The 230,686-nt window shown below is 35.3% G+C and carries 220 protein-coding genes, 9 pseudogenes and 2 riboswitches; of the genes and pseudogenes, 62 read left to right on the forward strand and 167 right to left on the reverse strand.

Annotated features, from left to right (window positions below; genetic code table 11):
• Positions 1-505: 505 nt before the first annotated feature.
• Positions 506-1,897 carry an alpha/beta hydrolase family protein gene (locus C7Y47_RS04575; RefSeq protein WP_142507683.1) on the reverse strand — a complete coding sequence of 464 codons (1,392 nt, stop codon included), beginning with the start codon at positions 1,895-1,897 and terminating at the stop codon, positions 506-508.
• 1,147 nt (positions 1,898-3,044) lie between these two features.
• On the opposite strand from C7Y47_RS04575, the gene C7Y47_RS04580 reads away from it, so the two are divergent.
• Entirely contained in the window at positions 3,045-3,929 is an 885-nt protein-coding gene (locus tag C7Y47_RS04580; protein WP_142507684.1) for a GNAT family N-acetyltransferase, read from the forward strand.
• Positions 3,930-4,726: 797 nt separating this feature from the next.
• The gene (locus C7Y47_RS04590; RefSeq protein WP_142507685.1) at positions 4,727-5,767 is read left to right on the forward strand and encodes a flavin-containing monooxygenase; all 1,041 of its coding nucleotides are present in this window, start codon (positions 4,727-4,729) and stop codon (positions 5,765-5,767) included.
• A 422-nt stretch (positions 5,768-6,189) separates the two neighbouring features.
• Here C7Y47_RS04590 and C7Y47_RS04595 read toward each other — a convergent pair whose 3' ends face one another.
• From C7Y47_RS04595 to C7Y47_RS04610, 4 genes are all read right to left on the reverse strand, one after another.
• Positions 6,190-6,588, reverse strand: coding sequence for a cytidine deaminase family protein (locus tag C7Y47_RS04595; protein ID WP_142507686.1), 399 nt, complete (start codon positions 6,586-6,588; stop codon positions 6,190-6,192).
• Positions 6,589-6,999: 411 nt separating this feature from the next.
• Complete coding sequence (locus tag C7Y47_RS04600) at positions 7,000-7,617, reverse strand: GNAT family N-acetyltransferase (RefSeq protein ID WP_255505002.1); 618 nt, start codon at positions 7,615-7,617, stop codon at positions 7,000-7,002.
• Between the two features lie 12 nt (positions 7,618-7,629).
• Positions 7,630-8,658 carry an agmatine deiminase family protein gene (locus tag C7Y47_RS04605; RefSeq protein ID WP_436970092.1) on the reverse strand — a complete coding sequence of 343 codons (1,029 nt, stop codon included), beginning with the start codon at positions 8,656-8,658 and terminating at the stop codon, positions 7,630-7,632.
• Positions 8,659-8,959: 301 nt separating this feature from the next.
• Entirely contained in the window at positions 8,960-9,847 is an 888-nt protein-coding gene (locus C7Y47_RS04610) for a LysR family transcriptional regulator (protein WP_142507689.1), read from the reverse strand.
• A gap of 118 nt (positions 9,848-9,965) precedes the next feature.
• Here C7Y47_RS04610 and C7Y47_RS04615 point away from each other — a divergent pair, with 118 nt between their 5' ends.
• Positions 9,966-10,721: an NAD-dependent epimerase/dehydratase family protein gene (locus C7Y47_RS04615; RefSeq protein ID WP_142507690.1), complete on the forward strand. Its 756-nt coding sequence runs from the start codon at positions 9,966-9,968 to the stop codon at positions 10,719-10,721.
• A 39-nt stretch (positions 10,722-10,760) separates the two neighbouring features.
• Positions 10,761-10,889 (forward strand): hypothetical protein, encoded by a 129-nt coding sequence (locus C7Y47_RS25430; protein WP_255505004.1) that lies wholly within the window; start codon positions 10,761-10,763, stop codon positions 10,887-10,889.
• A gap of 209 nt (positions 10,890-11,098) precedes the next feature.
• On the opposite strand, the gene C7Y47_RS04620 is transcribed toward C7Y47_RS25430, so the two are convergent.
• Complete coding sequence (locus C7Y47_RS04620; protein ID WP_142507691.1) at positions 11,099-11,983, reverse strand: LysR family transcriptional regulator; 885 nt, start codon at positions 11,981-11,983, stop codon at positions 11,099-11,101.
• Positions 11,984-12,117: 134 nt separating this feature from the next.
• On the opposite strand from C7Y47_RS04620, the gene C7Y47_RS04625 reads away from it, so the two are divergent.
• The 4 genes from C7Y47_RS04625 to C7Y47_RS04635 all read left to right on the forward strand — a co-directional run bounded on the left by C7Y47_RS04625 (position 12,118) and on the right by C7Y47_RS04635 (position 15,254).
• A complete protein-coding gene (locus tag C7Y47_RS04625; RefSeq protein ID WP_142507692.1) occupies positions 12,118-13,128 on the forward strand; it encodes an alpha/beta fold hydrolase in 1,011 nt (336 codons plus the stop codon).
• Between the two features lie 197 nt (positions 13,129-13,325).
• Positions 13,326-13,445: a MerR family DNA-binding transcriptional regulator gene (locus C7Y47_RS26055; protein WP_366151250.1), complete on the forward strand. Its 120-nt coding sequence runs from the start codon at positions 13,326-13,328 to the stop codon at positions 13,443-13,445.
• Positions 13,423-14,106, forward strand: coding sequence for a MerR family transcriptional regulator (locus tag C7Y47_RS04630; RefSeq protein WP_366151251.1), 684 nt, complete (start codon positions 13,423-13,425; stop codon positions 14,104-14,106). Before C7Y47_RS26055 ends, C7Y47_RS04630 begins: the two co-directional genes overlap by 23 nt.
• Positions 14,103-15,254: an MFS transporter gene (locus tag C7Y47_RS04635; protein ID WP_142507693.1), complete on the forward strand. Its 1,152-nt coding sequence runs from the start codon at positions 14,103-14,105 to the stop codon at positions 15,252-15,254. The genes C7Y47_RS04630 and C7Y47_RS04635 overlap by 4 nt, the downstream gene beginning before the upstream one ends.
• 364 nt (positions 15,255-15,618) lie before the next feature.
• On the opposite strand, the gene C7Y47_RS04640 is transcribed toward C7Y47_RS04635, so the two are convergent.
• The 4 genes from C7Y47_RS04640 to C7Y47_RS04655 form a co-directional block, all read right to left on the reverse strand.
• Positions 15,619-16,056 carry a GNAT family N-acetyltransferase gene (locus C7Y47_RS04640; RefSeq protein WP_142507694.1) on the reverse strand — a complete coding sequence of 146 codons (438 nt, stop codon included), beginning with the start codon at positions 16,054-16,056 and terminating at the stop codon, positions 15,619-15,621.
• Positions 16,057-16,142: 86 nt separating this feature from the next.
• Positions 16,143-17,192 (reverse strand): serine hydrolase domain-containing protein, encoded by a 1,050-nt coding sequence (locus tag C7Y47_RS04645; RefSeq protein ID WP_142507695.1) that lies wholly within the window; start codon positions 17,190-17,192, stop codon positions 16,143-16,145.
• 175 nt (positions 17,193-17,367) lie between these two features.
• Complete coding sequence (locus tag C7Y47_RS04650; protein ID WP_185903393.1) at positions 17,368-18,168, reverse strand: MerR family transcriptional regulator; 801 nt, start codon at positions 18,166-18,168, stop codon at positions 17,368-17,370.
• A 38-nt stretch (positions 18,169-18,206) separates the two neighbouring features.
• The gene (locus tag C7Y47_RS04655; RefSeq protein WP_142507921.1) at positions 18,207-18,716 is read right to left on the reverse strand and encodes a GNAT family N-acetyltransferase; all 510 of its coding nucleotides are present in this window, start codon (positions 18,714-18,716) and stop codon (positions 18,207-18,209) included.
• A gap of 468 nt (positions 18,717-19,184) precedes the next feature.
• Here C7Y47_RS04655 and C7Y47_RS04660 point away from each other — a divergent pair, with 468 nt between their 5' ends.
• On the forward strand, positions 19,185-20,228 hold the full coding sequence (locus C7Y47_RS04660) for an NAD-dependent epimerase/dehydratase family protein (RefSeq protein WP_185903394.1): 1,044 nt from the start codon (positions 19,185-19,187) through the stop codon (positions 20,226-20,228).
• A gap of 158 nt (positions 20,229-20,386) precedes the next feature.
• On the opposite strand, the gene C7Y47_RS04665 is transcribed toward C7Y47_RS04660, so the two are convergent.
• Positions 20,387-22,048 carry a M28 family peptidase gene (locus C7Y47_RS04665; RefSeq protein WP_142507698.1) on the reverse strand — a complete coding sequence of 554 codons (1,662 nt, stop codon included), beginning with the start codon at positions 22,046-22,048 and terminating at the stop codon, positions 20,387-20,389.
• Between the two features lie 163 nt (positions 22,049-22,211).
• Between C7Y47_RS04665 and C7Y47_RS04670 the strand changes: the two genes are divergently transcribed.
• Positions 22,212-22,379: a TetR/AcrR family transcriptional regulator gene (locus tag C7Y47_RS04670; RefSeq protein WP_185903395.1), complete on the forward strand. Its 168-nt coding sequence runs from the start codon at positions 22,212-22,214 to the stop codon at positions 22,377-22,379.
• A 285-nt stretch (positions 22,380-22,664) separates the two neighbouring features.
• On the opposite strand, the gene C7Y47_RS04675 is transcribed toward C7Y47_RS04670, so the two are convergent.
• Entirely contained in the window at positions 22,665-23,204 is a 540-nt protein-coding gene (locus C7Y47_RS04675) for a GNAT family N-acetyltransferase (protein ID WP_142507700.1), read from the reverse strand.
• A gap of 201 nt (positions 23,205-23,405) precedes the next feature.
• On the opposite strand from C7Y47_RS04675, the gene C7Y47_RS04680 reads away from it, so the two are divergent.
• Positions 23,406-24,035, forward strand: coding sequence for a TetR/AcrR family transcriptional regulator (locus C7Y47_RS04680; protein ID WP_185903396.1), 630 nt, complete (start codon positions 23,406-23,408; stop codon positions 24,033-24,035).
• A gap of 283 nt (positions 24,036-24,318) precedes the next feature.
• Here C7Y47_RS04680 and C7Y47_RS04685 read toward each other — a convergent pair whose 3' ends face one another.
• The 6 genes from C7Y47_RS04685 to C7Y47_RS04710 form a co-directional block, all read right to left on the reverse strand.
• Entirely contained in the window at positions 24,319-24,807 is a 489-nt protein-coding gene (locus tag C7Y47_RS04685; protein ID WP_142507702.1) for an AraC family transcriptional regulator, read from the reverse strand.
• A gap of 42 nt (positions 24,808-24,849) precedes the next feature.
• Complete coding sequence (locus tag C7Y47_RS04690; protein WP_255505006.1) at positions 24,850-25,224, reverse strand: helix-turn-helix transcriptional regulator; 375 nt, start codon at positions 25,222-25,224, stop codon at positions 24,850-24,852.
• A gap of 76 nt (positions 25,225-25,300) precedes the next feature.
• Complete coding sequence (locus C7Y47_RS04695) at positions 25,301-25,678, reverse strand: VOC family protein (RefSeq protein ID WP_142507703.1); 378 nt, start codon at positions 25,676-25,678, stop codon at positions 25,301-25,303.
• Between the two features lie 169 nt (positions 25,679-25,847).
• Complete coding sequence (gene ant(9) / locus C7Y47_RS04700; RefSeq protein ID WP_142507923.1) at positions 25,848-26,636, reverse strand: aminoglycoside nucleotidyltransferase ANT(9); 789 nt, start codon at positions 26,634-26,636, stop codon at positions 25,848-25,850.
• Positions 26,637-26,786: 150 nt separating this feature from the next.
• Entirely contained in the window at positions 26,787-27,368 is a 582-nt protein-coding gene (locus tag C7Y47_RS04705) for a pyridoxine/pyridoxamine 5'-phosphate oxidase (RefSeq protein WP_221887664.1), read from the reverse strand.
• 40 nt (positions 27,369-27,408) lie between these two features.
• On the reverse strand, positions 27,409-28,467 hold the full coding sequence (locus C7Y47_RS04710) for an NAD(P)/FAD-dependent oxidoreductase (RefSeq protein WP_142507704.1): 1,059 nt from the start codon (positions 28,465-28,467) through the stop codon (positions 27,409-27,411).
• Between the two features lie 743 nt (positions 28,468-29,210).
• Here C7Y47_RS04710 and C7Y47_RS04715 point away from each other — a divergent pair.
• From C7Y47_RS04715 to C7Y47_RS04725, 3 genes are all read left to right on the forward strand, one after another.
• Positions 29,211-30,164, forward strand: a complete 954-nt coding sequence (locus C7Y47_RS04715) for a helix-turn-helix transcriptional regulator (protein WP_142507705.1) — start codon at positions 29,211-29,213, stop codon at positions 30,162-30,164.
• A gap of 65 nt (positions 30,165-30,229) precedes the next feature.
• Positions 30,230-30,760 (forward strand): GyrI-like domain-containing protein, encoded by a 531-nt coding sequence (locus C7Y47_RS04720; RefSeq protein ID WP_142507706.1) that lies wholly within the window; start codon positions 30,230-30,232, stop codon positions 30,758-30,760.
• A gap of 106 nt (positions 30,761-30,866) precedes the next feature.
• Positions 30,867-31,286 carry a DUF1801 domain-containing protein gene (locus C7Y47_RS04725; protein ID WP_185903397.1) on the forward strand — a complete coding sequence of 140 codons (420 nt, stop codon included), beginning with the start codon at positions 30,867-30,869 and terminating at the stop codon, positions 31,284-31,286.
• Between the two features lie 174 nt (positions 31,287-31,460).
• On the opposite strand, the gene C7Y47_RS04730 is transcribed toward C7Y47_RS04725, so the two are convergent.
• From C7Y47_RS04730 to C7Y47_RS04740, 3 genes are all read right to left on the reverse strand, one after another.
• Positions 31,461-32,012: a GNAT family N-acetyltransferase gene (locus C7Y47_RS04730; RefSeq protein ID WP_142507708.1), complete on the reverse strand. Its 552-nt coding sequence runs from the start codon at positions 32,010-32,012 to the stop codon at positions 31,461-31,463.
• A 5-nt stretch (positions 32,013-32,017) separates the two neighbouring features.
• On the reverse strand, positions 32,018-32,650 hold the full coding sequence (locus C7Y47_RS04735; RefSeq protein ID WP_142507709.1) for a TetR family transcriptional regulator: 633 nt from the start codon (positions 32,648-32,650) through the stop codon (positions 32,018-32,020).
• 207 nt (positions 32,651-32,857) lie between these two features.
• A complete protein-coding gene (locus C7Y47_RS04740) occupies positions 32,858-33,409 on the reverse strand; it encodes a TetR/AcrR family transcriptional regulator (RefSeq protein WP_185903398.1) in 552 nt (183 codons plus the stop codon).
• Between the two features lie 153 nt (positions 33,410-33,562).
• Here C7Y47_RS04740 and C7Y47_RS04745 point away from each other — a divergent pair.
• The 3 genes and pseudogenes from C7Y47_RS04745 to C7Y47_RS04755 all read left to right on the forward strand — a co-directional run.
• A pseudogene (locus C7Y47_RS04745) lies at positions 33,563-34,203 on the forward strand (MFS transporter); the annotation flags it as partial.
• Positions 34,204-34,216: 13 nt separating this feature from the next.
• On the forward strand, positions 34,217-34,906 hold the full coding sequence (locus C7Y47_RS04750; protein WP_255505029.1) for an ornithine cyclodeaminase family protein: 690 nt from the start codon (positions 34,217-34,219) through the stop codon (positions 34,904-34,906).
• Positions 34,907-34,920: 14 nt separating this feature from the next.
• Positions 34,921-35,883, forward strand: coding sequence for a threonine ammonia-lyase (locus C7Y47_RS04755; protein ID WP_142507712.1), 963 nt, complete (start codon positions 34,921-34,923; stop codon positions 35,881-35,883).
• Positions 35,884-36,094: 211 nt separating this feature from the next.
• On the opposite strand, the gene C7Y47_RS04760 is transcribed toward C7Y47_RS04755, so the two are convergent.
• From C7Y47_RS04760 to C7Y47_RS04770, 3 genes are all read right to left on the reverse strand, one after another.
• Positions 36,095-37,033: a phosphotransferase enzyme family protein gene (locus C7Y47_RS04760; RefSeq protein ID WP_142507713.1), complete on the reverse strand. Its 939-nt coding sequence runs from the start codon at positions 37,031-37,033 to the stop codon at positions 36,095-36,097.
• Positions 37,034-37,088: 55 nt separating this feature from the next.
• On the reverse strand, positions 37,089-37,823 hold the full coding sequence (locus C7Y47_RS04765) for a GNAT family N-acetyltransferase (RefSeq protein WP_142507714.1): 735 nt from the start codon (positions 37,821-37,823) through the stop codon (positions 37,089-37,091).
• A gap of 760 nt (positions 37,824-38,583) precedes the next feature.
• Positions 38,584-39,144: a helix-turn-helix domain-containing protein gene (locus C7Y47_RS04770; protein WP_142507715.1), complete on the reverse strand. Its 561-nt coding sequence runs from the start codon at positions 39,142-39,144 to the stop codon at positions 38,584-38,586.
• Between the two features lie 168 nt (positions 39,145-39,312).
• Between C7Y47_RS04770 and C7Y47_RS04775 the strand changes: the two genes are divergently transcribed.
• Complete coding sequence (locus tag C7Y47_RS04775; RefSeq protein ID WP_142507716.1) at positions 39,313-40,194, forward strand: DMT family transporter; 882 nt, start codon at positions 39,313-39,315, stop codon at positions 40,192-40,194.
• A 402-nt stretch (positions 40,195-40,596) separates the two neighbouring features.
• Here C7Y47_RS04775 and C7Y47_RS04780 read toward each other — a convergent pair whose 3' ends face one another.
• Entirely contained in the window at positions 40,597-41,496 is a 900-nt protein-coding gene (locus tag C7Y47_RS04780) for a DMT family transporter (protein WP_436970093.1), read from the reverse strand.
• 149 nt (positions 41,497-41,645) lie between these two features.
• On the opposite strand from C7Y47_RS04780, the gene C7Y47_RS04785 reads away from it, so the two are divergent.
• Positions 41,646-43,016 carry a PLP-dependent aminotransferase family protein gene (locus C7Y47_RS04785; protein ID WP_142507718.1) on the forward strand — a complete coding sequence of 457 codons (1,371 nt, stop codon included), beginning with the start codon at positions 41,646-41,648 and terminating at the stop codon, positions 43,014-43,016.
• A gap of 177 nt (positions 43,017-43,193) precedes the next feature.
• Here the strand turns inward: C7Y47_RS04785 and C7Y47_RS04790 are convergent, their stop codons facing one another.
• Positions 43,194-44,297, reverse strand: coding sequence for a response regulator (locus tag C7Y47_RS04790; RefSeq protein WP_142507719.1), 1,104 nt, complete (start codon positions 44,295-44,297; stop codon positions 43,194-43,196).
• Positions 44,275-47,346 carry a sensor histidine kinase gene (locus C7Y47_RS04795; RefSeq protein ID WP_142507720.1) on the reverse strand — a complete coding sequence of 1,024 codons (3,072 nt, stop codon included), beginning with the start codon at positions 47,344-47,346 and terminating at the stop codon, positions 44,275-44,277. The genes C7Y47_RS04790 and C7Y47_RS04795 overlap by 23 nt, the downstream gene beginning before the upstream one ends.
• 663 nt (positions 47,347-48,009) lie before the next feature.
• A riboswitch (TPP riboswitch) is annotated at positions 48,010-48,117 on the forward strand.
• On the opposite strand from C7Y47_RS04795, the gene tenI reads away from it, so the two are divergent.
• From tenI to C7Y47_RS04820, 5 genes are all read left to right on the forward strand, one after another.
• A complete protein-coding gene (gene tenI / locus C7Y47_RS04800) occupies positions 48,117-48,833 on the forward strand; it encodes a thiazole tautomerase TenI (protein WP_366151253.1) in 717 nt (238 codons plus the stop codon). Its footprint overlaps the riboswitch before it by 1 nt.
• Positions 48,834-48,836: 3 nt before the next feature.
• Positions 48,837-49,967, forward strand: coding sequence for a glycine oxidase ThiO (gene thiO / locus C7Y47_RS04805; RefSeq protein WP_142507721.1), 1,131 nt, complete (start codon positions 48,837-48,839; stop codon positions 49,965-49,967).
• Between the two features lie 17 nt (positions 49,968-49,984).
• Positions 49,985-50,182, forward strand: coding sequence for a sulfur carrier protein ThiS (gene thiS, locus C7Y47_RS04810; protein WP_366151255.1), 198 nt, complete (start codon positions 49,985-49,987; stop codon positions 50,180-50,182).
• Between the two features lie 2 nt (positions 50,183-50,184).
• Complete coding sequence (locus tag C7Y47_RS04815; protein WP_142507723.1) at positions 50,185-50,952, forward strand: thiazole synthase; 768 nt, start codon at positions 50,185-50,187, stop codon at positions 50,950-50,952.
• Positions 50,949-51,968: a thiazole biosynthesis adenylyltransferase ThiF gene (locus tag C7Y47_RS04820; RefSeq protein WP_142507724.1), complete on the forward strand. Its 1,020-nt coding sequence runs from the start codon at positions 50,949-50,951 to the stop codon at positions 51,966-51,968. The genes C7Y47_RS04815 and C7Y47_RS04820 overlap by 4 nt, the downstream gene beginning before the upstream one ends.
• Before the next feature lie 875 nt (positions 51,969-52,843).
• On the opposite strand, the gene C7Y47_RS04825 is transcribed toward C7Y47_RS04820, so the two are convergent.
• The 9 genes from C7Y47_RS04825 to C7Y47_RS04865 all read right to left on the reverse strand — a co-directional run bounded on the left by C7Y47_RS04825 (position 52,844) and on the right by C7Y47_RS04865 (position 63,869).
• Positions 52,844-53,341: a YfbM family protein gene (locus C7Y47_RS04825; RefSeq protein WP_142507725.1), complete on the reverse strand. Its 498-nt coding sequence runs from the start codon at positions 53,339-53,341 to the stop codon at positions 52,844-52,846.
• Between the two features lie 123 nt (positions 53,342-53,464).
• Positions 53,465-55,162, reverse strand: a complete 1,698-nt coding sequence (locus C7Y47_RS04830; protein WP_142507726.1) for a hydrogenase maturation protein — start codon at positions 55,160-55,162, stop codon at positions 53,465-53,467.
• Positions 55,163-55,888: 726 nt separating this feature from the next.
• A complete protein-coding gene (locus C7Y47_RS04835) occupies positions 55,889-56,713 on the reverse strand; it encodes a sugar phosphate isomerase/epimerase family protein (protein WP_142507727.1) in 825 nt (274 codons plus the stop codon).
• On the reverse strand, positions 56,710-57,684 hold the full coding sequence (locus C7Y47_RS04840) for a DUF6005 family protein (RefSeq protein ID WP_142507728.1): 975 nt from the start codon (positions 57,682-57,684) through the stop codon (positions 56,710-56,712). The genes C7Y47_RS04835 and C7Y47_RS04840 overlap by 4 nt, the downstream gene beginning before the upstream one ends.
• A 12-nt stretch (positions 57,685-57,696) precedes the next feature.
• Complete coding sequence (gene asbD / locus C7Y47_RS04845; protein ID WP_142507729.1) at positions 57,697-57,954, reverse strand: petrobactin biosynthesis protein AsbD; 258 nt, start codon at positions 57,952-57,954, stop codon at positions 57,697-57,699.
• On the reverse strand, positions 57,951-59,189 hold the full coding sequence (locus C7Y47_RS04850; protein WP_255505007.1) for an AMP-binding protein: 1,239 nt from the start codon (positions 59,187-59,189) through the stop codon (positions 57,951-57,953). The genes asbD and C7Y47_RS04850 overlap by 4 nt, the downstream gene beginning before the upstream one ends.
• Positions 59,186-60,940: an IucA/IucC family protein gene (locus C7Y47_RS04855; protein WP_142507730.1), complete on the reverse strand. Its 1,755-nt coding sequence runs from the start codon at positions 60,938-60,940 to the stop codon at positions 59,186-59,188. The genes C7Y47_RS04850 and C7Y47_RS04855 overlap by 4 nt, the downstream gene beginning before the upstream one ends.
• Positions 60,912-62,735, reverse strand: a complete 1,824-nt coding sequence (locus C7Y47_RS04860; RefSeq protein ID WP_142507731.1) for an IucA/IucC family protein — start codon at positions 62,733-62,735, stop codon at positions 60,912-60,914. The genes C7Y47_RS04855 and C7Y47_RS04860 overlap by 29 nt, the downstream gene beginning before the upstream one ends.
• A gap of 522 nt (positions 62,736-63,257) precedes the next feature.
• The gene (locus C7Y47_RS04865; protein ID WP_142507732.1) at positions 63,258-63,869 is read right to left on the reverse strand and encodes an undecaprenyl-diphosphatase; all 612 of its coding nucleotides are present in this window, start codon (positions 63,867-63,869) and stop codon (positions 63,258-63,260) included.
• A 295-nt stretch (positions 63,870-64,164) separates the two neighbouring features.
• Between C7Y47_RS04865 and C7Y47_RS04870 the strand changes: the two genes are divergently transcribed.
• Complete coding sequence (locus C7Y47_RS04870; RefSeq protein WP_142507733.1) at positions 64,165-64,563, forward strand: glucosamine 6-phosphate synthetase; 399 nt, start codon at positions 64,165-64,167, stop codon at positions 64,561-64,563.
• A 134-nt stretch (positions 64,564-64,697) separates the two neighbouring features.
• Here C7Y47_RS04870 and C7Y47_RS04875 read toward each other — a convergent pair whose 3' ends face one another.
• The 4 genes from C7Y47_RS04875 to C7Y47_RS04890 all read right to left on the reverse strand — a co-directional run bounded on the left by C7Y47_RS04875 (position 64,698) and on the right by C7Y47_RS04890 (position 67,609).
• On the reverse strand, positions 64,698-65,474 hold the full coding sequence (locus C7Y47_RS04875) for a class I SAM-dependent methyltransferase (protein WP_142507734.1): 777 nt from the start codon (positions 65,472-65,474) through the stop codon (positions 64,698-64,700).
• Positions 65,475-65,718: 244 nt separating this feature from the next.
• A complete protein-coding gene (locus tag C7Y47_RS04880; RefSeq protein ID WP_142507735.1) occupies positions 65,719-65,934 on the reverse strand; it encodes a hypothetical protein in 216 nt (71 codons plus the stop codon).
• A gap of 210 nt (positions 65,935-66,144) precedes the next feature.
• Positions 66,145-66,675, reverse strand: coding sequence for a GNAT family N-acetyltransferase (locus tag C7Y47_RS04885; protein ID WP_142507736.1), 531 nt, complete (start codon positions 66,673-66,675; stop codon positions 66,145-66,147).
• A gap of 67 nt (positions 66,676-66,742) precedes the next feature.
• Entirely contained in the window at positions 66,743-67,609 is an 867-nt protein-coding gene (locus C7Y47_RS04890) for a GNAT family N-acetyltransferase (protein WP_142507737.1), read from the reverse strand.
• Between the two features lie 494 nt (positions 67,610-68,103).
• Here C7Y47_RS04890 and C7Y47_RS04895 point away from each other — a divergent pair, with 494 nt between their 5' ends.
• Entirely contained in the window at positions 68,104-69,276 is a 1,173-nt protein-coding gene (locus C7Y47_RS04895) for a multidrug effflux MFS transporter (protein ID WP_185903399.1), read from the forward strand.
• A 78-nt stretch (positions 69,277-69,354) separates the two neighbouring features.
• Here the strand turns inward: C7Y47_RS04895 and C7Y47_RS04900 are convergent, their stop codons facing one another.
• The 4 genes from C7Y47_RS04900 to C7Y47_RS04915 form a co-directional block, all read right to left on the reverse strand.
• Complete coding sequence (locus C7Y47_RS04900) at positions 69,355-69,861, reverse strand: hypothetical protein (RefSeq protein WP_142507738.1); 507 nt, start codon at positions 69,859-69,861, stop codon at positions 69,355-69,357.
• 220 nt (positions 69,862-70,081) lie between these two features.
• The gene (locus C7Y47_RS04905; protein ID WP_142507739.1) at positions 70,082-70,291 is read right to left on the reverse strand and encodes a DUF6440 family protein; all 210 of its coding nucleotides are present in this window, start codon (positions 70,289-70,291) and stop codon (positions 70,082-70,084) included.
• Positions 70,292-70,485: 194 nt separating this feature from the next.
• Complete coding sequence (locus C7Y47_RS04910; RefSeq protein ID WP_142507740.1) at positions 70,486-70,929, reverse strand: GNAT family N-acetyltransferase; 444 nt, start codon at positions 70,927-70,929, stop codon at positions 70,486-70,488.
• A 24-nt stretch (positions 70,930-70,953) separates the two neighbouring features.
• Entirely contained in the window at positions 70,954-71,271 is a 318-nt protein-coding gene (locus tag C7Y47_RS04915; RefSeq protein WP_142507928.1) for a MazG nucleotide pyrophosphohydrolase domain-containing protein, read from the reverse strand.
• Between the two features lie 216 nt (positions 71,272-71,487).
• Between C7Y47_RS04915 and C7Y47_RS04920 the strand changes: the two are divergent.
• A pseudogene (locus C7Y47_RS04920) lies at positions 71,488-71,735 on the forward strand (LOG family protein); the annotation flags it as partial.
• A gap of 359 nt (positions 71,736-72,094) precedes the next feature.
• Here the strand turns inward: C7Y47_RS04920 and C7Y47_RS04925 are convergent.
• Positions 72,095-72,745: a DUF4085 family protein gene (locus C7Y47_RS04925; protein ID WP_142507741.1), complete on the reverse strand. Its 651-nt coding sequence runs from the start codon at positions 72,743-72,745 to the stop codon at positions 72,095-72,097.
• A 458-nt stretch (positions 72,746-73,203) separates the two neighbouring features.
• On the opposite strand from C7Y47_RS04925, the gene C7Y47_RS04930 reads away from it, so the two are divergent.
• The 4 genes from C7Y47_RS04930 (at position 73,204) to C7Y47_RS04945 (ending at position 79,422) form a co-directional block, all read left to right on the forward strand.
• The gene (locus C7Y47_RS04930; RefSeq protein ID WP_142507742.1) at positions 73,204-74,349 is read left to right on the forward strand and encodes a hypothetical protein; all 1,146 of its coding nucleotides are present in this window, start codon (positions 73,204-73,206) and stop codon (positions 74,347-74,349) included.
• 455 nt (positions 74,350-74,804) lie between these two features.
• The gene (locus C7Y47_RS04935) at positions 74,805-75,956 is read left to right on the forward strand and encodes a hypothetical protein (protein ID WP_142507743.1); all 1,152 of its coding nucleotides are present in this window, start codon (positions 74,805-74,807) and stop codon (positions 75,954-75,956) included.
• A gap of 507 nt (positions 75,957-76,463) precedes the next feature.
• Positions 76,464-77,609, forward strand: a complete 1,146-nt coding sequence (locus C7Y47_RS04940) for a hypothetical protein (protein ID WP_142507744.1) — start codon at positions 76,464-76,466, stop codon at positions 77,607-77,609.
• A 667-nt stretch (positions 77,610-78,276) separates the two neighbouring features.
• A complete protein-coding gene (locus tag C7Y47_RS04945) occupies positions 78,277-79,422 on the forward strand; it encodes a hypothetical protein (protein ID WP_142507745.1) in 1,146 nt (381 codons plus the stop codon).
• A gap of 308 nt (positions 79,423-79,730) precedes the next feature.
• Here C7Y47_RS04945 and C7Y47_RS04950 read toward each other — a convergent pair whose 3' ends face one another.
• The 3 genes from C7Y47_RS04950 to C7Y47_RS04960 form a co-directional block, all read right to left on the reverse strand.
• The gene (locus C7Y47_RS04950) at positions 79,731-79,925 is read right to left on the reverse strand and encodes an integrase (protein ID WP_255505008.1); all 195 of its coding nucleotides are present in this window, start codon (positions 79,923-79,925) and stop codon (positions 79,731-79,733) included.
• A gap of 185 nt (positions 79,926-80,110) precedes the next feature.
• The gene (locus C7Y47_RS04955; RefSeq protein ID WP_142507746.1) at positions 80,111-81,307 is read right to left on the reverse strand and encodes a serine hydrolase domain-containing protein; all 1,197 of its coding nucleotides are present in this window, start codon (positions 81,305-81,307) and stop codon (positions 80,111-80,113) included.
• Between the two features lie 53 nt (positions 81,308-81,360).
• Positions 81,361-81,795, reverse strand: a complete 435-nt coding sequence (locus tag C7Y47_RS04960) for a MarR family winged helix-turn-helix transcriptional regulator (RefSeq protein ID WP_142507747.1) — start codon at positions 81,793-81,795, stop codon at positions 81,361-81,363.
• 325 nt (positions 81,796-82,120) lie between these two features.
• Here C7Y47_RS04960 and C7Y47_RS04965 point away from each other — a divergent pair, with 325 nt between their 5' ends.
• On the forward strand, positions 82,121-82,366 hold the full coding sequence (locus tag C7Y47_RS04965; protein ID WP_132358618.1) for a YkuS family protein: 246 nt from the start codon (positions 82,121-82,123) through the stop codon (positions 82,364-82,366).
• A 78-nt stretch (positions 82,367-82,444) separates the two neighbouring features.
• On the opposite strand, the gene C7Y47_RS25435 is transcribed toward C7Y47_RS04965, so the two are convergent.
• The gene (locus tag C7Y47_RS25435; RefSeq protein ID WP_255505009.1) at positions 82,445-82,570 is read right to left on the reverse strand and encodes a hypothetical protein; all 126 of its coding nucleotides are present in this window, start codon (positions 82,568-82,570) and stop codon (positions 82,445-82,447) included.
• A 238-nt stretch (positions 82,571-82,808) separates the two neighbouring features.
• Here C7Y47_RS25435 and C7Y47_RS04975 point away from each other — a divergent pair, with 238 nt between their 5' ends.
• Both C7Y47_RS04975 and C7Y47_RS04980 read left to right on the forward strand, forming a co-directional pair.
• Positions 82,809-83,015 (forward strand): YolD-like family protein, encoded by a 207-nt coding sequence (locus C7Y47_RS04975; RefSeq protein WP_142507749.1) that lies wholly within the window; start codon positions 82,809-82,811, stop codon positions 83,013-83,015.
• Positions 83,008-83,253: a hypothetical protein gene (locus tag C7Y47_RS04980; RefSeq protein ID WP_255505010.1), complete on the forward strand. Its 246-nt coding sequence runs from the start codon at positions 83,008-83,010 to the stop codon at positions 83,251-83,253. Before C7Y47_RS04975 ends, C7Y47_RS04980 begins: the two co-directional genes overlap by 8 nt.
• A 97-nt stretch (positions 83,254-83,350) precedes the next feature.
• Here C7Y47_RS04980 and C7Y47_RS04985 read toward each other — a convergent pair whose 3' ends face one another.
• The 17 genes and pseudogenes from C7Y47_RS04985 to C7Y47_RS05055 all read right to left on the reverse strand — a co-directional run bounded on the left by C7Y47_RS04985 (position 83,351) and on the right by C7Y47_RS05055 (position 111,261).
• Positions 83,351-84,124: a thioesterase II family protein gene (locus C7Y47_RS04985; protein WP_142507750.1), complete on the reverse strand. Its 774-nt coding sequence runs from the start codon at positions 84,122-84,124 to the stop codon at positions 83,351-83,353.
• Entirely contained in the window at positions 84,112-85,197 is a 1,086-nt protein-coding gene (locus C7Y47_RS04990) for a Gfo/Idh/MocA family oxidoreductase (RefSeq protein ID WP_142507751.1), read from the reverse strand. The genes C7Y47_RS04985 and C7Y47_RS04990 overlap by 13 nt, the downstream gene beginning before the upstream one ends.
• Positions 85,194-86,315 (reverse strand): saccharopine dehydrogenase NADP-binding domain-containing protein, encoded by a 1,122-nt coding sequence (locus C7Y47_RS04995; protein ID WP_142507752.1) that lies wholly within the window; start codon positions 86,313-86,315, stop codon positions 85,194-85,196. The genes C7Y47_RS04990 and C7Y47_RS04995 overlap by 4 nt, the downstream gene beginning before the upstream one ends.
• Positions 86,299-91,812: a non-ribosomal peptide synthetase gene (locus C7Y47_RS05000; protein WP_142507753.1), complete on the reverse strand. Its 5,514-nt coding sequence runs from the start codon at positions 91,810-91,812 to the stop codon at positions 86,299-86,301. The genes C7Y47_RS04995 and C7Y47_RS05000 overlap by 17 nt, the downstream gene beginning before the upstream one ends.
• 1 nt (position 91,813) lies before the next feature.
• Positions 91,814-92,851, reverse strand: coding sequence for a methyltransferase (locus C7Y47_RS05005; protein WP_142507754.1), 1,038 nt, complete (start codon positions 92,849-92,851; stop codon positions 91,814-91,816).
• A gap of 14 nt (positions 92,852-92,865) precedes the next feature.
• Positions 92,866-93,627, reverse strand: a complete 762-nt coding sequence (locus C7Y47_RS05010) for an ABC transporter permease (protein ID WP_142507755.1) — start codon at positions 93,625-93,627, stop codon at positions 92,866-92,868.
• Positions 93,611-94,369: an ABC transporter ATP-binding protein gene (locus C7Y47_RS05015; protein ID WP_142507756.1), complete on the reverse strand. Its 759-nt coding sequence runs from the start codon at positions 94,367-94,369 to the stop codon at positions 93,611-93,613. The genes C7Y47_RS05010 and C7Y47_RS05015 overlap by 17 nt, the downstream gene beginning before the upstream one ends.
• Before the next feature lie 15 nt (positions 94,370-94,384).
• On the reverse strand, positions 94,385-95,272 hold the full coding sequence (locus C7Y47_RS05020) for an ABC transporter substrate-binding protein (protein ID WP_221887665.1): 888 nt from the start codon (positions 95,270-95,272) through the stop codon (positions 94,385-94,387).
• A 77-nt stretch (positions 95,273-95,349) separates the two neighbouring features.
• Positions 95,350-95,688: a phosphopantetheine-binding protein gene (locus C7Y47_RS26240; protein ID WP_436970095.1), complete on the reverse strand. Its 339-nt coding sequence runs from the start codon at positions 95,686-95,688 to the stop codon at positions 95,350-95,352.
• Positions 95,677-97,194, reverse strand: a pseudogene (locus tag C7Y47_RS26245) (amino acid adenylation domain-containing protein); the annotation flags it as partial. The pseudogene C7Y47_RS26245 and the gene C7Y47_RS26240, both read right to left, overlap by 12 nt.
• Before the next feature lie 45 nt (positions 97,195-97,239).
• Positions 97,240-103,149, reverse strand: a pseudogene (locus tag C7Y47_RS05025) (amino acid adenylation domain-containing protein); the annotation flags it as partial.
• Complete coding sequence (locus C7Y47_RS05030) at positions 103,146-104,789, reverse strand: (2,3-dihydroxybenzoyl)adenylate synthase (RefSeq protein ID WP_185903401.1); 1,644 nt, start codon at positions 104,787-104,789, stop codon at positions 103,146-103,148. The pseudogene C7Y47_RS05025 and the gene C7Y47_RS05030, both read right to left, overlap by 4 nt.
• A gap of 40 nt (positions 104,790-104,829) precedes the next feature.
• Positions 104,830-106,542 carry an ABC transporter ATP-binding protein gene (locus C7Y47_RS05035; RefSeq protein ID WP_142507760.1) on the reverse strand — a complete coding sequence of 571 codons (1,713 nt, stop codon included), beginning with the start codon at positions 106,540-106,542 and terminating at the stop codon, positions 104,830-104,832.
• Positions 106,543-106,608: 66 nt separating this feature from the next.
• Entirely contained in the window at positions 106,609-108,360 is a 1,752-nt protein-coding gene (locus C7Y47_RS05040) for an ABC transporter ATP-binding protein (protein WP_142507761.1), read from the reverse strand.
• An 87-nt stretch (positions 108,361-108,447) separates the two neighbouring features.
• Positions 108,448-109,908, reverse strand: coding sequence for an ABC transporter ATP-binding protein (locus tag C7Y47_RS05045; RefSeq protein ID WP_142507762.1), 1,461 nt, complete (start codon positions 109,906-109,908; stop codon positions 108,448-108,450).
• Positions 109,902-110,636, reverse strand: coding sequence for an energy-coupling factor transporter transmembrane component T (locus tag C7Y47_RS05050; RefSeq protein ID WP_142507763.1), 735 nt, complete (start codon positions 110,634-110,636; stop codon positions 109,902-109,904). Before C7Y47_RS05050 ends, C7Y47_RS05045 begins: the two co-directional genes overlap by 7 nt.
• Positions 110,637-110,652: 16 nt before the next feature.
• On the reverse strand, positions 110,653-111,261 hold the full coding sequence (locus C7Y47_RS05055; protein ID WP_142507764.1) for an MptD family putative ECF transporter S component: 609 nt from the start codon (positions 111,259-111,261) through the stop codon (positions 110,653-110,655).
• Between the two features lie 169 nt (positions 111,262-111,430).
• Between C7Y47_RS05055 and C7Y47_RS05060 the strand changes: the two genes are divergently transcribed.
• Entirely contained in the window at positions 111,431-112,390 is a 960-nt protein-coding gene (locus C7Y47_RS05060; protein ID WP_142507765.1) for a helix-turn-helix transcriptional regulator, read from the forward strand.
• Positions 112,391-112,708: 318 nt separating this feature from the next.
• On the forward strand, positions 112,709-114,157 hold the full coding sequence (locus C7Y47_RS05065; protein WP_142507931.1) for an ABC transporter ATP-binding protein: 1,449 nt from the start codon (positions 112,709-112,711) through the stop codon (positions 114,155-114,157).
• Between the two features lie 74 nt (positions 114,158-114,231).
• On the opposite strand, the gene C7Y47_RS05070 is transcribed toward C7Y47_RS05065, so the two are convergent.
• Entirely contained in the window at positions 114,232-114,531 is a 300-nt protein-coding gene (locus C7Y47_RS05070) for a YfzA family protein (protein ID WP_142507766.1), read from the reverse strand.
• A 555-nt stretch (positions 114,532-115,086) separates the two neighbouring features.
• Here C7Y47_RS05070 and C7Y47_RS26250 point away from each other — a divergent pair.
• A complete protein-coding gene (locus C7Y47_RS26250) occupies positions 115,087-115,563 on the forward strand; it encodes a tubby C-terminal domain-like protein (protein ID WP_436970096.1) in 477 nt (158 codons plus the stop codon).
• A 188-nt stretch (positions 115,564-115,751) separates the two neighbouring features.
• Here C7Y47_RS26250 and C7Y47_RS05080 read toward each other — a convergent pair whose 3' ends face one another.
• The 4 genes from C7Y47_RS05080 to C7Y47_RS05095 all read right to left on the reverse strand — a co-directional run bounded on the left by C7Y47_RS05080 (position 115,752) and on the right by C7Y47_RS05095 (position 119,130).
• A complete protein-coding gene (locus tag C7Y47_RS05080) occupies positions 115,752-115,979 on the reverse strand; it encodes a hypothetical protein (protein WP_142507768.1) in 228 nt (75 codons plus the stop codon).
• 258 nt (positions 115,980-116,237) lie between these two features.
• Entirely contained in the window at positions 116,238-116,993 is a 756-nt protein-coding gene (locus C7Y47_RS05085; protein WP_142507769.1) for a hypothetical protein, read from the reverse strand.
• Between the two features lie 262 nt (positions 116,994-117,255).
• Positions 117,256-118,194, reverse strand: coding sequence for a PD-(D/E)XK nuclease family protein (locus C7Y47_RS05090; RefSeq protein ID WP_142507770.1), 939 nt, complete (start codon positions 118,192-118,194; stop codon positions 117,256-117,258).
• Positions 118,195-118,389: 195 nt separating this feature from the next.
• On the reverse strand, positions 118,390-119,130 hold the full coding sequence (locus C7Y47_RS05095; RefSeq protein ID WP_142507771.1) for a sulfite exporter TauE/SafE family protein: 741 nt from the start codon (positions 119,128-119,130) through the stop codon (positions 118,390-118,392).
• Positions 119,131-119,221: 91 nt separating this feature from the next.
• Here C7Y47_RS05095 and C7Y47_RS05100 point away from each other — a divergent pair, with 91 nt between their 5' ends.
• A complete protein-coding gene (locus tag C7Y47_RS05100) occupies positions 119,222-119,719 on the forward strand; it encodes a DUF1648 domain-containing protein (RefSeq protein WP_142507772.1) in 498 nt (165 codons plus the stop codon).
• Between the two features lie 104 nt (positions 119,720-119,823).
• Here the strand turns inward: C7Y47_RS05100 and C7Y47_RS05105 are convergent, their stop codons facing one another.
• From C7Y47_RS05105 to C7Y47_RS05140, 9 genes are all read right to left on the reverse strand, one after another.
• On the reverse strand, positions 119,824-120,684 hold the full coding sequence (locus C7Y47_RS05105) for a hypothetical protein (protein WP_142507773.1): 861 nt from the start codon (positions 120,682-120,684) through the stop codon (positions 119,824-119,826).
• Positions 120,650-121,168 (reverse strand): RNA polymerase sigma factor, encoded by a 519-nt coding sequence (locus C7Y47_RS05110; RefSeq protein WP_142507774.1) that lies wholly within the window; start codon positions 121,166-121,168, stop codon positions 120,650-120,652. The genes C7Y47_RS05105 and C7Y47_RS05110 overlap by 35 nt, the downstream gene beginning before the upstream one ends.
• 122 nt (positions 121,169-121,290) lie before the next feature.
• On the reverse strand, positions 121,291-121,914 hold the full coding sequence (locus tag C7Y47_RS05115; protein WP_142507775.1) for a hypothetical protein: 624 nt from the start codon (positions 121,912-121,914) through the stop codon (positions 121,291-121,293).
• A 168-nt stretch (positions 121,915-122,082) separates the two neighbouring features.
• Positions 122,083-122,268 carry a hypothetical protein gene (locus C7Y47_RS05120; protein ID WP_142507776.1) on the reverse strand — a complete coding sequence of 62 codons (186 nt, stop codon included), beginning with the start codon at positions 122,266-122,268 and terminating at the stop codon, positions 122,083-122,085.
• 348 nt (positions 122,269-122,616) lie between these two features.
• Positions 122,617-122,880 (reverse strand): CPBP family intramembrane glutamic endopeptidase, encoded by a 264-nt coding sequence (locus C7Y47_RS25440; RefSeq protein WP_255505031.1) that lies wholly within the window; start codon positions 122,878-122,880, stop codon positions 122,617-122,619.
• Positions 122,881-122,889: 9 nt separating this feature from the next.
• A complete protein-coding gene (locus C7Y47_RS25445; protein WP_255505013.1) occupies positions 122,890-123,225 on the reverse strand; it encodes a hypothetical protein in 336 nt (111 codons plus the stop codon).
• A gap of 437 nt (positions 123,226-123,662) precedes the next feature.
• Positions 123,663-124,064: a hypothetical protein gene (locus C7Y47_RS05130; RefSeq protein ID WP_142507777.1), complete on the reverse strand. Its 402-nt coding sequence runs from the start codon at positions 124,062-124,064 to the stop codon at positions 123,663-123,665.
• 60 nt (positions 124,065-124,124) lie between these two features.
• Entirely contained in the window at positions 124,125-124,553 is a 429-nt protein-coding gene (locus C7Y47_RS05135; RefSeq protein WP_142507778.1) for a GNAT family N-acetyltransferase, read from the reverse strand.
• Between the two features lie 15 nt (positions 124,554-124,568).
• The gene (locus C7Y47_RS05140) at positions 124,569-125,009 is read right to left on the reverse strand and encodes a GNAT family N-acetyltransferase (RefSeq protein ID WP_142507779.1); all 441 of its coding nucleotides are present in this window, start codon (positions 125,007-125,009) and stop codon (positions 124,569-124,571) included.
• A gap of 112 nt (positions 125,010-125,121) precedes the next feature.
• Between C7Y47_RS05140 and C7Y47_RS05145 the strand changes: the two genes are divergently transcribed.
• Positions 125,122-126,510, forward strand: coding sequence for a PLP-dependent aminotransferase family protein (locus tag C7Y47_RS05145; RefSeq protein ID WP_142507780.1), 1,389 nt, complete (start codon positions 125,122-125,124; stop codon positions 126,508-126,510).
• A 251-nt stretch (positions 126,511-126,761) separates the two neighbouring features.
• Here C7Y47_RS05145 and C7Y47_RS05150 read toward each other — a convergent pair whose 3' ends face one another.
• The 3 genes and pseudogenes from C7Y47_RS05150 to C7Y47_RS05160 all read right to left on the reverse strand — a co-directional run bounded on the left by C7Y47_RS05150 (position 126,762) and on the right by C7Y47_RS05160 (position 130,443).
• The gene (locus C7Y47_RS05150) at positions 126,762-127,985 is read right to left on the reverse strand and encodes a GNAT family N-acetyltransferase (protein ID WP_142507781.1); all 1,224 of its coding nucleotides are present in this window, start codon (positions 127,983-127,985) and stop codon (positions 126,762-126,764) included.
• Positions 127,982-128,714 (reverse strand): annotated as a pseudogene (locus C7Y47_RS05155) (AAA family ATPase). Before C7Y47_RS05155 ends, C7Y47_RS05150 begins: the two are co-directional and overlap by 4 nt.
• A gap of 706 nt (positions 128,715-129,420) precedes the next feature.
• Positions 129,421-130,443, reverse strand: coding sequence for a trypsin-like serine peptidase (locus tag C7Y47_RS05160; RefSeq protein WP_142507782.1), 1,023 nt, complete (start codon positions 130,441-130,443; stop codon positions 129,421-129,423).
• Between the two features lie 299 nt (positions 130,444-130,742).
• Between C7Y47_RS05160 and C7Y47_RS05165 the strand changes: the two genes are divergently transcribed.
• Together C7Y47_RS05165 and fumC are read left to right on the forward strand one after the other, a co-directional pair.
• Entirely contained in the window at positions 130,743-130,958 is a 216-nt protein-coding gene (locus C7Y47_RS05165; RefSeq protein WP_142507783.1) for a hypothetical protein, read from the forward strand.
• Between the two features lie 363 nt (positions 130,959-131,321).
• Positions 131,322-132,713 (forward strand): class II fumarate hydratase, encoded by a 1,392-nt coding sequence (gene fumC, locus C7Y47_RS05170; RefSeq protein ID WP_142507784.1) that lies wholly within the window; start codon positions 131,322-131,324, stop codon positions 132,711-132,713.
• 566 nt (positions 132,714-133,279) lie between these two features.
• On the opposite strand, the gene C7Y47_RS05175 is transcribed toward fumC, so the two are convergent.
• The 7 genes and pseudogenes from C7Y47_RS05175 to C7Y47_RS05200 all read right to left on the reverse strand — a co-directional run bounded on the left by C7Y47_RS05175 (position 133,280) and on the right by C7Y47_RS05200 (position 137,791).
• Positions 133,280-133,837, reverse strand: coding sequence for a GNAT family N-acetyltransferase (locus tag C7Y47_RS05175; protein ID WP_142507785.1), 558 nt, complete (start codon positions 133,835-133,837; stop codon positions 133,280-133,282).
• 162 nt (positions 133,838-133,999) lie between these two features.
• Positions 134,000-134,194, reverse strand: coding sequence for a hypothetical protein (locus C7Y47_RS05180; protein ID WP_142507786.1), 195 nt, complete (start codon positions 134,192-134,194; stop codon positions 134,000-134,002).
• Between the two features lie 612 nt (positions 134,195-134,806).
• Positions 134,807-135,207, reverse strand: a pseudogene (locus tag C7Y47_RS05185) (hypothetical protein).
• Between the two features lie 208 nt (positions 135,208-135,415).
• Positions 135,416-135,754: a hypothetical protein gene (locus tag C7Y47_RS05190; protein WP_142507787.1), complete on the reverse strand. Its 339-nt coding sequence runs from the start codon at positions 135,752-135,754 to the stop codon at positions 135,416-135,418.
• 141 nt (positions 135,755-135,895) lie between these two features.
• Entirely contained in the window at positions 135,896-136,045 is a 150-nt protein-coding gene (locus C7Y47_RS24825) for a hypothetical protein (protein ID WP_185903415.1), read from the reverse strand.
• Between the two features lie 243 nt (positions 136,046-136,288).
• The gene (locus C7Y47_RS05195; RefSeq protein WP_142507788.1) at positions 136,289-136,738 is read right to left on the reverse strand and encodes an HTH domain-containing protein; all 450 of its coding nucleotides are present in this window, start codon (positions 136,736-136,738) and stop codon (positions 136,289-136,291) included.
• 303 nt (positions 136,739-137,041) lie between these two features.
• A complete protein-coding gene (locus C7Y47_RS05200) occupies positions 137,042-137,791 on the reverse strand; it encodes a hypothetical protein (RefSeq protein WP_142507789.1) in 750 nt (249 codons plus the stop codon).
• Between the two features lie 545 nt (positions 137,792-138,336).
• On the opposite strand from C7Y47_RS05200, the gene C7Y47_RS05205 reads away from it, so the two are divergent.
• A complete protein-coding gene (locus C7Y47_RS05205) occupies positions 138,337-138,930 on the forward strand; it encodes a YdeI/OmpD-associated family protein (RefSeq protein ID WP_142507790.1) in 594 nt (197 codons plus the stop codon).
• A gap of 168 nt (positions 138,931-139,098) precedes the next feature.
• Here the strand turns inward: C7Y47_RS05205 and C7Y47_RS05210 are convergent, their stop codons facing one another.
• From C7Y47_RS05210 to lepB, 3 genes are all read right to left on the reverse strand, one after another.
• A complete protein-coding gene (locus C7Y47_RS05210; RefSeq protein WP_053482180.1) occupies positions 139,099-139,293 on the reverse strand; it encodes a helix-turn-helix transcriptional regulator in 195 nt (64 codons plus the stop codon).
• The gene (locus C7Y47_RS05215) at positions 139,259-139,810 is read right to left on the reverse strand and encodes a DUF6773 family protein (protein ID WP_142507791.1); all 552 of its coding nucleotides are present in this window, start codon (positions 139,808-139,810) and stop codon (positions 139,259-139,261) included. The genes C7Y47_RS05210 and C7Y47_RS05215 overlap by 35 nt, the downstream gene beginning before the upstream one ends.
• 222 nt (positions 139,811-140,032) lie before the next feature.
• Positions 140,033-140,623 (reverse strand): signal peptidase I, encoded by a 591-nt coding sequence (gene lepB / locus C7Y47_RS05220; protein ID WP_305067638.1) that lies wholly within the window; start codon positions 140,621-140,623, stop codon positions 140,033-140,035.
• A 906-nt stretch (positions 140,624-141,529) separates the two neighbouring features.
• On the opposite strand from lepB, the pseudogene C7Y47_RS25450 reads away from it, so the two are divergent.
• A pseudogene (locus C7Y47_RS25450) lies at positions 141,530-141,814 on the forward strand (NUDIX domain-containing protein); the annotation flags it as partial.
• A 1,929-nt stretch (positions 141,815-143,743) separates the two neighbouring features.
• Here C7Y47_RS25450 and C7Y47_RS05230 read toward each other — a convergent pair.
• From C7Y47_RS05230 to C7Y47_RS05260, 7 genes are all read right to left on the reverse strand, one after another.
• Positions 143,744-143,929 (reverse strand): hypothetical protein, encoded by a 186-nt coding sequence (locus C7Y47_RS05230; RefSeq protein ID WP_255505014.1) that lies wholly within the window; start codon positions 143,927-143,929, stop codon positions 143,744-143,746.
• A gap of 306 nt (positions 143,930-144,235) precedes the next feature.
• Positions 144,236-145,450, reverse strand: coding sequence for an MFS transporter (locus tag C7Y47_RS05235; protein ID WP_142507793.1), 1,215 nt, complete (start codon positions 145,448-145,450; stop codon positions 144,236-144,238).
• A 549-nt stretch (positions 145,451-145,999) separates the two neighbouring features.
• The gene (locus C7Y47_RS05240) at positions 146,000-146,545 is read right to left on the reverse strand and encodes a GNAT family N-acetyltransferase (RefSeq protein ID WP_142507794.1); all 546 of its coding nucleotides are present in this window, start codon (positions 146,543-146,545) and stop codon (positions 146,000-146,002) included.
• 14 nt (positions 146,546-146,559) lie between these two features.
• Positions 146,560-147,093: a cysteine hydrolase family protein gene (locus C7Y47_RS05245; RefSeq protein ID WP_142507795.1), complete on the reverse strand. Its 534-nt coding sequence runs from the start codon at positions 147,091-147,093 to the stop codon at positions 146,560-146,562.
• A 189-nt stretch (positions 147,094-147,282) separates the two neighbouring features.
• Positions 147,283-147,714, reverse strand: coding sequence for an NUDIX hydrolase (locus C7Y47_RS05250; RefSeq protein WP_142507796.1), 432 nt, complete (start codon positions 147,712-147,714; stop codon positions 147,283-147,285).
• A gap of 202 nt (positions 147,715-147,916) precedes the next feature.
• Positions 147,917-148,849, reverse strand: a complete 933-nt coding sequence (locus C7Y47_RS05255; RefSeq protein WP_142507797.1) for a stalk domain-containing protein — start codon at positions 148,847-148,849, stop codon at positions 147,917-147,919.
• Positions 148,850-149,068: 219 nt separating this feature from the next.
• The gene (locus tag C7Y47_RS05260; protein ID WP_142507798.1) at positions 149,069-150,838 is read right to left on the reverse strand and encodes a glycerophosphoryl diester phosphodiesterase membrane domain-containing protein; all 1,770 of its coding nucleotides are present in this window, start codon (positions 150,836-150,838) and stop codon (positions 149,069-149,071) included.
• Positions 150,839-151,094: 256 nt separating this feature from the next.
• On the opposite strand from C7Y47_RS05260, the gene C7Y47_RS05265 reads away from it, so the two are divergent.
• Positions 151,095-151,313, forward strand: coding sequence for a hypothetical protein (locus C7Y47_RS05265; RefSeq protein WP_255505015.1), 219 nt, complete (start codon positions 151,095-151,097; stop codon positions 151,311-151,313).
• 128 nt (positions 151,314-151,441) lie between these two features.
• Here the strand turns inward: C7Y47_RS05265 and C7Y47_RS05270 are convergent, their stop codons facing one another.
• The 6 genes from C7Y47_RS05270 to C7Y47_RS24830 form a co-directional block, all read right to left on the reverse strand.
• A complete protein-coding gene (locus C7Y47_RS05270; RefSeq protein ID WP_142507799.1) occupies positions 151,442-153,016 on the reverse strand; it encodes an amidohydrolase in 1,575 nt (524 codons plus the stop codon).
• 31 nt (positions 153,017-153,047) lie between these two features.
• Entirely contained in the window at positions 153,048-153,623 is a 576-nt protein-coding gene (locus tag C7Y47_RS05275; RefSeq protein WP_142507800.1) for a biotin transporter BioY, read from the reverse strand.
• Positions 153,624-153,769: 146 nt separating this feature from the next.
• Complete coding sequence (locus C7Y47_RS05280) at positions 153,770-154,432, reverse strand: TIGR04104 family putative zinc finger protein (RefSeq protein WP_142507801.1); 663 nt, start codon at positions 154,430-154,432, stop codon at positions 153,770-153,772.
• Positions 154,419-154,934 carry a sigma-70 family RNA polymerase sigma factor gene (locus C7Y47_RS05285; protein ID WP_049666144.1) on the reverse strand — a complete coding sequence of 172 codons (516 nt, stop codon included), beginning with the start codon at positions 154,932-154,934 and terminating at the stop codon, positions 154,419-154,421. Before C7Y47_RS05285 ends, C7Y47_RS05280 begins: the two co-directional genes overlap by 14 nt.
• A 243-nt stretch (positions 154,935-155,177) precedes the next feature.
• Positions 155,178-156,626, reverse strand: a complete 1,449-nt coding sequence (locus C7Y47_RS05290; protein WP_142507802.1) for a GGDEF domain-containing protein — start codon at positions 156,624-156,626, stop codon at positions 155,178-155,180.
• A 207-nt stretch (positions 156,627-156,833) separates the two neighbouring features.
• Positions 156,834-156,986 carry a hypothetical protein gene (locus C7Y47_RS24830; protein WP_185903403.1) on the reverse strand — a complete coding sequence of 51 codons (153 nt, stop codon included), beginning with the start codon at positions 156,984-156,986 and terminating at the stop codon, positions 156,834-156,836.
• 372 nt (positions 156,987-157,358) lie between these two features.
• Between C7Y47_RS24830 and C7Y47_RS05295 the strand changes: the two genes are divergently transcribed.
• The 3 genes from C7Y47_RS05295 (at position 157,359) to C7Y47_RS26060 (ending at position 158,658) form a co-directional block, all read left to right on the forward strand.
• Entirely contained in the window at positions 157,359-157,694 is a 336-nt protein-coding gene (locus C7Y47_RS05295) for a MerR family transcriptional regulator (RefSeq protein WP_255505016.1), read from the forward strand.
• Between the two features lie 188 nt (positions 157,695-157,882).
• Positions 157,883-158,137 (forward strand): DUF4260 family protein, encoded by a 255-nt coding sequence (locus C7Y47_RS05300; RefSeq protein WP_255505032.1) that lies wholly within the window; start codon positions 157,883-157,885, stop codon positions 158,135-158,137.
• A gap of 215 nt (positions 158,138-158,352) precedes the next feature.
• Positions 158,353-158,658 (forward strand): YrdB family protein, encoded by a 306-nt coding sequence (locus C7Y47_RS26060; protein ID WP_142507803.1) that lies wholly within the window; start codon positions 158,353-158,355, stop codon positions 158,656-158,658.
• A 14-nt stretch (positions 158,659-158,672) separates the two neighbouring features.
• Here the strand turns inward: C7Y47_RS26060 and C7Y47_RS05310 are convergent, their stop codons facing one another.
• The 5 genes from C7Y47_RS05310 to C7Y47_RS05330 form a co-directional block, all read right to left on the reverse strand.
• Entirely contained in the window at positions 158,673-159,626 is a 954-nt protein-coding gene (locus tag C7Y47_RS05310; protein ID WP_142507804.1) for an MBL fold metallo-hydrolase, read from the reverse strand.
• A gap of 99 nt (positions 159,627-159,725) precedes the next feature.
• Positions 159,726-159,947, reverse strand: a complete 222-nt coding sequence (locus C7Y47_RS05315; protein WP_132362857.1) for a hypothetical protein — start codon at positions 159,945-159,947, stop codon at positions 159,726-159,728.
• A gap of 11 nt (positions 159,948-159,958) precedes the next feature.
• Entirely contained in the window at positions 159,959-161,026 is a 1,068-nt protein-coding gene (locus C7Y47_RS05320) for a LolA family protein (protein WP_142507805.1), read from the reverse strand.
• Complete coding sequence (locus C7Y47_RS05325) at positions 161,026-162,474, reverse strand: HAMP domain-containing sensor histidine kinase (protein WP_142507806.1); 1,449 nt, start codon at positions 162,472-162,474, stop codon at positions 161,026-161,028. Before C7Y47_RS05325 ends, C7Y47_RS05320 begins: the two co-directional genes overlap by 1 nt.
• On the reverse strand, positions 162,471-163,169 hold the full coding sequence (locus C7Y47_RS05330) for a response regulator transcription factor (RefSeq protein ID WP_142507807.1): 699 nt from the start codon (positions 163,167-163,169) through the stop codon (positions 162,471-162,473). The genes C7Y47_RS05325 and C7Y47_RS05330 overlap by 4 nt, the downstream gene beginning before the upstream one ends.
• A 544-nt stretch (positions 163,170-163,713) precedes the next feature.
• On the opposite strand from C7Y47_RS05330, the gene C7Y47_RS05335 reads away from it, so the two are divergent.
• Entirely contained in the window at positions 163,714-163,983 is a 270-nt protein-coding gene (locus C7Y47_RS05335; RefSeq protein WP_142507808.1) for a hypothetical protein, read from the forward strand.
• A 612-nt stretch (positions 163,984-164,595) separates the two neighbouring features.
• On the opposite strand, the gene C7Y47_RS05345 is transcribed toward C7Y47_RS05335, so the two are convergent.
• Positions 164,596-165,681: an SH3 domain-containing protein gene (locus tag C7Y47_RS05345; protein ID WP_142507809.1), complete on the reverse strand. Its 1,086-nt coding sequence runs from the start codon at positions 165,679-165,681 to the stop codon at positions 164,596-164,598.
• 328 nt (positions 165,682-166,009) lie between these two features.
• Between C7Y47_RS05345 and C7Y47_RS05350 the strand changes: the two are divergent.
• Positions 166,010-166,132: pseudogene (locus C7Y47_RS05350) on the forward strand (flagellin); the annotation flags it as partial.
• Between the two features lie 196 nt (positions 166,133-166,328).
• Here the strand turns inward: C7Y47_RS05350 and C7Y47_RS05355 are convergent.
• Positions 166,329-167,876 (reverse strand): esterase/lipase family protein, encoded by a 1,548-nt coding sequence (locus tag C7Y47_RS05355; RefSeq protein ID WP_142507934.1) that lies wholly within the window; start codon positions 167,874-167,876, stop codon positions 166,329-166,331.
• Between the two features lie 958 nt (positions 167,877-168,834).
• Positions 168,835-169,320, reverse strand: coding sequence for a peptidoglycan recognition protein family protein (locus C7Y47_RS05360; RefSeq protein ID WP_142507810.1), 486 nt, complete (start codon positions 169,318-169,320; stop codon positions 168,835-168,837).
• Positions 169,321-169,954: 634 nt separating this feature from the next.
• Here C7Y47_RS05360 and C7Y47_RS05365 point away from each other — a divergent pair.
• Both C7Y47_RS05365 and C7Y47_RS05370 read left to right on the forward strand, forming a co-directional pair.
• Entirely contained in the window at positions 169,955-171,073 is a 1,119-nt protein-coding gene (locus C7Y47_RS05365) for a hypothetical protein (protein ID WP_255505017.1), read from the forward strand.
• Positions 171,074-171,461: 388 nt separating this feature from the next.
• On the forward strand, positions 171,462-173,168 hold the full coding sequence (locus C7Y47_RS05370; protein WP_142507811.1) for a methyl-accepting chemotaxis protein: 1,707 nt from the start codon (positions 171,462-171,464) through the stop codon (positions 173,166-173,168).
• A 133-nt stretch (positions 173,169-173,301) separates the two neighbouring features.
• Here the strand turns inward: C7Y47_RS05370 and C7Y47_RS05375 are convergent, their stop codons facing one another.
• The 6 genes from C7Y47_RS05375 to C7Y47_RS05395 all read right to left on the reverse strand — a co-directional run bounded on the left by C7Y47_RS05375 (position 173,302) and on the right by C7Y47_RS05395 (position 175,683).
• The gene (locus tag C7Y47_RS05375) at positions 173,302-173,502 is read right to left on the reverse strand and encodes a hypothetical protein (RefSeq protein WP_142507812.1); all 201 of its coding nucleotides are present in this window, start codon (positions 173,500-173,502) and stop codon (positions 173,302-173,304) included.
• A 42-nt stretch (positions 173,503-173,544) separates the two neighbouring features.
• A complete protein-coding gene (locus C7Y47_RS05380) occupies positions 173,545-174,075 on the reverse strand; it encodes a hypothetical protein (RefSeq protein ID WP_142507813.1) in 531 nt (176 codons plus the stop codon).
• A 23-nt stretch (positions 174,076-174,098) separates the two neighbouring features.
• Positions 174,099-174,362: a hypothetical protein gene (locus C7Y47_RS05385; protein ID WP_142507814.1), complete on the reverse strand. Its 264-nt coding sequence runs from the start codon at positions 174,360-174,362 to the stop codon at positions 174,099-174,101.
• A 65-nt stretch (positions 174,363-174,427) separates the two neighbouring features.
• Positions 174,428-174,733, reverse strand: coding sequence for a hypothetical protein (locus C7Y47_RS05390; RefSeq protein WP_142507815.1), 306 nt, complete (start codon positions 174,731-174,733; stop codon positions 174,428-174,430).
• A gap of 154 nt (positions 174,734-174,887) precedes the next feature.
• Positions 174,888-175,142, reverse strand: a complete 255-nt coding sequence (locus C7Y47_RS25455) for an HNH endonuclease signature motif containing protein (RefSeq protein WP_255505018.1) — start codon at positions 175,140-175,142, stop codon at positions 174,888-174,890.
• A 10-nt stretch (positions 175,143-175,152) separates the two neighbouring features.
• The gene (locus C7Y47_RS05395) at positions 175,153-175,683 is read right to left on the reverse strand and encodes a hypothetical protein (RefSeq protein ID WP_255505019.1); all 531 of its coding nucleotides are present in this window, start codon (positions 175,681-175,683) and stop codon (positions 175,153-175,155) included.
• 347 nt (positions 175,684-176,030) lie between these two features.
• Here C7Y47_RS05395 and C7Y47_RS05400 point away from each other — a divergent pair, with 347 nt between their 5' ends.
• Positions 176,031-176,558: an NAD(P)H-dependent oxidoreductase gene (locus C7Y47_RS05400; RefSeq protein ID WP_142507816.1), complete on the forward strand. Its 528-nt coding sequence runs from the start codon at positions 176,031-176,033 to the stop codon at positions 176,556-176,558.
• 72 nt (positions 176,559-176,630) lie between these two features.
• Here C7Y47_RS05400 and C7Y47_RS05405 read toward each other — a convergent pair whose 3' ends face one another.
• The 4 genes and pseudogenes from C7Y47_RS05405 to C7Y47_RS05420 form a co-directional block, all read right to left on the reverse strand.
• Complete coding sequence (locus tag C7Y47_RS05405; protein ID WP_142507817.1) at positions 176,631-176,990, reverse strand: winged helix-turn-helix transcriptional regulator; 360 nt, start codon at positions 176,988-176,990, stop codon at positions 176,631-176,633.
• 310 nt (positions 176,991-177,300) lie between these two features.
• Positions 177,301-177,482: pseudogene (locus C7Y47_RS26065) on the reverse strand (MarR family winged helix-turn-helix transcriptional regulator); the annotation flags it as partial.
• A gap of 226 nt (positions 177,483-177,708) precedes the next feature.
• A complete protein-coding gene (locus C7Y47_RS05415) occupies positions 177,709-178,725 on the reverse strand; it encodes an inorganic phosphate transporter (RefSeq protein WP_142507818.1) in 1,017 nt (338 codons plus the stop codon).
• A 15-nt stretch (positions 178,726-178,740) separates the two neighbouring features.
• Positions 178,741-179,361, reverse strand: coding sequence for a DUF47 domain-containing protein (locus C7Y47_RS05420; RefSeq protein WP_132363005.1), 621 nt, complete (start codon positions 179,359-179,361; stop codon positions 178,741-178,743).
• 399 nt (positions 179,362-179,760) lie between these two features.
• Here C7Y47_RS05420 and C7Y47_RS05425 point away from each other — a divergent pair, with 399 nt between their 5' ends.
• Both C7Y47_RS05425 and nhaC read left to right on the forward strand, forming a co-directional pair.
• Positions 179,761-180,528: a sulfite exporter TauE/SafE family protein gene (locus C7Y47_RS05425; protein ID WP_142507819.1), complete on the forward strand. Its 768-nt coding sequence runs from the start codon at positions 179,761-179,763 to the stop codon at positions 180,526-180,528.
• Between the two features lie 122 nt (positions 180,529-180,650).
• Positions 180,651-182,033 carry a Na+/H+ antiporter NhaC gene (gene nhaC / locus C7Y47_RS05430; RefSeq protein ID WP_142507820.1) on the forward strand — a complete coding sequence of 461 codons (1,383 nt, stop codon included), beginning with the start codon at positions 180,651-180,653 and terminating at the stop codon, positions 182,031-182,033.
• A gap of 721 nt (positions 182,034-182,754) precedes the next feature.
• Here the strand turns inward: nhaC and C7Y47_RS05435 are convergent.
• The 3 genes from C7Y47_RS05435 to ytaF form a co-directional block, all read right to left on the reverse strand.
• Positions 182,755-183,693: an LCP family protein gene (locus C7Y47_RS05435; RefSeq protein WP_142507821.1), complete on the reverse strand. Its 939-nt coding sequence runs from the start codon at positions 183,691-183,693 to the stop codon at positions 182,755-182,757.
• A gap of 30 nt (positions 183,694-183,723) precedes the next feature.
• On the reverse strand, positions 183,724-184,371 hold the full coding sequence (locus C7Y47_RS05440) for a DUF1232 domain-containing protein (RefSeq protein ID WP_142507822.1): 648 nt from the start codon (positions 184,369-184,371) through the stop codon (positions 183,724-183,726).
• 99 nt (positions 184,372-184,470) lie between these two features.
• Positions 184,471-185,100, reverse strand: a complete 630-nt coding sequence (gene ytaF, locus C7Y47_RS05445; protein ID WP_185903405.1) for a sporulation membrane protein YtaF — start codon at positions 185,098-185,100, stop codon at positions 184,471-184,473.
• A 454-nt stretch (positions 185,101-185,554) separates the two neighbouring features.
• Between ytaF and C7Y47_RS25460 the strand changes: the two genes are divergently transcribed.
• The gene (locus C7Y47_RS25460; RefSeq protein WP_255505034.1) at positions 185,555-185,791 is read left to right on the forward strand and encodes a class I SAM-dependent methyltransferase; all 237 of its coding nucleotides are present in this window, start codon (positions 185,555-185,557) and stop codon (positions 185,789-185,791) included.
• 1 nt (position 185,792) lies between these two features.
• On the forward strand, positions 185,793-186,035 hold the full coding sequence (locus C7Y47_RS25465; protein ID WP_255505020.1) for a hypothetical protein: 243 nt from the start codon (positions 185,793-185,795) through the stop codon (positions 186,033-186,035).
• 223 nt (positions 186,036-186,258) lie between these two features.
• On the opposite strand, the gene C7Y47_RS05455 is transcribed toward C7Y47_RS25465, so the two are convergent.
• The 21 genes from C7Y47_RS05455 to C7Y47_RS05550 form a co-directional block, all read right to left on the reverse strand.
• Entirely contained in the window at positions 186,259-186,666 is a 408-nt protein-coding gene (locus tag C7Y47_RS05455) for a GNAT family N-acetyltransferase (protein ID WP_142507823.1), read from the reverse strand.
• Between the two features lie 293 nt (positions 186,667-186,959).
• On the reverse strand, positions 186,960-187,253 hold the full coding sequence (locus C7Y47_RS24835; protein WP_185903406.1) for a hypothetical protein: 294 nt from the start codon (positions 187,251-187,253) through the stop codon (positions 186,960-186,962).
• Between the two features lie 34 nt (positions 187,254-187,287).
• The gene (locus C7Y47_RS24840; RefSeq protein ID WP_185903407.1) at positions 187,288-187,452 is read right to left on the reverse strand and encodes a hypothetical protein; all 165 of its coding nucleotides are present in this window, start codon (positions 187,450-187,452) and stop codon (positions 187,288-187,290) included.
• Between the two features lie 155 nt (positions 187,453-187,607).
• On the reverse strand, positions 187,608-187,931 hold the full coding sequence (locus C7Y47_RS05465; RefSeq protein WP_100544371.1) for a YnfA family protein: 324 nt from the start codon (positions 187,929-187,931) through the stop codon (positions 187,608-187,610).
• A gap of 165 nt (positions 187,932-188,096) precedes the next feature.
• The gene (locus C7Y47_RS05470) at positions 188,097-188,834 is read right to left on the reverse strand and encodes an urease accessory protein UreH domain-containing protein (protein WP_142507824.1); all 738 of its coding nucleotides are present in this window, start codon (positions 188,832-188,834) and stop codon (positions 188,097-188,099) included.
• Positions 188,835-189,058: 224 nt separating this feature from the next.
• Positions 189,059-190,516 carry a multicopper oxidase family protein gene (locus C7Y47_RS05475; RefSeq protein ID WP_142507825.1) on the reverse strand — a complete coding sequence of 486 codons (1,458 nt, stop codon included), beginning with the start codon at positions 190,514-190,516 and terminating at the stop codon, positions 189,059-189,061.
• A gap of 47 nt (positions 190,517-190,563) precedes the next feature.
• A complete protein-coding gene (locus C7Y47_RS05480; protein ID WP_142507826.1) occupies positions 190,564-191,607 on the reverse strand; it encodes a sensor histidine kinase in 1,044 nt (347 codons plus the stop codon).
• Positions 191,604-192,266 (reverse strand): response regulator transcription factor, encoded by a 663-nt coding sequence (locus C7Y47_RS05485; protein WP_142507827.1) that lies wholly within the window; start codon positions 192,264-192,266, stop codon positions 191,604-191,606. Before C7Y47_RS05485 ends, C7Y47_RS05480 begins: the two co-directional genes overlap by 4 nt.
• Before the next feature lie 295 nt (positions 192,267-192,561).
• A complete protein-coding gene (locus C7Y47_RS25470; RefSeq protein ID WP_255505021.1) occupies positions 192,562-192,684 on the reverse strand; it encodes a hypothetical protein in 123 nt (40 codons plus the stop codon).
• A 171-nt stretch (positions 192,685-192,855) separates the two neighbouring features.
• The gene (locus tag C7Y47_RS25475; RefSeq protein WP_255505022.1) at positions 192,856-193,194 is read right to left on the reverse strand and encodes a LysR family transcriptional regulator substrate-binding protein; all 339 of its coding nucleotides are present in this window, start codon (positions 193,192-193,194) and stop codon (positions 192,856-192,858) included.
• A gap of 605 nt (positions 193,195-193,799) precedes the next feature.
• The gene (locus C7Y47_RS05500; protein WP_142507828.1) at positions 193,800-194,489 is read right to left on the reverse strand and encodes a glucosamine-6-phosphate deaminase; all 690 of its coding nucleotides are present in this window, start codon (positions 194,487-194,489) and stop codon (positions 193,800-193,802) included.
• A 115-nt stretch (positions 194,490-194,604) separates the two neighbouring features.
• Positions 194,605-196,551, reverse strand: a complete 1,947-nt coding sequence (gene nagE / locus C7Y47_RS05505; protein WP_142507829.1) for an N-acetylglucosamine-specific PTS transporter subunit IIBC — start codon at positions 196,549-196,551, stop codon at positions 194,605-194,607.
• 258 nt (positions 196,552-196,809) lie between these two features.
• Positions 196,810-197,748 (reverse strand): ABC transporter permease, encoded by a 939-nt coding sequence (locus C7Y47_RS05510; RefSeq protein ID WP_142507830.1) that lies wholly within the window; start codon positions 197,746-197,748, stop codon positions 196,810-196,812.
• The gene (locus C7Y47_RS05515) at positions 197,726-198,649 is read right to left on the reverse strand and encodes an ABC transporter ATP-binding protein (RefSeq protein ID WP_142507831.1); all 924 of its coding nucleotides are present in this window, start codon (positions 198,647-198,649) and stop codon (positions 197,726-197,728) included. Before C7Y47_RS05515 ends, C7Y47_RS05510 begins: the two co-directional genes overlap by 23 nt.
• 5 nt (positions 198,650-198,654) lie before the next feature.
• Positions 198,655-199,350 (reverse strand): ATP-binding cassette domain-containing protein, encoded by a 696-nt coding sequence (locus tag C7Y47_RS05520; protein WP_142507832.1) that lies wholly within the window; start codon positions 199,348-199,350, stop codon positions 198,655-198,657.
• A gap of 10 nt (positions 199,351-199,360) precedes the next feature.
• A complete protein-coding gene (locus C7Y47_RS05525; protein WP_142507833.1) occupies positions 199,361-199,717 on the reverse strand; it encodes a GntR family transcriptional regulator in 357 nt (118 codons plus the stop codon).
• Positions 199,714-200,487, reverse strand: coding sequence for a hypothetical protein (locus C7Y47_RS05530; RefSeq protein WP_255505023.1), 774 nt, complete (start codon positions 200,485-200,487; stop codon positions 199,714-199,716). Before C7Y47_RS05530 ends, C7Y47_RS05525 begins: the two co-directional genes overlap by 4 nt.
• Before the next feature lie 567 nt (positions 200,488-201,054).
• Positions 201,055-201,813: an ABC transporter ATP-binding protein gene (locus tag C7Y47_RS05535; protein WP_142507834.1), complete on the reverse strand. Its 759-nt coding sequence runs from the start codon at positions 201,811-201,813 to the stop codon at positions 201,055-201,057.
• Positions 201,814-201,816: 3 nt separating this feature from the next.
• A complete protein-coding gene (locus C7Y47_RS05540; RefSeq protein WP_142507835.1) occupies positions 201,817-204,135 on the reverse strand; it encodes an ABC transporter permease in 2,319 nt (772 codons plus the stop codon).
• Positions 204,120-205,430 carry an MFS transporter gene (locus C7Y47_RS05545; protein ID WP_185903408.1) on the reverse strand — a complete coding sequence of 437 codons (1,311 nt, stop codon included), beginning with the start codon at positions 205,428-205,430 and terminating at the stop codon, positions 204,120-204,122. The genes C7Y47_RS05540 and C7Y47_RS05545 overlap by 16 nt, the downstream gene beginning before the upstream one ends.
• A complete protein-coding gene (locus C7Y47_RS05550; protein WP_142507836.1) occupies positions 205,411-206,061 on the reverse strand; it encodes a TetR/AcrR family transcriptional regulator in 651 nt (216 codons plus the stop codon). The genes C7Y47_RS05545 and C7Y47_RS05550 overlap by 20 nt, the downstream gene beginning before the upstream one ends.
• Positions 206,062-206,263: 202 nt before the next feature.
• On the opposite strand from C7Y47_RS05550, the gene C7Y47_RS05555 reads away from it, so the two are divergent.
• Positions 206,264-207,130, forward strand: a complete 867-nt coding sequence (locus C7Y47_RS05555) for a pentapeptide repeat-containing protein (RefSeq protein ID WP_142507837.1) — start codon at positions 206,264-206,266, stop codon at positions 207,128-207,130.
• A 183-nt stretch (positions 207,131-207,313) separates the two neighbouring features.
• On the opposite strand, the gene C7Y47_RS05560 is transcribed toward C7Y47_RS05555, so the two are convergent.
• The 13 genes from C7Y47_RS05560 to C7Y47_RS05620 form a co-directional block, all read right to left on the reverse strand.
• Entirely contained in the window at positions 207,314-207,763 is a 450-nt protein-coding gene (locus C7Y47_RS05560; RefSeq protein ID WP_142507838.1) for a DUF1569 domain-containing protein, read from the reverse strand.
• A gap of 327 nt (positions 207,764-208,090) precedes the next feature.
• The gene (locus C7Y47_RS05565; RefSeq protein WP_142507839.1) at positions 208,091-208,306 is read right to left on the reverse strand and encodes a hypothetical protein; all 216 of its coding nucleotides are present in this window, start codon (positions 208,304-208,306) and stop codon (positions 208,091-208,093) included.
• 267 nt (positions 208,307-208,573) lie between these two features.
• Positions 208,574-208,759: a hypothetical protein gene (locus tag C7Y47_RS05570; RefSeq protein WP_142507840.1), complete on the reverse strand. Its 186-nt coding sequence runs from the start codon at positions 208,757-208,759 to the stop codon at positions 208,574-208,576.
• Between the two features lie 285 nt (positions 208,760-209,044).
• On the reverse strand, positions 209,045-210,760 hold the full coding sequence (locus tag C7Y47_RS05575; RefSeq protein WP_142507841.1) for an FTR1 family iron permease: 1,716 nt from the start codon (positions 210,758-210,760) through the stop codon (positions 209,045-209,047).
• Positions 210,735-211,994: an iron uptake transporter deferrochelatase/peroxidase subunit gene (gene efeB, locus C7Y47_RS05580; protein ID WP_142507842.1), complete on the reverse strand. Its 1,260-nt coding sequence runs from the start codon at positions 211,992-211,994 to the stop codon at positions 210,735-210,737. The genes C7Y47_RS05575 and efeB overlap by 26 nt, the downstream gene beginning before the upstream one ends.
• A gap of 6 nt (positions 211,995-212,000) precedes the next feature.
• Entirely contained in the window at positions 212,001-212,867 is an 867-nt protein-coding gene (efeO, locus tag C7Y47_RS05585; RefSeq protein WP_142507843.1) for an iron uptake system protein EfeO, read from the reverse strand.
• A gap of 143 nt (positions 212,868-213,010) precedes the next feature.
• Positions 213,011-214,210 (reverse strand): MFS transporter, encoded by a 1,200-nt coding sequence (locus C7Y47_RS05590; RefSeq protein ID WP_142507844.1) that lies wholly within the window; start codon positions 214,208-214,210, stop codon positions 213,011-213,013.
• An 11-nt stretch (positions 214,211-214,221) separates the two neighbouring features.
• Entirely contained in the window at positions 214,222-214,641 is a 420-nt protein-coding gene (locus C7Y47_RS05595) for a MarR family winged helix-turn-helix transcriptional regulator (protein ID WP_142507845.1), read from the reverse strand.
• A gap of 536 nt (positions 214,642-215,177) precedes the next feature.
• Positions 215,178-216,128: an NERD domain-containing protein gene (locus tag C7Y47_RS05600; protein WP_142507846.1), complete on the reverse strand. Its 951-nt coding sequence runs from the start codon at positions 216,126-216,128 to the stop codon at positions 215,178-215,180.
• Positions 216,129-216,634: 506 nt separating this feature from the next.
• Complete coding sequence (locus C7Y47_RS05605; RefSeq protein ID WP_142507847.1) at positions 216,635-217,642, reverse strand: FecCD family ABC transporter permease; 1,008 nt, start codon at positions 217,640-217,642, stop codon at positions 216,635-216,637.
• Positions 217,635-218,636, reverse strand: coding sequence for a FecCD family ABC transporter permease (locus C7Y47_RS05610; RefSeq protein WP_142507848.1), 1,002 nt, complete (start codon positions 218,634-218,636; stop codon positions 217,635-217,637). Before C7Y47_RS05610 ends, C7Y47_RS05605 begins: the two co-directional genes overlap by 8 nt.
• Before the next feature lie 25 nt (positions 218,637-218,661).
• On the reverse strand, positions 218,662-219,579 hold the full coding sequence (locus tag C7Y47_RS05615; protein ID WP_142507849.1) for an iron-hydroxamate ABC transporter substrate-binding protein: 918 nt from the start codon (positions 219,577-219,579) through the stop codon (positions 218,662-218,664).
• Positions 219,580-219,594: 15 nt separating this feature from the next.
• The gene (locus C7Y47_RS05620; RefSeq protein ID WP_142507850.1) at positions 219,595-220,383 is read right to left on the reverse strand and encodes an ABC transporter ATP-binding protein; all 789 of its coding nucleotides are present in this window, start codon (positions 220,381-220,383) and stop codon (positions 219,595-219,597) included.
• A 148-nt stretch (positions 220,384-220,531) separates the two neighbouring features.
• Between C7Y47_RS05620 and C7Y47_RS05625 the strand changes: the two genes are divergently transcribed.
• On the forward strand, positions 220,532-221,572 hold the full coding sequence (locus C7Y47_RS05625; protein WP_142507851.1) for an NAD(P)/FAD-dependent oxidoreductase: 1,041 nt from the start codon (positions 220,532-220,534) through the stop codon (positions 221,570-221,572).
• A 124-nt stretch (positions 221,573-221,696) separates the two neighbouring features.
• Here C7Y47_RS05625 and C7Y47_RS05630 read toward each other — a convergent pair whose 3' ends face one another.
• Positions 221,697-221,939, reverse strand: coding sequence for a hypothetical protein (locus C7Y47_RS05630; RefSeq protein ID WP_142507852.1), 243 nt, complete (start codon positions 221,937-221,939; stop codon positions 221,697-221,699).
• Positions 221,940-222,197: 258 nt separating this feature from the next.
• Here C7Y47_RS05630 and C7Y47_RS05635 point away from each other — a divergent pair, with 258 nt between their 5' ends.
• The gene (locus C7Y47_RS05635; RefSeq protein WP_185903414.1) at positions 222,198-222,869 is read left to right on the forward strand and encodes a class I SAM-dependent methyltransferase; all 672 of its coding nucleotides are present in this window, start codon (positions 222,198-222,200) and stop codon (positions 222,867-222,869) included.
• Positions 222,870-223,079: 210 nt separating this feature from the next.
• Here C7Y47_RS05635 and C7Y47_RS05640 read toward each other — a convergent pair whose 3' ends face one another.
• From C7Y47_RS05640 to C7Y47_RS05650, 3 genes are all read right to left on the reverse strand, one after another.
• Complete coding sequence (locus C7Y47_RS05640) at positions 223,080-223,679, reverse strand: TetR/AcrR family transcriptional regulator (RefSeq protein WP_142507854.1); 600 nt, start codon at positions 223,677-223,679, stop codon at positions 223,080-223,082.
• 12 nt (positions 223,680-223,691) lie between these two features.
• Positions 223,692-224,408 (reverse strand): MBL fold metallo-hydrolase, encoded by a 717-nt coding sequence (locus C7Y47_RS05645; RefSeq protein WP_185903409.1) that lies wholly within the window; start codon positions 224,406-224,408, stop codon positions 223,692-223,694.
• A gap of 236 nt (positions 224,409-224,644) precedes the next feature.
• The gene (locus C7Y47_RS05650; protein ID WP_142507855.1) at positions 224,645-225,115 is read right to left on the reverse strand and encodes a hypothetical protein; all 471 of its coding nucleotides are present in this window, start codon (positions 225,113-225,115) and stop codon (positions 224,645-224,647) included.
• 365 nt (positions 225,116-225,480) lie between these two features.
• Between C7Y47_RS05650 and C7Y47_RS05655 the strand changes: the two genes are divergently transcribed.
• The 3 genes from C7Y47_RS05655 to C7Y47_RS05665 all read left to right on the forward strand — a co-directional run bounded on the left by C7Y47_RS05655 (position 225,481) and on the right by C7Y47_RS05665 (position 228,351).
• Entirely contained in the window at positions 225,481-226,614 is a 1,134-nt protein-coding gene (locus C7Y47_RS05655; RefSeq protein ID WP_142507940.1) for a DUF418 domain-containing protein, read from the forward strand.
• A gap of 151 nt (positions 226,615-226,765) precedes the next feature.
• On the forward strand, positions 226,766-227,749 hold the full coding sequence (locus C7Y47_RS05660) for a sensor histidine kinase (RefSeq protein ID WP_255505024.1): 984 nt from the start codon (positions 226,766-226,768) through the stop codon (positions 227,747-227,749).
• The gene (locus C7Y47_RS05665; RefSeq protein ID WP_142507857.1) at positions 227,746-228,351 is read left to right on the forward strand and encodes a response regulator transcription factor; all 606 of its coding nucleotides are present in this window, start codon (positions 227,746-227,748) and stop codon (positions 228,349-228,351) included. The genes C7Y47_RS05660 and C7Y47_RS05665 overlap by 4 nt, the downstream gene beginning before the upstream one ends.
• A 54-nt stretch (positions 228,352-228,405) precedes the next feature.
• Here the strand turns inward: C7Y47_RS05665 and C7Y47_RS05670 are convergent, their stop codons facing one another.
• Both C7Y47_RS05670 and C7Y47_RS05675 read right to left on the reverse strand, forming a co-directional pair.
• On the reverse strand, positions 228,406-229,764 hold the full coding sequence (locus C7Y47_RS05670) for a PepSY-associated TM helix domain-containing protein (RefSeq protein ID WP_142507858.1): 1,359 nt from the start codon (positions 229,762-229,764) through the stop codon (positions 228,406-228,408).
• Positions 229,765-229,997: 233 nt separating this feature from the next.
• Entirely contained in the window at positions 229,998-230,180 is a 183-nt protein-coding gene (locus C7Y47_RS05675) for a hypothetical protein (protein ID WP_142507859.1), read from the reverse strand.
• A 214-nt stretch (positions 230,181-230,394) separates the two neighbouring features.
• A riboswitch (cobalamin riboswitch) is annotated at positions 230,395-230,585 on the reverse strand.
• Between the last annotated feature and the right edge of the window lie 101 nt (positions 230,586-230,686).

Consider the following 230,686-nt stretch of genomic DNA (forward strand, 5'->3'; position numbering starts at 1 on the left):
AATCGTTTCTCATCAAGCGACCTTCCAATTTTCCGCCATATAGGCGACAATATCGACGATAAAGAAAATGCGAGTAGCAGCACAGCAATTAACCAACGACTAAAGGTATTATTCTCCATTTTCTACACCAAATTTACTCTTCAGCTCCTCGTTTATCAAATATGAAGTTGCATTTATCCTAATAAGACAATAAAGCACTGAATCTCACTCCTCCTAAAAAGGCCCTAACAGAGTGAAATTCAGTGCTTTTTATCGTTTTTACCTTGGGAACAACAAGCATCGTATTATTTGCCATATAACTCAGTGTAAAAATAACATAATTTTATGACATTGGATTTTAAATTTTAAAGAAATAACTATAGAGGAGTTGAAGAAGAATTATTTAATTTTTCATTCCTCTCCTATTTTAACTCATTTTCTCAAATGAAAATCTAGAGAGACTCCTCTATAGGCAACTCTATCCGTATACTAAATACCTCACAGAATATGTTTTTAAACACCTTTGTCAGTTTACTTGAAAATTGAGTTCTGGATATTTTGCAGCCAGCTTTCTCAAAGTCGAGCCGTCATCCGACTGCTTCACATATCGATCAAAAAAAGCAAGGCTAAATTCGTTGATGATGCGATGAACTTGTCGTGGATTTTCGCCTGCGCTCCTCAACAGTGGGGAGAACAAAGAAAAATCAGTGAAGCTCATATGGTTCGTATGAGGAATGACCATCGACATACCACCGCCGGCAAGCGCTCGTTTATCGCGAGCCTTCGCTTCTTGAGAATCTTCGTCGAAATCGTCATCAGACTCTTCACTATTATCTGCACTCATGAGCAGAAATGGTTTACCTATTCCAGTTTCGGGAAGAACAGAGCCATACAACGTACCATCCATATTAATGGCTGCTTTGATACGAGAATCTTCTGCTAGCATTTGCGTGGCAGTAGCCCCACCGTAAGAATGCCCGAACATTCCGATACGAGATGTATCGATCTTCCCTGTAAAAAGATTGGCCTCGTCGCTTTCGTTTAACCTCTCCACTTGATCGAGAACAAAAGCGACATCTTCCTTCCATAATTCGATATGGCGATCTGATTCGGCGAAATTATCCAAATCGACAGGCTGTAAGAAAGCAGTTCGACCGTCCGGAAAGACAGTAGCTGCAGCGTCAAAGGTATGATCGATACCTAGAACGATATAACCTTGACTGGCTAACTCCTCAACTTCAAATGTGTTTTGATTACGAAAACCATTAAAACCATGGGAGAAGAGCAATACAGGATAACGATTTTCTGAATCTGACAGTCGAGCTTCCGGGTACGCATGCGATTTCACCAAACCTAGCTGACTGAATGCAAAGGCCGGAATGGACAACGCTTTTTCTAGTCCTTCAGCGACTTCATTCACATTACGGATATATGGTGTCCCCCTCCCTTCGCCTCTTTCCTCAGCTGGGTACCAAATCTGCACCATTAATTTGCGCCGATCGTTAGGATCTTTAGTATAAGGTTCATCCCTCTTTTCGTCGACCCAATGATAGAGCGTCGTGCCAACCGCAAAGGGACCAGACGGTGTTTCAAATGAAAGCACCGGTAAGAGTGAAGGTACCGCGACCGCCACAGACAAATAAATAATTAGGAACAATGTCTTAAATGTGACAAAAACCCAGCTTCTAGCGCTCTTTTCTCGCACTGGCAAAAGATAGTACGTCATCAAAATAATTGGCGATAAATAAGCAGGAATCATCTGCCAGCGGAAGCCTACCGCAATAAGCTGGACGATAACCAAACCAAAGGCTATTACTAGGGCAAGGATAGACCACTGTTTTGTTTTCCCGCTTACTAACAGTATCCAGCTCAGAATGCCAAAATTAACAACTATCAAAACAATCTCCCAAAAATTCATTGTCTTTTCCCCTTTGACTGTATCTTCATCCTCATGGACACTCCGGTCAAGTTAAAGAAACAAACCATATGTATTGTCATTACGTAATCTCCTCGTTTCATTTTTTTCAGTATATTTTTTCTACTGAATGCCCATTTATCTTTTTTGTGCTGGCATTTTATCACAGGCTTATTCTTTTGGCTGAATTTCATAAATAACACACATTTCATATGTTTTATTTGACCAAATAAAACTAATCGAACGGTCAATTAAATTATACCGAAAACTAACCAATCGGTCAAATATTATAATATATTAAAAAATATTCATTTTAATGAAAGAAAAAATTAAAAACGCTTTATGGGAATCGGGTCAACCAAAGGAAATAAATTTGGTTAATAACAAAGACGGTGAGATACTAAATGAATTACGTAAGCCGGGGTAATTAGTGCGGAACACTATAAGTAGGCGCTATGAGCCTGAAATCAAAAGTTCAAAATTAGCGACTAGCGAACCATTAAATCATGCAACCTGATAAGCAATAAATATGCTGGGTATTGATTACTCCCCTACCCAGCATTTCTGCACCTCTGAAATAATAATCAAACTAAAAGAACCTCGTATCCCATAAAATCCCAATTTTATCTACTGTTCTATCAACTTTGCACAGTTGAGGACGCTCTGAGTTTGCCAAGGTAGATTCAGCAGTTTCTCTATCACTATCTCTATTTAATTGGTGGGCAAAAACAGAGAGTATTGATACTTAAAGTAGACAAAAATCTAAACAGGTGATAGTATGTCTTTATTCTTAAAAACAGAAGGGAGATTAGACTTTTATGCTAAAACTTATTATCGCAAATTAAATTCCAATGAATTTAAATAGAAGGGTTATTCTATAATTTACTTATAGGTTTATTTTGTGATGCCCTTTTGCGATACTAAGAGAAGCGATATAATGTCTAATCTATATAAGTAGAAAATAAATTTATGTAATCCAACTAAAGAAAAGCATTAGCTTTAGTCTGGTTAATTTTATTTTTTTGCGTAAAAAAAGACTTTATGAGTTTATTATTCTCATAAAGTCTTTTTCTGTTTTTAGGAGGTGATAATTCCCATAAATACATGTAATGCACCAAGTTGATTAAAACAAAAATTGGAGGGAATTTAGATGAAAAAATATGAATTAGTAAGTGATTATCGTAATAATGTAAGTTTGAAGGAGAGTTTTAATGCCCTAGCAATGAAAACATTTGAATTAGATTTTCGAGGTTGGTACAACAGAGGGTATTGGAATGATAAATATATACCGTATTCATTTGTTGATGAAGGTAAGGTTATCTCAAATGCTTCAGTTAATAAAATGTCAATAATTATTGATGGTAAAATGTATAAAGGAATTCAAATTGGTACAGTAATGACTGATGAAAATTATCGCAATAAAGGTTTAGCTAAGCAATTAATGCAACATATTATGAAAGAATACGAAAATACTTATGATGTCATGTATCTTTTTGCGAATGATACAGTATTGGATTTTTATCCGAAGTTTGGCTTTACACGTCTCCATGAAAGCGAGTTTAGCTTAGACCTAGCAAAAAGCTCAATTCAAATGAGTTTGGATGCGAAAGTAAAACAGCTTACTATTGAAAATGACCTTTCATTACTTGAAAAGTTTGCGAAAAATCGCCGTGTAAACTCCACGATTTTAGATGTTGAGAATAATGAAAGTTTATTAATGTTTTATTTCACTTTAGTATTTTATGAAGCCATTTTCTATGTGGAAGATTTAGAAACGATTGTGTTAATGGAGGAAGAAGAAGATACGCTGCATATATTCGATATCATTTCATTAAATGAACCAGATGTTGAAGCTGTATTAGCAAGCATTGTAAATGTAACAACCAAAAAAGTGATATTTTATTTCACACCTAATTTTTCAATCGAGGGCATGTCAGCAACCATTATGCCAAATGATGATGATGCTTTGTTCGTCTTAACGAAAGAGCCGTTGCTGAAAGGTAACTTTATGTTCCCGTTAACATCACATTGTTAGTTATAGTGAAATATCTATACTGGAAGTATTGATACAGCTTGCACTTCAGGCTTTTGTACCAAACATAGTCCTATCGCGAATACGTCGAAGAACTTAAAAGCTCTTGTAGAGATAGAAAAGGATGTGGTACTAACAGAAAAAGAGTTAGTACCTTATCTTTATAACATCTCTATAGAGTTGTCTTTATTTGAAGAGCGTGTGTTTGTTGAAGATCCACAGAAGGAAAACTTTTTTATTAAAATTGAACAAAACTTCATGCGGTACTAAAATTTACTTGAACTGTATTTTATATCTGGGAGAACACTTAAAGTTTTTTCGAGGGTTTCAGCATATACCGTACAGTCCATTTCCAAAAATCCAATAAGACATTTGATATCTATAAACTATCTTCCAGTGGGATAAACAACGATATCGTACATTTCATGTAGCTCTCGAATATACTCATCTCCAAGCTATAATAACAGTATTTTCCTTGATTTCCCCCAACAATGATGCTGCAACCTTTTATACAAGCTAAGCGTTGCGAAATATTAGACTGATTGCCTTTAAGTTCCTCAACAATCTAACGGAACAGTTTTATTCCTATCATTAATACATTCTAAAATTTGAAGTCTTATCTTATTTGAAATTCATGTAATTTTTAAATCGATAAAATTATGTGTCATAAATTCTTCTCCAATTCATACTAGATGAAAGTTACTTGACGTGTGAGATGGAGTTGTTATAATGATGTTATTATATGAATATATGAACAAATGAACATATATTAACTTTATAATAGAAAGTGGGATAAAGATATGTTAGATATTATTGTAATTGGTGCTGGGCAAGCTGGCTTAACCATCGGATATTATTTGCAACAAGGAGGCTATAATTTTGTAATATTCGATGGAGAAAAAAGAATTGGGGATACATGGAGAAATAGATATGATTCCCTGATCCTATTTACACCTAAATCATATAGTTCACTGCCAGGGATGAGATTAGAAGGAGATAAAAATGCATTGCCTACAAAGGATGAAATCGCGGATTATCTTGAAGCATATGCTAAACGTTTTCTGTTACCGGTGAAAATGGAGACTACTGTACATAAAGTTCAAAAAATAAAAAGTACATTTGAAGTCACTACTGATAAAGGAATATTTCATTCTAAACATGTTATCATCGCATCTGGTGCTTTTCAGAAACCGTTCATTCCTTCAATTTCCGAAAGTCTTTCGCAAGAGGTATTTCAAATTCATTCCTCCCAATACCAATCACCTAAAATGATTCCAGATGGTCCCGTTCTTGTCATTGGAGGAGGGAATTCGGGTACACAAATTGCGACTGAACTTGCAGAGAATCATGATGTAACTATTGCTATTAGTCATCCATTTAAATTTTTACCACTTAATATTATGGGCAAGAGCATTTTTTACTGGTTAGAAAAGATTGGTCTCTTGTATGCAGGAACGGATACAAGGCGCGGATCATGGTTTCGAAAACAAAATGACCCTATTTTTGGCCTTGAATTAAAGCATCTGATTCGTAAAAAGAAAATAACTATTAAACCAAGGGTCATAAAAACACTAGGCACAGAAATAATGTTTAATGATCATAGCAAAAGAACCGTGCAAAATATTATTTGGTCAACAGGATTTGTACCTGACTACAAATGGATAGACATAGACGGAGTTTTAAATGCAAATGGTTTTCCTCTTCATAAAAGAGGATTGAGTCCAATACAAGGGTTATATTATATTGGACTACCGTGGCAACATCAAAGAGGATCGGGACTTATTTGTGGAGTAGGGAAAGATGCTGAGTTTTTATACTCGGTTCTGAAAAAGATGATTTAAGTTTTTGAATTTCGCCCTTGCGTAATTGATAATTGAATCCCCATTCCATATACCTTTCATTGGGACACTCTTATTAAGAGAAACATGGAAAAAGAATCAATTTCCTTTAAGGTTATTTCGAATAAACAAAATCATATCAATTGCATCAGAGTGGCACAAAACTAGCGAAAAAAGGGAAATCGTGCTGTTCGATTTCCCTTTTTGTTTGACTAAGTCATTCTATTTTCTTTACCCTTTGCTATGTTAATGGCAGTGTATTTTCGGAGATTTACTACTATATAACGCAAAGCAGATTTCGTTTTTTACCTTTTATTTTCCAAGGACAGAAAATCAAGTGAAACGGAAATTATCCAAATATAGATTCCTTCATGATATTTATAGGAATCTATAACTCCCTTTTTCTGTACTAATATTTTATCTGATTACCACTTTCTACCTTGATTGGTTTTCCAGTCATACGGCAAGATTTCTTTCAATAAAACAAACGTGTCATTTTCAACCTCTACAACAGCTTCTAAATTTTCTATTGAAAGCTGACTGATCAACTCTCGGCATCGTCCACATGGTGGAACAGCATTTCCTTCCGAGTCAACTGCAACAAAAGCTTTTATTTGATATTCGCCATTTTTCAACATGTCTGCAACCGCTGCATGCTCTGCACAAAAACCCATAGAACAAGCTGTATCAATACTAATCCCTGTGTAAATATTACTATCTACAGTTTCAACAGCTGCACCAACACTCCCATACTGAACAAAATCATTTAATTCTGTTGGCGAAGTAACTGCAGTTGCAATTTTTTTTAATTCTTTATGATTCATAAGTATGAACCTCCTTTTCTAAAAACGTGACATCGATTCTTCAACAATACTTAAAGTTAGATTCTCAAGAATAGTGTAATTTTCACTAAAAAAGCAAAAAATTTGAACTACACTGTACTTATAATTGCACTATTAGAGAAGCGCGACCTGCATTATCTGTTAGACCCGTAAAGAGATGGTAGATCGTGACATAATGAGTGAGATTTTTGATTGTACGCTACTTCTCTAAGTTATAGCACGAAAATGGTAAAGCCATTCATCAAGAGTCATGTTCATTACGGTTTTCACCATTTAGTTCAGCGTTACTGATATTTATATCAACTGTTGCTTCCAATGGGACAAAGCCATCAGGGCGCTATTCACTTTAACAGTTTGTAGAAAACCTTACAAATATTGATTTTTAAAATCAACTTATTTTATATCCTTCACCATATAGTACCATTCCTTTTCATTGAATAGAAAATGCCAGACGAAACTATTTTCTTGTAAATGAGTACGGAATGATATTTTCTCGTATAAATCCTTGGCCCTTTGATTTTTACCAGAAACGTGTAAACTTAGCCTAACAAGAAGTGGCTCTCCTTGTACAAAATCTTGCGCCCACTGCATTAGCAGCTTTCCAACTCCTTTGCTTCGATGGTCAGGATGGACAACAACATCGGCAATATAACATTCTCCGTACTTTGGTTTATAGTCAAATAAATATAGGCCAATAGACATTTTAAACACGTTCCATTTTCCAAAACTTTTAAAGCTCCTCCAAGGAAAATTACTTTGTTTATTCTTTATGTTAGTTTCTAACTTTATTTTAATAGATATTGTTCCGATAACCTCTCCATCTTGCAATGCTACCATTCTTTGGCTTGCTGGATCAATGGGAGTACACGCAAAAAGCTTTTCGAAAAAAAGAGCTAGATCTCCATCATTCATATTTGTTAAAGTTTGAAATTTCCCTCGAAACGCGTGAACATATAATCTGCTGACCTGAGGATTGTACTTAGGTTCCATAGGTTCAATTGTTATTGGCATTCTCATCACCTATCACTTTTTTCTAACTGGTTGTTGTTGCGTCACACAATGAATCATCCCACCATGCTGATAAAGCGACCTAACATCAATACCAACTACTTTACGCTCAGGATAGAGTTTTTGGATGATTTCATTTGCTATTTTATCATTAGGATCATTATAGTTAGGGACCAACACCACTTTATTCCCTATATAGAAGTTTACATACGAACCTTTTTCATTTATGTCTTTCCCATCTTCTAAAGAGATATCTTGTTTACTAAGGGGCAAATAGACATATTCATAAGGCTCACCTGAAGTATTTTTGGCATTTAACAATATTTTAATATCCTTCGTTGATAGGCCCCATTCGGCCAAATCATTTTCTGAGAAAGTAATGATTGTTTTTTGGTCGTAAAACTTAGCAAATCCATCAATATGAAAATCAGTAATATCTACGCCAGGAACTCCGTCTAGCCAGATAAAATTTGTCACGTTAAGGCTGCTGAGATATTTTTCAATTTCCGCTTCGGATAAGTTAGGATTTCTGTTTTTGTTGACGACAGAGCTTTTCGTTGACAAAAAGGTCCCGTTGCCGTCCAGCTCCATTGCTCCACCTTCAATAACTAATCCGTTCATATCAATTCGTTCAATGGCTAACTCCCGACTGATACGTTCACTTATCAAAGCATCCTTTGCAAAAGGAGTTTTCTCCCCCCACCCATTAAAATTCGGGCCCCAGATTTTTAAATTTTTATGTTGATCATACACAAAAATCGGGCCATTATCTCTTGACCACACATCATCAGTAGGAGCAATAAAGAAATCAATCATATTCAAATCAATACCTTGACCTCTTAAAATATTTGTAATTTTATCTTTTTCAGTCTGGTTGTAAGCAACAATATGAACTTTTTCACCTTCACTTAATGCAGCTGCCATCTCAATCCAAATATGCTCTATTTCTTGTCTATAGTCATCGCCATATGTGTAGCCATGAGGCCATTGTAACCAAGTGCCTTCATGTTCATTTTTTTCATCTGGAAATGTATATTTTTCCACAATTCATACCTCCTTAACATTGTGATATCGTTCTTTTGGACACATCCGCAAATAATTGATATGCATAGTGTAGCTAATCAAATTTTCCTATTAGTTCCTCCGACACTACTTACTCCAGCTAAGAGTATGGCCATATTATAGTGCTTCACACAGTGTTAAACTCAAGGGGCAAATCGAAATGAAATTGATTGCTCTTCAATGCCGTTCAGCCACAAGGTCAACGGTAATTACCTTGCCTTTATTTCATAAAAAGAAAAATCTTGCTACTATTTAAGTAACAAGACTTTAAAAAACATTTTATTTAATCAACTATAGCCTCCTGTTTTCTTATCCAACTCTCAGTAATCTCTGTGAATTTTTTAACTGCAGGTGAAATAGGCGTTCTGATTGCTAATCCAATCGTTCGTGATTGCGCTAATTCAAGTGGGATGACCTTGATGGAATCCAGATCTTTAGGGATAATCATTTCAGGTAAAATGCTAATACCTAAATTATTTTCAACCATAGAAAAAATAGAATTTTCATTCATGTTTTCGAATCGAATATTTGGCGCAATGTTGTTTTCTTTAAAAAATAACTGTATATCATCAAAGCATTGATAGGTTGGCATAATGAAGGGAGTATTTTCTATATCTTCAACCGATAGATATTTGTTGTTATGTAAAGGTGATTGCTCTGATACTACACATAAAAGTGGCTCAGTCTTTAACTTTACAATTTGAAATGAATGTAATGAAGTCGTTTTATTATTAATAAAACCACAATCAACTTCACTATTTAGTAACCATTTTTCTATCTCAGCATAATTTCCTTCAATTAGTTGAATTGCTATATTAGGATATTCCTTCCCCATTTCCTTAATAATAAAAGGAATCCAGTTTGTAGATATGCTACTAAATACCCCTACCTTTACCGTTCCTTTATTCAAGCCGTTAATAGCGTTTACTTCCTGCTTTAACATATCGTTATAATATAGAATCTCCCGAATAGTAATTAATAAATCTTTCCCATCCTGAGTTAGCTTGATTGCTGAGTTATTACGAATAAATAAAGGAAAGTTAAACTCTTTTTCTAAACTAGTAATAGCATGACTTACTGCAGATTGCGTTAATCCCAATTCTTCCGCTGTTTTTGTAAAACTATTTACCTCTGCTGCTTTACTAAAAATTTCATACTTCACTAAACTCATCGTTGACACCCCAAGAAATTTTTTCATGTACTTCATTATAATTATTCGCTGTATTAATGGCAATCATGTACTTATAATCAGATTAAATTTAATAAATGATTAAAAGGAGCTGTATGAAGTGAAAAAAATTTTAATTACAGGAGCTGCTGGGAAGATTGGTCAACATATAACGAATACTTTAATGGAACATACAAACTATCAATTAAGACTGGCAGATATTAATTTATTGCCTTTAAGAAAATTTAAGAAGTCGTCAGATCATGACGTTATTTATCTAGATGTATCTAGTTTAGAGGCATGTCAGGAAGCTTGTAAAAACGTAGATATTGTTATCCATTTAGCAGGAGATCCTTCTCAAAATGCAGATTTTTATAGTTCTTTATTAGAAAATACTATTAAAGGTTCATACAATATTTTTAAAGCTGCATCAGATAACGGTGTATCTAGGGTCGTAGCTGCTTCCAGTGCTCAAGCAGTTGAAGGTTATCCACTAGACTTCCAGGTAACCGATTCTTCACCAGTTAGACCAAAGAATATGTATGGGGTTAGCAAATGTTTTGTGGAAGCATTAGCATCATATTTCGCTTATGAGAAACAGTTACAAAGTATCGCTATCCGTATTGGTGCTTATGACGATTACAAGCCTGAGGGTCAGCCACTTTCAGCTCGAGACATGAGTGCCTATATAAGTCCAGAAGATTTTAGTGATCTTCTCCTTAAGACGATTACCACTAAAAATCTACCACCCTTCTCCATCTTACATGGTATATCAGATAATCGTTTTAAACGTTTAAATATTGAAGAAACAAAAAGATTAGTAGCATATACTCCGTATTCAGATGCGTTCAAATTGAGCGGAATTCAGTTTTTTTGACCGTTAGAAATTGCCTATATATATTAAGGAGGATTTTCTATGAAGCGTTTTGCAAAAAACACCAAAACGGCACAGATTAACCACTCAAAACAGCTAGAAACTAAAAAGAAAAAGACTTTTAATGACTACTGGAATGAAATGATTAAAGCTCTTATTGCTACTAAGTAAATAAAATGCTCATTGAATCAAATGTATCGATTTTTATAAATCTACAATCGTAAAGCTAAAAAAGAGGAAAAAACCCGAATTATCAATATCTGATTAATTATTAAGCGTGTTTCTAGCAAAAAAGGTCTGTTCAGATTGTAAATAACCTCTGAATTCGACCTTTTCTTTTCGACTTAAATAAAACTATTTTGATATGACATTTAAATCGTTCATTTTAATATAGTTCTTGCCAATTCGATAAATTCCTTCATTGATGGTGAAATCCATTTCTCCTGATGCCACAGCATTTGAGTGGCAAATCGTATTTCAGATAAATCCCAAGGTAAAGTGATTAGTTCTCCCCGCTCCAACTCTTCCTTAAGCGACATTTCAGGAAGTAAGGCAATACCTAGTCCAACCATTGTACATTGTTTAATGGCCTCTACACTATTAAACTCTAGTTCGGTCAAGCTGTCGGCCCCTTTTCTTAATAATGTGCGATAGAAGAAAGTTCGGTAAGAGCAACCCTTTTCACTTAGTAGAATATGCTCTCTGTTAAAATCTTCTATGCTTAATGTAGAACATGTAGCTAATGGATGGTTGGGGGATACTACCATAAGAAAAGGTTCATCCATTAAAAGCTCGGTATGAAGATCCAAAGAGATGATAGGTTCATCCAGCATAAAGACCACATCGACATTCCCTTCCCTCAGACTCTGTTTCAAATTGTGACTAGACAAAGGCCTAAACAAAAGACGAACGTGCGGATATCGTTCGCGAAAAAGCCGGAGTAATGCAGGTAACCGGTATGTACAGAGCACTTCGTCTGCACCGATTGTAACCGTACCCGTTAATTCTCCACTTTGACTCGAGACATACCGAGCCTCCTCTATATCATTTAAAATTTTGTTGGCATAGGGTAATAATTGCTGGCCAGCTTCTGTTAAGACGACACTTTTGCCTAAGCGATCCAGCAGCTTGACTCCCAATTCTTCCTCTAAAGCCTTAATTTGCATAGTTACAGTAGACGGAACATAGTTCAATACTTCCGCAGTGCGGCTAAAACTGCGTGTGAAAGCAAGCGTCCAAAATGTTTTAAGTTGGCGAATTTCCATTGAGACAGCACCTCTTAACTTCAAAATAATTGAACATTACGATCAAAAACGTTTCGTTGATTTGATCGTAACAGTACCGTAAAGTAAAAATCAAGCTTCAACACCAAATCTTGTATAACGAAGGAGAATCACATATGAAAGATTACGAAATTTATTCATTGGGGGATGTCGTGCTACAATCGGGCCAAAAGTTGCCTCAAGCCTTTCTAGCCTATAAAACATATGGAACTTTAAATTCCACCAAGTCAAACGTAATTGTCTACCCTACTTGGTTTGCAGGTCAGCACACTGATAATGAGTGGTTGATTGGACCTGGTAAAGCTCTCGATCCAGACAAGTACTTTATTATTGTACCTAATATGTTAGGGAATGGTCTTTCTTCCTCCCCAAGCAATACACCGGCCCCTTTCGACAGAGCAAATTTCCCGCTCATTACGATTTATGATAATGTTCAGCTACAACATCGGTTAGTAACTGAGAAATTTGGTATTAAAAAAATCGCTCTAGTCGTTGGCTGGTCACTCGGTGCGCTACAAACCTTTCAATGGGGAACAAATTATCCTAAAATGGTCGAACGTATTGCACCGTTCGGAGGAACAGCAAAAACTAGACCACATGCACAGCTTGTTTTTGAAGGATTTATCGCAGCATTGCAAGCAGATTCTGGCTGGAAGGAAGGTTTCTATACCCATCAGCCTACAAGAGGACTTGCCGCAATGGGACGTGCATATGCTCCTTGGGGGTTTTCTCAGACTTATTATTTAGAACAGCTCTATCAGATGGAAGGATACTCGACATTAAAGGCATATCTAGAAGATTATTGGGATCAAGTGTTCCTTTCCTTCGATGCCAACGACTTAATTACCATGCTCCGTACTGGAATTAGCGGAGATATTAGCGCCAATCCTCTAGACAATAATAATTTTGAGCAGGCATTAAACCGTATTACCGCTCATGTCCTTGTTATGCCAGGCTCGACCGATCTGTTTTTCCCTCCGGAAGATAATGCATATGAAGTGAAACATATGCCTAACGCTGTTTTTCAACCAATCGAATCCAAGTGGGGACATTGTTTTGGAGTCGGTCAAAATGAACTGGACTCTCTCGTAATAGACAACCATTTGAAACAATTTTTGCAGTTGTGATAAGTGGCTATCCGTATCTAATAACAAACAACTGATATTCGATTTTTTCAATTAAGTTAGCGTTTTCAAGATCTCTTTTTACTAAATAAAGCTAGATCTACATCAATAATTCCGCAAAATTTTGGCTGAACTCTTGACTTTATAGCTAACTAGAGGGTAAATACTCATACCGAAATAAAAGAAGAGAAGGTGAAAAAATGTTTAAAATCAGCGAATTTTCCTGGCTAAGCAGAATTCCACTGCAAACTTTGCGTTATTATGATCAGATTGGAATTTTAAAGCCTACCAAAACTGATGAATCGAATCGTCATGTTTAAAGAATTAGGGTTTACACTACAGCAAATCGGTCATCTTCTTCAAGAAAAAATATCTGCCGAACAAATTCGTGGCATGCTTAGACTTAAAGAAAGTGAAATCGAGCGACTGCTTGATATCGAAAGATCCAAGCTTGCCCAGGTTAAAGAACGAATACAGCTTATAGAGCGTGAAGGTCGGATGGATAAAGACCAGGAAGTCGTTATTAAGTGCGTTGAAGAAATGCACATGATTACATATGCTTCGCCAGGAATACTTGACGATATCCCTGCCCTTTTCGAAATTTTCGATGTACTTCTAGATAGTCGTTTTAGATCTTCCTTATATGGTCCTCAGACAGTGCTATGGAACACGCCAGGTAACACGGCGCATACCTTGGAACTTGAGGTCGGCTATTCTGTGAAATCGGACACACTTAAGCTGCCTGAGCATCTTAATCTACGTTTCCTACCAGCAGAAAAAGTAGCCACGCTATTGTTCCGTTCGGATTCGGCGTTTTTGGAAACAGCGTGTATAGACCTCGCTAGATGGATTGAGCGCAACGGCTACCGAATTCGAAGTGACCGACCGGGAAGGGAAATCTATGTACCTCTTTCAGGGGAGCCTAATACTCATCTTATCGAAATTCAAATTCCTATTGAAGAAGGAGAGATTCGTCTATGAGTAATAAATGGGTTGTATATTTACTTGCTTTAGCAGTTTTTCTTATTGGAACAATTGAATACATTATAAGCGGAATCCTTCATATGGTAGCAACTGATCTTGGAATAACAACATCCTCCGCTGGAGCGCTCGTTACGGCGTTCGCCCTTTCCGCAGCGATTGGGGCCCCTACCGTAATTGCGGCAACCATTCAGATGGATCGTAAAAAAATATTGTTGATGATGCTTGGTATTTTTATTTTGAGTAGCTTCCTAGTTTATTTCAGTCCCTCTTTTGAAATGATATTATTGGCGAGAATGATTCAAGGCGTTAGCGGAGGAGCAGCTTCTGTTATCGCTATGGCTGTGGCAACTCGCTTAGTAGAAGTACAGAATCGAGGTCGAGCTATCGGTACTATTTTGATGGGTTTAAGCAGTTCTCTTGTTCTCGGTGTTCCTGCTGGGACGTTTCTAAGCGAAATTATTGGCTGGAGAATATTATTCATCCTCATAGGAATACTAACGTCGATTCCACTGCTGGTTGTATTTGCCAAAGTTCCGTCTATTACTGAGAATAAAACTTTTACGATTGGCATGCAGCTGTCGATTTTGAAAAACAAAAAGATTGTTCTTGCTCTAGCCATTACACTGTTCTATATTGGGGGATACTCTACTCTGTTTACTTACATCGCCCCCTACTTACAAGCAAACGCAACACTCTCGGGTGCTGCACTTTCCGGAATTCTGTTGATATTTGGTCTTTGTAGTTTTTTCGGCTCCAAAGTTGGGGGAGTAATTGCTGATACTAAAGGACCGAAGTTCATGATCTATACAGGGCTTTCCTTCCAAACCGGAATACTACCACTACTAAATTGGGCAGAAGGCTTGATATATGCTATTATCCCGTTGATTATGGTATGGATGGTTGCTACCTGGGCGACCTCCCCAGCACAGCAGTTGTATCTAGTTTCCTTAGTAGAACATTCACCAGATATTGCTCTTAGCGTCAATACTTCGTTTATCCAGTTCGGTTTCGCTCTTGGCTCGGCTATCGGGGGGCTGGTAATCAGCAGTTTTTCTATAGATAATCTTAGTTGGTTTGGATTTACAATGGTCCTACTGGCGCTTTTAGTAGCCGTCCGGTTGTTCGCTTACAAAAATGAAAATTGAACTTTACAAAGATTCACTTTAGTTAACCTTTTGCCTGTTTCTTTGTATTCAGAATCAAAACTACCGAATGTAAAATAAACAAAATCAAAAAGGCTGGGACATAACTTAATGGTTCTTTCATAAAGCGGAATAATCTCTAAATTAACAAAATACGATAAATAGAAAATCCGAACTATTCCGGAACACTTCATGAGAGTTTCATTGGATAGTTCGGTATTTTTATTGGCTGAAACACATTTGTCTCAGCCTCCATTTTGATTTCTTTTCAATCAATTATGCCTTGGAATAATTACGTGCGAAAACTTTAACTTCTTTCAGCGGATGTTTGTCTCGAAGTCATCTTACCATCTATAAAGGCAAGAGATTAAATTTTTAAAATGGCTAATACATCTTCACCATCTGGATCAATACCTGCTTCAACGAAACCGAAGCTTCCGTAAAAGTTTTTCGCTACAGGATTATTTGGATTGTAACAGATTTCAATCTCTTCTAATCCATCTGTTTGCTTAATTTCGTCAAGAGCTAGTTGCATAGCTTTACATCCAATACCTTTGTTTTGATAGTTTTGATCTACCATAAACCGCCAAATCGAAATTCTATTTTTTGTTTCGGGCACCCACATGAAAAATCCGACCGGTTTCCCGTCTAAACAAATTGCGCGTGTTTGATAGGAGGGGTTGAATTTTGACTCAACGAGTGACCACATATTCTCTGCTACATAATCATACTGATCTTCGGCTACAGATAGCTCACAAACATCCTCATAATTATTTTTATCCACATCTGTAAGGGTAATATTCATTGTAATCTCCTATTGAATTAGTTAATAGTGAAAAATCACTGCTATCATTACGTCGTTGTTTTTTTATAGAGACTGGGATACTGAATTTATTTCTGTTGCTTTTCGCCCAAAATAATTTCTGCAATTTTGAGAGCATATTTTTCACTATCAAAATCTACATAATTACTTAACACTACAATCGTTAAATGTTCATCTAGGAAGCGCATAAAGTGTGAAGGATAGCCCGCCCAGAGTCCTGAATGTTCCAAGTATTGACGATTAAAATCTTTACCAATAGACAATCCAAAAGCATAGTCTTCATTATCAATAATTAGCTCGCCATCTGGGGAAGTTTTTGGCCCTATCTCTCCCATTCTTTTAACGAGCTCTTTTCCACCAACCGTGCCTGTAGCGAAGTTTTGTCCCCATTTTACTAAATCCTCAACATTTGAATGAACCGCTCCATCTCCAGTATGTTCCCAAGGACTTTCATAAATTTCAAATGTCCCTTTCTCATTCTTCGTGTAACCACGAGCCATCGAAACATCGGTAGGATAACTATCGACGATTGTTGTGTCATTCATATTTAAAGGCTCAAAAATACGCTCCTTCGAAAATTCCCGAATAGATTTCCCACTAGCTTTTTCAACTACTAAAGCTAATAAAAAATACCCTGTGTTACTATACTCAAATTTTGTTCCAACAGGAAAATCTGCAGTTTGATGACTAATAAGATGTTCTAGAGATTGTTCAATAGTTAATTTCTCTTTATCAGAAATCCCTTCTTTTTCAGCTAATTCCATATAATCTACTAATCCGCCAGTATGATGAATTAGATGTCTTAGCGTTACTGGTTCAGCATATGCACCTAGAGAAGGTATAAACTTTAAAATTGAATCGTCTAAACTCAATTTACCCTCTTGCTCTAATAATAAAATAGCGAATGCTGTGAATTGTTTAGAGACAGATGCGAGATTAAAAACGGTTTTTGTAGTAATTGGTCGTTTCATTTCTATCGAATCTAAACCAACTGCTCCCTTATAAGTTACACCATCATCAAAACTCGCAATATAAGCACAGCCTGGTTCATCTAGTGAATGGTTTTTCAATAATTGGTGAATCTCCGCATCTATTGTTTGATTATATATACTGTTCATATATAAATTCACCTCTTCAAAATTTTTTTACCAAAAGGTTATGGATCCAGTATAAAGCCTCACATTGTGTGAACCTCAAGTTGTTATATATAAAGAAGAACCTTTACTAGATAATCATGATGTTTGCTCCAGCAAAATCCCCATCGTGTCTAACTAATAAAGGCTCATCTTCAAATTAGCATTTTTGTATAGCAATACTAACCTCTGTGACATATTCATCTTTATCGAATGTAATAATTTCATCTGTGTAATATTTTTCTATAAAAGGGCCATCTAAACGATATCCATTTAAATGGGCCCAATCATACAAGGCACTATAAGCATAACTTATACTGTCATAATTACCTATATGTATTGTATAGATATAATTTGCTTCCTCAAAAAATTTTATTCTAGTATCCTTTACTTCCTCTTCTACTATTATTGGCTGGCATACTTCTACATCATACTGCGAAAAATTCTCTTCCTCCATTGAATGAAAGATTGCAAAATGTTTGCCCTTCAAAATTGAATTCGATTTATTAATGAATAAAAGAAGTTGATCTATTAACAACTCCAAGCCATTTTCATCAACAACTTTTCTTAAACAGTAAGCATGAAAAGGTTTTCTTACGCCACAAAACACATCATAGCTATTGACCCTTGTTATTTTGTTCTTCTGTTCAATATAACTTTTCATTTCTTCGATAAGTTGATAATATTCAATTGTTTTTTCATACAATTCAGCAATCTTCTGTTCATATTTGTCTTTCATTGTTGTGGCATCCATTTCTAAGACATTATTTATTTCATCAATGGAGAAATGGTATTTACGCAGTAATTTTATTTTATTCGCTTTAGCTATATCCTCGTTCGTATAATATCGATAACCATTCGTTTCATTTTTTTCTGGCTTTAATATACCTTTCTCATCGTAATATCTTAACATCCTTTGAGATATTTTATTAATTCTCGAAAATTCTCCAATTTTATACAAGGGAAACACCTCCTTTGATTCCACCATTTAGCACATGATTAATCTTTAATCTTATATACACTTTTATATAGACTTTCTCTATAAAGTATAAACTCATCGTCCGTTAAAGGTTGAGGATAACTCATGAGTTTTAGCGGTAAATCATCCTGCCCATTTTGAAGTGGAGGCTGTACATACTCAAAAGGATTGAGATGAAAACCCAATCGCTCATAAAAGCCTATTCTTCGTTGTGCCAATTCCGTGTCAGGATACTCCACCTCCAATAAAATAGTTTTTTTTGACTCCTCCATATACTTGGTCATCATTTTTCCACCCATTCCACTTCCTCGCATAATTGGATCAACAGCAATATGTTCCACGAATCGAAACAAAGGAAATTCCCATGCAGCTAAAAAAGCAACAATTTGGTTGTGGTTATCCGTTTCCGTAATGAGACGGTAATATTGATCGGCCAGCAATTCCTTCTGTCCCGCATAGGTTCTTCGCTCATTTTCTGGAAATGATACCTCCATAAGTGTGAATATTTTATCAAACTCTCTTTTGTTCATCATCACATTTCTCCTTTTTCTAATATGCTTAATAAAAAAGTACAAATCTTTGTACTGATTTCTATGATAGAGGATATTATAAAGCTTCTTTGTTATTTCATAAACCTTTAGACGTCATCATCAGCTTCATTAAATTATATTAGCGATTGCCATTATGGGAAGCCCACCTAATTTCTCTGTTAAATTTTTGGAGTCGAAGTCTTACTGCCTGTTAAAGATTATAAACCTTCACACAGTGTGAACCTCAAAACTTTACACCATTAGCTAATGTTTAAGCTTCGACTATTGTATAGTAAACTTCCCGATAAAGAGAAAATATAGGATCTTAGCGGTAACTAATGTCTAACTCTTCGATTAATGTCCTGTATCTTTTAGTGCCATTCTTTTATTTAGTAATCCTTGCTTGCTTTCTCTATGAAATCTAGTGTTATAATAAGTGACAAACATTGGAAAGTAGGGGTGTCCAAAATGAAAATTCTCATTATTGGAGGGACTAATTTTATCGGGCCTTACGTAATTCGCCAACTTCATGCGATGGGTTATCATGATATTACTTTATTCCATCGTGGCAAGACAGAAGTTGATTTGCCTGCCACCGTAAAGCATATATATGGAAACAAAATGCACTTGGAGCAACACAAGGCGACATTTCAATCCTTATCTCCCGACGTTGTAGTAGATATGATTGCTTACACAGAGTCAGACATCGAGCCAGTATTGCATACATTCCGCGGCATTACGAATCGACTTGTGATGATTAGTAGCCAGGATGTTTATCGTGCCTATGGTGTAGCACGACAGGCTGACAAAGGACCATTAGAGCCATTGCCGATTACGGAAGCTTCTGCTGTTAGAAACAACCGTTACCCATACAAAGACCCAGCTAAGGATCCAGATGATTGGTGTAATCGTTACGACAAAATCCCCCTAGAAGAGATGGTCATGAATGATCCTTATCTAACTGCAACTGTTGTGCGCCTACCCGCCGTTTATGGACCAAATGATCCGCAGCATAGACTGTTTCATTTTTTCAAATTGAAACCATTACATCATGGTCGACCAGTTATTTTGTTGGACGAAGGATATGCAAATTGGTTCTGGTCACATGGATATGTAGAGGATGTTGCTTATGGCATTGCATTAGCGATTACGAAGGAGCAAGCAGCTGGACAGCTCTATAACATAGCGGAGCTTCAGACTAGAACGATGCTAGATTTTATTCACGCTATTGGTGACCAACTGAAATGGCAAGGTGACATCATCCAAGTTCCTTCCGGTCACCTTCCAGATATGCTAGGTATCTCATTGCGCACAGAACAAAATATCATCGTTGAATCGAAGCGAATTCGTGAAGAACTGGGCTACCGAGAAATTTTCTCCTTTAAAGAAGGATTGAAAAAAACGCTTGATTGGGAACTGGCTCATCTACCAAAGGATATTGGTCATGATGATGACAAAGACGATGTGATGCTAAATGAATTGCGCAAAGCAGGGGTAATTAGTACAAATTAAGACGTTGAGGGTTTTTGATAGGAAAAGCCCAGAATAGCAAGACTCAATCTTATTATGTACTATAAGCAATAAATATAGAGTCCTCCCATACCCATCCGCTAGCTAAAACGGAGCTTTAGCAGTTTAAAAGGAGAAAAGCGAAATCGCTTTTCTCCTTTTTATGCCTCCCCTTTATCTGTCGTTAACCAATTCACGATTCCTACAATAGGGAATGTAATGAATGCTGTAACACCTCCTATTATTGGTGCTACACTAATTGTTTTTGCTATGTAAATAAGATACATAATCGGAGCAAGTAATAGAACACTGGAAACAGTCCATCCTGCAACTACTACATAATGATACACACCTTTTGCCCAATTTACTTTTATTATAATTGGTAAAAGCAACAGTACACTAATGATTGCTGGGATTGTAAATGCGTAACTAATACCTTTGAAAGTAAGACTCGTAATCACAGCAACTACGATCCATAAAAATTGCGTACTTATAGTAAAATTCACAGTACCACACTTGTTTGAAATCCACTTCGCCAAAAAGAACGAGAACACAATAGCTAGTATTACCAGCAATGTAAGGATCAACGGATCATAAGTACCAAACATCACAATCCCATCTTCATCTATTCCAACGTTGAATACAATTGATAATAGACGAATTACAAGGAAATAGAACATAAAAATAGAGACAAGACTACCGACCGTCGCTAATATACTTAAAGCAAATCCTTTAAATTGTGTCACTTGCTGTTTAAAGCTGAAGGAGAATATTGCGACCGTTAAAATAAGTAAAATAACCATTAACGGGATTACTAACTTTTCGGAATAGACAACTAATGTCTTTTTCATTAATGGAAAATAAATTGCATTACCTTTACTATTTTCTAGAGATTGAAATTCTTGTTCTTCCATCATCATAAACTTTTTCACTAAAGGAAGAGCATAGTCACCAAAGTGGCGAATCGTTTCCTCATCGCTATTTTCTACACGATCTAGCGCTGCATGGTATGCCTCTAAACCACCCATATTTGCAAAGTTATACCCTAATTTTTTTGTTACTTTTAATTCAGTAAAATCTGTATCATTCGGCATCTTTTTATACATTTCAGAAGCAAAGGAGTATGCTACAGGGTATGGAACAGTATCTTTATACAGTTGCGCCAACTTTAAATCATTTGAACTCGTTTCAAACATAATCGGAACCCCTGTATTACCTCTAGCTTCGAAGTTTAGCATAACACGTACTTTGTCTAAAATATCCGTTCGATCTTGTAAAGCACTCGCTCCGAGTAAACCTTGCTCTTCACCGTCTGTTAGAACAAAATATATTGTATTTTTAGGTGCTGGCATTTCTTTTAATGCTCTTGCTACCTCCATAATTGTGACAACGCCGTAACCATCATCTGATGCTCCAGGAGTTTCTATTTCAGAATCATAATGAGCCGTTAATAAAATCGCATTATCATCGCCTGATGTCCCTTGGATTTTTGCAATAATATTTTCAACGTTCTCTGCACCTAATTTTATAGCATACTCCCCACCACTTATATCCTTCACTGGCTTTGTCTGAATTTCAACTGGAATATTTATATTTTGAAAGTGTTTTACAATATAATCTCTTACTTTTTTATTCGCAGAAGAGCCTATAGGATGTGGTTCCTTTGCTACTTCTTTTAAATAATTAAGGGCTTGATCCGATGAAAAATCCTTTTCTGTTTCCCCTACTTCAACTTGAGAAGGACTTAAAAATTGACTAAAACTTATAAAAGACGTTAACAATGCAAGTACCATCGCAAAAATAACTAACTTTCTTTTTTTCATCTATTTCTCTCCTTATCTTTTATTTGAAATGTAGTTTCATAACAAACATTTCTAAAAAATCAGCTCACCAAAAACTAACCGAACGGTCAATAAAATTTTACTCAAAACTAACCAATCGGTCAAGTAATTTGATTAAAAAACAATCAGTCTGTTAGGAGGTACTTTGATAAATGGTAGAAAAGAAGGAAATAAAACAAAAGAAGCATTACTGAATACTACTATTTCTTTAATTGCCAAAAATGGCATTGAGACGCTAAGTGCTAGCAGCATTGCAAAGAGAACAAATGGTAGGAAAGGAAGTGTATATTATCACTTCAAGAAGCATCATTAATTACTTAAACAGTTGGATGTAAAGTAATAGCCAATGTATATGCAGAAAAGGAAAATTTTATGTGAAATCTTTGGAGATACTGGCTTCGATATCAATCTGGTAAGAATTTCAAGGAGTATAAGGCCTATTACAACCATTATCGTGGCCAATGGAATTTAAAAAAGATGATGCCTGCACAATAGACATCATCTCCTTCAAGTTGCCAAATTGTGTCCTACAATTGATGCAGTTCACTCTTTTACTTTAATACTTATTTATAATCATTTATCTTAAAAGGTAATGAAATTAATCATTTGGATTTACGATGGCTAATACTTGGTGATCTTCCCAACAATTGTTTATTTTCACACTTTTCTTTGCTACACCTTCTTTATGAAAACCAGCTTTTTCTAAAACTCGCATTGAACCGATGTTATGTGGCATAACACCAGCCTCAATTCTATGTAAATTAAGTGTCTTAAAAGCATAGTCTACAATGAGCTTAGTAGCTTCAGTAGCGTAACCTTTCCCATTTTGTTTTTTATCTAAGAAATAGCCAATAATCGCATTTTGGAGTGATCCACGATTGATGTGAAATAATTGAATGGTTCCTATTAATTCATCATTCTCTTTTTGGAAAATCCCAAATTTGAACTCAATCTCTTGTTTTGCGTTTTCTTCCCACTTTTTTATTAAATTCTTTTGATGTTCTAAAGAATAAAAATTAGTAGGACGATTCATTGAATATTGCCCAAAGAAATCTTTATTTTCAATTTGCAATTGTAATAATTCCTCTGCATCAGATAGAATAAATGCTCTTAAATAAATATTTTCACTGTATAACATCCTAATCCCCTTTCTTTATGTAGTATCTACTAAATCATAGCCTGTCGATACTCCACCAATAACAGCACATTTATCATTCAAGATCCTCAAACAAACTCACCGCGATCAAACAAATTGTACTTAACACTAACCAATCGGTCAAGCAATTTAATTTATGATATAATGATTAAAAAAACAACCATTCTGTTAGGAGGTACTTTGATGATAGATGGTAGAGAAAAAAAGGGAAATAAAACAAAAGAGGCATTACTAAATGCTACTATTTCTTTAATTGCAGAAAATGGTATAGAGGCACTAAGTGCTAGCAGCATTGCAAAAAGAGCAAATGTTAGTAAAGCAAGTGTATTTCATCACTTTGGTTCGATGGAAACGATTCAACAAGAGGCTTTTATTTTTTCTGATATACTCATGAATGAAGCTTTGGAACAAATTTATCATGAATCTAAAGAAACAGCTTCTTTTTCTGATATTATGCTAAATTATTTTCTTTTTTTTATTGATGAAAACAATAAAGAATACTTAAATCTAATTAATGTTCAATTACAATTTGTAGTGAAATCCTCATACGATAAAGAGTTTGATGATCTTATCTTCAGTCAAGACAGAGATAAGACACCGTTTGACTTATTTGAGGTTTTATTGAATGATTTTTATGGGGATCAATTAACTCCTTCCGATATTGAGCTAGTAAATGATTTAATAGTTACTTATTTAAATGGATTTGCGACTTTTTTGATCTCTTTAGAAGACAGAGAATGGATTATTTCGTTATGGAAAGAACAAATTAAAATGACTGAAGTATATATTCAATCCCTTATCGACAAAAAATAATTGGGTGAAATATACTGTCTAATCAGTTTCATTTGATTTAGCTTTTAACACCAACAGAGCAAGCTCAAAGAAATGTTTAGCGATTTTGTAAGCTTTGAAAGTGGAGCGGAGTTATCATTTACAAAGGTTGCCTAATTGTCGCTACAAAACTCATGTGTGATTACAGGAATGGCTAAAGCGGAGTAAAGCAAAAGGACTAGCATATATGAAATTAAATCATAAACGCAAGTCCTTTTCTTATTAAGCTAAAGCCCTCTTTAGTTTAAGTAGATTTATTCACATTTTACTCAATAGGAACATAAATATCTGTCTTGCTCTTAGCTTTGAAATTTTTTGGTGGCTCAGTAACGTATAATTCAAATGGGAATGAATCTCTTAGTGTGTATTCGCTGTTAATTAATAACAAATCAGAATAAGCATATTTCCAAGCTTCTTCATACTCACCCAACATTAGGTCATAATGTACTACTGCGTATTTTCCACCAAAAATCATCGTACCGATTTGCCCTTCTTCTTCAATCACCGCATCTAATGGAACCGTCATTGCTACGCTAGTTCGTAAATTTTTTGAATCAGTTACGAAAGGGTTGTCATGGTATATAGTCATTACCTTTGTGACATTCTCTTTGACTAAATCATATTTATTTGCGAATTTGAATAGTTCATTGAACATCTTGCGACTATTTTTTCTATACTCGACATAATTTCCTTTAAAGCGTACATAGATTACTTTCATTTCTATATTTTCTACTGTGACCATTGGTTTTTCCATTAATATCATCTCCTTTAACTTAAGTATAGGGGAGACTATCTGTTATTTCTTGTCGTTTCTTGCTTTCCTGTATTCTAATGGAGACATTCCAAAATACTTCTTAAAAGATTTGTTGAAGGTACTCGCATCATTGTAACCATATTGGAGAGCAATATCTGTGATGCTTAAATCATTGCGGACAGCGAGGAATATCCCTGCTCGCTCTACTTTTATTCTGGTAACAAACTGTTTCACTGTCTCGTCACTGTATTTGCTAAATATACGATGGAAATGATATTTGGACATAGCTGCATTATTTGCTAAGTCATCTAGTGAGATTTTTTCACTCAGATGGCTTTCAATATAATCTTCAGATTTATTCACCAATCGAATGTATTCATCCATGTCATCACGCCAATCAAGTTTTTTATTCATCATTACACATGTGTTGATTAACCAAGGAAAGTAATAATTTTTGTTTGCTCAAGTAGAAAATCTAAAATAGATTATAATTTTAATAGTTAGAAATTTCTATCAGATTACCATCCGGATCCCTAGTATAAATAGAGGTTATCGAACCTAATGCTCCTGTTCTTTTTACTGGACCTTCTTCAATATGTACCCCGTAACTACCTAAGTGGTCTATCACATCTACCATTGGAATATCTGTGATAAAACATAAATCAGCAGTACCAGACATGGGTGTTTTTGCTTTTGGTTCGAATTCTTTTCCTACTTCATGTAGGTTTATTTTTTGCTCTCCAAAGTGGAGTGCCTTTCTGCTTTCCCCAAATGTAATAACTTCCATTCCTAAAACTTGGTTATAAAACGCACAAGTTTTATCAATGCTTTTTACAGTCAAAACCAAATGGTCTAATTTAGAGATTTTCATTGAATCCCCCCTTTTTATTCTTTAAAGCAAATAATACGGTTTTCTATTAAGTAATCCAACTCTTCATTTAAATTCAACCTCTACATTTACGTATATTTTAACTTACATATTAAATTTTCCTTTTAAGAAGTTGTTCAATATTAAATTATTGTCCTACTTATCGCTTTTCCTAGGTTTGATTAAGACAAGTTTCTATAGAATTTTTCAGATGATTAACGAGTGCAGTCACTTCGGTATCCAGTCCTTCCCACTTATCAACATATTCTCCAAGATAAGCTTTTCTGGCTAAATCAAGTAAAGTCGAATATTCTTTGGGTAACAGAGGTAAAGCCCATTTTGCAGCTACATCTTTTGGAGAAATTTCACCAATAGACACTGTCTGCCACATTCGAGCAAGGGTTAAAATGACATTACGCTCATCACCTTTTAAACCCTCAATCAACCCTGGCAAAGACTCCTGAATCGCTCTTCGAATATCCATCATCGGAACGGGATCAAGTATATCTGAAGCTTCAGGACCAGATAGAGAAATGCTATTCTTGCTCACTTGTGCTAAAACAATAGCCAAATCAGGGTCATCGATTGGTTCCTGGATTTGTCCTTTCTCGAACCCATTTCTTAGCCACTCGCCATAGATAAATTCATTTCTTGGCGGATATAGCCAAGGTACAATATCGCTATGTTTTACTACCGTGACTTCAAGTGGTCTCATAGAATCCGTATTGCCAATCTTCCCAGATATAAGCATTAGTCTGTCTATTAGTTTTTTTCGAGTTGCTTTAGGTAAACTATGATTCACGATCACTAGGACATCTACATCACTGTTAATGCGTAAACCACCATTTACTGCCGAACCAAATAGATATACTCCAACTATCGAATTCCCAAGCAAATCTTCAACGATTTTTAATGCTTGCATCGCTTGCTTTGGTATTTTTTTGTTACAAAAATCGCTCATCAACTACGAACACCTCTCCTCTAATTTTTATACGTTTAATGTCCTTAGAGATAAATCTAGTTATTCAAAAAGCGCCATGAAAACCTCTTTTATAATGCATGAGTGTCAACGGGAAATTGTTTCATTTTATCGAAGGAGTTTCCCAATAATTTAAGGCTGGAGCAAACTTTTATTCCATACATCCCCAAAAGCAGAATATAATTCTCTAATATGAAGACGACTTTCTTTAAAAGTTAAAAATTCAATAGACTCAGGTTTAACGTTAAAGCCTCCCCAATTTTCAGGTTTTGGTATTTGCATTTCTCCTATGTTCCTTTTAGCTTCCTCAAACTGTTTATTTAAATCTTGTTCTGATAAAAGAGGCTGACTCTGTTTACAACTTAATGTGGTTATTTGTGCATCTCTTGACCTCATCTCCCAGTATTTTTCTGAAATAGATGATGGAATTTGTGTTGCAATTCCATTAACTCTTACTTGATAACCGATTGCTTCCCACCAGAAAGTTAACCCTACTTTTGGATTTCGCTGGATATCTCTCCCTTTTTGAGAATCAAGATTGGTACAAAAAATAAATCCAATGTCATCAACAGCTTTTAAATCTACAAAGCGACCGCATGGAAAGCCATGCTCGTCAATCGTAGTAATACATACTGCGCTGGGATGCTTTAATGTCGAATTGCTTTTTGCTTTATCCCAACATGATTTAAACTTATTAATTGGATTACTCATCATCTTCACCTCTAATGATTTTAAAAACAGTTTTTATTAGTAATTAGTCATTTAGTGGATAAAACCTAGATATTCTACAGCTTTCCAAGTCTTCTACCTGCACATTATCGACAATCTCCTTCGCTATCAATCGACTAATAACAGGAGATAACGTAATTGCAGAATGCATGACTGCTAAATAAAGTCCCTTTACTTGATCATGAAAACCGACAATGGGGTATCCATCTTTAGGCATAGGCCTCATTCCTACTTTAATACTTTCTAACTGTAAATGTTCCCCTTCTTTCAAATCGGAGCGAAGGGTTTCAAAAGCTCTTTTTCCAACCTCTTCTGGTCCGTTTTCTCCATGGTCATCTAAATAATCTTCAGCGGCAATTATAGTAGTATCGGATAGTTGTCTTGCCTCAAATCTTGAATTAGAAATTAATGTGTGAATAAGTTTTTTTGGAGATTTCATACGAATAATAATAGAAGGTGATGGTTCAACAGGAACGTCAAGATTAAGGGGTTTACAAAGCTCAGGTAACGCTGTACCAGTTGCCAATACAATGACGTCTGATTCTATAAAACCTTTTAAAATATGTATGCCAACAACCTTTGCGTCCTCCTTTTTAATGTGAGTTACTTTTGTGTCGAACAATATATTTACCCCATTTTCTTGCGCTTTCTTTACTAAAAGATTTGTTAGAATATTTGGGTCAACTGCACCTTCTTTAAAAGCATATAGAGCTTCCTTTGGATATTCTTTTAAATGAGGTTCTAAGTCCAATACTTGCTGGCGAGTTATTTTTTCTACATAAGGTTTATTGATGTTTACAAGATTTCCCCATGTAAGAGAGCCGTTCCAATCTATATTTAACTCTGGGATTTCTTTTTCCAAAACATGATATTCTGCTAGCGATCTGCTATACAAATGTTGGAAGTTATCTGGAACACGCCCTGAAGGATTAATCCAAGCAAAGGAATTTGCTGTTACACCACAACCTGCTTTTGAATGGCTATCAACTAAAGTGACATCCTGATTTTTCTTTGATAGATTATAAGCAATAGAAGCACCCACAATCCCTGCACCAACAATTACAACCTTTTGTTTTTTAGTCATTACTTGCCCTCCTTGTCTATTTGTTTAATTTTTAATATACGTTAACCCAATTAACAAAATTGTAAATGCTATGAATTGTTTAGACAGAAAAATGTTTATTGTTGTTTTTTATAGTTTTTTCTATCAATTATAAACCAAATGCTCCTTTATAAGTTACACCATCAAACCGCAATATTAGCACAATCTGGTTCATCTGGTGAAGGTTGTTGAATCGTTCCGTCTGTTGTTAATAGGAGGCATTTAAGCTAGTAGCAGAAACCTCTGCATTAAAGCAAGGCTTTAGACTTCACTGTTTTCAAAAATCTCAATTGCAGTTAAGATTGAATAGAAATAGCTACTAAAAAAGTAAAATTTTAATTAGGATTTTACGTGCAGATAACCTCCACATAATTTTACTCTGAATTTTGCTATGGATATCTAAGAGTCCATTAGAGACCATTATAAAGCTTCACACTGTGTGAAACTCAAATCTTTCCAATTAAATGATGCAAGAGAATATCCCAGTGGGCATTAACCTCTGCTCTATCAAATTAAAAGAAACATAAACTATATTTATCGAAAAGGAAATTTCGCATGGATATTTTTTTTGCAAAATGCCCCATAAAAAGTGTAAAATTTTTAACAATTAGGTTCACACTTCATCTAAGTGATGTATTTTATTTTTAGCATTTTAGGAATCGTTATTATTCGTATAATTCCAAATTTTGGAATGTTTGTTCATCGAAATGGAGGTTACATATATTTTGAAACTGGAAAGGCTATTATCCATCATTATTCTACTGCTGAACCGTCGTATGGTGCAGGCTAAGGAGTTGGCCGAGCGGTTTGAGGTATCCATTCGGACGATATACCGAGATATTGACGCAATTAATGCAGCCGGCATCCCGATTGTCACCTATCAAGGAACAAACGGTGGCATTGGTTTGGCAGAAGGCTACCGCTTGGATCGAAATATACTCACAAATGACGAGCTTGCTGCTATCGTTACCGCCCTCCACAGTATCTCCACTTCATATGACAAAGAGCAACATCAACGACTAGTAGAAAAAATAAATAGTGTCGTACTGCCAGCACATGAAGAAGAATTTCACCAAAAGACAAATCGCGTATTAATCGATTACTCTCCTTGGGGTGGAAGTAAACATCTCCGTCCGAAACTACAACTGATAGACGAAGCATTAGATAGCTGTGTATTAGTTAACTTCACCTATTCGAATGCTGAAGGTGAAGTTTCACAGCGAATAGTAGAGCCTCATATGCTCATTCTCAAAGGAAGACAATGGTATCTACAAGCTTATTGTTTAGAGAAAGGAGAGTTCCGTCTTTTTAAACTAAAAAGAATGAAAGAGCTCAGAATTGATCATGAAAGAACCTTCATTCGTCGAAATCCCGCTAATCAGGAGCATATCGAGGGCAAGAGTAAACTCAAGCCATCAAATGTACCAGAAGTTGTCTTTCGATTCCAAGATGAAGCCCGGCATATAGCAGAAGAATGGTTTGGCATTGAAGAACTTTTGCCGGTTGAGGATGGAAGTTGGCTAGTAAAAAAGGAATATCCAGAAAATGAATGGCTCTATAGTTTCATTCTTAGCTTAGGACATCATGTAGAGGTGCTTGAGCCTCAGCATTTACGGAAAATCATTGCTAGTCGTGCTACAAAAATAGCAAAAATTTATATAAATGATCATGCAACATGACAGTCAGTTGTCATGTTTGTTGTTTTATACTGGTTTCATTCTATAAATAAGGAGAATGATTAAAGTTGAAACAAAACGAACAAAAAAGTATGACTAGATGGGAACAAATTGAATCTACCCGAATTGAGGAATTACCCTCCTTCACGTTAGCTGGAATTAGTACTGTCACAACAAATGAAGCCGAACAAAGCAAAGATGGCAAAATTGGTAAATTATTCGAACAGTTTCATTCTCAAAATATTGGTAAGAAGCTAGGTGTTAATATACAAGAGGTGGGTCATTATAGCTGTTACTTCAACTATGAACAGGGCGATGCGGGACCTTACGAAGTAATGGTTAGCGTACGTGTACAGGAATCATTACAGCTTCAAAAACAAGGTATGATAGAAACATTTACTGTTCCTGCTGCAAAATATGCTGTATTTGTCACGGAACGAGGACCAATTATAGAGATGGTGCAGCGTGCTTGGGCTGATATTTGGCAATGGTCTCAACAACCAGGCAATAACCGAGCATATACAGGTGATTTTGAATATTATAGCAAAGATATTAATCCAGAGGATGGACAAGCAGAAATTTATATTTCGATAAAATAGCTTTTATGTAACATTAGTCAACTTGAATCACTTTTAGAAGTTTCGAAAAGTAAAGTACCAAAATATTTGTTGACTAGTTTGTAATTCTTAAAAAGGAATGATCAATATGAGTGCAATTGAAAACACTAAGGTGTGGGAAGTATTCGAACAGTATCCTGAACATATTCAGTCGAGACTATTGATTCTTCGTCAGTTAATCTTGGATACGGCAATTGAGATTGAAGGCGTTAATCACGTCGAAGAAACGCTAAAATGGGGAGAGCCTAGTTATCTCACAAAAAAAGGCAGTACAATTAGAATAGGCTGGAAACAGTCAAGCCCAGATCAATACGCCATGTATTTTAACTGCAATACAAAGCTAGTTGATACGTTTAAAGATGTTTATAATGATTTATTCAACTATGAAGGTAATCGAGCAGTTGTATTTGCTGTGAATGATAAATTACCAGTAGCTGAATTAAAACAGTGTATTGCATTGGCTCTCACTTATCATACTCGAAAGCAACTACCAACGCTCGGGATATAAAGAATAAACATTCAAACATTTTTCAGTGAAATATTTTTAGCAAAGGGGAAAAAAAGAGTGAGCTGTATGTTAGCTCACTCATTACTTGTCATAATGTTTTTATAGCAATTTTAGACCTTTTGTTGTTTCAACGTTACTCCATTCCTGTTCTTCTATTTTACGGTGGAATAATTTTCACACATTCTTCATTTGTTTCTCAAAGTACTCATTTTGCAAAATACCCATATGAACGATGTCATACCATGTACCATCTCTAAATAGACTTTGTCTACTGCTTCCTTCCTGATGAAACCCAATCTTGTTGTACAAACTAATAGCTTTATCATTAAATGAAAATACTTTCAAGTAAACTCGATGGAGATTCATTTCATAAAAAGCATAATCCAGTAGTAATTTCAATCCCTCTGAACCATAGCCTTTTCCCCAATATTCCTTTTCACCGATGTCAATAATACATTCAGCATTTCTATTTTTATAATCAATGTTGATTAATGCAACAATGCCTATTGGTGATTCCTTTCCTTTTTCAACCATAATATAGCTTTTCCCTGCATGATTGCCCAAAATAACATGATCTACAAAATCTTTCGTTTCTTCCATCGGATATACATCTAAAGATGGGTTCGTGGAATGCATAACTTCCACATCATTTCTCCACTTGTGATATAGTTCTGTATCTTCTTTGGTCATTTTTCTTAGTTTCACCCTAGATGATTCAAATAACATAATATTCACTCCTCGTATGTTTCGGATTTTGGATTGATTAATTTTTCTAAAGAGAAAAGTAAGACGGATAATTGATCCTTTACTTTTGTTTGGTCATGTCCCAGTTGAAACGTGTCCAACATTAAACCGTTAATAAATGATAGAATATACCTCGCAATTGAAGCAGTAGATTGTTGAGGTCTAAATTCTCCTTTTCGAATACCTTCTTTTAATACTTCTTCTATTGCTTCAGTAGTTCGATTATAGCGTTCAGAAATGTAAGGGAAATTATCTTTATTATTTACGTATTTATTTGATAAAAAGAATTCCGCCTTTGCAAAGAGCAATGTTTGGTCAATTGCCTCAATATAAATTTGCTGTTCTTCAATCCAGTTTTTTAATTGTGGCCAAAGTAGGCCTTCATCAGATGGCACAAAATATTGAATGTCTTTCTGGTCATCATATTTTAAAACTTCGATAAATACATGATTAATATTATCGAAATAGCTATACAATGCACCTCTGGATATTCCAGCTTTGTCCATAATATCTTGCATAGTTGTGCGAACAAAACCTTTCTCGATAAACACCTTCTTAGCCGCTTCTATCAGTTCTTTCTCTCGTTCTTTTTTATATTCTTCACTAACTTTTGGAGCCATAAGCCACCTCCTTAATGAGTGACAAAATGCACATAAAAAACTATACACTATTGTCGTTTATATTTCAGATTATACCGACATTAGTGTATAGTTTCAACAAAATCTTAAAAAATTCACATATAAAAATGTGATGAGTCAGCATTTGGGTGGGTGTTATGTTTACCGGCGATTTAATTTTGTTGTGATTAGTATAGAGCCTCATTATTATTAAAGGCAGTTTTCAAATATATTGCGATTTACTAATGTATGAAAATATTCATCTAGTTGCTCTACGCTTACTCGATTCGGATTTTTACGCATCCATTCGCTTAAAGCAACCATTGTAGCTACATGGAATTCAGCTAACAAGTCATGCGGAACATCAATGGTTTTTGAATTTTGAATAAATTTTAACGAGTCATTTTTCAGTAATCGCATAGAGTAAGTTGTCATACAGTCAAAGAAAAGTTCATCACCTCGTTGAGCATGAACTAGCTTATCGGATTTGGAGTCTTCAAAAAATTCACCAGACCAAAAAAATGGCTGTAAAAATCTTTTTTCCAATGGAATATCCCAATAGCCCTCGATAATCTCATTTAATCCGTACTCTAGCAATCTAAATTTGTCATCGAAATGTTTATAAAACGTAGAACGATGAACCATTGCCTTTTCGCAAATTTGATCGACTGTCAACTTAGAAAACAATATCTTCTTTTCTGTCATGAGGTCAAACATAGCTTTCCATAGCAATTGCATGGAGCGACGTTTTCTTAAATCCATCCGCATTCACCTATCTTTTAATAAATTTCTCCAACATTTATTCAATGTTGTCTCCAAACTACCCAAAGTAGAAAAATTGAATATATTTCACGATGAAATATACTTCTATAATTGAAAACGCAACAACATTTATATGAAAGGAAGGAACACTACATGAACTTACATTTGCAAAATATAAAACGAACACCCATCATGATTGCTCTAATGACAGGAGCATTCGTAGCAACATTAAACGAAACATTACTAGGTAATGCCTTCCTGTCCTAATGAGGGAATTACATGTTGGGGCAACTACAATACAATGGCTAACTGCAGCTTATCTGCTCGTTGTTGGCGCACTTATTCCTGTAACAGCTTTAATTCAACAATGGTTTACTACGAGACAACTATTTTTCATGTCAATGATTACCTTTTTAATTGGTACAATTATCGCTGCATTGTCACCTACTTTTATACTGCTTTTAGTTGGCCGTATCGTTCAAGCCATTGGTACGGGATTAATCATCCCATTACTGATGAATACGTTGTTAATGATCTACCCTGCTGAAAAACGAGGTTCCATTATGGGAGTGCTCTTTTTATTATTTACATTTGCACCCGCTATCGGACCTACCCTTTCAGGCATTATTGTTGAAGCATTAAACTGACGCTGGCTATTCTATATCGTTATTCCAATTACACTGCTCTCTATTATCATTGGGTATTATTATCTCGTAAATGTAACAGAACTCACAAAACCCAAAGTTGATCTTCTTTCCATTATTTTATCAACATTAGGTTTTGGCGGTGTAGTGTAACGCAGCTTATATTACTGGTATGAGAACTGGAGCTGCGGGAGCCTTAGGTGCTAAATATTTAGCTAGAGAAGATGCGGAAAACTTATTAATTGTTGGTGCTGGGAATCAAGCAGTCTTCCAAATTGCTGCTGTATTGACAACAATGCCAACTATTAAAAAAGTACGAGTAGCTGCGCAGCAACTATCTAACGCAAAAAGTTTTGTGGAAAGAATCAATTCTAAACTTAAACATCAATTCGACATAAACATAGAGGATATCTTATTTGAAGCTGTAGAAAATTTAAAAGAAGCTGTACAGGATAGTCATGTTATTATTACGATTACTCCATCGAGAAAACCAATCATCAAAAAAGAATGGCTTCAAAAAGGGACACATATTTCATGTATAGGCGCGGATATGGAAGGAAAGCAAGAAATAGATGCTGAAATACTAACCACATCCTTACTGTTTGTAGACGATTTGAAACATTGTAAAGAGGTTGGTGAAATTGAAATTCCGATTAAACAAGGTATTATAGCTGAAACAAATATCATTGGGGAACTAGGAGATTTAATCGTTGGCAAAGTTAAAGGAAGAACAAGTAATGATCAAATAACAATTTTTGATGCTACTGGCATGGCACTTTTAGATATTGCAACGGCTGATATAGCATTGAAACAGGCAGAAAAAAATGAACTTGGCACTACATCAAACCTTTAAAAGGAGATAATAAAATGACTTTACACTATCAAGAAATCCTAGATGCGTATACACGTATTAAGAAATATGTCCCAACAACACCTTTAGAAGAATCTTATTATTTAGGGGATGAAAATCAACACTATTTCTTTAAACTTGAATCATTTCAAAGAGCTAAAAGCTTTAAAATTCGAAGTGCATTCAATAAAATGATGACACTCACAACAGAAGAAAAAGAACGTGGCATTGGAACAATTTCTTCAGGTAATCATGGAAGCTCTGTTAGTTATGCAGCTTCAATTCTTGGTATCCAAAATGCAAAGGTGATTGTTCCTAAAAGCACACCGCAAAGTAAAATTGATAAAATTAAATACTTTGGTGCTGATGTTATGCTAATGGGAAATAGTTATGATGAAGCACATGCTCTTGGAATGACCTATATAGAGGAAAATGGTCTTACTTTTATAGATGCATATTATAGTGACCCTAAAGTATATGCTGGCCAAGGAACCATTGCATTAGAAATTCTAGAGCAACAACCTAATATTGATACGATTGTTGTTCCAATTGGCGGAGGAGGTTTGATTACAGGTATTGCAGTTGCTGCGAAATCTATAAAGCCAGACATTCGTATTATTGGCGTCCAAACAGAGGCATGTCCCACCATGATAAATTCTTATAAAGAAAATCACTTCTTCGAAGAATACCCTAGTAAAGAGTCAATCTGTGATGCTCTAATTGGTGGTATAGGAAAGCTAAGTTATGAAATGGCAAAAGATTATGTTGATGAATTTATACTAGTTTCAGAGGAGAGTATTGCAAAGGCTGTTAGTTTTATGGCAAAGGAAGAAAAATATATTGTAGAAGCTGCAAGCTCTACTACTATAGCTGCAGTAATGGAACATAAAGAACAAATTTGCGGACAAAACATAGCACTAGTTATATCCGGTGGCAATATTGATGGCAAACTATTATCTTCTATTTTGGCGAAATATTGAAATTTCATAGTTGATTTACTCTAGAACTAATATCCATTAAATTATTTTTTATTCTTCAACTTAAAAGGTTCTTTTGATTCATACTTACGAAGTACCGTATGACATCAAAAGAACCTGTTATAAAAATTACTACTATCTTAGAGTATCCCATATTTAATTCTTTCAGCTGAAGCTACAAGTGAAGAATCAATTTACTGTTACAATGAATTCATTATTTTAAATCATAAAATTCCATATCGCTGATTAGTGATAATAGAGATTTGAAAAAGTTAACTTGCCTTTGATCATCCCAACCTTCTTCAAAGTCAGCCATCAACCAAATACCTTCATCCAAGAATATATGCCTTACAACGTCATGCCAATACTTTCTTTCAATATCTATAATCTCTACAAACTGAAAATATCCTTTTTTAAATAAGGTCCATTGTTTAATATCAAATATACGGTCAGGAGCTGTAGCCAATGCATTGTGGAAAAGAAGCAATGCTAGTGCTAAATCATAGATTCTTGGTAAAAAGACAGCGTTATCCGGGTCAATGAGATAAGGCTTTGCATTGTCATTATATATTAGATTATCTGCCTTATAATCATAGGGTGTAGCTACAGCTGGTAATTTCAAAGACTTTAAGGTCTCTTGCTGTTCAATAATTCTGAGCATCTGTTCACTTAAATGACCTTCATCCAGTGAAATTCCCCTCTTCTTAGCATGACCTATTATTTCTTCCAAATCCTCTTTTATTTCCTGTTCCTCAAAATCAAACTCATCATAGATACTCAGACCTTCTTCATTATTCTTAGATGATAAGGAATGAATTTGACCAAGCAACTTACCAGCCTCATAGATTTCCTCATCTTTCCCTGTATAGGACTTGCCCTTAATAAACGGATAAACTACCCAAGCTGTTTCATCTATTTGTTGAGGATTGTCAACACTCATTGGGACAGGAGCCACAATTGGAACACCCATTTTATGCAATCTTCTCACGAAATTTGCAAGCTTCATTGCATCTTCAATCGGCGATACCGTCTTTTTAACAATGTAAGACTCCCCTCCTTGTTCCACCTTGTAAACAGGAGCAAACGGATAAATACTTTTTGGTTCTTCAGTTACATCAAACTGAAATGTTTTTAACACCTTTTTATTACTCATAAACACACTTCCTTAACTTTTTTATCTTTATAAACTTAGTATTTGCTTACTCATACTATTTGACAGTGCAGTTAGGGGAAATGACATCCCACTTTCCAAATAGCGTCAAGCCAGCTACACTAGCTAAAAATGTAGAAGCCTCGTTATCAAGCTGACATCTATACTGTGGTTCGTACCCCTTCTCATAGGCGTATTTACAGATTGAACGCACCACTTTGCGCGCATGACCTTTTCCTCTAAAAGCTGCCAAAGTCAGTACACCAAGATCCGCAATTTGCACATCTTCTTCCCAAGGATAAATACTGGATGCACAGACCAAGCGATTATGCTCAAAAGAACCAAACGCTGCCCAATGAGCCAACTCCACAAAAGCGTCATCCAAATCTTGTTCAGTGGCGGAGGATTCAAACTCTGAGAAAATCGCATCATCTTGTTCTGTTAATTGCCGCACTGTATCTTCCAGGTTCTCTTGCAACAAGATGCTCTTTTCTGCTTCCGAAAAATAAAAAAGATAATCCGCTCCATGTAGTGTGACTCCTCCCTCATTCAATTTCTTGCGGAAGGCTAGCTCAGAAAGCTCTTGTCCTTTAGAAAGGTTTAACTCCTCAGCCATTTCAGGTGTTAAGACTGCCAATACCCGACCATCAGCTGTTTCCAGTACCATGACCCGACTGTCTTCACTCAGGTCATGGTTGATGGTGACAGTAAAAATTCCATCGTTGTAGATAACGTCTCCATTTAAAAATTGCGACTCCCAAAAGTCAGTTATCGTTTGTGAAAATAAAAGCATATTTATTCCCTCCTATAGATAAAATTCTATTCATTAAATTTCATCCCATGTTTTTTCGGCTAATCATTTTCCCAAGAAATTCACCCCAAAAAATTAGCACGAATTAGTAGTATTATAAAGCTTGACATTATGTGAAACTCAAGTTTTTTCAAAAGTCCTTTTGGTCCAAAAGATTGGATTGCAAAAAACTTCGGTTCCGCTAATAGATAGCTTTCAAAATTAATATGGTTGTAGTGGTTTCGTTATTAACAACCTCAAACTAAAATCCATTCAGCCAAACTCCCCTTTTCCTGTTAGCTTCCTTGAAGCGCTATATTCAGCATTTCACCGCAGAAAATGAAAGATTAATAAGTTCTTTCATTGGGGTAAATACCGAATTTGAATAATAATTCTAATTATTTGTTCCAAAGATTAGTAGGACATAAAGGGGGAGTTTAGGAGAATTAGTCTTATTTGAGGGTTAACCTATATCATAAAATCAAAAGAATTCGTTTACGGGTGTACATTAAAGAAAGTATTTAAAGAAATAGATTCTCCCGTATAAATCCTCCTGATAAAGAGTATTTGGGAATTTGCCATTTATATTTCGAGGATTTATGGCGAGATTTATTAGAAGCTAATCCATAGAGCCAATTCTTAATCGCATAAAGTTGGAGGTATTTTTCTTTTCATTATCAAATCGAAAAAAATTTGAACTTCACATTATAGCCCCCTTTTTTACGGTTAAATTCACACTTTCTTTTACACGTGAAAGAGCTATTTAAACTAGTGATGGGGTTAGTACGAATAAAATATGATTAGGTTCATCACTCTTGTTCAAAAATCGGTGTTTAACATTTGGGGGAATCCGTACAACATCACCTTCATCTAAAAAATATTCGATTCCTTCTAGTTCAACATATGCTTGACCTTTCATAACCACAGCAATCTCTTCTTTATCGTCATGTGAGTAATGACTCTCTGTAGTAGCAGTATTTGCATTCAAATCCATCATTAAGAGTTCAATATGCGCCTTCATAAAGTCTGGTGTTAATACATCATAGACAATATGGTCGCTATTTTCGCGATATATTTTCTTTCGATCTTGCTTTCTGGAAATGAGTGAATCTGTATCAATTTCATTAACAAACAGAGTAAAAAGTGGCACGTTTAGTGCTTTTGCAATTAGCTCTAGCACACTTAACGATGGATTTCCTTGTCCTCTTTCAATTTGGCTAATAAGTGATGTACTAATTCCTGCATAATCAGCAAACTCACGAATTGTCATACCATTTTTCTTACGATAGTTTAATACTGTTTGTCCTAAGCGATGATTTTTCATGACAAAATGCCCCTTTTAAAATAATGTATGTTTGTTGTCTTTTGTGCTGACATACTAAACATGGAGAAAAAATGCTTTTTTCAATAACATAAATATTTTACACTTACACTTGTATATTATAATGTATTTTTTCCATTATAGTAAACAAACCTAAAGGGGGAAACAGTCTTGAAATCACCACTTATTTCATACACAATCTTATTTTTGGGCGTATTTGCATTGTCTACTTCAGCAATTTTTGTGAAATTAGCAGATGCACCTGCAACAATTACAGCATTTTATCGGATGCTTTTTGCAGCAGTAATGCTTTTACCATTTTTATTAGTAAATAAAAAGAACTGTAAAGAATTAGGTTCTTTATCTAAAAAACAATTGGGACTTGGATTACTCTCAGGTTTATTTCTAGCAGCACACTATTTATTGTGGTTTGAATCATTAAATTACACATCAGTAGCAAGTTCAACTGTCATCGTCACATTACAGCCCCTTTTTTCGATGGTTGGCGGTTATTTTCTATTCAAAGAGCGCTTCAGTAAAGGGGCTATAATGGGCTGTCTCGTTGCAATTGCCGGTAGTATCGTCATCGGATGGCAAGATTTCCAAATTAGTGGACAGGCATTATTTGGCGATATACTTGCTTTTATTGCAGCAGGTGTTATTACGGCCTACTTCTTCATTGGGCAGTATATTCGAAAAAGGCTATCTCTTATCCCTTATTCAATCATCGGTTATACTAGTAGTGCACTATTTTTAAGTATTTTCGTTTTCAGCCAGCAAACTTCTTTTGTTAATTATTCCGCACAAACATGGCTGTCCTTTTTTGGATTAGCGTTTATTGCAACAATTTTAGGGCAAACGATTTTTAATTGGTTGTTGAAATGGCTAAGTACCTCTGTTATTTCAATGAGCATATTAGGAGAGACGCTTGGAACTTGTATACTCGCTTATTTCATTTTGGATGAGGTTATTTCTCTACAACAAGGTATAGGAATCGTACTCATCTTAATCGGACTAGCATTATTTTTACTACAGCAAAGAAATAACACATAATAATGAAGAATTGTTATAACAGATTTCACCACTGAGATTGGAACAAGGAAACTTTTTCGGAATATCGATTTAATGTAAAAGATACCTCAACATTAGAATTCTTCGTATTACAACAGACTTACATAATTAAAGCCGATTTTTCTCTTAGATAAAAAAATCGGCTCGTTTTATATTGAAATTAGCATAGTGTATATTTTCGTTAAAATGTGGGTGTTACTCATGATTTTGAGACATAGAAAAATTAAACGAAACTATAACTTTGATAGGTCTTGGATGTCTTTTTGAATGGTGAATTACAAATTTAAACTTATTGACGCGTCAGATGATATTATCTTTAAGTTCACCGATTCATCCGCATGTGTTTCCAATATACGATTAGTATCAATAATTTCTTTAAGCCTCTTAATTAAAATCAAGATTATCATGATTAGTTTCTTTTTTAGCTACAGGTGCATTTTTCCCAATCATCACACATATTACAACAACTAAAGCTAAAACAACGGTTACCCACGTGATTGACTCCCCTAAGAACAATACCGAAAAACCAATCATTAAAAATGGCTGTAAATATTGTATTTGACCTACTCTCGCAATTCCACCTAAAGACATTCCAGTATACCAAGCAATATATGCAAAAAATTGACTCACAATTGCTAGGTATAACAAACTAATCCAAGCTTCTATAGGTGCTTGTAGCATATCAACAGATAAGCTTAATCCTACAGGAATTACAAAAAACGGAGCACCAAATACAATAGCCCAAGCAATTACTTGCCAACTACCTAGCTCTTTAGAAAGTTTTCCACCCTCTGCATAGCTTAATCCAAGTAATAAAACTGCTGCTAGCAGTGCAATATCACCCTTTTGTAATTGACCTAATCCTAAATACATAGCATACACAACAACAGATATGGCAGCTATTACGCTAGCAATCCAATAACGCTTTGTAAGTCTCTCGCCTCCACGCCAAACCGCAAATCCAGCTGTCACAAGTGGTAATAAAGCTAGTTCAATTGCTCCATGTGATACGGGTAATGATTTCATCGCAAATGTTGTTAATAGCGGAAAGGCAAGCGTAGCTCCAATTGCTACAATAAATATACCCTTCATATGTTTCTTATTAGGTATTTTTTCTTTTTTTATGATAAACAAAATAACAACAATAATTGCCGCCATAACTGTCCTACCTAAACCAACAATTGTTGCCCCAAAATATGGTACAGCAATGCTAGTCGCAGGTAGTGTAAAACTAAAGCAAACAATACCAATAAACCCCAGTATCATTCCTTTTTTTATAGCCATCGAAATCCCTCCTTTAAGACTGCCCTAAAGTAGTCCATACTTATAGTTAAACGAATTAACTAACTAATCATGATTGTAATGAATAATGACTCTTTTCCAAAGAGCAATAATCCACATCTGTCCTGGGACAGATTCCGAGGAGGGTATAAATGTTATCAACATATAAAAGGATTTTGGAATGGATTAAACAACAAATTAAAGAGGAACAATTAAAAGCCGGAGATAAGTTACCTTCTATTCGAATAATTGCCGAACATTTTCAATGTAGTAAAAATACAGTTGTAAAAGCATTATTAGAACTGCAAAAACAACATATTGTGTATGCTAAACCTAAAAGTGGCTATTACATTATTGATGATTATCAAGTACCTAGCCTAAAGGAAAAAATAGACTTTTTATCTGCAGGTCCAGATGAAAGCGTTATCCCATATGAAGACTTTCAACATTGTATAAACAAAGCAATTGATCATTATAAAGTACAATTATTCACGTACAGTGATCAACAGGGTCTCTATTCTTTAAGAAAAGAGTTGGTGAATTATTTGCAATATTTACAGGTGTTCACAAAACCTGAGCGTCTTGTCATTACTTCTGGATCACAACAAGCGTTACATATACTATCAAATTTACAATTCCCAAATAGAAAGAAGAAGATATTAATTGAGCAACCGACGTATTTTGGTATGATAGACACCCTACAATTAAATCAATGTGAAATATTGGGGATTGATTTAACGATGGACGGAATAGATTTCGAACGACTAGAATCCCTGTTCCGAAACAATGATATTAAATTTTTTTATATTGTACCAAGGTGCCATAATCCACTTGGTCACTATTATACAAATAAAGAGAAGAAAAAAATCGTTGCTCTTGCAGAAAAATATGATGTATACATTGTTGAAGACGATTACTTAGCCGAACTAGATGTTGATTCAAAAGCAGATCCTTTGTTTACCTACGAACCGAATGAGCGAATTATTTATATAAAAAGCTTTTCAAAGGTATTTTTACCTGGATTACGCATTGCTACTGTTGTCCTTCCTGAAACAATGGTCAATTCCTTTGTACGATATAAATTTAGCTCTGATTTTAATACATCTGCACTTTCACAAGGTGCACTAGAAATCTATTTGAAAAGTGGGATGTTTCACTATCATTTAGAAAAAATAAAACAATTGTATATAAATAAAATGAAGATATTAATAAACGCTTGTACAACATATTTACCAAACTTTATATCATTTACAAAACCTAAAAGCGGTTTTTATCTCACCATTTTCTTACCTTCGCATATTGATGTTGATGATTTGATTTTTCTATTGCAAGAAAAGTGTATATACGTAGACAATGCTTCTAGAATGTACTTAGATGGTAACAAAAAGAAAGCAATCCGACTAAGTATTTCACAAGTAGAAGAAAAGAAAATAGAACTTGGTATTCAACAATTAGCAGCTTGTATAATCGAAATGTATAAGAAAACTAAAGATTATCCAATATCATTTAAGCCTTATCTTTAAAAGAGCGGATAGGATAGACTGACACTCTTATTATTTAGAGAAATACCCCGTAGATGTTAGATATAATAACTACTACGGGGTGTTTATACTACTTTCAATCAATTTCGTAGCAACCATGACTTTTTCCATCTGAATGAAAATGAATTAGAACTATTAATATTTGAGACTGCTAGAAATCTATATAGTTGCCAAATATTCGTTATATCTTTTATTAATTCTCTCCGGAACAGATAAACCAATTTCAGCTAATTTTGTCTGTATAGTTTCAAAGCATTTTAAACAATCCTGTTTTTTATTTTGCTCAATTAAGAATTCTAACAGTAGAAACATATACTGTTCATTGAATTCATCTAGCTCTAACAACTTTTGTAAGCAATTATATTTCAAAAGAGAATTAACAGCGTTTGTACTTACAACATACTCTTCAAGCGCATGCAATACTCTTTGCTTTAAGCGGAGTCTTATTTGAATAGCCCATGAATATTCTTCCTCCGCTAAAAAATCACCTTCATAGCAATTTAGTAATTGCTGAATTGACGTCTCATCATGATTCTCCCGGTCTAGTAAGTTATTGAGTTCATCATAATCACTTTCAATTTCAGCATTCAACTGATAATGATTATTCACTAATTGAATTGGATCTTTTAGGCCATTTTCTTTTAGAAGCTTTCTTAATAGATAAATCGTTGTATGTAAATTACTTGCTGCCTTTTCTACAACTAAGTCTGGCCATAGCTCATCTATAATAGCGACATTTAATATAGGCTTTTTTTGGTGAAACAAGAAATATAAAAATAGTTCGCTCACTTTTCTTGTACGCCACTTCACCACCTCATGCTGTAAATCAAGTAAGTAAAAGCTACCCAAAGTATGTGCATATATCCTTTTGCTCTCTTGCTCTTCCTTTACTTGTAATTGAAGCCTTTGATGCGCTTTTGTCAATGCTTTAATGAGTCGTTTCTCATGCACAGGCTTCAACAAATAATCTGTTGCCTCCACATCAAATGCATCCACCGCAAATTGAGCATGTGCTGTAACAAATATTATTTGCAAGGATGGCTGTCTTCTTAATAACTGTTTTGCCACCTGTAAGCCATGCATATCAATCATTTCAATATCTAAAAATATGATATCAATAGATTCTTTTTCAATATAGGCAAGGGCATCTACTGCATTCGTAAATGCGCCCTTAATAGAAATTTGGAATTGTGAAAGTCGATGTAACATAATACTTAAAACATCAATAGCCATCTTTTCATCATCTATGATAATAATATTCATGTTTCATATCACCCTCTGGTAATAGTATTAAAACGGTCGTACCCTTTCCTTCCTCACTATATAAGCGAAGGCTAGCATTTTTTATTAATTTGAATTTTTTTAATGGATTTAAAAAACCAATACGAGAGCTTTCTTCATTTAATAATTGTTGTAGTTTTCTTTCTGACATACCTACCCCATTATCATATATTTTAATACGAATAAATTGTCCTTCTCGTCGGACACTTACCTCTATCGTACCACCCTCTTGTTTTTTGGATATACCATGAAAAACAGCATTTTCTACTAATGGCTGGATGGATAGTGCAGGAATCATTAGCTCAATAGATTCATCAATATCGTATTTGACTACCAATCGATCGCCAAAACGCATCTTTTCTATATATAGATATGCTTTTACAAGCTCTATTTCCTCTTCAATCGAAACAAAACTATGGCGATAATGAACATTAAGTTTTGCACGGAAATATGTCGCCAAACAGTAAAGTGCTTCTCTCGTATTATCTATATTAGTATAGCTTAATCCAATTATTGTATTAAGTGTATTATAAACAAAATGCGGTGTTACCTGTGAATACAAATAATTCATTTCCACTTCGATTGCATCTATTGAAGATTGACGAACAGCTAGTAAAGATTCAATACGAATTAATAATTCATCCATCGCAATAGGCTTCTGTAGATAATCATTGGCACCAACCTGTAACGTTAATACTAAATCAGAATGCTTCATAATGGCCGTCAATATTATAATTGGTAGCTCTAACATGTCATATTGTTTTCGTACTTGCTTACATAATTCAAACCCTGACATACTATCCATCATTAAATCTATTAACATACAATCCACTTGATTGGTTTTAATATAGTTCATTGCATCAAAGCCATTATCAACCGCTATCACTGTATATCCCTTTAAAGCCAATACGTCAGCTAAAGCTTTAATATTAACATGGTTATCATCTACCACAAGTATTTTTTTATCATTTCCATTATAGATTAGTGGTAATTCAAGCTTTAGTACTTCTGAAGTTATATTTGAAACAATTGCAGGTGATTGTTCATTGCTCTCTTGCTCCTCTGAAGCTAGCGGCATCGTATATGTAAATGTTGTGCCCTTCCCAAGCGAGCTTGTTACATGAATTTCACCATTTAACTTTTCTACAATATTTTTAGCAATACTTAAACCTAAACCTAGACCTTCCTTTTTGTGATCACTTTTTACTTGATAAAATGCATTAAAAATACGCTCTAAATCCTGCGGTGGAATACCAGAACCTGTATCACTAACTTCTATAATCATATGTTGATGATGAACATATGCAGTTACTGTAATTTCTCCAATTTTCGTGTGCTGTATGGCGTTGTGCAATAAATTATATAATACCTGCTTAAAGCGTAATTCATCTGTAAACATGGCTGGTAGTTCAATGTCAACATTAGTGACGAGACGTAAGTAGTTATTCTTTGACATTATACTTCGAATTTCTGCTACTACATCATTTATAACAGCTATTGGCACTTTCCGCGGAGACACCCGCACTTCTCCAGTCATTTGATTAGATGCAAATAATAAATCTTCTACTAAATGACTTAAACGCTGTGTAACATTATGAATTAAAATTACCTGCTCCTGTTGGGTGCGCTTCAACGGTCCTTGAGCACCTTCCATTAACATTTTTGATAGATTTAAAACACCATTTAATGGCGTTCGTAATTCATGGGAAGTTTTAAGTAAAAATTCATCTTTCATTTGATTATGTGCAAGCAATTCTTCTGATAGTTCTTGAATTCTCATATATGCTACATTGGAACGGTAGTTTAACAATAATGCAAAGCTTAATAGCACAAGTAAAAACAACACAATTTCACTATAATCAAATGGCATATCTGTAAAGAAATTTAAAATCAACAAAGTTGTATAACAGCAAATAGCTGTCAAAACTATTACTATATATCGTACTCCCTCAAGACGTCTCAGCATAACACGAATTAAAATCCACACATTATACAATACAACTGGTGCTGTAAGAGCTAAATATACTATTTTCCTAAATATGACCGCCTCTTCTGAAGTAGCTCTTTGATTTTGAGTAAAAGGGTTGTATATACCATATATGACAAAAACAATACCTAATAAAATTATAATTGAATAAATAACTGCTTTTTTTGCCAATTGTGGGTACATATGATAAATAAAGAGCGTTAAACAAATAAGCGCTAGTGGTAAAATCCCTAGCTGTAATCGAAGTTGATCAGCAGTAAGAAGCATAGGGGTAAATTGGAAAAACAATTTCTGATTAATAACAGACATATAGAATCCTAATAGTATTGTAAATAACCCAAAAAACAGTTCTTCCTTTCGCTTGCGGTTTTGTCCATAAGATATGACATAAATTAACCCGCATATAATATATCCGATACTAACTAAAGCATCTAACAGAAGTTTTTTCAGGTAATTATATTGAATAGCTTCCATTGTCCCGAATTCCACCGGGTATATAATTCCCGCCTGTGGAAAATGAAAATTTGCTACTTGTATGAGAATATCGAGTTCTTTATTAGCACTTCTTGCAAAAACAGTATATTTATCATCATTTTCAGTTCGATAATCATTTAGTGTTGTGCTAGGATTCCCCTTTGCCCCCACTTCTACACCGTTGATAAATACGCGATTTGATTGCCGTATCGTTCGAAGATATAAACCATATTGTCCTTCAATAGGTACCTTTATTTTAATATGATAAGTCCCCACCGCAATCCCTTCTTCATTTGGCTGCACATATTTATACCAATTTTTCGGAACATCGATGTCAATACGTTTATTTTTATAGGTATCTAGTGACTCCCCTGATGGTATCAAGACATTTGGATAAAAGGACCACTTCCCCTCCAATTTTATGGGACTCTGTAATTGCTCACTATCAATAGTTGCGATTCCATCTTTTACAACCTGGGGATTTTCGGAGAAATAATGTCGATTCCCCAGTAAAAAGACAAAAGTGAACAACATGACAATGCTTACAATAATAAGGATATTCTTTTTCATTCTTGTCTCCTGTTATTATCAATATAACGCTACATATTCTAAATTTTTATATCAACTCCATTTCAAATACTATCATAATTTGCATGAACAAAATCTGAACAGAGAATCATTTACCTTTTAGCTCTATCCTTTTCAATCGAATAGGTGAAAGTGATTAACTCCCGACCTCACAGTAAAGTAGCCAATGGGCGTTTCACCCAAAGGCTCTCACAGAACCGTACGTGAACCACTCGATTCATACGGCTCTTATTATTCAGCTATTAAGGAATCATTCCAAGAGCCCAATGAGGAAACAATTTGGGCTCTCTTTTTGCAAGTTTTTTGAGCCATTTTTCTGCACGTAACCGATAACCTTTTAAATTACCATCCTTGCCCATTTTACTAATTTTCGATATAAGCACTCAATAGAATAGTTCACCTCCGCACTGAGAAAATATACAAAACTACTCCCACCCAGCTTTATATTCATATTGACTGTTAGCCACACCCACTATTGAACTTAGCTTTAAAGGCAGGGAAGATTTATTTTTTCCATTACTCTTCTACACTGGTAAATTCGTTTTCTCCCAGCCAAATAAATGGAACCCCTAGTAATCTATTCATAATGATTGACATCTTCATGAATAGTGCTAATATTGGAAATAAATTAAATAAAATAAATAACTTATCCGCTAGGGGTGCCTTTGTAAAGGCTGAGATTGAAGTGTGACTTCGGGACTCTATGAACCTGACCTGGTTAATGCCAGCGTAGGGAAGTGGTATACGGAAATTTGTCCTTTTCATCTCCAGCCACTTTCTTTACCAAAAAGAAAGTGGCTTTTTTGCATCCTACATTTGGAAGGCGGGTAAGTCTTAAAGAGGTGACCCCCATTACTCTATTATCAAAAGCGATTCATCTCATTTCTAATGGAAAAATGCCAATGGAACAACTAAGTGAAATTTTAGCAGACATCCATCCATATGCCGACGCTATCCATTTGCGTGAAAAACAAATGACGGCAAAAGAATTATATGAAGCAGTCAACCTGCTTTCCCGAGTTGGCGTTCCGTTATCCAAAATAATCATCAATGACCGGGTAGACGTTGCCGTTATTACAGGTGTGGAAGGAGTCCAACTAGCCTATCATAGTTTGAATGCATCTATGATTAAAGCCAACTTTCCTCAATTGACGGTTGGCTGTTCCATTCACTCGGTCGAAGAAGGAAAAAAGGTTCAACGCTTGGGAGCCGACTATGTGATATATGGTCATATTTTTTCTACCCAATCAAAGCCAGGATTGGAACCAAGGGGTTTTGAGGAATTAAAAAAGCTTACTGGTTCACTAGATATTCCTGTTATTGCAATCGGCGGTATTGCTCCTGAAAATACTAAACAGGTAATAAACAGCGGGGCCGACGGTATTGCTGTGATGTCAGGCGTTTTAAACGCCGATGATCCTCTATCTGCAATAAAAAGCTATCAAAAAGAAGTTAAAATGGAGATGTGATGAGTGAAAAATACATTTGATGTTGCCATTATCGGGGGAGGAATTAATGGCTCTTCCATTGCCTATCAACTTTCTAAACTAGGAAAAAAAGTCGTCATTCTTGAAAAAGGAACTTTGGCTAACGAAGCCTCCAGTGCAGCAGCAGGTATGCTGGCAGCACAGGCGGAAATGGAACACGACGGTCCATTTTTCCAATTGGCATTAAAAAGCCAGGCGATGTTCCCCTCCATCACTAACGAATTACTGACATATACGGGGATCGATATCGAATTTGTGAATAAAGGCATGTTAAAAATTGCAGAAACGGAAGAATTAGCTACAGCGTTAAAAAGTCAGGTATTGTTCCAGCAGAACTGGGATTCCGGCATCCAATGGCTCGATGCAACACTAGTAAGAGAAATGGAACCTGCATTAGCACCAACTGTTGCCGGTGCTATGTTCCTTCCAAATGACGGCCATGTGCAGCCTGCAAAATTATCACTTGCCTTCGCAAAAGCTGCAGAGCATTTTGGTACAGAAATCCGCGAAAATACAGAGGTCCTTTCTTTTATCTATGAAAACGGCGTTGTCAAAGGAGTAAACACATCAGCGGGAGCCTTCTATTGTGAACAGGTCGTTGTCGCTACCGGCGCCTGGGCTGCCGATTTAATGAAAAATACGGGAATCAACCTGACCGTTTATCCTGTGAAAGGAGAATGTTTTTCTGTAAAGCCGAATAAGCCGATCGTTCACAGGTCTATTTTTTCAGATAAACGCTGTTATTTTGTTCCTAAGCGAAATGGCGAAATTTACATTGGGGCCACAGTCGTGGAAAATACGTTTGATAAACAAGTAACAGCTGGAGGAATTGCTACCTTGATTGAGCAAGCCGTGAAGCTGATTCCCCAGCTGAAAGATGCCCCGTGGGAACGGGTGTGGGCAGGAATTAGGCCACAGACAGCTGATGGGATTCCCTATATTGGCGAGCATCCTACTATTAAGGGGCTATTTGTAGCTGCCGGACACTATCGAAACGGAATTCTATTAAGCCCGCTTACTGGCAAACTCACAGCCCAGTTGCTTACAGGTCAAGTGGAAGATGAACAGTTTCTTTCTGCGTTTCGCATTGATCGATCTCAAATATCAATTAGTTAGGAGGACAAATCTTGGAAGTGATACTAAATGGAGAAAATTTGAAGTTGTCAGAGGAAATTGTGTACGTTTCGGACCTGCTTGAATATTACAAATTGCTAGATAAAGTAGTTGTAATTGAGGTAAATGGAGAGATCCTGAACAAAGTTGATCATCAGGAAACCCTGCTCTCTGACCGAGACCGCATTGAAATTGTACATTTTGTTGGAGGCGGATAATTATGTTAAAAATAGGTCCTTATTCATTTCAATCCCGATTGCTGCTTGGAACAGGAAAATACCCTAATTTTGATATCCAAAAGCAGGCTGTTGCTGAATCGGAGTCAGAAGTCCTAACATTTGCCGTTCGGAGAATGAATATCTTTGAAGCGAACCAGCCAAATTTTTTAAAAAAGCTTGATAGTAAAAAATATACTTTATTGCCAAATACAGCAGGAGCCAAAAACGCAGTCGAGGCCGTCCGCATTGCAAAGCTTGCGAAAGCATCCGGCCTTTGCGATATGGTTAAAGTAGAGGTCATTGGATGTGACAAAACATTACTTCCTGACCCTGTTGAAACGTTAAAAGCAACAGAAGAATTAATAAAGGAAGGGTTTATTGTGCTTCCGTACACATCAGATGATGTTGTTTTAGCCAGAAAGCTGCAGGAATTAGGCTGCCATGCCATAATGCCAGGAGCCTCACCAATCGGTTCCGGACGGGGAATCATTAACCCGCTTAACTTGAGTTTTATCATTGAACAAGCAACGGTGCCAGTTATTGTCGATGCTGGTATCGGTTCTCCTGCTGATGCAGCAATGGCAATGGAACTGGGTGCTGATGGAATTTTATTAAACACAGCTGTATCTGCAGCAAAAGACCCTGTCAAGATGGCAAAAGCTATGAAACTTGCTATTGAGGCCGGACGTCTTGGCTTTGAAGCTGGTAGAATTCCGAAGAAACGCTATGCCACAGCGAGCAGTCCTTTGGAAGGGATGAGTATTGGATGAATGATCGCTATTCACGACAGCAATTATTTGCACCAATCGGGGAATCCGGACAGCAAAAAATTTCAGCTAAACATGCATTGATTGTTGGAGCTGGGGCGCTGGGAACAACAAATGCCGAAGCACTAGTCCGCGCGGGAATAGGTAAACTGACGATTGTGGACCGAGATTATGTGGAATGGTCAAACCTGCAGCGTCAACAGCTATACGCTGAAGATGATGCAAAAAACAGGATGCCTAAAGCGATCGCAGCAAAAAAACGCCTGGAGGCCATCAATTCAACTGTAACAGTCGAAGCAATAGTAGCGGATGCGTCAGTGTTTGAGCTAGAAGAAAGGGCAAAACAGGCCGATCTCATGATTGATGCGACCGATAACTTTGAAACAAGAATGATGATGAATGATGTCTCGCAAAAATACTCAGTACCCTGGATCTATGGCGCTTGTGTGGGGAGCTATGGTATTACATATACGATCATTCCTGAAAAAAACCCTTGTTTTTCATGTTTATTGGAAACAGTTCCTATCGGAGGTTTAACGTGCGATACCGCGGGAATCATCGGTCCTGCCGTGCAAATGGTTACTGCCCATCAGATAAGTGAAGCTTTAAAAATATTAGTGGAAGATACAGCAGCATTGCGGAATAAATTAATATCTTTTGATCTTTGGAAAAACCAATATAGTGCGATAAAAGTGGATAAGATGAAAAAAGATGATTGCCCATCATGCGGGAACAATCGGACATATCCCTACCTATCCTTTGAAAATCAAACAATAACAGCTGTACTATGCGGAAGAGATTCTGTTCAAATCCGGCCTTCCGCGAAAGAAGAACAGGATTTAGCCAAACTGGAAAAAGTTTTTTTGCAGCAAGGCGGAAATGTTCAGCGCAACCCTTATCTGTTATCTTATAGTGTCGATAATCACCGTTTGGTTATTTTTAAAGACGGGCGGGTTTTAGTCCACGGAACAAAAGATATTGCGGAAGCGAAAACACTGTATCATCGATATTTAGGATAAAAATTTGAATGAGGCTGGACAAAAAGTTTTTAGCTGTTGAAAAACCCGAACTACATGACGAAATACATTTAGTGTTTCCTAATAGTTCGGGTTTTCTATTTATATTGCGTTAGTAATTTGAAAATTATCCGACTTTCATAATGGACAAATTCGTTATGTCCCAGCCTCTTTTCGTTCGTTTTATGCCTTAAATACTTTTAAAGCAACTGTCAACTGATTATTCCAAGTATTTAACAATTTTTTCAAGTGCTGACCTCATCCCTCCGAAAAAGGATATTAAACCTCTAGAAAAAAATTAAAATGCAGGATGAACAGGAATCCATCATTCATCTTGATTTTTAAAGCCACTCGTGAAGTAGATCCGAGGGCTAAAACAGATTATTTCTTTGATATTTAAAATGTTATCTGGTAGCAAATATCAGGAGAAGAAAAAGGGAAAAGTATATAGAACTTTTGTTTGCTTACGAGCTTTTGAAATTCGTCTTCACAAGCACTGCATAGCAACTCCATTTTTTCTCCATCTTGTACCGCTTTGTTAGGATCATCAGTAATCCTCATTCTTCCAGTAAAAGAATCCCTCTTCAAGTATTTAAACGGTTCATCACCAAAAGTTGTGGATGACTTTTGTTAAAACTTCTACTATGTAAATAGTTGATTGGAGTGGAGACTGGGCGACTCCTCGGGGATCAGCGTCACAGATGAGACCCTGCAGCGCAGCGAAGCGGCTCATCGGACGCCCCCAGGAAGCTCTGCTCTGCGCGAAAGCGAAGCGTCAGCGGCAAAGCGCCCAGTCGGAACGGAAATCAACCATACGTTTTGGTGATGATCTATTTAAACACAAATTTTGGAGGGTACGGTTTAATATTGATGCGGTTTTAATAAATGCTGATTAATATGTCATGCCCCCGGGCTAGGCTTTGTTCATAAAAATGGATTAACTGATCGAGTTCCGCTATAAGTTCTGCGAAAAGCTCCACGGCTTCATCGTCCGCCCAAATATCTGGATAAATCTGTTTGGCTCTAAAAATTGCTGGCTTGAATTGTTGCTGCAAGACAGTCCTATCCATAGAATGAAGAGCTTCTAAAATCCGGGGAAGCTCTTCAGAACCAATGACGCTGAGAAATTCTTCAGTATCCAGCACGTGAACGCCGACAATGGCCTCGCTTAATGGGTGGTTCTCGATTGGCTGTGAGGCAGAGATCCCTGTTAGCAAACAATGCAATCCGTCCCATAATTTATCCATTTCATTTACGGGACAGCTATGATTTTCTATAAGCTCCTCAAGTCGCTTGACGATATGGAAATTATTTAACTCAGCAATTTCATCCGCTAAAGCATTGTTTAACGATAAGTAACTGGCTATAATTCCCATAGTGTATCTTCCCCTTTATTTTCTATCAATTATATCTCATCATCCAAAACGGCAAACCCTCTTCTATGTTGTAGGCTTTTTGGTCCGCCCCATTCCGATGAAAGGGAATTAGCACTAATTATTTCAAATCGTTATTTTATCATTTAGAAGAACGCTTGGCTGATCACAAGCTATTTTATAGACAAATTTTTTCCGTGCAATATGGTAACTTTTATCTTCTCCATAAAAGTTAATCTTCATTTGTTCTAATTCTTCATGGCGATATTCTGCTAATGGCTTTTCTTTTTCATCTCTTTCTCGTTCTGCTTGTTTATTTGCAATAATTTCATCATAAAGAGACGAAGATGCCCAATATTCAGCAACTTTTTGTATTTTTTCATCAAATTCTTGGACATTGCCTTTAAAATAATCATCAATTAATCCGATTTCTTTTGCTTTTAATGTACTTAAGGCAGGACATGTTTCAGTAATTTCAAAAGCTAACTCTTTCCCCAAACGTTTTGGTAATAAATACGTCCAATATTCTGAACCATATAGGTTCCCCATTTTTTTATAATGAGGATTTAACACAACACCTTCTCTTGCAAAAATAAAATCACCTGTAAGACCTAGTATGACCCCTCCTGCACCAGCATTTCCTTGCATAGCAGTCATAACAATTTTATCTGGTGTATTTAGAATTTCAAGAATCATGTCATCAATCGCATTAATATTTTCCCACGATTCATCCCCTTGATTTTCAGCATATTCAATAGTATTTAAGTGAATGCCATTAGACCAAAAATCATGCCCACCCATTAAAACTAATACTTTACTATTTTTTGTTTTAGCTTCTATAATGGCTTGTTGAAGTTTCTTACAGTGTGAGGTGTGCATAGCGCCATTATAAAAATCAAAATGCAAGTATCCTACTTGATTTTTTTCTTTATAGTAGATTTCTCTGTATGTTCTCCCTTCAATATCGTCAAAAGGGTTAATAGGTAATTCAGGAACATTCCTTAATAAATGTGATAGAGTAAGGGATGCTGGTAATTTTATCCCTCCTTTTTTCTTTACGTGACTAATCCAAACACTCCCATCAATCGTTCCTACACATACTGCATCATCACGATAGCCAAGAATTTCCCCACTATTCCCAACTATTCTGTCATCTACATGACAACCGAATAAATAGTACTCTTCACCGAATATAGTATCGAGAACTCCAGGGTTACTATCAGCAGCACGAATTTTTCTTGCAATAGTTTCAGAATTATCACTAAGCCAATGAATTCTACGGTCAGATTGTTTCATTGTTGGTAAAAGTGTACCTTTCACATTTGAATTATTATAATCTAATGGTTCAGGACAATACTCACCCTTTTGATACGCCTTAAACTTCTCCAATAAATCAAGTAATCCTTTTACAGCTGCATGTGTTGCTTCATGTCTGTATAGCGTGCTTTTACTAACTTCACGCATCGAATAATTGTTTGTAGACCAAATATCTCCTGCATCCATTTCCTGCTCTGCTTGAAGTAGTGTAACTCCCCATTCTCTGTCCTGTCCCATGATCGCCCAATCAATAGAAGAAGGTCCTCTATCCCCTTTAATACCAGGGTGTACAATAATACATACATACTTCTTCCAAATTTCCTCTGGGATGGCGGTCTTCAAGAACGGACAGATAATCAAATCTGGCTTTGAAACTTCAATTGCTTGAATCATTGCATCTATTGTTGTGGTGATATGAATATCCACTTCATATTTTCTATCTGTCAATTCAACGTAAAAGCGTTGGCTCATGCTGTTATGTGCGGATGTTATAAATAAAATTTTCATTTTAATCCTCCAATATCTTTCTATTAGGTAGTGATAAACAAAATATAACAGAGCTTGTTATTGTTTTTAGATACAATGTATACCCCATTGAACCAATGGCGTGCGTTTTTTCTGATACTTGATTGGTCTTTTGGTTCGTATTAATGGAGTCCTCCTTATGTGATGATGAGTCATTTTCTAGTTGACAATCATGCATCATATAAGTGGGCATTTTCTATTTCAAGCCCTGAAAATCTTTTTGCAGAAGCGCCCTTTAATTAGGAAAATTTCCCAATGTTCTCATTTTATTTTTTCGAGGGCTGTGAGTCAATGCAAGACACAAAATAAATAAAATTAAAAAACTTCAAAATCACAAAATTGACATATAATAGACAAATTATCAATAATAACCAATTTATAAACGTTGGAAATGTTGATATATCAATAGTCTGAACCACTTTTCAGAAAAAGACTTTTTTGATCGTATTTTTATATAATCACTTTTAGTTTTTCAATTATTCGTCATTTGATGAGTACGCTTTGGTAAAGTAAATTGGTTATAATTTAATCCACTAAGCTGAAGGCGTTTCAGTAAAAGCTTCTATTGCTGATGAGGGAAAATGGACAAAACTAGTCAAAACTTTAAAAAGTGCGAGAAATCAATTCCTGATTTCCCGCACTTTTCTGATTTTCTCACTAAATCTCTGCCTCTCTCATTTACGAAAACAGATAGTTAGCTTTTACATATTAAACTTGTACCAACTGCAACGACTTCTTTACCTCCTGTACATCTTTTGCTAATACGCTCTTCACATTCGATCCGAACCATTCCAATGACGCATCTACCTCCACGATTGAAAGTACTTCTGCTAAGAATTCACCATAATCAATTGCACCTTCAAACAATGGAACCATCCCTTCTCTAGACCCTGCTGCAGCATAAACATTGTTAGGAGCAAAAACATCAAGTTGTGCACGTGAGGCAATATTTTTAAAGTGAAAATGTGAGATATAAGGACGAAGTTGCTTTGTGGCGACAATAGGATTTATCCCTGATTCCCATATATGCAAAACGTCAAAGTTCACGCGTAGGCTTGAGTGATTCGTTTCTTCGAGTAACTGCATCGTTGAAGGTAGATTATCTGTCAATGTGTTCGGATGAGTTTCAACAAGCAAATATTGTCCTTTTGACTCAAGATAATCACAGAGCATTCTAAGCCTAGAAATAAGTTCTTTTCTTTCTTTTTTACTTGTGTCTGAACTGCCATGTTTTCCTACAAATGTACGAATCTTATTCGTTCCCCAGCGCCTTGCAAGTGATGATAATTGCTCTGTTTCAGCCATCATCTCGGTAATTGGTGCTTCTAATGGCAAATAATCACTAAGCATACTCGTTTCCAAACCGTAGGAGCTTAGCCAATCTGCTCCATAATGAAGTTCATCTGCCAAGTTCTTTGCATGAGCACCCCAGAGCTCGATTCCTTGAAAACCTTGATTTTTTGCAAATTGGGCTAATTGGTCAATGGAGTGGAGATGGTGCCGAAACGAGATTGTACAAATAGATAGTTTCATACTATAACCTCTTTCTTATGCTGTAATGTTAACCATGCTTCAAAACATTCTTGTAATCCTTGCTTAATCTTGAACTCAAGGAGATTTTGTTCTTCTAACTTCAAGAAAATATCTTTAGCTAATAATAAATCTTGTGTCATCGCAAGTTTCATCACTCGATACTGAATCGTTGTATAGCCATTCACTAAACGCTCAATATCATCACACCATGTGTCAAAGCTTTCCTCATCGCGGCCAAGTGCTTCCCCAAAAAATGCAAACGCATGTTCATACGCATATTTTCTGATCGCTATAACCGGCAATTGTTTTAATGCAGTCGGAAGTTTTGACATATTTTCTTGTTCTTTTCCTGCAATATACCCTTTAATAATCTCGGTAATTGCATCTGTCAACGGATTACAATGCAGCTTTATACATGTATTAAAATAGGCTTCAACCGTCTCTGTAGTTGGCGCAATAATCGTCTCAGAATTAAAGTAATAACCACCTTCGACAGTTGGCTCTTGGATTGCAGCTAAAATTCTCTCCTTCGGTAAAATCCCTTCCCAGCGAAAATCAGGGTCATACATAAACCATTCTTCTTCATTTTCTGTCGATTCTAGCATCACATAATGAGGGAATGGACGTTGATGAAATTTATTCTCTCGCTCTGGAAGCATCGATAAATCCAGCATCACCATCACATGTTGATATGGAGATTTATTCTCTAATAACTTTAGCAGTTTGTTTGTATTTTCTTGTTTTGATTGCTTGTCGTCATACCATTTGTAAAGCTTGATTCCATAGAGCATTTCATACCATGTTTGAAAGAAATGATGATCAATTTGATCAGAATGGTATGCTAGCACTCCATTATCGAGCACATCAAAATCTGCGTCCCATACTCCAAAATAGTAGGGCCTATGATCGACGTCTTTCGTTTTCTTAATAACCTCACAAACACAGCTTACAAAACAATGAACTTTTATCATTTTTGCCTCCGATTATACTACCTTTTGCTGTTTTTCTAAAAAGCTTGCTAGTGTTCCTACTGTTTTGAAATCTCTTGGAACGAGAACCTCATCGGGAATGGAAATGCCAAGATCCAACTCTATATGAAGAATCAGTTGAAGGACCATAATGGAATCCATATACAAATCCTCATTTAATCGGGCATCTTCATTAAAAGAGGACAGTGTCTGCAACTCTAATGAATTTTCCATAATATCATAGATGCTCTTGATTAATTGTTGTCGCGTCATACTGGTATGCCTCCAAGTTTTTTTCTACTTACTTTTCCATTAGGCAGCTTTTCAATTTCATGAACAAACACAAACTCCATCGGAATTTGATGTGGAGCGAGAAATTTCCGGCACCATTCTCTAAGTTCCATATTATCGATCGGTTCAGTAGACACATATAGTGCGCATACTCGCTCTCCTGATAAGTTGTCTAGTTTCTTATATACGACTGCTTCGACTATTCTTGGGTCATCCATTAACACGGTTTCAACTTCTTGCGGATACACATTCAAGCCTGCTACATTAATCGTGTCATCCATTCTTGCAAGAAAAGAAAGAACATTATCTTCTATAAAGCCAAGATCTTTTGTATAAATTGTTTGTGTAGACAATTCAATGATAATTTCGCTCGGTGTTTGTTTGTCGCCAGCTGTCACCTTCACATGAGGAAGGGGGTAGCCCATTTGTTTCGGATCTTTCACATTAGGATGAATTGCAACACACCCGGATTCAGAGCATCCATACTGCTGTAATACTTGGCGAGATTTCTCTCTTAATGATGTCAACCAGCTATGCGGCATCATAGTTCCTGACGTCATCACACGATCAAATTGTTGATCAATAGGTAATAATCGACTTAATGTATATAGTAACGCTGGAGCCGCATAGAGTATGTGCTTAGGATATTCTTTTAGCTTTTTCAAAATATATTTAGGATTAACGTTCGTAATAATAACTGGCTTTGCTCCTCTTCTTATGCAAGCCAAAACACCACAAATGAATCCATAAGAATGAGTAACCGGACAAGCGACAACAGAATTTGTCAAGGAATCGACAGGTAAAGTCTTCACATAACTTGCAATTTCTTCTTCCACTGAACCCCACGTTCGTTCAATACATTTCGGAGCTCCTGTTGTACCTGAGCTCATTTGAACTAATACGCCTTCTTGGTTATTGGAATGATTTGATAGTTCGATGAACGTATCAATCGATTGGAACATCAAAAGATGACTACCTGCTGAAGAAGCAAGCCGTACAGATCCCTCTTTTGGCGTCGCTGGATGGATTGGGACAACTGATCCACCTTTTTCGCGAATATATAAACAAAGAGCTATATATTGGAAAGTGTCATCCGTACAAATAGCTAGTCTGCGATTGTAACACTCCCTTAGATGCGGTAAGCTTTCATATAGTTCAAATTGCTTCTCGATATCTTCTACTGTATAAAATTGATCATTGACATAAAACATCATCATTTCCCCTTTTTATCCGCTTGCGCCAACGCATTGTTGACGATATGTCGAAAATTACCTTCTTCTTGATTTTGAAGTTTCTTTGTTAGCAAAGATTCAACATAAATTTGTGTGCTAGTATGCTGGAGCTGTTCATTTCTTGAGCATAATGATGGAAAGCGTTCAAAATGCTTCTGTATTCCGTCCTTAACTTGACTCCAAAAATGTGTTTCTGCAAATCCATACTGCTCTTCTAGCAAATAAGATAGTTCACTTAAATGAAACACGAATAGTGTATCCATAGCTAACTCTCGTAAAGCCTCTACAGAAGACATCCAATAATAATGCTCGACAGGTGCATCTTTAAAACAATCGTGTATCGTTTCAAAGTCTGGAACAAGGCTTCTGTCTGCAATGAATTCTTCCATATATTCGATACTGTCATGGAAATCCCTCAGTACAACCCGAGTCGGCCACCCATTTTGATGTAATAAAATCATATTTTGCGCATGGGCCTCCACAGCAATACCATGGGCGACAAGCAAGTGCCACACAGGAATAACACTCACTTCGATCAAGCGTTTTACCCATTCCTCCGTTCCATATCGGCAAAGCCAATCATCAATAAATGGACGCCCATCTATCTCCATCATCATTAGTACCGTAAACGGTACCGCTTCCTCTTCATCCTTCATACACGAGCGCACACTTTCTCGCCATATTGAGCCAAGCTGCCCTTCTAGTTTTCTACTATGTTTGTTTGCATTCGGTTCAAAAATAATCCCTGCATATTCTTCCAGCACAACAAGAGACGCTTCCTCTTGTAAATAGGCGTCTAATTGAATCACCTGTTTAAGCCATGCTGAAATATGAGGAGCAGCACAAACAGCATGAGCATGTAACTTTCGTAATGAAGAGGTATTCACTATATTCATCGAGCATTTCAATTGCGCCTTTTTTGGATTTGAAAAATTCCATAGTGTTCGCACTGATTGGGTTGCCCTATAGTAATCTCCTTGCACATTTAGAGGTATTAGATCTTTTTGCTCCATTAATCTAGCTAGTTCATGCTTCATGTTATGCCATTGCCAAGGATGAACAGGTAAAAACGTATATTCTTCAAATGTTCCATCGAATACCGCTAGCGTTGCAAGAAGGTCTTCCCACAGCAAATGCCCTACCTCTCTTTTCCAAAAGTTCTCTTCCTCTTCAAGAACAGAAATTCGGACGAAGCTTCTTCTCACTGCAACCCATTGAAGGGTAAATGATTGCTTTGCCTCAGGGCCATAGTCTTTATGGTCGTCGATCGTAAAACCAGTTCTGGATTTAAAACAAGGATGATATGGATGTCCTTCAATGATTTCTGATTCTAATTCTTCATAGCTCGAATTTCTTCTCGACATCGGCATTTGGAGATGGCGATCATTCCATTCACAAAGCTTACTCGTTAAATGAAGTTCTTTCAGTAATCGTACTTTATCTTTACAAGTCGAAAGTAATTCATCTACTAGATCCTCAAGCGTTGCTTCTAGTAACGTTTCATCTTTTCCTACTAGGAAAATACTCTCTCCCTGTATTCGGATGCGATCAAATGCCATTCTTCTTCCTTTACAACGATAGGTGCACTTCTGACCAACAAGCGTAAAAATTGAAGTCCATTTATCTAAACGTGTTTCTTCATATTTAATTAGTCCTTCAAAAATCATTGCTTCTACAAGTTGCCGCCTTACACGTAGCTCTCCTTGTTTAGAAGCTAAAGGCTGTAGCTGCTGCATACTCTGCCTCCTCATACTGAAGAACGAACGGATTTGGAATTTTCGTGTATACCGCTTGTTCAAGTTCGGCTTCTAGTTCATCTACATCATGAAACCTTGTTAATAGATTTGCTTTAAACGCAAGCTCTTCTTGTTTTAGAATGTTACGAACGAATGCCTTCCCGAAACCTGTGAATTCTTTTTCTAATAAGTGCAGTTGATCGGTAGACCACTTCAAAAGAATTTTTTCATCGATTAGCTGATCTGCTCCAAATCGGGAAATAACGGGAAACAATTGATTCATAATCAAATAATATGTAAATCTATCATGAATAAGGGCATCTTCGTAAAATAGCTCAGCTGTTTCATGTAAAGAAGGTTCTATTGAAAGAAGTACTTCTTTATATGCTTTTGATAAGTAATAACCTTGGTTATCACGATAATAATAAGTAGTTGGATAACCTGAAGAAATGTTTAACAGACTATTTTGCTGGTGTGCTTCGAGAGCTATCCCATGCTCATCGTATAATCTTAATAATGATTCAATAGCACATTTCCAATAGACTTTAAACCAATCTAAACTTACACTCTCTAAAGAGCGGAATTCTGATTGTGAGATTTTCATAATGAGTTGACACAATTTTGATTTTTCATTTGGTAAGGGCTCTTGCATAAGAGTAGCGATCATGCATATTCCTTCATCATGTCCTTTAGGAAATACGTTTGAGCGAAAAATAACCTCAAACCCTGATTCCGTCTGATTTGGGAACTCTATAGTCATATAGGCTGGGTCATCAATCATCTGGAAATATGGATAATTTTGCAAGAAATTAATCTTATTCATTAACCGAGCCATAACAATTCCAGCTTTTAGTTCATGCGTTCTATTTACCCTCAATGAATTCGTTATTTTTACAGGAATTGAAAACTTATACATCATCTCTTCATTTGGGCTATATACTGTTCTTATCGAAGAGGTTGCTGTATACAATGCCCCAAGCGCACCTTCGTATTTTATCAATCCTTCAGCAAGCGCTTTTTTTACATACTGTTGCTGTAAAAGCCACTGTGCTTGAAGCGGATGCATCGGAATGAGGCAATCTTTCTCTGACATAACAAAATCAGGTTGTGATTTTGTTAAAGACTGATAAATGAGTTCACTCGCACTTTTTTCTAATACAGAGGACTCTTTCACAATTTTAGGGTCGACACGAAAATAGTGAAGTTGGAAAGATCCTTGTAGCTCTGGAGCAAAAGTCATTTGTTGCCAATTTGCCATACCTTGTCTGCTTTTAGGTGTAGGATGAAGCCAATGTCCAAATAAGAGAGACTGCTCAGCTTCAATAAATGTAGCATTTGCTCCATGTTGTTTCTTATCTTCCAAACTGTTTTCAATATAATTTGCCATTGTTTGATAGCTTTCAATTATGCGCAGAATGAGTTCATCAAAATGGGGAGAAAATCCAGGACATCCATCCGCCTTAGTCATTAAATGTAGCTCTTGAATGAGCATGATGAGTATCGTTAATTTATCTTCGACATGCCATTGTTTTTTATTCGTACAATACTTCAACGAGACACCAAATTTATGTCTTCCAACAAGAGATTTGTATTCCACACCAAATGCAATACGGGTGTTTTGTATCGGCAACTCAAGCTCTAACATATGTCCCTCTGTAATCAGGATAGTTAGTCGCTGTTCTGTTATCCACTCCTCCTTTTTGATCCAATGTCCGCTTTTCACTTCTCGTATATAACAATTCATAAACGCCTGAAACGTTGCATTTTCTGCAATCTGTTTAGCAATCTGTTGCATGTAATTAGCCATCCTTTCACAGAATCTTCCACCTAGTAAATGATAATAGTTCTCATCAATTGTTAAAAAAATTTGTCTTCCTAATTAGCAAGACTGATAATAAGAAATAAATGGAAACAAATGTGTTGCTGACAAATGATACACGTTCCTAGTAATTAAAAGAACATTAAAAATTTATAGGATAATAGTAAATTCATAACTACGCGACCCAATTGATAACGATTATCATTTTCAACCATATTTCCATAATACAGGAAATACATAAATGGTCAAATGTCTAAAGACCTATATAGCAATACAAGCCATCGAAATATGTAAAACTGTAGCAGCAGAGATCGTTTCTTATATCACTTATCCGATTTTATTGATTTGTGATCTATTGTGACGACAAAATATTACAAGGGGAAAACGCTATCTCGGAGTGAATTAACTGTTGTTTTTGTATACACATTATTTTATATTTATTCTTTTGTTGACAAAATAAAGAGCCGCACTAATATGCGACTCTTCATCTATACTTTATTAATTCCCCTGACTTAGATCTTTATGACCGAACTTTGCTAAAAAAGGGATATGTTTCGTTAGTTTGTTATAGATATTGAATAGAACTTGTACGACCGGCTCCAATACTTTGGAGAACTTGATAATGACTAAACTTGCCCCAAATGACAGAAGGGCTCCACCAATCACGTCGGCTGGATAATGTACGCCGACGAAGATACGTGAAATACCTACTAAGATGGCCCATACTAATACCGGATACTTCCACGAGTCTTTTCGTAAAAGTAACGTCCACGCAAGAGCGAATACTAATACTGAATGATCACTTACAAACGAAGAATCATCAGCATGTGGTACTAACTGATGAACATCATATGTAATGAATGGTCGTGCATGATAGTAGAATAGGTGAATGAGTGCGTTTAGACCCAATCCAAGTAAACATGTAAAGACAATGTAAAAAGCTGTATATTGTTTTTCTGTCCTTTTTTCTTTGTTTGCTGTAAACCATAAAAATAACATGAATACGATAACGATATAAGGAACGCTATCAGTGATGAAAATCATCCCTTTATCCAGCAAAGGATAGCGACCAGCTAGATCATTAATCCATTGAAATATTCCATAATTCATTTTTAAATCTCCTTGCTTTTAATTTCTCAGTAATTAACGTTTTTCAAATATGCACTGCTTCCAGTTAAATACTTGCTTACCCTTTCATACATGACGTCATCATAAGCCTTATAGTTTCTTTTATTTACAAAAAAATCCCCTTTCTTCAATAAACCGCAGATAAATTTGAAAAAAATCAATTTCTCTCCCAAATCCGTTTTTACAACATTGCATCATAAACTAGAAAATATTATAGTAAGCTAGCAAGAATCAGTATAAAGATGATAAAATATTTTTAATAAAGGGGGCATCAAATATGGGGAAATTAAGCAAAAGGAATATACTGTGGATTGTGCCAATCGGAATTTTAGGGGTGTTCTGGTATTTTTACGGTCCACAAAAGGACATTACGGATAATGACTATATTACATATGTAAAAAACTATTCTTTCGAAAATAGTAGTAAAACAATAGAATCGGGTTTTGCTAACGCTTGTCAAAATCCATACTGGGTGTATTTTGAAACTCAAAAAAGACAGGATGTTGTAGAATTTAAAGGAGACTGTCCAGTCAATAATAAAGCCTCAAAAGTGAATGTTCAATTTTTAGTTAATCGTGATATGACAAATGTGAGGTACGGTGCAATGTTAGTCGATAATAAAATGCAAGAGGAAGCGGATCGAGATAAATACCTTCTTGCATTAGTAGGGAAATAAATAGTTAAAAGCTCTCGGTTGACAGCGAACGAGAGCTTCTTTTAATCGAATTGACGGATAGCAGAGCCCTACTGACGGATTGAACACTACTCAACCAGCGGATAACTCCTCACAACACACTTAAAAAAAATAAATTATTTTACAGCTTTCCAAATGGTCCATCTGTCCTTTTCAACTATAAAACTCTCAGTTGAAATCGACTTATCAATATAATTCACTAATTCATTTAATTCTTCATCGTCTAACTCGTGCAAAATACTTCTGCCTGTTCTTTCCCGTAAATCTTTTAACAATTGCTCTTTTTGTTCATACACATTTCTTGTTTCCCATAGCTTTACTTCTTGCACCTCGCTAAACCCAATTGCCTTAAGTGTCTCAATTACTAGCTCACTGCTATGTCTGCGTTTTATTTCTTGCTCTCTTAATTTTGGAAAACGCTCAAAGAAATAGCCTCTAATATGGTGGTCATCACCTTTTAATAAACAATCTTCAGGTGTCCGGTCTTGGATAATGTATATCCCTTTATCCTCCAAAATTCTATATGCCTCTTGAAAACAAGCTTTTAAATTTTGGATATGATGAATTAAAGCTCTTTCTAGTACTAACTGGTAGCTATCATTATCTAAACCTGTAACCAATGCATTTCCTTGCTTGAAAGTAATATTATCATAGTCTTTACAATTTTCTTTTGCCCCAACGAGCATAGCCTGTGAAAAATCCACACCTATTACAGCAGGTACATCCATATCTGCTAATGCTTTAGCATAAATGCCTCCGCCACAACCAATATCTGCAGCCTTCGAAGTATTCATGTTAGGGACAAGTTCTTTCATTGCTTCGATCCACGAGTGGTCAGCCTGTCGAGTTGTATAAGTAGTTTGATTGTCTTTGTTGTGAAAATCAATGCCCATCTTCATCACTCTTTTCTGTTTTTTTACCAATCAATATGGATTTCCTCACTAACATTATTTTACAACCATTCGTAATATAAGTAAAATCAATGTTAATTATTGATTTTCATAAGTTATCCTTATTACCAAAGTATCCGTTCTGATTTTTGAAAGTATTTAACTTTATGAAGGAGGGAGAAGTTTAAGATCGTTTGAAGCAACAAAAAAACTCACGCATTTATTGCATGAGTTTTTTTACTTTTAACTATTCTATATCTAAAGACTGGATAATGTTTAGCTCAAGGATTCGAATTTCCTTATTTAGCTTAGCAATGGCTGCTTCTATTTGTTCAAAGCGTTCTAAATAATTTTTACTGGTATTGTGCGTAGGTAGCGTTTCTTTTAATGCTGCCTGCCCCGCATATAAAATTTCAAGTAAATCCAACTTTTCAAAATAAGCTGTGCTATATTGTATTCCCATTTCACAAAGCCCCTTACTGTTACTTTTTCACCACTAATAAAAATCCTAGCCCTTTACTAGCACTATAACCGAAAAAAGCAAATGCAAAACTATATCTTAGTTATCATTTATTAACCAATAAAAGGTATAAAAGGTATAAAAGGTATATAACAATGCCTTAACACTATATTTCCTATGGTTAATAGAATTTTCTCTCGAGAAAAAACATACTTATCTATTTTTTAATATGGAATAGACAAATGTATCATGCGCCTGACCATTTTGATACATATAATCTCGAAGAATTCCTTCCTGTTGAAAGCCCACTTTAGTTAGCAGCTTATTCGAGGCTTCATTTTCTATAAATACAACAGCACCTATACGAGTAAGACCCATATGCTCAAAGCCATACGACACAATTTCGGTAACCGCTTCTTGAGTATATCCTTTTCTCCAATAATCAGGATGAATTTCATAACCGATCTCTGCCCGTCTATGGATAGGCGACCAAGCGTTATAACCAATTGTCCCGATTATACCTTTTGTTTCCTTTCTTTCAATCCCCCACCTTATCCCTCTTTTTTCAGCAAAATTCTTTGAAAATAATTTCACTAAACTTTCTGCTTGCTGTAAATCAATAAATGGCTCTTGTCCATAATAGCGAGTGACTTCTTTATGAGAAAAGCAATTAAATACACTTTCCGCATCATCCTGCGTTAATTCTCTTAAAATAAGTCTTTCTGTCTCTAAATTAGGAAACATTCATTCTCCCCCTTTATTATCATCTATTCTCCACACTTCTAGTAAAATCCTTTAAAACAAAGTGATGTTAGCCAAAAATTTGTGCAGCTATGACAAATAGCGTATTATTTCTAGTCGGCATTTCTTCTGCATGAAGAATCATAACTGGAGGTCTATTTGCCTCTGTAAAACCATTTTGCTCTAACCACTTTATCATTTCAGCATGTCCAGATGGCACATCCATTCTTAATTTTCCATGATGGTCTTTCGCTAAAGTATTAATTATGAGACTGGCTGTTATAGAATCAGGTGCTATGATTGGGCCTAAAATTAGATGAATTGGACCTTGAATGGACAACCCAAAGCCAATAATATTTGTTTGATGATCTCTCACAACGCTACAATGCTTAGCTTGGTTTATCCTATTCCGTAGAAAATTACTTCTTTTATCTCCAAAGGCAGCTGCATCTAAGCGGACAATTTCAGCAAAATCACTCTCATTATAATCTTCAATCGTAAAGTCATTTGAAGTTAAGTTATGTGCACCGCTATACTTGTCAGCCAGATATTTATGCACATAATCTACAGTGGTAAAGCCTATTTTCTTATATAATGGTTCTCCGTCTTTCGTTGCGACGAGCATAATAGCTGTATGTTGTGAAACACTTTCAATACATTTTTGAGTAGCTAATCTCCCTAGGCCAAGTCCTCTGTAATTTTCATGCACAATGACCATACCTATCGAAGCTAAATTTGTATCATATGTAATAATGGCAGCACTTGAAACAATATTCCCTTCAGCATTTTTGTGCCCAAATATTTTACCTGACATCATCACCGTTCTAATTTCAGATTCATCATAATCCCACCCGACAGAGTCAGAAAGATCAATTAATCCTGGAATATCATTTGCATCGAATAATACTAACTGTAACTGTTTATGATATGAAGTCATTTAATCCCCCTATAAGAACGTTTGTTTCTATTTTACACAGATTCTATACTATGTACAAGTATTTTTTGAAAATTTAGATTTATCATCAAAAGTTGGGAATGACCATTTTATTAAACACAGCACTTTTAGTCGATCGGAGTGGAGACTGGGTGACTCCTTGGGAATCAGGTATAGAGGAACAAAGGCTAAAACCATCACGTCCTGTGAAAACACCTTCGTGACCAAATATTCTTGCCACTGACGTTACGTTAGCACTACGGCTTTCGGGAATTAACCCAAACTATTAAAGTTATTCATAATTTTTCTATATATTCCTTTTAAAAATTGCAAATATCTTTATAATTGTAACTAGAACTATGCACTCCTACTTTAAGCATATTTAGGTGATTGAAAATGACATCTTATGAACGAATACTTATTATGGTCCCGCCGTTTCCCTAGCTACGTCTACTTTTTTCTAAAGAAGTAGATTTTGCTTGTAGGAGGGCAATAAGTTGAAAAAACATGTAGCACCATCTTTACTATTAATGATTGTTCTTGTATCTTTTCCACAGATTAGCGAGACAATCTATTCACCATCTCTACCTGATCTTTCAGACGCTTTGAATGCTTCAAATCGCTCTGTACAGTTAACCTTAAGTATTTATTTTATAGGGTTTGCTTTTGGGGTCTTTTATTGGGGATGGATTTCTGATTTTATTGGACGAAGACCGGCCATGCTAGGCGGTTTAATTTTTTATAGTATTGGCAGTTTCATGTGTTTTTACGCAGAAACTATTACTTTTCTATTAGTTAGTAGATTTATACAAGCTTTTGGGGCGGCGACAGGCTCGATAATAACGCAAACCATTTTGCGAGAAAGCGTATCTGGCAGTAAAAGACATGCTATGTTTGCGCAAATTTCTGCGGTAATTGCCTTTACCCCTGCAGTAGGGCCGCTGATTGGTGGCTGGGTCGATCAAGCATTTGGTTTTAGAGCTGTTTTTTTTGTGCTCGTTGCAATGAGTATTTTGTTGTTTATTTACACTTATTTTAGACTTCCAGAAACAACAGATACATCATTGAGAAAAACAATTGCTATTTTCCCAGTTGTAAAACGTATTATTTCATCTCCACGGGTACTTGCCTTTGGATTGCTAATTGGTGGGATAAATGGTGTGCTATTTAGTTACTATGCCGAAGCTCCCTTTATCTTTATTGACCATTTCAATTTATCACCAGGACTTTATGGATTTCTTGGTATAATTGTGGCGCTTGCCTCTATTATTGGTGCCATGATTTCCAAAAGACTCATCAGCAACTATCAGCCAGAGAAAGTAATTCATCTCGGTTGTTCTGTGATGACTGTCGGCGCTGTATTGCTACTAATCGTTAGTTCTTTCCCATTGCCTAATATTGTCTTACTAGTGGGCATTTTAGTAACCATTTTTATTACCTTATTAGGATCAGGAATTGCTCTACCTAATTGCTTAAGCCTTGCACTTGTCAACTTTCAGGACGTTATCGGGACAGCTGGCGCAATTTTCAGCTTAGGCTATTACTTACTTGTAAGCTTAATAACATCAGGTATGAGTTTCCTGCATAATGGTTCGTTAACGATCATGCCACTATATTTTTTCATCCTATCGATGATACTGTTATTATTCGGAAGAAAGTTTATTGTTTAAAATATTGTAGCGGGAATATATAATCAATAGCACTTCATTTATCGGCCACCCTATTTTACTATGAGGGTGGCTGCCTCTTTATTGAAAATAATAATTGACGACTTCTTCAGCAGAATGAAAAATAATATTACTTTGGGTTTTATAAATAAACTTTGGTGAAGTACAAGCTTTTTCGAGACTTTTTGCGTACTTTAATGTATCTGTCATTTGCTCAATAATTTCAGAGTAGCCATCAAGATTATTGGAGATTTTCGGCATCATTATATCGGAAACATCTAAAACAATGGAAACTTGATCCTCCGCAAAATTATTTAAATTAATGAAAAAGCACTCCTCCAAATCTTTCGAATGCTTGTCAACATTAATAACTGCTTCACTATATTTTGCGATTAGTCCAGTAGATGTCACTGTAATTGTAAAGCCTTGTTCGGTTAGTTTTTTATTAATGGCATCTAACAAAGTATTGACTTCCGCATCCATTTTAGGCGTTACAGTTTTCTGGATTAAATTATCACAATTTTGATGAATGGTATCAATTTCTGCCTGATTATCAACGAGTAATTTAAAGTTTGATATCGAGTACACACTAAATCTCCCCTTTATTATAATTTTGACATTAGGGCGTTTTTTTAGTCATCTTTTAACCATATATTTTTAGGCTGTTTTCTAAAAGATTGTTGCTATTAAAACATAAAAACAGAGTTACTATCTACAAAATGTGTAGAATCAACTCTGTTTTTATGTTTGATATTGAGTAAAGCTAATATTTAACTAAAGCCCCTATAGTTGAACAGGATAAAGAATGTTATTCATTATTTGGTTTTATCATTGGTTTTCCATCCTTATCCAATAACGGAGTGATTCCCCCCGCATATCCACCCCAACTAAATAAATAATGAATTCCTGTTTCTTTATCTACTATTATTCTGTTTCCATTTGCCACACCATTTTCTGTAAGGATTTCTTCAAATCTCTTCTTTGAACCTTTGTTCTTCTCTGCGTCTTTATTAAACATTTTTTCGCCCCCATATTCATGTATATGTTAACTATTACTGTAATTTCAACTAACACCTTTTTATACTATGCACTTATCAGTTGATTATTACAAAAGTAATAAAAGGGCAACAATTTTCTTGAAAACTACCCATTGTATGAACATATAATACGAAAGTTCCCGTTAGAAGAGGTAAGCAGACAGCCTTTCTAAACTTAAAGTAGATGTTTAACCATTGTATAATAGCTACTTCCAGGCGGATAATCTTTTATTTCCCCAACAACTTGATAACCTCTCGCTTCATAAAACGTACGTGCTTGAAAGTCATATGTAGTTAATAATGCCTTCGTAGCGCCCATTTGCTTGGCTGTTTCTTCAGCTTTGGCCAGTAGCTGTCCACCAATACCTTTTCCACGGTATTCTTTACTAAACCAAAATTTATTGATTTCTACCCAACCCCAATAAACTTCAGCTGTGATGCCACCTATCCATTGCTGTTGATGATCAGTAACGATTAGGTTTAACGAACGAATAGAACCCTTTTGTCTACTTTCTTTATGATACGATGAATGTTCATCGTTGTACTCTTTTAATTTTGTATTTAAAAACGTAGTAAAGTCATCGTGATTTTCTAATAAAATCTCAATTTGATAATCCATATAAATCCCCCTTCCATATGTATTCTATGCTTTATAACGCTTCATTAGCTTTTCCTGATGCGCTGAAAAAATTTCTTCCAGTGAAATATCATATTTATTAGCGATAACAATAATATTTCCTAAAACATCTCCAAGCTCCTCTACTAATTCTTGCTTATTTTCTTCATATGATTGAATCTTTTCATCTGGTCTATCTCTTCCAATCTCTAACGCTCGTATAGCTCTCGCCACTTCTCCAGTTTCTTCAGCTAGAAAACCAATACGCGTAAAAATGCTTAAATCAGACCAACCACGTGTATCATAGTAATCCTTTAGCCATTTTTGAAACTCATTTAATTCCATTTCTATTTCCTCCATTTCTTTCCTCTCGAAATTAAATTATACTATAAAAGTGAAACGTGAATCAGGGGGTTTCTTCATCCCCCGCTTAAAGTTCACTGCCCGTTAATGTGGAAATATACTTATCAGATATGGAGGAACAATGATGGATAGTATTGCAGTATTTTGCGGATCAAGCATCGGTGCTTCTGAAGCATATAAAGAAGGAGCTATTCTTCTACGTTAGAAGAATTTTTTAAAGTATTCACTTGGAATCAAATCGGCCTTCTGCAAAAGCCTTGTGGGCTTTTAAATATCAATCATTATTATGATTTACTCATTGGGTTATTTGACCATATGCAAAACGCACAATTTTTACAAGCCCAATATCGAAATGCCCTACTTGTAGATGAAGAGTTGTGGGACTTTTAGATAAATGTGCAGCCTATGTTCCTCCTACAGTTAAAACGTATCAAACGATTAAATGAATAAATTTAGGATAGTGGATTGAATTTAATAAAAATTCTTCACTATCTTACAAAAAACAGCTGAAATCTATAAAATCAGCTGTTTTTCATTTGTCTATGAGATTTAAATCAAATATATCTTTCTGCACAACGAGTCGTTGATTTCCGTTCCGACTGAGTGCTTTCCTGGAGGCGCCCGATAAGCGACTTTTGTTGCTGTCGCTTCGCTTTCGCACAGAAAACATCCGTTTGCACTCCAGGGTATCATCTGTGACGCTAATCCCAAGGGGTCTCTCAGCTCCACTCCAATCAGCCAATCCACATAGCATGTATCTATTGGTAACAGATGCTTCCGTTGCTTATGTATATCACGTCTATTTTTATAGTATCTCAATCTTTAATTCCCTAGCCTGTATCATTAATTCACAAAGTGGACAGTCAAATAATACGTGTAATTCAAACCCTGTATTAGTTTTATAGATTTCATCATATAGCCACCAAGAACTTTCTAATTGTTCTGGAATCGAACATTTCTCTATATCACTAAAAGTTAGTTTTACATTTGTGTCGTACCAACCTACACTTGTTCCAGCTATCATAAGCGTAATTGTAGTTTCAGTTGAGGAGAAAGATAATACTTCTCCATCATGTAATGATTTTGTATGTATTTCAAGAACTTGAGATGGTAGCTGCTCTTTTATTTCTTCAAATTGTTCTAAATACTGTTTACGTATATCTCGGCTACGACTTTGATAATTTTCATTCCACTCTTCAGCCATTTTTCTTAATTCTTTAGATGGATATTCTGTTTTTAGAGAACCATCTAAAATATATGGATGAAATGGCGCCGGAAGAAACGTTAATAAATCATTTTTTCGCCATTCCAACTCTGCTTGTAACATTTCAATATAGCTTGTCCCATCTTCGTTTTTCCAATTTAAACTTTCTTCCCAATCTTCTATAGCGTCAGGAAAAGTTAAAAAACCATAGACTTGCATTTCACGATACCAATTTTTAGTGAAATATTTCAATTAAAAATCCCCCTTCTCTTTCTGTTCTTTATTTTGTTTTTTCTACTGGTGAAGATCAACGAAAGAACTAAACTATCACGCTCTAACAATGTTCCATCTAAATCAAAAATCACCGCTTGAATCATTCGTATGCGACCCCTTTATTTAAATCTCCATTCTACAACTCTTTTCGTTTTTTCACTGCCACTACCGCTATCATGACCATTACTAACTTCATCACCAATAGCGATTCCCATATTCACACCACCAGACACCTAATTTTCATCATTCTGAATTTAGTTTCTTGTCGTTAATTCTTCTGAAATCTCAAACTTTATTGTTATACAACTATTTAAGCACTTTACATGAAATATTTAAACTTTTTAACTTTTTCAAAAAAAGAAGAACCTTCACCTTTGGTAATTCGTCTAAATATTGGAAACTTCAAGTTCCGGAGTAAATAAAAGGGAGAAATGATCATGAAAAAACCAATTAAAAAAACTTGGATGATTGCATCAGCACTAACAATAGGAATGGCAGTTCTAACACCACTTCAAGCAGGAGCTACTGCAGCAGAACCAACAAATGATGTTACTGTCCAAATCGAACAACAAATTTCAGGAACGATAAAAGACACTAACGGAGACGGGATTAATCTAAAAGGTAAAGACGGTAAAAACTACTATATCAGTTTCAATAAATTTTCTGAAGAACAATTAGCAAACTTGAACTTAGTTGAAGGACATGAAATTACTGTAGAAGGAAACGTAGTAGAGGATTATTCAGACTTCTATACATTTGAAGTTTATAAAAGAGGATTGCCACAAGAAGTAACGGAAGAAGAGCTAACAAAATTAGAAAAATTGTTTAATGAAAAGATCAAGCTGCAAAAAGAATTGTCAAATGAAATGGCAGAAGAACAGTTTGAAAAGAAATTTGAAGCAATCAAGAAAATACGTGAAGACATGTATAAAATTATAAAACCTTATCTATTAGCTAACTGGCAACCTGCAACGTTTGAAGAATATATAGCAAGTTACGGATTTAATGAAAAAAATATAGTGCTAGAAGAAAATGATAAAAAACAGCTCAAAGTTATTTATGAAGAATGGGTCAAGCTTGAAATAGATGGTAACGAGGAAATGGCTAACGAAAAATATGGTGAACTTCATAAAATCCTTGAACCATATTTTTATGAACTTTATCCACCTCAAACATTTGAAGAGTACTTGGAAGACAAAGAGTTTGATATCCCTACTGAAACTTTAGCAAAACTAAAAACTATTTATGAAGATGCTCAAAAAGCTGAAAAAGCTAAAAATGATGAATTAGCTGAAAAAACATGGAATGAATTCTATGACATCATTGATCCGTTCATTAAGCCTCTAACATTCGAAAAATACATGGCAGACTTTGATTTTGAAGTGAGTGAAGCGGATAACAAGCAATTAAAACAGCTTTATGATGAAATTTTAAAGCTAGATGAAAAAGAAGAACAAGCAAAAATTGAAGAGAAATGGGAAACATTTAATAATATTTTAGAATCTTATTTTAAAGCAAATAAAAAATTTCTAATTTCAGCTTCTAAAGTAACAATTAACGGCCAAGAATATTTTCCCCAATAAGTAAAAGAATCAAGGAATCTCAACAATCCTTTAAGATGACGGTTGAGATTCCTCTTTTTGTTAATTCCACAATACTATTCAGAGATTTTTTATATTAAGAAGAGCTTCCTTTAGCCCATCGTCCGATAAAAGTCCTCTTCTCTTTTGAAACAGAGAAAACATTTTAATTTCACTTAAGATGAAACGAAAACAGGACGATTCTTTTTTAGCCATAGTTTCTGGTGATAGAATTTTATCAGCGCATTCATTATTTATAGGATTTTTCCAATAATATGTACCTTGTCCTATTAGTGCTTTATATGATCAGACTGCTCAAACTTTGATGTTATACAGCTATGTATGTACTTAACATGAAATGTTTTAAAATTTTGAAAATCAACGAAACTTTTTAACTGGAAATACGTCTAAATATTGGAAACTTTAAGTTCCAGAGTAAATAAAGGGGAGAAATAATCATGAAAAGACCGATTAAAAAAACTTGGATGATTGCATCAGCACTAACAATAGGAATGGCTGTTCTGACGCCACTTCAAGCGGGAGCTACTGCAGTAGAACCAACAAATGGTGTTACTGTTCAAATCGAACAACAAGTTACAGGAACGATTAAAGGAATCAGTGATGACGGGCTTTTTCTAAAAGGTAGAGACGGTAAAAATTACTATATCAACTTCTATAAATTTTCTGAAGAACAACTAGAAAAAATGAACCTAGTAGAAGGACAGGAAATCACAGTTGAAGGCAGCGCAGTAGAGGATTTTTCAGACTTCTATACATTCGAAGTTTATAAAAAAGAATTGCCTAAAGAGGTAACAAATGAAGATTTAACAAAATTAGAAAAAATGTTTAACGAAGCGAAGAAGCTACAAAATGAAGCTGCAAAAGCAGATAAAAATAATGTTGAAGAGGCAGAAAAGAAATATGAAGAAATGCAAAAAATTTATGTAGATATGGGTAAAATTGTTAAGCCATATTATTTAGCTACTTGGCAACCTGAACCATTTGAAGAGTATCTAGAAGGTCTCGGCTTTAGTGAAAAAAATATAGTGATAGAAGAAAATGATAAAAAACAGCTTAAAGCTAGTTATGAAGAATGGGTAAAGCTTGAAAAAGATAGTCAAGAGGAAAAGGCTAAAGAAAAAATGAAAGAGTTTCACAAAATCCTTCAACCGTATTTTGATAAACTTTATCCAACTCCAACATTTGAAGCGTTTATCGAAAGATTTGAGTTAGATATCCCTGCTGAAGATTTAGCAAAACTAAAAAATATTTATGATAATGCTCAAAAAGCAGAAAAAGATGACAACGCTGATGATTCTGTTAAATTATGGGAAGAATTCTATTACATCATTGATCAATTCATAAAGCCTCAAACATTTGAAGAACACATGGCTGACTATGAATTCAAAGTTAGCGAAGCGGATAGCAAGCAATTAAAACAGCTCTATGAAGAAATCTTAAAGCTAAATATAAAAGAAGACAAAGTAAAAATTGAAGAGAAATGGGAAGCATTTCGCAATATTTTAGAACCATATTTCAAAGCAAATAAAGAAATTCTAATTTCACCTTCTAAACTAACAGTTAACGGTCAAGACTATCTTCCACAATAGGTAAAGGAAACGGGGTGTCTCACCAATCAATGAAGATGATTGGTCGGATTCCCCTTTTTAGACTTAATTTATCCATTTTACTTCTATAGCAGAAATATAAGAGGTACCTCCTTTATCTCATCTTTCTGAAATAATATATAGATAAGTCCCCTTCTCTTTTGAAACAGAGCAAACATTCCCTTTTACTTTTACAAGTTCAATTTCATCACTGCTTAACCATTTTCTACTTCTATCCCTTCAATAGGTAGTTTCTTAAATCTAATTTTTATTTCACTTGAGGTGAAACAGAAAACGGAACAATTCTTTTATTAGCAATAATTTCTGGTGGTAGAATTTTTATCAACGCATTCATTATTTATAAGGTTTTGCCAACAATATGTACCTTTATTTATGTACTTAACATGGAATGTTTTAAAATTTTTTAAAAAATAATGAACCTTTTCATCTGGAAATCCGTCTAAATATTGGAAACATTAGTTCCAGAGTAAATAAAAGGGAGAATTGATTATGAAAAAACCGATTAAAAAAACTTGGATGATTGCTTCAGCACTAACAATAGGAATGGCTGTTCTGACACCACTTCAGGCAGGAGCTACTGCAGTAGAACCAACAAATGGTGTTACTGTTCAAATCGAACAACAAATTACAGGAACGATTAAAGGCGTCTACGGGGATGGGATTGATCTAAAAGGTAGGGATGGTAAAAACTACTATATCAGCTTTTATAAATTTTCGGATGAACAACTAGAAAAAATGAACTTTGTAGAAGGCCAGGAAATCACTGTTGAAGGTAGCGTAGCAGAGGATTATTCAGATTTCTACACATTCGAAGCTTATAAAAAAGAATTGCCTAAAGAGATAACGAAAGAAGAGCTAACAAAATTAGAAAAATTATTTAATGAAAAGAAAAATCTGCAAAAAGAATTGGCAAATGACTTGACAGAAGAAGAAACCGAAAAGAAATTTGAAGAAATTGATAAAATTTATAAAGAAATGGATAAAATCACAAAACCATATATTTTAGCTAAGTGGCAACCTCAAACATTTGAAGAGTATATGGCAGATTTCGAATTTAGTAAAAAAAATATAGTTTTTGAAGAAAATGATAATAAAAAACTTAAAAGTATTTACGAAGAATGGGTAAAACTTGAAAAAGATGGTCAAGAGGAAAAGGCAGTCGAAAAAATGGATGAGTTTTATACAATTCTTCTACCGTATTATGAAAAACTTTATCCAACTCCAACATTTGAAGAATTCATGGAAAAATTTGAGTTAGATATCCCAGCTGAAGCTTTAGCAAAACTAAAAAATATTTATGAGGATGCTCAAAAAGCTGGAAAAGATGACAATGCTGATTTGTCTGAAAAACTATGGGAAGATTTCTATTACATCATGGATCAATTCATAAAGCCTCAAACATTTGAAGAATACATGGCTGACTATGAATTCAAAGTTAGTGAAGCGGACAGCAAGCAATTAAAACAGCTTTATGAAGAAATCTTAAAGTTAGATAAAAAAGAAGACAAAGCAAAAATTGAAGAGAAATGGGCAGCATTTAATAATATTTTAGAACCATATTTCAAAGCAAATAAAGAACTTCTAATTACTGCTTCTAAAGTAACAATAAACGGCCAAGAATATACTCCACAATAAGGTAGAGAATTGAGGTGTCTCAACAATCATTTAGGATGATTGTTGGGATTCCTTTTTTGTTAATTCCACAATAGTATTTCGAATTTTTTGGATCATCACCAAAACGTGTGGTTGATTTCCGTTCCGACTGGGCGCTTTGTTGCTGACGCTTCGCTTTCGCACAGTCAAAACATTTGTAGCTGACGCTTCGCTTTCGCACAGAGCAAAGCTTCCTGGGGGCGTCCGATGAGCCGCTTCGCTTCGCTGCAGGGTCTCGGGCCAACACGATGTTGGTCACGAAGGCGTTATCACAGGATGTGGTGCTTTTAGCCTTCGTTCCTCTATCGCTGATCCCCGAGGAGTCTCCCAATCTCCACTCCAATCAACTATTTACTTAGTAGACGTTTTACCAAAAGTCATCCACAACTTTTGGTAATAAACCAGTTTTTAAAAGTATGCTATCTTTATAGAAAAAATATAAGAAGAACTTCATTTGCCCATCCTCTGATATAAGTCCCCTTCTCTTTTACCTTGTACTATGGTGTTTTATTTAATCTCAAGATCTAATGTTATGGGTACTTAACATGGAATGTTTTAATGTTTTGAAAAACAACGAACCTTTTCACTTGGTAATCCGTCTAAATATTGGAAACATTAAGCTTCAGAGTAAATATAAGGAGAAATGATCATGAAAAAACCAATTAAAAAAACTTGGATGATTGCTTCAGCATTAACAATAGGAATGGCTGTTCTGACGCCGCTTCAAGCAGGGGCTTCTGCAGTAGAACCAACAAATGGTGTTACTGTTCAAATCGAACAACAAGTTACAGGAACGATTCAAAGCATTAGTGATGATGGGATTTATCTAAAAGGAAGAGACGGTAAAAACTACTATATTAGCTTTTATAAATTTTCGGATGAACAACTAGAAAAAATGAACTTTGTAGAAGGTCAGGAAATCACTGTTGAAGGTACCGTTGCAGAGGATTTTTCAGACTTCTATACATTCGAAGTTTATAAAAAAGAATTGCCTAAAGAGGTAACAAATGAAGATCTAACAAAATTAGAAAAATTGTTTAATGAAAAGAAAAAGCTGCAAAAAGAATTTTCAGATGAAATGACAGAAGAAGAATATGAAAAGAAATTTGAAGAAATCAGTAAAATCTACGAAGACATGTATAAAATTACAAAACCATATATTTTGACTAACTTGCAACCTCCAACATTTGAAGAGTTTATAGCAGATTACGGATTTAGTGAAAAAAATATAGTTATTGAAGAAACTGATAATAAACAGCTTAAAGTTATTTATGAAGAATGGGTAAAACTTGAAAAAGATGGTCAAGAGGAAAAGGCAAACGAAAAAATGGATGAATTTTATAAAACCCTTCAACCATATGTAGATAAACTTTATCCAACTCCAACATTTGAAGAATATATGGAAAAATTCGGGTTAGACATCCCTACTGAAGCTTTTGCAAAATTAAAAGATATTTATGATAATGCTCAAAAAGCTGAAAAAGAAAACAAAGCTGATTTGTCTGAAAAACTATGGGAGGATTTCTATTACCTCATTAGTCAATTCATAACGCCTCCAACATTTGAAGAATTCATGGCTGACTATAAATTCAAAGTTAGCGAAGCGGATAGCAAGCAATTAAAACAGCTTTATGAAGATATCTTAAAGTTAGATATAAAAGAAGACAAAGCGAAAATTGAAGAGAAATGGGGAGCATTTAATAATATTTTAGAACCATATTTCAAAGCAAATAAAGAAATTCTAATTTCACCTTCTAAACTAACAGTTAACGGTCAAGACTATTTTCCACAATAGGTAAAGAAAACGGGGTGTCACACCATTCATTGAAAATGATTGGTGGCTTCCCCTTTTTAATTGGTATTCTTTATTTAAAGATTGGTCCTTATAAGTCTCGGCCATTCCGTTTAATTTCCTCTAATCTGGATATTCAGATTATCCGGGACAACAATCTGGGTAACTCCACCGAAATAGTCATACGCATGAATATGTGCATTTATCCAAGAAGGTAAATCCATTGATAAAGTTGCTGATTCATGGTGTAAAAGAGAAAGAGTCACGTTAGGTTTGGCTAATTCTTCATGAATGTATTCAAAATTGAGTGGTTACCTCCCCGAACCTTCCAATGACTTCTCTGGGAATAGAAATTCTTCAATCCACTTGTCGTCCATCTCTTCATCAAATGGACAGTTCAATCCTTTCATTGTGGCTAGTTGAATGGCCTCTGTTACCTTTTGACGAGAGTTTCCAGTACTTGCGGCAATGCCTCTTAAACTGATCCCTTCATCATGTAATTCCAATATCTCTCGATAATTGGATCATAAAAAACCTATATTTTTGGCATAAAATATGATTTGAACAAAAATATCGACATAATCCGTATTTATGTAAAGAACCATTTTGATCAATTTTTCAAAATGGTTTCTTTTATTTGCCGTAGCTCTATTAAATGCTCTTTATTACAAGTACGACTTTTATGACTAGATCAATTGACTTTATGATAAGGTACTTCAACACCTTCATCGATAAATAATTGATTCTCAACATCTACATAACTCATCGTATTATGTACCCAATAATACGACTCATCTATTTTATAAAGTGGCACAGACAACTGATGTTCAAATGAAATCATAAATTGTCTATCCTTTATGATCGTAAATTTTGTGCTAAGTTCATCTGCTAATTCATATTGACCTGTAATATCATCCTTATTAGTAAGCGATAATATTTCTATATGTTTTGGTGCTTCTACAGAATATTGTATTCCCATTAAGTAATTCACAATTTCTTGTTCATATTGCGGAAACACTTCTTGATTCGTTGCTAATACAATCATATCCTTTGTGGAAGTATTAATAAAAGCTTGTGCTGAACAACCGATCCATCCACCTGTATGACCAACCCAGTCATCTTGTACGATAAAACCATAACTATAATGCCCAGCGACTTCTATTGGTGTTAACATGGATTGCACAATCTCTTTGCTAATATACCGTCCTTGCAAAAATGCTTTTAAAAACTTTGCTACCTCTGCCACCGTTGCATAAATACCACCGTCACCAAATATATTATTATATTTTTCAATTTTGCAAAAATATGGGTCATTATTTACCTTTTTATATCGTTGTTCCTCGTAATCATACGTATGATTTTGCGCTTCGTATTGTTTTGTAGGCTGTGTTGTTGTACTAGTGAGATTTAATGGTCTTGCAATATATTGTTGTAAATATACTTCATACGATAAGCTACTCACTTCTTCAATAATTTTTGCAAGTAAAACATAATTCGTATTGCTATAGAACCAATGCTCATTCGGCATATGTTGTGGCAGTGCCGTCTCGACAAATGTTTCAACACTTTTTGTAAAATCTTCTGCAATATACTCTGGAATACCAGATGTGTGTGTAAGTAAGTGTGCAACTGTCACATTTGTAAAATGAGGTGCGTTAAACCAATTTGTAATTTTATCATCTAACTGTAACTGTCCTTTTTCAATTAGTTGAAATGTCATTACCGCTGTATACATTTTACTTAACGACGCAAGATTAAATTGTGTATTTTCAGTAATAAGATGTTGCTCTGAGATATCCTGATAACCATGATAATATTGCTTGATTTGTTCATGTTTTTCATAATACATTGCACCATTAAACGAGATATTTTTAAGTAAACCCTCCATTTGTTAACCTCCTAAAAAAATTAGATACCTAACATATTAGACATGAAGAAATTTTATAATTCCTCCATTGCGATCTCCCTTAATTTTTCAACAATTCGTTCTAATTCGTTTAACTCATTTGATGAAATTTTGCTGTAAATTTTATCTGCAATTTGCTGTTCTACATAATCTTGCTTCGAAAAATACTCCAATCCGTTTTCAGCTAACGTTATAAATACTTCACGGCGATTTTGTAGATTAATTTCTCGTTTGATATATTTATTCTTTTCCAACTTCGCTATTAATTGGCTAACTGCGCTAGAGCTAATATTCATTTCAATCGCAATTTCACCCACCGTAATACGTTTTGCTAAATACACAATATCTAATACAACCGCTTGTTGTGTTGTAATGCCGCTATTTAAATATTGCTTATAATGTTTATATATCAAACGGTTTATCGTATATTCTGCTTCATTAATGCGCTTAACCTGTTCATATAAGGACAAAAAATCACCTACTAATGTGTTAGATATCTAATATATTAACAATTGATTTGTCAAACGTCAATCTTATATGTCATAACATTATGTATGTTCACTAATTAAGGTCTATCATTCAGTGGTAAATATCTTGTCACTCATTGGTACAGAGTATGTCGTTGGTGGTACAAATCGCTGGCCGTAATCATATATAATTGCTCATATCATTTCGTTGCAGTGGAAAATAAATTTCACTAATTTCCCGCCATTAAATTATGTATAACAAAAAAATGAATTAAGTGAATAATTAGCAAGCCTATTTGACACATTACATATAGGAGGTGGAAGAGTAATGTCTAAAATAATTGGTGTGGAACAATCATTAACAAACGTTGAAGACGCTTTAAAGGCAAAAGGTTATGAAGTTATTCAACTTCGTACTGAAGAAGATGCAAAAAAATGTGATGCCTGCGTAATCACTGGGCAAGACAGAGATATTATGGGAATTAGTGATCCTATCATGGCAGGACCTGTTATTGACGCTGATGGTCTTTCTGCTGACGAAGTACTTCAACGTGTCGATAAATATTTCCACTAATAAATGACTAGGTGCTGTCGCTATAGCTTTGTTGACTATAGAGCAGCACCTTTTACTATTTATGTGATTATAGAATACTCATTTGCCCAGGTCTTTAATAATTTCTACGCTTGGGTTCTCACAAATTTTACCTATTCTTTTTTCATAAGCTCTTACTGTAAAAAAATCTTGTTGTGCTTTTTTAGAATACTTTCTTTGCATCATTCTAATTCTCTTTTAGCCCCATTGCATCTAACATTGTTGTTAATTTCACAGAGATCTCATTGAATTCACTATCCTGCAATGAACTGTTAACAATTCCGGCTCCTGCAAATAAAGTAACATCTTCATTATTTATCTCTGCGCAATGATGTTGCCAGAACATCTTGTGAGAGATAAGATAGTGGAAACAAGAGCAATTTTACGATAAAAACGTGATTTGACTGAATGAGAACTTGAAGAGATTGAACAAACGATACAACGTGCCTTCAAATTGCGAGTACTAGTTACACTTACACTGTGGCATAATCATAATTTGCATGACAAAACTGGATTAGTAACAGGGATGTATCCGCACAAAAGGGAGCTATTACTGGATACAGATATATCAGTAAAACGTATTGCATTTAATGATATACAAGATGCAAAGCTGGTGGACACTGATGATTAATCACGAAGATCGACCAATCTTATACGACTATATAAAATTAGACGTGGCCATTCGGTCATTACAACAAGACTATTCATCGCTTGAAAAGTTAAAAATGTCGAAGGTCTATTTAAATGTTGTAGATGGTTTATTTAAAGACTTAAGAAACGATTTTTATAACAAAAAACGTGTGCTTGCTAAGAAAAATATTGAGGTAGTTAAATGGGTAAATGTAGACAAACCCTGGGCAAATTGGTAAGGATATATTACAGCTTTTACAGGTTCAATAAATACTTTATATGAATACAAAACGGGGGTATCTCTAATTTTAAGATACCCTCATTTTTAAATTTTTTTTACTTAATACAAATCTTAGAAGAACTCTGTATACAGTTCTGCTCCAAACTCTTATAATAATCCTGTTTATTTTCATATGGGAAAAAGTGACTTCCCGAAAACTCTTTCAAATTAAAAGAATTTGTCGTGACATTTCCCCAACTTTTCATACTACTTGCTGGTGCGTCTGGATCATTAGTTCCGCAATGAGCAACAATCGGACCATGAAATAATTCATTACGATAATCAAAAGACTCATTCAAACGATAATCATTTTTCACCATTGGTAAAATGTGTTGTAAAACTTCTTTATTTTCCAATAACTCTTTCGGTGTACCTCCTACTCGTATTAATTCTTTAACTAATTCACTATCATCCATATATGTTTGATAGTCATCAGGGAAATGATCTTGAGGTGCATGGCGACCTGCTACTATTAATAAATTCACTTTTTTCTTATATTTTTCTTCTAGTAAACAGGCTGTTTTAAAAGCAAGAATAGCTCCCATGCTATGACCATAAAAATATATTCGCGTTTGGTTTGTTACTCTGTTAATTGCTTCTGCAATTTGTGGCATCACATGAAGATAATCTGTAATATACTGTTCTTTTATTCTTGTTGATTTACCAGGTAGCTCTATCGGAAATACAGCTAAGTTCTGCTCCCATGTTTTCCAATTTCTAAAAGCGGCGGCACTGCCTCCAGCATGATGGAAGCAGAAAAGCTTATTACTATTTTCGTAATCTAACTCGTCCACAAAAGGAAACCACTTTTTAACGTCTACCACACCCATTCTTCATCCTCCTTGATATCCTTCATTCTTAATGGTTCTCTTTCCCGTATATAAACTTTTTGAGAGGGTCCTATTTTTCTGCCAATATCATTCCATAATTTACAAGCTGTTAAATAATATTGTGTTGTTTGATTAAAGTAAGAACGATTCCAAATATCTTCAAAAAATGTTAGAAGAGAACGTTCAACGCTTTTAGGCCATACTTTTTTATAGTGATCTTCGAAGCTATTGTTTTGTGCAGTAAAGACAATCTCCTCTACTGGATAGCTTAGAAATTTATTGTCTATTCTCTTATTTAATATAGGCGATTCGTTTAATGACGAACTCATACACGGCATCCAATGCACTGAACCGTGCGTGTCCGGTAAATACAATGTTCCTCTATTCGTTCCTAAAGTCACTCTGTGCAATAAATAAATGTTACTTTCTGGATTAGCTAAATCCATTTGATTGAAAACACGTAATGTCACAGGGGTGTCCCGTATTTGTCCAGATAGCATATAAAAAGGACTATGCTCTGTAGGGTCATTAACTGGTTCAAATATACAGGATTGTAAACTACCAAGGGCTTGCCCTATAATATCTAGCATTGGAAATAATACTTGGATACTACAAGCCGCCTCTAAATAAATAATATCACTAACTTCTCTTAATGTTTTCGCCGTTTGTATAAAGGAATGTACAGCATCAACATTTGGATAAAAACTATTTAAGTGATATTTACAATTACCTACTTTCGCACTTTTAATTAGCTTTACATAGTCATCCTCATGGACAGGATGCTCCTGTATAACATGTATACCTTTCTCTAAAAATGCTTGTGCTATATTTGTCCCTTCTCCACCCACGATCGTTGATTTAACAACAACGCACGCAACATCCACCTGCTCATTTGTTATATCTTCTACAGTTGTGTAAAGTGGAACATTCAATGTATTGGCGAGTTCTTGCGACTGTTTACTACCCTTAGATAAAATACCTACAAGCTTATAAAGAGATGGTAAATTTAAGATTGCCTGCAAATAATAAGCACCGAACTTCGTACCACAAACGACTACTCTTAATGGCCTCATAATATCCCTTCCTCCAAGTCTAGGTGATTTTCTGTCTGTGAAGTAATGATAAAATCTTCTATCACACACTGTTCATGCAATTCTCGCATGACATTACTTGGATTCAATATGTCGCAAGCCCAATAAACTCCATTTTCCTGAATTATCCCTTTTATAATGGCTTCTACAGATAACGCACAAATAATTCCACTAATCGTAAAGCTATTTTGACAAAGTAATTGAGCTTGTCGTCGTATCGATTGTCCCTTAAATTTTCCAAACATCTCTATGACGATTGTGTACCATGTTTGTCGAACAGGGAAAATGATAAGTTTTTCCAGCAAGTCATCTACAATTTGATGTAAATGTTCAGGCGTATTTTTCATTGCTAATTGTATACACGCTTGTTGTAATAATGAAAAAACAGCTTTATTTGGATAAATATTATGCCAATGTGCTTCGGTTATATGTAGCTTTTTTGCAAGGCGAATTGTTTCATTTGTTATATACCTTTGAGCATAGACTGTATTTTCCTCACCATTAATTGTCACATTTATTTTTTCTGTCTGTGCTAGTTCACGTACTATTTTTCCATCCCTATAAAAGGCATTCGCTGTACCAAAACCATAGATAGAGCTAAGCATTATATCAGCTGCTGCGCCTTTACTATATGCTTCTTCTCCTCCTGCATAGCCGCTTATTTTATCTATTTGATCAAATCCTTCTTGAGCTAATAGGCGAGGAAGAATCCCCGATAAACCAGGAAAACTTCCTGCTGAAAGAATCATTATATTTGTTAGCTCCTGCTGTATAAATTTCTTCTCCAACAAATCTGCCCCAAATGCATCGACATAATGGGCCCCAGCTTTTATGGCAGCTTGAGCCACTCTATCAATAATGCTATACGAGGGGCCTGCACAATTTAACACGATTGTACAACCTGCACAAAATGTCTCTAGCGCTATTTGGTCATATATATCTACCTGCATATATTCCATAAATTTGTCTAATTGAGAATGTTCTTCATGCTCACTTCTACTCCCACAGCGTAATGGATATTTATCTTTTAAATATCGTACAGCCGCTTGTCCAACAGCCCCATTGTAGCCAATAATTCCTATTTTAAATTGATGGTTCATGGCTTACTCCTTTAAGCAGTAATTGAGCAGTCTCTTTCACATTAGGCTCCTGCAAACATGTAAGATGATTACCATTTATAGGAATGATATTTAAATGACCAAATGTAATATCTCTCCAAAATTCTTCGTTTCTTGTACCAATTACCGGTAAAAAGGATGATATTTTATCAATACAACTAAATGCAACTACGTCTCCCATGAAAGGCTCGGTTCCATACGATACAACACCTTTAAAGCTTTGACAGAAGATTTGATATAGCGTTACCATTCGTTGCTTTTGAAAAGCTGAAATATCACCTTGCAAAGCTGGAACGGTAGTATATAAATCTACTAATCTCTGTTTAGGAGACTTGCTAGCAAGCTTTTGATAACATTGTGCAATTGGTGCAAACTCTCCGGTTAGATTACATAAATCTTCAATTGTAATGGTATTCGCTTCTTTTTTGATTAAATCATGTAGTGCTTTTTTTAGTAATTCATCCTCGACATCGTGACCACTTTTTACAAGATCAGCGCCTATTAATAAACCAAATGTTCTTTCCATTAATAGATCATTTCGAAGCTTTGCATCACAAGGCGTAGTATCTATTGTAATGACTGGTTCAACTTGAACACCTTCTGCAAGTAACACCTTTGCCGTTTCAACAGCAATAAGCCCTCCCATACAGTACCCTATTAATTCAAAGTTTGAAGCGTTTAGCTTTAACAATTGTTGCGCATATTTTTGCCCTAAATTTTGAATAAGTGTTTCAGGTGTATAGGCTAAATAATCTGCTTCATCACCAAAAATAAATCCTGCTATCGTGTCTTTGCGGTTTGGTTCATCTATTAAATAAGGGAGCAATTGATTGTAAGGTGTAAGTGTTCCCGTTCCATCGTGGAATAGTACTTTAATTTTTCCGCCAACCTCTCCTTCAGCTAACATAACGAAAGATGTTTTCGTATCTGAGGCAGTTTCATCCTGCATTGTTTGATGATTTTCAAGCGAGTGACTTATCTTTTCTGCAATTTCTGCAATCGTCGGTGTTTGTAAAATCTCTACCATTAATTGATCCCACTCCCAATGCTCCACTTCTGAAAGTGTATCTCTCATTGCTGCCACAACTTGTGCAACTAGTAATGAATCGCCACCTGCTTGATAGAAGTTTTCATTGCGCCAAATACTTTCTCTATTTAGTGCTTTCGCCCAAATTTCTGCAATTCTTTTCTCTAAGTCACCTTGCGGAGATTCACCGGATTGTGCAATAAATGGATTGGATGCTTCTAGTCGACTTTGTAATGCACCTCGATCCACTTTGCCGTTTTCAGATAACGGTAGTTCACGAAGCACTTCAATATGCGCTGGTATCATATATTTTGGTAGTTGTCTTTCTAAATGTTGCTGAACCTCACTCGCATAAAGTCTCTTACGTTCACCTATAAATTGACCGACAAATACTGCCTGATTTGCAGCGGATAATGGATCATTTTTTGTAGGATATACACCGGCTATCTCCACCTCTGTTGCTGCAAATAACTCATGCCACTGTTCACGATTGAAAAATACTTGATCATTGTTTTTTCTAAAGTCTTCAAAATCATTTAGACCAGCATGAAATTCCATTGATGTAAGAAGTGAATAGTTTTCCCCAGTCGTATCTGCTACTATTAACGCTCCTCCTTCAACTGTCATTTCCTTAAAGGTTTGTAACACTTGTGGAGCTTTCTTAGCGTTGTGTAAAACATTATTACATAAAATCAAATCAAAGGAAGATGCTTGAATTCCTTGAGACCAATAGGATTGATTGATATCATACAAACCATATGTAACCCACTTATAAGGTTCAAACGATTTTCGCGCTTCATTTAAAAAGAATTGTGATAAATCTGTAAAAACATATTCTACATTTTTATGATTTAATGTTGGTATTAACTCTAAACTTACACCGCCTACGCCAGCTCCTACCTCTAAAATTCGGAACGTTTTCTTTGGATAAGCCTTTCTAAATTCATCTACAATTGTATGGACAGCTTGAATTGTAACTTGATTTAATGAACGACTAATTAGGTTGTCTTTATATGCCGCTAAAGCAATATCAAAGCTTCCTTTAGGAAAAAATAAATCTAATGAATCAATATCCCCGCGAAGTAAACCTAAAAGATGCTTACTTGAATCTTCAAAGTAATCCACAAGTTTTTTTCCATACTGCATTTTTTCTTCAATGTCTCTCCATTTTAGCCAAGAGATTTCTGATGCATTGTGTGGTAAATCTTTATTGACTAGATAATAGTTTGACGTTGCTGGATTTTGCTTTATAAGATTTTCTTTACATAAAACATTCAGCCATCTTCTTAGTAGCTGATGGTAGTATGGATGTACTTTGACTATTTGCTGAATTTCACTTATAGAAAATTCTCGATCATCTATAAAAATATCTAAGTCTTGGAATGTTTTCATAATATCTAGTACGGCTGTCCAATTTGAAATTGTAGACCATTGTGCAAATAACTCTCGATCTACATTATGGGTCGCTTGATCTCCAGCGTTTTTAACTACAGTTGTTAATCTTTCTGAAGAAACCAATGTTTTTATTTGATTTGCATTTTTCCTTGCTTGCACGAATGCTGAAATGTTAAATTCTTTACTTGCCAAATCTTTACTTGCAATAACCGCTGCATGCTCTATCTGCTGCATACGTTGCATCGAACTTTCAATTTCACTTAACTCAATGCGATGCCCATTAATTTTTACTTGAGTATCCTCTCTCCCTAAAAACTCAATCACACCATCTGGTAGCAATCTCCCTATATCTCCAGTTGCATATAAACGCTCTCCAGTGTAAGGATGGACAATAAATTTCGCTGTAGTATTTTTTTCATTCTGTAGGTAGCCGGTAGCAAGCCCCTCTCCCCCAATATATAAATCACCAATTGTCCAATCAGGGCATGACTCTAGCTCCTTATTCAAAACATAAAAATATTGATTTGCTAATGGCTTACCATAAGGAATACTGTTCTTATAGGTAGTATTTATATCTATTGGATAATAAATAGACCAGATTGCTGCTTCTGTTGCTCCACCAAGGCTGATAAATTTCGCTTGTTCAAAATAATGTGCCATTTGTTTTGGTAATGTAACAGGTATCCAATCTCCAGATAAAAATACTAAACGTAATTTTTTATGAAGAGTTGTTGTCGTATCCTGTATGTATGCATGAAGAAGTTGCAATTGGGCTGGTACTGAATTCCAAATAGTGGCTTGATGAGATGTTAAAAGCTCCAACCAATGTTTTGGATCTTTAAGACGTGTATGCTCTGGTAATATAACGCTACCACCAACACTTAATAATCCAAAAATATCGTATACCGATAAATCAAAAGCTAAATTGGCAATTGCTAAAACTCGATCATGCTCTGTTACTTGGAAACGATGATTCATATCCATTATTGTATTCAGTACTGCCCTATGACTAACAATAACGCCTTTCGCTTTTCCTGTACTGCCAGACGTATGAATAATATAAGCTGGCTGTTCTACATCTACACGTACAGGAGTTAACTGTGCTTCTAAAGCAGTGTTTAATTGCTCGACTTCAATAAAGGAAAGAGATTCTTGTTCGTATAAATCACTATGGCTAGCATGACCTAAAATAAAAGTGGTTTGTGATTCACTTATAATATTTTTTTTACGAGCAATTGGTTGCTCAATATCTAAAGGTAAATACACGCCACCTGCTGTTAATGTTCCTATTACAGCAGCAATTTGCCAAATACCCTTCTGTAAGTCAATTGCTACAAAATCTCCTTGCCGCACACCTTTATTAATCAATGCCTGTTGAATGGCATAAACATAACGACCGAGCTCCTCATATGTAAAGTATTTACCATCTGCGTAAATAGCTATATTTTTAGCATATTGTGCAATAGCATCTAGCACATTGTCATAGAGTAACCCCTTTGGTAAATCAATCGTTGTTTTATTTACTTCATTTCTAATCTTTTGCATTGCTTCAGGTAAACCTAATAATTGACGTTCTGTCCATGCTGTTTCGTTAGTTGCAAGTTTTGTTAAGTGATCTACAAAAAATTGAAAGGCTGAATCGATTAGCCCACTTGGAAAAATACCTTCACGTACATCCCAATTTATTAATATTCCATCCGGTTGTTCAGATACTTGACAATCAATCCATACTTGAGGTGTTTGACTAATTTTATATGCTAATTTCAACTTAGGCTCATTTTCAGACATATGACTATTCGCGTCTGCACCTAATGTACTTGTATAAACTACCGGTATAATAACATCACGATTACGATGTCGCTTTAATTCACGCAATACTTCAATTCCTGAAAAATCGCGATACTCTAAGTCTGTCCATAGCTGCTGTTGTATTTCAGCCGCATGCTCATAAAATGCTCTATCTCTTTTTGCATGTATTTCTAACAGATTGATGGTCGTAAAATCTCCAATTACATCATGAATTTGAGCATGAATATTAGGTCGATTAAGCATCGTTATATTCATACTATAGTGAGATTGTTTTGACCATAAGCCAATAATTTCAGCAAAAGCTGTTAAAATAATACTGGAAGGAGTTAGCCGATGATCTTTTGCCTTCTGACTTAAAAATTGCCATTTATGATTAGGTAACAGGAAATTAAATTGTTCAAAACGAATTGTATTGCTATCAATTTTGTCGCTTTGAACGGGTAACTCTGGCGCCTCTGGGAAAGTCTCTAAACGACTAGTCCAATAATTTTTAGCTTTTTCATTGGCAATCGAGCGATCATGTTGTTCATATTGTTGTATCATGACATCTCTAAATTGAATATCTAAAGCTGGTAATGGAGTATCTTCTGTATAGTAATAGTGTTCTAATTCTGCTATTAATACATTGATACTGACAAAGTCAGCAATTAACATATCAATAGATAGATGAATAACACTTTGATTTTTTTGCTGTGTAAGGACTAGGTCATACAACGGCCATTTATTAGGAGCATATTGCTTAACAGATAACTCATTTCTTACATGTAATAATCGTTGATTGGCTACTTCAGGTACTTCATCTGATAAATCAATAACTTGTATAGTTGGGAGCTCTACGTTTTTTAATACTTGCTGATAACCCTCCTGATGCACTATCGTACGGAGCATATCATGTCGCTTTATGACTTGGTGCCATGCCTTTTCAAGCCGTATAGGATCAAAAGTAGTGCCAACTAGTTCTGCATATACTTTACAACCTACTCCTCCATAACGATAATTGTTGCTTCTACCTACTAAATAGGCTGATTGAATATCAGTAAGCGGAAAGGAATCATAGCGTTTTTCAGTATCATGAATAATTGATTGTTGTTCCTTCTGTAAATAATCAAGGAGTTGCTTTTTATATTCTTTCAATCGCTCTTTACGTTCATTTGTAAGTACACCAGTTGGAGCCTTAAAATGTAATTTTCCATCTTCTACCCAAAGGTTCACTCCCAGCTCGCTATACTCCTCTAATAATTTTTTCATGTTATAATATTCCCTCCTGATATTCGAAGTCCTTTTTTACAACTTCTATTAGATAGTCATCTTCTTTTAATGAATAAAGTGCTTTGATCGTTAATCCACTTTGATGAAATAGCACCTCAAATTGGGATTGTGTTCTTTCCTTACCTCCACACATCGTCCAAATATTTAAATCCGTCATATATAAATGCGAGGCATTTCCTTCAATAACCTCTGGTAATAATTTTTCAATGATAGTTAGTGTAGAATTTTCCCCCATACTTTGAGCGATATTACGTAAAATTGTGATTGCTGCTTCATCCTCCCAATCATGGAGGATTCGCGATAAAATATAGAGATCACCCAATTTAGGTACCTCTTGAAAAAAGTCTCCTGCCTGAAATGTACATCGACTGTTGATGCCGTAAAGCTCCAATTTCCCTTCTGCCTTTTGTTGTACATGTTGCAGATCTATTACAATCCCTTGAGCATTGCGGTAAAATTCCAAAAATTTCGTAATTATCTCTCCAGATCCTCCACCAACATCGATAATTTTTTTGATGCAGTACCAATCTTTTTTTTCTGCAAAATATGCTTCTAGTTGAAGCCGTTCACTTGTTTTACTCATCATCTTATTAAACACTTCAAATTTTTCATTTTGCTGTACTTGCGCTTGAAAATAAGACTGTTGTTCTACTAATTGATAAGGGATTTTCTTCGTTTTCATCGCTTCATAAAGCTTCGACCAATAAGGCATTGCCTGTCTGCCTGTGAATAATAAAAAATCCTTTAATGAATCACTTGCTTGTCCTGATAATTTCTCCCCTAAAGGAAGTAATTTAAAATAATTATTTTCTTCCTCCATATATTTCAAAGCTACTAATGGTCGCATAAAACGAAAGAGCATTTCTTCGTCAAGCGCTAATTCTTGTGCCAATAACGTTACATGCTTTCGTTCATCGAATATGGCATCAAATATTCCTAATTCACAAGCTGTATATAGCAAATAAGAAGTAGAAAAGCCTTGAATCGTTGAACGTATCATACTTTCTTGTATATCCATAGTTAATCTCCTTATTAATTACTGCTGCTATCTGCCATCAATTTATACCATCTACAAATAGTATTTTCTACGATATTAATAAGGGCATATAGCCCTCCTCCTAATAAAGCTAGCCCTATTACACCTGCATACATAGCTAAGTAATCTCTACTATCCATTCGATTTAAAATGTAATAACCTAATCCACTAAATGATGCAAAGGTTTCAGCTATAAATAGGATTGCTAATGCTGTTCCTAATGAAGCTCGCAAGGAAGTCATTACGCTCGGTATGCAATAGGGTAGTGTCAAATGGCACAGTGTTTGTAGTTTTGTAGCGTTCAATGATTGAATAACTTGTTTCTGAGAATAAGGAATTCCTTTTGCGGCATCACGAATTACTACTACCAATTGAAAATAAAGAACAAAGGCAATTAACATGATTTTTGGGACATCCCCTAATCCAAATAGCACGAGAATAATTGGTAAAAAAACAACCTTTGGGATAGGATAAAGCACATATAATAAAGGACTTAATAAAAGATCTATCTTTTTATTCCACCCCATAAGTAAACCTGTAGGAATCGCGAAAAAGAGAGCACAGATTATACCGATACCTACTCGATAACTACTTATGAAAAAATGCTGTGTTAATTCACCACTAGTTACTACTGTTAAAAATGATTGTCCCGCTTCAAAAGGTGTAGGTAAAAAAGCTTTATTCAATGAGATGCTAGATAGATGCCATAATAAAATAATGATAATGGTAGCGATGGCTATACTATATGTCTTCTTCACACGGCTCTCCCTTTAGTAATTGTTTAATTCGTTGTTGTTGACGATACATGAAAGCAGGATTACGTCGCTCCTCTATCTGATAATCATTCTCAATGGTGCCTGCAATTGTTTTTCCATTCGCGTGAAAGACGACGATGCGATCGCTCATCATCAACGCTTCATCAATGTTATGTGTCACAAATAGTAGCGTTAAATTTCTTTCATGACGTATTTTCTGCAATGTTAGTATTAATTGCTCCTTCGTTAAAATATCTAACGCTGAAAATGGCTCGTCCATTAACAAAACTTTTGGCTTTTGGATTAAAGCTCTCCCTATTGCAACCCTTTGCTGCTGTCCCCCGGACAGTTGAAAAGGATAACTGTACTGCTGATTGTGAATATTCAATTGTGATAAAATAAATTGTGTCTCTTTTTCCCGTTCCTGCTTGGGTCGTTTGGCAAGCTTTAAAGGGAGAGCTATATTATCTTTCACCCTTTTCCATTGGAACAGGCCGTAATTTTGAAAAATAATCGCTATCTCCTGCTGTGGTCCTTTCAATTCTTTTCCATCAAAATAAACGGTTCCATTACTCGGTTTTTCCAAACCAGCTACAATTTTTAATAAAGAGGATTTCCCACTACCAGAAACACCAACAATAGCTACACATTCACCAGAAGATATTTGAAGGTTAATGTTTTGCAGGACATTAACCGTACCTGAGGCTGTCTTGTACGCTAAGTCAACATGCTGAATTCTATACACGACATATCCCCCTTTTTATTGTTCTTCCAATGACGTTTCTACTAGATCTTCATATGGAAAAGCTTTGTCCAATAATCCTCTGGAAACTAACCAATCAGATATACGCTCGACATTTTCTTGTGCTGGCACACAATTAGGAGTAAAAACTGGAATTGCATAATGCCCTTTTAAAATTTCCGGTACGTTTGCCACTTTTAGAGCAAGTTCAAAGTATTTTTCTGGGTGCTGATTTAACTGTTTAATCGCTTCGTTGTAAGCTCTTAGGAAGTTTTCAATCACAGCTCTATTTTCTGTTATGTTTTTTTGTGTCATAAGGATGACTGATTGGGAAAAGTTCTCTCCAAGTGTTGTATCATCAATGACAATATTTGCACCTTGTGCAACAGCATAGCTTGCCAATGGCTCAGGTAATATAGCTGCTTGCGCTTCTTTTCCAGCTAATACTGTATCTACACGTAATGAAAGATTCGGAAGATGAATTTTCGTTATTTCAGAAGAATCTAGTTTCAAATGTCGTTCATATTGCTCAATTAAATAATCCATCATTGTATTCTCAGAGATCATGACAGATTGCCCTACTAGCTGCTTCGGTTCAACAATAGAGCTATGTGGAGAAGAAATGACTAAAAATCTTCCTTCCTTCTCCGTCGCACCTAATGCTAATGCAATCGTTTTAACATCAATGCCCCCCTTTTTTATTAAATTTTGAACGATCATATCAGTCATCATGCCATCTAGTTCACCAGCCTCCATCGCCTTCGATTGATCAGAGGCACTGCCAAACTCTATAAGTTCAACATACGCACCATATTTTTGGAAAAGCTGATCCTTCTCTGCAACATAAAGAGGCAGACTATCATCGATACGCAACACACCTATTTTTAGTGAAGAATGCTTGGTCATTTTTGTATCTTCCCTACACCCACTTATGAAAGCCAAAATGACAATCATAAAAATTATTCGAGAAAGGTGATATTGTCTCATAGAGCACCTTCCTCCATAGTGACACTGTTTTCCTCAACGAATGCTGCTAGTTGTTCAAGACGTGAATAAGTGAATAATGTTTGAATAGAAAGCGCTATATTAAATTTCTCCTTTATTTTTCCGATGATTTGAATGGCCATTAAAGAATTACCTCCACATGCGAAGAAATCATCATCAATTCCAGGATGTGAATAAGACAATATTTCTTCCCAAATATTCGCTATTTCTTTTTGCATCTCTGTAAAAGGCTCTCTATATTCAGATGACTCCTCTTGCTCTAGAGGTAACTGTTGTAAAAGTTTACGGTTAACTTTTCCGTTCTCTGACAGTGGCATTTTATCAATATATTTGTACACAGTAGGTAACAAATAATTAGGTAATTTTTGTGCCAATAAATTTTTGGTTTGTTCAATAGTTAGACCATTTTGTTCATCTTCTAATACTACATATGCCACTAATATTGTTGCTCCATTACGTTTATGAACAATTGTTGCCGCTTCCTTCACAGTAGGCAATTTAGCTAGGTGATAATCTATTTCACCTATTTCAACCCGATAGCCATTTAGTTTAATTTGTGAATCTGCTCTCCCTAAAAATTCAATATTGCCATCAGGTAAATATCGCCCTAAATCTCCTGTATCATATAGACGTTCATTTGTAATTGGGTGAAGTAAAAATTGGTCATTTGTCCGCTCTTCATTTTTCCAATACCCCATAGCAAGTCCTAATCCTCCGATATACAATTTCCCTGGTACATTCACAGGACAAGCTGCCATTTGATCATTTAGTATATAGTAATACTGATTGGCTAAAGGTTTGCCATAAGGTATGCTCTTCCAATCCCTATTTACTGTTTGTATATCGAAACTATTTGACCATATAGACGCCTCCGTCGCACCACCTAATCCCAATATTCGAGTCTTTGGCGCAATTTCCCAAACATCTGTAGGCAAGCTTAATGAAATCCAGTCACCACTCAATAACACAGCCCTTAGTGTTGGATACTGAGCAGACTCTATATTCCTACTATATTCTGTTAACATTTGCATAAAGGCCGGCACTGTATTCCAAATGGAGATGTGATGATTTTGTATTAATTTTTTCCAATATGCAGGTTCTTTTACATGCTCCGCTTTTGGTATAACAATTCCACCACCAGCAGCAAGTATGCCAAAAATATCGTATACGGATAAATCAAACGTTAGGTTAGATAACGCAAGAATACGATCCTCCGTACAAACAGCAAGTCGATGATTAATATCTAATACTGTATTTACTGCACCTCTATGATCAATCATGACACCCTTCGGCTTACCAGTAGAACCCGAAGTATAAATGACATACGCTAAATCTGAAGGCAACAAGTCAGGACTATCGACTAGACATTCTTGATGTGCCCATTTAGCATCAACGACCGTCACATGATAATCATTTAGGAAGGGTAGCTGTGTGAGTATATGTGCTTGTGTTACTATAGATTGAACTTCTCCTTCTTTTAAAAGAAATTCCATCCGTTCAATAGGCGTTGTACAATCAATCGGTAAATATGCCTTCCCTGCTTTAATAATCCCCAATGCAGCTACTATTTGTTCCCATCCTTTTTCCATAACAATAGCAACTAATTTCCCTTTAGTACTATCCCGTTCAAGTAATGATTGAGCAGTATGATTTTTTAAATGACATAGCTGTTGATACGTAATAGTTTTTTCTTCTGAGAACACTGCGATATTAGTAGGATTTTCAGCTATTTGTTTTTCAACAAGACTTAACAACGTCTCATTTGATATTTCTGTGTCCTGCCCTTTAATTTTTCCTACTTGCTCTTGAGATGGTAACCGCACAAGACTTCCAATTCTTTTTTTCCATAAATTTTCCTTCGTAGAAAGCTCTTTTAAAATACTGCTGTATGCCTCAAACATGCCAATGACTAAATGCTGTGGGAAAATCTCCTCTATTGCATCCCAGCTTAGCCATAGTTCACCTTTTTGCTCTGAAACTTGATGATCAAGCCAAACTTGAGGAGTTTGAGATAATCCATATACAATATCTCCTAAATAGCCACCCATTGTTGTTGCCCCATTATTTTTTTCAAGCCCTAATCCACTCGTAAAGACAAATGGCATCATTATGCCCATTTGACGATTCCACTTTTTAGCTAGTGCACGCTCTACATATACACCACCCACATAAGGATGCTCTAAATCCTGCAATAGTTGCTTTTGAACATTTCTAGCACGTTCTAAAAAAGATTCTCCTTTTGACATATCAATAGATAAAAGATTAAGCGATGTAAAGTCACCTATAAGCTGTTCTACATCCGGTTCAAATAGCACACGATGGAAACGAGTAAGATTTATTGTAAATTTTGGTTGACTACTCCATCTTGCTAAAGTTTCTGCATAAGCAGCGATTAACAAGGATGCTGGAGACAAGTTCATTTTGGTAGCTAATTGCTTTAAGGCTAGCCATTGCTGTGAAGATAGTTTCTCTTCATATCTCGTAAACTTACAGTTAGATAAATCTCCTTTATAATCAAGTAGAGGTAAATCTGGTGCAGGGTACATATTATCAATACGTTGATTCCAATATTGCATATCCTGCTCATACATTTCTGTTTCCCGAATTTTTTCATAAGCCAATATATAATCTCTGAATGTAGATTGAAGCACTTGTAGTTTTGCAGAAGAATCATCATATAGGCGCTTCCACTCTTTAAATAAATAGAACATACTAAAACCATCAAAAATAATATTGTCAAAACTAATATGTAGTCTTGTTTTATGTTCATTTATAGTCGACATTCGAATATCAAACAATGGCCACTCACTTGGATTAAATGTTTGATGCTCCATCTCACTTCGCACTAATGTAAGCTGTTCTTTTTGCTGTTCTGTTGAAAGATTTGTAAGATTGTACGATGCAATAGAATAGTACTCTACAAACTCTTGAACCTGTTGGTGTTGTCCATCATTTAAAATGACGGCCCTCATCATATCATGATGTTGTATGAGACGATTCCATATTTGTTCCACTCTTACATGATTTAGAGCTGGGCAATCCATTTCAAAATAGCAGTGAGTGGATACATCACCGTATGCATAAATACCACTACGACCTAGCCAATATGCTTGTTGAACTTCTGTTATTGGAAATGGCTCGAAACGATCCCGCTCATTAGGCACTATAGTTGGTAGCTTTTTCTCCGTTTCTTCGTTTGTCTTTTGTAGCACTAATTCCTCTAATAACAGTGCCATCTGTTGAAAAACAGGTTGATTGAAGATTGCTTCTAAGCTAATTTTGACAGCAAATTGCTCTTTTATTTTTGCACTAAGCTGAGTAGCTAATAATGAATCCCCGCCTAGCTCAAAGTAATGATCACGGATGCCAATTGCATCTACCCCTAATACTTCGGTCCATATTTCTGCTAACCTTATTTCGATTGGGGTTGCTGGTGCAATAAATTCTTTTGTAGCTAAATTGACTTGCTCAATTTCAGGGATTGGTAATGCTGCTCGATTCACTTTGCCATTGGCCGTAATAGGTAACTCCTCTAATGGAATAATTACATGAGGAATCATATAACTTGGTAATCGTTTTTCTAAATAATGTTTAAGTGGCTCTAGCTGGAATTCTGAAAATGATTGTCTTTCAACTTGAGCTACAAATAAATACTGAGTAAAGGCTGTATCAATAGGCTGAAGCGTAATATTTGTAAAGCCCTCTTCTTTAAAAATAGAGAGCCAACGGTCTTCCGATAGTAATGGAAGACATGTCTTTTCCCGTTCATCCTTATAATGTGTAAAACCATCTTCTAAAAATGCTGTACTGACTAATTGCAGAGGATTATTCTCCGTCATTTCTAAATTAACGAATAGCCCACCATGCTTTAATAACTTCTTTAAATCTTTAAGTGAATTTCTAATATGGACTGCTCTATGCAAAGAGTGCGACGCCACAATCAAATCATATTCACCATCTATAAAACCTTGAGAAATTGGACATTTATTTATATCAAGTACTTTAAAATGGATATTGGGCTGTAAACCTACTATTTTTTGAACACGATTTATAAAGTAGTTGGACTCATCTGTAGCAGTATAATGAATCTCATCTTTTGAAAAAGTCTCTGCTAGCATACGAAGTGTGTTCGTATGACGCACCCCAACCTCTAATATTTTGAGTGGTGCTTGGCGTTCTGTTCGATTACTTAAAACGGTTTGAATCAGAGTCGCTATTAAATCCTGCTGTTTTTTTCCATCAGACATGTTTTCAGTCAATTGTTCTAAAGGATGTATGTTATGATGAAGTAATAATTCTAAAGGCTCTAGTTCACCCGTTAAAAGTGCATAGCTTTTTTCAAAAAAGTCAGAAACAAACGCCCTTATATATGTTGTTTGCATTTTCTCTAAACTACTAAACTGTTCTTCACTATTAACGATTAAACATTGTTTATTATGAATAGTAGATCCTTCACAAGAAACTAAATTGTTTTTTTCTAAAAAACTAAACCATTGATATATTAAACTTTGATATCTGCTGTTAATTTTTTCTCGCTCTATTATTTTTAAAATATTGTAACGAACATCTTTTTCTAGCGGAAATCCTAATTCGGAAATTATTTTACTAATCATTTCCATAGTAAGATATTCGCAATAATCCTTTAACGACCGATAACGATTTTCATTCTCATTGTAAGTTTTAGTAAAATCCCCATTCTCTTTTAATTGAACAATATAAGACCAATCAATCATTGGTTTATTATATGTAATAGTTTGTGCTTGCTCTTTTTCAGAACTACTTACAATATAAGCGGCTAAATATTGGTTTTCCTCTCCTCTGACCGTGACAGCAGCATCCTCAACTATTTCATAACTTCTAATAGCACTTTCGATTTCACCTAATTCAATACGGTGACCCCGTACCTTTACCTGTGAATCATTTCTTCCTAAAAACTCGATAAGGCCGTTGTTCCAAAATCGACCGATATCCCCTGTCTTATACCAACGAATACCTTTCTCTTCAATAAAACGTTCAGTAGTTAATTGTGGCTCTCCTACGTATCCTTTGGCTACACCGGCACCTCCTATCCACAGCTCTCCTGCTTTCCAACTCGGACAGTCTTCCCCATTTGTATCAATAATTCTATAAAACTGATTTTTCAGGGGTCTTCCATAAGGGATTGAACGCCAACTTGCTGGTATTGGATGATTGACATCATAATAATTGGACCAAATTGCCGCTTCTGTCGCACCGCCCATTGCTACTAATAGCCCTTTCGGTGCTACTTTTAACAGTCTCTCAGGAATATCTAAACTAATCCAATCTCCTGACAACATCACAATACGTAAATCCTGACAAATCGTTTTTAAGCTCTCGGCCTCTATTAAAAACATTTTCAATAATGCAGGTACGGAATTCCATAATGTAATACGGTAATTACATATTAACTTTAACCAAATATCTGCGTTTCGAGCCGTATCTTCTGATATAAGGACAAGGCTACCACCAACACTTAAAAGACCAAATATATCATATATAGATAAATCAAAATCTAATGATGATAATGCTAGAATACGATCTTCTTTGCTAATATCATATTTTTTATTAATATCTGCAATTGTATTCCAAGCGGCCTTATGACTAATTTCTACACCTTTTGGTTCTCCCGTTGAACCTGATGTGAAAATAATATAAGCAGAACTGTTTACATCTACTTTAGGAAACTTCACATGACCAAATTGATGTATCTGTTCCATCATAATAACTTGTACTTGTTCAATATCTTGGTACTTTTCTTCGTAGGAGGCCGTTGTTAGAATAAAAGAAACATTTGCCTTCTCAATAATTTTTTTATAACGTTCAATCGGCTGTGTCACATGTACAGGAACATAACAGCCTCCAATAGCTAGTACTCCTAAAATCGCTTGTATTTGCTCTAATCCTCTTGGCAATGAAATAGCTACTCGATCACCTTGTTTAAAACCATTATGTAACAGGGCCGCAGCAACCCTTTCCGCTTGTAATGACAGTGTCTCATAACTAACTTCTTTATGACTTATACCATCTATAAGCGCTATAACTTGTGGTTGTTGCTTTGCTTTTTCGAAGAAAGACGTGTGCAAGCCTTGAGCATGATCTTCTATTGTGGCATTATCAATTAATTGACGTCTTACTTCTTGTGCTTTTGTTTCGATAGCTGGCTGTTGAAGCCAATGCTGTTCATCTTCAATTAACCAATCAATAGTTTTGATAAACAGTTCAAACATGTCATCCAACAAACCTGAAGGGAATAATTCATCTAAACCATCCCAAATACATAACAAACCATCATCCATATCAAACATTTGGAAATCCAACCAAACTTGTGGCGTTTGTGAAATCATATAATGAATAGTACCAAATGCATCTTTAAACTCCTCATTTATAAGTGGTACGCCTAAATTACATGAAAAAACTATCGGAGCAAACACTTTTTCATCTGGGAAATACTTAGCCATATCCCGTTGAATTTTCACACCTGAATAAGCGGTATAGTTTAAATCTTGATGAAATTGCTGTTGTAAACTTTTCGTAAATGCTAAAAAATGTTGGCGATTTTCACTATCGACTTCCAATAATAGTAGCGTAGTAAAATCAGCTACAACTTGCTCTATCTCTTCAGACAAAGTATCTCGGTTAAACAATGGAATATTAATAATAAAACGAGATTCACTGCTCCATTTACTTAATGTATAGGCATAAGCTGCTAACAATACCATTGCAGGTGTGACGTTATGGTGTGAGGCAGTCAATTTAAGCTTACTCCAAGTTTGTTCTTCTAAAAAATGCTCCCTTCTTGTAAATTTAGGGGTGTGTTGTATCAACTCAGCATTGTTTGATAACGGTAGTTTTGGACCTAATGGCAAAGTAGTTAACCTGTTTTTCCAATAAGCCTCTGCGTAACTTTCTTCATTGGCAATTGCTAGTGCTTTATCATGGAGATATTTTGCAAAGTTCCAATTTTCAGGTGCCTTCGGTTTTTGCTGTCTAGAATAAGCTGCCGCTAAATCTCTTAAAATGATTTGGAAACTTTGAACATCAGCTACAAGTAAGTCTATATCGAAATGGAGACGAGTTTTACCATTTGGTAATAGGGATAGCTGTAAGCAAGCTACTTCCCCTTGATCAATTGCCAATAGCCGGTGTGAGGTATTAGCGCGAATAGTTTCTAGCTTTTTGCTAATCTCGACTTGCGAGCAAGTTGTAAAATCGTGGACATCAATAGTTGTAAAAGGTGATTCTTTTAAAATTTGCTGTTGACCATCTTCTGTATATTTGACACGGAGCATAGGATGATGCTGAATTATTAATGCCCATGCTGCTTTAAGCCGCTCTATATCAATTTTCCGCCCATCAATTTCCATATAACCATGACAGCCATTTCCACCTAAATATTGACCGCTTTGTCGTCCAACCCAATAAGCATACTGTACATCTGTTAATGGAAAAGGTTCATACATATTAGCTACTGTCTTACCTTGATTTTCTAATAGTTCGTTATCATTATTAATTGTATATACATAGTCTCTATTTATTAATTTATTCCAAGCACTTAAATACGGCTCGGATATTAATTCTTTAAAGGTAATTGTTACCCCAACTTTTTTTAGTTTGCCAACTAATTTCATCACTTGTAAGGAGTTTAAGCCTAATTCTAATAAATTTTGATCCTCATGTATTTCTTTCTGTATACCGAGTAGATGATTGACTTCCAACGCTAGACTTTGGATATTATCTAGATCATTCTTTAATCTCAATACTTTGACACCTCTCTTTCTATAGTAATTTGTTTTAATTTGTTCTTATCAACCTTCCCTACATTTATAAATGGTAACCGCTCTACATATATGATTTGATCTGGAAGTTTATATTGAGCAACGCCTAGTTGGATTAGAAAACTACATATCTCATCTCGTTCAATTCTTTGTCCATCCGTAACTAAAAATGCACAAATGTTCTCTCCTAACTCTTTATCTGGCAAACCGATAACAGCTACATCTTTAATAATTGGATGTGCTCGTAGAAAGCTTTCGATTTCAGAAGGTATAATATTTTCACCTGCACGATTAATTTGTTCCCTTACTCTACCAACAATTTGTATATTCCCCTCTGGTGTTATACGTGCTTTATCACCAGTACGTAAAAAATAATTTATTGTGAAAATATCAGCATTTAAAGCAGGTGCTTGATAGTAGCCCCCAAATGTATACGGTCCTTTTGCCACCAATTCCCCAAGCTCACCTTGAGGAACTTCTCTTCCTAGCTCATCTATAATCTTTATTTCATCACCTAAAGAAATTGCTCGCCCTTGACAGCTCGTAACAGTTTCTATAGGATCATTTAATGCTGTGAAGCAAGTTATTCCTTCCCCTAATCCATATCCTTGTTGTATTTTACATTGAAATTTATCCATAAAATGAACAGCTGTTTTTTGCTCTATGTGAGCAGCACCAATTAAAACAACCTCTAAACTCGACATATCCAATTCTTCATACCATTCAAAAGCTTCTAACCATAAGCTAGCTATTGTTGGTACAATTGAGGTATGTGTCACACGTTCCTTTTCTATTTCTTGAAATGCTTCATCAAAGCTAGAAGTTTGACATAATACCACTTTGCCTCCTGTAAAAAGAGTGCCTAATATGCCTGGAGAGCATAACGGATAATCATGTGAAATAGATAGTACTGCCATGTATACAGTTTCAGGAGTCATCCCACATTTTTCAGCAGAGGCTAGTGCATTGTAAGCATACGCCTCATGGATTTTCGGAATAATTTTCGGAATACCAGTAGTGCCACCAGACAATAAATATAACGCAGTATCTCTATAATGTGGTAAATCACTAACCACTAATGAATAGCTACTTTCTTTAAGCTGATCTAATGTTACATGTGTAAAAGTTGCTGGCCACTGTACGGTAGATTTACCAACCGTCACAATATATCGAATACTTTTATGCAGAGGGATGATTTGTGCAGCCATGCACTCATACTGAATACCAAGATGAGCGTTGCAACATATATATGCTATTGGCTGTACCATCTTTGCGATTGTATCAATTTCTATTTCTCTATGAGAAGGTAACATCAGAACAGGCTGCACACCTATTTTTAATAGACTAAATAATACAGTAATAAACTCAATTGTATTTGGTAATTGTAATAAAACTCGATCACCCTGCCGCCAACCTAATGACAAAAAGCCTGTCGATAATTGCTCCATTTCTTGAAGCAATTCTTGATAAGTTAGGCGTCGATTTCCTTCCACAACTGCTATGTTATGAGGAAATTGTTCAGCGATAATTTCTAGCTCCTCCACTAATGTTTTCTTTCTTAAGAAACCCAATTGCTCATATCGTTCAACCTCATGTAAATACCAATCCATTTGTGAAGACATGCTTTTCGCTCCCTTCCTCTCCTCTATAAAATACATTTTGTTATACGCTACTTAATTGATGTTCCTTTCTCCACATTGCTGCATATTTGCCTTCTTTAGCAATGAGCTTTTCATGTGAACCTTCTTCTACGATTTGTCCTTCATTAACAACTAGGATTTTGTCTGCATTTTTTATAATGGAAAGCGTATGGGCAATCATCACAACCGTTTTTTTCTTTGTCAAAAGATTTTTAATCGCTTCTTTTACAGCCAGCTCATTCTCGATATCTAACGACGCTGTTGCTTCATCTAATAAAAGTATTGGGCTGTCCTTTAAAATAGCACGTGCAATGGATATACGTTGTCTTTCACCGCCCGATAGCTTATTACCATTTTCTCCAACAATTGTGTCATAGCCATACTCTAATTTCTCAATAAAATCATGGCAGTTTGCTTCTTTCGCAGCATTAATAATTTCTTGTTCTGTCGCTTCTGGCTTTGCATAGCGAATATTATTTAAAATCGTATCATTAAACAAAAATATATCTTGGTCGACTAGTGAAATTTTCTGCAATACTTTTTCAGAAGCAATCGATTGAATAACTTGCTGACCGATTAATATATCACCGCGTTCAGGCTCATAGTATTTTGTTATTAAATTTAAAATAGTTGATTTTCCCGAACCCGATGGTCCAACAATCGCCACAAACTGTGAAGAATCAATTTCAAAATTGACATTTCGTAGTATAGGTTCCCCTTGGTTATAAGCGAAATTCACATTTTGAAAAGCTATACTATACTGTTCAGGTTCAAAAGAAGTCTCATTTGATAACTCTTCCACCTCTTCTATGACACACTCAATTTGTCTTTTTGCAATCATTAAGTTTTTATAAGAGGTTATATCAATAAAAAGTGTGCCAAATAATTTGCATGTAAATAAAGGGGAAATGCTAATTAGAAAGAAAGAAGACGCATCTAAATTCCCTTCCAGCCATTGATGTCCTGCTAAATAAAGAACAATCGGTAAACTTAGCCAACACAAAATACTAAACGTTGTACCAATTGGAATTACTTTAATCTCATATAAATAACTAACATCACTATAGTCCTTCATTGATGAGGTTGTTGCTTTATTTTTAACACCACCCAAACCAAATGATCGCAACGTTTGAATACCATTTATATACTCAACTACAGCACTTGTGTTACTCGTCATAATATTTTTCTTTTGATTTCCGTATTTTTTTACCATTAAAAAGGACAAGTAAAGAGTTGGTATTAACAATAAACCTGAACATAACAGAACTACTCCAGCAGGTATATAAATAGTCGAAATAAAGCCAATTAGCAGTAAAGTAAATGAAGAATTTTTTATAATATCTCCTATTTTATGAGTCAAAATATTTTCATAATTATTGACACTTGTTGTCGTTGCATTAATGTACTCTCCTGTTTGTGCCTTCGTAAAGGAGGAAAGCGGTATTTTTTTCATTTTATCGCCCAGTGTCAAGCGAAGAATTCTACTAATCTGGGCACCTCCGATTTGCCCTCTCGTATAACCAAACGCGTAGATGATTAAACGAATAACAAAAACAGCGCCTAACAATGACAGAATTCGAGTTAACAAGTTCATCGTTAATTGCTCTGTTATTAAAGCATTAATCGTGTAATATAGTACGATAAAATTAAAACCAGCTAGCATACCCTCGATGACATTGAAAACAATAGAAAGATAAAAAGAAGCATTTTTGGTAAATGCATTTTTTTTGTCCATACTTAAGTCTCCTTCATAAATAGGCTTTCCCTTGAAAGACCCTTTTTTTCTACAAGTACAACATCGTTAAAATTCATACGTAATTTCTCTAGCTTTACTATAATCCTGCCAAGTCTTTTTATATGAAGGGTTTTCTTCTAGCATTTCTTGATGCGTTCCACATGCTTGTAGTGTTTGATTATTTACAATTGCCACTCGATCACAATGCTTAATAATACCAAGACGGTGTGCAATGATAATTACTGTTTTACCAACACAAAGTTCAGCAATGGCTTGATCAATCTCGGCCTGATTTTCTGGGTCTGCTGCGGATGTTGCTTCATCTAATATTAAAATCGGTGCATCTTTTAAAATGGCACGTGCAATAGCAATTCGCTGCTTTTCTCCACCAGAAAATCTAGTTCCAAAACTCCCTACCCTCGTATCGTAACCATCAGGTAATGAAATAATAAAATCATCTATTTGCGCTTTTTTCGCCGCAGTTCTTACCTCATCGAGTGTGGCATTAGAACCCATGACAATGTTTTCAAACACTGTACCACTTGTTAAAAAGGTCTTTTGGAAAACTGTTGTTATATTTTTTAATAATTCCTCATAATCAATATCCTTCACATTTTGATTACCAATCAAAACTTCTCCTTGCTGAACATCATTAAAGCGTGAAATTAACTGTACAATGGTGCTTTTCCCAGAACCTGAGTCACCTACAATAGCTATTTTTTCATTTTCAGCAATAGACAGATTCACATTCTTTAAATGTTCTTTTTGGCCATCATAAGAGTAATTGACATTTCTTAGTTCGATATTGTAATTGTTCGGAAATGCTTGCCCTTGCCCAAAAACAGGTGTTTCTAAAAAGGCTACGCATTTCTTTACAGCATTTAAAACCTGTGCAAAGTTTGAACCTAATTCCTGTAAAGGTCGTAATTCTGTTAAATACAATGAGCCTACAAATGCAAAAAGAATAAAGACACTTCCTGTTAAACTACCATTTAAAAACCACATTCCACCAATAGGTACCATAAGGAGTAAGCCACATTCTATAATAATGACAAAGCTCGCATATGGTGGACCCATTTTCAAAGATATTTTTTTCCAGATATTAAATTCATCATCTACGGCGTTTGTAAACTTTTTAAATGATGAACTACTCATGTTATATGCCTTAATTAAACGCATTCCTTGAATATATTCGATAATGATTGCATTTAGATTGGCTATGGAACGTGCTCCTCGATCCATTAATTGATTCGTCCCCCGAAACATTATTGCCATTACTGCCACTGCAACAATTAATGGAATAAACGAAATAAGCGCTAACGGTACGTTAACTGTACATAAATAGATGAAGACAGCAATTGGACCACTCAAGTAAAACACTAACTCTGGTAAATGATGTGCTAAAAATAACTCTAGCTTTTCAATTTCTTCATTTAATAGTGTTTTAATTTCTCCTGTATTTCGTTCATTTAAAGAACCTAGTGAAACTTGCGCCATATGCTCTGTTACTTGACAACGCACTTTAAATAACGTTCGATAGGCACCCTTATGCGATAGGGTACCAGAAATAGCAAAGAGCCCAAATCGAACAATTATCGAAATAGCCAAAATCAATAAATTGTGAATTAACAAAGCTTCTGTTAAATTATTGTGATAGACTTGCTCAATTATTTGATAAATAATGAAATAAGGTACAATTGTCGAAAGACCACTAATTAAAGAACATAAAACAGACAAATATAAATATTTTTTATCCTTTCCAGCCCAAGAAAGAAGCATAAAGATCGGATTTTTATTTTGTTTTACAACTTTCCCCATTATCGTTCAGCCCTTCCCTTGCATCGTAATTTTGTATCGTACATTTCTCTGCACATTGCAGGTCAGTTACGTTAGATCCATTCCCTGCTATCTAGTGAAAGTTTCAATTGTATACTCATGATTTTCTTTATTTAACTTATAATCATCTTGCTTCTTTCCATCTCCGAAGCGAAGTATACGATGACAGCAAGATGCTATAAATTCTAAGTCATGTGTAATGACAAAAATAATTTTATTAGCCTCCGCTAAATTCTGTAAAATACTAGAAACCTTTTGCATACTGTCAAAATCTAATCCACTTGTCGGTTCATCAAACACTATAATTTCTTTTTCACTTATTAAACTTGCAGCTACAGCAAGTCTCTGTTTTTGTCCTCCTGATAATGTATTCGGGTGTCGATTGACCAGTTCTAATAAATCCATTTCCTCCAATACTTTTCGTACTAAATTCGGATTGAGATTTTTCACCCCAAATACACATTCTTTTTCGACCGTTTCTGCGAATAACTGATAATTGACATCTTGCATGACCATATAGGAAAGCTGAGCCTGTTTTTTCAATGTTAGTTTTTGTTTATTAAAATAAATATTTCCTGATGATAGTTTATGTAGACCACATATCGCTCTAGCAAAGGTCGTTTTTCCTGCACCATTATGTCCTGTGATTGCAATTATTTCTCCGCTTTTTGCTGTGAATTGAATATTTTCTAATACCTTTCTTTTTTTGTGCGATATTGTGACATCCTTCACAACAAGCTCATGAACTTTTTGTTCAGCAGGTAGCGATTTATGTTGAAACTGTACATTGTCTAAATAAAGTGTGCGGAGTCCTAATTGCCTCAGTTGAAGATCTGAAAGCTGTAAAAAATCCTTTTGTGAGTAAACTGATACAATTTGCCCCTTATTTAATACAATGGCTCTATCAATTAATTCTTTTAAATAGTAAAGTCTATGCTCCGATACAATAATTGTTTTACCTTGCATTTTTAGTAATGCAATCATGTCTTTTAAATCCTCAATAGCAGCCGCATCTAAATTAGAGGAAGGCTCATCTAATACAAAAATATCGGGTGCTACAGCATATACACTTGCAAAAGCAATCTTTTGCTTTTCTCCCCCCGATAAATGAAAAATATTGCGTCGACGAAGCCTTTCTAAACGAAGCTCAGACGTAATTTGCCGCATTCGTTCTTCCATCATTTCTTTTGGATATGCCATATTTTCCATTCCAAATACAATCTCACTATCAGTATCCACATTAAAGAATTGTGACCTCGGATTTTGGAACACCGTCCCAACCTGTTCGCTTAATTCATACATTTTCCTATTTTCTACAGGTTGGTTATTTAACAACACTTGCCCTTTTAGCTTTCCAGCATAAAAATAAGGAATTAAACCGTTAATTGCTCGGATAATAGTTGTTTTACCACAGCCGCTTTTACCACACAGTAAAATGCACTGTCCTTTTTTGACATGAATATTTATATTTTCTATACCTTCACTTTTCTCATCTGTATAATGAAATGAATATTGCTCGATTTTCAACATATGAACACTCCTCTAAACACAAAAAATGTAAATATAAACATTACAATACAATCACTGAATTGGAATGACACATGTTGAAAGCAAGAACGCTCTTTCGGGTTTTCAATCCCTCTCGCTATGCTTGCAGCAGATAATTCATCAGCAATTTTTGAGGCTGCCATCAATAAAGGAACGTAAATACATTCAACCGTTTGCACAGGATTTTTTAGAAAACCTATTATGGAGGGTGAGATGCCTCTTAACTTCATAGCATCCTTTATATATCGCCAATCCTCACCAATCATTGGAAAATAGCGCAACATTACAGCTAATGGAATAATTACCTTTTTGGAAATTCTTATTTTTCCTAAAGCCGTCATAAATTCATTTATTTTTGTTGTTCCAACTAACAATCCACCCATTACAACGCACGGGAATATTTTCCTAATAAACATTGTAAATGATACAAACATTAGCTCCCACGCACCTGACAAAAACATTTCACTTACTAAGTGAACGCCTAGAATTAACCCGTAACCAAGCATCATTTTCAATGAAAAAGAAAACATTCCCATTAGAAAGCAAAGACTCAATATTATGGCTATTAAAATGCGTTCAAATTGAAAAGAAGGTGACAAAAAAACCGCTGCATTTACTAACAGTAGTAGATATATTTTCGTTCTTGGATCAAGTTTGAAGGTGAAAACATGCATATGCATATTGCCCTGCAATTCTTCTCCCTTATTCATAATTTCACCGCCCTACCTATGCAAGCACTCCTGATTTTTCAAACTGTTTTCTCAATAATTTTTTTCCCAATAAACCGCTGATCAAAGCGCATAGCATTGTGCCAACAAACATTGTTGGTAACATCCAATTTTGGGCAGTTGTTAACATCGTATCCATATAAGCTTGTTCTGTTCCTTGACCTACCAAATACTCCTTATACGCTTGTTGATTAAGCCACAACATTACGTAAGAACCCATTGGATGAAGTGCAAAAACAATATAGCTTAAAATATTTATTGAAATATTTTTATACTTACCAATCGCTGCTATTAATTCACCAATTATAGCTACTCCTATACAAGCTAATGACCATAACCAGTACATCCCTGTAACAAATGTAATAATCGCTAACAATATTCCTAAAATAAGAATAGGACCAAATTTTGGTACTTTAGCAATCATTAATAAATAAATAGGTCCCGTTAATAGAGCAGCGCCAGCTGGCATTAAAAACGTTAATACAGGATTGGGGGCAAAAAGGGCTGATCCAATCATCATGAATATAAAGAACAGTGCTGAGAAAATACCGACTGTAATTAAATCTTTAATACTTAAAGTTTTTTGTTGTATTGTTTGCGAATACATTTTTATACTTCCCTTCCTTCATATAGTAATTATTACTATATTTACTTTATTACATTGATAATGATTATCATTACCATTATAATGAATCGTAGTACATAAAAAAATAACTACACAATGTTTTCGTCTAATCAAGGAAGAGGAAAGTCTAATTGAGGAAAGGAGAAAACAGATGACATCTCATCATTTTAAACCTCTATTATTAGAGAATGGTTTTTCAAAATTTGACCAAATGAGCAAATATAACTCAGTGGGTACTACATATACAATCGATCCAACTTTAGGTAAAGGTTATTATTGGATATATCATTACAAGGAAATGTTTTCTATTCTTATTCATGATTTTTATTTTTTTGAGGATTATCAGTTAGAATTAACAATGCCTGAACTTTTAACCGTCTCATACTATGAATCTATTTCAGGTGAGGAGCTTAACCCTTACCAACAATTAAAGCCAGGTTATATAAGAAGTTATTGGGGAAAAGGAGAAAAATATAGCGCTATTATTCATAAAAATATTCCAGTACAATCAATCGGTATTGAGTTTACCCCTATTTTTTGTGATCAATTTCTAGTACATAAATATGGTGAAAAATATGTGAATCCACGTCAAGCATTAACAACACTAAAAGCCACAACTACTTTTCCAGAAATGGTAATCCTGTTTCGACAAATAGCGGCTTATCGTGGTGCTGATCTGACCTCTGCACTTTTTTATGAAGGGAAAGTATATGAAGCATTAGCCCTTATAATGGAACGTGTACTTTACAATGAAACTTGTCATTGCTCACAAATTTCTAAAGAAGATATTCACCAAATTGAGCACGTAGCCACTCATATAGAAAAGTACTACGCCCTACAACTAACTTTAGATCATTTAACTAAAATTTCTTGTATGGGTGCTACAAAATTAAAAAAATTATTTAAAGAAGTGTATCATTGCACAATTACGGAATATATTCAAAAACAACGTGTTCATCAGGCTGAGAAATTACTAGCTCATACAGAGCTCCCTATTAACGAAATTGCTCGAACAGTAGGCTATCAAAGTGCAGGTAGATTTTCAGAGTTATTTAAACGCTATGCCGATTTAACACCGAAAGAATATAGGCAGCAAATATTTAGAGGTTAAACATAGTAGGTGGTTACTGACCATCATAAAACTTGCTCTACTTCCCATTACAGATTCACATTTCGATAAATACCATTCAAAATTCACAGCTTTCATTTCAAATGACAAACAGAACAAACTTCAGCAATTCCATTTTAAAGATGACTATAACTCGAGGTTTATTAGCTGACATATTAGCTAGATATTTAATTTCAACAAATTTTAATATTGCCCCATCAGCTATCGAATTTGACAACTTGCTGTTCCAATGAGCAAATTGGATTAAAGCCGTTAGAAATAAACACTATTTATGAGATAACAGCCGACCATCGTATTAAAATGGGAAACACATTGAAGAGAGTTTCTCTAGGATTTTTTCATAAACATCGGACAGGTGACATTAATAGTGCGGTTACAACGGACCTATTATTTTTTGAAATGATGGGCATCAAAATGATCGATGTTGTAGTGAATGGATATATTATGACATTCACGATGATTCTTTTCTTACTACTATATCAACCAATTATGGCTTTAGTTGCTATTAGCGGTGTTGCCGTCTCTTCTCTCTTCTTAAGACTAATTCAAAATCATAGTAGAAAAAATGCTGTTTATCATCAAAAAAGTCAACATCAACTTGTGAGCGCTACATTAGAATATTTACGTGGGATGGCAGTCATTAAAAATTTTAATCAAGAAGGAATTGCATCTCGTAATGTACAGGAAGCCTTCCACAATAGCAAACAAGTCAATTTGATGATTCTGAAAGGCTTTGGGACTTTCAACGTTGGCCATCGAATGGCTCTGAAGCTTTCTTCCGTACTTCTCGTATTTGTTGGAGCCTATTTGGTTACGAATGGGGAAATGGTTCTAGCTGATATGTTTTTAATTACATTGTTTTCATTTGTAATGTTTGATAGCATTGAACCAATAAGCGATGCTATACATGTTCAAGAAACAATAGACAATACACTTGATAAACTTGAAACAATTGAAAACACGACATCCATTGATGAGAAAGGAGAAAATATCAATCTTAAACACTATAATATTCAGTTTGATAAAGTATCCTTCGCATACGATGAAAGACCCATCATTCAAGATGTAACTTTTACTATTAAAGAAGGGACAACCACTGCGATTGTCGGCCCATCAGGCTCAGGTAAAACGACTTTGTGCAATTTGATTGCTCGTTTTTATGATGTGAATAAAGGTTCTATATCTATTGATGGTATCAACATTCAAACGATAAAGCTAAATAACCTATTATCATCCATCAGCATGGTATTCCAAAAGGTATATTTGTTCAACGATACCATTTATAATAATATTCTTTTCGGAAATCCGAATGCTTCGAAAGACGAAATCATTGATGCAGCGACAAAAGCACAATGCCACGACTTTATTATGTCACTTGAAAACGGTTATGATACAGTTCTCACTGACGGTGGCTCTTCTCTATCAGGGGGTGAGAAACAACGAATCTCAATTGCACGTGCTATTTTGAAAAATGCACCTATTATTATATTAGATGAAGCGACTGCAAGTCTTGATCCTGAAAACGAAACGCTCCTTCAAGCTGCACTAGATGAATTAATTCAAGGAAAAATAACAATCATCATCGCTCACCGTCTATCCACGATACAAAATGCAAATCAAATTATTGTCATTGAAGACGGTAAAGTTATCCAAAAAGGGACGCATCATTCACTTATTAAAGAAGAAGGTGTGTATCGTCATTTTATTAATATTCGACAAGCTGCTGAGAATTGGAGGCTTTCAACATAGTTTATAGAAGGGGCTGTCTACCGACAGCCCCTTTAATGGGTGAATGCTCTATTTATATTGTCACTAAACTTTACTTATGTAGACCTTAGTGAAAAAACGTTTTTTATCGCACCTATTATTCCAGGCACGAGAAATACGACACCAAAAAAGATAGCAAGTAAATTAAAATGTTGTGTTTCATAAAAAGTAAACCACTCTCTGAAAATTGAGGCTTCAGTAATTCTTCCAAATAACGTTCCACCAAAATCTCGATAATTAGGTATCCACCCTGTTACTTCAAATGTAATAAAGATGATTTGTGACAATACGAATACACCAATAGAAGATACCCAAGGTCTTTTCAAAAATGGAATATGATGTTGTTTTTTAGTCATGTAATCCCCTCCCTCCATTTCTTCAACGTCAAAATGAAATATATCTAGTATTTCTCTGAAAACCCATCTCTAAGGTATTCTATTATTTCTTGACCCAAAAACGAAACAGTCAACAGAATCAATATAAGGAAAATAGCTAAACCACCGAAAATAAACGAGAACACTATCCCCCATTTTTTATCATTCAATAAAACCTCTCCTATTCCAGCATTTTGTTCCTAGATAATAATGACATCTTTCATTTAATAATACCTCAAATCAGATGTATTCGCATAAATATTTCCATTTATACACAACATTTGAAGAGACTTCTGTTAATTGTTGATCCAAGATGAATTACATTTTCTGCATCGGCTATTGAAAAACCATGACGTTGTATATTTATTAAAAAAGGCAGTTTTCTAAAAAAAATGTTGTTATTCAGCTAACGGTACAATTTATTTGGACAAAGATATCAATTTCATATTAAAATTGACATTGATTAAATTATTTAAGAGATAATCGAGGAGAGACATCATTGCAGATTTATTCATATAACATCCCAGAATTAGATTTATATCACACAAGCATTCCCATTTACAACAAGGACAACAAAGTGATAAGTATCCTCAAAAAAATCGCCACCGCATCCTAACACAACTGTTTCATACGCTTCTCCGATACGGAATGCCATATTGCTATAATGCTATTTCAATTGATAATAATTCAATATACAAAATCGATTGCATATTTACAGGTATTCGTTATACACTATATAGCCGCAATGCAATGGATAAGGTTTCAATTACACAAAAGCGTGTGCAATTAATTGAAAAGGTGCAAACTTTTCTGATCAACGGGGACGTGTACCAATTTGAGAAAGTTTACACTAATTCAGGAACTTTAACGTTAAATGGTGAAAAGATTGCTGTAATTAAAAATTTAGATAATACAAATACAAATTTAACGAATCGTATCCACATTGAAGCAATCAATGATGAAATCGCATCTCTAACTGCTATAATGTATCAAACATTTGTACGTAAATTTTGATAGCAAAAGTTTAATATTTCAATGAGCCGTGTGCTTCAATTTATGAAAGATCAAAAAAAGACAGAATTGATTCTACATCAATTTGTAGATTTATCCTGTCTTTATTTTTTAACAGCTACATACTTTTAGAAAACAGCCTTATTAAAGCCAAAAAGCCACACCAAGTTAGATGTGACTTCAACATTTGATTAATCAAATTCTAAAATATTTTTTTCTACTACTACTTGATAAACCTCTTTCGTACTGATTAAAATCGTTTTATAATGTTCTGTTTCAGTAAATGAATACCAAGACTTCTCATTGAGCCCATTTGAAAGTTCTTCTGTAAAAGTTTCTTGTTCAATATTATTCTTGATTTTATATTCTTCTTCACGACCTTCGTCAAAGTAAAACTTCACTTTATATTCATACTCCATAAATCAACACCTCCCATCTACTTATATAATGGGTTGTAAGTACAAAAATTATGAAACATAATAAAAAGCCACACCTAGTTAGGTATGACATTCATTCTTCTTCATTTTCTGCTCATTCTACATACATTGCTCAAAAACCTCAAAGTTCCAGCTAAGTCCAAGACATCATCAAACATCCTGTTCGCATATCAACCAACCATAAAAAATAGCCCTCTTAACAAATACTTATTAAGAGAGCTTTATATAATTCCTAATCTATCACTTATCTCCAACTGGCTTTAATAAATTCATCGGAAGCCAAACAGCACTATCGTGTCTTCCCTCTAACTTATCGACTACATATATATAACCATTAATTTCATTATACCATGAATAAACAATACTTCCCTTTTTCATAAATCTTTCAGTTTTAGATTCTTTTAATGGAACGCCTTTCCCTTCTGCATCTCCTGTTAGTTCATAACGTACACCTCTATCTCTCGATATTGTCTCAGCGATTTTAAGATCTGTACCAGGATATTCATAGCAAAATTCGTAAGTACCATCACCACTGTCGCAATACTTCAGAAGTTGTCCATTATTTGTATCCTTGAAATAAATACCCCATAATCCTTCTTTTTTGAAGTAACTTCCGTAACTACTAGCAATACCATCACGATTAATATAAATATAAGTTGGATTGTTAAAGAAAGATGAACGAATTTTTATTGGCACTTCTTTGAAAACTACTAAATCCGTTGCTTGCACGCGATATTGCCCCATCTGGTAAAATATTTTGCCATCATATTTCTCAATATCATACGTTTTAAAGAAGTTATTTCGCTTAACCACTAACGAATCAAATGTACCATTTGGATTTTTCTTGTATACCTTGATGTCTTTTTTAAAGGTCATTTTTCCGGTTTGGCCTTTTACAACTTCGGCTCCATCATACATCACTTTTGCTTCTGATTTTGTTGGATTTACTACTGCAAATACAAATGCTGCTAGTAACACAATAAATAATTTTTTCATTATTCTCTCCCTTCTCAGCTTTATTATAGAAAACACAATTTCTTAGTATAATATACTAACAATCCAAAATACTAACAATAAAAACGTGATAATGGAAGTATTATCACAAAATTAGAGTGTTTTTCCTTAAAATAATTTCTTATCTCTAGGTACTCTGATATGAAAATGACGGTTTACATTTAAAGACCTTTAACTAGTAAAGATATAAATAGAGCTAGTGACTATTTTGATGATTTAATTTAATTGGTCACTTTTTGGTCACTCACCTCATTTTTCTACATAATTCTTTAAAATTACACCCTTTACAGTGCCATTTTTCAAGGGTTTGCTCAAATTCCTCAAAGTCCACGGGCTCATTGGAGAAAATATCTGCCTGATATTTTTTCATTTCTAGTACACTTCGCTGAAACGTATGTAAAATATTGTCCATATCAAATGCTGTAAAGGCATATTTTTTTCGTTTACCCGGTAATAAATATTCATTATAGACATCAATCTGGTCAAGAGATACACGATATTTCTGTTGAATATAGTATGCGTAGAGCGCTAATTGCTGGCGATCATCATCGGATTCTCCGCCTGTTTTCCAGTCGATAATAATCCACTTGTCTGCTATTTCATCGTAATAATGAAAATCCATTACGACGAAAACTTGTATCCCCTCTATTTTCATGGAACGAAATTGTTCAGGCTCACCAATTCTTAGGGAGCCTTTTTGAGCGGTAATTTGCTGGAAAGTATCACTGTTAAGAAAGTTGTCAAAGACTGCGGTCATTCGCTCCTTATAGTCTTGTACAAGTTCAGGATTTAACTGCCCATCGTAATAAATTTCCTGCATCATATAAAATTTATTCGGCTTATGTCTCCATAAATCTACATGGCGTGTAGAATCGATAAAAGCGGCATTAAGCTGGCCACGTGCACGATTTACTAGCTCAGCAACAGTTGGGGCCTTGCCGGTTTGCAAATAATCATTGATCGATTGCTCTATTAAATGATGGACAATTTGCCCAAATAAAATCGGCATGGATTGCAGCTTTTTTAAGCGATAGACATGTTGATGATACGGCTCCACATTGTAACTTAACCAGCCATTATGAGAAAAATAATATTCATAGCCATATTTTCGCGCACAGCTTGTTAACGTTTTATGACGTGACAGTGACCACGAAAAAGATGGAAAAGGTGTGATTTCAAACATGGATATCGCCTCCCTATATGTGTATTTTATCAATTTCGACTTGGCGTAATTGCCGCTGCCGCTTCGCTTTCGCGCAGATAAACAATCCGTGACATCCGCCGGAGGCTTTACCTTCATTCAGTAGATGTTTGGATATCCGCTGAAAAGGAATCACATCTCCATTTATCTCATCACCTTCATACGTAGATGTGTCTTCTATTGAATGAAGATAAAATCATATAAGAGTTGTACTATTAGCACAATGGTTACAATACGTAGTAATAGCTTTACTTGACTTGCCTTAACCTTTCTTGCAAGGATAATTCCTATTTGCGCACCAATGACAGAACCAACCATTAACACGATAGTCAATGGCCAATCAATTTTACCTGTGGCAATATACGTAATTGCGGCTCCAGAGCACATCGCAAAAACACCTACACGTGACAGACCTACAGCTTTCATATAAGAGATTTTCTCATGAGCATATGTATAAAGTGCCAGCGTACTGCTCCCAGGACCGAACATCCCATCATAAAAACCAACACCAAGAAGTATTGGACCGTTTTTGCGATTCATTGTAAAGCTTTCTTTTTCTCCAAATTCAGCCCCACCTATAAAGGACATAATAAGGGCAAAGCCTAATAGAATAATCGCGATGAACGTCAATGTTTGACTGCTCATAAACGATGCAAACAGACCTCCAAGGGTACCACCTACTAGGGAAACAAATAGTACTGAGCGCATTTCTGACCATGACAATTCTTTTCTTTTATATATCGTGTAGAAGCTTGAAAAGGCGCTGACCATATTTGAAACCTTATTCGCACCAATCGCTGAATGGACCGGTACCCCCATTAACATCATAGTTGGTAATGTAATTAACCCTCCGCCTCCAACTAATGTTCCAATGACGTTGCCTGTGATGCCTATTAGTAAAAACAACAAGTATTCCATCTCATCCTTCTTTCTATGACACACATGATGGTATTCATATGATACAGTATAACAGACTGCTACTTTTTAAGATAAACTACGAGGTGAACGAATGCTTGAACAACAAAAAACACTTACACCGCGTTTTTGTAAGCCACTAACGCTTATTGTCGCGACCATTTTTTTAGCTGGCATTACGGCAACGCTTATCCAATACAGTAAGCTCCCCGCAACTATACCCGTTTTGCAAAGCTTTACAAGTGAACATGCGCAATTTGGTCCGAAAATCGCTATTTTTTATTTACCCTTTATTGCCTTCATGCTATTTTTACTTTTACAATACTTAGAGATTAGAGCCGCTTATCCGATCCCACGTAAAAATAAGCCTACCTTATCTCATACAGAGCGACAAAATGGGATCATTATTTTCTGTCTCATCAAAAATAGTATACTACTGTACTTTACATATTCACTTTTCAATGACTTAACAGTGGCTTTAGGCCATAATCGCATTTTACAGCAGTGGCATGCTTATTTATTTCTATTTGTACTATGTACTATATTTATAATAGGAGCTGTTCGTGGGATTTTATTGAGTAAGAAGGAATAAAGCGTACCTCACTCCGATACTGTGTTGATGGGAAATTAAAACCACCTATACCTTTGCAATTGTCTATTATGCAAAAGGTATAGGTGGTTTTATTATTAAATCAATTAATAAAGCATAATAATTAAAACAAGTGTTGCACTAATAATACTAATTTTTATTGTTTCTACTTTATATATGGAATATGTCTGTACCTCTCGCTTTAGATTATGCCAAATAATGAAACCATATAAAAACGCAAACATAATCATTAATGGTTTATATAATGGGCCGACCCATGTTGCCCAAGCAAAAACGCTTGAAAGCATCGCAAGTACAAGTACTAACAGCCACCATATACGCTTAGATGGTTTCGATTCTTCTAGATTATGACGTTTATAATAGTACATAGAGAATATATTTACAACTACCACAATAAGTGGCAGGATAAATATCCATGGTATTGTTTCTACAGAGTATAATGTTTGAAATACTTCATCATACATGTCAGAATTCCCAACAAAAAATTGGCCCGAATCAACATTTAGCATGCCTGTATCTGAAATCTGATAACGCTCTTCCCGATGATCTTTAACAACTACTACATCTGCAATATGGTTACCTAACTTTCCATCTGCCTTTTTGACATACTGTGTTAAGTCTTCAAAAAAGCTATAAACTATTGTATCTTCAACCTTCTTTATAGAAATATACAAACTCGAACTTCGCGCAAAGAATTTCCCTCCTTTTCCTCCGAAATGCTTATAAATTGCTTGGATGGATTGATCAGCAGTTTGATGTGGTGATGAATTTTGTGGGATCAAAATTAAAAATAGAGCAATCATGGCAATCGTTAGTAGTAAAAAACTTTCCTTCCATAAAGTTAAGCCATTTCTTTTCTTATGGTGAATGTGTTCATAAATACGGGCCTTTACAGCCTGATCTTCTGGTAATTTATTGAGATCCTTCAGTCGTTTGTTTAAATCCAAATTCATCACCTCCAAGTATCTTCTCTAAAGCCTTCATAGCATTTCTCTGTGTATTCGCTATTTTCACTGTAGACCACCCTAAAATTTCACTAGTTTCGGCTAAATTCAACTCTTCAATTTTTCTGTAAATAAGAACCTCTCGATATTCAGGCTTTAATAATTGGATTGCTTCATATAACAGTCGACGCTCCTCAGACTGCATGATCCAATCATGCGGTACATATTGTGTCTCCCGTTTTTCATGTTCTCTTTGAAATGGCAACCATTTAATAAGTGCTTTTTTCCTATATGTATCATAGACAAGGTTTCGTGCAATTCTCCTTATATAAGTGCCCATAGAAGCCTCATTTCTAAACTGTCCTTTATAAACACGGATAAAGGTTTCCTGCGTTAAGTCCTCCGCTAAACCTGGATCCGAGACCATATAGTAAATAAATTGATAAATGCATTGAAAATATTGTTCATAAAGCTCATCAAACTCCATCTTCTCACCTCTCTTACTTTATTAGACGAATGAGGAAACAAGATTTGTATGTTTAAGTGTAAATTTACTAAGTTAAAAAAAAGGCTACCTGACACCATATAGTATCAAGTAGCCTAAATTTTTTAAAGATCCGTTTTCATATTTTCAAATGCATGTATTAACACATACTTTTGTACACCACGAGCCATTTCAATGCTTTCCTGGGCATGATGATGAAGGGCTGTTTCATTCTTCGTTTTGTATGCATAAACCGCTTCAATTGCTGGTTGCATCCACGGCTTTGTAAGCTGATCGCTGCGCATGTCAGTTGTTCGTCCTTCAAGTGCAGCGATATAACATTTTGCATAGCTAGTTAATGGCTCTTTTTTTATTTTATCGGCCGCATCCTTTGCTTCCTCTAAATTCTCTTTCATGATCGCCATCAGAAATTTACAGTTATACTTCATTGCTGGCTGCTTATATTTTACAATGGCTGTTTCTAATGAGTGAAGCTGCTCTTCCCTAGTCCCATAAGCAAGAGTGTAAGGATAGGCAAAAAACGGATCATTTTTACGATCTTTTACTAATTTATCTACCATCTTCATATTATTTGTCCTAAATAAAATATGTATATGTCTATAAAGCATTGCCATCACTGTAAGGGTAATAATGCAGATTGTAATGGATAGGTGCACGCCTGCTAGTGATAGTACTATTGTTAAAATAAATATGAACAAATAAAATATGGTAAGTTTTGTAATTCTCATAATTCCTCCTACTGTAGTTTCCTCCGCATTTTTCGAGAAAAAATAAAGCCAGCTCCAAGGAAGAATACAAGCGCCATAAACTTCATGAGAGGAATAATAAATAACTTGCTAATCACGAAAACAACCAAAATATAATAGACCACCATTAACAGTAAAAATAACGTTAGTTTATTCACTGTGCTTCCTACTTTCATTCAGTACTGTTTCAATGGCCGCTAGCGCTTTCGGTCCCATCCCATGTAAATTTTTTAACGCTGATAAATCAACCTTTTCCAATTGCTCTAATTTTGTATAGCCTGCCGCATTCAATGCACGTATAGCAGGTTTCGCTACTCCCTTTGGCCATTCCGTCATTTATGCTCGTCCCTTCTTTTTTCGTCTATTGAATAACACTACTCCTATAATACCTAATAATAGTATAGCAAGTGAGACGACATGATAATTAACAAAAAAGTCGTAAATGCTATATTATTATAACGGTATATTGCGGTGAAAATCACGTCCCGAATCCGCTTTGTGCTTGCACAAAGAACTTCCTTTCCGATTCCGTGACTTCCGCCGGAGACTTTATCTTCTTTCAGCTGCTGAAGAAGTTAATTACAATCAAGCAACCTTTTACTACCTACTCGATGAACTGTACTTCAATCACCTCTCTGCTTTATTATGCAATCGAATAGGATGAAATGCAAATAAGCTAGGTCTTTAGAGCACATTGAACATTGCCATGAAAGAGGCAATCAGATTACTAATGCCATGTATGCCCCAGCTTGTTAAGATGGAGCCATTAGATTTTCTCTCATTGATCCACCCCAATAAATAACCTGCAAACGCGGCTGACATAACAACTAATACGACGGCTCCAAAAGGAATAAAAGAAAACATCATCAATCCATGTAAAATGCCAAATAGTAAACTTTGTACGATATTTCCTATTTGAAAACCAAACCTATGCATGAATCTTTTCAGTAAAAAGCCTCAGAACAATAGCTCCTCTGAAAATCCAGTTTGTACAATAGCATAGAAAAAGACTGGTATGAGTGCTGAAAAACCAAGTCCTGTAAAACGATTGGACGCTAAAATTGAACTGTCTAGGTAAAGATAAGTAATTAAAGTGAGTGGTAAGGTTAATAAAACAATGATGAATAAAAACCATACAAAATATATCCCTTTATTTTCAATGACAAGCTTTTTGAGGCCGATCCATCTTAAAAATGATTGTTCCTTTCTTGCTGAGAAAAACCACCAAATAAACGGTATAACTGAAAATAATATGACTTGAAAAATTGCGCTTAGTACACTTTCCAAAACCATAATTCCCCCCCTGTTCAAAATGTTTTACATGAAGAATGACAAGTGATGGTAAGCTGTTTTCCGGAAATCGCTAGTTGATGTTTGAAGTTCGCCGGTAACATCTGCTTTTTCGCCGCTTAATGTTTGAATTGCGCTGCTAACTCTTGCTTTTCCACCGCTTAATGTGGAAACTTCGCCGCTAACTCCTGCTTTTCCGCCGCTTAATATGGAAACTTCGCCGCTAACTCCTGCTTTTCCGCCGCTTAATATGGAAACTTCGCCGCTAACTCTTGCTTTTCCGCCGCTTAATGTGGAAACCCCGTAGGTACTCTATATTGCGTCTTTCTTCATGTTAAGCATATTAAACAGCAGAGTTGAAATCAAGATATTTTTAATGATAATCGTTAAATAATTATCCATTATAAATAAATATTAAATGTTATTCAGTAAATAAACATTTAATATTTATTTGGATTTCGCTCAATAAATTCTGTAATTTCATCTTTTAATTCATAAACTAAATGAAAATAATGACGCTCATTCATTGCACCCTTCTTACGCCACTTTTGCATTTCTTGATAGTGGAAAGTGATAAAATAGCTTTCAATCTCACGACGTTCTATCCCTTCCTTTTTTGCCATATCGACAATAGAAAGACCTTCTTTCCAGTATTGATCATAGACGTCTTGCGTTATCCCAAGCACCTTACAAATAGCAGCATAATCGTATTTCACATGGTAAACAAGCTGTCCATCTTCACCATTTGCATGTTGTTGAATTACATTATTTGCATAACAAATTGGTGTAAAGCTCATTATAAGTAGGCTCGTGAGAACTATTTTTTTGAATGATGCTTTCATGTTAAACCTCCTTCATGTTTTCACTAGTGTGTGAGGTTTAAAAAAATCATATTCCTTTGATCACAATGCTTTTCGAAAAGAAAAGCACCATTTTTCATATCCTAATCGATCTTCATAAAAACGATGCGCACTAGTCCTTTGAATACCAGACTCTAAAGCAATATAGTGCGCGCCATTTTCTTTGCCCCATTTGTGAAGATAGTGCAATAATATTTCTCCATAACCTAATGAACGATACTCCTCATCCGTCACTAAATCATAGACAAAAATATGGCGTTCACTGTAAAAGTTGACTCTCCAACTTAATCCGGCGACAGCCACAATGTTCTTATTTTCGTATAAAGCAAATAACAAATAGCCATCTTGGGTCATTTCTTTTAATAATTGGAGGTATTTTTCTACTGTTAATTCCGTACGAAGCTGCACCATAACGTAATATGCTTCCATCCACTCCTGCTGCGTTGTTAATTTTTTGATTGCTATAGTCATTATTCGAAACTCCTCTTACCAATATTTAATATAATGAAATACTCCATCGTCTATTTTCATCCCGAGCTTCTCATATAATTTTTGAGCACGAGCGTTGTCTGTCGCTGTTTCTAAAGCTATATAACGCGCATCTTTCTGTAAACAGTATGAATAACACTGTTCAATTAGGCCTTGTGCTACACCTTGTTTCCTAGCATACTCTGCCACAAATAAATCGTTTAAAATATACGCCTGTTTCATTGCAACAGATGAAAAAATAGGATATAGCTGGACAAAACCAACTGGCTCCGCATCCAAATAAGCTAAAAAAATTACCGACTCCTCCTTATTTAAACGCTCCATTAGAAACTGCTCAGCCTGTTCTAAATCTGTTGGTTGACCATAAAATTCTCGATAGGCATTAAATAATGGCACGACGTCTCCAACAGTTGCAAAGGTAACTGTACAAATCTCCATAATCGTTTCTCCCCATTTCTTTTAATATGTAATTCTTGTATTATGATAAAAAACTAACTGACATTTAAAAAGAAACAGTTTTCCACATTCCAACATGTCAAGGAGGGACTTTATGGAGGATTTTATTTTCTTATTTACAAATGAAGAGGCAAAATATAAACAAATTTATCAACAAATCAAATGGTTAATCGAACAACGGAGATTAACAACGAATGATTCGCTTCCTTCTATTCGAAGGCTAGCCGAAACTTTACATGTTAGCCGGAATACAACTTTAACTGCCTATGAGCAGCTCGTAGCGGAAGGATACATACGTGGTGAAAGACGAAAGGGATATTTCGTGAATGAATTTGAAAAAGTTTTTCTTCAGGAGGAGGAATGGCCTAGCCTTAGTCAAGAAATTAAAACTAACAGTGGGGATGTCATCATTGACTTTCGGGCTGGAGCTGTCGATCAACAACATTTTCCTTTAAAAATATGGCGGCAAATGGCTAATCAAGTGTTACCTTTACAAAAGTGCTATGAATATGGCGACCCTTTCGGTGAGCCACTTCTAAAGGAACAGCTTGTACATTATTTGCTTCAAGCTCGTGGCGTACATGTAAATGAAGAGGACATTATTATCGGTAGTAGCACGCAACAAATGTTAATTTATCTAGGCTTTCTATTAAAGCAAGATTTCCCAAGTGTTATTTTAGAAGACCCTGGCTACAACGGTGCACGAGATGCGTTCAAGCTGCATGACTTTCAGATAGAAACTTTACCTGTGTCGGAAAAAGGAGCAAAGCTTGAGCATTTAAAGCATTTACATTCGCGCTTACTTTATGTCACACCTTCTCATCATTTTCCATACGGCGTTTCCATGATCATTCAGCAGCGTCAAGCTTTAATTCAGTGGGCTAAAAAAGTTGATGGTTATATACTTGAGGATGATTATGATAGTGAATTTCGTTATACGCAACAGCCATTTCCTGCTCTCGCCTCACTCGACAAGTCACGTGTGATTTATATGGGGACATTTTCAAAATCATTTTTACCAGCTATTCGTTTAAGCTATATGGTGCTACCGAAATCACTTGTACAGCCATATAAAGAACGCTTTGCTCATTTTGAACATAACGCCTCGTCCTTACATCAATTAACAATGGGGAAATTCATGGAACAAGGTGAATGGACACGGCATATTAAAAGAATGCGTATCACCTATAAATATAAAATAAATGCTCTTGTAGAGGAGCTTAACAAACAGTTCGGAGAAAAAATTACGATACTTGGAGAACAATCTGGACTTTATATATTAGTTAAGGTGCAAACTCAATGGTCAGAAGAGCAGCTCATTCAACATGCACAACAATACGGAGTCAAGGTCTACCCTACCAGCCCATATTTTCTACAACAGCCAAGCTCTATACCCATTATACAATTAGGCTTTAGTAAATTAAAAATGGAGGACATCATTCTCGGTGTACAACTGCTAAGAAAAGCTTGGATTACGGAATAATACGCCATAACTGCAAGGGTTATGGTTATGGCTACTCTTTATCTCGATCATCATATGTTTCATCAGCACATTCAACATAGTCGCTCCAGAAAATGTATGTTCCACTTTCCCGATATTGCGTCTTTGGGTGATCTGATTGCGGTTTTCTCTTGGAGCTGAGCAGTTCTTGCGTTGACCCGATTGGTTTTCTTTTGAACCTATAAAAAAGGAGTTTGCACAGATTGCCTCTGCACAAATCCCCCAAATTTTTTTTAAAAATAATCAATAAACGTTGGAATGCCTACTGGTAGTACCGTCTCTAGTAGTGCAATTTCAATGGCATTGCCTTGTAAACGCTCGATTTTTTCTAAATAGCTCGGTCGTTTATAGCCTAGTAACATCGTGGCAAGTGTTTGAACCGTTAGCTGAATAGCATTTTCTGACTGTGTCTCACTTACCTTTTCAACTGCAACTTTTCCGTCGTGCTTCGTTATAACAAATGTACCATTATTCCATGCCACAATGCGATCACTAACAGCTAGTCTAAGCTGAAAATCATTTCCCGTGAATGGGTAGCGTAACAGAAATTCTTTTACGTCAACAATTCGTGCCATAAAATAAGGGGATACCTTTTGAATAATTTCACTATCCTCTAACAGGAAGGCAACGGCTTCATTGCCAGTTGTTTTACCATAGACGTTGTATATCATTGAGTTATGTGCTGAGACAAAATTCCATAAACCTTTACGCGCTTCTTCCTGCAAATAGACAATTTCATCGATGTAAAAATTTTCCTCCATAATACGGTAAAACATATAACCCTGTGGTATATCATCCTCATCATAATAAACTGCTGCCTGGAGGTTCACATCGCTATCGATAAATTTTTCTTCCCAAAAATCTTCCTGAAACTTTTCATTCCAAGCGATACTATTACGAACCATGACACCGTGCGTTTTCTTTGAATAATGCGCATAAATAGTCACAACGTCTTCATGTTTCGGATCGACACGACGGATTTTTCCATTTAGGCCCCCATAACGAGGAAGCTGCGTATCTTTGATTTGAAATTCCACAATATCACTCATAATTTCCCAACCCCTTTTTCGGTAATAAGGGATAGAATATGGAAATAAATAGGAGATGCATTGTCCTTCGTTTCGCAACCGCTCTAGGCTCTCAATAATAAGGCTCTCCATCAAACCATGCCCAGAATATTCAGGGTACGTTCCAACAGCAGTGATGCCTCCCATTTCATAAATCCTACCATGAACGTTTACCTCAAAAGGTAGGCATAAAATTTGAGATACTAGATGTGAGCCATCGAACCAACCAATCGCATGTCCTTCATTAAATTGCTTACTTTTGGCATTCACAAAGCGACGATCCTTATGAATGGACATGGACATTTGAAAAACATAATTAAGCAAATCTATAAACTGTGCCATTTCATCTAATCGAATTTCTCGCATAACTAAGCCTTTACGTTGATTCATGATTCTCTCTCCTCATCAAATAACTCTGAAAAAATGGTTTCCGGTGCATTTAAAAAACGCTTCGTAACAATGTAATGTATAGTATCCTCATAACGAATAGCTTCAATCTCCCCATTATCAATAACTATAGATTGTAGCATTTGGATAGCCAAGTAAAATAGGTGAATGTGTGGCGATAATAAATTGTGCCTCATGCTCTAAATCTTTGATAATTTTGAGTAGGCTTAGCTGTCTCGTTGGTGACAACGCCGCTTCTGGCTCATCCAATAAATAAATTGCCTTGCCTTTGAAGCGATGCATAAATAGTGATAAAAAGGACTCACCATGTGATTGATGATGTAACGACTTCCCTCCAAAAGCAGTATACTTATTTGGATGACCATCTAACAAATCAATATGACTCGCAAATTGATAAAACGTTTCAGAACGTAGAAAAAAGCCATTTGAAACCTTCGGCCACCAAGATAAACGGATGAATTCTCCAAGTGCAGATTCCGCTTTATGTACTTCATATAAATTTTGACGGCCGCCCCCCGCTGTATTAAAATCACAGCGATCAGCTATAGCCTCCAATAGGGTTGATTTCCCAGAGCCATTTTCCCCTACAAAGAAGGTAACGTTCGTAGGAAACTCTAGCTCCTGTAAATCCTGCAAACTTGGTATATTAAAGGGATATTGATCTTTCACTGCTATTTCTCCCTGTAATACCTTACATGACTTTAAATACATTTCGTTTCCTCCCTTACTACTATTATAACTTGCCTACGCTTTTTTCCAAACATAAGCCACGCATCGCTTTAAAGGAAATCAATGATCATAAAAAAACAAAGGCCGAAAAATCAAAACATTAGTACAAATCATAAACTCATCATTGAACTTGACCTATAACAATACCTAATCCCTAGGTACAAAAACTATATTATGAGCATTAAAAACACCGTTGTAACTACAAATATCTATGAAATATTTCCCGAGAAATAAATAAAAAATATGTCGAAAGTTGCAATAAAAAATAATAAAATTATGCCATAATATAGCGATTTACAAAAAATAATGAAATAGCATAATCAGACTCACTCCCATTTTGAACTGCTATTTTTCCCGCTACAGCTAATATTAATTTAGTACTTGCAATAAATGTGCCTATAACATAATCTGTTAATTCCGAAAATAGCTTCCCTTAGATTCCGTATATTTTGTTTTTGAATCTTTATTACAACTCCCCATTTTTCTATCCCCTGATGTAAAACGGGTGATAGAGGGGTTATTCCTTGAAAAAGCTGAGATAATGACCGTAGAAGATTGTCTACATCAATTTCCCAAATAAATATACCACCTTATGGTTTGGGATGCCCAATTCAGTCAACTCTTATTTTTTAGCGTCAAAAAAAATAGACAAACCGAAATTCTCAGTTTGTCTACATTATTAGTAGTTTTACTCTAAAGCTTTGGAAATAAAATTAAACATATAAGAGTTCATCTTAGGTCCTCCATTCATCGGGTTCCCATTAATAACAAATGAACCTCTATGAACGCCTATAATTTGATTATCAGTGTTTATTAATGCTGAACCCGATTGTCCTGGTGCGGTATCAATTGTATAAAAGGCTACAGATGCATCTTCTCTAGTAATATTTCCTCTCGTACCAAATTGAGAAATTTCACCACTCGCCTGCATTAAATCTCCCGGATAACCATAAATACCGATATTTTGATTAAGAAGATTATTCACCTGTTTGATCCCAAGAGTTCCTGCAACATCTCCCGCCTGTTTATTGTCTTTTGATACATCCAAAACAAGAATAGCGAAGTCTTCAGAGCTCGAACCAGTTGAAGCCCAATTAGCAGCGACATAATAATCATTAACTTTATAAGAACCAAATAATCCAACACTATTACTTACGCCAGGGTAAACCTTTGCACTAGTTATAGTTTCTTTTGTTTCTGGGTTTATAACACAATGTCCATTTGTTAAAACTTTATTTTTGCCAACTAAAGAACCTGTACAAGAACCACCTTTTCCATCAGGCCAATTTATTTCAATATACGTAATTGCACTATATGGCAATTCTTTAGTATTCTCTACTTTTTTTCTACTATCGTCACCGATGACAATCCGTGGTGATATTTGTAAAGGTCCTCTAGCAGTAGAATCATTAATAACAACTGGTGGTGGTGTAATATCGATAAACGAGTTACCTTCCATTATTGAATCAATCTGGATGGGCGAAGTTTCTCCTGAACCTTGAACACTTGGTATTTCATTAATTAATGGCGAATTACTAACATTAAACTCCTCATATTTAATGATTTCACCTTTCGAGTTTACCATGTCATAAGGATGTGACATTTTACTTGGATCAAATGAAAATTCACCTAAAGACTCATCTGCAAAAACATTCATTGGCACTAATAAAAAGATAAGCATAAAGAACAACCTAATAGTAATTTTTTTCATTTTATTCCTCCCTTTGGTTTAAGTCTATTTATAGTTTAATAGAAATGAGAGGGAAAATAAAGATAAAATTTTAAAAATTGGTAAAATATAAATAATTCTGAATATAACTAAAAATTTAGTGATCTTTTTATTCATTTCACTCTAAATGTTCTAGATTTTAAGCTCTTATCATACATTGAGTAAAACCTTCCCCTTGCTAATTATCCTCATAAACCCCTGTCTCTTTTACATTACATACTAGCAATAATAAAGGAAGGTTTTTTTCTAGGCTCAATAAAACATTTATAAGGAGAAGGATTATGTTTGTAACTCATTTCTATGAAAACAAGACGTCCGTTTTAAGTCAGCTGCTCGTAAATTTACCTTCTGTCGAAGAGAACATTAAAATTAAAGGACGTAAAGCTAAAGTTGTTCAGATTGTTCAAATAGACGACAACAACTATCAGGTAAGTATCATTTTTGAAAAAATAGCTAAAAAACAACCATTAAAAGAAATTGGCAAGAAAAAGAGATAGCTCTTCCCTATTCACCTTCGACGCTATCATTTAATGATAGCGTTTTAACTTTAAAAAAGCGGGAATCGAACTATAAGAGAAAAATACACTGCGAATTATTCTCAACGATAAAATGCCTTCAAGAAAAGCATTTGACTTTTTAATTGATAACAATTATCATTATCGATAGATTATTTCTTACTCCGAAATGCTTAGTTCAGCATCCCCCTATTTTTTGAAATAAGCATGTATCAAACGGATATTCTTACATCAGACTAAGAATATCTTTTTTTTAACTTTTTTCAGCAGATGTTAAGAAGTTTAATTCTCCGACGGATGTTTAATTAATTGGAGAGATTTACATAAATAAAGGAGCTGTTTTACATGGATTATCGTATTGAAAAAGACACTATGGGTGAAATTAAAGTACCTGCAGATAAAATTTGGGGTGCTCAAACGCAGCGCAGTAAAGAAAATTTCCAAATCGGAACAGAACAAATGCCTATTGAGCTAGTTCAAGCAATGACCATTTTAAAGAAAAGTGCTGCGATGGCCAATAATAAATTAGGTAAGCTTTCATATATAAAAGCACATGCGATTGTGCAAGCAGCAGACGAAATTTTAAAGGGTCAATGGGACGATCAATTCCCTCTTGTAGTTTGGCAAACTGGTAGTGGTACACAGTCAAATATGAATGTCAATGAGGTAATTGCTCACCGTGCAAACCAACTTTTACAAAATGTTGGCGAGGCTGAACGCATCCATCCAAACGATGATGTCAATAAATCTCAAAGCTCAAACGATACCTTCCCAACGGCTTTGCATATTGCTGCAGTGTTAAAAGTTGAAGATTATTTACTGCCGCGACTACGCTTACTAAAAGAAACACTTGATAACAAAGCAGAAAAATTTAAAGATATTATTAAAATTGGTCGTACACATTTACAAGACGCTACACCTTTAACTTTAGGTCAAGAAATCAGTGGCTGGGTAGCAATGCTTGCTAAATCTGAGCAAATGATTGTCCAAAATATTGAATATATGAAGGAATTAGCGATTGGTGGAACAGCAGTTGGTACGGGTATTAACGCACATCCCGAATTCGGTGAGCGTGTAGCAGCGGAAATAAGCCAATTAACAGGAAAACATTTTACTTCAGCTGCAAATAAATTCCATGCACTGACGAGTCATGATGAAGCTGTTGTCGCACATGGCGCATTAAAGGCTCTTGCAGCTGACTTAATGAAAATTGCCAATGATGTTCGCTGGTTAGCGAGTGGTCCTCGTTCTGGTATTGGTGAAATAACGATTCCAGAAAACGAGCCAGGCTCATCTATTATGCCTGGTAAAGTAAATCCAACTCAAAGCGAAGCGATGACCATGGTTGTTACACAAGTTGTTGGTAATGATGCAACAATTGCCTTTGCCGCTTCCCAAGGTAATTTTGAGCTAAATGTCTTCAAACCAGTCATTATCTATAATTTTTTACAATCAACTCGTCTACTAGCAGACACAATGAAATCATTTAATGATCATTGCGCTGTCGGTATCGAGCCAAATAAAGAAGTACTTAACCATAATTTACAAAATTCACTAATGCTCGTAACTGCATTAAACCCTTATATCGGTTATGAAAATGCGGCAAAAATTGCGAAGAAGGCCCATAAAGATGGCACAACATTAAAAGAAGCAGCGATTGCATCTGGTTTACTAACAGAGGAACAGTTCGATGAATATGTGGACCCTGCAACGATGATTTATCCAAATGTAAAATAACAGGCGTGCAAGTTAATCACATAGCACCTTCAAAACATTGATATATCAACGTTTTTAGATAAGGCGTTCAAATATGTACTTAGCAGGTTGGTGTATATTACTGCATGTTTTTGGGGCTAATTGGGGCTAATAAATACGGCGGGCGTGTGTACAGGAATGCGTGTGTGAGAAAGATTGGAGCTATTTGCTTCAATCTTTTTTTGTACGTGATGAAATATAAAAAAAGCACCCTTAATTGAGAGTGCTAATTTTTAGTAATTATTTTTCCGTATTGTCTATTTAAAAAATCAATAATGCTATGAAACGTTTCATATAACGTTTTCCCTTGAAGATTTTTCACGTATACTTCACGAGCCATATTATATTTAGGGTCAAAAGGAATATCTTTTAGGTCCAACCACACATTCTGCACTAACACACAATCTATATCATCTGTTTTTATAAAAGGACTATACCTCCTTCCTAGAAGTATTATTCATCGTCATTATACTTTTACTATTCCACCACCGTCTCATATTTAAATAAAAAGCCACAACTCATTTAGAGCGTGACTTCTTCAAAACCTTCTAATATTCACTTTTCAAAATTGATAATATGGCAAGATCAATATACTTCCCGTTTTCAAATTCATGTTGTCTCAAAACACCTTCTTGACAAAAATTTAATTTCTCCAACAATCTTATAGATGATGTATTTTCTGGTTCTACTTTTGCCTCGATCTTATTAATTCCCATTGACGTAAAGGCAAAATGGATTATGCTACTTAAAGCCTCTTGCATAATACCCTTTCCCCAATATTCAGGTTTTAAATCATATCCAATTTCTATTCGGTTATGTTCATTTTCATAATTCAAATAACCACATGTTCCAATCACTTTTTGGGTTTTAGTTTCTTCGATTACCCATCTTAAACCTGTCTTTTCTTTGAAAATTTTATCATACCAATTTATTTCATATATTGCATCTTCTATTGAAGTAAATAATGTTAATGGAATATACTTAACTACATTTTCATCAGAATAAAGCATAAAAATATCTTGGGCATCATCAACTATTCCTTTTCGTAGGATAAAGCGTTCCGTTTCCAATTTAGGGAAATCTTCAAAATTGAACTCCATATTCATAATAACTCTCCTTTTATTTCAAATTGATACGCATATTATGAACCTTAACATTATGTGAGGGTCAAATTAATTTAAATAATAACAAAAGTAAGACTAAAATGAAGTTTATACATTTACTAATAAAGTTACAAAGCCACATCTTGTTAGATGTGACTTGATTCATTAAGTCAAGAAAATATAAACCTCAACAGTATTAAGTTCTTCTAAATAAACAAAATCTCGCCTTTCCACTTTGTAAATTAAATTTTCCAATCCTACTTTATCCCCTACAATAGGCAATACAGGTATCGTGTTAGTAAACGTTTTAATATGACATTTACCGTTTGCCTCGCAAAAGGTTATAGATAACTTTTTCATGGGCATTCACTCCTTCTACACTAATCATATTGTAGTTGGATACCAATAATACAAAGAGACTACCAATTCAGTAACCTCTCAAGCTTGTTTCTTCACAAGACGTACAAGCGAACGTCTATATGCTTGTTTGTGAAATACACGTACAAACGTGCTTATATTTGTAAGGCAATTTGTTTAAGCATTTCCGTGCGCTTGTTGATACTCCTATAATATCTCGATTATTCAATAGGTTCTATAATTTAATTACAACTTAACATTACATTAAGTTAGATTTGGAATAATATCCACATATTGTTCAGTAGTCTAATTCACCACATTTAATTTCTATTAATTTCCAATCAATTATATGGTATAATAATCCATAAAAAAGGAGAATTAGATAATGAATTCGACGACAATGGATATCGGTATGGGTATTGGACTCACTATATTACCTATTCTTTCACTATTACATTTCCTTATTCCATTTGTATTGTAATTTGGTATATATTTATATCCATTAATTTACAGAAGGAACGGAACAAGATTCTAAGAGATATATCTGATAAGTTAAATAAGTGATGTAATTAGATGGGAACTCTCCATCTTTTTTCACTGCACATTTTCTTTCAATCACCCATTTACACTCTCCGCATATTTATACTTAACCATTTTCATAATCTGCGCGTGCTTGTTATAAATGTAATTCGGACTTTTATCTAATTCATCTGTAATGGATATAAGTGTTTTGCCTTCCACATGATGTTTATATAGTATATGGTTATCCAATCCTCTAAATGTATTAATTAGTTTTTCATATCTTCCAAATCATTCATTTTATTCGCTAATTCTTGTTCAGCAGTTTCGATAATTTCTTCCAATTGAGCCCCATGACTTTCGGAAGTTAATTTAACTTTTGTTAAATCACCATGTACCCAGCGTTTCAATTCCTTCTTGCTACGTTCGAGTTTAAATTCAATGTCTGCAATTTCATCTTCTAATTTTTGATAGTTTTTTAACCACTCATAATGCATGTGCAGCACCTACCTTGTTTCATTGTTACTCTAAATAGCCACTGACATATCATGTAGCATATTTTTTTCAATTAAACCCACTGACTAAACACCTAGATTGGGGCTAATGCTTCAATCTTTTTTTGTTGGTCAATTATAAGAAAAGTTAACTTACATAAAAAATAGCACTGTTTGGCACAGTGCATTTCTAGCTACATTAGATAACCCTTCAAAGATAATTATGGAAGGTAGCTTTATTTTCAAAATAACTACAGTTAGCACAATGATAATCTTTATTTATAAATATAGCATTGTTCATATTTGACCAAGGAATATGTTCAGAACATCTCTCGCAATTATCCACATACTTATCACGTAAAATACCATCCTCTAAAAAGACATACCATTGTTTATCCGATAAAATTTCAGGCCCATTTTTTATGACAAGCAACGATATTTCTAACACTTCACCATCGTCAAATCTATTCTCGCTAATTAGTTCTTTCAAATATGAAATAAATTCAGATAATTCTCTCAATATTCTCTGTTTAAGCTGATCCCTTTGCATAAAACCTCTCCTTTTTCCATCTACTTCAATTCGACAAAAGGAAAGGATTCCCTTCTTTTTTACAATAAAATTAACACTGGTTTATGTTCACCGTATTTAGCCATCCAAAATAAAAAACACCTGCCGTAGTAAGTGCTTATTTTATAACTTTTCTTTATTCGCATTTTGTTGAGACACCATTTCTTTACGTTTTTGTTCTTCTAATTCTCTTTTATAGATACGGGGTGCTGATGTTTTCATAAAGAAAGCATGCATACGCTGTTGAGTTTCAATAGATGGTATGGTTTTCAATTACATTCCCTCCTTCCCCTCAATTCTTTTTCTTTCTACCTATGAAGTGTGGATAGTATCACCCACATATTGAATGACCTCATCCCCAAACTTTTTTATGGCTTTTGTACCAGCACCTCAGGCCTATTTTGATGCATATTTTTCTATTTACTTCACTCCATAAAAATAGTCACATTAGATAAACAAATTTTAATCTGTCTACCTAATTGGGAGCATTTCATTTCGAGTAACCGGGCTTTAAATTTATTTATGTAAAGCAAAATTAAGCAAGATAATATTCACACATATCTCAATTTCTATATTCCTCTCTAGTAATTGATCTTCTTTAAAATCTATAAGTTCTTTTTCTGCTACATTTATAATTTTGGACAAACTTTCTGTTGTTATCTCGTATTCCACTAACAAACTATTCAATATTGACTTTACCCTATCTTTAGCATTAAAATCATCAAAACCAAAATTCAACATTGTTAATTTATACTCAATCTCTTCAAATTTTTCATTTGTGATGCTAATTGAATCTTTCATTATATTTTCTATGTCATTTATGGGTATATCAAACATTTTAGAGAGTTGTTGAAGTTGTAAATTAAATTTTTTAATTAACTCTTGAAATTGATCTCTAAAATAATCAGATTGGGTCGGACCATTAGTGAGAAAAGATATTTCTTCTTTTTTCTGATTTTCATCCATTCTATTTCACCTCTACTTTATTTTAGTGAAAATATTTATATGTTGTTATGAACAAAGTGTATAAATTTTTTAGCGGTGTAATATCTACAATGGATAATATGGTTTGTCGCAAAAACAAATTTCTGAAAAAGCGGATCTATTTTCATTGTACAATATGTCGGTCATGCTTTGCGTCAACAATAACTGGTGCTGTTACTTCAGCAGATAATCAAGTACCCTCTAAGATAGATACTAAAAAAGTCTCTCTTAAAGGGTACCTTTATTTACAATACATAAAAACAAGATGGCTTTGTAAATTCGTAATTACTTATCTACAACTTGTTTTAATACATTCACTGGAATCCAATGTGTGAACTCGTTATTGTCATCTTTTTTCCAAGTTACATTTAGATAACCATTAATTTCAAGACCTTGTGAATACAAAATACTACCCTTTTTCAATGTACTTATCGTTGCAGATCCTTTAATTGGATCGAGATTAAAATCTGTATCTTTTGTTAGCTCAAAACGCACGCCTATTTCGCTTCTTTTCGACCCAGAGATTTTAAGATCTGTACCAGGATAATGTATACACTCTTTAGAACTAACATCATTGGGACCGCAATACGAAATTATTTGTCCATTATTTGTAAAAGAAAAACCCGGGTTGGTTCTTTCATTGAACCACATTCCGTAAGTTGCGGTATTACTATCACGATTAATAAAGATATAAGTTGGATTGTTATAGAAAGATGAACGAATTTTTATTGGTACTTCTTTGAAAACTACCAAATCCGTTGCTTGTATTCGATATTGCCCCATCTGGTAAAATGTTTTGCCATCATATTTTTCAATATCATACGTTCTAAAGAAATTATTTCGCTTGACCACTAACGAATCAAACGTACCATTTGGATTTTTCTTGTACACCTTGATGTCTTTTTTAAAGGTCATTTTTCCGGTTTGGTCTTTTACAACCTCTGCTCCATCATACATCACTTTCGCTTCGGATTTTGTTGGATGTACTACTGCAAATACAAATGCTGTTAGTAACACCATAAAAAATTTTTTCATGATTCTCCTCCTACTTAGCTTTATTTTAAATAACACTTTCCAATAAGCATTATATACCAATATATTCTAATATTTTGGATCATCACCAAAACGTGTGGTTGATTTCCGTTCCGACTGGGCGCTTTGTTGCTGCCGCTACGTTAGCACTACGCTTTCGCACAGAGCAAAGCTTCCTGTGGGCGTCCGATGAGCCGCTTCGCTTCGCTGCAGGGTCTCATCTGTGACGCTGTGATCTGATCCCCGAGGAGTCGCCCAGTCGGAACGAAGGTCAACTATTTATATAGTAGACGTTTCAACAAAAGTCGTTCTCAAATTTTGGCGTCCAATTAATATTTTACCAAAAATATAATGTCCTACCAATAGAAATATACAAAAAAAGATTGAGACTAACATGTATCAAAGGCTTTTTCAATTCATCACTATTCTTTTGTAAATGAGCGATATTAGTCCCCTATTTTTAACTAGACATGACACTAGTTAATGTTTTATTATAAATCGATTAGAGAATATCAGCTGATTAAAAAATTGTAGAGGGGTGTTCCTTGATGACAAATAGCAAAATGAATTTAAAGGTTGATGAATTTTTAAGTAAAGCTAAAAAGTGGCAGGAAGAATATTCGGCGTTGAGAAATATCGTTCTTGATTGTGAATTGACTGAAGAATTTAAATGGATGCATCCTTGTTACACGCTTGGGAAAAAAAACATCGTGTTAATACATGGTTTTAAAGATTATTGTGCGCTTCTGTTTCATAAAGGAGCCTTGTTAAAGGATGCCCACGGGATTCTAATTCAACAGACTGAAAATGTACAGGCGGCGCGCCAAATTCGTTTCACCAACGTTCAAGAAATAGTTGGCATGGAAACTATTATAAAAGATTATATTCTTGAAGCCATCGAAGTTGAAAAAGCAGGTTTAGAAGTGCCCATGAAAGAGCATAAGGAATACATAATTCCTGAAGAACTTCACAATAAATTCAATGAAATGCCTACCTTAAAAACTGCTTTTGAAGATTTGACGCCAGGACGACAAAGAGCATACATTCTACATTTCTCTCAACCTAAACAATCCAAAACTCGCGTGTCAAGAATTGAAAAATACACGCAACACATTCTTGATGGTAAAGGATTAAATGATTAGTTTATTCATGGGAAAATAAATAACACTGTTATAAAAATGGTCGAAGCAAATTGCTTCGATCTTTTTTATTTCGGCTGTTCTAGAAATCCAAAGAACAAAAGAGACTACCTTCGTTGATAGTCTCCATTTTAAATAATAACATTATTTAACATCTTAAACCAAACAGTCTTACTCCTCCCAGAACAATTCATCTAGGGTTTTATTTAACGTTTTGCATATCGCAATACATAAATTCAAAGTCGGGTTGTATTTACCTAATTCAATTAAACCGATTGTTTGCCTAGTGACCCCCACTTTTTCAGCCAATTCACCTTGTGATAAATCATGTTCAATTCGAGCCATTTTTAAGCGTATGTTTTTCACATTGATCACCACTATCTTCATCTTCTAACATTCTTTGAATAACTCGATCACTTTTCTTTTTAGCAAGCCCATAAAATAAGAGTAAAATTCCGGCAATAAATGTTGAATACAATAACAGTGATACAAAAAATACCAAAAAGAAAAAATATATTGCTTGTGGAGTACTTTCTGCATAGTTGAATGCACTGTTAATACCCATAATAATTGCAATAATCATGCCAATAGCAACACCGAAAATAATAAATTTAGTACTTAATTTAAATTTACTTGTACTATCGTGAATCTCTACTTCATCAGTAAATATGCCGAGATAGGCTGCTCTGCCACAATAATAAACAGCTGAGAATAATATAATCAACCGTTCTGTAAATACATTTTCTGAGGACACTCCCTCTGTTATGAATTTTATTAGGATCGATATTAAACATATTACAATGACAAAGAAAAAAATCTCCTTGTAAATTTTATTTTGCTGATTTTTAATTCGTTCATCGACGTGTTTACTTTTCCAAAACATCCATATTTCCCTCCCTTTATTTTATGATTTTAATTATACAGAATATTCGTCTTTTTGCAATATATATATTGCAAAAAGTTAATTATACCTTTCATCAATAAAATGATACCCTTTTTGCGTGCGTCTCCCAGACGTTGGTTTTACAAAAGACAAAACAAAAAACCACTCATTTATGGAGTGGTCATTTTTATTATCTTTATCAAGTTTTAAGCTTTCGATCTATCAGTTAAACCTAAAGTCAATATGCTCGATCGGCCAACAGACGATACTTGTTGTACCCATTATTTTTCCTTTAGGGATGAAACCTAACTCAGGATTTCTACTATCATTACTTACACGACGATTATCACCTAATACAAAGTAGTGCCCTTCAGGTACGGTAGTTTCACCTAAGTCTTGTTCTAACGTAAAATCATATGTAAGTAACCCAGGATCTTTTAAATCCTTCTTGTACTGATCTAAATAATGTTCACTGTACTTTTCTCCGTTTATGTATAATTGATCATCCTTATACTCGATTTTATCTCCTGGTAGACCAATGATACGTTTAATAATATTTTTTTCTTCATTGTCTATCATAATGTTATTAATAACGACAATGTCAAATCGATCAATTGACTTAAATTTCGGACCGATTTTATTAACAATAACACGATCGCTTTCTTCCAGTGTCGGTTCCATAGAAGCACCTTTTACGAGTACTGGCGTAAATAAAAACTGCTTGATTAAAAATGCCACCAATAAAGCGAATGCAATTGCTTTTACCCATTCAACAAACTCATTTGTCTGTTTTCCCTGTATTTCTTCTCCCAAAATTCCACCTCCTAGTATTTCTCTTAATTAATACGTAAAAAAAGGAAAATAGTTTCAATTTTCTGTTCAAAATGATTATATTTATTTGAAACTCAATTACAAACAAAGGTCAAAAAAGCCATTTTATACGTTTAACGACGATATCCATTCCTTTAATCACTGTCGCTATCAGAAACGATTAAACGGCCAGAGCCTTTTAAAATTCAAAGCTCAAGCCGCATAATTCATATTTATTATTAAATTCCCCATAGTATCTCCCAAAATTTTAATCTTTGTTTATACTAGTCGACACCATGGCTCTATATAAGTATTTTTGTTTTCTAAAGAAGATGCAATACTAAAAGTTTGATTGAATGAACTATCAAGTAGAAAATTGAAGATTCCATATGCTTTTTCTTTTGGAATTCTCATTTTTAAATTGAACGCTCTAAAACTTCATCAAAAAACTACCTATCATTTTCTTTTATATTCCCGATTTTTTCCACAGGCAACTTTTATAAGGCTCTGTTAAATTGTAAATGACGATATTTGATACCTGTCCGAAATCTTAGTATAATCGGTACAAGAACAAGCATTCGGAAGATTGTAAGTATGAGCAAAGCGTTTAATTACTTATTGTAGCTTGTATGGGAGTTGTTATGAAATATTAAAGAGTTCTTGCTTTCTTCATTTAAGATACTTTTGACAGCTTGCATTTACAGAAATTCAATATTCTGTAAATTAAATTGGAATGGTTGGTGAAATCATTTGAACCTTACTAAGAATAACGGTTATGAATTTCTTGATTTTATCAGTATAAAAGAAGAAGAAATGAATTCCTACAAACCCATTGCAGGCTCTTTTGCAGTGTTAAATTGTTCAGGAAAATATCTTATGTGCTATAACACTTGAAGAGAACAATGGGAGTTACCCGCAGGACAAAGGGAAGAAAATGAAACGCCAAAGGAATGTGCTATTAGAGAACTTTATGAGGAAACAGGACAAATCGTAAAAGATTTAGATTTTACGGGCTTACTAAAAGTGAAAAACCTATCCCACGGTAACGTAAAGTATAATCCTGTTTATTTTTCTTTCATTGAAAAACTACAACCATTTCTGAAGAACTTTGAAACGTCTGAAATAAAGTTATGGGATTTAAAAGAGAAGATTGGATGCATTGACGAAGTTGATGTTAAAGTATTCGTTAAGTAGCACTGTTTTATATTTTTTTTTTAAAATCAACATCGTACTTTAACAGAGCCTAAAAAAAACAAATAATCATCTGGATGATTGAACTTATATAATGTAGGATGCTTTACATACTCTTCAAAAAGCCATCTCATAGCTTTTGTAAACCATTCAATACCTAGTCAGTCTGTATCATAGCGTAGCAATGTGCTTTCAATTTTATAAAACTGAAGATGAACCAAATAAGGACATAAAAAAGCCCTCTACAGAAGATGTGGAAGGCAATAGAAAAATTTATTTACAATAAGCACTTCTCTCGGCGTATTTTCCTCTTAATACAGAGTTCCAACACTTCTACCGCCGTCATTCTCCCAACGATCAATGTCCCAAACAACATCAACATCTTCCCAGCCGTCATGTATTTCTCCGTTAGGAAGGGTACCATTTCTTATTATAGAAATAACACATCATCCTTTTTAATAATATTTCATGTTTCTATATTATGTAATGTTATTTGTTTTGTTCATCGCCAAATATGGGGGTGTGAAAAGGATTCGTCTCTTTTTTGTTTTTTGTACTTAACCTACATTCAAAAGGATTACTTTTAAGTCTTAGAGTATCTGTTGCAACTGGATCAATGATATGAATTTTTATAGCTAATAGAATTTTCCCATAAAGTTAAGGTAGCAAATCGTTAAGGTAGTTAAACTAACTGATATGTTTTTCCTGGAAGAAAGGATACTGTTCATGAATAAATAAAGAGGCTTATAAACGTTGAAAATGTACAAAAGTGTTTGTTTAACCAAGTACATTTGTGATTCCCTTTGTTTTTACAACTATACAGGGAGTGGCGAGCATGATAGCCTCGACCGGTTAGCCGCCATTGATATAGCTGGTTTCTAGGCTAGCGAATCATGCGAGTAGAGGCTCCGTGTCAAGTTGTAATTATTCACGCACTTGTATAGAATCGCACATGATTATACGAGCAAAAATGTACATTGTTATTTTGACATTTACATTTTGACTCTTCTATCCACGATTTTGGCTCTTCTATCCATGATTTTGGCTTTACTATCCATGACTTTGCTCTTCTATCCACGATTTTTACTCTTCTATCCATGATTTTGACTCTTCTATCCACGATTCTGATTGTTCTATCCACGATTTTGGCTCTTCTATCCATGACTCTGCTCTTCTATCCACGATTTTTACTCTTTTATCCATGACTTTGACTCTTCTATCCACGATTTTGACTCTTCTATCCATGATTTTGATATAAACGCTGAAATAAATATGTACAAGAATGCTTGTTTAACCAAGTATATTTTTGATTCCCTTTGTATATTACAACTTTACAGAGAGTGGCGAGCATGATAGCCCCGACCGGTTAGCCACCATTGATTTAGCTGGTTTCTAGGCTAGCGAATCATGCGAGTAGAGGCTCCGTGTCAAGTTGTAATTATTCACGCACATGTATAGAAACATAGTTAATCAGCGAAAGTGTACATGATTAGACTAGCAAAAATGTACATTGTTATTTTGACATTTACAGAGGCTGGAACAAAAGGTTTTAAGCAACTAGAAAAGCCGAACTATAAAAAAATGCTAAAATAGCATTCTACATTAGTTCGGCTTTTTGTATTCAAATAAATAAAAAGTGAATTTTACCACTCGGCTTGGACACAGTTAAATTAGGTATGTCTCAGCCTCTTTATAAGAAAGAGTGCAAGCTTTGAGGGGCTAATAAGATAGAAACTTTCGTTTTATATTTTTCCAACCTAAAAATTCTTTTATATATTCAGCAGGTGTTATGACAAGTAAACTTTTAAATTCTTTGTAATAATGTGAAGGATCATAGTAACCATATCGAACTATAATACTGTCAATTCTTTAAGGGAAACTTAGTAAGGCATAAAAAAGAGGATAGCGGAAATGCTACCCATCTTGTTTTAATTAGCTTTCGGCAATACCGTAAGCAAGTAATAAAATATACCCGATGATACAGATTGCAATAATGTTAAATATTATTAGTAGCCATTTTAATAAACCTTTTTTTGCTTTGAATCCTAAAAAAGCTCCTAATAATGGGAACAAAAACATTAAAAGAATATAAGGTTTACCTAATGCTCCTAACGACACTCCATTCCACATTGTAAAAAACATAACAACGAAGATTACTAAAGTAGTAAGTGAAAGAACACTATATTTATTAATTCGGGTTCACCACCCTAAAAGTTGGTTTATATTCCTAATTTATCATATTCAAACCTTTATACAATGACCATTTAATTCCTTTTACGTCATTATAGTATCACAATATTACTTTTTGACTTAAAAGCTCCAAAGTTTACGAAAACAGCCTCAATAAAAAGACCATCAAAAATGATGGTCCTACTTCACAAACTAACACACAATCATTAATAAACAAAGGACATGATAGCTTCTTTAATTTTTTTGTTCCATAATATTTCTAACAAACAATTGCTTATTTTTATGAGCAATTGTACTTACAATCGCAAGTAATAGCCCTGAAATAACGAATACAATTCTAATTCCTAACAAATCTGCTAATAGTCCCATAATAAGAGAGCCAACGCCAAATATCCCAGTTCCGATAGCACCTAACGAGGTATAAACAGTTGATAACTGTTCTTTTGGCACACTAGTTTGTATAACCGTTTGTTGAGGAATTTTTTTTATTTGTCCAAAAAGCCCTACACAGAGAGATAAAAGTAAGGAAATGATTGGAATGCTGTTTAGGCTAAATAATATTGTGAATAAAAAACTTGTGAATGAACCGAAAAAAATAAAGGTTCCTATTTTCTTTTCAATAAATGAAGAAAATTTAATACAATAAGCACTTCCTAAAATAAGTCCTAAAAAGTTAGCTCCATTGATAAATCCCCACCATTTTTCATCAACGTTCAAAGCATCGTTGACAAACACATATAAAATAGCAGCTATCCAAACTGTTGCAGCAATTGTTTCCAAAAATTCTATCCAAGCAATCCTTCTTAATACCGGAGTGTTAGATAAAGTTTTCCACCCCTCTTTAATCTTTTCTAGTTTCCCTTTTAACTTTGTAGTTTCATAGATTACACTTTCTAAAAGGCAAAGTAATATGCTTGCAATTACAAATAAACATCCAACGAACCAAATAAGTTGTTGAGAACTTATAATAATTAGCAATGAACTTCCTACGAACCACATACATGCTTGTATGACCTGCGTAATAGTTTCTGAAATTCCATTAGCTTGAATTAGATGTTCCGGTTTAACATAGAATGGAGTCAATGTCTGTCGTATTGGATCTGCACATCCGTCAAAAAAAGCAATCAATCCTATTATTAAAAAGATAGAATAATAATTAGCTACTGTTAAATCAATTAACATAAACCCTAGAATAAAGAGTAAAATTGTCTTTACAATTTGTGACCCAGCAAGTACCCATTTAAGATTTAATTTCTCAACAAAAAGAGGTGTCAGCAGACTGGATATAAACATAGAAGAAGCAATTGTAAATGGCACAAACGATGCTGCAATGGCAGAACCTGTTAATACAAAAATTGTACTTATAACACTGACTATATATAATACATCGCCTATATTAGCGAGTGACTGACCCAATAGTAATAAAGAAAAGTTTCTATTCAAATTCATATTATATATCCCCCAATTTTTCATTCTAATTTTGGCTTAATAGGGGAATATTAGATTGGACTATTCATTAAAATTTGACTCCTATCATATATCGGACAAATCTGGGGGACGTAGATTTATCACAAGTTTTGTATCATCAATAAATACTTATTTGAATCATAGCATTGTTTCAAATTTATTACATAAATACCCATCTATTATTTTTTTACGATTTCTTTATTTTTATTCAGTATTTCTAAAAATAAAAGAATCAACAATCTTTTAGAAAACAACCTATATCTTTTATTACTTAGAAGTTTAAGAAATAGGCTTTATTGTACAATTAATAACTGATATAAGCTTCTTTTAATTTACTGCGACATTAGATTGATTTAATTGTTGTAGAAAATAGGGTCATCTGTGGTAAAAAAGAGGATAGGTAGAGCTAATTCATTTAAGTACTTCTTTCTTTTTAATTTCTATTCATATAATGTGTGACATTAATAGTTTCAGCCTATAACTTTACTTTTAATAAAACCTATTTACTTAGCTGCTGGTTTATTTTATTAATTATGCCTTTATTCTTCCCATAACAATTGTATTATAATAGTTGCCATCTGAAAGGAGTTTATCATTTTTTAAGACGCCTTCAACTTCAAAGCCAAGCTTTTTATAGAGCAAAATAGCTTTGTCATTTGTCTCTACAACATTCAAGGCCATTTTTTTTATGTCATTCGTGTCAGCCCACTCAATTGATGCTTTTAGGAAGTTTTTTCCTATCCCATAACGCCAAAATTCTTTTAAAACACCTACACCAAACTCTACTTTATGAGCAAATCTTTTTAATGGAAACCCCTCACATCTAGAAAATCCGACAATGCGATTATCAACTACTGCTACTAAACACAAATTCCTTGGACTTATCGTGTCTTCCTTTATGATTTTTTCAAATCCTGTCGTATCGATAAAGCCTTCCCCTTGTTCTCTATCGAAGTTTTCCGTCTCTCCATCAAGTTGTAGCCTCAGATCTGATAATGCTTGAGCATCTTCTATATTGGCAGATCTAATTGTATAATGAAGTTCATTTATAGTAAATTCTTGGCTGTTTATGCGCATTATTGAAACCTCTTTTACTTAGTTTTAAAGATAGTACTTGGCTCAATGTTTACGAATCGATTGTGCCAAACGGACTCGTGGTGCTTGATAATTTGCTGTGCGTTTAATACATGACTATCTAGGGTGGTATGTGCACCTTCCACTAAAATATTATGATGGTATCCATGACTATAGGCATTTCGGATAGTCGTATCAAGACAAAATTCTGTTTGAGCACCAGCGAAAATAAGCTGCTCAATTTGTTGTTCCTGTAAGTATTGCGCTAATTCTGTTTGATAGAATGCATCCCACGTTGTTTTTTGAATTACTTTATCATCTGGTTGTCGTAGAAGTCCGTGATATAGATCCCAGCCTGGTTTGCCAAACGCAAAATCGTCATCTTTATTTGAATCCGTATGCTGGATAAAAATAATTGGAACTTCGCTGTGCCGTGCCCAAGTTATTAACATATTAATGTTTTCTATTACTTTTTCGTAATCAAATAAGTAGTTTTCACTATCCAAAAAAAATGCTTCCTGCATATCCACTATCATTAATGCCTGCTTCATATAGTTCTCCTTTTGGAATCTGACTTTAATTCTTTTATTGTACAAATAACTTTTTTCCATTTAAAGAGAATTATGAAAAGAGAGGGAGATTTCCATTTTAGATGAACTTGTTCAGGTGGGTGACTGATGAGCCACTTGAGGAGACACGATGTTGGTATGGAGGGGTTATACAGGACGTGATGTTTTCCTCTACCCTTGGGTTGCAAGTACTAATGTGTCAGCAAGTTTTATATTCTCCTTTAAATAATTTGGTATAGAAGAATTATCGAGTATTTGTTCAGTTGTCATCCACACGATACTGTCAACTTCATCAGGACTCTTTGCAAAAGCTTCTCCGAGCAGATGATGACAAAGAAATACGATGTCTACTACACTAATACCAGCATCTGTCAAAAAGGAGGAACTATTAACATACCTTAGATTTGAAACCTCCACCCCAACTTCTTCGGCAATTTCCCTTATAAGTGTTCTTTCTAAAATATTTGTTGAGAACCCCTCCTTTTCGACCTTCCCACCAACAAGAGACAATACTCCCCCTGCATGTTCCTCTTTTTCACTACGTTTTATTAACAGCCATTTTTCATTTTTGTATATTGCAGCTTCCACATTAACGATAAACATATTATCGCCTCCTAAAAAAGTATATTATATGTATTTTCTGCATCAGAAGAGTCTTCTCCTTTACCGTAAGTATTTTTCTGCATGGTAGGAGACATTGTAAAAACGATTAAACGGCTTAAGCCCATTAGTTTAAAGGGATTAAGCCGCTCAAAATATTTTTTACTATTTCCTCCGTCACTTGACAAGAAGAAAGTCAATTTTTTTATTTCATTAATTCTTCAACAAAATCAACTGGTACATATGTTTTTGTTGGTTCTAATAAAGCTGGTGCTACTTTAAAATAACGAAGTGCTTTATTATAGCCATATTCTTTTTGATCGCGTGTAATTGTATAAGATAATGCGCCTTTAGAAATAATTGCACCATTTCCTGTTGATTCTACTTTAAAGCCCAACTCTTCGGCAATTAAACGTAGTGGTACCATTTTAGTACCTTCGACCTCATAAAAATCTTTATTAATAATTTCTTGTACTGCAGCTTTAGATGGATCCACTTCACCTGGCTCTTGTGCAATCGTATCTAAAACGACAACTTTTGAAGGTGGTGTTTGTGCTGGGATACTCATTGTTGCAATTGTATAGAACACTAGTAAATGTTGTTCTGCTAAATCCCCTGCCTTTACTTTTTTACCAGACAGGCTAAGTAATTCCGTTTCTTTACCAACATTTAGTTTTAACGTATTATCAGTATTCACTAATTCTTTATTGAAAAAGTCTACTTCTACAGTTCCCATTTCTTTTGTTTCAACAATAATTACCTCTGGGTTATATTGTGGTGGATAAATCATCAGCATTGGCTTATTTGCATACGTGTATGCCGTTACTTTATCACCTTTTTGTAGTTTAACTTCTTTACCAGTATTATCGAAAACTAGTGTATCGTCATTTACGACAAAAACATTCGTATTCTCTTCCTCTTTTACAGTGTAATATGTTGAATCGTCACGTTTTTCAACATTCTCAATTGTTCCAGCTATTTTAATAAAAATAGGTTGAACTTGTGGATTTTGCTCATTATTATCAGTAGCGTTCGTCACAACCGCTTCTCCTTCGTTTGCTGATGCAGTTGGAGCTACTACAGCGCCCCCGATTAATAATGCTGACATGGCAAATGGTACAACTTTCGTCATTTTCATAAAAAAGCATCTCCTTCATTTCACGAATTCATAGTAGTAGTCGGCTATGAAAGAAAAAGGTTACAACATTGCCAACATTTATTCCATTCCGCTAAAAAAGCCGTGATTCTTTTCCGGTAAAGAATCACAGCTTTCTCTTAAACTGGTTGGATGGGTATTTTGTTCGGTTCGCGAGTATTTCCTTGCTTCGCGCACGTTATTGCGTTTAATCGTATTAATTTAAAACATAAATTGAAGTAGATTTAATATACGCTGTAAAAAATAGTCACGCTCATTTTGTTTTTTCCTTATTTTCAAAGCCATATCTGGGAGATCGGTAATGACGCCATTGACATTTTTCCGAATAAAATCGTGTAATGACTGATCTTTATTTAATGTCCAGACAAACAGTTTAATTTTTTGTTGCTTCATCTCTGAAATCAGCTGATCTGTTACCCATGCTTCCTCAAGTGATATAAAATCAACTGTTTCATCCATCGGCCCGATGTTTAATGCATAGACAATCCCTACACGTAAATTCGGCGCCAATTTTTTTAACTGTGACATCATTTGTGGGTCTGATGATTGCACATAATACGTATCGAGCACCTTATAAGCTTTTAGTTTTTCAACTAACTTGGGCAAGACATCTTCTGTTTCTTTACCATGAACTTTCAATTCAATCAGTAAGGAAACATTTAAAGCTTTTGCTATTTCAATAAAATCATCTAAAGATGAAATTTTGTCATTAAAACCATTAGCATGAATCGTTAACGTCTTTAATTCACCGAGTGTCATATTAGATATAACACCATTTTTACCTGTAAGTCTTCTTAATGTTCGATCATGAAAAACAACGAATTGTCCATCTACCGTTTGCTGAATATCGATCTCGATTAAGTCTGCACCTGCACTTGCTGCGCTGACAAGGCCACTGATTGTATTTTCCACATTACCCTCTGTGTAGCCACGATGAGCAATAATTTTTGTATCTGGTGCATAAACACTTTTCTCTAACGAAATAATATTCATCACACTTAATGCGATAAAAACAAACAAAACGATAAATAACAATGGCTTATAGCGCCTTCTTCGAAATTTCGGTGTAAATCTTGTCTTGCTTAAAGGGGTGTAATAAGTAAAAGCCACCATTACTTGTGAAATCATTGCTTGCAGTATACTAAATAACACGACGAAAACCATTTCTAAAAAAGCAATAGTAATCCCCGCTGTGACAAGTGCTGTACTCGGTATCAAACGCTCCAACATATATAATGGCAATGTACTTATAAGTGTAATTCCAAGCATCACAAGTAAAAGAACTGTTACTAGTATAGCTAATAATCCAAGAAGTTTTAACAAGTCCTGCTTTGAAAAACGCCAGCTGTGTATGAATGAACGAAATAGTGATATTTTGGGCTGGATTGTAAAGATCGGCAAAGCCAATATACTACGTATGCCCACTATTACTAAAACAATTACCATAGCAGCATAAAGTAAACGACCTGAACGACTACTCATTATTTCATCTGTCAAAAAGTGCGGAATGGTCATTGCTTGTGTTAACGTCAGTGGAAATATAAATGAAGCTAATGGCAATAAAAGTGCAATATAAATAAATAAAAAAATGACTTGAATACTAAAAAAAGAAAGTACCTTACGGTTGAGCTGTTGCCATATGTGTAGATATCGATATCGAATTCCTCGTTGTTGATAAAAAGCCATTAAAAAAAGAAAGCCCATTTCATAATAAATAAATAGAAAAATAAGCACAATCAAAAAAATAAACATCGAAATGACAAAGGGATGCACCATAAAACTTTGAATATTTTGCTCCGTAATATGTGTGTAGCCCGTTACTCGCAGCATTAGCTTAAATACGATAGCCGTCATAGGAACAATTAATAAAAACTGAAATAACTTAATCAGCGCGAAAACCTGTATATAATCGATGCGATACATATAAATATTGTAGACAGCTTGTCGCATTACTTGTCCCTCTTTATGCATTTACTCACCTCAGTCATACCTATCGTATCCCCTATCTTAAGCATCTTTTCGATTTTTATAAGCTCTTCCTATATGATATGTAAAACCATTTATTTCTAATTATTTTCTGCTCTTGAAATACAATTTTTCCATATAATATGCAAGGAAAAATGATAAGATTTCTGTATTTTTAGTGTCTATAAATATTTTCTTGAAACTTTTTTGTATGTAACTCGGTAAATAATAGAATCGATACAAAATAAGGGGGCTAATAATTATGAGACAAACAATGTTTCATCTTGGTGATATTATTAGTACAACCGTACTTTTTGTCATTTTCCTAGCGATATTTTTCGTGATGATTCATACGATTAAAAGAATGAAAGCGACTGCTCCTTCGCCTCCACAAGAAACACTTCAGCAACAAGTAGATAATTTAACAATACGAGTGACAATACTTGAGCAACAAGTGGAAAATTTATCAGAAAGACGCTAGCTCCTAAAGAATGAAAAAACGCTGTAAAGTTTATTCTTCACAGCGTTTTTCATGTTCTTATAAAATTATTATGTCAATGAATTAAGATGTTATAAAAGACTCTATGGCAAAACACGGGTTGATTTCCGTTACGACTGGGCGCTTTTATCATAAACGATACGGCCATCAACAACCGTATAGGCGACTTTTACTTGTGGAATATTTTCGATAGCTATTGCAAAAAGATCTTCTTCTAAAACAGTGAAGTCTGCTGTATAGCCCTTTTCAATCTTACCTCGAGCATGGTCTTGTGCTATTATTTGTGCAGCTCCTATCGTATAGAGTCTTACTGCCTCAAAGCGTGAAATTTTCTCTTCTGGACCGTAGCCATTATGCGATTCCCCAAAATTCCGCCTTGTTACTGCAGCATATATACCATATAAGGGATTTGGCACTTCAATCGGGGCATCACTGCCGCCTGCAACAACTAATCCACGATCTAGTAGCGATTTTAATGGGTGTAAGCCTTTTGCTCGTTCCTCCCCTAGCCTAGCTAGTTCTGCCTCATACTCTCCCTGCACAAATTGAGGCTGCATATCCACTGCGATAGGCAACGCAGCGAGTTTTTCTAAAATCCCTTCATCGACTAAGCTACAATGAATCACACGATCTAATTGACCTTCACGAGGCGGATGGGCAGCAAATACTTTTAAAATTGTTTCAATGGCTAAATCGCCAATGGCATGCACTGCCACTGTTTGTCCATGTTGACGTGCAAGTTGAACATATTCCACTAGTTGTTCTGTTGTATGTACAAGCAGACCGCAATTGCCTGGTTCATCACAGTACGGTTCACGAAGAGCAGCAGTACGTCCTCCAAAGGCACCATCGATAAAGATCTTCATGGCACCAAACTCTAAATACGGTGAAGATACTTCTTCCATCTTAGCAACTTCCTCAAATACCGTGTGGTGTTGTAATAAATGAACTTTAAACGATCGCTTTGCCTCGATAATCTTTCGAAAAGCATGTATTGGTTGAAGCGGTGGCCCGTAATAGCTTAAATCCTCAGAATGACCACCCACTAAACCATATGATTGCAGCGATATTACCGCCTTTTCGACAGCATCCTCAATATACTCAGACGTAATATGAGGCATATGGTTGACAATCATATACAATGCTGTATCTTTTAAAACCCCTGTTAGCTGTCCATCCACCTTATCAATGACCCCACCCTCTGGAGATCTTGTGTCATTAGTTATTCCCGCAAATGCCAGCGCCTTGGAATTAGCCAAAATTAAATGATGACAGCTGCGCTTAATGATTAAATGTGCTTCCCCTAAGGCATCAAGCTCCGCTAATGTAGGGGAAATAGGATTTTTAAATTGCGTCTCATTAAGCCCAATCGCGATTACCCATTCATTTGCGGGAACTTCTATCATCCGCTCATGAATAATTGCCAGTAGCTCTTCCTTACTTCTGACGTTCGATACATCAATATGCTTTAATTTCTCCCCGTAGCCAATAATATGTAAATGACTATCGACAAAGCCTGGATACATCACATTGCCTTGCAAATGTTGAATAGAAGTAGCATGTGGCGACAAGCTATCTACCGAGCCTGTCGCCACAATTTTTCCTTCTTTTACAAGGACTGCTTCAACTGTTTCGCCAACTTGCGCCATCGTGTAAATTTTTCCACCAGTCCATAACGTTGCCAAACAATCCCTCCTAACCAATACGGAATCGGCTTTAATTTCTTTCAGCGAGTGTTTGGGCCCCGCTGAAAGAAATTAAATGTGCTCGCTCTAAACGACGACGTACTATTACACCAAACCATGCTGCTAGAACAGCTTTCACAATACCTACGACGATAAATGGTGCCGCTCCACCTATAAAAGCAGCTGTCCAAGTTAAATCTCCGACAATTTTTAACCAAGTCGTTCCAAACGCCAATGTCACAACCATTCCAATGATGTTCGCGACAATTGCATGGAAAATTGTAAGCCCAAATGTATCTAAGTATAAGCCCATTAAAATTGCCGTAACAAGGAATCCAACAATATAGCCACCTGTAGGACCAACTAAAATAACTAATCCCCCTGACATACCACTAAATACCGGAAGACTAGCTGCACCAAGTAAAATATAAAGCAGTACTGATAGCGTACCAACTCTTGTCCCTAAAATCGTTACGACTAAGCCTACTGCTAATGTTTGTCCTGTAATTGGAATAAGTGGTAGCGGAATCGTTACTTGTGCAAGAACAGCAATAATCGCTGCACCAAATGCCGCTAACACAAAATTATATGTACTACTCTTTTTCAAACTACATTGCCTCCCTCTGTACGTTAACTCATGTTGTAAATAAGTTAACACAAAGATATAGCAAATAAAAACTGTTGTCAATCTATTTTGAAAAATAGCTAAAAAAAAGAAATTGCTATAGTGAACTAGCAATTTCTCTTCACAAATTACCAAAGCGGATCGTTGGTAGGATCATTTTCTTGCAAATCAAAGACATATGGTGCTAATTGACGATAATAAATAAGAACGCCAACTATAAAGAAAATAATCCCAATCGTAATATTATTAAAAACAAAATGCATAAAAGAAATAAAAGGAACCGGAAATGCTAAAATGCCACCTATTTGCATAGATTTTTTTGTACGATATTGTTTTTTCCCACAATAAGGACATTCGAGTTGTCCATTTTTCCGGTACATTTTTCGTGATTGCTTCTCTGACCAAGTTTCCCCACACTCAATGCACACCGGTAGGCCATATCCTTTCTTGATTAGCACAAGTTTAACGATAGAGGAAACACCTACCAAAAAGCTAAAAAGCAAAATACCTTTTACGAAATCGTTTTGTAAAAATGTCAATATACTCCATGTATCCGCTTCTTGCTGTAAGCTAGCTGCCTGATGACTTCCTGAATTTTTATTGTGTGATAATAAATAACTAAAACCAATGACAAAAATCGTAAACGTTGCTAGTACCACACGATATTGCCATGGACTACTTCTTCTTTGTTTCGTTTTATTATAAGCTTTTTGGGCTATTGCTTGTTTTTTTTCATCTGTAAGCTTTACATCCCGAAGTTCATTTAGCACATCTTCTTTAAATTGATTCATGGCGTAACACCTCCCAATCATAATCACCGATTGCTGTTGCAAGTTGCTTTCTTGCACGTTGTAATCTTGTACGTATTGTTGCTTCTGGACAACATACGAGCTGTGCAATTTCCACTGTCGTCATATCCTCAAAATAATAGAGAATTAGTACTTCCCTATATGCAACAGATAATGTAAACAAAGCTTCTACGAGCTCTCGTTTTGTAGACTTAGCAAGAAATTCCTTTTCAGGCGTGACTGCTGTCGTACGCCCTGTTATTTTTTCAAAGAGTGTCAGTCGTTTACTTTTCCAGCTACGCAAATAATCATGGCTTCGATTGACCGTCATTTTTACTAAATATGTACGTAATGATGATTCTTGACGAAATTGCTCCTGCTTTTGATAAAAGGCGATAAACACATCCTGCACAATGTCCTCAGCTGTTGCCTCATTTTTCACATATAAATAAGCAACCTTTAGTAAGTAATCACCGTGCTCTGCAATAATTTTTTCGATATCCATTTGTTGTCCCACCTTCTTTCTAAACTACTGACGGATGCCACTTCATTTCCGATTCATTTTTTTAAAAAATTTTTTAAAAGAAAAGAATCTGCCAAACTCCAACGACTGTTTGTTGAAATGAAGCAGATCCTTTATGATTAAATCCTTAGCGGATGTTTAGATACCCGCTAAAAGAAGTTAACTATATTTCGCTGAATAGAACGCTTACATTTTAAAATTCGCCAGTACTATGATCGGGCCTGTTTATATACTATTTCCCACATCACTATAATGATTAAAGAACGTAATTTGGTTACGGCCATTGCGCTTGGACGTATACAGTGCTGTGTCCGCATTATGGATCAGCTCTTCGACCGCGGTAATTTGGCCTTGTTTATTTGTACTTACACCAATACTAAATTCTAAATGGACAGTCTCATCATTAATTAGTAAAGACAGAGAATTTAATGTTTGATAAAGATTTTCCGTCATCGTTTGAACAGATTCACCTTCCTGTAATTTGCATAGTACAATAAACTCATCTCCACCAAAACGAGCTACTATCGATTCAAATGCTTGAAAATAGTCCTTTAATGTAGTTGCAATAATCGTTAAAGCATCATCACCAAACAAATGACCATTTGTATCATTGATTTCTTTAAAATGATCTAAGTCAATCATCATTAATGCTAATTGCTGATTATCTACTGAAGCTTTCTCCACCATTTTCTCTGCATTCTGATCAAAATAGCGTCGATTATAAATATTCGTTAATGGATCAATGTAAGAAGTTTTTTCAAAATGTTTTTTCTGGTCATCGTACTCCATCTCAAATAATAAATGAGTATAATTTTCCCTTTGAATTTCTAATAAAATGTCAATATATTCCTTTTGTATCGAGCACAATACAAGTTTATTACCTTGCTTTTCTATTAGCTTCACCAAAGAATTGTAGATCGTTTGAAGCATAGATAAATCATTATTTTTTAAGGCATAGTGCTTCGACTTTTGGTACAAATCAATGGCCTCGCAAATGCGTCCCTGTTTTTCACAAAGTAAAGCATAGGCATTCATAACCTCCAATTGTAGCTTAGAATAAGGTGGTTTCTGTATCGTCACTAACAACTCTTGCAATAATTCAGCTGCTTCATCAAATTCCTCCAAACTAATTTGCGCAACAGCTAAGTTTATTTTTGAATACATAATCCCTGAATATGGATTTTCATGCTTGGTCTCAAAATAATTGGCATAGTATAAGCTCTTTAATGCAAAATCCTTTGCTTCTTGATAGTTCCCTGAAGAGTTTTCTAAGTCGCTCAAATTATTATAAATTTTTCCTATACTATCTATATGTTGAATACGCTCAGCAATCTTTAGTCCCTTAATCATAAACTCTTTAGACTTCTTTATATGGCCAAACGTTCCCCAATAAATAGCTACAATAATATAATGATGAATTAAATCAATATCATCGCCATAGTGAAAGGTTAATTCGCGATACTTCTCAAGTACACTAATGGAAACTTGCAAATCACCTGTTTGGAAATAGCTTGCACAGCTATAGCGTAATAACAGGATTGCTTTTTTATACATACCAAGCTCAATAGCACTTTCAATTGCGGCACTACTTAATTCTATATATTCTATAAAGCGATTTGCATCATACAATTCATTTAGTGTAATCCATAGTTCTTCAAACTCCTGTGTATTCATACCGCCCCTCCTTATATTAACCCCTGCTTCTTTAATACTATCTTTATGTGCATAATATTACAATTCCTCAGACTCATTTATTTGTAAATTAATGAGTAAATTTAACCTTAAAATACCATACAGCAATTCATTTATCCCAAAAAGATAATATATACCCCTATAAAAACGATTCTTTTTATACTTTGAATATTTATGATAGTACAAAAACTATAATTTCCCAACACAGAAAAAACAAGCCCCCTTCTTTAAAGAGACTTGGCAGGTTGCTGCTGTAAGACGCGCTTTTTGACACACTCTTTGCTCTCTTCCATATCCCCAACTACATGCTACTTTCACCAAATCCTTTTGCCATTCATTCATGTCCAAAGCACCCCCCATTCCACTTGCTGTAAATGAAACTTTAAGGCTTCTCGCCCTTTTTAGCCTTGTTTTCACTATGTTTTCTACAATACTTAGAATTTGTGCTATGTCGGCAATCTTCATTTCTTCATTATAAAAGAATGTTAGGCTCTCTATATGTTAATGGAAGCTTTAATATAGCATTGTGCAAAAGGTTTTTATCAAATTTTCGCAGCATGATTATGAAGAACGTGGACAGACAGCTACGTGCTTATTTATCAAGGTTAACGGTAATAAAAGCAAGGCAAGGATTATTTATTTCATAAAAATTCGAATATTCATAGTGACCTTGGGGCATACTCCAATGTTAGGATAAAATTAGGAGGTGCTCACATGCTTATCAAACAATTTGCAACTAAGTATTATTTATCTACTGATACCGTACGTTACTATGAAAAAGAAGGATACCTACATCCACATAAACAGGACAATGGCTATCGAGTGTATGATGTCACTTGTGAACATACTATAAAATTTATTTTAGTATTAAGACAGCTCGGCTTTACATTACAAGAAATTAAACAGCTGCTGACACTAGAGCAAAAGCCACTTCAAATGCCTGCAATCAACAAACAGTACAACTATTCTCAACAAAGATCACCAACATTGAACAGCAGTTATTTTTTTATCACCAGGCACTTCAATCCTTTCAGCTCACTCAAACATTAATGGCTGAAGGAAAATACGCAGAAAATAAGTTGGTCATCGGCTCACTTATCGAGGATATGTATAATAAATTACAAGAAGGGAATGTTCATTATGAAAATACGTAAAATTATCGCATTAGAATATTTAATAGCATTTGTAGTAAGTGTATTTTTTACTGGTATTTTGAATTTTCGTTCCTATATTTTTTCCTGCTTTTATTCCTACCAGATATAACGATGTTAGGCTACATCGTAAACACTAAAATTGGTGCGTTATTTTACAATATTGGCCATAGTTTAGTCATGCCTGCCATTCTCTTGACTATAGGCTTTATCACAGTATCGACCCCGCTGCTAATGGCCACTATCATTTGGCTTGCTCATATATTTTTAGATCGTATGCTAGGCTATGGTTTAAAATATGATGATGCCTTTACTAAAACTCATTTACAACAAATAGCTTAAGTTAGAAGCCGCGATTATATCGATAGGTTGGATAGTTTTATTAGCGATGTTTTGAGTTTTATCAGCGATTCTTGCACTTTTATCAGCGATGTTCGCGGTTCTATCAGCGATTCTTGCGCTTTTATCAGCGATGTTCGCGGTTCTATCAGCGATTCTTGCGCTTTTATCAGCGATGAACGTTTTTATCACCAAGTCTGTTCACTTTATCAGCGTTGATGTTTCCCCTTACAAAAACCAATTTTTCGGAGGGATATTGGGGAATACAAACTGGGAAAGGCATGTTCTTCAAGCTTTTACTTGGCATTGGAGCACCTGCTTTTTTCGTAGTTAGTTGGAGTATGTTTGGTTCACCCAAAGCAACATTTCCATTGAATGGGATTTGGCATTTTATGTTTGAATTTGCGATATTCTCATTAGCCGTTATAGCTCTGTATGCAACTGGACGAACACAATTAGCTATTGTATTTGCCATACTAATAATCATTAATCAGATTTTATTGTCCGTATTTCATCAACGCTAAAAAATCCACGTTTTTTAAAGTGGATTTTTTAGAAGGTATGTGTATATCGTTGTAAGGTTAGCTTTAATACCGTTTACTCCCTTCCACTCCTTATAATCTTTAGGTAGATCAAATTCAGCAATAAAATCTTCTCGTGACAATTTTCGTTGAAGAGCTTCTTTTGCACGTTGAGTCATGAAAGATAAATACTCAATTAATGTATCGCATAAAGTCAAATCAGTAATATTACCATGACCAGGTACAAGTATATTTATATCGATTTGTTTAACTCGCTTTAATATCGTCAAAAATTCTTCAGGATTATAAATCGGTACATGTAAATTTTCAGTCGCTAAATCACCCATAAAAGCTATTTTTTCTTTAGGTAGGTACATAAATGTATCACTCGGTGAATGTCCACCACCTAAACAGTATAATTCCACAGTTCTATCGGATCCGGTGATAGTTAATTTTTCTTCAAACAACAAGGATGGTAGCACAATTTGTAATTGAGATAGGTCATCTAACACTTTCGACATTTCTTGATATTGATTGATTAAGCTCGCTTTTATAATGTTGTCTTCTGTTGAATCGATTTGATTTTTTAACTGAAACAGGTAATGATTCATGTCCAGCTTTTCCTTCTCATAATCTGCAATCTTATTTTTTTCTTTGCACAATTTCTCCGTTACATATGTAGAAACAATCGTTGTATCAGAAAATACTTGATTTCCAAAAACGTGATCCCCGTGATAATGACTGTTAATCAAATACTTTACTTTCTTACCCGTTAAACTTTCAGCTTTGCGCCTTAACTCATCCCCAGCTGAAGGAGTACTTAGCGAATCAAAAACTAGAAGCTCGTCACCTAAATCAATTATTCCTGCATTACTCCAAGCACCCTGACCTGGTTTAGCAACAGCAGCAAACACACCGTCACATAAAGTACGCAAAGTAAAATATTTTGTTTCTACAATCCCCTTTTCCATTTATAACTCCCCTTAGAAGTTTTTACATATTATAACATTCACATTTGAAGATAAATCAAGAAAATCCACTCTTTTTTCAAAGTGGATTTTCTCATTATATTAAATAAGTCGCTTAATCTTCGTTTCATATAACGCAACAATTAGTAAGCCACCGAGTATAGGGGTTAAAGAACTAAAACTAAAATAAAAACCTTCATCATTGTATTGTCCTAAGAAATGAAATTGTAGCCATGGAACGCCATATGTTTCACCTACACCGTATAAAAAAACTGTGCTAAATAAAAACAATGCGAGACATTTTATAAATTCATTTCTTTTCATACCCATTCACCTCACTTAACGATGGTCATTTGTTTTGTATAGGCTACAAGATCTTCAATTGTTCGCTTAGAGTCTACAGTAAACATGCTATATTGATAGCCGTTTTCCTGCCAGCTAATCGAATGGAATTTATTCTCGTCCATTACAGTACCTTTTTGACCTCGAATGTCCATTTCTTTTTCACCTTTAATAGGCTCTACCTTCTTAGCATTACTATTTGCTTTAAAAACTGTTACTGAAATATCTTGCTGACCATTCTTCGCATAACTAAAGGTATACTCTGAACGATCTTCTATCCCTTTATCTAATGAAATTTCTTCCAAAGTTAGTCCGTTTCCTTCTGGTACCATTAAAAATTCGCCAAGCTGTTCTTTCACTGTATCCAGTGTCACTGACTCAGATTCAGGTATACTTATTTCTTCCACTTTTGCATCCTTTGGAATATCAAGTGTAAATTGTGCATCATCAATTTTTGCCTTTTCATCCATTTTCGTATACTCTGTTGTCATTTTATTTCCAGCACTATTTGTTATTGTTTTTAACGTTACCCATGTTTTTTTATCGACCCATACTTCTATATCGCCTATTAAAGTATCATCTTTTTTAGCTTTCGCTACAACTTTATACGTATCTCTTCCAGCAATCTTCTCCTCTTCTGCCATTTTCACATCATGTGTATCCTTTACTGCGTTAAATAGTAATTCTAACTGGTCTCTTTGTGATGGGATTTCATTTACCCCACCTTTATTAATATCTATTTTATGAACAGTGTTTTTCACAACATCATACATAATTACCTGTGAGCCATTGTTGACTGTGATGCTATGCTCACCATTTTCAGCTGTTGTCTCAATACGTCGTTTACCATCTTTAGTCCACTCTTTGACTTGAATTTTTCCACCAGCCTCGCCCATATCCATTGTGTATTCACCGTAATAAGTAAGTGGTTCCTTCGTTTCCTGTAATGCATGATCAATAATTTCCTGTGGTGAGTATGCCCCCTCTGTATTACAACCTACTAAGCTAAATGTTAATGCGGCAACTAAACCTGCTGCACGTAATGATTTTTTCCAATTCATTATGAATTCTCTCCTTTAAATGGTGGCAGCCAGCAAAGTACAGCTGTTCCAAAGCCTTCTTTCGATACAAGCTCTACTGTCCCACCGTGTTTTTCTATTATTTGTTTTGCTATATTTAATCCTAGTCCAGTGCCGCGCTCCCTAGCCTTTGTCCGTGCTGTATCTGCTTGGTACATGGGCTCGAATAGTTTCTCAATATCCTCTTTTTTGACACCTTGCCCGCTATTTTGCACAATGATATACATACCATGCTGCTTATTCAGTGCTGGCGAAACAAAATCAAAGCACCCTATAGGACATTGTCCAGCATTCACGGCTGCTAAACCTATCGTTGTCCCTACTGCTCCATAGCGCCAAGCATTACTCATTAAATTGTCGATCACCCGTTGAAGCTGCTTCGGATGCACTGCATACATACCCGCTATGTCACGAGTAACTTCAAGCTTAAATCCTTGATCTTTGCATAGCTGCTCATAATCAGACAGTGCCATTTCAAAAAACTCGGCACCATCAACTGCAACAAGTTCTAAATGATAGCTTGTCGATTGCAGTAAAGTGTACATTAGTAAATCCTCTAACATATGCTTCATCGTTTCAGACTTTGTTAAAATAATCTGTCGGTACTCGTCTTGCTGTTCTTCTGTTAACGCCTTGCTTTGTAAAGACTCAGCATATGCTTGAATAGCTGTAAGAGGTGTTTTTAAATCATGGGAAATACTTGCAATCATTAACTCCTTCTGGTGTTGTTCAGTTTTCAAGTGAGCACGCGCTGTTTCAATTTCGTCCTGCATGGCAAGAAAGGTTTGAGCAAGTTCCCCAATTTCATCTTTCCTTGCCACTAAATTTGACTCCACATGCTCTCCCTTTGCAAAAGTACGCATTTGCCGCATCAGTTCATGTAACGGGCGATTTAATTTACGGTTAAGTAGCATCATAACTGCAAAATAAATAAGGAGAAATAATACAATAGAGCTAGCTATTACAAGCCAAGAACGTCTTTCTACGCCTTTTACCCAGTCCTTCCTAACTAATTGAATCTCATAAACCCCAAGCAATTCTCCATCTTGATAAACAGGTTCTTTATAAGTAAAGGCATTGTAATTTTGCTTTAGCTCATATAAACCTTTAAAAACTCTATCTTTAGAATCAAACACCAGTTTCAATGGATCTGAGGAATACAAACGTAAGCCTGATTTCGAGTAAAGTGTAATTGAGAGCTGATCATTCGTTAGTGCTTCAATATCTTTTATATCTGCATTTTTTGTATAATACAGGGGATTTTCCAGAACAGATTTCACCTGATTGAGCTCTGTTAATTTTTCGAAATACTCACCAACGTTTTTATCTTGATAATAGGCATTAATCCATACATAAAGGCTATAAGCACCTGTTATTGGTAAAACCATCACGATGAAGAAAGTGATGAGTAACCATGTTTTAATTTTCATAGTAGCTCACCGATAAAGCGATAACCCTTGCCCCATACTGTTTGTATATAATACGGTGATTTTACTGGATCTTTTAGCTTTTCCCGTAGTACCTTTATATGTACTGTTACTGTATGTGTTTCATCTACGCTCGCCTGTTGCCAAATATGTTGATAGAGCTCTTCTTTTGAAAAGGTTTGGCTTGGATTTTTCGCAAGTAGTTTTAACAGAGCAAATTCCTTCTGTGTTAAGGCAAGCTCTTGATCATTAAGGCGCGCTGATTCCTTTTGCCAATCAATTTTTAAACCGTGTGCAAAGGATGTAACATCTTCAGCTATTTCTTTTTTCGTATAACGTTTCCAGCGACGTAAGTGTGAGGCTACACGTGCCTTTAACTCCTCTAAACTAAATGGTTTCGCTATATAGTCGTCGGCGCCCTGCAAACCCTCAACCTTATCTGCCTCTTCCTTACGCGCACTCATCATTAAAATAGGAACATCACTTTCCCAACGAATATTTTGGCAAACCGTAAGACCATCCATCTCAGGTAACATCCAATCGACTAACACTAAATCGAACGTATCCGCTTGAAAATCAGTTAATCCTTCAAGTCCTGTTGTTGCCCAAGTAATTTGGTAACCCTCTTGCTCAAGCGTATCCTTCACAATACGCCCTATCGCCGTATCATCCTCAATCAGTAATAGCTTTTCTCTCATCTGTTTTCCTCCTGAACTAACCTTACTATGTAAAAAGACATTTTTTTTGAACTTTATACTTTCTTTATAATTATCATAGATTTGGTTATCCGTCACTTCTCAATTTTTTTCGTTGATCAGGATGAGCTATCTGACGGCTTCTTTTGAATCCGTCGAGCTGGACTGGCTATCCGCCGCTCTGCTCGGGCCTTTCCGTCGCTTTGACTTTTCTTTCTGTCGCTCTGCTCGGACCTTCCGTCGCTTCGCCTATTCTTTCCATCGTTCTGCTCGGCCTTTTCACCATCTTTATTAACCTTTATAAATCTATATGTATTTTTTATTCAAAATAACGGATTTTGTTCATTTCATTTTAGGACATTCTAAAAGTGGCTTGATGATGGTTGGTGGTACCAAGTAAATAAATGTGACAAAATGGTCAATATTTGTAATTTATTTAAATAAATACAATTTTCGACAACATTTTCATTTTTGTTGTGTTATGGTTGTATTGTTCTATTAAATGCAACTTATTAATAGAGAAAACTAATACAAAGGGGAGTTAATTATGTTAAAATCAAAAATTTCAAAAATGGTAGGATCACTTGCTTTATCAGGAGCTATACTTATTCCTGCAGTATCAGCGAATGCATGGACTGAGTATGTTTATGTCAAGGACTTATATCCGGATGCAGTTGATTATGTATTTGTAAATAATGGAGCAAATGACAAGTATGTACTAGTACAAGAAAGAGGATCTGATGGTAGAATATACGAAACAAAAGTAAAATGTGATAAAATGGTTGGTAGTAAGTGTCATGTAGCAGTTGAAAGATAGGGCATTTAGTATTTATTGGAATAATAAAAAAGGCGCATTGACTCATTAACGAGTTGTGCGCTTTTTTTGTTTCTTAGGGAGTGAAACCTAGTTGTTTAGTTAGTATCAGGAATTATACAAACATCATTTTAAGTCAGAGATTTATTATTTGATATATCCAGCCAATGTATTCTTTGTACAAACTCTTCCAGAAGATTTTACATTTACTGCAATTTTACCTGCATATAGTACTGCACTTTTTTAATTTTTCTTCCTCTTTTTGATACCGGATCGCTCAGCTCAATCAATGGAAAGAGCAGTACGTCGACTTCATACTAAATTACCAAAAGGCACTATAAAAACAGCCCCAACAGACCGAGGTAAAGAATTTAGCTGATATAAAATGACTATTATGCCGACAAACAAGTCCTATAGGCTAACCTGAATCTCTAGCCAGTAACACAGATGGCACTCTATACATTATTTATATGGATAAGATGTATTACATTTAATTTGAACTTGGTTTATTAAATCTTAATTAAACACTATATCCCATTTCCGCAAAATAAAAAGAGAATCTTTTAACAGATTCCCTTAGTTATTCTACTCAATCATCGCTGGTAGAGCGAAATTTTATTTACGATAATATATTAATCTTGCTGTTGTATAAAGTTTGTCATCATTCACAGAGATCAAAGCAGTATAATCATTCTTTTCCCATCTTGAATATAAATGGCTATATTTTGTATAGGTAAATCGGTAATCATTACCGAATTCCGCTACCCCTTGCCTATGTAGTCGGTCATGTAAAGAAGACATTTGATCCCATGTGTGATAACTATTTTGTTCGGGAAGGAAATCATAGCTAATCATCTCTAATTGCCCACCAGTAAAAAAGTATGTCAACTGTGCTGAAAAGCCATATTTTGTCGTTCCGTAGACTAAATAAGTATCTCTACCATCCTGAAGTTTTTGTATAAGCTTTGATTTTTCATTTTTCTCTACATCACGAATAGTCAATTTAAAGTTAATATTATTGAAAGGCACAACAGGCTTCTTTGTGGATAAAAATGCATCTACTACGTATCCTTTGATATTACCAGCAGTCACATAGGACCAACCTACTAATGTAGAATGTACAGTTACCTGTGTACCATTACTTAATGAACCTACTGATGCTCCCGATTGACTGGCAATATTTCGAACGATAACCCCACTACCTGTATTAACGTACTTTGTCGTTGTTTTAGTCTGCCCAATAAAATCGGACTTAACATAACCTACTACATTGCCATATTGCACAAATGACCAACCATTTCCTACTGATCCATAGTCTTCAACAATCATATTATACTTTAATGTAGCTAATGTTGGTGCTGAAGGAGATGGCTTGGATTTCACAACGAGACCACTTTTAGAATTTGCAATTTTAATCGTCGAAGGTGGAACACTTAAAAAAGATGAAGAAACATATCCCTTTACATCGCCTGTTTGAATGTGAGACCAACCATCTGAGGAAGAAAACTCTATCACAAATTCATCCTTAGCTAGATTACCAATGGAACCGGATGTATCATTCGGCGACTCTCTCACAACCAAGTTCGTACCACTTACAACTTTCACTGTTCGATAATCAGCCGCATCTGCTACTTGGTACTGAATGCTAAATAACATCATGAGTACAAAAACTGCAACAAACCATTTCTTTAGTATACTCAAACAATTTACCTCCTTTTACAATTCTACCATTCTACCATTTTTCCTATTGATTGTATATATTTTCATATTTTTTATTACTAAACGCGTAAATATCCATAAAACATTTTTAACACATATATAAACCAAAGAAAATTTCGATAGAAAACAAATTATAAATTAATTTATCAAAATTGTTCTCATCACATCTAAAAAAGCTCAGAAAACCTATTATTTATAGGCTTTCCAAGCTCAACTAAACTTTTTTTCTTCATACAGACCCTCTCATCTCGCAAATCGAGGATATATGTCTCAAAATAAGGGGATTTCATGAGAATAAGGACTAACATATGCTTTAAATACAAATAATAAGCTAAAACAAAGTAACAACAAAATTCAAAAAAATTTAGAAAAACTCTCTTCTTGCTTTCAGATTAATCGTGCAAGTGATGATGCTGCTGGTATTGCTATTTCCCTTGATCGAAGTTGTGGCAAATAACTTTATACTACTGCCCCATTATTTTTAGAAAAGCTTACCTTTACCGAATTGTATAAAGAATTAGCTTTAAATTGTTTTGATAAATAATTAGAATTTACCCTTCAGAGTACAAAAATAGTTTATTAGTGTCATTTACACTTATAAACTATTTTTGAAATTATATTGTATATGACTATTTTATATACTTAGAACGAACAATGGTCCTATTATATGGCTCGCCCTGTAACGTTTCACCCGAAATATTTAAAGTTATATTATATACACCAGACTCTTTATTCTCTGGAAAATTTACCATAAAGTTTTGTTCATTAACCTTCTGCAATTGTAAGGAAGAAGCAATGTCTTTACCTGTTGGATCTAGTACTTTTACATCAAAAGCAAGTTTTTGTAATTGTTGATTCGCTTGCACTGTAATGATATTATTCGTTTCTAATGCCACTGTCGGAATGCTCACCTTAATCATAGATGGACCCCCGTGTTGAACTGCCAGTAAATACGCATTATCTCCTGCCTGCGTGCTTATATTTATCTTCCATTCTCCCTTCTCAGAAATAACGTCAGTAAATATATGAGGTACTACGCCATTAAAGAAGGAGGCTTCCTCCAATGATTCGATTGTCTGGTTGGTATATTTTTTCCCTGAAGGAGCTACCAACTCTATTTTATCACTAGTTAATCCTGTCCACAGTTTAACATTATCGAGTGCAGTATCCACATAGAAAGAATGTGTCACATCATTTGACGATTGCAACTTTCCTCCATAAAAATAATGTGACGCATCCAACTCTTGAAAGGTATCAGAATGAGAAAAGTATTCTTTGTTTGCACTGATACGATCAGTAGAAGCAGACTGTAGATACTGTTCCAATCTAGAAAATACCGCAGATCCCATGCGAATACGGTCATGGTCAAGTGAGGCATCGGTAAATAAATGTGTTCCGTAAGATAATCTAGTGCTCGCTTCTTTGACTAATCCATCATTTGGATCGGAAAGATATAGCCCACCCATCCAGAGTGCAGATAGAAATGGTCCTGTATTAGTGCCAGCAATTGTATAATAGTTGTTCTTACTTACGTTGGGGTGATTGTCTATTAGTGAGCGAAAGTGTTCCATTTCCCCAACTTGAAGTGAAAAAGTACCATCATCTTTTTGACCGAGTAATGTAGCTAGCCAACCTGCCCACCAGCTATATGCAAGATCAGCTAACTCTGATCCATAATGAGGGGAACCTAAAGTAAACACCCTACCCACGTACGAATGAGCATTATTAAGAACTAATGCTGCTTGGGTATCGGGCCCACCCTTGCTATGGGCGACTATATTTATTTTTTCTCCGTGAAAATGTTGACTGATTTCTTTTAACATAGAAGCTAATAATTTTCCATTATCGTATTGACTATAAGAACCGTTACCTGCCGCATCGTATAATTGAACAAATACAGTTTGATACCCTGCTTCATAAGCTTTTGTATACATGTCATTAAGACCGTAATATTCTGTATTACCATACCAACTTGTAGCGTTACCATTTTTCCCTTGAACGAAAACAATAGGTGGCTTATTCGGATCAATATTAGGTGGAGTTTCCCCTAGAAACCACTCTCCAGGAGTAAAGCTTTCGCCAGGTAGCTTCAATCCATAAGGTTCAACCTGGTTTGAGGCAAAAACATCTGGAGTAGAAAAAAGAATAATTGTGACCATTACTAATAACGAAACCATTTTTTTCAAATTGTTTTCCTCCTAATCATTATAAATGAAGTTCATAAAGCCGTAGAAAAGCAATTCAGATTCCATAATTCAAAAAAACTCTCGATTACTACAAAATCGTAACGGTTTCCTTTGCGAGACATATCTTGTGAATACCAAGTACTTTAAAGGTGTCGGATTTCTCATTTGTTAGGGCCATCCTTGATCGCATAGAGAGATAATCAGCTATATAAAACTGATGTTGATTAACAGATATTGATAATAATAAATATGTCTCGAAGATGTAATTTCAAACAGGGAGACAAACTAGCCCCACTTCTCATCTATCTCAATATTCTATAAAAGGGAATGATTTCCTTCTAATTTAGACAAAAAAATAGTATTATCTTATACTGCGCCGAAGCCTAACGTTGTGAAGTAGCGTAATAGATTGCGTTAGCAAGTAAAATAGCATAGAGCGAAACGACCAAAATTCAGCACCATGTTGTTCATATAAACGAGTCCAAGTTCTTTATTCTGGTTTATTAACCCCTTCTTCTTGAGCAATATGATGGATACTTTCTTGTCCATTTATAAAACGTAATACAATTCTTTTTTTATCTGAAATAATTTTGCTCATAAAAACACTCCGTAAAAGTTAGATTTTGTGTTTACCTTTTACGGGGCAGTTAGAAAAGGTGTCCTTTTTAAATCTATCTCCTCACAATATATCCTCTTATACGAGGCCGGTTCTGGTTATTCAGCTACTATATTAGTTACCTGGCTAACTTAGCTGTTTTAATTTTATTTGCTCCAGCTTGTACTACAGCCATCCCAGTATATGTTCCTGTTTTAATACGCCATTTAGCTCCATCTGGCTCGATGTATACCACCCAACCGAAACGATGCTTTAATACATCAAGTACATTTCAGCCACTTGTCGTGTGCCGTATGTTCCAGTAAGTACACAGTATTTATTATTGTCGATAGCTTACTTTTGTTGCTGTGCATTACCACTTGCGTTTTTAACCATAGTAATAAACTTTGACCATGAGATTTTACCTTCTCGCATATTTCGGGGGCAATTTTTACCGCTAAAGTGATTATGCTGAACAACATTTTGAATTGGGATATTTTCATCTTTCATAATTTTAGCAACTAACTCTGCGGCATTTTGCATTGCCTTTTGATAATTACCGTCACTATTAAAACAAACCTCTATTTGAATCCCCTCATTATTACCTGTGTTATTTCCTGCAGCCCAACATCTCCAGGCATGTTTAAATGATTGTACTGCCTCTTTATCATCAACTGTGTAATGCCAGGAAGCTGAACGGCTATTACCGTTGTATTGTAAACGTGCATGTGCGTCTGCATCGGCCCCTGAACGTGTATTATCTGTTTCATGAACAACGATAAATTTTCTTGTGTTAGCTTTACCATATGTAACCTTGCTTGCTTGAGCATCAGGTATAATTTTTTACGAATTGTAATCATTTCGTTTCACCGTCCTTTGGTTTCTCGTTGATTTAATGCTTGTGTACTATTTGAAACACCTATTGCGTATACGAAATTTCCAATTGATTTCCATCTTGCACACGATACTCAGCATTTTTTATCTACCCGCTACTTTTTTCCAATACAACAGCACCTCGTGATTATTAATGCGTCATGCAGATTCCTTTGAAGCCTCGTCAACTTTGTTTAAATGTTGGTTTATCTGTCGTTAAACTAAGTAGCCTTTTATTTAGATTGTTTGTAATGCGCCAAATGAATAAAAGATCTCCAATAAGCGCTGATACAATCCAACCAATTATTAATTGTTTCCACCAATGTTCTCACCTACTCTTTTCCAAAATAAAAAACCTTCCACTATGTGAAAGGTAATTTTTCGAGTATAAAAACAACCCTAAGCCTCTGTTTTGCGTTTCCTCATTGGCTTTTAAGGTTCAAAAATATTTAGACAATCTTGCAGTCAAAGGTGAAAAGTTTAAGTATTGATCTATACCTTCCAACCATTTAAAAAATTTTTTCAAATTTTAACTAACTTTTTCAGTTGGAAAGTCGTCCAATAATTAGTAACTAAACCATTTAAATAAAAGGAGAAATTAATGATGAAAAAAACAACTAAAAAATCTTGGATGATTGTATCAGCACTAACAATAGGAATGGCGGTCTTCACACCACATCAAGCTGAGGCAGCATCAGCAAAAACAACAAACGAAATAACTGTTAAAGCTGAGCAACAAATTAAAGGAACAATTAAAGGCGTTTACGGAGATAGCATCACAATTAAAGGGAAAGACGGCAAAAACTATTATATTGGAATGCAGAAATTTTCAGATGAGCAATTAGAAAAAATGAACTTAGTAGAAGGTCAAGAAATCTCTGTAGAAGGTAGCTTAGTACAAGATTATTCAGACTTCTATACGTTTGACGTATATAAAAAAAGTTTACCTAAAGAAATAACAAAAGAAGACCTAGCAAAATTAGAAAAGTTGTTTAATCAAACGAAGAAGTTAGAAAAAGAAGAGAAATATGATGAAATGGATAAAATTAATCTTGAAATGGATAAAATCACAAAGCCTTATATTTTAGCTAGCTGGGTACCTGCATCCTTTGAAGAGTTCATTGAAGCGTATGGATTTAGTGAAAAAAATATTGTTATTAAAGAAAATGATCAAAAACAATTGAAAGATATTTATCAACAGTGGATAAAACTAGAGAAATCTGGTAAAGAGGAAAAAGCACAAGAAAAATTTGATGAATTCCAGAAGGTTCTTCTACCTTACTTAGATGCTCTAAATCCACCATTAACATTTGAACAATACATCTCAGATTTGGAATTAGATATTCCGGCTGAAGCCATGCCAAAACTAAAAACTTTATACAATGATGCTAAAAAAGCTGATAAAGATAAAAATGATCAATTATCTGAAAAGCTATGGGGTGAATTTGATGAAATGATTACTCCTTATTTTAAACCACTTAGCTTTGAAGATTACTTGTCTGACTTTGAGTTCGAAATCAAGGCAAATGATAAAAAACAATTAAAAAAGCTTTATGAAGAAGCAACAGCTCTTGCTAAAACTGGTGACGATGAAAAAGCTAATGAAAAATGGGTTGCTATCGATAAAATTTTAGATCCATATTATAAAGCAAATAAAGAAATTCTTATTTCAGCATCTAAAGTAACGATAAACGGTAAAGTTTATCTTCCAAAGCAATAATAAATATATTTCGGGGTTATCCAAACAGTCATTAAACAATGATTTAGGGATTAACCCCTTTCTTATTTCCTTATAGATCAGTACAGTGCGCTTAATATGCGCTTTGGCCACTACAGATGATGATTTAGTCACTTTCCTATTCAAACAGCCTTACTATACGCGCTACAAATACGGTAATTTCCGGTCCCTTTTTTGGATTTTTTCCCAGTAAACTCGATTGCAATAAGCTGTAACTCTTCATCTTTCATAAAAATCCCATAATTCTCTCTTCTCTTATTTAAATCTTAAATGTGATATATTATTACAAAATCAAAATTACTCAATATATCCTATGTTATTACTATATCCCACTTTTTCCGAAGATATTTGAGCTAATGGAGGGAATATTTTGAAAAACTTATCGATTAAAAAGAAAATTCTAACGCTTATTACGTCCGCTGTCATATTTTTGCTATTTATTTCTGGTGGCGGTTTTTATTACACGAACGATATGGCAAAAAAATCTAGTGAAATGTACGACGAATCACTTTTGCCAATTCAATATATAGGTCAAGCTCAAACTGATATTCGTGCGATGGATTCTTTCGTTTTAGAACTCATGATTACAACGGATGCAAATGATAATGCTGAGCTAAAGACAATGATCTCCGAGAGAGCTGAAAGTGTTAAAGACTCAATCATGAAATTTGAAACCATTTACAAAGGAAATGAAGATGAACAAAAAATGTTAAAATCTCTTAAATCCAATGTTGATAGTTATTTTAGCACTATGGCAGATGTTATTGATTTGGCTAGTCAGAACCGAAACGCAGAAGCCTATTCTATTTACACCACAATTTTAGATGATTTTGCTGAGAATATGGCAAGTGATGCACGCGATCTTATGACTCAAGGTTCTGAAGATGCCAATCAACTGAATGAAGAAAATAAACAAAGTCTATTCACTACTATACTTATTGCTTCCATTCTCTCTGTTGTAGCCATTAGTTTCTTTATTACATTGGCAACATGGATTGCACGCTTAATTGTGAATCCAGTTAAAGAGTTACAGGCAAATATGTTAAAGGCAGGCAACGGTGATTTGACTGTCCAAGGTACATATTCATCCAAAGATGAAATCGGTCAATTAACACAATCATTTAACACGATGATTAATAATATTCGTAATACAGTAATAAAAGTGACTGAAACTGCTAATCATGTAGCCTCAGCATCTGAAGAGTTAAATGTTAATGCAGCAGAAACTACAAAAGCAACAGAGATGGTTGCAAATACGATGGAAACTATCGCTCATGGATCAGTAGAGCAACTGAATAGTGTTTCCAACACAGTCAATACCGTTAATGAGCTTTCGACTGGTGTTCAACAAGTGGCTGGAAATGCTCAAGCTGTAAGCGAACTTTCTGGGGATTCTTTATCCCTAGTGATAAATGGTATGAATGCTGCGAATCAAATGAATCAACAAATGATAGACATCACAGAACAAGTAAAAGGCTTATCCGACGTTGTCGACTTGTTAGGAAAACGTTCTAATGAAATCGGTCAAATTATTGATTCGATTACAGCAATTGCTGAACAAACAAATCTCCTTGCCCTGAACGCCGCGATCGAAGCCGCACGTGCTGGCGAGCATGGGAAGGGCTTTGCCGTCGTTGCAGATGAGGTTAGAAAATTAGCAGAACAGTCTGCTGTTTCTTCAAACCAAATTGAAGTGTTGATTTCAGAGACACAGAAAGATACTCAAATGGCTGTTGAATCAATGAACTTAGTAACAGCGGGAGTTAATGAAGGAATTAAAACAACAGAAAATACACGTACTACTTTCGCTTCAATTCAAGGTGCCATTCAAAGTGTTACGAAGCAGGTAGAAGAAGTATCTGCAGCAGTCGAACAAATGGCAGCAGGCACCGAAGAAATTGTCGGTAGTGTGAATACGATCCACTCCATAACTAAATCTAACGCAGCAGGCACAGAAAGTATTTCTGCTACGACTGAAGAACAAACGGCATCAATGGAGGAAATTTCATCATCTGCTTATGCACTTGCAAACTTGGCAGAAGAGTTAAGGGATTTGGCAGCTCAATTCCGTGTATAATCTCATAAACGGAGACAGCATCACTCTTAACATTTAAGTGTAACTTTGTACATTTTTTAAGGAATAACAACATCAGTCATATAAAAAGAAGCGGCAAGATTATTTTTTGATCTAAACCGCTTCTTCTATTATATTAAGCCAGTCCTATATACCAATTAAATAAATCGTTAAATTTTGAATCACTCTCTAATTCTGGATGCATATCTATGTAAAAGGTAAAAGCTTTTAAGTATGAAGGAATAGCTTTCTCAATTACTACATTTATTGGTAAATCTAATAAAAAATAATAACCTTGCACTCTTAATAGCATACAGTCCTTCTCATCAATAAACATATTCTCTATTTCCTCTTGTGATAATCTAAATTTAATTGAAGGTTAACTTTGAGAGGCATAAGCTTCAATTTTAATACCATTATAATTATTTGTATTACCGTTAATGTCTAACTCTATTTCAATAATTTTCTTTATACAGTTTATCAAGAAATCACCGCTCATATAATTAACATACGAATAAAGAGACTTTTTATCATATAAAAGTTTTAGCATATTTGAAATATTCCTAGCTTGACGCTCTTTTCTTTCTAAAATTGACTTATGATCTCTAAAATCACTTTTAATTTTTAGTATTTCATCTTCATCCACTGTTTTAGTTAACTTATCCTTTAGTTCTCCTATTTTTTCACTTAAAAACTGTATTATTTCAAATTCTATTAAATATACAGGCAATTTGCCTTCTCTTAAAATATCATTTGCTTTATCTACTAATAAGAAAAGCTCTGTATCACTTGTTATTAATTCCTTTTCGTTTTTAATTCTGATAATTAACTCTTCCGCTTTCTCTTCAACATTTTGCACTAACATTAATGAATTATTATCAGACCGAAATTCAACTTCTTCAAACATCATTTTTTGTTGATTCTTTATTTCATCTAAAATTTTGTTTTTTTTACACTATTTTTGACTAATTGGTTTACTTTTTCATTAGTATCACTTAATAATTGAGCTGTAAACATTTTACAAATCTCTTCAGTAAGTTTGATTTCAAGAATAAATTCACTTTTTGTATATGTATATATGTTACTTTTAATTTTATTTATGTATATTTCTGAAGGAATATCATAAGATAAGGCTATTTCTATTAACTCCTTTTCAACATCTTCTTTATTAGAAATAGTTCCGTTAGGGTTAATCATTCTAGATAAGTCATGAAATACTAATTCTAAATCTAATGTCGAATCTAGTGATTTTTCAATACTATCTATTTTTTATCAATCTCATTATTAAATTCTTTTAAACGATTTATAAGCCACACTTCTTGTGTTGCTTCTATTTCAGTTATTGTAATAACTTCTATGTTTACTCTCTTTAAAGCCTTAAAAAAAGCCCTATTGATTCCTTTTTCTAAATCATTATTTAAATACCTTTTTTCTACTTCATTTTTATTTAGAAATTTATTTAATGCATTATCACAAACTTTCCCAAGTGGTTCCTCTATAACCTTTTTCTCAATGAAAGAACCAATTGCTGCTTCTACCATTCCTGTCACTACTGTTAACCCTATCATCTAATTCCTCCTACACTTTTAACTAAGATATACTATTTTGAGTTCATCAAATCACATTGGATATTTCAAATATCTTTTAAAAATTAGAAATTAAAAAGCACTAAACTAACACTAAATAACATTTCTTAAAATATATGCAAACTAAATTCAGGACTTAGGCTAAATAAAAGAAAGTATGGATTGCCAAGGAAAGCCTTCCTCGATTTCTAAGTAACGATTTATTAAAAATTGCATAATCTAATTCATCAATTCGTTCAGAGATATGTATCTTGCCTGTACCATCAAATGCAATATAGCCTTTGTCATATAATGCATCGTGATTACAACATAGCAACAAAGCATTAAAAGCATCTAATCTTTCTTCATTTGTGCTATCCTTCCACGGCTTGAAATGACTTACTCTAAGCATTGCAGGTAAATCAATTCCACAACCACAAAATGTACATTGATGATTCCATAATGGAGGCTAACGCCTCTTTATATTTTTGCTGAACTTTACGAATTTTCACTTTTGCTTCCGCGTCTGTCTCAACTAATATTGGTACAAGTTTATTGCTTTCTCTACTTACAACAGAGCCAATTGCAAACTCTAATTGCTCCTGATTTTCTTCATAGATATTCAAATCACTAATCAATTCTAATAACTTAATTGCGAGCGTTTCATTACATGGGTATAAATAACCTTGATTGCCATTTCCATCTTGCTGGAAAGGAGAATACTTTATGGGTAGAAGCGGTAAAATCGCATCAAAATTTGCTTTTATATTTAGCGGTATGTCTAACTCATGATATTCTAAATCTATTAAATAACCTACATTTTCCCATTGTAAATAACTTTGCATCTCACCAGGTTTTGAAGCTTCATAATAATTAGACTGTGCGATACTTACAGCAACTAACTCTCCACGTACATAATGAAATACACAATCCCCTTTTAATATTTCTTTCATTCGATTCCATGAGGCGGTACTTTACCTGATTTATCCTAACAAGGCACCTCTTTGGACAAAGCATATCTAAAGAGGGAAATTTCGCAACTTTTTTATAAACATCATGGCTTTGTTTCAAAGCCATGAATGACTAAGTACACATCTTTTCGTACAACGAACAGTGAAACAGAGAGTGCAGCTATTCTATTTTGGGGTAATAAGCTCGCTGGTCCCTCCTTATAGAAAAAATATTTTTGTGACTAATTTAACACTTACCTTTATGTAAGTACCTGTATTAAAAGTGCATACTTACATATTTGCAGTGTGCGCGTTATTATCAAGATATAAATCTTAAGGAGGACAAATCTTTGAAAACTCTTATTATTGTCACACATCCAAGCTTAGACACATCAGTTATTAATAAAAGCTGGGTAGAAGAACTGGAGAAATATCCAGAAAAATACACCATCCATGAATTATATAAAGTATACCCTGATGGAAACATAGACGTGGAAAAAGAACAGAAGTTGGTTGAATCTCATGGGAGTCTTGTTTTTCAGTTCCCAGTATATTGGTTTAATTGTCCACCTCTATTAAAAAAATGGATGGACGATGTTTTAACTTATGGATGGGCCTATGGTTCAACAGGAGATAGCTTAAAAAATCGTAAAGTTGCTTTTGCTGTCTCTACTGGAATTAAAAACGAGGATTATGATGAAAACGGAAGGTATAAATATACGCTTGAAGAAATATTGGTTCCGTTTAAAGCTACAGCTCTATATTGCGAAGCAGATTATCGTTCGTTCTTTGCTTTTTATGGAGCAGAATATAACCCTTCTACAAGTGAAGTAGAAAAAAGTGTCCAAGACTATTTCAATTTTGTCGAAAACATATAATAATAGCAATAGTAAAGTTATAAAAAAGAAGTATTTCTTGAACAAAGAAATACTTCTTTTTTATGGATATACCTACTTCTGTACTGCCTCAAAATCTGCCGAGTTATTTTTCTCTCCCCATTCACACATCATATCTAACAAGGGAATAAGGGAACAACCACGTTCAGATAATGAATATTCAACTTTTGGAGGTATTTGTGGGAATTCCTTACGTATGATAAGACCATCTGCCTCAAGCTCTTTTAACATAACGCTTAACGTTTTAAAGGAAATGGTACCAATACATCGCTTCAATTCATTATGTCGCAAGACCTTATTTTCGGCCAGCCAATACATAATGATCATTTTATATTTACCGCCTATTAAGGACAACGTATATCCAAAACCAGTATTTTTTAGTTCTACGCCAGTCGGAACACAGGTCTCGCGCACAAGTTTCACTCTCCTTTAGGTAAGTATATAAAAAGGCTTCTTTACAATAGATTATTATGTAATCCTATAGCAAGGATGTAAAGCAAAATCAATATAAAATTTTGCTTTATCTTTTTTTTGAATAAATAAATCCTATGAGTATGTGACATTATGTTTTCTAATATCCATTAAAATCAGTCCTTTCTATATCCTTATAAAAGTTTAGCTTAGAATTCTAATAGAAAATAATATTTTCAGGAATCCCTAAATTAAATTTCGGAAAACGAATAGTTAAACATCTCTCCCAAAATCAATTAAAAATTTAAGAACTTTAAAATCTATTTTTATGTAATTTCTCTCTTATTACCATCATCGAATTACGAATTTCATTTATTTCACTATCAGTTAGTCCATTAAACAATTGAATTATTGGACATCTGACTGAATATTAATTTGATCCAGCAGTTCCTCTCCTTTTTTTGTCAAAAAGAGAAGGCTTTTTCTACTGTCGATAAACTGTACCCTATAAGATAGACACTTAGACGAAAAGATTTCAAAATGAGTAATACTACGCACACTCTTAATTTCTTTATTATCGACTTCTAATTCCGTAAAGTTTTGATTTCATTAATAGCCACATCTGCCTTTCCGTCGCTCTACCCTGTCTTTCTGTCGATCCATTTCGAATTAATTAAACAAAAAAAGGAATGCACGCAATTTGTGCATTCCCCCCACTATGTTAGAAAAATAAACTTAATATGAAATAAATAGCTGCCGCCATGACTGCGGAAATTGGCATGGTGATTACCCATGTTGTCACGATTTTTCGTGCCATGCCCCATTTAACACCTCTTACACGGTGTGCTGTTCCTACTCCCATAATAGATGAAGAAATAACATGTGTTGTAGAAACTGGTAAATGAATTAATGTTGCACCGAAGATAATGGATGCAGAAGCAAGGTCTGCTGCAACCCCGTTTACTGGACGGATTTTCATAATCTTGCCACCGACTGTTTTGATGATTTTATAACCACCTACAGATGTACCAAGACCCATTGCACATGCTGCTGCAAAACGTACCCAGAAAGGAATGTCATCTGTGTGATGCAAGCCTCCTGCGATTAAAGCGAGCGTAATAATCCCCATCGCCTTTTGCGCATCGTTTGTACCGTGAGTAAATGATTGTAAAGCTGCTGTACCAATTTGCATTGTCCGGAAGCCTTTATTCGTTCGATATAAATTCATATCCTTAAATAGTACTTTGAATAAAGACATCATTAAGAAACCAGCTGCAAACGCAAGTAATGGTGAGAAAATAAGCGCTTGAATGATTTTTATAAAGCCACTGTAGTTCAAGGCATTAAAGCCGGCTGCCGCGATTGCAGCACCTGCCACAGAACCGATCAATGTATGCGATGAACTAGATGGAATTCCAAAGTACCACGTTACTAAATTCCATGTGATCGCTGATAATAATGCCGCTAAAATAACGACAGAACCTGTAGTATCTCCAGTAAAAGTATTTAAGCTGAACGGGTCAACAATATCCTTTGTTAATGCTTTTGCTACCCCAACGAATGTTATAGCTCCGATGAAGTTCATAATCGCAGCCATATAGATTGCTGTACGTGGCTTTAAAGCCCTTGTTGATACAGAAGTTGCGATCGCGTTGGCTGTATCATGGAAGCCGTTAATAAAATCGAACACAAGCGCGAATATAACGACTAATATTGTTATCAGTAATATCGTATCCATTTCGTACTCTCCATCTTACGCGTTACGCATAATTATTGTTTCAATTGTATTAGCTACAGTTTGACAGTAGTCTGCAATATCTTCAAATTGTTCATAGATACTCTTGAATACCATGAGGCGCATCGGGTCTTTTTCTTGAATAAATAATTGCTTCATTGATGAGCGGAAAATTTCATCACATTCACGCTCATAGTCCTTAATTTGAATAGCATGTTTACGCATTTCAACAAGCTTTTTACTATTTAATAGCTCCATTGCTTGGACCATTTCATCTGTACTTTTCGCAATATATGTTAAGAATTGGCGCATCGGGTCTGTAACTTCTGTTAAATTGTACATGTCAAAATGAGCAATACAGCCTTCCATTCCATCAATAACATCATCTAACTTATTGGCAAGTGATAAAATATCTTCACGCTCGATTGGTGTCATAAATGATTTATTAAGCATGACGATAAGCTCGTGAATCAATTTATCTCCACTTGTTTCATATCGCTTCATTGTGTCTGCGATTTCTTTTAGTGAATCTATATTTTCAATACGTGCGTTATGAGCGTAATAAATACCTTCTTTAACGTTTTTAGAAATGTTTAATAATGCTTTGAAAAATGGATCTTGCTTGTTTGAGTTGAACATCATGTTCCTCCTGTTGAATGAATATTGTCGATTTCTGCAATCATCATAACAAAACTTTCACATAGTTCTACAAATTTTTAAAGATAAAATAGTTGAATTTACAAAAATGTAATATAAAATTCGCCACAATTATTTTTAGGTATTTTTCCAAGTTGAAAACGTTGGAAACTCGATAACAAAAAATATCAATTTTCCTTAAAAATCACCGTTTTTTCTTTTATTTTTATAAAAATACTTGAAAAAACAATTTTTTCTTCATTTTTTTCTTCGTTTTCAATGTTAAGGAATTGTAAACGATATTTACATGACGAAAGATAAACTCCATTGTCATTTATTACAATTCGCAGTACTGTTATAAGAAAAGTTTATCTTACAAATAAGGATGTGAGTATCATACAAATGGACATCGATTTACTATCACTTGTTATCCTTTTAGTACTTGGCTTTATCGCATCCTTTTTAAATGCGATTGTCGGTGGCGGAGGATTAATTTCGTTACCTGCGCTTTTGGCTGTTGGTTTACCCCCAAGTACAGCTATTGCGACAAACAAACTCGCCAATACAATTAGCAATGGGACTAGCATGTTAACTTTTTTACGAGCTGGTAAAGTTGATGTGAAAAAGAATAAAAAAATAATGCCTTTTATTTTTATTGGTTCATTCATTGGTGCATATACGGTGCATCTCGTATCTCCAACTATTTTAAAGCCTCTAATGCTTGTTATGCTCGTACTAGTAACAGCTTATACGGTTTTCAAAAAAGATTGGGGTCAAAAACCTGAAGAGCGATCATTAAGTACTCTTAAGAAAATAGCCTTCGTCGGCGTTTTTGCTGCTGTTGGCTTTTACGATGGTTTCTTCGGGCCTGGTACTGGTTCTTTTTTTATTTTCCTTTTATTAATGATGGGAAATGATTTCTTACAAGCAGCGGGAAATGCAAAAGCCTTTAATTTCACATCGAACTTAGCCGCGCTTGCTATGTTTTTACTATTAGGAAAGGTTAATTTTGTATACGGTCTACCTATGGGCTTCGTAATGATTTTCGGTGCGATAATGGGGTCAAAATTTGCGTTGAAACGTGGGACAAAAATGATGCGTATTATTTTTATCATCATGACTTGTACATTAATTGTCAAAAATGCATGGGATTATTTCATCACCCATTAAGTAAAGTACTACCAATTTCATCAATGAAATTTATCAGCCGATTGACAAAATTTATTAGCGTGCTATAATTCTTTTAAGCTTCACCGCGTTGAAGCGAAGAAGTAACAAGTAGGAGGATTAGCATGTTTCGAATAGAAGCTAAGAGTAACCCTCGATTTATTGAGGCAAGCTTTATAATATTATTAATAATTGCCATGATGGCGCTCAGTATTGGGTTTTTAAAAGCAACACCCCATATACCTATTTTTCTTGTCATTTCACTTTTAATTGCCTATGGATTACTAAAAAAAGTTCCTTTTCGTGAGCTTGAAACTGGTATGATTGCTGGTGCAAGTGCTGGACTTGGGGCAGTTTTTATTTTCTTCTTTATTGGTATTTTAATTTCGAGTTGGATTATGGGTGGCACAATTCCAACACTTATCTACTACGGCTTTTTAACTGTTTCACCAAGTTTTTTCTTTGCAATCGTATTTTTGATTTGTAGTATTATTGGTGTTTCTGTTGGTAGTTCTTTAACTACTGTAGCAACTGTGGGCGTTGCCTTTATGGGAATTGCTGGTGCAATGGACATCTCTTTAGCGATAACGGCCGGTGCAATTGTATCAGGAGCTTTTTTTGGTGATAAAATGTCTCCGTTATCGGATACAACAAATCTTGCATCTGGTACGGTTGGCGTCGATCTTTTCGAGCATATTAAAAATATGGGTTGGACAACGATTCCAGCATTCGTAATCTCATTCGTCCTTTATGCAATAATATCACCAACAGAAGCAAATACTTCATTTGAAACGGTTGAGCAATTTAAAGATGGATTACTGTCTACTGGACTTATTCATTGGTATACATTATTGCCAATTGTTGTTCTTGTTATTATGACTTTTTATAAAGCGCCTGCACTTATCACACTCGCAGTCGTCTCAATTCTTGGTGTCGGGCTTGCCTACATACAAGAACCGATTGCACTATCGAATGTCTTTAAAATCCTTTTTGAAGGCTATGTATCTTCTACGGGGAATAAAGAAGTAGATGCATTACTGAGTCGAGGTGGTATGAACAGTATGCTATTTACAATTTCCTTAGTCTTATTAGCTTTAACAATGGGCGGTCTATTATTTACGCTCGGCATTATTCAAAGTATTTTAGCGAAGGTTGAGAGCTTATTTAAAAGCGCTGGCTCTGTCATTACAGGAGCTGCCATTACAGGGATTGGCGTTAACACATTAATCGGTGAGCAATATTTATCTATCCTACTTACTGGTGAAGCTTTTAAAGCACAGTTTGCAAAGGTTGGACTTGCCCCTAAAAATCTTTCCCGTGTTATGGAGGACGCAGGTACTGTAGTCAACCCTCTTGTTCCATGGAGTGTTTGTGGTATTTTCATTGCTAGTGTACTAGATATACCAACAACGACTTACTTGCCCTTTACCTTCTTCTGTCTACTCGGACCAATTTTGACGATTATCTTTGGTTGGAGCGGTAAAACATTAACAAAGCTTGAAAAATAAGATTGGTAGCTGATGAATTCGTCAGCTACCTTTTTTAAGAGTCCGATCTAGGCGGTACTTTAATATTTAAAACTATGGAATTAATCTATTATTACGGAAAACCATTGGATAGAATGAAAGCTGTCACAAAAGTCACTTTTATGACAGCCCTTTTCATTTTTTACTTGCACAATAAAATGTCAGTGTTTGTTATTTAAAAACAACTTCTATGACTGTTGATTCAATTTTGTTTCCATCCTTGTCTTTAGCTTCAACAGTTAGGCTTGTGCCTGCCTTTTTGGCTTTAATCTTCACTGTGAATTTGCTTTTGCTTCCCCTAATATTGTTTCCCCGTTATAAACTTGTACAGTAGCATTCTTTTCAGTTGTACCTGTAACTGTTTTAGATTTTACTGTTACTTTATCTATTTTTAGGAGCTTTTAGGTGCAGTGAAATTTGGCATATTTGTTAAAGGAAGCAGACTAGAGATATAACCATAGCTGCCTAGTTGGAGATAGTTCAGTAGATTTGCTTGCACAAGGAATTTTGGATGTAGCAAAAGTGATTTAGCTCATCCGTTAATATGAGCATTTTCACGAATCTGATGGTAATGTAATTTGCTGATAAAGGAACCCATAAAATAACAAAAGAGTATGTTTTGAAATAATTGTTCAAAACATACTCAAATTTTTGCCCTGCTGATTACTTAATTTTATTGTTACCTTTTGTCCCATCAAGTATCTTAGTCATTTTTTTCATTGTCCTTTGATGATAAAAAGTCTTCTAATGCCTGTTTGTTCTTATCTAAGTCAATATCCAAGACGTCACCTACGTTGACACGTTTGTCTTCATAAGCATCTGCAACAGGAATTCGTAAAGTGTCAATACCTTTAGAGTTTCCTTTTACTATCCCTTTTGCAATTGTAAGGATTGTTTTATTATCAACATTTGTATCAATGTAGGAATCTGCAACGCCAAGTATTTTTGGCAAATTCATTAAGCTCGAAACACCGATTTGTTCTTTCACCTTACCCAAAACTTCTTGCTGGCGTTCCACTCGCCCAAAATCACTTAAGCGATCGTGACGGAAGCGTACATAACCTAATAACTCGTTACCATGTAAAACTTGTTCCCCAGGATGTAATGTCATACCAATTCCATGAGACATTTCATAAGGAATATCAACCTCTATCCCATCAGGTGCTAAAAGATCTATAATTTTAGGGAATCCTTTAAAATCTGCAAGAGCGTAGTAATTTACATCAATATCAAAATTTTGCTTAATTGTTTTCCTTACAAGTTCAGGACCTCCTAAAGCAAAAGCAGCATTTATTTTATTCATTCCGTGATCTGGGATGTCGACATACGTATCCCTCATAATCGAAACAAGTTTGACATCATTTGTCGTTTGATCGTAGTGTGCAATCATTAAACTATCCGATCTACCATCCTCGTCTCTAGCGTCACTTCCCATTAATAACACATTAATCTGACCAAATTGCACATCAGCTCCTTCAAATGGGTCAAACGCCTTTTCGTTATCTTTTAAATGACTATCGTCTGCCATAGCCAATCCGCTATTATATTGATAAACCCCATAAATAATCCCTGCTACGATTACTAATGCGAATGCTAAGAACAAATTCCTTAGCCATTTACGGCCCTTTTTGCTTCTTTTCATAAATAAATCCACCTATCACTTAAGTCTAAGTTATTTTTTTAGTAATGCCTTTGTAGTAAGTTGCACAGCTATTGCATCGTCTAGATAACCAATAGGAAATAAATAATCCGGTATAACATCTACTGGAATTATAAAATATAATAATGTACTTCCAATTAAGGTTAGTTCAAAAATGGTTCCCTTCCCCAATGTAAACTTCTCATATAACTCTTTTAATTTGCTTATAAACGGCCCAATGCTTCCTACACTCTTAATTTTTTCGTCAAAATCCTTAAGAATCGAATTTTTCCCTTCTTCTGTTTGCGCATAGAGTCCATAGCTTTCTAGTTTCTGTTCAACATGAGACACCGAAAATTCATCATCATAAACATTAGAAGATTTAAGAAGAGATTGTATTGCGTCAACAGAGGTATGAATATCTGAATCTGATTCTGACTCTTCTTGTCTCTGTTCAATTGGGTATCCTGCTGCTTCAAAAAGATTGATTAAAGGAACATCCAGGCAGTCTGCAAATTTTTCTAAATGTTGTGGTGTCGCATTTCTCTTACCATTTATTATCCGTGAGATCGTAGCTGTGTCGATTCCAGTAAGTTCACTAAACTTCCGCATAGATAATGAACGTTCTTTCAATAACCCTCTCAGCAATAAACCAAGTGTACTGTTTCTCTGTTCAGCCATTTTCGATTCTCCCTTCTTACAGACTAAAGTAGTTGTCAAACATGAAATGATCATTCTCAAGAAGTGTATAATTACGTTGACATTTTGTCAACAAATTAATTAGAAGAAAGCAGCAAAAGCGATTATTATCAACATTACTCCACTAATTATTGTTCCAAATTGCCCTACAGTAAATGAACCGATCCGAACATCTGCTACTTTACTCCCTAACTTGACACCTAACCAAACAGTAATAAAACTCCCGATTGCAGCAAGTATCGAGATGACAAGTGGTGAAAGACCAAGTAGACCTGCACCTACACCATTCGTTAATGCATTCGCTGCTAAGGCAATGCCGAGAAGTACAGCCTCTCCCCATCCAATTTCCCCAGACTTATTGAATTGAGCTTCCTCGGGATTTCTTAAAATATCTTGAACATTATTATTAGCATTGTTTCCATTCACTTTTGAAGTTTCTTGTTTCCGCGGTTTCGCCAAAAGAATAATCCGAATTCCGATTATACATAATAATATCGCTCCGATGACGACAGGAAGCATACCTGGAAGAATTTTTGACAGCCATACTCCAAATGTAATGCCTGCCATACTCATTAGAAAACAAATGACCGAAATTAAAATATTTTTATCAAATCTAACATTTATCTTTCGAATGCCGTAAGAAAGTCCGACACCCAAATTATCAATACTAGATGAAAAAGTAAAAGCCAAAATGATTAACCAAGTCATCATACCACATCCCTTATTTTTTTATATCATATTACTCGTATTGACAAATGGTACCTATTTATCCGAAAAACGTTGACAAAAAAACAACATTTTTTTGGTAACACAATAAAGTGTGCGAATGAAAAAAAAATATTGGCTTTCAGCGGTTTCAATGAACCAATTAAGCCAACGGGTATTAGTCAGAAAGTGGTATTGCATTATTTACAGCGTTTATCCCTTCTATATTCCGATATGGAATCAAAGCTGATCCTTTTTCGCATTTCTGTTCAATTAAACTTTTTGGTAAGCTCAAAGAAAGGAGATGAGGGGAAATGACAACCATATGGAATGCCAATTTATATGATCAAAAGCATGGCTTTGTTTCAAAATTTGGAGAGAGCTTAGTAGATCTGCTTGCACCACAAAAAAATGAAGAATTTTAGACCTAGGTTGTGGCACAGGTGATTTAGCCCATGAAATTGCAGCTCTTGGTGCCAAAATTCAAGGGATAGATGCCTCTCATGACATGATTATCGCTGCACAGCAAAAATACCCAGACATTACGTTTCATACAATGGATGCTACCGTACTTAACATGACAAATCAATTCGACGCAGTCTTTTCAAATGCTGCATTACATTGGATGAAACAGCCGGATGAAGTCATTCAAAATATTTACAATGCACTGAAACAAGGGGGGTCGTTTCGTTGCTGAAATGGGAGGTCACGGTAATATTGCTTCTATTGTTTGGGCACTGCAAAAAAGTATGGAGGAATTAAAACTTTCTTATATTGAGGATTACTTCCCGTGGTATTTTCCAACTTTAGAAGAATATCAGTCGAAATTAGAAGGCGCTGGATTTACAGTTGAAATGATTACGCTATATGAGCGCCCAACACCGCTTCTAGGCGAAGACGGGTTACGTAATTGGCTAAAATGTTCAGTAATACTATGCTAAAGCATTTATCAGAAACTGATAAAGAACAGATTTATGCAAAATCCGAAAAATTATTACAGTCAAACTTTTATCAGAATCATCAATGGTTTGCTGATTATTGCAGATTACGCTTTGTTGCCATAAAAAAATAACAGCCCTTTCACACATGAAATCGAAAGAAAGCTTTGATGAATAACGTAGCACGTAAAAACGCTTGAAAATATCCAAGCGTTTTTCTTTATTTTTATTTAATTCCAGACTGCATTTCGTAATTTCTAACGAGCATTCCGTTTGATTTTAACATTTCTAACTTCTCATAATAAGGAACTAAGTCATCATCACAACATAAATCAATCATATAGATATCTTCAAGTTCCTTTAACATTTGTTTGACTAATTCCTTGCCAATACCTTTATTTTTATACTCCGGCAAAACTTCAAGGAACGGAATGTAGGCAGATAATACGCCATCGCTAATCGCAGTTATAAATCCTACTACTTGATTCGTATGATCATCTAAAGCAATGACTATCTTACTACTGTTTGTTAACAGCTTTAAGTGAGTTTGTGGATTCGGCGGATTCGGCCAATCTACAAAAAAGCCATTCAACATTTCAGAAGAAATTCCCTCAAGAGAATTTTGGTATATCAACTTATATCAACTCCTAAATTATTTTTTAACTTTTAGGTAGATGATATTAAAAATAAAGTAGCAAAATTGCAAACCTCCAAACATTTCTGGGATTACTATAAGATATTCGATTTCAAGTTCTTAAAATCCTTCTTTTTGTACTTTTTGATTAAGTTCAAGGAATAAATCTTGGTTATATCCAGTAATTTTAAGTAAACAAAAAGAATATATATTTTCATTTAGTAATATACGTTCTCCCATATCATTTTGAGGATTTAATGGATTTACATGTACTTTTAGCAAACTTCTAGTTTTCAAACTACATTAATTAATGTATTCCATTCTTCCTTATCATCCGTTAAATATACAGTTGCAGTACTCAGCGGAAAAAAGATTTGATTGACAGCTTCGACTTCTTGAACAACAAAAGAGCCTATAATTGTAATAATAAAAGTAATCAAAATGGAAATTACGACTTGAATACGACGCTTTTTATTTATTTTTTTAAATGGTGCTTTTGCTATCATTACCTCTTCTGACAGAATATCATTTGTTGGAAATTTCTCTTGCTTTGGCTTCATTACATTTAACAGCTTCGTCAGATTCATCAGCCATTAGTTCTCCCATAATAGGACAATAGATTTACTTATTTTCGTTTGTTGGATAACCATCTTTTGAAGCACTTTCCTTAGTAGGTATATCTAGATCCGAGGCGTTATCTTCTGCCTTTGTTAATGTTTCTTGTTGTGAACAACCAACTAATAAAAGAAATAAAATTACTGCAAAGATAAAATAATTATCCCTCATTTTCTCCCACATATATTTAAGAAACCATTTTATAAATAACTCTGTTAGTTGAATAGCAACAATCTTTTCGAAAACCGCCTTAATTTAAAGTAAAAAAACCCTTCACAATCATGATTTTACTCAAATTGTGAAGGTTCATAAAAACATTCTATCTATCATGAACGAGGGATTAAAATCACCAAAACACCAATCAAACAAATGCCTGCCCCAACGAAATCCAAGATATCTGGTTTTTTCCCGTCGATTCCCCAGCCCCACAAAATGGAAAGGACAATAAAAACACCTCCATAGGCAGCGTAGACTCTTCCAAAGGTTGGGAAGGACTGAAAAGTAGCGACAACTCCATATAAAGCCAACACAATCCCGCCTATAACTCCCCAATAAAATGGTTTACCTTCTCTTAACCAAAGCCAAATTAAATAGCCACCCCCTATTTCGCCAATTCCTGCGAGGATAAATAATAATGTTGCACTAATCATTTTTTTCACTCTTTCTGTATATGTTTAGTTTTTTAGTAAAGGTATTTCACCCAACAATTATTCAATCATATATTCCCTCCTTTAGATAAAATATGGAGATGGATTTCTATTTCAATGTTTAAAGGCTCTATAAGCGTTTTAGGAAGAAAAAGCGCACCTTTCTCTTTAAATCAATCCCCAGTATGTAATCGTATCTGCTACGCCTATAATAATCAGCATAACACCCGCTACGATTTGAATCACTCTTCCCATTTTCATGCTTGTACGCATTATAAATCTTTTTGCATCAAATAAATGAATAAGACCTAGCATCACTAGAAGTGGCACAGAGGTCGCTATACCAAAAATAGCTGGCAAAACTACACCATACGAAGAGGTTGCAACTGTTGGCATTAACCATACGAAGAATAGCACAAACATAGTAGGGCAAAAGGCTATAGAAAAACTAGCCCCCATTAGAAAGGAGCCCAATTTCCTATCTTTTAAAACACCCGGAATGTACATTGGAATTCGATTTAGAAATTTTAATTTTAAAATTCCAATTAGCACGAGTCCTGTTAAGAACATGATCGGACCAATTGCTTTGCGAAAAATAGGAAAATACTTCGTCATATCCGTTTCAAAGGACTGACCGAAAAGCCAGGCAAATAAACCTATTAAACTAAATACAATGACTTTCCCTAGAATGAAAAACACAATTTCTTGCCAATCGTTTTTCGTTTGAAATGTTCGATTTCCGTAAAAAGTGATTGCACTCATATTCCCTGTTAATTGACAAGGTGCTACAGCGCCTATAAATCCAAGAAGAATCGCAATTATGAATGGGGAATGTTCGTAAGAATTTAAAAAAACTGTAATCGGCCCACTAATGGCTTGGCTTATTTTCGACATTAAAGTATACATCTATAAACACCTTCTATTTATTATTAATGTAAGATTACAGATTTAGTACCTATAGTTATTTACTACTTCTTTGTAAATCAGATGACAAACTACTTAAAACACCTCAATATCCGCTCGTTAAAATAGCTTATCACTATAATCATTCACAATAACATAAAAGAAAAATCCCGTATAAAAATTAACACAGGATTTTAATCAAAAAATTTTTTAACTACAATTAAACATTAATCCACCTTAATTTGACCCATCATTCCATTATCCTCATGCTCCAGAATATGACAATGGAACATGTAGACGCCCTTATGCTTAAATTGTACAGCTATTTTTACTGTCTCATCTGGTTTTACGGAGATACTGTCCTTCCATCCTTGTTCATTTTCAGGTGACTTTTCTCCATTGCGAGAGAGTACTTTAAATTGTGCTCCATGAATATGGAACGGATGAATCATGCCACCCATCATATCCAGCTTATTATAAATTTCCCATACCTCAGTAACACCTTGTTTTTGGGTAAAATCAATTCTTTCCGGATCAAATTTCTTTCCATTTATCGTGACCATGTTCATCATCCCAAAGAGTTCCACTTTTTTTGTAACAGGTAGATCCATTTCTTTATCTTCCAATGAAAGATCATTCAATTTTTTAGGGACCATACTCGTTTCTCCACTTTGAACAGTAACTACAAATGGTAAAAGGACAGATCCATCCTCATTTATTAAAGCTAGGTCATTAACGTCCTGCATTTTTGAAAAGTCAACTACGATTTCTGCCCTTTCGGATGGCGTTAGTGTAATCTCTTTTAAAGAAACGGGTTCATTCAAGAAACCACCATCCGTAGCGATTTGAAGAAAGGAATCCCCAGTACTCAATTTAAACGTATAATTTCTCGCATTTGACCCATTTAATAAACGAAGACGCACTTTCTCTTTGTTTACAGTCAATTTAGGATTGTGCGTTCCATTAATTAACAATGTATCTCCAATCGTTCCGTCTGTGTTCATTGTACCGCTATAATTCAATTGTTTCTTATCATCAAATGTTCTATCTTGGAAAATCAAGGGGAAATCGTTCTTCCCATAATCATTTGGCAATCGTAGACTTTTTGAATGATCATCTTCAATGTAAACCAAGCCTGCAAGCCCGTTATATACCTGTTCAGCCGTTTTTCCATGTGGATGAGGATGGAACCATAGCGTCGCCGCTTCCTGATTCACTTTAAATTCGAGGGTTTTTTCTTCGCCTGGTTTAAGAATGCTTTGCGGACCACCATCTTTGTCCCCCGGCACCTCTAGTCCATGCCAATGAAAAGTTGTATCCTCATCAAGTTCATTTATAGTTCTAATCTTTACGGTTTCACCTTTTACAAGACGAATCATCGGGCCGAGAAACGATCCGTTATACCCATACGTATTTGTTTGAACACCATCGAATATTTCTGTTTTTCCTTTTTGTGCCCTAACTGTGTATACAACTTCATCTTTTTTATTTCTTTTAAGTTCAGCAGGGACTTTTACTTCATTTACTCCTGTCGAATTATTTAAACTAACCACATTGCTATGACTCGCATGACCCTTCATCTTGTCATGATCCATGTCCTTCATTTCTTTACTATTTCCTTGGCTACAAGCCCCAAGTATGCTCAAACTTGCGATAATACTTGCTGCTAATGCTATTTTCCTCATATCAACCATTCCTTTCACCATAAGTATATAGAACAGTTGTGTAGGAATTATGTAGAAAGAGGCATTTGTATACAAAATGTAGTTCCTCTATTTTTTTCACTTTTGACGGAAATTGTACCGTTATGTGCTTCCACAAGTTTTTTGGTAATTGTCATACCAATACCATTGCCAGTATATCGATTTTCCACTCGATAATTTCGCTCAAAGATTTTTTTACTTGTTTCTTCATCCATACCAATTCCATTATCATGTACAAGAATTATATAATCATCACTTTCTTTAAATAATTTAATTAGTATAATGCCATCTTTTTGAACATGGTACATAGCATTTTTTATAATATTGTGTAGAATTTGATTCAATCTCAAAGCATCTACCTTTGCATTAATTGTTTTGTCTAAATCTAATTCTAGCTGTATTTCTTTTTCAAGTAATTCACTTGCCAACGTAATCACAGACTTTTCGATTACATTAGCAATCGGTTGCTCTTTCATCATGACCTTAAATGTGGGATTATTAATATCATTTAAGGTATCTAATTCTCCAACAAGAAGAGTTAGTCTATCAATTTCCTCAACACATGCTTTCAAACGAGCTGGAGTAGCTGTCCAAATCCCATCTTCAAATGCACTTAAATAGCTTTTTATTGAGGCTAATGGATTACGAATTTCATGCGCAAGATCCTGTGTCATTTCTTTACGACGGAGTTCATAAGTGTTTAACGTTTCATCTAGTTTCATCAGTGATTTACCTAATTGACCAATTTGATCATTAATCGTATAGCTTATCTTTAAGTGCCGGTCTCCACGCACTAGTCTTAACGCAAAGTGATTCAGTTCTTGGATAGGTTTCGTTAAGGTTTTTGCAATTAACAAACTAGAAATTAGTATAAAAATAAGCAAAAGGCCTAATGACCACATTGCCGTTTCCCTTAACGCCATATCAAAATGGTGAATTAATTCCTTAGAATCTGTAATATGGAGCATCATCAAATGTTCATGACCTTTATAAAGTAATATCCCTGTGATGAATAAAAGTATGCTTGTAGAAAAGATAGCTATAATTAAGGCAATTTTTATATGAAATTTCATTGATTTATAACCTTTTCATTTATTTTGTATCCCAAACCAAAGACAGTTTGGATGTACTCTTCCTTAACTTTTTTACGGATATTTTTAATATGTTGATCCACAATACGTGAATTTATGTTCGAATCAAAGCTATATATTTTTTGAATAATATCATCCCTGCTAAAAACCTTTTTAGGGTTTTCAGCTAGTAATAGTAAAATGCTAAATTCATGTGGCGTGAGCTGGATACTTTGATGATTTACTAATGCTTTTCTCTCCTCTTTATGGAGTTCCAACTGTCCTAAAATAATAATTTGGTTTTTATATGAACTGGGTAACAACCTCTCTGCTCTTATTAATATTTCTTTAGGATGAAATGGTTTAACGACATAGTCATCTGCACCCATTTCAAATCCAATTACTTTATCATCAATAGAGATTTTTGCTGTAAGCATAATCACAGGAATATCGTAATTTGATTTTACATAATGGCAAATGTCTTCTCCGGCTATATCAGGTAACATTAAATCTAAAATAATCATATCAAGAGGTACTTGATCGATCACTTGGATTGCAGATTCTCCTGTATGTGCAACATATGTATAATCTCCGTTTTTTTCAAAATAAGATACCAATACCTCTGTAATCTTTTCTTCATCATCTACGATTAACACTTTCATTTTCCAATTACACCAACTTTATATAAGAATTCAAGAATATTATAAATAATAAAAACCGTAAAAGCGTTTCATTCATACTCTCAATCTAATAACCTTTTAATGAATTTTAATCCACTATTTTGGATTTGAACTTTCAGTTGTAGAAATTCTTCTTCCAACACTTTAATTCTTGCTCTATATTAATCATTAACTACATCTTTGTAAATCAGATGACAAACTGCTATGAACGCCTCAACATCCTTTGTTATATATTTCGTTAAACAATAGGTATTCGATACAATATGGGAACATTCCTTTAACGATAGCTATGAAGCAATTGCTGGTGAAGTTCAGCCTCAATTACACTCTTTGGGAAAAAGGCAATCCCTAATCCTTGTTTGACAAAATTTTTAATTACCTCTGTTTGATTAATATTCATGCTTTTATAGCTTGGGAATTGTTGTAGTACTTGTTGTATGTCCTGCCAGTAAGATGCATATTCATGTGATCAATTATGCCTCGGCATAATTGCGTCCGGAATCGGCTTTGTGCTTTTGCACAAAGAACTCCTTTCCAATTCCGTGACATCCGCCGGAGGCTTTAACTTCTTTCAGCGGATGTTTGGACATCCACTGAAAGAAGTTAATATAGTTTCTTGTTGTAAAAGAGTCTGCACATCTGTCGCCTTTTTTGCTATCGGAGCAATCAAATAAAGTGGTTCCTGGGCGAGAAGGACTGTGTGGATGTCACGTGTCGATGTTAATTTTGATAAACCGATATCTATTTTGCCTGCATATACCGCTTCTCCGATTTCATTGGACTTTAACAGTTCAATCGTAAATTCAATGGCGGGGTTTTGTTGCTGAATTGTATGAATGATTACGGGCAATGTAGAATTGGCGATTTGTGGAGAAGCACCAATCGTTAAGTGGGACGTATATCCATTCAAAAAGGATCTAGTATTTTATAATCCTTCATCAATCGTTGCCATCATTTTCTTAGCATGCGGAAGGAAGTGAGCACCGATATGATTTAATTTCACTTGCTTCCCTTGTCGTTCAAATAGAGTTGTTTGTAGTTCCTTTTCTAGATGTTGAATATGCTTCTATACTGTTGATTGTGTGATAAAACGTTGTTCTGCCGTCTCACGAAAATTCTCTTTTTTCTCTGCAACAATAAAAGTTCGAAACCATTCTGTTTCCATAGACACGCCTCTCTAGTTTTTCATTCATTATATCGAATTCTATTTACGTCTTGAAACATTTTCTACACAACACTAACGCCTTGGCATAATTGCGTCCAGAATTGGCTTTGTGCTTAGGCCTGCACATGTTTTTTGCGCGAAAGCATAGCGTCAGCGGCACCGATGCAGGTCAGTTAGCCCCTTTCCGCTTTCCGTGACATCCGCTGGAGGCTTTAACTTATTACAGCGGATGTTGTACACCTGCTGTAATAGTTAAAAAAGCAGTTGAAGCTCTACAATCTCTTGTATCTTCAACTGCTTATTATCTTGTCTAATAGTACATGACTAGCTGGACGTACAAGGGCGTTTCCCTACTCTTGTAGATCTGTTAATATCACAACATTTGGATGCTTTGTTAAAACACTTGCTGGCACATCTTCAGTATAGTCAGAAGCAAGTACATGTTTTAAAACATCACGTTTTGCATCTCCAACAGCGATTAACAAAATGCATTTTGCGCGCATAATGGATTGAATCCCCATCGTTATGGCTTGCGTTGGAACTTCATCGATTGAATCAAAGAAGCGTGCATTTGCATGGCGAGTTGATTGTTCAAGCGTTATCAGATGTGTCAATGAATCAAATGGTGTTCCTGGTTCATTGAAACCGATATGGCCATTTTGTCCGATACCAAGCAATTGGAAATCTAACGAATGCTGTTGTAATAGTGATTCATAGCGTGCAGCTTCCTCTGTAGGATTATCAGCTAAACCATTTGGTAAATAGGATTCTTTAAATGGTTTATGGCGAAATAAATGTTTATCCATATAAAATGCATAGCTTTGATCATGTTTAGCACTTAGTCCAACATATTCATCTAGATTAAAGCTAACACAATTGGAAAAATCAACCTCAGACTCACAGATTTTAGAATATAGCGGTTCCATTGTACCACCTGTAGCTAAACCAAACGTTGTAGCACCGTTATTTTTTGCATTCGTTATAATGTCTACTGCACGAGCGTATAAATCTTCTCTGGAAGAATAACGTTCTAATTTCAATTCAAGATGCCCCTTTACTCAAATTTTTAATTGTTAAAGCTCAATTCTTGTAAATCACATTTCAAAAGTTGTAATCTTCCCTCAGAAGTATTGATGTTCATGAATCTCTTGTTTATTACTTTTTAATAGAAATAATATTATTAGAACCAGCTCGTTGGAAACCGGATTTTTCAAGTGTAACTTCTCGTCCAATTAAACTTGTGAATACAATCGGTGTGACGATAGAAGGTACTTTGTCTTTAATGTTCTTAAAGTCTACTTTTAATAACGGATCACCCCGTTGAATTAATTGCCCCTCTGAAACTATCATTTCAAACCCCTCACCGTTTAGCTTGACAGTATCTAAACCAACATGAATTAGTATTTCTACACCTGTATCGGATTTTAAGCCGATAGCATGCTTCGTTGGGAAAATCATGACTACTCTTCCATCAAACGGTGCATAAACCGTACCATCTGTCGGATGAATGCCAAAACCCGGTCCCATTATACCTGATGAAAAGGCTTCGTCAGGCACTTCAGCTAACGGTATTAAATCACCTGTCATGGGCATTTCAAAATCATCTGAAGAAATTGTTGCTTGTGCTACAGTCTCTTCAATAACAGACGGATCTTGCTGTAAAGAAATATTTGCAGGAGTTGGGTTACCTTTTTTCAGGCGATCTTTCATAGCTTCTGCTAAAAATTCTACTGATGTACCGATAATCACTTGTACGTTTGTCTTATTAATTCGCATAACACCACGCGCACCCGTTTGTTTTAACATTTTTTCATCCACCCGATCCACATCGCCAACAGTCATACGAAGACGGGTTGTGCAGTAATCAACTTGCTTAATATTAGTTGGTCCTCCTAACGCTTCGATTGTTTTGTAAGCTCGAACATCTAAATTGTTAGCTATTGCTGAATCAACTTCCGTTCCGTCCTCCTCTTCATCTTCACGACCAGGCGTTTTTAAGTCTAATTTCTTGATTAAGAAATAAAAAATGACGAAGTAGATAGCTCCAAAACCTAATCCCAATGGAATTAATAGCCATGGTCTATCTGCTAAACCAAAGTTTAATAGATAGTCAATTAAACCTGCTGAAAAACCGAAACCATCACGGAACCCAATAATATAAGAAACCGCAAGCGAAATACCTGTTAATACAGCATGGATACCATAAAGTATAGGTGATAAGAACATAAAGGTAAATTCAATCGGCTCTGTCACGCCTGTTAAGAATGCTGTTAACGCGATGGATACAAACATACCACCGACTACAGCACGTTTTTCCTTTTTCGCTGCAAAATACATCGCAAGACACGCTGCTGGTAACCCAAACATCATGATTGGGAAGAAACCTGCTTGGAAATGTCCTGCTGTTGGGTCTCCGGCTAAAAAGCGATGGATATCCCCTTTGACCAGTTCACCTGCAGCATTTGTAAATTCGCCAAAGTCAAACCAGATGATTGTATTAATAACATGATGTAGACCGACTGGAATTAATAAACGATTGAAAAAACCATACATTCCAACCCCAAGTGATCCTGCACCAATAAACCAGTTCCCTACTGCATCGATTCCACCTTGAATTGGTCCCCACACTAAAGCTAAAATACTAGCTAAAACCGCCATTGTAATAGACGTTATAATGGGTACAAATCGCCGTCCTCCAAAGAAGGATAACCATTCTGGAAATTTAACATTATAAAATTTGTTATACAGTAAACCTGCTGTAACACCAGCAATAATACCGCCAAATACGCCCATATTTAAGTCTTTATTAACGGCCCCTAAGACTGCGACTAATATAAGATGGGCAATGGCACCTGCTAACGCAGCACCACCACTATTATCGTGCGCAAAGCCTATAGCAATACCGATTGCAAAAATAATGGGTAAATTACCTAAAATAGCATCACCTGAAGCAGCCATAATGCTTGCAATATAATGCACAACGTTATTCGGTACTGCACCAAGCATATCATCAGAGCCTAAACGTAATAGTAATGCAGCTGCTGGTAAAGTAGCGATTGGAAACATTAACGACCTACCGATTTTTTGTAAGAAAGCTAACAATTTTCCGCCTCCCTTTAGGTATAGTTGTCTATACCAATTATTGTACTATCTATTATATTCTTTATCTAGCGAAAAATAACCAATTTTCAGAATTTTCTATTTTCACCACTTATATTCAACCGCTTATCTTTATGTATCTGTTTTATTTTGGATAAAGTTATATTCTAAAATTGTCTCATCCAGACAAAAAAAGCACCTACAATTGTTAGTTATATTTCTAACAATTGAGGTGCAGTTCATGAAACAGCTAACGCATTTTTATGCTGTTACATCACGTTTCATAAATGTCATATAGCTGATCGCAAGGAAAATTACAGCGTAAATCGCAAGAATTGTGAGTGAGAATGGCATTGTCATACCATCTACTATAAAATTGCCTTTTTCATACTGTGTTAAGTCTGAATGTGTTAGCCAAATATATTTAACGATTTTAAATCTGCTTAGGAACATCACAATCATTCCACCTGTAAAAGTTAAGAACATCGTTAAGCCAATCGCTAAAGAGCTTGAACGGAAAACTGAGCCCACTAAGAAAGCAAACAATATTGACATGACAAAGCTTCCGCCAGAAAGTAAATAGTGATAAGCTAAATCATTCCATACTGCTTTTTCAACAACTTGACCGTTGACCATTTCTAGCTCAACACCAGTTGAACCGCCAAATAGTATCAGTCCAACAAGAGCACTTACTACTACATTGACAACAAACAATAAGAGTCCAAATATGAAAGTTGTAAGTAATTTTGACGTTAATATTTTTGCGCGCGAAACCGGACGCGTTAATAGCATTTTAATCGTACCAGTAGAGAATTCACTAGATACAATACTTGCTGCAGTAATAACTGTAAACAATGTCACTAAAGTCAGCATGCTACCTGTAAATGACATAAAACTCTCTATGCTTCCATCTACTTGTGACGGCACATTATTGGCTAATCGATACTCCGAAATAGCAATTTGCTCCTCAAAGTATTTTTTATCCTCTGCCGATATATTGTCATCGTTCATAAACTCTTTATTATTATTAATGGCCTGTTGTTCACTTTCTTGCCACGTTATATCTTCTGTTATTTTTGTATCAAAGTATTTCAGCAGAATACCTGGACCAATAATAAAGAGGATAACTAGCGCGACCATTACCCAAGTTCCTTTTTTATGCCATAATTTCATCCATTCATTTTGAATTAGCTTCAGCAATTTGGCCACCTCCTGTCATTTCTAAGAATTGATCCTCTAACGTTTTTTGATGCGGTTGTACAGCAAATAATTGAATTGCTTCATTAACAAATTGCGAAATGAGTTTCGGTATATCCTCTTTCTTTATTTCCACCACATAACCGTTATTTTCTGTCACAAAGTTGTAATCAAGCTTTTGTAGAAGTGCTGCAGCCTGATCATTTGGTGTAGCTTCAATATAATAAAACGAAGAAGTTTCAACGTTGATATCACGAATATCAATGAGTTTGCCATTTTGTATAACAGCTACTCGATCACACATTAACTCAATTTCGGATAATAAATGACTGGAGACAAAAACAGATACTCCATCCTCCGCCGCAATTTTACGTAAATACATACGAAACTCTCGGATACCTGCTGGATCCAGACCATTAGTTGGTTCATCTAAAATTAAAAATTTTGGTCGATGAAGTAGTGCCTGTGCAAGTCCTAAACGCTGACGCATCCCTAACGAATACGTTGATACCTTTTCATGAATGCGTTTCTCAAGACCAACTTGTTTAACGACCTCTTCAATACGCTCTTTTGTCACGTTTTTATGCATACGCGCAAAGTGCAGTAAGTTTTTATAGCCCGTCATAAATTTATACATTTCTGGATTTTCTACAATTACGCCGACCTTACTAATCGCTTCTTCATAATTCTCCTTTAAAGAAATACCATCAATAATGACTTTCCCCTCAGTTGGATGCATAAGCCCTGTCATCATACGAATTGTCGTCGTTTTTCCTGCTCCATTCGGTCCTAAAAATCCAGTAATTTGACCTGGATATAAATCGATATTCAATTGCTGAATCAATTGCTTACCACGAATGGTTTTTGAAATATTTTGCAATTGAACAATAGGTTTTGTTGTCATTAATTTCACCCTTTCTTATAAAATGCCTTCATCCATTGCACAGCATCCTTATTCGACAAATCTCGAATCGTCTCTACTTCCTCATGTGCAATAATCGAACCATTTTGCAATAAAATGATTTGATCTAAAATAGGCTCTACTTCATATAATTCATGTGTTGATAATAAAATTGTCTGATGTTCAATATCAGTAAATTGAATTAACCCTTTAATGAGCTGTTCACGAACAATAGGATCAAGACCAGAAAATGGCTCATCCATTACATAATAAGGTACTTCTCGCCCAAGAGTTGCGGCCATTTTCATTCGACCACGATTCCCCTTTGATAATTGCCGTAGTTTCACACTTTTATCAACCTGTAAAAACTCCGCAACAATACATGCCTTATCATACGAAAAATCTTCGAATTGAGAAGCATAATGCTGAAAAAGCTGCTCACCTGTGTAAAAATCAAAAAATAAATCAATATCTGGTAAATAAGCAATTTTATCAGCACTTCTACGTGTAACAGGTGTTCCATTTAGCAATACTTCACCACTTGATGGACGTAATATGCCTGTCAACACCTTTAATAGTGTCGACTTGCCACTACCATTTTCTCCAACAAGCCCAATGATTTGTCCAACCGGAAAGGAAAAAGACACATCTTGTAGAATAGGCTTTTTCATATAACGAAAAGAAACATTCGATAACTGTAGCATTTATTTCACCTCACGATTTATTTTGTAAAACAACGAGCATCTCTTCCTTTGAAAATCCAAGTGCTTCAATGGAAGTTAAAAAATGATCTGCTAATTGTGTTTTCATTTCTTCGCGTAAAAGCGCAATTCGCTCTTTATCAGTTGTAATAAATGTACCTTGACCTCGTTTGGTTTCCGTTATATTCATCGCTTCTAACTCCTTATACACCCGTTGCACAGTATTTACATTAACACCTGTTTCCACTGCATATTCTCGAACCGAAGGAAGTCGATTCCCAAGCACTAACTTCCCTTTCAGAATGTCCCCACATATCCTATCTACGAGCTGACTATAAATGGGCTTATCGCGTGAAAAGTCGATTGTCATCGTAAAACCACCTTTTCAAACCACTTTGTCGCTATGATAAATAAGATGGCTACCAAAATAAAAGTTGCTACTTCATCTACGATATACATTGTGCCCCAACTTAAATTCATTGTTGATGACTTCGGGAAAAATGGTTCCAGACCCGTTAATGGGATACTAATATGATGGAAAATATTATCATATAATTCGCTTTCTGTAAATTTGAACCATAAATTCAAACTAAAGAAAAAGGTAAACATCGTGATAACAACAGAAAAGTTACCAATTAAGTGTTTCATTTGGAGATTAAATGTAAAAAATAGTAGCACTATCACAAACATCATCAATTGGAAAATAACAATAATTGACACAACAAACATAATCAATAAAAAGATTTGGGCGAAGTTGCCTATAATCTCTTCTTTGATATTGTATATAGCTATACTTACAAAGATAAAATTGAAGATAGCGTATCCAATTAAGGAAAATACAATTTTCACACCTACAAGTTGTGCAATGGAACTAGTTGAATGCAGCCAGATCTCTTTGGTCCTTAAGTCATTACGAATACTAACTAGATATTGTAATACCGAAAAAAATACACCTAACATAAGTACTAATATCGAAAAGAAAAATGGCAGCTGGTTTTCCATCGTAAATTCACCACTAAAACGCCTAATTAAATATGGAACGATTATTGACAGCATGATTCCAATAAAAATTCCACTGAATAGCCATGCCCTATAAAGCATCCATTCCTTTTTCAACAGCCCTGCAAAATTTTTCAACATAAACACCTCGAGTCATAGTGTGCTAGTTAAATAGTACACTATGACTTTTAAGTTTGCAAGTATTAAAAGCAAAAAAAAGGAAGAACCTTAAAAATAAGGCTTCTTCCTTCAGGTTGTAATGCAATATACACATCTTCTGCAATATTGGAGGTGATTTCCTGAGGGCGCCAAGTCTTCACTCGAATCAACTAATCCACATGACAGACGTTTTGTCACCCAACTTTTTAGTTTTATCGATTAACTTTTGCGTTTTATCAGCTAACTTCTGAATTTTATCGACATCCACCTTCTAAAGAGCGTTAAGTCCTTAATATTGTGTAAAATTCTCTACTTTGCCAAATTGTCCAGCTTATGTTGGAATTCGCCGCTAAAAGTGTGAGTTGCGCCGCTAACCAAGCAAGGAACGCCGCTAAAACCCGAGATTCCGCCGCTAACCAAGCAAGGAACAGTCCGCTGAGCCTCTTGGGTCGACAGGATGTTGATCACGAAGGCGTTATCACAGGACGTGTAATGCTTTTACCCTGATGCTCGATCCAGGGTTCATTCAGCCTTTGTTGATCTAACAACTCATATCCCTATTTCCCACATTTTCTCCGTTACTTTCCCTACTCTGTCATCAATATTCGTTCCGTCAAACTTTGGAAGCTTTAGCTCACTTACGATTTTTCCATCTCTCATAAACAAAACACGCTCCGTCCGCGCCGCTACCTTTGCATCGTGAGTGACAAGCATAATCGCAGTTCCGCCCGCGTTAATTTCGGAAAAGATGTCCATGATCTCCTGTGCTGATTTTGAGTTAAGAGCACCTGTTGGTTCATCGCCGAAGATGATTTTCGGGTTGTTCAAAAGCGCTCGACAGATCCCTGCTCGCTGTAGCTGCCCTCCCGAAACTTGTGTAATGTCGCGCATTTCAAGCTTCTCTATACCTACCCTCTTCATAAGTGCTCGTGCCTTCGCTGATATTTTTGCAATATTTTTCCTATTCCCGCGCATTGATGGAAGAATAATATTATCTAGAATATTTAGATTTTTAAGCATCGTTGGCTGCTGAAATACAAAGCCCATTTTAGTTCTACGAATATCTGAAAGTTCAACCTCACCGACGGAAGATAAATCACTACCATCAAAAATAACCTTTCCGCCATCAACGCTGTCCATGCCGCTCAGCGCAAACATTAGCGTTGATTTTCCCGAGCCAGAGGGTCCCATTATCGCTACAAACTCACCCTCGTTTATGTCAACGGACGCTCCGTCGAGAACATTGTACTTTTCATCGCACTCGCCGAAAGATTTTACAATATGTTCACCGATGATAATCTTCTTCATAAACTACTCCTTTATATTTTCGGATATTTTTATTTTCCCCGCGCCCCATGTACCAATTATTGTTGTGATTAGTACCGAGCAAACCATCATTAACGGACAAAGCACGTACGCCGAAAGTGGATTGATCGAAAAACTAAATGACGACGCCCCAAACGAGGAGATAACTGCGCCAGCGAGTACTTCTCCGAGAGTATTCGCTAATAGAGTGCCAAGAACAATTCCGATCATTGATACGACTACCGCTCGCGAAACAAACTGTATCGTAATATCCGAATTTGTAAAACCTAATGCTTTCATAATGGCAATAGAATATCTGTCTTTTGCGACAAGCATTTTCATAAACAACAGTGTTACAAGTACCGTTATTACGAGCGCTATGGCAATTGCAGCAATGGATGCCTTGCCTACCGATTTTATGGTCGAGCCAAATGTTTGAGTTACAAATTCATCGATATTGGAAATTTTAGCGAAAGTAAATCTGTCTGCATACTCTGAGACTTTTTCATTAACAAGAGATTTATCCGAAAGCTTCGCGCAAATCACGCTCCACATTATACCTTCCGAATTATCAGTAAAAATAGCCTTTGCCGTTTTTCCGCCGTTCGTAATGTCGGAATAAATGCCACTTACCGTGAGCTTTATATCCTTCCCCTTCATCACGACCGTAATGACATCGCCGACATTTTTGCTCATTTCATTAGCGTTCAAAGATGAAAGTGCAATTTCGTTTTCAACTGCGGGTGCTCTGCCCTCGGTATATTGAATTGGGAATATCGAATGGTCGCCAAGTTCGATTTTTATATTTTCTTCCGAACCGTCTTCCATTTTTGTTTTGAATGTTTTTGTTGTAAGAATGGTATATTTTGAAATGGACCTGTCGTTGTTCATAAATGTTAAAACTTCGGCAGACTTTTTAGAAATATGATCAGTCTGCTGAATATCGATACGAATATCGTAGTTTCCAATACCCATATATTTAATGAAACTTGTGGAGGAAATCGTGTTGTAAAGGTTTTGTGGAACAATTATGATAAATGCGGAAATTACAAGTACGGCAAGCATTGTGGCGTATAGCCTTTTCCTTGCGAGAACATCTTTGATACCGAGAAAAATATTCGTGTTAAGCAGCTTATTTCTATGCAGGCAAAAGCGCTTTGTTCCTGCGTTTTTTTCCTGTGAAGTGCCAAAACGGATTGCTTCTGCTGCAGCTATTTTCCGAAACCGTCTCAGTACTCCGCTTACATAGGCAATGATTGCGAGGAATACAAGTAGTATGCCAATTATTCCTAATGCCGCGGCAAATGAAGCGTTTTCGCTTTCCCCCATATAAAGTCGTATATTTTCAAGAAGCAGGTCTTTGAATATTAATGAAAGTGCAAAACCAAGAATACTCCCCCCTGCTGCAATCGCTGTGTACTTCGCAAGATAAATTTTCTTAATGTCAGAAAGACGCAGCCCTATCGCCTTCATAACACCAATTTCACGGTAATCATCCTCGATCTTCGCAAGGAGTGTAAAACGTATGCACATAAATGCGATTGCAACGACTAGAACGCTTATAAGAAGGATAACTGCTATCAACAGCCCATCGGAAATTGCGTTAAGTGTTTTGAAAAGTGGATATGTAATCGTTGGTCCATTCGCTTCAAGCCCTGCGGAGGCATAAGCAGTTTCAAATTCACTAAGCGCAGATAAATCCTTTAATCTAAACTCAATCAAATATTCCGTACTTCCATTGTCTTTTATTGCCGCGTAATCATTCGGACTGACTAAAAATCTTTTTGAGGAAGACAACATAGAATTCATCTGTGAATCACGAAGGAAGCCCGCTACAGTAAATTCCTTTCCACCTATTTCGGCTTTATCACCGACCTTTATGTCAATGTCCTTCATATAGTTTATCGGAACATAAAGTTCGCCATCGGATACGTTTATGATGTTTCCGTCAAGATCAAGAAGATAATCAAATTTTTCACTCTGTATACTGAAACCATTGTCTTGAACATTATTCGCAAGCGAATGATCATCTAGAATAATTTGCCCATTGTCCATATTAAGAAACTCAAGCACTTGAAATTCATCAACATTGTTGTTTTGCTCCGCGAAATTCGCAAGTCGTACAGTATCAATATCCCCCGAGTGCATTTGCATAAAATGCGGCGTTTTCGCTTGATTCATTAGAGAATCGATCGCACCAGAAAGATTGACAATAAGTATCACCGAAAGGGAAACGAGCATAGCCGCAGCAGCGACAAATATCATTGTTGTCAGCGTTATCAGTTTGCTTTTAGCAATGTCATTACGGATTAATCTGAAATACATACGTCACCTCTGTTTTCAAGCTTTTTAACTGACTTCAAGTTGAACAGAATGAACGAAGTAACACATAATAAAATGCCAGCGATTATGATGAGTAAGCCCGTTCCTCTGCCTTGACCTGTACCGGTAATTTTCCCTACGCTGTCAGCAAGCAATCCGCCGTCAACTAGCAAAGGAGTGAACACATAATCCGCAAGTACTCCCGAAAGCGCATAGGCCGCTACAAATCCAAACTGTGAAATTACCCCTATAAGTGACCACGCTCTACCCTGAACAGCATTATCAATATTGGTACGAACAAGAAAATCCAAAGTTGAGTTTGCAAATGGCATCATGGCAAAAAAGAAAAAACCTGAAATACAGATTAGAGCTATATTTTCTCGAAGTCCGAATACCGCCATAAATATTCCTTCAAAAAACAGCGAAAACGAAAGAATTTTCACATAGCCTTTTTTGATTGGAAGAAATCCGATGATGACACTGGATACGAGCATCCCTGTAGCGACAACTGTTTCCACCGTTCCTATTACGGAGCTGTTCGTAAAAGTTAGCAACATCGGAATGGAAAGTGTTTCAATAATTCCAAGATAAAATGTCAGCACCGATGTCATGATGACAAGAACGAGCACACCTCGATTTTCAGAAACTGCACGCCAACCATCTTTGAACTCACGGAAAAACGATTGTGTCTGTTCGCATGTCTTTGAAGCAAGCCCTTTACGTACTGCAAGAGCTGTTGTAACGGTTACAAAGAATGTATAAATGTCAATAACAAGCAAAAGCTTTATATCGGAAACGGTGAGCAAAAATCCCGCAATGATGGGTGAAATCAAATATTTTGCAGAACCCGCCACCTGGACTAAACCACTTGCCTTTGTGTATTGTTCCTCGGTCAATAAATCCGTAACCGTAGCCTTGTATGCGGGATCAAGCAACGATGAAAACACCGAGCTTATCGTAACTCCCACACAAATCTGCCATAGCAATGCTTCCCCGCTTAGCATACATATAAGAATATAAACAAGTCCTATCGCTGAAAGACTGTCGCCTAACACCATTAAAATTCTTCGATCATAACGATCCGCAAGCACTCCTGCCACAGGGCTTAATAGAAGCGAAGGCATAAACGCAAGTAAAGTTACAAGTGCCATTGCCGATGCCTTTCCCGTCTGCTGGAAAACATAAATCCCAAGCCCAAACGCTGTAAGCCCGCTTCCTATTGCTGAAATTAGTTGTCCTGACCAAAGCAGTAGAAATTTTTTAAAAAAACCCTTGGAATCAACCATCGTTGTTTCCATTTTCTTCACCCCCATCGCCAAACATTTTCATCATGTACATAAGACTTCCACTTTCGACACCGAGCAGTCTTTCTACGTTGAAGACAAAAGCTGGTATTCGTGCAGCACGTTCTTCATCGGTTATATCAACCATATCATCATCAAAAACGGTATTCGTATAGGCCACAATCATTTCCATACATTCATACGGGTACGGCGTACTGAATAGTCCTTGCTCAATCCCCTCACGGATTATTTCCGTCAGTATTGGGGGAAGACCGTTCATAATAACCTTTTGTATTTTCTGATGCATAAGCGCGTTCTGGGGCTTATGTATATGGTCAATAATTTCCTTACCGTTTCCGCCGCTTATGTTTAATGCCATTACAACACGGATAATACGCTCGTGAACGGCTATGCTCTTATCTGCAGCAATTCCATTGGCTGCACCTAAAATTTGAGCATTATACCGCTCAATTAGCGCGTCCATAATATCTTCCTTCGACTTGAAGTGATAATACAGCGTTCCTCGTGCAATTCCGACCTTTTCGAGAATATCGTTAGTACTAGTGCCATCAAAGCCCTTCTGACCGAAAAGCTCATCAGCCGCATCAAGTATTTCGTTTCTGCGCTCCATCGCTTCTTTTCTCATTTTTATTCCTCCTTATTAGACCGACTGTCTGTCGATAAAAATTATAGCATTTTACAATAAATTGTCAATAGGCTGTAAAAAACTATCCATTTATTATTTAGAGGTACACTATAAATTCACCCATACAAAATTATCCTTTTAACGCATAATAAGTGATAGAATAAAATGTAAAAAGTTTATGTGTTAAGTGAGGTAAACAATAATGTCTGAAGTAAAAAAAATCGATTATACAATAGGAAAAAAAATACGTGAAGGCTTACAGGCAGATTGCCAAAGCTGCTTTGGTCTATGTTGCACAGCTTTAAATATTGCTGCTTCTAGCGACTTTGCCATTAATAAAGCTGCTGGGACACCTTGCCCTAATCTACAATCGGATTTTAGCTGTCAAATTCATAGTAAACTTAGAGATCGAGGGTTTAAAGGATGTACAGTTTTTGATTGTTTAGGAGCAGGACAAAAAGTGTCACAAACAACCTTCCATGGACAAGACTGGCGACAACACCCTGAAATTTCTGAGAAAATGTTTCGTGTCTTTCCGATTATGGAACAACTTTATGAAATGATTGCCTACGTAGCAGAGGCATTATCGTATACGGTTGATTCATCCCTATTTAACAAACTACATAGGCAATTAGAACAGCTACAGCGTGCAACTGAGCTAGAAGTAGATGCATTACTAGCAATAGATATTCCTAATTTCCGACTGCCGGTGAATGTTTTACTGTTAGAAACAAGTGAGCAAATTCGCCAAAGCTTTATCGAAGAGATTAATGGAAAAAGCGCTCGAAAGTATGACTATCGTGGGGTTGATTGGATTGGACAGAATTTAAAGGGCAAGGATTTAAGAGCAACTGATCTTAGAGGAGCTTATTTAATTGCTGCCAACCTACAAAATGCAGATTTAAGAGGTGTTGATTTTATAGGTGTGGATTTACGTGACGCCAATTTACGCGGCGCAGACCTTTCTAGCAGTATGTTTTTAACCCAAATGCAAATAAATTCAGCACAAGGCAATCACCAAACAAAATTACCCTCCCACCTAAAACGTCCGTCGCAGTGGGATAACTAACTTCTAAAAGAGGGGAAGACAGCAATTCCCCCTCAGAGAAAAAACACTATATTGTTTGCTGAAAGCTGAATGGTATTTATAAAACCTTGAAAAAAGATTGTCAAAACATGTTTTTTCTAAATTCAATTGAATCATCCTTTTATAAAAGTTTCCTTGCTCAAATAAAGCGCCCGATTAATATGCTTAAACTCCAAACTGTTTAAAATGATGGTCAAGATGCTTGTATATTCCCTTACCCCATTGCTCAGAAGTGAGTTTCCCAAAAAAAGGATGAGGATGAGTTGTGCACTTCTCTGGTCCGTTATTTTGGAATGTGATAATTTTTTGTTTAAGCTTTTCTTTTTCTGTCTCAAAATCTCTATCATCTGCAATCAAAATAATTGGAATAGTAGACATATTATGAGGCAATGTCTTGTCATTGTATATCATTTTTTTTGCAAACCTCCCTACTATTATTCCTAACCAACTCCTTGGTGGAAAAGAATTTCCCATTGCGATGTCTTGGAAAGATGAACAATGCGCTAGCATTTGAGCAACGTCCATTTTTCCCCATCGTGGTTGTGAATTTGGACTCAATTTGTCCATACGCTTTAAAACTTCTGCTGTATGCATATGATTAAAAATATTTTTCATTAGCTGGCATATCCCCTTTAAAGATGGTGGTATTTTAAACGGCTGACACCGCTATTAGTAAAAAAGTTTGATTAAGACTACAGAAGTATTCAAAGCAGCTGTCGCACTTGTGAGCGTTGATTCAATCATAATCACAGCTTTGACTGTTCAACGAGATGCATGCTACATATGAAGATGTCGATGCGCTCCTGTAAATGAGTGAACAACATAACAAAAGGACTTACGTGTATGAGTTGTAATACGCACAAGTCCCTAGATTGTTGGAGCTAAAACATTATTAAAATTGCACTCAATGATTATATAATCCCTATTTCAATAAAGCTACATTTATAGATTATTAATTACGAGTACATTCAGAACCCAACCAAGAATTGAAATGATAATAATACTCCAAGCATTTTTCTTACGCTGTATTACACCTACAATTCCCATAATCACCCCTAGTAACGGCGAAAATAGAATACCGATAATATACGCAAAAATATTGTAGGTATTATAACTGTAGACTTCGTTACTTTCATTACCGTATTTGTCACTATCCATCTTCATCCCCCCACCTTCTTTAGGCCAACTTGATGTTGGTCACTGAGTAATGTGTTGATGTTCCTGTCGCTTCGCTTTTTCGCACAGATAATACCTATTGTTGCTGTTGCTTCGCTTTCGCACAGATAAATTGCCACAGGACATGGTGTTCTTGGGCTATGTTCCTCTATTTCAGTGGAGGCTTCGACATCCGCCGAAAGAGATCCAACTTTGAGTTAGCTCTCGTAGTAATTTTATTTAACCTATTCGAATTATAACTCAAATAAGTTACTCCTTCTTCCATTTATAGGGAATATTTGCCCAGTCGTAAAATATATTAAAAAGGAAAAATAAAATTGAAGTTCCAATAATTTGCCCCCATTGAATGGCATCACGAAATAACCATTGAATAATAATAAATACTATGAAAAAAATTAGCGAATATTGTATATTTTTTTTTATAATTTTTACCATATTCATCCTCCCATACAATAGTACTCTTTTCTACTTATTCAGGAAAGGCGACAATACAATTAATTACATAAAGTCGTAAAGTTGTATTGTAGTAAATGAGCCTATTTATTCTCCTTTTGTAACGATGCAGTAAATTCTAACAACGTCCAATTCGTTAGAAGCACTGTTTATGAAGTCATGAGTTTACATAAAAAACAAACCTTTGTTTATTGCAAGACTTTCATATAGATTCACTTTTTTCGAAAAGCAAAAAGGCAGATGAAAGTATATTCATCCGCCCTCTACTTATTTTTGTTTCTTTTTATAAATAATCGTAGCTACAACAAGTAAAAGTAAAATCGCTTGTCCAATCATTGTTTCTACTGTTGGATAAAAACCAATGAAGCTGACAACTGGCAAGCCATCTACAATTGTAGTTGAAACCGTATCTCTTAGCTGCAGTGTATGCAGACTGACACCAATAATTTTAAACGCCAATACATAGATTAACACCGTTGCCACTGCGAAAAATTTATGAATTGGAATTTTTCCACTTGCTTTCAATAACACAAATGCAAAAATAGTTAATAATATAAGTGCTACTACGATACCTAGCACAAATTGAGATGTCTCCATTTTAGGTGCAATCCCCGCATAAAAGACAAGTGTTTCTGCCCCTTCACGGAAAACGGATAAGAAGCTAATTGCTGCCATCGCAAACACCGAGCCACTTGAGATTGCATTGCCCATTTGTTTGGAGATATAGCGATTCCAGCTTGTCACACTTGATTTACTATGGAGCCAAATACCAACTCCAATCATCATCGCAGCTGCTAGTAACCCAATATAACCTTCCATCAGCTCTCGACTTGTATCAATTGTCGCAGATTGGAAAAGTGTCGACATTAAAACAGCTGCTATCGCTGATAGTAAGATTCCTACAAATGCGCCAACATATATCCATTTACGCATTGTTTTTTGTCCAGATTTCTCTAAGAACGATACTAATGCCATAATAATGAGCAGTGCCTCTAAGCCCTCTCGCAGTAAGATTAATGCTGCATCCCACAGCGTATAATCCGAGTCACCTTGAATCAGTTCAATTTCAGTGCGGAAAGTATCAAGCTTACTTTTAATTGCTTTGGCATCGACGTTAGACTTTAATAAATCACTAACGAGGATCGGCATATCACTTTCAATTTTTGTATAAAGGCTGCCGTTACGTGTTGAAATATCAATTTCTACACTTGGCCATATTTTAATGAACTCTCGTATTTTATCAGATGCAGCCTTGTAATCACCTGCATCGATAAAATCGTTTGCCTCATCAATATAAGCGACTAGTGTTGCTAAAGAATACTCACCTTCAACAACTTCCGCCGTATCATTACCTGCTACAAAATCCTCGATTGTTTGTTTTAATTCTGTATATTGAGATTGCATTAAGGCTACATCTGGCTTTTCGGAAGCAAGTGAGATTCGGATAAAGGCCATCTGTGTTTCAATTTGTCCGTACATCGCAATACTTTGCTCACGTACAGGGCGTTCAATTTTCTTCCATTTTGTATTAAAATCCTTATACGCTGCGTCGATTTTAGTTAAATCATCACTTGCTAAGGCATCTTCAAATGCTTTCATGTTAGGTTTAAATTTCGTGCCAAATTCTGCTCGCTGCGCAGCTTCATCTACAGGATTCTCAAGCTTTTCTAAAGCACGTAAGGCATTTGACAAGTCAGACAATGCCTTTAAACGTTCTTCTTTGGAAGTAGCTTTAACTGCTTGCGCAAGAATTTCATCTACTTTTACTTTTGCGTCCTTTTGCTCAGACGTGACCGATGCCCAGTCTGTGGCAAATTGTTCAAGTGCATGTTCTGCCTCAGCTTCTTTGTCCTGCTTCGTATTCATTAACGCATCACTAATAGAAATGTACAAATGACTATATGATTGCGCTGCCTGCACCGGTACAGCAAGTGCCAATAACAAGCAAAGTACTAAACTACAGCGCGTTAAAAAGTGCTTCACCTATATAACTCCCCTTTGATACACCAGGGAAGCAAGCAAACACTGCGCTGCCTCGATGGGTAATGTACTCATTCAATTTATCCATTCGCCCTAAGCTATTTTGAACTGTTGTAAACTGGGCTGGGTCTTTTTGATAAGATATAAATAATAGTCCGGCATCATGTGTACCAGTATTCGTCATAACTCCAGATGCATAAGAGTATGAGCGACGTAAAATACGTGCACCAGATTTACGTGCCAAATGCACATGTGAAGTATCTGGCATAATATACTCACCGTTACTATCCTTCGCCTCTACATCGAAATCATCAAATTCTTTCTTTTTACCAAAAGGTGCACCACTATCGCGATAACGACCAAATGTTGCTTCCTGATCTTTTAAAGATGTACGATCCCATGTTTCAAGATGCATCTGTATTTTACGGGCAACTAAATAAGAGCCGCCTTTTAGCCAACCTTTATCGACCCATACTACTTTATTTAAATCTTTTTCATCGGTACTCGATGGATTTACCGTACCATCCTTGAATGCAAATAAATTTCTAGGTGAGCCTCCGCCAGCTGGGAATGAGTTAAATCCTGCCTGTGACCATTTAATTTCTACCTTACCAGAAGCTGCACGAACTAAATTACGTACAGCGTGGAATGCCACTTGTGGATCATCCGCACATGCTTGAATACAAAGATCTCCACCAGTAAATTCTTTTTGTAACTGATCCTTCGGGAAATGAGGTAAGTCTTTTAATTCCTCAGGCTTCAAATGCTGGATACCAAGTTTATCAAACAAAGAAGGTCCTACACCTATTGTAATCGATAAGTTTGAAGCATCTAACCCATCCGCTTCACCAGTATCTCCAGTAGGCACTCTAGTATTTGTTGTTAAATCTACCATTAATTCACCATTCATTAAACGTACAACAAGAGGTGTCCATTGTTTGAACAACTCTTGTAGTTCTTTCTTTGATGTAAATAAAACATCCAAAGAAGCAAAATATATATTTGTCTGAACAGGTGTAATAATGCCAGATTGATGTTTTCCATAGAAATCAACTTTGTTAACTGCTGTCGTGCTGTCTGCAACAGGCTCAAACACATCATAGCCCATTACTTTCATAACACCACCTAAGCCAGAAGCACCGATTGCTACACCAGCTACTCCCATACCTGTTAACTTTAACATGTCACGTCTAGATATTTTTTTATTGCTCCATTTTTCATCATTTGACACTGTCATTTATTATCACTCCAAAATAATACCCATTTGGCTTAATGGTTCTCCAAGTTGATTTACGGCTGCTGCAAGCGCTTTTGTGTTTTCTTCAGTTAATTCCTCATAAGAAACATACCCGCCATCAGCAGTTGCATGCTTGGCCAATAAATCATCTACTGCTTTGAATTTTTCATCCAATGTTGCTACTAAGTCTTTGTCTTTCGCTTCTAATTTCGGACGTAGAATTTCAAAGATTTTTTCTGCACCTTCGATGTTTGCTTTAAAGTCATATAGGTCTGTGTGAGAATAGATTTCTTCTTCACCAGTGATTTTAGATGTTGATACTTCATTTAATAAATCAACAGCACCTGTAATCATTAAATCTGGTGATACTTCTACAGTTTGAACTAAAGCGTGTAATTCTTTAGCGTCTGCTAGTAATTGATCTGCAATTGCCTCGTAGCCTGTAGTTTTATTTTCTACCCAAAGCGCATGTTCAAGCTTATGATAGCCAGTCCATTCTTCTTCGCCCTTGCCTTCTTCCTGGATATCAGCTAAACGACCGTCAATACGTGGGTCAAGGTCACCGAAGCTCTCAGCGATGGGCTCTGAACGCTCGAAATACATACGTGCTGGTGCATATGCAGCTTTTGCTTTTTCAATGTCACCGGCTTTAAATGCGTTCACAAATTTTTCTGTTTCTAGTAAGAATTGATCCATTTGCTCTAAGGCAAATTTTTGATAGGCTGCAGTTTCAACGGATAGATCAACTTTTGTACCTTTTTCTGCTTGCTCTGTTGCAGGCTTATCTTCTTTTTTAGCTTCATCTGTATTGCCACAGCCAGTCATAAGAATGCCCCCTGCAACTAATACTGACAATAATGAATTTTTTTTCATGCTAAGTACCTACTTCCGAAATAGTTTATATCGAGAATGATAATGATTATCATACTCGATTGCAAGAAGTATTTTCAATTAAAGAAAAAAACATCATTATCTAGATGATAATAATGTTTTTTCTTCAATATAAAGATTCTAAACTATGAAATTTTTGCTTGTTTTACATTTTCATTTTTTCCATATAAAAAATAATAAAGGACAATTGATACTAAAATAGCGAATACCATCGCGAAGAAAATAGCACTGTACCCCGAAGTCGGAACGAAGAATCCTAAGAAATAAGGACCAACACCTAAACCTAAATCATATAAAATAAAATATGTCGATGTCGCAAGTCCTAAACGCTCATTTGGTGTAACTTTAATAGCTATTGCTTGCGCTACTGAATTGAAATTGCCATAACCAATTCCTATGCAAGCAGCAGCTAGTAAAAAAACAATACTACTTGTCGCCGAACTAAAAGCATACATACCGACTGCAAAAATGACTAGACATGGATAAATTACAATGTTCGCACCTCTAGTATCTAGTAATTTCCCTGTAAATGGACGTGTCGCTAAAATGACAATTGCATAAATAATAAAGAAATAACTTCCCGCTGTTACCAAATCAAGCTCTTTCGCATAAAACGTCATAAATGACATAACCCCTGAATAGGCAAAGCCAATAACGAGCGCCACAAAAGCAATTGGCACAGCACGCATTTCGATAAAATTGGATAGCTTAAACCCTGTTTTCTCAGCCATTTCTTTTGCCTTCTTCGGTGCATCTGGAATGGTTACGATAAAATACATCAAAAAGCAAACAATAGCTAATACGGAATCAACAGCAAAAATCATCCGATAATCTTCAAACAGCTGTGTTAAAAGAATACCTACAAAAGGTCCTATAGCCGTTGCTAAAATAGCACTTAAGCTATAATAACCGATACCTTCCCCTCGTCGCTCAGGCGGTAAAATTTGTGCAATAATTGTTCCTGTCGCCGTACTAGCCACCCCAAGTGCGATCCCTTGTACTAAACGATTGAGCATAAGAAGGAGTAAATTCGTCGCGATAAAATACGACATCGTTGATAACATAAACAATAATAATCCACAAAATAGTGTTTTTTTGCTACCCCAATCCCCAATGATACGTCCAGTCCCGAGACGACCAAATAATGTACCAATAATAAAAATACTCGATACAAGCCCTGCCGTACTAGTTGAAGCCCCAAAATGCTCAACCGCATAGCCTGCAATTGTTACCATCAATAAAAAAAATATTAAAGTAATAGTAAAGTTAATGAGTGAGACAATTAAAAAGTCCTTCGTCCAAAGTTTTTGTCTAGATGCTTCCACTTTTTTCTCTCCTACCGATTGATGTTTGCACAAATGTTCGCTAAAACTTGTGTCGCAATTTCAATATCTCGCTCTGATACCCCTGCGAGTGCCTGTTCCATAGTTGGTTTTAAATGCGCTTGAATTTCTTGCACAATCACTTCACCATTAACAGTTAATTGTACAAGCTTTTCACGTTTATCCCTACCCGCTACCGTTTCCACGTATCCAAGCTCAACAAGCTTTTGTACAAGCCTTGTCACACTCGGCTTTTCAATAAACATGAAATTCGCAATATCAACAAATGTATGCGGTCCTTTATCCATCAATAACCGAAGGAGAGCCCATTGAGAGCTATACAGCTGATATCTCCCTAACTGCTCATTCACTAGATTGATAAACGGTCTGTACATTAAGCGGTACTGATTAAAAAATTCTTGTTCAATCGTCAAAAATACCACTCCTTTTTAGTTAGTTAGCCTAACTAACTATATACTTAAAAAATCTATTTGTCTAGTAGGAAATTAGGGAGAAGTCCGTGGTTTTAGGGCAGCTATCCGGCATTTTGAACGGTCTTTCCTACATTTGCGACGCTCAATCCATGATCTCGAGCGGGCTATCCAGCTTTTTTGGCTTTCTATCCACGATTTTGAGCGCTATCCAGCTTTCTCGACTTCCTATCCACGATTTTGAGCAGGCTATACAGCTTTCTCGACTTCCTATCCACGATTTTGAGCACGCTGTACAGCTTTCTCGGTTTTCTATCCGCGATTTTGAGCGCTATCCAGCTTTCTCAGTTTTCTATCCACGATTTTGAGCGCTATCCAGCTTTCACGATTTCCTATCCACGATTTTGAGCGGCCTATCCAGTTTTCTCGACTTCCTATCCACGATTTTGAGCGCTCTATCCACCTTTCTCGACTTTCCCGTCAACTTTGAGCGCTCTATTCATTTTTCTCGCTTTCTATCCAAGACTTTGACCGGACTATCATCCATCGTAAATCCAATATTTCCTATGTTTTTTTATTCCTTCTGCTTTTAAGGGTAATTTCTGCAATAGCCTATACGCTAGGTCTGGTGAATCTATTGCGAAAAACTCACAAAAGCTTTTATTCGTTAACGAATCACCCATTAACAACTTGTAATCTTCAAGCGTTCTGAAAATAGCCTCCTGATCAATTAATCCGCAGCGTTGACAAGCCCATTTTTTAGAGTGATAACTCATTCGCTGTCCATTTGAACAACGTACACATAGCACTCCTTTTATAATATCCTGAACAGGAATAGCTATTTCTCTTTTAATTGGCATATGACTGGACATTAATTTAGTAGCAAAAAGAGAGAGCTTGTCTACATCTAGTATCACCTCGTTATACTGTTTTAGCCATTTCCTTAAATGATAACGTAATCCTGAAACATGAAAAATTGGGTGTCCTTTTAAACTTTCTGATAAAATAGCATTTTTCGTTGCCAAAACGACTGCATATTGAACGGGAATCTCAAGCCTTGACTGTTGTAACATACCCATCATCCACTCCATATGGCGTCTACTTTGATGAATTGGATTCGTCATTCCCACGACATCGCCTTCTGTTGTAGTTCGCGTAAATTGATGAAAAGATTCATCGAAATCTAGAAAGCCTGTCACATTTTTAATTTCGAGTATCAATATAAATTGAGGGCAAAGTAAAATGGTGTCTATTTGATGAGTAGTACCATAGTGATTAAGTATTTGTAAATCATGAAGAAAATAATGAGGTTGAGGTAACATTATTTCAAGCCATTCGGCATCTACTCTTTGCTCCCCAGCAAAGCCTGCGTGTATACGCCTCAACCTCTCAAAATAATTCATGTATTCAGTATGTGTGCTAGGTAATCTTCGTATCAATGCCTCTAAAATTTTGTGTTGCTCCGATTCATGACGTTCTAATAAAATCATTTTTTCACCTCCTATACCTATTTTATAAAAAAAGAACCTCATACAAAGGGGTTCAAAAAAACTTGAAATACACGGGGTACAAATAAAATTTTTCACCTAGTTTTTTAGACAGAAAGAACGAAAATTTTCCAACGTTTCATCTCTTGATAGTATTTTTTTGCTCGCTTTCCGTCGCTATCCTAGTTCTTTCCGTCGTTCTGAGACTTCTATCCGTCGATGAGACTTTCCTTTCCGTCGCTACAAATTCTATCCGTCTCCTTGAGATTGTTTTCCGTCGTTATCCTAGTTCTATCCGTCGATAGGGCTTTCCTTTCCGTCACTACAAATTCCATCCGTCTCCTTGAGATTGCTTTCCGTCGCTGTCCTAGTTCTTTCCGTCGTTCTGATACTTCTATCCTTCGATAGGGCTTACCTTTCCGTCGCTACAATTTCTATCCGTCTCCTTGAGACTGCTTTCCGTCGCTGCAAAACCTTTCAAAAAAAAACAACTGAACAGCCAAAGCCATTCAGTCGTTTTTTCGTAGTAAATATAAAAAATATGGTGCACCAATACATGCGACGATAATACCTGCTGGCACTGTCGCACTTGAAATTGCTACGCGGCCAATTGTATCCGCTAGCATTAGTAAGCTTGCACCGATAAACAATGTTAGGGGTAAAAAGAACTGGAAACGCGGTCCGACAAGCTGCTTTGCAATATGTGGAGCCATGAGACCGATAAAGGCAATGCCTCCTGTGACTGATACAGCTGCCGCAGCTAGTGCTACAGAGACAACTATTAATTGTAAGCGCTCTCGTTCGATATTTAAGCCTAAGCCAACCGCCGTTTGTTCTGTCATTGCCAGTACATTTAACACATTTGCTTTATAAAAAATAAATGGAATGCCTAGCACAAGCCAAGGCAATAAAGCCCAGAAAAATGGCCAATCTGCTCCCCAAATATTGCCTGCAAGCCATTGCGCGATAAATTGCACATCACTACGCTCAGCTGAGGAAATTAATATGATCATTACACCCGATAAGGCAGATGCTACACCTACTCCGACTAAAATGAGTTGGACCGGCTGCACACCTTCATTGCGTTTATACGAGAAAAAGTAAATGCAGATTGCCGTTAATAAAGCGCTACAAAATCCTACAAGTGGTAACATATACGCAAAATTAGGTAAATCTCCATTGACAAGGAGATAAAAAAGCGTAATCCCAATACCTGCACCTGCATTAATTCCAATAATACCAGGGTCCGCTAAGTCATTACGGGTCACCCCCTGCAAAACGGCACCAGCTAAAGCTAAAGCCATCCCGGCTGCTGCCAGCACAAACAATCTTGGCAAGCGAACAGAGAACAATACGAATGATTCTTTGAAGCTACCATCTCCCATTAAAATCGGTATGATGCGATCAATCGACACCGAAGCTGCTCCCATTGAAATACCCATAACAAAAATGACTATTGTTAATAAGATCCAAACCAATAACCATCTACCTTGTTTTTTTCGCCCAATATTAAACAATTTGACGCCCCCCCTTCCGAACAAGAAGTAAGAAGAACGGAAGGCCAATAATTGAAATAATCGCAACTACCGGAGTTTCATATGGAGCATTAATCATTCTACCTGCAAAATCCGCTGTTACCATAAACCATCCACCGATAATGGCACTCATCGGTAAAACAAATCGATAGTCTGTCCCTACAATTGCACGGACAATATGTGGCACCATTAACCCAACAAACGCTAGATTACCTACAAGTGCTACTGCGGACCCTGCAAGAATTACAACGACAAACATCATAATTCCTTTAATAACGGCTGTATTTTGTCCTAACCCAACAGCTACTTCTTCATTTAAACTTAAAATGGTTAGCTGACGACTAAACGCAAACGCAACAATTAATCCGACCAAAATAACAGGAGCAATCATTAAAGCTTGCCATGTAGTGCCTATTAAACCACCACTCGTCCACATCGAAACATCTTTTGATATTTGAAATAATATTCCCGTACCATCTGCTATTGCTTGTAATAGCGCGGATACAGCAGCCCCAGCCAAAACTAACTTTAATGGAGAAAAACCATTTTTTGTTGAAGCGCCAATACCATAGACAACAATCATCCCTACGCCTGCACCTACGAAACATGCAAAAATAAGCATATAATACGACGTATTTGGGATAAATGCCATCGTCAATGCAAGTGCTGCATTCGCACCTGCTGTGAGGCCAAGAAGTCCCGGATCTGCTAATGGATTTCTAGTAACCCCTTGCATAATAGCCCCAGCAACTGCGAGTGCACTACCTACAAAAATAGCAGCAATAATTCGTGGAAATCGAATTTCTCGTAAAATAGCATAATGCTTACCGCCGTCTCGTCCAACAATTGCTTGAAAGACATCTTCAATACTCGTATTTGCCGCTCCGATACAAAGCGAAATCGTAACTGTCACTGCTAATAAGATCAGTGCAAGCAACACCTGAAGCCAAAATGGGAAATGTCGAAACTTTGTCATTTGCCTTCGCTACTCTCTACTGAAATTATTGTAAAAATTTCTTTTCAAAGAAATCTAGTTGATTTTCTAAAGTGATTGGGTCATTAAAGTAAAATTCGTTGGCATTCACTTCAAATAAATGACCATTTTTCTCAGCCTTTAAATCTTTAAACCACGCAGCATTTTTGATGGCGCTATCCTCACCTTTAAATGTACTAAAAATCACATAGTCACCCGCATAATCACCTAATACCTCTTGAGAAATGGCTAAATAACCTGGTTTTAAAGCACCTTCCTTCACTTTCTCAGGCATTTTCAAGCCCATTTCTTGATATAAAATTTCTGTTCCGCGACCCCAATTATCTCCATAAACATACAATTGTTTATTGAACATTTCTGCAACAGTAACCGTTGCTTCTTCGCCGATTTTTTCTTTTATTTTTGTACCCGTTTCTGCAGCACGCTCTTTAAAATCTTTTACCCAATCAGTTGCTTCTTTTTCTTTATTGACAACTTTACCGATTTCAATAAATTGCTGTAAATAATCTACTTTACCATAAGTAAATAATACAGTTGGTGCGATTTCTGCTAATTTAGCCGCATTTTCAATACCATTTAAACCAATAATCAAATCTGGCTCAAGTTCGATAATTTTTTCGATATCCGTATTCTCAACAACTACTGCATCTTTAATATCATCTTGGAAGTTCGGATTATCTGCAGCCCATGAATCGACACTGACAACATTAACGCCAAGCTGTAGTAAATCTCCAACAAATGAAGATAACACTACTACACGTTTAGGTTTAGCTGGTACTTCAATAGGACCTGATTCTGATTGATACGTTATCGTTTCTGCTGATGCTTTATCTTTAGAGGCCTCATTCGCCTTCTCTTCTTTATTGCCGCACGCTGCAAGCACTAGTACGACCATCATAAACATTGGTAATAGCCACTTTTTCATAAATATATCTCCCTTTTACACTGTTTCTAGTAAGTTATATGTAATGCACATTGGCTTATCTGTTCGTGGATCTTTACCAATGACTGCATCAATATTAAACACTTTTTCTAATACTTCAGGTACCATGACTTCCTCTGCAGTACCAAACTTCACAAGCTCTCCTTTTGATAACGCCACGATAAAATCTGAAAAACGTGCTGCCTGATTTAAATCATGTAGCACCATAACAATTGTGCGTCCTTCTTCTTCGTTAAGCTTGTAAAGTAATTCTAAAACCTCTAACTGATGGGCCATATCTAAATACGTTGTTGGCTCATCTAAAAAGATAATATTGGTCTCTTGCGCTAATGCCATTGCAATCCACACCCGTTGACGCTGTCCACCTGATAAGGCATCAACCGTGTTCTGACGAAAGTCATCCGTTTTAGTTACCTTTAAGGCCCAGTCAATCATTTCTTTATCCTTTTGCGATAAATTACCGAAGCCCTTTTGATATGGAAATCGACCGTAGGATACAAGTTCTTCTACTGTTAAACCATGTGCACTTTCCGGGCTTTGTGGCAAGATGGCAAGTTCTTTCGCTAATTCTTTTGTGTTCATCTCGGAAATATTTTGACCATCTAATATGACTTGTCCACTTTTATGCTTCAAAATCCTTGTAATAGCCTTTAAAAGTGTTGATTTGCCACAGCCATTGGATCCAATAATGGTCGTTATTTTACCGTCTGGAATTTGTAGCGATAAATCATGCACAATTGTTTTGTCCTCATAGCCGATACGAATCGATTCAACTTGTAAACGCACAACATAACCTCTCTTTCCTTTTACTTCTTTCCATGATATGATAACGATTAGTCGATAATGATAATCATTATCACTAAAGTTAGTCTAGTTTTCCTATAGAGTTTTGTCAAACACTTTTTTATTATTTTTTAAGGATGTGGTGATATAAATGCAACATTTATACGATGTAACAATTATTGGTGGTGGCCCTGCAGGTCTATATAGTGCCTTTTATAGTGGTTTACGAGGATTAAAAACGAAATTAATTGAGAGTCAGCAACAGCTTGGTGGTAAAGTTTTACTTTATCCTGAAAAGCTCATTTGGGATATTGGTGGACACCCTCCTGTATTAGGCGAACAATTTGTCAAACAGTTAATTGTGCAGGCAAAAACCTTTGATCCAACCATTTTAACAGGTACAAAAGTCGATTTCATCGAGCGCCAAGGTGATATTTTTGTTCTACATACTACACAAGGAGATAAACATTATTCTAAAACCGTTCTTTTAGCAGTTGGTGGTGGTATTATTAACCCTCAAAAGCTCTCACTAGAAGGTGCAGAAAAATATGAAATGACTAATTTACACTATACTGTGCAGTCTTATCGACACTTTGTGGACAAGGAAATTATTATTTCAGGAGGCGGAAATGCGGCTATTGACTGGGCAGTTGAACTTAGTCCTATCGCTAAAAATGTAACTGTAGTTTATCGTAAAGATAAGTTATCTGCGCATGAAGCAACAATACAAGAAGCTTTAGATGCTGGCGTAAAGATTGAATGCCATACAACTATTTCAAAATTGACTGCTAATGCTGACAAAACAGCGATTCAACTAGTAACATGTGAAAACTCAAAAACAAAGCAAAGCTATACGCGTCAAATCGATGAAGTAATTGTTAGTCATGGCTATAACCGCGAAGCATCATTAGAATTGGATCAATCACTGACCATTCCTAAAAAAAGAGATTACTATTTCGAAGGAAAAGCAACGGGAGAAACTGTGCAGCCTGGTATTTTTGCAGCAGGTGATATTTTAGCGTTTGAAGGAAAAATCAATCTACTTCTAGGTACCTTCCAGGATGCAGCTAATGCCGTGAACTCTATTAAAACGTATTTAGAGCCTACTGCCTATCGTCATGGGGTTGTGTCATCACATAATGAATTGTTTAAAGAGAAAAATCGCTCTATTATTGAAAAGCAACTTAAATAAGCATTCTAAACAATGATTATTCAATCATAACAACCCCTCTTAAGAAAATTTACTCTTCAGAGGGGTTTTCAAACCTTTCTTACTATTTTTATAAGGCGGACTTTAAAAGATCTATCGAAATAATCTACCTAAAGAAATTTAAAAATGCCCCCATTTGTCTTAACATACCAACTCCATTTGTTATTGTTCCCGCATGACCCATAATTGTATTTAAATGCTGTGGTAATCTTCCAAATCTCGAAGTTTGGGGTTGCTGATTAGGGTAAAAGAAAGGTTGCCCTCTTCTACCTTGAATAGGAGGGCCAAAACCTTGTCTATATCTTGGTGGGAATGGTTTCATTCTAGGATTCGGTGGATAAAATGGCATCAATTCACCCCCTATCAAATATCTTTTTACTAGTATACGTCTGTATTTTTTTATTGTTTAGACTATCGGAGAAGTTGCTAAAAAAATATATAGATATGTATTGTAAAATGTTGAAGCCTAACTATTAATAATTCTCCTCTTCCTTTCTGTAAAGGTTCCTCATGACATCTTAGGAACCATACTATTTTTAATTTCATATTATACAAAAATACGAATAAAGAAGGGGTTCCGATTCAAAATTCAAAATATCTAGATTTTCTGTCCAAATTTGGTGTAGGCGGTGCGCATCCTGGTGGTATTAATCTAACAAAGGAAATATTCAAGGTAGAGAGCGTTAGCGAAAATTCCCGCATTTTGGATGTAGGCTGTGGTACAGGCCAAACTGCTGCCTACTTGGCGGAGACATATAAAACAAAAGTAACCGGTATTGATATCAATCCTGAAATGGTTGCAAAGGCTAAAAAGAGAATGAAAAAAAATCACTTACCCGTAAAAATAATTCAATGCTCTATAGAACAAGTTCCATTACCTGATCATACATTTGACTTTATTATTTCTGAATCCGTTCTTTCTTTTGTCAATAAACCTAATGCCCTTAAAGAAATTTTTCGTTTATTAAAAAATGGCGGTCGGTTTATTGCCATTGAATTTACTATTCATCAACCACTTGAGGAACAAATTGACAAGGAAATCAAACAGTTTTATGGATTTGATTCTTGTTCAATGAAAAAGGATTGGGTAGCTTTGTTTAACCAGGCTGGTTTTAAAAATATTCGTATACAAAAAAATAAATCGATCTTCTCCATTCCTGAACTTCATCACTCGAAGGATATTGCACCTGAACTTTATGAAGTAATGGATAAACATTTTGATATGAACTTAAAGTATGAAGGCGTTTTAGACTATAGAATTTATTCATGTACTAAATAATGTGGGGATGTAATTCAAACTAAAGCATACTTCTTAACTGCTATGTAAATGAAAATGAGCAGCAGACCCGTTCAACGTTCAACGACAAATGTCTTATTCCAACATCCATTCTGTTCAACAAGTTATAGCGGGAAATTAATCCTCTGTGTCATTTCCCGCTTCTTTCTTTTTTTCCCATTCAGAATATCCCTTTGGAGCAAAATTTCCTCCTTAATCATTCATTTGCATATATTTATCTTCATTAAACGTAACTGCATGAATGCCCTCAATAAAGGTATTAATTAAGATTAAGAAGCTTTTATTGATATCAAGTGGCAGCCCAAATCCCCCCATTTGTTCAATAGAAGTGAATCCATGTAGAATACTTCTTAATCCTCTGACCATATGAATTGCAATTTCCTCTTGCAAATTATAGGCAGCAAGCACTTGAAGTACAAGTTGCACGACAGCTTCTTGGGCTTGCTGTAGTTCTTGATCGTTAACATCCGGAAAGCGAGTGCTAGCATCGTATAACCCCGGGTGCTCTCTAACAAATTGAATATATGCCTGACTAATTGCACGAACAGCATCATCACCTGAACGTCCTACTGCAGCTTGAAGCATATATTCATTTAGTTTTTTTACGCCTTGAATAGCTAACTTCTGCTTCAATTCATTCAATCCATTAAGATGGTTATACAAGGAAGGTGGCCGTATTTCCAATTTTTCAGCTAATAGTCCAATTGAAAGTTGGTCCAATCCTTGTTCATCAACTAGCTCCGTTGCCTTTTGTAAAATAATCGATATATCTATTTTCATTCGACGGGACATTTTTTTCACTCCCTATTTGGATTGTCTAAAATTTTTTTCTGCTTCGGCTATTGCTATGTCCAAAAGCTCCTGTGGTTGCTTTAACATTTTCCCGTGCCCTACAGCAAGTAAGCTTGGATTTAACTCCCTTAATTTTTTTGCACTTATTAGAGCTGTGCTTTTATCCCATGTTGCAAGAGCAGGAAATGGAAACAACGGATTCATCACTCCCGATACTAGTAGTTTTCCTCTAGTTACGAGGGCATCACCAGCAATTAAACTTCTATTACGTGTATCAAAAAGAGTGATGGAACCAGGTGTATGACCTGGCGTTGCTATCACTTCTAATGAGCCAACACATTCACCTTCTTCGAGTAATAAGTCTGGTTTGGTTTTAATATTTTTTGGTATGCCCCCTCGAATTGGTGTATTTTTTTCATTTGGAAGTAATGCACTATTTCCTTCCAATAACAAAGCATCTCTGGAAGAAATGCACACCTGACAATCTGGTAATAATTCTTTTAACGTATCTAGAGCTCCTATATGATCACTATGTGCGTGAGTAATGATAATTCTTGTAATCGGTTTACCAATACTTTCAGCCGCTTTTATTATACTTTTTGCACTATATGGTAGGGCTGCATCGATCAGTGTAAGCTCGCTTTCTTCTTCTACAATATAACAATTAACAGGAAAAATCCTTGGCATAAATGACAATTGAAACACTGTACCATTCTTCGTAATCTTCATTCTAACTCATATCCCCTTTGTCAACTAATTGTATTACTATTTTAACTAATTCAATTAGTTTTCGCAATATTTATTTTTTTAGAAAAAATCTTTGAATTAAAGCCTTGAATAATCTTTAACTTTATCTCGCTCGTAAATTTAGTCATAAAAAAACTACACCACCAATTGTTAAATGCTGTGTCTAACAATTGGGGTGAAGTTCATTTCTCGGCTGCTTTTTATTCGCTTTAATAAATTTATAATTCAAGCTCGTTATTTTTGGACTGAATTATGTAGGAGTTATATGAGTCCCACTTATAGTGTCCTACATTAAATTCTTTTAGGTCAATTATATCCTTCAAATATTTAGGGACAGTGCAATGCCAGTTTAATTTTTCTATCTTAAGTGGAAAATTGTCCTCATTTGGATTAGGAGTATGTATATAGATAGCATCTAAACCAGCATCTTCGTCAACTATTTCAATCCACGATTGATATGGTTTTCCGAGTGTTTGGAGTTCATCTAATAAACCATACAATAAAGCTATATTTGCTTTTATATGTTCTCTTTTTATTTTCAAACTATTATTCCCAACCCCGTAAAAATCAAGATGGGTGTGCCATAAATCAAACCAACCTTCTTTTCCAAAGTCCAAATTATACCGTTCGGCTTTTGTCTCCCGCCATAAGTTACGGAAATAACGCTTTTTTCCACGAAACTTTTTCAAATAATTGTTCCTCCCGTTTAACATGAAGAGGAGACTCTTCAGTCTACTCCATATAGATGATGTCATTTATTGAGAAAGTTAACAGACTGTTGCTAATTGTATTGTTAGTTTCAATGCTAATCAACTTGTTTAAACGACGAAAATCATTATATATCAACAAATGAGAAGGGTCCAATTCGTATGCTAATTGAACTCCCAATTAAATTGTTAACCCGTTAATTTAAAGTAAGGTCTTTTAGCTGACCGTTAGTTTTCGCTACATAAAATGACACCTGTCATAAGGAACCTTTGACTGGTGTGAATATGTTTTTTCCTTTCGTTTTCTTATCATTATTGTAAGAAAACAAAGAAAGAGTGATTTTATGATGAAAGTTCAACAAAGATTACCCCTAATCGATATGTTACGAGGCTTTGCCGTATTAGGGACACTTGGCACAAATATTTGGATTTTTGCATATCTTGGAGACATTTCGTATATCACAACGAGTAGTTATTCAGGTTGGTGGTCATTGAACGATTTTCTACGAATGGCAGTCCTTTTTTTAGTAAACGGTAAACTCCTTGGTTTATTAACAATCATGTTTGGTGTTGGTCTGGAATTAAAATATCAGCAAGCTTTGCGAAAAGGAAATGTTTGGCCAGGCATGTATATTTGGACGATAGTCTTTTTATTTATGGAGGGTCTTATCCACTTCACCTTAGTTATGGAATATGATATTTTAATGAGCTATGCTGTGACAGCTGTTATCGTTGCCTTTATCGTCAAATTTGGTGACAAAGCGATTAAACGTGCGTTATACGTTTTTGGTAGTTTCCATGCACTAATGATTCTATTGATTTTAGTCGGCACATTGCAGGGTGGCGCTAATGTTTCCATTGTTGGGCTCGATCCAATCGTTAGTCTTTATGAAAATGGCACTTGGTTTGAGCAAATACAAAATCGTTTAACACATTTTCTTTATTTTAGAACAGAAGCTATTTTTATTATCCCCATGAATATCTTTTTATTTTTACTTGGTGTTAAGCTAATGAGGAATGGTGTATTTTTACAAGATGACAGAGGACGTCAGGCGCGTCAAAAGCTATTCAAAATCGGTATTTTTATTGGGATACCTTTAAATCTCCTAATCTTTATTCCTGGAGGAGTATTTGATTTACCTGTTCGATATTTATTTGCACCAATCCTATCTATTGGTTATATTGGAATATTAGGCAAAATGGTAGAATATAAGAAGCTTGATTGGTTATGGAAGAGATTTGGTGAGATTGGGAAAATGTCTTTAAGTTGCTATGTGCTGCAAAATATTATTGCATCTATTATTTTCTATGGCTGGGGCTTAGGTTTAGGTGGAAAATTAACTAGTATTGAAGTTATCAGCATTTGGCTAACCCTTTCCCTTCTACAACTTTTCATTGCACATATTTGTATCAAGCATTTTCATATTGGGCCAATGGAATGGGTTCGGAAACATGCCATTCAAAGTGTCACACAGAAATAATCACAAAGGGTTGGTGTGAACTATAAAGATTTATCCAAGAGATCAGTCAAAACGGTATTTAATTATCGATGTTGTATCACTCGTTTTTTTATTTACCATGGTATTAAGTTCGAATTCTCAATTACCGTTAATAGCTAAAATAATTATTCTTATGTTATTTTTAGTAGCCTTCTATGTTGCTTTATGGTTTAAAGATTGGCGTTTACTGTTAGCTTCTTTACTAGGCTTTACACTTATTATCATACTGGGTATTTATGAAGGATCTACTATGTTATTATTTGGATTTACATTTGCTGATTTAATTGGGAGAGCTCAAAAGAAATGGCATATTGCTATAGGAATGATTGCCGTTGCCTTAATGTTTTTTATAGTTATTTGGTTTGAATCAGGAGCATCTTATAAATTACAATTCCAAGCATTGATACCCATAATGATCATTCAGCTACTATTTCCAATGCTAATTTACTACATAGAAAAGTCCAAAAAATTACAATTGGAATTAACAGAGATAAATACCCAGCTTGTTCAGCAAGAAGAAAGACAACGTATTGCAAGGGACCTCCACGATACGCTTGGCCATACATTGACAATGATTAAAGTAAAAACCGAGCTAACTACAAAATTAGTCGATAAAGATACGATGCGTGTTAAAGATGAGTTAAATGATATTTTAGCAACAACACGAACAGCGCTAAAGCAAGTAAGAGAATTAGTTTCCGATATGAATTTTATTTCGTTAGAAAGTGAGCTTATTCATTGTAAGCAGCATTTACAAACAGCAGATATCTCCATAAAAATAAAAAATAACTGTCCTAAGCTACTACTAGCTAGTGTGGAAGAAACGATGCTGTCCTTATGTCTTCGTGAAACAACTACCAATATTATTAAACATAGCCAAGCAAAAAAATGCCAAATAGATATCAACTATAATAATGGGATTTTAAAGATAAACGTTGTGGACGATGGTATTGGCTTACATAACCAAGGCCATGGGAATGGGAATGGACTCTCATCGATGAAAGAACGAATGAATGCCCTTCAAGGAAATGCTTCCATTGACAATTTCCCGACAGGCGGAACGATTGTGACATTATCAATGCCAATCCAACACTATAAAAAGGAGCCAACTACATGATAAGAGTATTATTAGCAGAAGATCAACAAATGTTACGTGGCGCCTTAAATTCCTTATTGTCGTTTGAACCAGATATAGAAGTGATTGCAGAAGTTTCAGATGGTCAAACAGCGTGGGAATACATTCAACAAGAGCTACCCGACGTTTGCGTATTGGACATCGAAATGCCTAATCTTACTGGTCTTGAACTTGCTGAAAAAATAAGACAGGCAAATTTACCGTGCAAGGTGATGATTGTCACAACCTTTGCACGCCCTGGCTATTTACAAAAAGCGATGGATTGTGAGGTACAAGGTTATTTATTAAAAGATGAGCCAATCGACTATTTAATTGCAACAATAAGAAAAGTGATGAATGGTGAAAAAGTAGTTAGTAGAGATTTAGCTGCTACGTTATTTATGAAAGAACAGAATCCACTAAATGATCGTGAAATTGCTGTTCTGCAGCTTGTAAAAGAAGGACTCTCAACAAATGAGATTAGTAAAAAATTATTTTTAACGAAAGGCACTATTCGAAACTATTTATCTACCTCTATTCAAAAACTTCATGTCGAGTCTAGACAACAAGCTGTGCAAATCGCCAGTGATAAAGGGTGGCTTTAAAAAAAGAAAAGCGATACTGTATTCCTTATTTATAGGATACAGTAATCGCTTTTTTTAATGGACTTCTTTTTTATTTTTAGATACTAAATTTATTATTATTTCTACGAGTACTACAGCAATTAATGATAGCCCAAATAGTGGCATCAGTATACCTAAAATAATCATGAAGATGATAAAAGGAATGGATACCTTTTGAGAGATTTTAGGTGGTGCAGATAGCATACCTTGTTTCTTTCGCAGTAGCCATGTACTAATTCCCCAAATAATAACTACTAAAAACGCTAGACATACTAGTAAATTGATTAATTTATTTGGCCAACCAAACAAGTGACCTTCATGCAAAGGAATTCCCCATGTAAACCATTTGGCAAGAATACCATAGTCCTCATATCCAACCTTGTCTATATATTTTCCGCTATATTGATCAAAATACATTGTCGTTTCATCATACGGACTAACATCAAGCCCTGTGACACCAGTGTTACTAGATTTTGCAACTGTATAGACACCGTCTTCACTAGTAGGATAAATAATAGCGTATGGTTTTGATATATTCATTGCATCAATTTCATGTTGCAGCTTTTCCACACTCAGTTGGTTAGGGTTAGCAACATAGCCCATATTAGCCCCCATACCATGGTGCGCTGCATGTGCCGAATCTGACGATGGAGGGGTTTCTTGACGAGTAGCCCAGGGAATCTCACTGACATCAGATGTAGGTGGCTGCTGCTGTAATAACGGCGTACCGAAAGATGGATGATCTTGTGAAGCTTGATAAATATATTTCCCCATTAGTGCTGACCATGGTAAGCCTGTGAAAATAATAACAAGCATTGGAATTGTTATAATTGTTCCAACAAGCGCATGGAATTTTCTACTCTTTTGACGTTTATTTGTCTGCTTTGTTTTCTTTAGTATTTTTGCTTTAAACGTCATGTAAATGCCTGAAAATAGTAAGAAAATAGCCCAACAAGCCGCTAATTCTACTAAATAATTGACAACCGTTCCCCCAATAAATAAGGAACTATGGGCATTTCTCATAATATTTGCAAATGTGTAATCAGCATCTTGACCACCGATAATTTGGTTATGACTATCTAGGAACACATATTTCTCTTTGCCTTCTGCATTCTTCATCGATAAACGAGTATTGTAAGGCTCTTCTAGCTCTATAATTTTATTTGTTTTATAGCCAGCATATGAATCTTCTGCAAGTTTAACAGCATCATCAATAGATTGAACCTCGGTTTTTCCACTTTCACCAAAAAAGTATTTATCATATAACTGATTTTCAACATTGGTATAAAATAAAAAACCTATACCACTTAACGTTAGTGAAATAAGAAGTGGAGTAATAAATAATGCGGCATAAAAGTGCGTTCGCCAAAAGCTCTGATAAAGCGTGTTCTTCATGTCTAATTCTCCAATCTATAATAATAAGCGCAAAATTATTATATAGATAAAAAGTGAAATAAGTATGAAGTCCTAGAGGTTTTTTTATGACAAATAGATGTATTCCTATTGATATAATTAGATTAAACCCTTGTTTTCATAGAAAAGGCTACATAATGTCCCGTATGAGATAAACATTATGTAGCCTTTTAACCTTGGTGAAGACTATTAATCAGTGGGGATATTACGCCACTTTATCCAATTAGTTCTTTCATTACATTCGTATAAGCTGTTAAAATATCATTTTCATGAACAGCATTTTGCTCTATATACTCTTCAACTATCTCATTTAATGTTTGAGAAGTACTTGTATATTGCGTTTCCATGACTTCAAATTTTAATAGATTTTCATAATATTCGATTACTTGCAGATTCATGTGTAACACTCCTTCAATTTTAACATAAAAAAACATCTTTCCTTCATCAGAAAGATGCCTACTATGACAAATACACGACATAATACGGTGATTGACACGGCGAAAAAAGCTTTCTATTCGTTATAGAAGCTACCTTTTTTGCAATCATCGTACTATGAGCATGCAGGAGAATTTCTCTAGTCACACTCAACACCCCCTATCCACGTAGGTTTTTTGGTTGTACTAGATAAAGGCAGGTCTCCTGGCTTATGTTCATCACACTTTTCACCTTCCCATTACAATGCGTAACAGTGGTCTTTTGAAACATGCTCACATTTACAGTTGCGGGACAGCGTCGGATTTACACCGATCTTCCCTTTTAAACAAATCGAATTGCCGATTTGTACCTCTATCTTATTATTCCGTTTTTATTATTATACCATAGTACCTGTTATAATCGAGTACTTCTACCATCTATCTATGTTTTGACCGATCTCTCCATCCCTCAGCCTCTTCTGTAATTGTAG

It is taken from the genome of Lysinibacillus sphaericus (assembly GCF_006864135.1).
Classification (GTDB): Bacteria; Bacillota; Bacilli; order Bacillales_A; family Planococcaceae; genus Lysinibacillus.

Coding starts and splice junctions, on each gene's coding strand:
- C7Y47_RS04575 (WP_142507683.1), bottom strand. CDS start 1,897: ATGAATTTTTGGGAGATTGTTTTGATAGTTGTTAATTTTGGCATTCTG.
- C7Y47_RS04580 (WP_142507684.1), top strand. CDS start 3,045: ATGAAAAAATATGAATTAGTAAGTGATTATCGTAATAATGTAAGTTTG.
- C7Y47_RS04590 (WP_142507685.1), top strand. CDS start 4,727: ATGTTAGATATTATTGTAATTGGTGCTGGGCAAGCTGGCTTAACCATC.
- C7Y47_RS04595 (WP_142507686.1), bottom strand. CDS start 6,588: ATGAATCATAAAGAATTAAAAAAAATTGCAACTGCAGTTACTTCGCCA.
- C7Y47_RS04600 (WP_255505002.1), bottom strand. CDS start 7,617: ATGCCAATAACAATTGAACCTATGGAACCTAAGTACAATCCTCAGGTC.
- C7Y47_RS04610 (WP_142507689.1), bottom strand. CDS start 9,847: ATGAGTTTAGTGAAGTATGAAATTTTTAGTAAAGCAGCAGAGGTAAAT.
- C7Y47_RS25430 (WP_255505004.1), top strand. CDS start 10,761: ATGAAGCGTTTTGCAAAAAACACCAAAACGGCACAGATTAACCACTCA.
- C7Y47_RS04620 (WP_142507691.1), bottom strand. CDS start 11,983: ATGGAAATTCGCCAACTTAAAACATTTTGGACGCTTGCTTTCACACGC.
- C7Y47_RS04625 (WP_142507692.1), top strand. CDS start 12,118: ATGAAAGATTACGAAATTTATTCATTGGGGGATGTCGTGCTACAATCG.
- C7Y47_RS26055 (WP_366151250.1), top strand. CDS start 13,326: ATGTTTAAAATCAGCGAATTTTCCTGGCTAAGCAGAATTCCACTGCAA.
- C7Y47_RS04630 (WP_366151251.1), top strand. CDS start 13,423: ATGAATCGAATCGTCATGTTTAAAGAATTAGGGTTTACACTACAGCAA.
- C7Y47_RS04635 (WP_142507693.1), top strand. CDS start 14,103: ATGAGTAATAAATGGGTTGTATATTTACTTGCTTTAGCAGTTTTTCTT.
- C7Y47_RS04640 (WP_142507694.1), bottom strand. CDS start 16,056: ATGAATATTACCCTTACAGATGTGGATAAAAATAATTATGAGGATGTT.
- C7Y47_RS04645 (WP_142507695.1), bottom strand. CDS start 17,192: ATGAACAGTATATATAATCAAACAATAGATGCGGAGATTCACCAATTA.
- C7Y47_RS04655 (WP_142507921.1), bottom strand. CDS start 18,716: ATGAACAAAAGAGAGTTTGATAAAATATTCACACTTATGGAGGTATCA.
- C7Y47_RS04660 (WP_185903394.1), top strand. CDS start 19,185: ATGAAAATTCTCATTATTGGAGGGACTAATTTTATCGGGCCTTACGTA.
- C7Y47_RS04665 (WP_142507698.1), bottom strand. CDS start 22,048: ATGAAAAAAAGAAAGTTAGTTATTTTTGCGATGGTACTTGCATTGTTA.
- C7Y47_RS04675 (WP_142507700.1), bottom strand. CDS start 23,204: ATGTTATACAGTGAAAATATTTATTTAAGAGCATTTATTCTATCTGAT.
- C7Y47_RS04680 (WP_185903396.1), top strand. CDS start 23,406: ATGATAGATGGTAGAGAAAAAAAGGGAAATAAAACAAAAGAGGCATTA.
- C7Y47_RS04685 (WP_142507702.1), bottom strand. CDS start 24,807: ATGGAAAAACCAATGGTCACAGTAGAAAATATAGAAATGAAAGTAATC.
- C7Y47_RS04690 (WP_255505006.1), bottom strand. CDS start 25,224: ATGATGAATAAAAAACTTGATTGGCGTGATGACATGGATGAATACATT.
- C7Y47_RS04695 (WP_142507703.1), bottom strand. CDS start 25,678: ATGAAAATCTCTAAATTAGACCATTTGGTTTTGACTGTAAAAAGCATT.
- C7Y47_RS04705 (WP_221887664.1), bottom strand. CDS start 27,368: ATGATGAGTAATCCAATTAATAAGTTTAAATCATGTTGGGATAAAGCA.
- C7Y47_RS04710 (WP_142507704.1), bottom strand. CDS start 28,467: ATGACTAAAAAACAAAAGGTTGTAATTGTTGGTGCAGGGATTGTGGGT.
- C7Y47_RS04725 (WP_185903397.1), top strand. CDS start 30,867: ATGAGTGCAATTGAAAACACTAAGGTGTGGGAAGTATTCGAACAGTAT.
- C7Y47_RS04730 (WP_142507708.1), bottom strand. CDS start 32,012: ATGTTATTTGAATCATCTAGGGTGAAACTAAGAAAAATGACCAAAGAA.
- C7Y47_RS04735 (WP_142507709.1), bottom strand. CDS start 32,650: ATGGCTCCAAAAGTTAGTGAAGAATATAAAAAAGAACGAGAGAAAGAA.
- C7Y47_RS04740 (WP_185903398.1), bottom strand. CDS start 33,409: ATGGATTTAAGAAAACGTCGCTCCATGCAATTGCTATGGAAAGCTATG.
- C7Y47_RS04755 (WP_142507712.1), top strand. CDS start 34,921: ATGACTTTACACTATCAAGAAATCCTAGATGCGTATACACGTATTAAG.
- C7Y47_RS04760 (WP_142507713.1), bottom strand. CDS start 37,033: ATGAGTAATAAAAAGGTGTTAAAAACATTTCAGTTTGATGTAACTGAA.
- C7Y47_RS04765 (WP_142507714.1), bottom strand. CDS start 37,823: ATGCTTTTATTTTCACAAACGATAACTGACTTTTGGGAGTCGCAATTT.
- C7Y47_RS04770 (WP_142507715.1), bottom strand. CDS start 39,144: ATGAAAAATCATCGCTTAGGACAAACAGTATTAAACTATCGTAAGAAA.
- C7Y47_RS04780 (WP_436970093.1), bottom strand. CDS start 41,496: ATGGCTATAAAAAAAGGAATGATACTGGGGTTTATTGGTATTGTTTGC.
- C7Y47_RS04785 (WP_142507718.1), top strand. CDS start 41,646: ATGTTATCAACATATAAAAGGATTTTGGAATGGATTAAACAACAAATT.
- C7Y47_RS04790 (WP_142507719.1), bottom strand. CDS start 44,297: ATGAATATTATTATCATAGATGATGAAAAGATGGCTATTGATGTTTTA.
- C7Y47_RS04795 (WP_142507720.1), bottom strand. CDS start 47,346: ATGAAAAAGAATATCCTTATTATTGTAAGCATTGTCATGTTGTTCACT.
- C7Y47_RS04815 (WP_142507723.1), top strand. CDS start 50,185: ATGTTAAAAATAGGTCCTTATTCATTTCAATCCCGATTGCTGCTTGGA.
- C7Y47_RS04820 (WP_142507724.1), top strand. CDS start 50,949: ATGAATGATCGCTATTCACGACAGCAATTATTTGCACCAATCGGGGAA.
- C7Y47_RS04825 (WP_142507725.1), bottom strand. CDS start 53,341: ATGGGAATTATAGCCAGTTACTTATCGTTAAACAATGCTTTAGCGGAT.
- C7Y47_RS04830 (WP_142507726.1), bottom strand. CDS start 55,162: ATGAAAATTTTATTTATAACATCCGCACATAACAGCATGAGCCAACGC.
- C7Y47_RS04835 (WP_142507727.1), bottom strand. CDS start 56,713: ATGAAACTATCTATTTGTACAATCTCGTTTCGGCACCATCTCCACTCC.
- C7Y47_RS04840 (WP_142507728.1), bottom strand. CDS start 57,684: ATGATAAAAGTTCATTGTTTTGTAAGCTGTGTTTGTGAGGTTATTAAG.
- asbD (WP_142507729.1), bottom strand. CDS start 57,954: ATGACGCGACAACAATTAATCAAGAGCATCTATGATATTATGGAAAAT.
- C7Y47_RS04850 (WP_255505007.1), bottom strand. CDS start 59,189: ATGATGATGTTTTATGTCAATGATCAATTTTATACAGTAGAAGATATC.
- C7Y47_RS04855 (WP_142507730.1), bottom strand. CDS start 60,940: ATGCAGCAGCTACAGCCTTTAGCTTCTAAACAAGGAGAGCTACGTGTA.
- C7Y47_RS04860 (WP_142507731.1), bottom strand. CDS start 62,735: ATGCAACAGATTGCTAAACAGATTGCAGAAAATGCAACGTTTCAGGCG.
- C7Y47_RS04865 (WP_142507732.1), bottom strand. CDS start 63,869: ATGAATTATGGAATATTTCAATGGATTAATGATCTAGCTGGTCGCTAT.
- C7Y47_RS04870 (WP_142507733.1), top strand. CDS start 64,165: ATGGGGAAATTAAGCAAAAGGAATATACTGTGGATTGTGCCAATCGGA.
- C7Y47_RS04875 (WP_142507734.1), bottom strand. CDS start 65,474: ATGGGCATTGATTTTCACAACAAAGACAATCAAACTACTTATACAACT.
- C7Y47_RS04880 (WP_142507735.1), bottom strand. CDS start 65,934: ATGGGAATACAATATAGCACAGCTTATTTTGAAAAGTTGGATTTACTT.
- C7Y47_RS04885 (WP_142507736.1), bottom strand. CDS start 66,675: ATGTTTCCTAATTTAGAGACAGAAAGACTTATTTTAAGAGAATTAACG.
- C7Y47_RS04890 (WP_142507737.1), bottom strand. CDS start 67,609: ATGACTTCATATCATAAACAGTTACAGTTAGTATTATTCGATGCAAAT.
- C7Y47_RS04905 (WP_142507739.1), bottom strand. CDS start 70,291: ATGTTTAATAAAGACGCAGAGAAGAACAAAGGTTCAAAGAAGAGATTT.
- C7Y47_RS04910 (WP_142507740.1), bottom strand. CDS start 70,929: ATGGATTATCAAATTGAGATTTTATTAGAAAATCACGATGACTTTACT.
- C7Y47_RS04915 (WP_142507928.1), bottom strand. CDS start 71,271: ATGGAATTAAATGAGTTTCAAAAATGGCTAAAGGATTACTATGATACA.
- C7Y47_RS04930 (WP_142507742.1), top strand. CDS start 73,204: ATGAAAAAACCAATTAAAAAAACTTGGATGATTGCATCAGCACTAACA.
- C7Y47_RS04935 (WP_142507743.1), top strand. CDS start 74,805: ATGAAAAGACCGATTAAAAAAACTTGGATGATTGCATCAGCACTAACA.
- C7Y47_RS04940 (WP_142507744.1), top strand. CDS start 76,464: ATGAAAAAACCGATTAAAAAAACTTGGATGATTGCTTCAGCACTAACA.
- C7Y47_RS04945 (WP_142507745.1), top strand. CDS start 78,277: ATGAAAAAACCAATTAAAAAAACTTGGATGATTGCTTCAGCATTAACA.
- C7Y47_RS04955 (WP_142507746.1), bottom strand. CDS start 81,307: ATGGAGGGTTTACTTAAAAATATCTCGTTTAATGGTGCAATGTATTAT.
- C7Y47_RS04965 (WP_132358618.1), top strand. CDS start 82,121: ATGTCTAAAATAATTGGTGTGGAACAATCATTAACAAACGTTGAAGAC.
- C7Y47_RS25435 (WP_255505009.1), bottom strand. CDS start 82,570: ATGATGCAAAGAAAGTATTCTAAAAAAGCACAACAAGATTTTTTTACA.
- C7Y47_RS04980 (WP_255505010.1), top strand. CDS start 83,008: ATGATTAATCACGAAGATCGACCAATCTTATACGACTATATAAAATTA.
- C7Y47_RS04985 (WP_142507750.1), bottom strand. CDS start 84,124: ATGGGTGTGGTAGACGTTAAAAAGTGGTTTCCTTTTGTGGACGAGTTA.
- C7Y47_RS04990 (WP_142507751.1), bottom strand. CDS start 85,197: ATGAGGCCATTAAGAGTAGTCGTTTGTGGTACGAAGTTCGGTGCTTAT.
- C7Y47_RS04995 (WP_142507752.1), bottom strand. CDS start 86,315: ATGAACCATCAATTTAAAATAGGAATTATTGGCTACAATGGGGCTGTT.
- C7Y47_RS05000 (WP_142507753.1), bottom strand. CDS start 91,812: ATGAAAAAATTATTAGAGGAGTATAGCGAGCTGGGAGTGAACCTTTGG.
- C7Y47_RS05005 (WP_142507754.1), bottom strand. CDS start 92,851: ATGGATATACAAGAAAGTATGATACGTTCAACGATTCAAGGCTTTTCT.
- C7Y47_RS05020 (WP_221887665.1), bottom strand. CDS start 95,272: ATGACCAAGCATTCTTCACTAAAAATAGGTGTGTTGCGTATCGATGAT.
- C7Y47_RS26240 (WP_436970095.1), bottom strand. CDS start 95,688: ATGCCACTGTCAGAGAACGGAAAAGTTAACCGTAAACTTTTACAACAG.
- C7Y47_RS05030 (WP_185903401.1), bottom strand. CDS start 104,789: ATGTCTTCACAAATGGATTGGTATTTACATGAGGTTGAACGATATGAG.
- C7Y47_RS05035 (WP_142507760.1), bottom strand. CDS start 106,542: ATGGACAAAAAAAATGCATTTACCAAAAATGCTTCTTTTTATCTTTCT.
- C7Y47_RS05040 (WP_142507761.1), bottom strand. CDS start 108,360: ATGGGGAAAGTTGTAAAACAAAATAAAAATCCGATCTTTATGCTTCTT.
- C7Y47_RS05045 (WP_142507762.1), bottom strand. CDS start 109,908: ATGTTGAAAATCGAGCAATATTCATTTCATTATACAGATGAGAAAAGT.
- C7Y47_RS05050 (WP_142507763.1), bottom strand. CDS start 110,636: ATGAATAAGGGAGAAGAATTGCAGGGCAATATGCATATGCATGTTTTC.
- C7Y47_RS05055 (WP_142507764.1), bottom strand. CDS start 111,261: ATGTATTCGCAAACAATACAACAAAAAACTTTAAGTATTAAAGATTTA.
- C7Y47_RS05060 (WP_142507765.1), top strand. CDS start 111,431: ATGACATCTCATCATTTTAAACCTCTATTATTAGAGAATGGTTTTTCA.
- C7Y47_RS05065 (WP_142507931.1), top strand. CDS start 112,709: ATGGGAAACACATTGAAGAGAGTTTCTCTAGGATTTTTTCATAAACAT.
- C7Y47_RS05070 (WP_142507766.1), bottom strand. CDS start 114,531: ATGACTAAAAAACAACATCATATTCCATTTTTGAAAAGACCTTGGGTA.
- C7Y47_RS05080 (WP_142507768.1), bottom strand. CDS start 115,979: ATGGAGTATGAATATAAAGTGAAGTTTTACTTTGACGAAGGTCGTGAA.
- C7Y47_RS05085 (WP_142507769.1), bottom strand. CDS start 116,993: ATGAAAAAATTATTTATTGTGTTACTAGCAGCATTTGTATTTGCAGTA.
- C7Y47_RS05090 (WP_142507770.1), bottom strand. CDS start 118,194: ATGTTTGAAATCACACCTTTTCCATCTTTTTCGTGGTCACTGTCACGT.
- C7Y47_RS05095 (WP_142507771.1), bottom strand. CDS start 119,130: ATGGAATACTTGTTGTTTTTACTAATAGGCATCACAGGCAACGTCATT.
- C7Y47_RS05100 (WP_142507772.1), top strand. CDS start 119,222: ATGCTTGAACAACAAAAAACACTTACACCGCGTTTTTGTAAGCCACTA.
- C7Y47_RS05110 (WP_142507774.1), bottom strand. CDS start 121,168: ATGGAGTTTGATGAGCTTTATGAACAATATTTTCAATGCATTTATCAA.
- C7Y47_RS05115 (WP_142507775.1), bottom strand. CDS start 121,914: ATGAGAATTACAAAACTTACCATATTTTATTTGTTCATATTTATTTTA.
- C7Y47_RS05120 (WP_142507776.1), bottom strand. CDS start 122,268: ATGACGGAATGGCCAAAGGGAGTAGCGAAACCTGCTATACGTGCATTG.
- C7Y47_RS25445 (WP_255505013.1), bottom strand. CDS start 123,225: ATGGTTTTGGAAAGTGTACTAAGCGCAATTTTTCAAGTCATATTATTT.
- C7Y47_RS05130 (WP_142507777.1), bottom strand. CDS start 124,064: ATGAAAGCATCATTCAAAAAAATAGTTCTCACGAGCCTACTTATAATG.
- C7Y47_RS05135 (WP_142507778.1), bottom strand. CDS start 124,553: ATGACTATAGCAATCAAAAAATTAACAACGCAGCAGGAGTGGATGGAA.
- C7Y47_RS05140 (WP_142507779.1), bottom strand. CDS start 125,009: ATGGAGATTTGTACAGTTACCTTTGCAACTGTTGGAGACGTCGTGCCA.
- C7Y47_RS05145 (WP_142507780.1), top strand. CDS start 125,122: ATGGAGGATTTTATTTTCTTATTTACAAATGAAGAGGCAAAATATAAA.
- C7Y47_RS05150 (WP_142507781.1), bottom strand. CDS start 127,985: ATGAATCAACGTAAAGGCTTAGTTATGCGAGAAATTCGATTAGATGAA.
- C7Y47_RS05160 (WP_142507782.1), bottom strand. CDS start 130,443: ATGAAAAAAATTACTATTAGGTTGTTCTTTATGCTTATCTTTTTATTA.
- C7Y47_RS05165 (WP_142507783.1), top strand. CDS start 130,743: ATGTTTGTAACTCATTTCTATGAAAACAAGACGTCCGTTTTAAGTCAG.
- fumC (WP_142507784.1), top strand. CDS start 131,322: ATGGATTATCGTATTGAAAAAGACACTATGGGTGAAATTAAAGTACCT.
- C7Y47_RS05175 (WP_142507785.1), bottom strand. CDS start 133,837: ATGAATATGGAGTTCAATTTTGAAGATTTCCCTAAATTGGAAACGGAA.
- C7Y47_RS05180 (WP_142507786.1), bottom strand. CDS start 134,194: ATGAAAAAGTTATCTATAACCTTTTGCGAGGCAAACGGTAAATGTCAT.
- C7Y47_RS05190 (WP_142507787.1), bottom strand. CDS start 135,754: ATGCAAAGGGATCAGCTTAAACAGAGAATATTGAGAGAATTATCTGAA.
- C7Y47_RS05195 (WP_142507788.1), bottom strand. CDS start 136,738: ATGGATGAAAATCAGAAAAAAGAAGAAATATCTTTTCTCACTAATGGT.
- C7Y47_RS05200 (WP_142507789.1), bottom strand. CDS start 137,791: ATGAAAAAATTTTTTATGGTGTTACTAACAGCATTTGTATTTGCAGTA.
- C7Y47_RS05205 (WP_142507790.1), top strand. CDS start 138,337: ATGACAAATAGCAAAATGAATTTAAAGGTTGATGAATTTTTAAGTAAA.
- C7Y47_RS05215 (WP_142507791.1), bottom strand. CDS start 139,810: ATGTTTTGGAAAAGTAAACACGTCGATGAACGAATTAAAAATCAGCAA.
- C7Y47_RS05235 (WP_142507793.1), bottom strand. CDS start 145,450: ATGAATTTGAATAGAAACTTTTCTTTATTACTATTGGGTCAGTCACTC.
- C7Y47_RS05240 (WP_142507794.1), bottom strand. CDS start 146,545: ATGCGCATAAACAGCCAAGAATTTACTATAAATGAACTTCATTATACA.
- C7Y47_RS05245 (WP_142507795.1), bottom strand. CDS start 147,093: ATGAAGCAGGCATTAATGATAGTGGATATGCAGGAAGCATTTTTTTTG.
- C7Y47_RS05250 (WP_142507796.1), bottom strand. CDS start 147,714: ATGTTTATCGTTAATGTGGAAGCTGCAATATACAAAAATGAAAAATGG.
- C7Y47_RS05255 (WP_142507797.1), bottom strand. CDS start 148,849: ATGAAAATGACGAAAGTTGTACCATTTGCCATGTCAGCATTATTAATC.
- C7Y47_RS05260 (WP_142507798.1), bottom strand. CDS start 150,838: ATGCATAAAGAGGGACAAGTAATGCGACAAGCTGTCTACAATATTTAT.
- C7Y47_RS05265 (WP_255505015.1), top strand. CDS start 151,095: ATGAGACAAACAATGTTTCATCTTGGTGATATTATTAGTACAACCGTA.
- C7Y47_RS05280 (WP_142507801.1), bottom strand. CDS start 154,432: ATGAATCAATTTAAAGAAGATGTGCTAAATGAACTTCGGGATGTAAAG.
- C7Y47_RS05285 (WP_049666144.1), bottom strand. CDS start 154,934: ATGGATATCGAAAAAATTATTGCAGAGCACGGTGATTACTTACTAAAG.
- C7Y47_RS05290 (WP_142507802.1), bottom strand. CDS start 156,626: ATGAATACACAGGAGTTTGAAGAACTATGGATTACACTAAATGAATTG.
- C7Y47_RS24830 (WP_185903403.1), bottom strand. CDS start 156,986: ATGAATGAATGGCAAAAGGATTTGGTGAAAGTAGCATGTAGTTGGGGA.
- C7Y47_RS05295 (WP_255505016.1), top strand. CDS start 157,359: ATGCTTATCAAACAATTTGCAACTAAGTATTATTTATCTACTGATACC.
- C7Y47_RS26060 (WP_142507803.1), top strand. CDS start 158,353: ATGTTTCCCCTTACAAAAACCAATTTTTCGGAGGGATATTGGGGAATA.
- C7Y47_RS05310 (WP_142507804.1), bottom strand. CDS start 159,626: ATGGAAAAGGGGATTGTAGAAACAAAATATTTTACTTTGCGTACTTTA.
- C7Y47_RS05315 (WP_132362857.1), bottom strand. CDS start 159,947: ATGAAAAGAAATGAATTTATAAAATGTCTCGCATTGTTTTTATTTAGC.
- C7Y47_RS05320 (WP_142507805.1), bottom strand. CDS start 161,026: ATGAATTGGAAAAAATCATTACGTGCAGCAGGTTTAGTTGCCGCATTA.
- C7Y47_RS05325 (WP_142507806.1), bottom strand. CDS start 162,474: ATGAAAATTAAAACATGGTTACTCATCACTTTCTTCATCGTGATGGTT.
- C7Y47_RS05330 (WP_142507807.1), bottom strand. CDS start 163,169: ATGAGAGAAAAGCTATTACTGATTGAGGATGATACGGCGATAGGGCGT.
- C7Y47_RS05335 (WP_142507808.1), top strand. CDS start 163,714: ATGTTAAAATCAAAAATTTCAAAAATGGTAGGATCACTTGCTTTATCA.
- C7Y47_RS05355 (WP_142507934.1), bottom strand. CDS start 167,876: ATGGTTTCGTTATTAGTAATGGTCACAATTATTCTTTTTTCTACTCCA.
- C7Y47_RS05365 (WP_255505017.1), top strand. CDS start 169,955: ATGATGAAAAAAACAACTAAAAAATCTTGGATGATTGTATCAGCACTA.
- C7Y47_RS05375 (WP_142507812.1), bottom strand. CDS start 173,502: ATGTTTATTGATGAGAAGGACTGTATGCTATTAAGAGTGCAAGGTTAT.
- C7Y47_RS05380 (WP_142507813.1), bottom strand. CDS start 174,075: ATGATGTTTGAAGAAGTTGAATTTCGGTCTGATAATAATTCATTAATG.
- C7Y47_RS05385 (WP_142507814.1), bottom strand. CDS start 174,362: ATGATTAACCCTAACGGAACTATTTCTAATAAAGAAGATGTTGAAAAG.
- C7Y47_RS05390 (WP_142507815.1), bottom strand. CDS start 174,733: ATGATAGGGTTAACAGTAGTGACAGGAATGGTAGAAGCAGCAATTGGT.
- C7Y47_RS25455 (WP_255505018.1), bottom strand. CDS start 175,142: ATGCTTAGAGTAAGTCATTTCAAGCCGTGGAAGGATAGCACAAATGAA.
- C7Y47_RS05395 (WP_255505019.1), bottom strand. CDS start 175,683: ATGAAAGAAATATTAAAAGGGGATTGTGTATTTCATTATGTACGTGGA.
- C7Y47_RS05415 (WP_142507818.1), bottom strand. CDS start 178,725: ATGGATACGATATTACTGATAACAATATTAGTCGTTATATTCGCGCTT.
- C7Y47_RS05420 (WP_132363005.1), bottom strand. CDS start 179,361: ATGTTCAACTCAAACAAGCAAGATCCATTTTTCAAAGCATTATTAAAC.
- C7Y47_RS05425 (WP_142507819.1), top strand. CDS start 179,761: ATGGACATCGATTTACTATCACTTGTTATCCTTTTAGTACTTGGCTTT.
- nhaC (WP_142507820.1), top strand. CDS start 180,651: ATGTTTCGAATAGAAGCTAAGAGTAACCCTCGATTTATTGAGGCAAGC.
- C7Y47_RS05435 (WP_142507821.1), bottom strand. CDS start 183,693: ATGAAAAGAAGCAAAAAGGGCCGTAAATGGCTAAGGAATTTGTTCTTA.
- C7Y47_RS05440 (WP_142507822.1), bottom strand. CDS start 184,371: ATGGCTGAACAGAGAAACAGTACACTTGGTTTATTGCTGAGAGGGTTA.
- ytaF (WP_185903405.1), bottom strand. CDS start 185,100: ATGATGACTTGGTTAATCATTTTGGCTTTTACTTTTTCATCTAGTATT.
- C7Y47_RS25465 (WP_255505020.1), top strand. CDS start 185,793: ATGGGAGGTCACGGTAATATTGCTTCTATTGTTTGGGCACTGCAAAAA.
- C7Y47_RS24835 (WP_185903406.1), bottom strand. CDS start 187,253: ATGAATCTGACGAAGCTGTTAAATGTAATGAAGCCAAAGCAAGAGAAA.
- C7Y47_RS24840 (WP_185903407.1), bottom strand. CDS start 187,452: ATGAGGGATAATTATTTTATCTTTGCAGTAATTTTATTTCTTTTATTA.
- C7Y47_RS05465 (WP_100544371.1), bottom strand. CDS start 187,931: ATGATTAGTGCAACATTATTATTTATCCTCGCAGGAATTGGCGAAATA.
- C7Y47_RS05470 (WP_142507824.1), bottom strand. CDS start 188,834: ATGTATACTTTAATGTCGAAAATAAGCCAAGCCATTAGTGGGCCGATT.
- C7Y47_RS05475 (WP_142507825.1), bottom strand. CDS start 190,516: ATGAGGAAAATAGCATTAGCAGCAAGTATTATCGCAAGTTTGAGCATA.
- C7Y47_RS05480 (WP_142507826.1), bottom strand. CDS start 191,607: ATGAAATTTCATATAAAAATTGCCTTAATTATAGCTATCTTTTCTACA.
- C7Y47_RS05485 (WP_142507827.1), bottom strand. CDS start 192,266: ATGAAAGTGTTAATCGTAGATGATGAAGAAAAGATTACAGAGGTATTG.
- C7Y47_RS25470 (WP_255505021.1), bottom strand. CDS start 192,684: ATGAATATTAATCAAACAGAGGTAATTAAAAATTTTGTCAAACAAGGA.
- C7Y47_RS05515 (WP_142507831.1), bottom strand. CDS start 198,649: ATGACAACAAAACCTATTGTTCAATTGCAAAATATTTCAAAAACCATT.
- C7Y47_RS05520 (WP_142507832.1), bottom strand. CDS start 199,350: ATGCTACAGTTATCGAATGTTTCTTTTCGTTATATGAAAAAGCCTATT.
- C7Y47_RS05525 (WP_142507833.1), bottom strand. CDS start 199,717: ATGACAATCGACTTTTCACGCGATAAGCCCATTTATAGTCAGCTCGTA.
- C7Y47_RS05530 (WP_255505023.1), bottom strand. CDS start 200,487: ATGTTGAAAAATTTTGCAGGGCTGTTGAAAAAGGAATGGATGCTTTAT.
- C7Y47_RS05535 (WP_142507834.1), bottom strand. CDS start 201,813: ATGAAGAAGATTATCATCGGTGAACATATTGTAAAATCTTTCGGCGAG.
- C7Y47_RS05540 (WP_142507835.1), bottom strand. CDS start 204,135: ATGTATTTCAGATTAATCCGTAATGACATTGCTAAAAGCAAACTGATA.
- C7Y47_RS05545 (WP_185903408.1), bottom strand. CDS start 205,430: ATGGAAACAACGATGGTTGATTCCAAGGGTTTTTTTAAAAAATTTCTA.
- C7Y47_RS05550 (WP_142507836.1), bottom strand. CDS start 206,061: ATGAGAAAAGAAGCGATGGAGCGCAGAAACGAAATACTTGATGCGGCT.
- C7Y47_RS05555 (WP_142507837.1), top strand. CDS start 206,264: ATGTCTGAAGTAAAAAAAATCGATTATACAATAGGAAAAAAAATACGT.
- C7Y47_RS05560 (WP_142507838.1), bottom strand. CDS start 207,763: ATGAAAAATATTTTTAATCATATGCATACAGCAGAAGTTTTAAAGCGT.
- C7Y47_RS05565 (WP_142507839.1), bottom strand. CDS start 208,306: ATGGATAGTGACAAATACGGTAATGAAAGTAACGAAGTCTACAGTTAT.
- C7Y47_RS05570 (WP_142507840.1), bottom strand. CDS start 208,759: ATGGTAAAAATTATAAAAAAAAATATACAATATTCGCTAATTTTTTTC.
- efeB (WP_142507842.1), bottom strand. CDS start 211,994: ATGACAGTGTCAAATGATGAAAAATGGAGCAATAAAAAAATATCTAGA.
- efeO (WP_142507843.1), bottom strand. CDS start 212,867: ATGAAAAAAAATTCATTATTGTCAGTATTAGTTGCAGGGGGCATTCTT.
- C7Y47_RS05600 (WP_142507846.1), bottom strand. CDS start 216,128: ATGATTTTATTAGAACGTCATGAATCGGAGCAACACAAAATTTTAGAG.
- C7Y47_RS05610 (WP_142507848.1), bottom strand. CDS start 218,636: ATGACAAAGTTTCGACATTTCCCATTTTGGCTTCAGGTGTTGCTTGCA.
- C7Y47_RS05615 (WP_142507849.1), bottom strand. CDS start 219,579: ATGAAAAAGTGGCTATTACCAATGTTTATGATGGTCGTACTAGTGCTT.
- C7Y47_RS05625 (WP_142507851.1), top strand. CDS start 220,532: ATGCAACATTTATACGATGTAACAATTATTGGTGGTGGCCCTGCAGGT.
- C7Y47_RS05630 (WP_142507852.1), bottom strand. CDS start 221,939: ATGCCATTTTATCCACCGAATCCTAGAATGAAACCATTCCCACCAAGA.
- C7Y47_RS05640 (WP_142507854.1), bottom strand. CDS start 223,679: ATGTCCCGTCGAATGAAAATAGATATATCGATTATTTTACAAAAGGCA.
- C7Y47_RS05645 (WP_185903409.1), bottom strand. CDS start 224,408: ATGAAGATTACGAAGAATGGTACAGTGTTTCAATTGTCATTTATGCCA.
- C7Y47_RS05655 (WP_142507940.1), top strand. CDS start 225,481: ATGAAAGTTCAACAAAGATTACCCCTAATCGATATGTTACGAGGCTTT.
- C7Y47_RS05660 (WP_255505024.1), top strand. CDS start 226,766: ATGTTATTTTTAGTAGCCTTCTATGTTGCTTTATGGTTTAAAGATTGG.
- C7Y47_RS05665 (WP_142507857.1), top strand. CDS start 227,746: ATGATAAGAGTATTATTAGCAGAAGATCAACAAATGTTACGTGGCGCC.
- C7Y47_RS05670 (WP_142507858.1), bottom strand. CDS start 229,764: ATGAAGAACACGCTTTATCAGAGCTTTTGGCGAACGCACTTTTATGCC.
- C7Y47_RS05675 (WP_142507859.1), bottom strand. CDS start 230,180: ATGAATCTGCAAGTAATCGAATATTATGAAAATCTATTAAAATTTGAA.